Here is a 214,766-nt window from a genome sequence, read left to right as displayed (position 1 = left end):
GTTGCACAATGACCGTCTCGCAAGCAGGCAGGTCGTTCTTTTCGAAGGATGATGTCCGCTTCGATGGCTCATGGGACAGGAGTGGACATTCTCCTCGCGACCCCATGCCGGCCATCCTTCTCGTAGACAGTTGACGACGATGATTGCGGTACAGTTTTCTTCGGACTGACGGCATCGAGCGCTTGCCGAAGGAAGCGCAGTCGGGTCGTTTCCGGATAAGCGCGCCGAAACAACCGACCCAAGATGCTCTCGATCTCATCCTCATTCGAATGGCTGCACGCAATCATCTCGCCGATACCGATCAGAACAGCGCCATGCTCTGGCAATTTGCCCGAACGCACACGATACCTGACAAGGCGCGTCAGAACCGAGCCATCGCTCTTCCAGAGCCCTCCGGCTCCGCCTTTTCGCAGCAGTCCTGTAACATAAGCTCGCTGTAGATGGTTGGCGTCTCCCGTGCCTTCGCGTCCCATCAGCCAAGCGACGGCTCTGAGGACACCGGGCGCGAGCTTTGGATCGGCTCTATCGTCCGTCATGGGTTGACCCGGAAATGTCCCGCCCTTTGGTAAGTCCATCGATGTAGAGCGCTGCGTCACGCGCCGCAGCCCCCTCCAGCCTCGATATGCAGAACGGCCATTTGCCTGCCATACGGTTCAGGCTGTTGGAAAGTAGATAGACCTCACGTTCGCCCTCGTGAGGCGTAAGCAGAAGATAACGGTCATGGAATGCCTGTCGCGGTCCATCGACCAGGTTGAGGACCGTTAGGCGACGGGCGGCATTGGGAATGCCGTCGCTTCGAAGGTCTCGCAGCACCGTTTGCAGTTCATTGAGCAGGTCTGGATTTGGTTCGTTTGTTTCCGGGTCGGATGTGAGCAGACTTGTGACGACGGTCAGATCGATGTCCAGACTCTCGAGCCGTAAAATGACCCGCTTCAGCGTATCGATCCCGAAGTAAGGATCGACGATCGTGCCGGCGCTAACGCGCGCGCCATCCAGCAAACTATTGAAGTGAGCGATGACGCCGACTTCCTCTGAAATGCCTCGTTGAAACCAGCGGTCGCTGCCTGATGGGGGCACTAGCCTATGCGTAAGCGCCCGCATGGTGGTTCGGTGGATCTCGAAGGCCGTATCGTTTTCCGCGCCGATCATCGATCGGTTCGTGGATCGCGTCCGAACTTTAGATGCGCGGTCTTGCAATTCCGATCCGAGTCCCTGCGCCGAGCGAGTCAACGGGTCGTTGATAGCGAGCGTTGGTCCCATCGCAGACATGTTGAGACCGATACGGAGAAGAAGCGAATGCTCCTCGAACTGGATCAGCATGCCTGACGGATCAAAGACAGATATCTTGTAATGATCGAACGGGACCGCTGTCACTGTCTCCGACACCGCAGGCCGTAAGGCAGTCAACTTGGAGAAAACCAGCTCCGCTCCGAGTTCCAGTTCGACATGGACCGAGCAGCCCTCACGATCTGCTGTTCTGGCACATTCGGTTGAAGGCCTCCCTGCCATCATTGATACTGGCAGATGCACGTGTCAGGTTGTAAGTCGCAAGGGGCAAGCTTTTTCCAATCATTTACGAATAAAAAGGTCGTCGATGCCCAATAGGTGGAGTTGCATGGCCATAAGCGTTACTTATCTCAAGGGTTCTCTTGATGCCTGTATTCTCTCGGCGGCGTCTCCAGCAGATGCTTGATGATCTTTCGGCTTATCTCGATCAAGAAAAAGCCCGCGATCTCGTTCAGAGGCTCGAATCGAAGAAAGTCGATCAGGCGCTGCCAGGCGAAATGGAATTGGCGATATTGTGGGCGATTTCGAACACCGGCGACATCGTCATCGAGCCGGAGTGGTGGGGTGACAACCGGCGGCCGGATGCTGTCTCCGAGACCATTGTGTTGGGCACGCAGGTTGCTGTTGAAATCGCGGCGGCCACGGATAATTCGATTTCGCCAGAAGAGGCGATGGATCGCGTTGCTCTTTCCATTACTGAGTTCTGCAACCGGCTGTCGAAGGGAGCAGGTGATCACTTCTATTTTCGTTTCGGCGAGACCACAAAACGCCTCGAGGGACGAAGCTTTCGACAAGTTCTGGCTCCTTCTGATTTTCAGTTGAGTGAAGAGCTGGGGAAGAGGTTGAGGGAATGGGTACGCGAAGATCGATTTAAGTCAGAGAAAATCACTCTAAGTGAGCCAGGGCTTTTGGTGGAGGTGGAATGGAAAAGCTATCGCCAGATCCGATACCATAACATCTGGACATCCTTGCCGCCCCAGGCTTATTCGCTCGAAGAGAACCCGCTTTTCGCGCTTCTTCGCCGAAAGGCAGATCAACTCCGCGCGGCGACAACAGGAACAGTCCGCATCATCGTCGTCGCTGATGTTGGATCGACCCTTTTGAACCGCATGGGTAAGATCGGGGAAAATGATCCGGGGGGACGAAATTTTTCCGCGCGGCAGATCATTCACCGCTTTGTCCAATTACACAGCCGGAAGATTGACGGCGTCGTGGCATTGAGTCCGAGAAAGGAGCTGCGAATGGGGAGTAGCGAACGAAAATGGGTAGCTCGGGGCTTCTATACCGAGGCCGGCGAAAATGCGTGTGTGGCGTTTGCGAAAATCCTTGAGGCTTTGCCACTTCCACGCTTCGCTGGGTATCAGGCTAGGTCGTTATTCCGTCAGGGCTGTTTTTCACCGAAGGCAATGGGATGGTATCTGGGGCTAAGCATGGAGAGTAAACTTCGAGATAGGAATGATCCGAATAGCGGGCGACAGGAAAGCGTGAGAATTCCTGCACGGATGTTCTTGGATCTTATGGCGGGACGCATCACCGAGGCACAGTTTCGGTACTTCCTCGGTGAAAGAAATGGTGAAAAAAATTTCCTCGCCAATTGGCTCGACAAGGGCCTGACAATCTCAGGTGCGGAATTGGCGCCAAGGAATCTGGACGAGGAAAACGATCACATAATCCTTCATTTCAGTGATGATCCAGTTGCTCGCCCGTTAACAGTGAAAGGATAGACTTAGCAAAGGGGAAATCTCGTGCGCGGGTAAACTGGCACCAAATCGGTCAGTTCGTCACTTGAGGTGGATGTCCGAGTTGGGGCACAATGGACCAAGTGGAAATGATTTCCGCAGATGCGCTTATTAACTAGCTGAATTTGCAAGTCTCCATAGAATCAGGCCCCCGCAACCAAATATCTTCAAGACTGTCAAAGGGCTCCGAAACAACGCGGAGCCCTTTTTGCATTCGCTGTGGTTGCTCACGACATCAATCACCCTACCTACGCCACGGCCAACTCCATCTTCGGCATTGCCATGCACCACAAAACCGTGATGATGCACAATCATTCCCCTTCGGACAAAAAACGCCGTGACCGCTGATCCCTTGCATATCCTCAAGACCGTCTATGGCTACGATGCGTTTCGCGGGCGGCAGGCTGACATCATTCGGCATGTAATGGCGGGAAACAATGCCTTCGTTTTGATGCCGACGGGCGGTGGAAAGTCGCTTTGTTACCAGATCCCGGCGCTTGCTCGTAATGGCATGGGGTTGATCGTCTCGCCGCTCATCGCACTGATGGTCGATCAGGTCGCTGCTCTGCGTCAGGCCGGTGTGCGGGCCGAAGCTCTTAATTCCGATCTTTCCCCGGAAGAGCGGCGCGCGCTTTGGCGGGATATGCGGGCCGGCAAGGTCGATATTCTTTATGCCGCGCCGGAAACCCTGCTCAAGCCTGATGTCCTCGATGCGTTGCAACCCATCGACCTGTCGCTGATCGCGGTCGACGAGGCTCATTGCCTGTCCCAATGGGGGCATGATTTCCGGCCGCCCTACCGCCAGCTAGACACGCTGATCGAGCGTTTTCCCGATACGCCGCGCATGGCGCTGACGGCGACGGCTGACGAGCCCACGCGCGCCGAAATTCTCGGTCACTTGGGGATTGAAGAGCACGATGCCTTCATTGCCGGGTTCGACCGTCCTAATATCCGCTATGCGATCATGGAAAAGGATAATCCGCGCGCGCAGCTGAAGCGCTTTCTGAAGGACCGCGACGGTGAGAGCGGTATCGTCTATTGCCTTTCTAAACGCAAGGTGGACGAAACGGCGGCATGGCTGCGGGAGGAGGGTCGCGATGCGCTACCCTATCATGCTGGCATGGACAAGGCTGCCCGCGAGGAGAACCAGACGCGTTTCCAGCACGGCGAGGCGGTCATCATTGTCGCGACCGTCGCTTTCGGCATGGGCATAGACAAGCCGGATGTACGCTTCGTGGTTCATATCGACCTGCCCGGCAGCATCGAGGCCTATTATCAGGAAACGGGCCGAGCCGGTCGTGATGGTCTGCCGTCGGACGTGCTCATGCTCTACGGCTACGAAGATATTGCCCTGCGCAATCGTTTCATCGAAGAATCTGATGCCGCGGACCAACGCAAATATATGGAGCGCCAGAAGCTCGATGCGCTGCTCGGCCTCGCAGAAACGGCCGGTTGCCGCCGGCAGGTTCTGCTCTCCTATTTCGGCGATCGGTGCGAGCCCTGCGGCAATTGCGATACCTGCGCCGAGCCGCCGGACCTGTTTGATGGGGCCATCGCCGCGCAGAAACTTCTGTCCTGTATTTATCGCACGGGTGAACGTTTTGGCCAGGCCTATGTCATTCGCGTATTGCTGGGTGTCGAGGACGAGCGGATTTCCCGCTTCGGACATGATCAAATCACCACCTACGGGATAGGCAAGGAGCATGACAACCGCACATGGCGCGCCATCCTGCGTCAGCTGGTTGCGTTACGCATGATTGAAGTGGATCTGTCGGGACATGGCGGCCTGTCCATCTCCGAGGATGGACGGCGGTTCCTGCGCGAAAAACCGGCATTGATGCTGAGGATACCATCCGCTCCCCGTTCTGCAAGGCAACAGACGCCGCGCAACACGGTATCGACGGTCTTGCCGGAATCCGATCGCAGTCTTTTTGAGGCGCTGCGTGCGAAGCGCATGGAAATTGCCCGGGCACAGAACGTTCCGCCCTACGTGATTTTCCACGACAAGACCCTCATCGAACTTGCGACGATAAAACCAGCCTCGGCGAAGGAAATGGCCGAGATTCCCGGCGTCGGAGATACCAAGCTCGAGCGCTACGGACCTGCCTTTCTGGCGGCGATCATGCAGCACGCCGCTGGCGAGTGATCGGCAGATATCCAAATTAATAGCCGAATAATAAAACCGCAGAGCGTTGCGAAGGCTCAGCCGGTCGTGTCCTTGAACAGTACGTTCTGATCGATGAGATAGCGCGAAAACAGGGGCAGGCTCGCGCCGCCGATTGCCCGCGCCTGGCTACCGACCGCACCTTCGATGATGTCAGGCACTGTGACACCCTGCAGATCGTGGTGTTTAAGGGCTAGGCGGGTGGCGGCGACGATTCTGGTTCTGACCCAATCGGGAAAACCGCCATCGATGATGACGCTCGAAAAATCGATGATGGAGGCGGCGGCAATGACGGCCTGCGCCAGCGCCGCGGCGGTTTTCCTGATCCAGCTTTCCAGCGGCTCGCCGAAATCGATCCACTCGTCCGGAGAAAACCACAGGGGGCGCGGATCGATACCCTTTTCGCGCAGCATGTTTTCCAGAACGAAGATCGACGCGATTTTCAGAAGTTGGACGGTATTGCCATCCTGCCCCTGCACCGGCAGGGGGCCGATGGCGCCGGCCGTTCCCGTCTTTCCGGAAAATAGCGCCGAATTCAAAACGACGCCGCCGCCTATGAAGGAACCGATGAAGACGTAAAGAAAATCCGGATAGTGCTGGCCTGCGCCAAAAACCAGTTCGGCGCCGCAGGCGCTGGTCGCGTCGTTCTGCAGAAAAACCGGATAGCTGACGTTTTCGGCAATTTCCGACCGGATATCGACGCCCCGCCATCTCTCCATTTCAATCTGTGGAGCACCCACTTCCTGGGCCCAGTTCCACAATTCAAATGGAGCGGCGATGCCGACGCCAGCAATTTTCTCCCGCTCCGCAGGGGAAAGCTTCGATTCCAGTTCCGTTATGCCGTCGATTACGAAGGGTAGTATCCATTCCGGAAGAGGGTAGGGATAGGTTCTGCGCAGCTTGAGCCTGATCCGGCCGACAAAATCCATCAGCACGAGATCGACGCTGCGTCGGCCGATCTTCACACCGAAAGAAAAGACGGCGTCAGGATTAAGCCGCATCGGCGTCGATGGCTGGCCGACTTTGCCGCGCAGCCTTTCACCGCGAATGAGAAGCCCGTCCTTTTCAAGCGAGCGCATGATGACCGAGACGGTCTGCGCTGAAAGGCCGCAAAGTCTTGATATCTCGGCTTTTGACAGTCCGCCGTGACGGCGAACGAGAGACAGCACGAGCCGCTCATTATAAGCGCGCACTCCGATCTGGTTGGCGCCGCCGCTTATATCCATGGTGGTGGGCGGCGCCGGCGGCGCCGTCTCGACAGATTGTCTCATAGTGTCATCCTCCCGCCCGCCCTATCCGCCGCGACCGATACAGCAGGCTTTATGGCAATCTTGCTATCGCAACGTTAAACGACGTGGCGATATTCCTCCCTGCCGCATATTAGAATGCCATAGGGAATTAATAATTCAATCGGATTTATTTATTGACAGGCGTTTCCTTTGGTGGTTCCATCTGAGCCAACGGTCGTCGATCTCGGAGGAGACGGGATCGTCGGGTAACCGTCACGGTGCTCAAATATCCATTGGGAGGATCTCATGAAGACCACTGTTTCCGCTCTTCTGGGCGCGCTTGCGCTTGGCGTTTCTTTCGCTTCCGTTGCGTCTGCGGCCGATACTTCGGTTTGCCTCATCACCAAAACCGATACCAATCCCTTTTTCGTCAAGATGAAAGAAGGCGCGACCGCCAAGGCTAAAGAACTTGGCGTGACGCTGAAATCCTATGCCGGCAAGATCGACGGCGATTCCGAAAGCCAGGTCGCTGCCATCGAGACCTGCATTGCCGATGGCGCCAAAGGTATCCTGATCACCGCATCGGACACCAAGGGTATCGTTCCGGCCGTTCAGAAGGCGCGTGATGCCGGTCTTCTGGTCATTGCCCTCGATACACCGCTCGAACCCGTCGATGCCGCTGATTCCACCTTCGCCACCGACAATCTTCTGGCTGGTGAGCTGATCGGCAAATGGGCTGCCGGTAGCCTCGGCGACAAGGCCAAGGATGCGAAAATCGCCTTCCTCAACCTGACCCCCTCCCAGCCGACGGTGGATGTGCTGCGCAACCAGGGCTTCATGAAGGGCTTTGGCATCGACGTGAAGGACATCAACAAGATCGGCGATGAAAACGATCCGCGCATCGTTGGCCATGATGTTACCAATGGTAACGAAGAAGGCGGCCGCGCGGCGATGGAAAATCTGCTGCAGAAGGACCCGACCATCAACGTCGTCCACACCATCAACGAACCTGCGGCAGCCGGTGCTTATGAGGCTCTGAAGGCGGTCGGCCGTGAAAAGGATGTTCTGATCGTTTCCGTCGATGGCGGTTGCCCGGGCGTCAAGAACGTGGCGGAAGGCGTGATCGGCGCGACCTCGCAGCAATATCCGCTGCTGATGGCGGCGCTCGGCGTGGAAGCCGTCAAGAAGTTTGCCGACACCGGTGAAAAGCCGAAGCCGACCGAAGGCAAGAACTTCGTCGATACCGGCGTGACGCTGGTAACCGACAAGCCGGTCAAGGGCCTCGACTCCATCGATACGAAGGAAGGTCTCAACAAGTGCTGGGGCTGATGCCTCACCGTTGAAACCCGCGGGGGCATTCGTGCCCCCGCCCTTGGACCAGAATGAATATCGGGCACGATCCGGGGGATCGGACAAAGGAACAAAACGAGCGCGTCACGCGTCCTGCGGGGATGGCATAGGCCGCTTCACAACACTTTGAAATCTACGCATCATTCTCTTTGGAGATAGACCCCGGTTGTCAGGGCTGGTGCGATAGAGCGATCGGGAGGAAAATCCATGAGCGATCAGCCGGTGCGGGCTCAGCCGCATAATGAATTTGAAAAAGTGCTTTCGGGAAGTTCGACGCAGGTCGCCGCTTTCGATACGCACGACAAGAGCGTGCTGGAAAAACTACAGCACTTTCTCCACTCCAGCCCGGCGGCCGTTCCGCTTATCGTTCTGGTGCTGTCGCTGATTGTTTTCGGCCTGCTTCTCGGCGGCAAGTTTTTCTCGGCCTTCACGCTGACCCTTATTTTGCAGCAGGTCGCCATCGTCGGTATTGTCGGGGCGGCGCAGTCGCTGGTCATCCTGACGGCGGGCATTGATCTGTCGGTTGGCGCGATCATGGTCCTGTCCTCCGTCATCATGGGACAGTTCACCTTCCGTTACGGTCTTCCGGCGGAACTCTCCATTCTCTGCGGCCTTGCCGTCGGCGCGTTTTGCGGCTTCATCAACGGTATTCTGGTCTCGCGCATGCGCCTGCCGCCCTTCATAGTCACGCTCGGCATGTGGCAGATCGTACTGGCGACAAACTTCCTCTATTCCGCAAACGAGACGATCCGCGCCCAGGATATCGCCCAGCAGGCGCCGATCCTGCAATTCTTCGGCGCCAATATCCGAGTCGGCAGCGCGGTCTTCACCTATGGCGTCATCGCTATGGTCCTGCTCGTCGCCCTTCTCTGGTATGTGCTGAACCGCACCGCCTGGGGTCGCCACCTTTATGCTGTGGGTGACGATCCGGATGCCGCCGAACTTGCTGGTGTCAACGTCACGCGGATGCTGACCACCGTTTACACGCTGTCCGGCCTCATCTGCGCCTTCGCTGGCTGGGCCTTGATCGGCCGCATCGGCTCGGTTTCGCCGACCGCCGGTCAATTCGCCAATATCGAATCCATCACTGCGGTGGTTATCGGCGGCCTGTCGCTGTTCGGCGGGCGTGGCTCTATCATGGGCATGATCTTCGGCGCCCTGATCGTCGGTGTCTTTTCGCTTGGCCTCAGGCTTATCGGAACAGACCCGCAATGGACCTATCTGTTGATCGGCGTCCTTATCATCATGGCTGTCGCAATCGACCAGTGGATCAGAAAGGTAGCAGGCTGATGGCAAAAGAACCCATTCTCACAGCACGCAATCTCGTCAAGCGCTACGGTCGTGTGACCGCCCTCGACCATGCCGATTTCGACCTCTATCCGGGCGAAATCCTGGCGGTGATCGGTGATAACGGCGCCGGCAAATCCTCTCTCATCAAGGCGATTTCCGGTGCGGTGACACCCGATGAAGGGGAAATCCGGCTGGAAGGCCAGCCCGTCCAGTTCCGCTCGCCGATAGAGGCGCGCAAGGCCGGCATCGAGACGGTCTATCAGAACCTCGCCCTGTCACCGGCGCTTTCCATAGCCGACAATATGTTTCTCGGCCGTGAAATCCGCAAACCCGGCATTCAGGGCAGCCTGTTCCGGGCGCTGGACCGCCCGGCCATGGAAAAATTCGCCCGCGAGAAACTGTCGGAACTCGGCCTGATGACGATCCAGAACATCAACCAGGCGGTGGAAACCCTCTCCGGCGGTCAGCGTCAGGGTGTGGCTGTGGCGCGTGCAGCGGCCTTCGGCTCCAAGGTCGTCATTCTTGACGAGCCGACGGCGGCGCTTGGCGTCAAGGAAAGCCGGCGTGTTCTGGAGCTTATTCTGGATGTGCGCTCGAGAGGCCTGCCGATCGTCCTCATCTCGCACAACATGCCGCATGTCTTCGAGGTCGCGGATCGCATCCATATCCACCGGCTCGGCAAGCGCCTGTGTGTCATAAATCCGAAGGACTACTCCATGTCCGACGCCGTCGCCTTCATGACTGGCGCCAAGGAAGCGCCGAAGGAAACGCTTGCCGCATGACGCTGAAGCTTGAAACGATCGCCGAAGACGTTCTTCGGCGGGCAGAAGGTAAATTCCGTTTTATCGTCGCCATTGCCGGTCCCCCTGGGGCCGGCAAATCCACGCTGGCGGATGCCCTTTGTGATGCTTTGCTGGCACGGGGCGAAACGGCCGCCGTCCTGCCCATGGATGGCTTCCATATGGACAATGGCATCCTTGAAGAGCGGGGGCTGCTGCCGCGAAAAGGCGCGCCGGAAACATTCGACGTGCGCGGTTTCCTCGATATCGTCTGCGCCGTCCGCAAGGGCGAGCAGGAGGTGCTTGTTCCGGTTTTCGACCGCTCCCGTGAAATCGCCATAGCGTCTGCTCGTGCGGTTGCGCCGGAAACACGCTTTATCCTTGCTGAAGGCAATTATCTGCTGCTGGACGAGGCGCCGTGGACAACTCTTTCCACAAGCTTCGACCTCACCATTTTTGTAGGGCCGTCCGTCGTGGTGCTTGAGGAGAGGCTGCGGAAAAGGTGGCTGGGCTATGGTCTCGACGAGGCCCAGATCCACGCCAAACTTTTCGAAAACGATCTTCCGAACGGAAAAAGGGTGATCGAAAACGCCCGTCCCGCCGATATCCGCATCGATATCTGGGAATAGATTAACGCTTTTCTCTCTTTGGGCGGCGGCGAGCATGTGCTGTTAAGCCTTTGTTGACCATGTGTTGAATCTTTTTGATCCACAGGGCGGGGCTTTTGTGTGTCTATTCATTGACGCGAAAATTTCCTCATATACTATATGTGGTGTTCGAGGTTCTTCCGATTCGCAAGAGTCGGGAGCTAAGACGGGAATTCGGTGCGTAACGCCATCAAAGGTGAAGCAATGCCGAAACTGCCCCCGCAACTGTAAGCGGTGAGCATCGTTCCGATTTGGGTCACTGGAGCCAAAAGCTCCGGGAAGGCCGGAATAGATGTTGTGACCCGCAAGTCAGGAGACCTGCCTTGAGCGCAAACGTCCACGGGCGGGGTGTCCGGAGGAAGGTGTATGACGCAAATGATTTGCGTGCGCCCTTTTCTGCCCCCTCCAGAACAAGCTTCGGGGTGAAGTCATGCCAGTTCATTTGTTTGAGTTGCTGCGCTCGTCGGCGTAGAGAGTGATTTTACGCGGCTAAAAGCCGCGCACGCCCACCCCAATGACAGATCCATCGCCGCCCGATTGTAATTGCAATCGGCAATGTTGAGCCGTGTCCGAAACCGGCTTCGAAAGAGGAAATCATGACCGTCACCGTTTACAGCAAGCCCGCCTGCGTCCAATGCACCGCCACCTATCGCGCTCTCGACCGCATCGGCGTCCCCTATGAGATTGTCGATATTTCCGAAGATGCGGATGCGCTCGATCATGTCCGCGGTCTCGGTTACATGCAGGTTCCGGTGGTCGTTGCCGGCGAACGCCATTGGGCGGGTTTCCGGCCGGATATGATCGGCTCTATCAGCTGAGGCGGCGGGGCGATGGGCCTGATCGTCTATTATTCCAGCCGCTCTGAAAACACCCATCGTTTCCTTCTGAAACTGGGACGGCGTCTGTTTCGCCTGCCGCTCGGCGCGGAGGAAGATGTTCCCCATGTGTCTGAGCCCTATGTGCTCGTCACCCCCACCTATGGGGGCGGCGGGACGAAAGGTGCCGTGCCGAAACCGGTCATCCGGTTTTTGAACCAGCCCTCCAACCGAAATCTTATTCGCGGCGTCATCGCGGCGGGAAACACGAATTTTGGCGCAGCTTTCGCATCCGCCGGAGATATCGTCTCGCGCAAATGCGCCGTGCCGTTTCTCTATCGCTTCGAGCTTCTCGGCACGGAGGAAGATGTCGCCAACGTCAAACATGGATTGGAACGATTTTGGACACGCTGACCTCGAGCGCCATGCGCAAGGACGCCAAACAGCCGGCAGCCGCAACCCAGAAACCGCTCGATGCGGCTCTGGACTACCACGCGCTGAACGCGATGCTGAACCTTTACGACGAGAACGGAAAGATCCAGCTCGACAAGGATCGCCTGGCCGCCCGGCAATATTTCCTCCAGCACGTCAACCAGAATACCGTCTTTTTCCATAACCTCAGGGAAAAGCTCGATTATCTGGTGACTGAGGGATATTACGAACAGGAAGTGCTGGATCAGTATTCCTTCAATTTCGTCCGTGACCTCTATGACGAAGCCTATGCCCGGAAGTTCCGCTTCCCGACCTTTCTCGGCGCCTTCAAATATTACACTTCCTACACACTGAAGACCTTCGACGGAAAACGTTATCTGGAGCGTTACGAGGATCGCGTCTGCATGGTGGCGCTGGCCCTTGCGCGTGGCGATGAGCAGCTTGCCCGCAATCTGGTCGATGAAATCATTTCAGGCCGCTTCCAGCCGGCAACGCCGACCTTCCTCAACGCCGGCAAGAAGAGCCGTGGTGAGCTGGTCTCGTGTTTTCTGCTGCGTGTGGAAGACAATATGGAAAGCATTGGTCGCTCTATCAATTCGGCGCTGCAGCTTTCCAAGCGCGGTGGCGGCGTGGCGCTGTCCTTAACCAATATTCGCGAATTCGGAGCGCCGATCAAACAGATCGAAAACCAGTCTTCCGGCGTTATTCCCGTCATGAAGCTGCTGGAAGATTCTTTTTCCTATGCCAACCAGCTTGGCGCGCGCCAGGGTGCCGGCGCGGTCTATCTGCATGCCCACCACCCGGATATCATGCGCTTCCTCGATACCAAGCGCGAAAACGCCGACGAAAAAATCCGCATCAAAACCCTGTCGCTCGGCGTGGTGATCCCCGACATCACTTTCGAACTCGCCCGCAACAATGAGGATATGTATCTGTTCTCGCCCTATGACTTGGAGCGTGTCTATGGCGTGCCGTTGACCGAGATTTCGGTCAGCGAAAAATATCATGAAATGGTTGCCGACAGCCGCATCCGCAAGAAGAAGATCAAGGCGCGCGAATTCTTCCAGGTGATCGCCGAAATCCAGTTCGAGAGCGGTTACCCCTATATCATGTTCGAGGATACGGTGAACCGCGCCAATCCGGTTGCCGGCCGCATCAGCATGAGCAATCTCTGCTCGGAAATCCTGCAGGTCAGCGAAGCGAGCGAGTTCAACGCCGATCTGTCCTATAGCCATATGGGCAAGGATATTTCCTGCAATCTCGGCTCGCTCAATATTGCTTCGGCGATGGATTCCGCCGATTTCGGCAAGACGATCGAGACCTCCATCCGGGCGCTGACGGCAGTGTCGGACATGAGCCACATCTCGTCCGTTCCTTCGGTGGAAAAGGGCAATGATGCCAGCCACGCCATCGGGCTTGGCCAGATGAACCTGCACGGTTATCTGGCGCGTGAGCGCATCTTCTACGGTTCCGAAGAAGGCGTCGATTTCACCAATATCTATTTCTACACGGTGACCTATCACGCTATCCGCGCCAGCAACCGGCTGGCGGTGGAAAGGGGCCAGAGCTTCAAGGGCTTTGAGAACTCCAAATATGCCTCGGGCGACTATTTCGACAAATATACCGACCGGGAATGGTTGCCTGCGACGGAAAAGGTGAAGGCGCTGTTTGAAAAGGCCGGCATCGCCATTCCGACGCGGGAGGACTGGGCGGTATTGAAGAAGGACGTCATGGCGTCCGGTCTCTATAACCAGAACCTTCAGGCTGTGCCACCGACAGGCTCGATCTCCTATATCAACCACTCCACCTCCTCCATTCATCCGATCGTTTCGAAGATCGAAATCCGCAAAGAGGGCAAGATCGGCCGCGTTTATTACCCGGCTTCCTATCTCTCCAATGATAATCTTGAATATTATCAGGATGCCTACGAGATCGGCCCGGAAAAGATCATCGACACCTATGCGGCCGCGACCCAGCATGTCGATCAGGGCCTGTCGCTGACGCTGTTCTTCCGCGATACGGCGACGACGCGTGATATCAATCGGGCGCAGATCTATGCCTGGAAGAAGGGCATCAAGACCATCTACTACATCCGTTTGCGCCAGATGGCGCTGGAAGGCACGCAGGTTCAGGGCTGCGTTTCCTGCACGCTCTGAATTGAGGGACAAGACAATGAACATCGCCGTAAAACCCGTGTCCCGCATCCGCGCGGTCAACTGGAACCGCATCGAGGACGACAAAGACCTCGAAGTCTGGAACCGCCTGACCTCGAATTTCTGGCTGCCGGAAAAGGTGCCGCTCTCCAACGACATCCCCTCCTGGGGAACGCTGAAGCCGGAAGAACAGAAATTGACAATCCGTGTCTTCACCGGCCTGACATTGCTCGACACGATCCAGAACGGTGTCGGCGCCGTGCGCCTGATGGAGGATTCGGCAACGCCGCATGAGGAGGCGGTGCTTTCCAACATTTCCTTCATGGAGGCCGTGCACGCCCGCTCCTATTCGTCGATCTTCTCGACGCTCTGCCTCACCCCTGACGTTGACGACGCCTATCGCTGGTCTGAGGAAAACGAATTTCTGCAGCGTAAATCCGCGCTCATCATGCGGGAATATGACAGCGGCGATCCGTTGAAGAAAAAAATCGCCAGCGTGTTTCTGGAAAGTTTCCTGTTCTATTCCGGCTTCTACCTGCCAATGTTCTGGTCAAGCCGCGCCAAGCTCACCAACACGGCGGATTTGATCCGCCTCATCATCCGCGATGAGGCCGTGCATGGCTATTATATCGGCTACAAATTCCAGAGGGCGGTGGAGCGTCTCAGCGAAACGCAGAGACACGAGATAAAGGATTTCGCCTTCGATCTCCTGCTCGAACTTTACGATAACGAGGCGAAATATACCGAAGACCTGTATGACGGCGTTGGTCTGACCGAGGACGTCAAGCAGTTCCTGCATTACAATGCCAACAAGGCCCTGATGAATCTGGGTTATGAGGCTCTGTTTCCGGCCGAGGCCTGCCGGGTCAATCCGGCGATCCTCTCGGCGCTCTCGCCCAATGCCGACGAGAACCACGACTTCTTCTCGGGCTCCGGCTCTTCCTATGTCATCGGCAAGGCGGTTGCGACCGAAGACGAAGACTGGGATTTCTGAGGCCGGTTTGTCGGCAGGACCCGCAAAAGCTATTGCGGGTTCACCACCTGGCTCGCAAGGCGGAATGGGCTGGCGACAGTGGCGCCGATCGCATCGAAAACAAAGGCTCCGGCACTGTTGATATCACCCCCGCGCCTGCTTGCCTCAAGTTGCGGCACCATGGAGGCCAGCGCCGCATAGCGGTCGTGGTTGAGTGGGTCCGACGCCTTCAGATTGGAGATGTCGACGAATTGCACGCCCTCCTTGAGAGCGGCTTCCTGCACTTGGCGATCGGTGACATCCAGCGCGCCGATACGGGTAACGTCGGCACCGAGGATGGAAGAGGCTTTCAGCGCGCGGTCGTCCTTGGAAACGAGAACGGTGAGCGGCGGGCTGAGCCGGCCGACAACCTCGATCTGCTTGCGGAAGACATCGGCATCGATATCGGGCGCAGCCAGCACCACCTGCAGCTTGGCGATGACATCGTTCCTGCCCTGGAAGCGCAATTGCCGCAGCGCCTCCATGACCAGCCAGCCGCCCATGCTGTGCCCGAACACGACGACGCTTTTCTTCGGGGTCTGCCGGGTGAGATCGATCAACATTGCGGCGAGCGCATCGCGTGAAAAAGTCGCGGACTCCTTGTCGGCCACATAGCCGGCGACAGAGGCTTGCGACGGCCAGGAAAAGACCAGCGGCACGCCGTTCATATTGGCATCTGCCGCCATCTGCGCCGCGCGGAACAGAGCTTCCTGATAGCTGTAATTATAGCCGTGTACAAAAAGTGCGATCTGCTTGCCGGAGCGGGCTACGTCGCCAAGATCGGCATTAAAGCGCGTCTTCGTCAGCATATCGGCCCTGGTAACGACGAAATCCTTTTTCGGGTCGGGCTTGCCGCTGGCCCATTCGATTTTTCCGCTTTTATGAGTGGGCGGAATGGAAATATCGAAACTGGCGTAGTTCGGCTCCATCGCCCGCTCCGTGCCGAAGCCCTTTTTCGCGTCCGTGTTTTTCTCCCGCGTGCTCGCCACGAAGGCGGTCACGATTTTCGTGTCGCGGGTCTTGGTGTTGACGGCCTCCAGCACATCCGCCCCCGGTCGGCCTGCGCATGAAGAGAGAAGACCGAGAGTGAGAAACAGAGAAAAGATCAGGCGCATGAATGGGCTACCGATGATGAGGACCGGCTCATAAATAACCGGCGACTAAAAAAGTTGCTACTGAAGAATGAATTGCACTCTAGCGGCTGTCTTCGGTGCGGACGGACGTTCCCCACCTTGCTATCCGTCCATCTTCGTTTTAGGCCGTAAACATGACGAACAAGGTGTCGCTTTTACGGCTGAAACTCACGGACTTCCGCAATTATGCGGCGGCTGCGCTCACGCTCGATGAACGCCATGTGGTGCTGACGGGCGACAATGGTTCCGGCAAGACCAATCTTCTGGAGGCTGTCTCCTTTCTTTCACCCGGAAGGGGCCTGCGCCGCGCCACCCTGTCTGATGTGACGAGGGTAGGGGCTGAAGCCACCGGCTTCTCGATCTTCGCCGATGTCGAGGGCATGGATGGCGAAGTCGCCATCGGTACGGGAATCGAAGGCGATGGCGAGGTGGTGTCGCGTCGCCTGAGACTGAATGGGACTCCGGTGAAATCCGTCGATGAATTGACTGACCATCTGCGGGTATTGTGGCTGACGCCGGCCATGGATGGCCTCTTTACCGGCTCGTCCTCGGACCGCCGGCGTTTCCTCGACCGGCTGGTGCTGTCGCTCGACCCTGCCCATGGGCGGCGGGCAAGTGATTTTGAAAAGGCCATGCGCGGCCGCAACCGCCTGCTTTCGGAAGGCCGCTTCGATCCGGTCTGGCTGGACGGCATCGAAAAGCAGATGGCCGAACTCGGCATCTCAATGGCGGTCGCCCGTTACGAGATGCTCAGCCTCTTGAAGAGCCTGATAGAGGGGCGGGCGGGCAATGCCGCTTTCCCTTCCGCGGCGCTTTCTCTCTCTGGTTTCATGGACGATGGGCTCAATCGTCCCGCCGTCGATCTGGAGGATGAATACAGGCTTATGTTGCGCGATGGCCGGTATCGTGACGCCGCTGCCGGCCGCACACTGGATGGCCCGCACCGCGTCGATCTCTTCGTGCGCCATGCGGAAAAGGACATGGAGGCCGAGCGCTGCTCAACCGGGGAACAGAAGGCGCTGCTGGTGGGGCTGGTGCTTGCACATGCGCAGCTGACCGCCAATATGACGGGTCATGCGCCGGTGCTGCTGCTGGACGAGATCGCCGCCCATCTGGATGAGGGCAGGCGGGCGGCTCTGTTCGATCTCATTCATGCGCTTGGCGGCCAGAGTTTTATGACCGGAACGGATACGGCGATGTTCTCTGCCCTTGGCGACAGGGCGCAATTCTTCAATGTATCCCACGGGAGCATCACCGCATGACGGCTAAAAGATGGAGGGCGACATGGATCCGCTGAGCCCGGAAGAAATCGAGCGCTACAAGCGCCATATCCTGTTGCCGGAAATTGGCGGCGTGGGCCAGCAGCGGCTGAAGGCGGCGCGTGTGCTGGTCATCGGGGCCGGCGGCCTCGGTGCTCCTGTCCTGCATTATCTTGCCGCCGCCGGTGTCGGCACGCTCGGCATGATCGATGACGATGTGGTTTCCCTGTCCAATCTGCAGCGGCAGGTTATCCACGATACCGGTACGATTGGGGAGCTGAAGACGGAGAGCGCGCGCAAAGCCATCGCCCGGCTCAATCCGCATGTCCGCACGCTTGTTTATGAAGAGCGCTTTTCGCAGGTCTGGGCGCATGACCATCTGCGATCCTTCGATCTCCTGATCGACGGCTCGGATAATTTCGATACGCGTTATACGGCCGCCGATGCGGCGGAGGCTGCGAAAAGACCGTTGGTAACGGGGGCTGTCGGCCGTTTTGATGGTTCGGTGACGGTGCTGAAACCCTATGAGACGAATGCCGAGGGCGCTCTGCTGCCCGGCTATCGTGACCTGTTTCCGGAACCGCCGCCGCAGGGCCTCATTCCCAATTGCGCTGAAACAGGCATTGTCGGCGCGCTGACCGGGGTTATCGGCACGCTTATGGCCATGGAGGCGATCAAGGTTATCACCGGTGCCGGCGAGCCGCTGATCGGCCGCCTGCTCCTCTATGACGCCCTCTCGGCCCGTTTCGAAACCGTGCGATACAAGCGGCGGTCAGCGGGAAAAAAACCATGATGGAGATCGTCAGGATAGGGGAGGAGTTCGATCGCTGGCAGGAATTGCTGGCGCTTATCATGTCCTCCTTCGCTTATATGGATGGCGTCATCGACCCGCCATCGTCGGCCCATCGTCTGACGTTGGAAAATCTTGCCGAGAAGGCGAGGGTGGAGATCGCTTTCGTGACGCTTGATGGCGATGAGATTGTTGGCTGCCTGTTTTGCCGGCCGGAGCCGACCTGTCTTTATATAGGCAAGTTATGCGTTTCGCCGAAAGCACAGGGAAAGGGCATCGGCCGGATGCTTGTGCGGCAATCCGAAGCGCTGGCCCGCGAACTGGCGTTGCCGGCGCTGCGGCTGGAAACCCGCATCGAACTCATCGCCAATCATGCCAGATTCGCCGCCTGGGGTTTCGTCAGGACGGCTGAAAACGCCCATGCCGGCTACGATCGCACGACCTCGATCGAGATGACCAAGTTCCTCGGCTAAAATTGCCTTCAGCCGACCCGACTGTGTCCTTCGCCAATCGCAGAGCCTATTGCAAAAGGCCGGATTGCACCATCTGGGAGAGAAAAATGGAGGAGACGCGGTCAATGCCGGTCTGCGGCTGGTTTTCTGCCGACCCAACCCGCCACACAGCTTTGTCCGGTCCGCTGAAGAGCTGGATTTCCGTGCTGACCTTGTGGGTGAGAGGAGCCGCCTTCGTGGCTTCCACCATCTGCTTCATCAGTCTTGCGGACGGCATGCGCGTTCTATCGCCTGTCTCGTTCGCATTTGCGCTGGCCTTCAACCGCTGGAAGGCTGGCGCGACATCCGGCAGAGAGCAGTTCATCTTGATTCGCGCCACAACAACACCCGTGGGCGTTTGTGCACCGAGACGCGCAGGCTCCGCCTTACAACGCACCCGCTCTGTACTCGCCACCCAGAGCTTTGCGAACTGCTCCGATTGTTCGTTTGTCGTCCCCTTGGGTGAATGCATGCCCCTGTTCTTGCGCTGCCACGCGACCGGGTCCGCAACCAGTTCCATATCGGTGTAGCGCGGGCCGCCGCCCGAAGCTCCCCATTCCCTGTTCAGGTGGGACATGCTCGCGCGATCAAAATTCAGCCAGGCGCGATAATAGAGTTCCGCAGTCTCTTCAGGGGAAGGTGAAGCGGCCCAGGCCGGACCGCCGACCAGCATGAGCAGAACGGAAATCAACGCCAAGAACTTCGCCCGGATACCCATTGAATTCTCCCCCTCCATGATCGAAAGATGGCGGCCCGAACCGGCTCAGTTCCGCCCCGGCAGCACCCGGTTCGGCGGACGGTGGCCGTCGAACAGCGTGCGGATATTGATGATGACCTTGTCGCCCATTTCGATACGGCCCTCAATCGTCGCAGAGCCCATATGCGGAAGCAGCACGACCTTGCCTTCCTTGGCGAGCTTGATGAGCTTGGGATTCACCGCGGGCTCATTCTCATAGACATCGAGACCGGCGCCGGCGATCTTGCCTTCGCGCAGGCACTGGATCATGGCCGCCTCATCGATGATATCGCCGCGTGCCGTATTGACGATGTAGCTGGTCGGCTGCATCAGCGCCAGCCGCCGCGCTGAAATCAGGTGATAGGTTGCGGGCGTCGAGGGGCAATTGACGGAGACGATATCCACCCGCGCCAGCATCTGGTCGAGACTGTCCCAATAGGTCGCCTCAAGCTCCGCTTCCGTAGCCGGATTGACGCGCTTGCGGTTGTGATAATGAATGGAAAGCCCGAAGGCCTTGGCGCGTCGCGCCACCGCCGTTCCGATGCGACCCATGCCGACAATGCCGATGCGCTTGCCGGAGATGCGCCGTCCCAGCATCCAGGTCGGTGACCAGCCCAGCCATTCGTCCGCACCATTGGCGAGCACCCTTGTGCCTTCGATCATGCGGCGCGGCACGGCAAGCGCCAGCGCCATGGTAATGTCGGCGGTATCTTCGGTCAGCACGTTGGGCGTATTGGTGACGGTAATGCCCTTTCGGGCGGCTGCATCCACATCCACATGGTCGATACCGTTGGAGAAGCTCGCGATCAGCTTCAGCTGCGGTCCGGCCTGCTCGATCATCGCGGCGGTGATGCGGTCGGTGACGGTGGGTACCAGAACGTCGACCCGCTGCAAGGCGGCCACAAGCTCGTCTTCGCTTCGCTGCGTATCGTCGATATTCAGTTCGGCATCGAAGAGTTCGCGCATTCTGGTTTCGACGACGTCAGGCAATTTGCGGGTGATATAGACTGTCGGTCTCTTCTTGTGGGTCATCGTTTGCCGCTGCCTTGTTCAGAAGTCATTAACCAGAAAGAGCGATAATTTCTTTCAATCAGGGCGTTTCTACCAGACCCACCGGCGAAGACAAACAAAACTCGCTGAAGCTTGAGGCATGTGGAAGCGAGCCTCCTTAAATATCATCCGGTTTGCAGAAGGCGGGAAACGGAAATGGGCATGCGCAGTGTGGTTTCTATCGTTTGCATTGCATTGTCTTTGGGCCTCCTCGGTGCGGCAACCGACGCCATGGCGCAGGGTGCCGCCAAAGGCGCAAGCGGTCTGCCGCTGCCACGTTTTGTCAGCCTGAAATCCAAGCGCGTCAACATGCGCATCGGACCGAGCACGGATTATGCCGTGTCATGGATGTATCTGAAATCGGGAATGCCGGTGGAAATCATTCAGGAATATGAAAACTGGCGGCGCATCCGCGATGCTGACGGGACGGAAGGCTGGGTCAACCAGGCTCTGCTTTCCGGTGAGCGTACGGCCGTTGCGGCTCCGTGGATGCGTGGCAAGGGTAAGGAAGTTTACGTGAACATGCGCCGCGAGGCGCAGTCGGGCGCTTCCGTCGTGGCGCGGCTTGAGCCGGGCGTCGTCTTCCGCATCGGCGAATGCAACGGCGACTGGTGCCGCGCCGAGGCCGGCCAGGCCTCGGGCTGGGTTTCGCAGGGCGAAATCTGGGGTGCTTATCCCGGCGAAGCCTTTAAATAAGGCCGTGCTTCTCGCCAAGCGCCTTGAGCGATGACATCGGGCGCGGCCCGACCTGCTGAATGACGGCGGCAGCCGCAAGGCAACCGAGCTTGCCGCAATCTTCGAGCGACCGGTCCTGCGTATAACCGAACAGGAAGCCGGCGGCGAAAAGATCGCCGGCGCCCGTCGTATCGACCACGTCATGCACCGGATAGGCTTCGACCTTCACACGTTCCGTGCCGCGCAGGATGACGGCGCCTTCCTCGCTCATCGTCACCGCTGCGATCTTGCAGTCGGCTGCGATTTTGGTCAGCGCAAGCCCGAAATCGTCGGTTTCGTAAAGCGAAAGCGCTTCCTGCTTGTTGGCGAAAACAATGTCCACAGTACCGGAACGCATCAGGTCGAGGAATTCGTCGCGATAGCGGCCGACGCAGAAGCTGTCGGAAAGCGTCATGGAGACTTCGCGGCCGTTTTCATGGGCAATGCGGGCGCATTCTCGAATGGCGTCCTTGGCGCGCGGCGGGTCCCACAGGTAACCCTCGAAGTAGGTGACTTTCGTATCCGCCACCACGTCTTCTTCCACGTCTTCAGGACCGAGATCGACGCAGGCGCCGAGATAGGTATTCATCGAACGCTCGCCATCTTCGGTTACGAAGATCATCGAACGCGCAGTCGGCGGGAAGGTGCCTTCCGGCTTGGTTTCGAAATAGACGCCCTGCGCGCGAATATCGTGCTGGAAGATTTCGCCGAGCTGGTCTTCAGCCACCTTGCCGAAATAAGCGGCCTTGCCGCCGAAATTCGCCACGCCTGCCGCCGTGTTGCCAGCGCTGCCGCCGGAGGCTTCGAGAGCCGGTCCCATCAGCGAGTAAAGCAACTCGGCCCGTTCCGCGTCGATGAGGTTCATCGCGCCTTTGGTAATGGCATTGTCGTTGAGAAAGCGATCGTCGCAGCGGGAAATGATGTCGACGATGGCATTGCCGACAGTCAGTACGTCGAATTTCGTCATAGGCCCTATCCGTTTCGCACGAGGTGTGCGTATTTTTCGAAAGGTCTTAAACATTTCTGGCGGCAAGAAAAGCCCAAACAGAAAATATGCGGTTCTCCACGAGGAGCGAAAACGCGTCATCTGCCTGTAATGTGGTTAAGCTATTTCATTTGTCAGAGCAAAAGGTGTGTGAATGCATACCGGAATGGAAGACATGATGGTCTTCTGGCTCAACCGTTATCTCTGCCACGGATGTACTGGCGGTATATAACGGACATAAAAGGCGGGGGAGACCCCGCTTTTTCTTTTTGGGTAACGTTCGGCCTTGCGGATTTTACAGGCCAAGATGAGCTTTCTGCCCGAAGCGGCTCACTGGCCTTCTCCTTCTTGGGCACCATTTGGCGAAAACAAACAGTGGGAGCGTTTTCGCGATTCCATTCCCGTGGAAAAGGCTCTAAAGCGGAGTATCTCCCGCAAAAGCCGCGAAAGCTTTCCCTCCATGTCTGCCGTTGCCGCGAATGTCGCCCCGATTTTCATTCTCATCCTGATCGGCTGGCTCACCGTCAAGGCCGGTCTGTTCAGGGCCGATGCTGGCGATATCCTCAGCGATTTCGTGTTCAAGATCGCCGTGCCGACCTTGATCTTCCGCACACTTGCGGAAGCGAACTTTCATGGTGCTTCACCCTTCCGGCTCTGGATCACCTATTTCGCCGGCGTGGCCGTCACCTGGACGATCGGGCATATCGTCACCCGTTATGTTTTCAAGCAGGATGTCCGCATCGCCGTCATTGCCGGCATTTCCTCGGCATTTGCGAACAATATCTTCATCGGCCTGCCGCTAGTCGGGCGCTCCGTCGGGGATGAGGGGCTGGTGGCTCTCTCCATTCTGCTGGCCATCCACTTGCCGGTGATGATGATCGCCGGCACGATCCTGATGGAAAACGCCACGCACAAGGCGGTCGGCGGGGAAAAGCGAAGCATGGCGGCGGTCTTCAAGCAGGTGGGCCGCAACCTCATCACCAATCCTTTGGTGATCGGCCTGTTCATCGGGCTTTCGACCAATGTTTCCGGCGTGGCGCTGACGCCCATCCTGAAAACCGTGGTCGATCAGATCGCCTCCATGGCGGGGCCGGCGGCGCTTATTTCGCTCGGCATGGCGCTGACGAAATACACCATTCGCGGCAATCTCGGCATTGCCGTCACCATGACGGTGTTCAAGCTGCTGTTTTTCCCGGCCTGCGTCTGGGCCATGGGTCACTTTCTCGGCCTCAGCCGGGAATGGACGGCAGCACTTGTGCTCACGTCTTCCGTGCCGACGGGCGTGAATGCCTGGTTGATCGCCAACCGCTTTGGCATCGGCCACAGCGTTGCGGCCTCCACCATCAGCATTTCCACGGTGACAGGCGTTCTTTCCGTGTCGCTGTGGGCATGGCTGCTGAGCTGATTATTCTGCCGAGTTGATTATTTCTGGGCGCTCAGAATCTTGAAGCGGGCGTTACGGCACACCTCAGTGCTGGTGCGGAATTCCGCCGCGAGCACCGGCTCATAGGGCATGCCGCGATTGGCGACCATCAGCAGCTTGCCGCCGCTGCGCAGTGCGCCGGCGGCGGCCTTGATGAAGGCCTGGCCAAGGGCAGGTTCTGCTGCCTGTCCCGCCGCATGGAAAGGCGGGTTCATGATGATGAGATCGTATTTTTCCTTCGGCGGCTCGTTTGCCAGATCCTGCCAGAAGAAACGCGCCGTCAGCCGTGGATTGTTTTCGAGAAGATTGGTTTTGGCGAATTCCAGCGCATTCCAGTCCGCCTCGAACAGATCGATACGGGCCGTGCGCGGCGATTTCTCGGCCAGCATGACGGAGAGATAACCCCAGCCCGCGCCGAAATCGGCGGCATTGCCGTCAAAATCGGTCGGCAGGCGCGATGCGAGCAGTTCCGAGCCGTCATCCACGCGGTCATGGGAGAACATGCCGGGCAGGGCGGTAAAGCGGCCTTCGACCGTGACGGGCTTCTGGGCGAGCTTCGAGACGGCAGATGCAATATCGTCCGGCCGTTTGAACCAGAGAGCGACGCCGTGATACTTCGGCGTCGATTCCGCTTCGATACCGAGCTTTGCCAGCGTCTTGCGCAGCGTTACGATGCCGTCTTCCTTCGATCCGGCCGCGACGATCAGGCCACCGGCCTTCACGCGCGAAAGCGCTTCGGCGACGCGGTTTTCATTCTCGCCGCGATGTTTGCCGCAAAGCAGCAACGCCGCATCGTAATCCTCGCCCGAAATATCCGGTGTCACCTCTGCGCCCTGAGCCTGCAGAGCACGATAAAGCGGCCGTAGATGCTGAACCGCGACGATCTCCGCGTCAAAACCGTCAAGCCGGGGACCGGCTTCCGCTCCCAGAAACAGAACGCGTTCGCCCTCTTTCGGCATGGCAAGCATGTCCGAGGCAAAGGGATGGAAAAGGGTTTTCACGGCGTCACGGCTCATGGGAGCGTCCTCGAGGTAGGATGGAGTTTGTCAGGGAAAAGTGGAAACCGGTTTTCCCGAAAAGACAAACGATAACAAAACGAAAAAAAGGCGCGGGCAAAACCCGCGCCTCGATAGGGTCTGGCGGCGCGGCCTTATTCGGCAGCGGCTTCGCCGTCTTCCTTCTTCTTGTCGGCAGCGACTTCCTTGCCGGTTGCCTGGTCGACAACCTTCATGGACAGGCGAACCTTGCCACGCTCGTCGAAGCCCATCAGCTTCACCCAGACCTTGTCGCCTTCCTTGACGACGTCAGAGGTCTTGGCGACACGCTCGGAAGCGAGCTGCGAGATGTGGACGAGGCCGTCACGGGCGCCGAAGAAGTTGACGAAAGCGCCGAAGTCAGCGGTCTTCACAACCGTGCCTTCGTAGATCTGGCCGACTTCCGGTTCCGCAACGATGGAGTGGATCCACTTGCGGGCCGCTTCGATTTCCTTGCCGGAAGAAGAAGCGATCTTGACGGTGCCGTCGTCTTCGATGTTGATCTTTGCGCCGGTCTTTTCGACGATTTCGCGAATGACCTTGCCGCCCGAACCGATGACTTCACGGATCTTGTCGACCGGAATGTTCATCACTTCGATGCGCGGTGCGAATTCGCCGAGCTGGCTGCGGCTCTCGGTGATGGCATTGGCCATTTCGCCGAGGATGTGCTTGCGGCCACCCTGTGCCTGCTCCAGAGCGATCTTCATGATCTCTTCGGTGATACCGGCGATCTTGATGTCCATCTGCAGCGAGGTGATGCCGTCGGCCGTACCCGCAACCTTGAAGTCCATGTCGCCGAGGTGGTCTTCATCACCGAGAATATCGGAGAGAACCGCAAAGCGCTCGCCTTCGAGGATGAGGCCCATGGCGATACCGGCAACCGGCTTGGCCAGCGGAACGCCGGCGTCCATCAGTGCGAGCGAGGTGCCGCAAACGGTTGCCATCGACGAGGAGCCGTTGGACTCGGTGATTTCGGAAACGACGCGCAGCGTGTAGGGGAATTGTTCCGCAGTCGGCAGCATCGGGCGGATAGCGCGCCATGCGAGCTTGCCGTGACCGATTTCGCGGCGGCCCGGGGAGCCCATGCGGCCTGTTTCGCCGACCGAGTAGGGCGGGAAGTTGTAATGCAGCAGGAAGCGTTCCTTGTACATGCCGGTGAGGCTGTCGACATACTGCTCGTCTTCGCCGGTGCCGAGGGTCGCAACGACGATCGCCTGGGTTTCACCGCGGGTGAACAGTGCCGAACCGTGCGTGCGCGGCAGAAGGCCAACTTCCGAGATGATCGGACGAACGGTCGACAGGTCGCGGCCATCGATACGGCTCTTGGTGTCGAGAACGTTCCAGCGAACGATCTTCGCCTGAAGGTGCTTGAAGACAGCGCCGATTTCTTCCGGCGTGTACTTGGCTTCGCCTTCTTCCGGCAGGAAGTGGGCCTTCACCTTCGCCTTGACCGCGTCAACGGCGGCGTAGCGGGCTGCCTTTTCGGTGATCTTGTAGGCGTCGCGCAGTTCGGCTTCGGCGAGCGCCAGCATTTCGTTTTCGAGCGCGGAGAAATCTTCCGGTTCGAATTCGCGGGGTTCCTTGGCGGCAACTTCGGCGAGCTTGATGATCGCGTCGATAACCGGCTGGAAGCCCTTGTGGCCGAACATGACGGCGCCGAGCATGATGTCTTCGTTGAGTTCCTTGGCTTCGGATTCAACCATCAGAACGGCGTCGGACGTACCGGCGACAACCAGGTCGAGCGTGGATTCTTCCATCTCGTCCAGATGCGGGTTCAGAACATATTCACCGTTGATGTAGCCAACGCGTGCGCCGCCGATCGGACCCATGAACGGAATGCCGGAAAGGGTCAGCGCAGCCGAAGTGGCGACCATCGACAGAATGTCGGGGTTGTTTTCCAGATCGTGCTGGATGACGGTGACGACGACCTGCGTGTCATTCTTGTAGCCTTCCGGGAAAAGCGGGCGGATCGGACGGTCGATCAGGCGCGAAACCAGCGTTTCGTTTTCGCTCGGACGGCCTTCGCGCTTGAAGTAACCACCGGGAATCTTGCCGGCCGCGTAGGTCTTTTCCTGGTAGTTGACGGTCAGCGGGAAGAAGTCCTGGCCGGGCTTCGGAGACTTTGCGGAAACCACGGTCGCGAGAACCATCGTCTCGCCGTAGGTTGCGATGACGGCGCCGTCAGCCTGACGGGCAACCTTGCCGGTCTCGAGCTTCAGCGGGCGGCCTGCCCATTCGATTTCCACGGAGTGTTGATTGAACATATCTTGTCCTTGGTTGTGGCTGCCCGCTCCGGCGTCGTACCGGCGGAAGCAGCGCTGTGACTCAATCACGGGCAAGACAGCGGGAGGCTTCCCAAAGAAGCATCCGGCAATCCTGCCCCATGACAGGTCTGCGGTTGAAAAAGGCGGCACCGGCCCATCCGGGTCACCCTTATCGTCCGGGGCCACATTTGCGGCGAACGCCCGGAAATTTCTGTGGCCTCAAAGGCCGGATATAAAAACCGGCGGGCATCGTTGCGAAACCCGCCGGAGAAGTTATTAGCGGCGAATGCCGAGAGCACCGATCAGCTTGGTGTAACGGGCTTCGTCCTTCTTCTTCAGATAGTCGAGAAGCGAACGACGGCTCGAAACCAGCGTCAGAAGGCCACGACGGGAGTGGTTGTCCTTCTTGTGGTCCTTGAAGTGACCGGTCAGGTTGTTGATCCGCTCGGTGAGGATTGCGACCTGAACTTCCGGCGAACCGGTGTCGCCTTCCTTCGTGGCATATTCCTTGATGAGGGCGGCTTTGCGCTCTGCAGTAATCGACATCGGACGATCCTTTCTGTTTTAAGGAAAAATGGGACGCCTAAAGCCGGGATGTCGTCCAGCTCTGGCCATTCAGCAGCATAGGCAAAGCCCAAGCTGGCGCTGCCTATAAACTATTCCGGGTGCAATTGAAAGAGGCGATTGACAGCGCCTCCCTGAGCGTTTTCAGGAAAAGTGCGAAGCGGTTTTCCGTACGGAAACGCGTAAAACAAATAGATAGAGCCCGTTTCAGCCGAAAACGCGCTTCGGCCGGAATTCGCCTTCGCCGATTTCGCCGATGGCGACGAGCTTGCCATGCGCGGTGGCATAGGCTTCCGGATGATTGGCCGGTGCATCGCGCCCGCGCAGCAGGATGGGGTTGCCCATTTTAAGCCTGTGCGCCTGGTCGTCGTTGATGATGAGGCGGGGAAGGGCGGAAAGCGCCTCGGCCGTGTCGATCAGGAAGGCATCCAGCGCCTCCAGTCGCTCGTCGCGATCCTCCACGGCTTCCAGCGCCGTCAAGGTTTCGAGCGGCACCATCATGTCTTCGCCGAAGGGGGCGACCATGGTGCGGCGCAGTTCCGAAATATGGCCGAAACAGCCGAGATCGCGGCCCATGTCGCGCGCCAGCGCCCGTACATAAGTACCCTTGCCGCATTCCACTTCGAAGTGGGCGGTATCGGCGTCCGGACAGGCAAGCAGCGTCAGGCGATGGATTTCCACCTCGCGCGCGGGAATTTCCACCGTCTCGCCGTCGCGCGCCAGATCGTAGGCGCGCTCGCCGGCGATCTTGATGGCGGAAAATTGCGGCGGTGTCTGGAGGATCACGCCGGTATAATTGGGCAGGATATCGCGGATTGCCTGTTCGTCCGGGCGCAGGTCGGAGGATTCGACCACCTCGCCTTCCAGATCGTCGGTCGAGCGCTGCTCGCCCCAGGTGACGGTAAACTCGTAGATTTTCCGGCCGTCCATCACGTAGGGCACGGTCTTGGTGGCGTCGCCAAGCGCGATTGGCAGCATGCCCGAGGCCAGCGGATCGAGCGTGCCGGCATGGCCCGCCTTCTGGGCATTGAACAGCCACTTTATCTTAGAAACGGCCTCGGTGGAGCCGAAATCCAGCGGCTTGTCGAGAATGAGCCAACCGGAAATCGGACGGCCCTTGGGTTTGCGGTTCTGCTGTTTGCGTGGTTTGGACATGCTTCAGTTCTGTTCGTCGTCTTTTTCGTTTGAAGGTCCAAGATCGCGCTGCACCTCCGGTGACCGCAGGAGTGCGTCGATCTTCTGGTAATTGTCGAAACTCGTATCGTCGCGGAAACGCAGTTCCGGCATGTATTTCATCTGCCGAAGCTGGGGCCCGAGGCGGCCGCGCATGAACTTGGCGTGACGATTGAGTGCATCGATGATGCCGGTGTGATCGGCAACGCCAAGCGGCGTTACGTAGGCCGTTGCGATCTTCAAATCGGGCGACATACGCACTTCCGAGATCGAAATGACGGTCTTTTCAATAAGATCGTCGCGAACTTCGCCGCGTTGCAGGATTTGCGTCACGGCCGCGCGAACCTGTTCGCCGACGCGCAGCATACGCTGCGAAGGAGCCGATGATGTTGCTTTTGCCATTTCTTTTGCCCCTGCACATTTCCCCCCAATTTTTTCGGACGAGGAGGGTGTGTGCAAATCTAGCGCATAGGTCCGAAAATCGAAATCGATTTCCGATGCGAACGATGCGCAGTTTCAAAGTGTTAGAGCGTCCTGACTGCGTTTGAAACGACCAGCGGCGCTCTGGTGTTACGGCGACCTTTGCACGCTTCGAGTGATTGAGGGCGCTATAAAGAATCGAGCGCCGGCTTGCCGGCGCCCAATTGCGATTTTTATGTACGTTTCAACCGGACGCTTAGAGCGTTCTGGTGATGTGCTCGACGCGGAAGCACTCGATGGTGTCGCCGGCGCGGATGTCTTCGTAGTTTTCGAAGGCCATACCGCATTCCTGACCGACCGGCACTTCTGCCACTTCGTCCTTGAAGCGCTTGAGGGTCTTGAGCTTGCCTTCGTGGATAACGACGTTGTCGCGTACCAGACGCACACCCGCACCACGTTCCACCTTGCCTTCGACGACGCGGCAACCCGCGACTTTGCCGACCTTGGTGATGTTGAACACTTCGAGGATTTCCGCGTTGCCGAGGAAGGTCTCGCGACGCTCCGGCGAAAGCAGGCCCGACATCGCTGCCTTCACGTCATCCACCAGATCGTAGATGATGTTGTAGTAGCGGATCTCGATGCCGGCGCGTTCGGAAGCCGTACGTGCCTGTGCGTTGGCGCGAACGTTGAAGCCGATGATCGCGGCGTTGGATGCCTCGGCAAGCGAGATATCCGATTCCGTGATGGCACCAGCACCCGAGTGAACGATACGAGCGCGGACTTCGTCGGTGCCGAGCTTGTCGAGCGAAGCGATAATGGCCTCGACCGAACCCTGCACATCTGCCTTGATGACCAGCGGAAATTCCTTCATTCCCGAAGTCTGCAACTGGCTCATCATCTGTTCCAGCGAACCGCGCTGGCCCGTCTGACGTGCGACAGCCTTGTCGCGTGCCAGACGCTGGCGGTACTCGGAAATCTCGCGAGCACGGCTTTCGTTTTCGACAACCGCGAAACGGTCACCGGCAGATGGCGTGCCGGAAAGACCGAGAATCTCGACAGGCATGGCCGGACCGGCTTCCTTGACGTGTTCACCCTTGTCGTTGACGAGGGCGCGAACGCGGCCCCACTGGTCGCCAGCCACGATGATCTGACCAGGCTTCAGCGTACCCTTCTGCACGAGAACTGTAGCGACGGCACCACGGCCGCGGTCGAGTTCCGCTTCGATGACGGTACCTTCTGCGGTACGGTTCGGATCTGCCTTGAGGTCGAGAATTTCAGCCTGCAGCAGGATCGCTTCAAGCAGCTTGTCGAGACCAAGCTGTTTCTTGGCGGAGACTTCCACGTCAAGCACTTCACCGCCCATGGATTCCACGAAGACTTCGTGCTGCAGGAGCTGCTGGCGAACCTTTTCAGGGTTTGCCTCGTGCTTGTCGATCTTGTTGATCGCAACGACGATCGGAACACCGGCCGCCTTGGCATGGTTGATGGACTCGATCGTCTGCGGCATCACGCTGTCGTCTGCGGCGACCACCAGAACGGCAATATCCGTCGCCTGCGCACCGCGGGCACGCATGGCTGTAAAGGCGGCGTGGCCGGGGGTGTCGATGAAGGTGATCTTCTGGCCGTTCTTCTCGACCTGATACGCACCGATATGCTGGGTGATGCCACCGGCTTCGCCTGCAACCACATTCGCCTGGCGAATGGCGTCGAGCAGCGAGGTCTTGCCGTGGTCGACGTGGCCCATGATCGTGACAACCGGCGGGCGCGGCAGCATTTCGCCTTCGTCGTCTGCCTGGTTGAAGATGCCTTCTTCCACGTCGGATTCGGAAACGCGCTTGACGGTGTGGCCGAATTCGACGGCGATCAGTTCCGCCAGATCGGCATCGATCACGTCGCCCGGCTTCATCATCTGGCCTTCCTTCATCAGGAACTTGATGACGTCGACGGCGCGTTCGGACATGCGCTGCGACAGTTCCTGAATGGTGATGGTTTCCGGCAGGATCACTTCGCGCATGACCTTTTCACGGGTCTCCTGCATCTGGCTGCGGCGGAATTTTTCCTGGCGGCGGCGCATGGATGCCATGGAGCGTCCGCGTGGCGTGCCGTCTTCATCCAGGTTGGACGAGGTGACGGTCAGCTTGCCGCGACGGCGTTCTTCTTCCGTCTTCAGGCGCGCAGCCGGCTTTGCCGGTGCAGGCGCGGCGACCTTGCCACGAACCGGCAGGTTGCCGCGGCGTGCACCGCGATCATCCTCGTCGTCGCCATCGGTACGGCGTCCGCGCGGAGCGGCGGTTTCGGGAGTTGCGCGAGCAGGGGCTGCAGCGGCGGGCTGAGGACGGGCCTCGACGCGCGGCGCCGGCTGGGCGGCTGCAACCGGCTTTTCATCGACCGGTTCCGGTTTTGCTTCCACGGCGGGCTGGCTTGCTGCCACTTTGGCGGCTGCGGCCTCTTCGACGGCACGGCGTGCGGCTTCTTCCTTTTCGGCGGCGATGCGGCGCTCTTCTTCCACCTTGCGGCGCGCTTCGTCTTCGGCGCGCTGCTTGGCTTCGATGACGTCGCGGGCCTGTGCTTCCATCAGCGCGCGGCGACGGGCTTCCATCTCGCCTGCCGACAGGTCGTGCAGGACGTTGCCGCGCGGACGCTCAGGCTGGCGCTGCTGCGGTGCGGACGAGCCGGGACGCTGCTGCGGCTGGGAGGAACCCGGACGCTGCTGCTGGCCGCTGGGCTGGTGGATGCGCTGCTGCGGCGCCTGCGGACGCGGTGCTGCCGCGGGGGCAGGGGCGACCGGCTTCGGAGCGGGCGCTGCAACCGAATGAACCTGCTTCTCGTCTTCAGGACGCATGGGGCGGCGCTTGCGTGTTTCCACGACAACCGCGTTCGTGCGACCTCGACCCATATCCTGCCGCACAGTGCCCTGATTCATCCCGCCCGGCTTGAGGGTGAGAGTCTTCTTGGCAGGCGCGTTAAGTGTCTTGTCGTCGTTGTTGTCGGTCATTCCGTTCCCGTTCCTTCGGACGAGAACCGGATGACGTTCATCAGGTCTCGTCGTTCAATTGCTGCATCGGAACGCGGCGACCGTTCATGTCGGGCAACCGCGTCATTGTTCTGTCCGGGCAGCGTCGCGTTCCGCCTGAGATCGACCGCCAAGACGGTACTGCTCAAGCATCGTTGCGCGCTTCACTACACCCTCACCCGCCTGCCCTGCAAGCGCGCAGGCATGGATAAAAGCATTCTGGCCCATCAACTCGTCCATTTCGGCGCCGCTGAAGAGCCGGAAGGACGGAATTTCGTTGCCGGCATCGCTGCCGAGCGCCCAGGCCTTGCGGGCCTGGTCCAGTTTTCTCACGCCGTCTGCCGCAGCATCGGTCGCGTGGAACACGGCAATCGCATTCCCCGAACGGACGGCGGCGTCGACTTTCATCGCGCCGCTGATGAACTGGCCCGCCTTGCGCGCCATATTCATCATGCCTGCAAGCTGCTGCGCCATCAGCCGGTCGAGAAGAGCAAGAAGCTCCGGCCCGGCCTTGACGTCGCGTTTGAGAGCCCGTGCGAAGAGCTTCTTCGCGACGGCTTTCTCGATCAGGGCGCGCTCGGGTGTCACCCAGCAGCCGCGCCCCGGCAATTGGCGTTTCAGATCCGGAACGACACTGCCGTCCGGCCCTGCGACGAAGCGGATCAGCTCATCGGGCGATCCGCTTTGCCGTGTCACAATGCACATACGTCCATTGACGTCGCCCTTGAGCCGCCCGTCGTCATCCGTTTCGGGCAGCTCATCCGGCTCATGCGCCTGCGATATCATTCCTGTTCGGCGGTATCCGCCTCCTCGGCAGCCTCAGGATCGGCTTCCTCTGCGGAAGCAAGCTCCTCGGCGGTGATCCAGCCTGCCAGAAGACGGGCCTGCACCACCATGTTCTCGGCTTCGACGCGCGATACGTCGAGCTTGGAGAAGATGCCTTCGAACTTCTTGGTCTCGCCGTCCTTGCGCTCGCTCCAGCCGACCAGGTCGTCCGCCGCGCAACCGGCAAAATCCTCGATGGTCTTGATGCCGTCTTCACCCAGCGCCACCATCATCTGCGAGGTCAGGCCGTCGATCTGGCGCAGCTCGTCGGAAACGCCGAGTTCCTTGCGCTTGGCGTCCATTTCGGCTTCCAGGCGTTCCAGATATTCGCGGGCGCGGGTCTGGATTTCATCGGCGGTGTCTTCATCGAAGCCGTCGATCGAGGAAATTTCGTCGAGGTCGACATAGGCCAGTTCTTCGACCTGCGCGAAGCCTTCCGAAGCCAGAACCTGACCGACCATTTCGTCAACGTCGAGGGCTTCCATGAAGAGTGCCGTGCGCTCGTTGAATTCCTTCTGACGGCGCTCGGATTCTTCCTGCTCGGTCATGATGTCGATATCCCAGCCGGTCAGCTGCGATGCCAGACGCACGTTCTGGCCGCGGCGGCCGATGGCGAGCGACAGCTGTTCGTCCGGAACCACCACTTCGATGCGCTCGGATTCTTCATCCAGAACGACCTTGGCGACTTCCGCCGGCTGCAGGGCGTTGACGATGAAGGAAGCCGGCTCCTGGCTCCACGGAATGATGTCGATCTTTTCGCCCTGGAGTTCGCCGACGACGGCCTGCACGCGCGAACCGCGCATACCGACGCAGGCGCCAACCGGATCGATCGACGAGTCGTTGGAGATGACGGCGATCTTGGCGCGCGAACCCGGGTCACGGGCAACCGACTTGATCTGGATGATGCCGTCGTAGATTTCCGGAACTTCCATGGTGAAAAGCTTCACCATGAACTGCGGATGGGTACGCGACAGGAAAATCTGCGGGCCACGCTGTTCGCGGCGAACGTCGTAGACGTAAGCGCGCACACGGTCGCCGTAACGCATGTTTTCCCGCGGGATCATTTCGTCACGACGGATGATACCTTCGCCACGGCCGAGATCGACGATGACGTTGCCATATTCGACGCGCTTGACGGTGCCGTTGACGATTTCGCCGATGCGGTCCTTGAACTCGTCATACTGGCGGTCACGCTCGGCTTCGCGCACCTTCTGCACGATGACCTGCTTGGCGGACTGGGCGGCGATACGGCCGAAATCCATCGGCGGCAGCGGATCGGCGATGAAGTCGCCGAGCTTGGCGTCCGGGTTGCGGTCGCGGGCCAGCTCCAGCGGGATCTGGGTCGAATAATCCTCAGCGGCCTCGACAACTTCCAGAAGACGCTGCAGGCGGATTTCGCCGGTCTTGGAATTGATGTCGGCGCGGATGTTGGTTTCCGAACCATAGCGCGAGCGGGCGGCTTTCTGGATAGCGTCGGCCATTGCGGCAAGCACGATTTCGCGGTCGATGACCTTTTCGCGCGCCACAGCATCGGCGATCTGCAGAAGCTCAAGCCGGTTAGCACTCACTGCCATTTTTCTATCTCCGTAAGTCGCATGATTGCGGGGTTCGCCCTTGTTTCCGGGCTTTACGTTGGAATTAGTCTTCGTCTGCTTCGTTTTCGTCGTTCTGGTTTGCGGCGGCGGCCTTGGCCGCCTTGTCTGCCCGCAGCGCATCACGAATAAGATCGTCCGTCAGAATGAGCTTTGCATCCGAAAGCGCGCTGAACGGAATGATGACTGTCGGTTCCTCGCCATAGGCGATCTGGTCGCGTTCCAGCTTGAAGCCGTCCGCATTGACCTCGACGATCTTGCCGCGAAACCGCTTGCGGTTCTCGACCAGAATGGAGGTTTCGACCTTCACCAGATGACCCTGCCAGCGGGTGAAATCCGATTTGCGAACCATCGGCCGGTCGATGCCGGGCGAGGAAACTTCGAGATGATACGCTTTATCGACCGGATCTTCCACATCAAGAACCGGTGAAATCGCCATGGAGACGGCTTCGCAGTCCTCGACGGTCATGGTGCCGTCTTCGCGCTCGGCCATGATCTGAAGCGTCATGCCGTTCTGGTTGGAGAGCCGCACGCGCACCAGAAGATATCCCATGCCCGTCAAAACAGGCTCGATGATCTCGGCAATACGCTGGTCGATGCCCGTTTCGGTTATCAGTCGCGGTTCATGTGCGGTGTCTGCCATCTGGCCTTCCGGTCTTTGATGTTCACCGGGCCTTCTGCCCGTGGTTTCCGGTTCGCCTAACGAAAAAGAGCGGAGCCTTGCGGCCCCACTCTTCATCAAGCGATCAAGAATTTCAGGGCTCATATAGACCCATCGGGGCAGGATTGCAAGGTTTTCGCGGCCGTCTGCGTTTCAGTGACGGCTCGGCCACATTTTCACCCTTACCATGTCGGAAAGGCTGGCATGATTGCCGGCACTGTCTATAGTTGCCGTTTGACAAATCGCAGTTGCATCAAGTGGACAGAGCGTGCCTGACCGTAAATCGCCACTCGCGCCTTTAAGGCATTTGACTTACAGACGAATCTGGATCGCCAGCCTTGCCTCGAATTTCGGCGGATTGATCCAGGCGGTGGGCGCCGCATGGATGATGACGTCGCTCTCAAGTTCGGAAAACATGATCGCGCTGGTGCAGGCCTCCACCTCTTTGCCGATCATGCTGTTCTCGCTGATTTCAGGCGCGCTGGCCGATAGTTTCGACCGCCGCCGCATCATGATTTCGGCGCAGCTTTTGATGCTGACGGCCTCCGTGCTGCTGACGGTTTTTGCCTGGTCCGGCTGGCTCACGCCGTGGCTTCTGCTCTTCTTCACCTTCATGATCGGTTGCGGCACGGCGCTCAACAACCCGTCCTGGCAGGCCTCCGTCGGCGAAATGGTGCCGCGCGAGGATTTGCCCGCCGCCGTGACGCTGAACAGCGTCGGCTTCAACATCACCCGCAGCGTCGGCCCGGCCATCGGCGGCATCATCGTTGCTGCCGCCGGTGCCGCTGCCGCGTTTTTCGTGAATGCGCTGAGCTATTTCACGCTGATCTACGCCCTGTTTCGCTGGCAGCCGCCCAAATATGCCTCGACCCTGCCGCGCGAGCAGCTTCTGGCCGCCATTTCGGCCGGCATGCGTTATGTGGCAATGTCGCCCAACATCGGCAAGGTGCTGGTGCGCGGCTTCCTTTTCGGCCTTTCCGCCAGCGCCATCCTCGCTTTAATGCCCATCGTCGCCCGCGATCTGGTCGAAGGCGGCCCTCTGACCTACGGCGTCATGCTGGGTGCCTTCGGCGTCGGCGCCATTGGCGGTGCCCTGATCAGCGCCAGATTGCGCGAGGTGCTGTCCAGCGAATGGATCGTGCGCGTCGCATTTCTGGGCTTCGCCTTCAGCGCTGGCGTAACGGCGGTGAGCACGAGTGCGATCGTCACGTCGCTGGTGCTGACCGTTGCCGGCGCCTGCTGGGTTCTGGCGCTGTCGCTCTTCAACACCATCGTCCAGCTCTCCACCCCGCGCTGGGTGGTTGGCCGGGCGCTCTCGCTCTACCAGACGCTCACCTTCGGCGGCATTGCGGTCGGTAGCTGGCTGTGGGGCGAGCTGGCGGAAGATTACGGCATTTCCTATTCGCTGCTCTGTTCGTGCGCGCTGATGCTGCTTGGCGTCGTCGTCGGCCTCAAGCTCGCCATGCCAGCCTTCGCTTCGCTCAATCTCGATCCGCTCAACCGTTTCGTGGAACCGCCGCTGAGGCTGGATATCAAGCCGCGCAGCGGCCCCATCGCTATCCTCATCGACTATGAAATCCACGACGAGGATCTCGGCGAGTTCCTGCCGCTGATGGCCGAGCGCCGCCGTATCCGCATCCGGGATGGTGCCCGCAACTGGAACCTGATGCGCGATCTGGAGAACCCCGACATCTGGACCGAAAGCTACCATGTGCCGACCTGGGTGGAATATGTCCGCCATAACCACCGCCGCACCCAGGCGGATGCGGAGGCCTGGGACCGGCTGCTCGAGCTTCACCGCGGCAAGACACGGCCGCGCGTGCACCGGATGATCGAGCGGCAGACCATTCCGCCGACCGACGATATTTTTCATAAACCCCACACCGATCAGCATTGAGAGGCGATGGTTAAGTGAGTGGCGATGCCCTTCCCACACACTCCCCGTCATCCTCGGGCCTGTCCCGAGGATCCAAACACCTATCGTTAAATCAATCGGTTGCAGATGCTCGGGACAGGCCCGAGCATGACGGAGGAGAGGTTTTCACACGTTGCCAGCAACCGCTACTTCAGCTTCGTCTTCAGCGTCGCATCCGGAAAACATGTAGGCGCAAGACCGTTTTTCGCCTGCCAGTCGCCGAGTGAGCGGCGCGTCTTGAAGCCCGCCAACCCGTCCGCCTTGCCGACATCGTAACCCTTGGCCACCAGTGCCTTCTGCATGGTGAGAACATCCGAGCGCAGCATCGATCCGACATTGCCCCATTCACCCTTGAACGGGCCGGCCCCATGGGTGATGCGGTCGGCGAGATTGCCGATGAACAGCGCATAGAGATCGGAATTGTTATATTCCTTGATGACGTAGAAATTCGGCGTCACCACGAATTCCGGCCCGTGCCGTCCGGCCGGCACCAGCATCATGCCATCGGCGGATAGGTCATTGGATGGGAAGGCTTTTCCGGAAATGCGGGTGATGCCCATCTTCGCCCAGTCGGCCACCGGCCGGGCAAGGTCGGGGCCTTCCTGCGCGCAGGAAACATTGGCGGGGATCGAGACTTCGAAACCCCAGTCGCGATTGCGCTGCCAGCCGCGCTGAGAAAGATAGTTCGCTATGGATGCCAGTGCATCCGGTACGGAATTCCAGATATCGCGATGGCCGTCGCCATCGAAATCCACGGCATATTTCAAATAGCTCGACGGCATGAATTGCGGCTGGCCGAGCGCGCCGGCCCAGGAGCCCATCATGCGCGATGCAGCGATATCGCCGCTTTCGACTATCTTCAGCGCGTCGATCAGCTCGGTGCGGAACATCTCCTTGCGGGTGGACATATAGGCTTTTGTGGCCAGCACATCGACCACGGAATGCGGCAGTTTTGCCCGGCCGAAACCGGATTCGCGGCCCCATATCGCAACGACGATATCACCGGGCACACCGTATTTCGCCTCGATCCTGCGCAGCGTCGCCGCATGGGTGGCTGCAAGCGAACGACCGGTGCCGGCAAGCCCCTGCAGCCGCTTTTCGGAGAAATAGGCGCCCGGCGAGGAAAATTCCGCCTGACTCTGGCTTTGTTCCTTCGGTGGCTTCTGGCCGGGAATGACGAGATCGGGCAGGTTCCAGTTGATGGAGAGACCGCTGAGGGTGACTTCAAGCGTCTTTTGCGAAATGCCGGCCTTGCGGGCTTCCGGCCAGATTTCCTTTTTCAGCCAGGCATTAAATTCAGCGTCATATCGGGCTGCCGCTGCTCCTGTCGGTGCCGATTGCGCCAAGGCCGCCGTTGCTGAAAAAACGGAAAGAAGTGCAGCCAGTGCCTTCGGGGCAAAATGGTTTCGCATTCGGTCTCCTCTTTGAATAACGGGGAGGGAGGGTGACTTCAGATCGTCGTGCGCGCCCGAAGCGCCGCCGTTAACGTGCCTTCGTCGAGATAATCGAGCTCACCGCCCACCGGCACGCCATGCGCAAGCCGGGTGATCTTGATGTCGAGACCGGAAAGGCGGTCGGTGATGTAGTGGGCGGTTGCCTGCCCCTCCACCGTCGCATTGACGGCGATGATAAGTTCGCGAATGCCGCCGGCGCTGACACGGTCGATCAGGCCCTTGATATTCAAATCCTCCGGCCCGACGCCGTCGAGCGGCGAAAGCGTGCCGCCCAGCACGTGATAGGCGGTGTTCATCGCGCCCGTCCGTTCCAGCGCCCAGAGATCCGACACGTCCTCCACCACGATGATGACCGACTGGTCGCGCCGGTCGTCGGTGCAGACGGTGCAGGGATCGATCGTATCGACATTGCCGCAGCAGGAGCAGATCTTCACCTTGTCATAGGCCTCGCCCATCGCATGGCCCAGCGGCCCGAGAAGCTGTTCCTTCTTCTTGATGAGATGCAACGCCGCCCGCCGCGCCGAACGGGGCCCAAGCCCCGGCACTTTTGCCAGAAGCTGGATCAGTTTTTCAATTTCGGGACCGGTGACTCGTTTTGCCATGAGCGCTTTCTACTGCATAAATCGGGAAACGGGAATCATGAAGCGCAAAGGGCAGTCCATGAAAATCAGGGCGGTATGCCGGGGCGAGGCAAAAAGCCTGCCGGGAAAGACGGCGAAGACGGGAATCTTCAAACATGCCGTGCAGGGCCCGGTCATGGTGGATGCCGAAGGTATCGTCAGCGACGCTGTCTGCAATCGCAAACATCACGGCGGGCCGGATCAGGCGATTTACGTCATGGGGTCCGTCGATCTCGATTTCTGGTCGCGCTCTCTGGGCTTTGTCGTCGAAGCCGGGTTTTTCGGCGAAAACCTTGTTCTGGATGGTGTCGACAGCGCAAAACTCCATGTGGGTGACAGGTTTTCGGCCAGCGAAGTTGTGCTGGAGGTGACCGCTGCCCGCATTCCCTGCGCCACTTTGTCAGCCCGCATCGGCGATCCCGATTTCGCACCGCGCTTCCGGCAGGCGGGTCAGCCGGGTTTTTATTGCCGGGTGCTAAAAGGCGGAATGCTCGCCGCCGGGGAGGATATCGCCTTCGCACCCTATCAGGGAACGAAACTGCCGATACCGACTATTCTACAGCGCTTCCGTCCCATGCAGCTCGACATGGCTGAACGCGCGGCCTATCTCGAAACGCCGCTTGCAAGCCGGTTTCGCGCGATGCTGGAAGCCTAGACCCTTTCTAGACGCGAGGACGGCGTGCATCACGCCATCCTCTTCGGTCAGATTATATCAGAACGGGAATTTCATGCCGGGCGGCAGCGGCAGACCGGCGGTCAGGCCCGCCATCTTTTCCTGCGCCTGCGCTTCGCCCTTTTCCTTGGCGTCCTTGTGGGCCGCCACGATCAGGTCTTCGAGGATTTCCACCTCGTCTTCCTTGAACAGCGAAGGATCGATTTTCAGGCCGCGCATTTCGCCCTTGCCGTTGAGAATGACGGTCACGAGGCCGCCGCCAGCCCTGCCTTCGACTTCAAGGGCGGCGATTTCTTCCTGCACCTTCTCCATCTTGGACTGCATTTCCTTGACCTTGCCCATCATGCCCATGATGTCACGCATGTGCCAATCTCCTGTTCTTTTTGTTTAAAACTCTATGTCGTCGCCGGGAAGGATGTCGCCTTCGCTCGATTCGGCAACCGATGGCGGTGCGATTTCTTCCGCCTCATCCTGTGCGGCGGCGCGGATGCGCACGTCGGTGATTTTTGCGCCGGGAAACTGCGCCAGAATGGCGGCAACGTCAGGATCCTGACGCGCATCGACAAGACGGGCATCCCGGGCATTGCCTTCCGCTTCAACAAGGGTCGGCTCGCCCTGTTCCTTGCTGAGGCTGACGATCCAGTGGATACCGGTCCATTCCTTGAGCTTGACGCCAAGCTCGCCGGGAAGCGATCCGGGCGCGCCTTCGCCGAGGCGCATATCAAGCCGGCCGGGCTCCAGCCGCACCAGCCGCACAAAGTTGCGCACCTTCGCCCGCATGACGGGATCGCGGTTCTTCTGGCAGAGATCTGCAATATCCTGCACCGAATTAACGGGAACCTTCGGCTCCGGCCGCTCTTCGGTTTTCGGTGCCGCGACCTGCATCTCCTGCGGGCGGCTGTCCGGAACCGCGCGCAGCACGGCGGAGGTCTGCGGTGTCGTCTGGCGCTGGGCGGGAAGATCGACAGGTCTTCCCGCAGCCACGGCCTGTCCTGACGAATAGGCGCGGGCACCGCCGCCATTGCCGCCGCCCGAAGGTCCGCCATTGGCGTAACCGCCGTCACCGTTCGAAAGCTCCGCCAAGCGCCGCGCGGCATCTTCAGGTGCGGGCAGATTGGCGGCGTGCGAAAGCCGGATCAGCACCATTTCGGCCGCACCCGCCGGACGCGAGGCATTTTCCGTTTCCGGAATGCCTTTCAGCAGCATCTGCCAGATGCGCGAGAGTGCGGTTACCGCAATCGTCTCGGCAAATTCCGCGCCGCGCACGCGCTCGATCTCGGAAAGCGAGGGGTCTTCCGCCGCGTCAGGCACATATTTCATGCGGGTGACGAGATGGGTGAAATCGGCAAGGTCGTTGAGCACCACGACAGGGTTTGCACCCGCCTCATATTGCCCGTTGAATTCCGAAAGGGCGGCCGCGACATCGCCTTTGACGACATGCTGAAAGAGATCGACGATGCGTGCACGGTCGGCAAGGCCCAGCATGCCGCGCACGGCCTCGGCTTCAACGCGGCCTCCACCATGAGCAATCGCCTGATCGAGCAGGGAAAGGCCGTCACGCGCAGAACCTTCGGCTGCGCGGGCGATCATCGAAAGCGCCTGCGGATCCGCTTCGAAACCTTCCTTGCCGGCAATGGCGGTGAACAGGCCGACCAGATCGGCGGCGCTGATGCGACGCAGATCGAAGCGCTGGCAACGAGACAGAACGGTGATCGGAACCTTGCGGATTTCGGTGGTCGCGAAGATGAATTTCACATGTTCCGGCGGCTCTTCCAAGGTCTTCAAAAGACCGTTGAAAGCCTGCGTCGAGAGCATGTGCACTTCGTCGATGATATAGACCTTGTAGCGTGCCGAAACCGGGCGATAACGCACCTGTTCGATGATCTCGCGAATATCGTCGATACCGGTATGGGAGGCGGCGTCCATCTCGATCACGTCGACATGCCGGCCTTCCATGATCGCCTGGCAATGTTCGCCGGGAATGCGCAGATCGATGGTCGGCTTGTCGATGGTGTCGGTCTTGTAATTCAGCGCGCGGGCGAGAATGCGGGCTGTGGTCGTCTTTCCCACACCGCGAACGCCGGTCAGCATATAGGCCTGCGCGATACGCCCGGTCTCGAACGCGTTGGTCAGCGTACGGACCATCGGCTCCTGGCCGACCATCAGATCGGAAAAATCCTTGGGGCGATATTTGCGCGCCAGTACCCGGTAGCCGGTCCCGACCTGGGATTCGCTTGATGTGGTGGGTACGGTGTCGCTCATTGCCTCGCCAGTTTGTTTTGCCAGTTGTCTTGGGGCGCTGAACTGGCCCGGCGAAAGCTGAGCACGTCTTTTAAAAAGGTGGGAGGCTGGCACGGCGACCCGTGCCGGGCTCGTTAGGGCTGCTTCCTTCCGGACCTGACCCGGTTGGCGAGTGGCTCGTCCACCACCAACCTCCCGGGGCCACATATCGGCAATATCGAAAGCAAATGCAAGCCAAGCCTTCAAAAAACTGCTATCACAATGAAAACAAACATGGAGGACACCTTGGAGACATTCCGGCTGGACGACAGACTGGCGCGCGACAGCGTGCTTGTGACGCGTTTGGGACTATGTGAACTGCGTTTGCAAAACGACAACCGCTGGCCTTGGCTGGTGCTGGTGCCGCAGCGAGACGGCGTCAGTGAACTATTCGATCTCACCCCGCTTGATCAGGCCGTGCTGACATTCGAGACCAATCTCGTCGCGTCTGCCTTGAAAGAAATCACCGGAGCCACCAAGATCAATGTCGGTGCTTTGGGCAATATCGTCCGGCAGCTTCATGTCCATATAATCGCTCGCAATGAAGGCGACACCTGCTGGCCGGGTCCCATCTGGGGTCACGGAACGCCTGTGCCCTATGCCGCGGGCGAAAAGGAAAGTTTGATGAAAAAAATCTCCGGCGCGCTCTGATGATTTCCATGAAAATTTTTGAAACCACTGCCCCCCATCCCGAAGCAAGCCTGCTGACAGCCTTTTCCAAGAACGCCCTCGACCGTTTTGCCGAAAAACGGTCGGAAGAGTGCGTTGCCGATGCGCTGAAGATCGATGGCACCCATATTTTCGCTTTCTCGGGCAACCGGCTTGTCCTGAAGCATGACGAGCAGGTCATCGACCCCCTGTTTTCCGCCTATGAGCTGGCAGAACTGCAGCCGGATTTCGACAATGCCGTGCTGCTCGGATATCGCGAAACCGGCGAGCCGAGAATTGCGGTGCCGGTTGCCGTGGCCGAGGATCAGCTCGCGAGCCACTACAAGCTCGCCGACGCCCGTACGCTTTATCGCGACCATCTTCTCGATGAGGAATTGTTGAGCGAGGTTGCCCAGGCCGTCAGCCTCACCCACTGGAACGCCGACAATCGGTTTTGTGGAAAGTGCGGCGGCACCATGGAGCTTCGTATCGGCGGCTACAAGCGTATCTGCGCCGCCTGCAACCACACGATTTTTCCCCGCACCGATCCCGTCGTGATCATGATGACGATCGATATCGAGCGTGATCTTTGCCTGCTTGGCCGCGGTGCGCATTTTGCACCGGGCATGTATTCGTGCCTTGCCGGTTTTGTGGAGCCGGGCGAAACCATCGAGCAGGCCGTCCGCCGTGAAACGCATGAGGAATCCGGCGTCGAGATCGGCCGCGTGCGTTATCACGCGTCGCAGCCCTGGCCGATGCCGCATACGCTGATGATCGGCTGTTATGCCGAGGCACTGTCTTTCGATATTGCCCGCGATGAGATCGAACTGGAGGATTGCCGCTGGTTCACACGGGCGGAAGTCGCCAAGATGCTGGAAACGGCGACGGGTGAGGGCTTTTCCGCGCCTCCCGGTGGCGCCATCGCGCATCGGCTGATGCGCGATTGGGTGGAATGGACGAAATAATCGCGTTCGGCAGGCTCAACCCTGGTTGAGCTTGCCGCGCATCGCATGGCCCTTATAGACGCCGAGAATGCGGACTTTTTCGGAGAAGAAGCGCAACTCGTCCAGCGCATGCCGCACCGGTTCGTCATCGGGGTGGCCTTCAATATCGGCATAAAACTGCGTCGCCACGAATTTGCCGCCGAGCTGGTAGCTTTCGAGCTTCGTCATGTTGATGCCGTTCGTCGCGAAACCGCCCATGGCTTTGTAGAGCGCGGCCGGAATATTGCGGACGTTGAAGACAAAGGTGGTGACGACGATTTCGTCGCTCGACTGACGCTTGGCCCAGTTTTCATCGCGGGAAAGCACAACGAAACGCGTGACGTTGTTTTCCGAATCCTCGACGTTTTCAGCGAGAATATCGAGGCCGTAGAGATTGGCGGCAAGGCGCGGCGCGAGAGCCGCCATGCTGCGGTCGCCCTTTTCTGAAACGAGCCTTGCGGAGCCCGCCGTATCGCCGGCGATGACGGGCTTCCAGCCGTTCGAACGGATGATTTTCCGGCACTGGCCAAGCGCGTGAATGTGGCTGTGGACGGTGCGGATTTCATCCTTCTTCACGCCCGGCATCACCATCAACTGGAAGCGGATTGGCATGAAATATTCGCCGATGATGTGCAGGCGCGATTCCGGCAGCAGGTGATGAATATCCGCAACGCGGCCGGCCAGCGTGTTTTCAATCGGGATCATGCCGAGATCGGCTTCGCCATTTTCAATGGCGTTGAAGGCATCCTCGAATGTCGGGCACGGCAAAGGCTCCATATCCGGGAACATGTCGCGGCAGGCCATATCGGAATTCGCGCCGAATTCGCCCTGGAAGGCAATGCGATTTGTGCTCAAGGTCATGGGACTGTCCGTTAGAGGGTTCTGCTTGCGAGAATTTTGCGGGCTTTTTCCAGATCGTGCGGCGTGTCGACGCCGAGCGGCACGGAACTGACGATTTCGGCGTCGATGCGCATCCCCGCTTCCAGCGCGCGCAGCTGTTCCAGCCGCTCGCGTTTTTCCAGCGGCGAGGGCGGCAGGCTCACGAATGTCTCGAGTGCTGCGCGGCGATAGGTATAAAGTCCGATGTGATGATAAAGCGGGCCATCGCCATAAGGGGCGGTGGTGCGGGTAAAATAAAGCGCGCGCAATCGCGAATCGGAAAGCGGGCTGCCCACCACTTTCACCACGTTCGGATTGGTTTTTTCTTCCTCTTCGGTGATTTCGACCGTCAGTGTCGCAATATCGACGGCGGCATTTTCCAGTGGACGCAACGAAGCGCGGATCGTCTCCGCTTCGATGGTCGGAAGATCGCCCTGGACATTGATGACATATTCCGCCTTGCCATAAGGATCGGCTTTCTGCAGCGCTTCGAAAATGCGGTCCGAGCCGGATTGGTGGTCGTCGCGCGTCATCATCACGTCGAAACCGGCATTTTTGACGGCCGAAAACACCTGTTCGTCATCGACGGCCACAACGATTCGCTCCGCGCCGGCCTCGCGTGCGCGCAGCGCCACCTGCACGATCATCGGCTTGCCGCCGATGTCGGCGAGCGGCTTGCCCGGCAGGCGCGTGGATGCCATCCGCGCCGGTATGAGGACGACAGCTTTCTCGAAATCCCGATTCTTCATCCAACACCCTTCAAATCCCGCCCGAAAAGTGTCAAAACGTCACGGTGTGGGGAGCATTATTCAAGTTGCGCAGGCTGTGCAAAAGCCATAGCTTTCGAGCAATTTCAAGATGCCCGTTATATCAAGCGGATGCGAGGGAGCGCATATAGATGAATTCTTATGTAAATATGGGCGTTGGGGCGTTGCTTGGCACGGTTTTCGTCCTGATGTCGGTGTCGATTGCGTCTGAGGGCATTTTCCATGCGCCCGCGCCCGAAAAGGAAGGTTACGCCATTGCTGCGGCAGAGGGTGGCGGCGAAGCAGCCGGCGGAGAAGCCGCTGCCGCGGCGACGCCGATCGCGCAATTGCTTGCGAGCGCCGATGCCGCCAAGGGCGAGACGGTCTTCAAGAAGTGTACGAGCTGTCATACCGGAGAGAGTGGTGGTGCAAACAAGGTCGGCCCCAATCTCTTCGATATCGTCAACCGGCCGATCGCCAGCCATGAAGGTTTCAGCTACTCCGCAGGGATGAAGGATTTCTCCAAGGGCGGTTCCGTGCATTGGGATTACGATCATCTCAGCTTCTTCCTGGAAGCTCCCAAGAAACACGTTCCCGGCACGGCCATGGGCTTTGCGGGCGTGAAGAAGGAGACGGAACGCGCCGATCTCATCGCTTATCTGCGGACGCTGTCGGCAAACCCGGCACCGCTTCCGGATCCCGCTGCGGCTCCCGCGCCGACAAACTGATCGTTACGATGGTTTCATGAAAAAAGCCCGGCATCGCTGCCGGGCTTTTTATTTTTGCAGCGCCGGATTGCGGCTGCGGCAATGGCGCCTGAAAAATCAGAACCCCTTGCCGCCGCGCAATTCGGAAATCACCGTTCCGACCATGATCTTGATATCCAGCCAGAGCGAAAAATTGTCGACGTAATAAAGATCGGAGACGATTCGGGCGCGCGCCTTGTCGCTGCGATCCGTCGGGCCGCGCAACCCCCGCATCTGGGCAAGGCCGGTAATGCCCGGCCGCACCCGGTGCCGCATATGGTAGTGCGGTACCAGCTCCTCATAAAGACGGCCGGCCGCCAGCATGCCGATGGCATGGCAGCGCGGCCCGACCAGCGACATATCGCCTTTCAGCACATTCAGAAGCTGCGGCAGTTCGTCGATATTCGTGCGGCGAAGAACCGCGCCGATCCGGGTTATTCTGGGGTCGTTCTTCACCGTCTGCGCCACGCCGGTGGCGTCGCAAAGATCGGTCCTCATGGAGCGGAATTTATAGACACGGATTTTCCGCCCGTTCATGCCCCAGCGGACCTGTGAAAACAGGACCGGTCCCTTGCTGTCGAGTTTGACCATCACTGCCACGGTGAGCAGCACCGGCGCGAGTGCGACAAGGGCGATGGACGCCCCTGCGATGTCAATCGTTCTTTTGAGCGCGAACTGGCCGCGCAGGAATGCGGAGACGGTTTTTTCCGAAGAGGAAGGTTGCGTTTCCGGCGATTCGAAAGTGGTGGCTGCGGAATAGGAGGCACCGTAAAAAACGGCATGCGATGAGCCTTTAGTACCCAGCATAATATAAAGCCCTGAAAAGTTATTTTGATAGAAGAAAATTAATTTATATGAACGATTAATAATTCATTTACCGTAAAAAGTCATCCGAAATGTAACCGCCCCGGCGCAAATGGCAATCTACGGTTAATGCGACTGCACGCGGATGTTGCAGGGTCGGCGTCCTCTCCGCTCGTGGCTGCGGAGACGGCCTGTCCCATGGAACCAAAACCTGCAAAATCGGGAATTTTCGTGCAGCGCTGGCGAAATCGCCATCGGCCCTGAGACAAGCGCCTTTCGGCCACTCTAAGCCGTCAGTTTCCCATCAGAATATCGAGCAGGGTCGTCTGCTTCGGTCCGGATGGCGCCTGACCGCCGATATCGGCGGGTGGTACAGGCCCGTTGCCGGCTGAATAGCCGGGTTCGATATCGCGGGAAGGGATATTTGCCGGCGGCATCGGTGCACCGGGCTGATTCGGATTCGGCGCAACCGGGGCTTCGGGATAGGCGCGCGTATCCACCGTTCCGCCACCGAGCGCATTGGAAATGATGTCGCCGATGGAGGAGGGCGCGCTTTCCGGCGCCGGCTGCTGCATTTCCCCAAGCGGTGGCACGCCGCCTGCGCCAAGCCCGAAGAGCGGCGAGGGCGAAAGCCCCGAATGGGCGGCGGTCATGAAATCTTTCCAGGCCTTTGCGGGAAGCCCGCCACCGGTGACCTTCTTCATCGATGTGCCGTCGTCATTGCCGAACCACACGCCGGTGGTCAGGTTGCTTGTGTAGCCGACAAAAAGAGCGTCGCGGAACGATTGCGTCGTGCCGGATTTTCCTGCCGCCTGCCAGCCCTGCAGCCGTGCCGCCTTGCCGGTACCTTCGGTAATGACGCGCGACAGCATGCTGTTCATGGTCGCGGCGATCTCTTCGCTAAGGACGCGCGGCGGGTTGTCGTATTTGTTTTCGTAAAGCACCTTGCCATCCGCATCGGTGATGCGTTTGACGATATGCGGCGTCGCCTTGTAGCCGCCATTCATGAAGGGGGCGTAGGAGGCCGTCAGCTCCATCAGCGATACTTCCGAGGTGCCGAGCGCGATGGAGGCATTGTTCTGCAGTTCGGATTCGATGCCCATGCGATGCGCCACCTGGGTCACACGATCGGGACCCACTTCCATCACCAGCTGCGCGGCAATGGTGTTCAGCGAATTGGCGAGCGCGGTGGCGAGCGTCACTTCGCCTCGATATTTCTTCTCGTAATTTTCCGGGGTCCAGTTGCCGATACGAACAGGCGCGTCGTTACGAACGGTATAGGGAGTGAGCCCGGATTCGAGTGCGGCGACGTAAACGAAGGGCTTGAATGCGGAGCCGGGTTGCCGTTTTGCCTTGGCGGCGCGGTTGAACTGGCTTTCGGCATAATCCGCCCCGCCCACCACGGCCCGGATCGCGCCCGTGCCATCGATGGAAACCAGCGCCGCCTGCGAAGCGCCCTGCTTCTTGCCGTCACCCTGCAGCACGTGGGTCAGCGCCTTTTCGGCGTCGCGCTCGAGATTGGGGTCGATGGTCGTATCGACGACAATGTCCTGCTTGACCTCGCCGACGAGGTTGCGCACTTCCTCCAGCACCATATCGGCGGCATAATGCTCGGCGCCGGACCAGAAACGTTTCGCCTTGGTCGGCGGCTGCGACATGGCGGTCTTGATTTCATCGTCGGTGATGAAGCCGACATCGCGCATGGATTGCAGCACTACCTGTGCCCGTTCTTCCGCCGCCTGCGGATCGCGCGCCGGCGAAAGGCGCGAGGGCGCTTTAAGAAGCCCGGCCAGCATGGCCGCCTCGCCCAGATTGACGTCGCGCGCGGATTTGTTGAAGTAGCGCCGCGAGGCCGCCTCGACGCCATAGGCATTGGAGCCGAAATAGACGCGATTGAGATACATCGCGAGAATCTGGTCCTTGGTGAACTCATGCTCCAGCCAGAAGGACAACAGCACTTCCTGAACCTTGCGTTCCAGCGTGCGATCCGGCGAGAGGAACAGGTTTTTCGCGAGCTGCTGCGTCAGCGTCGAGCCGCCCTGCACGGTTCGTCCCGTCAGAACATTCGTGACGATGGCGCGTCCGAGACCGAGCGGATCGACCCCGAAATGCGAATAAAACCGCCGGTCCTCAATGGCCATGACGGCCTGCGGAATATAGGGCGACATATCTTCCAGCGCGAGCGCCTCGCCGCCGGTGGTGCCGCGATTGGCCAGCACGCTGCCATTCACCGAAACGATCTTCACATTCGGCGGGCGTTCGGGAATGGACCAGCTGCTGGCGCTCGGCATGCGTGCGCCGTAATAGAGAACAAGACCGGCAACACCGATGCCGCCCCAGATGCCGAGTACGATGCACCAATAGACGAGGGAGCGAATGAAGCCCGTCGCGCCGCGGCCGGAGCTGCGGGTGCGCTTTTCTTTTTTCCTGGATTTGGTGCGGCCGGATGTCGGCTTCGGTTTTCTGGCTTGCTGCTTTGTGGTTCCGCTGATGCGCTCGCTGGCGTCGAGGCGCAGGTCATCACCGGATTCATGGAAATCCCCGAAGGAGGGTTCTACCCGTTCGCGTGATTTACCCTTGCCTGCCATCCAGCCGAAGTCGCTCCTATTCGCGAAACCGCGCGCATCCCGTTTGGGTTTCAGGCTTCTATGCCTGCGCGATCCTTAATCCAGGATGAAGAGTTTAAATGCGGCAATTTAAGGCGGGGTTAAGTCCTCGCCGGATCAAATCGGCGTCATTGGCAGACGTCGACCCATTCCGCATCCGTTAGCTCGGCCATCACCTCCGGCGAAATCTTCACCGCCGCATTGGTGGCGCCGGCCGCGGGAACCACCTCATGATAGTTTTTCAGCGAGACGTCGCAAAATACCGGAAGCGGGGAGGGCAGGCCGAAAGGGCACACGCCGCCTATGGGGTGGCTGGTCACCGCAACCACCTCTTCCGGTCCGAGCATGCGCGGCTTTGCGCCGAAATGATCGCGGAATTTGCGGTTGTCGAGCCGCTTTGTGCCGGCAGCGACGACGAGAAGAATGGTTTCACCCGCCTTCAGGCAAATGGTTTTCGCAATCTGGTCGGGGTCGACACCATGCGCTTCAGCGGCCAACGCAACCGTCGCCGAACTCGTTTCCGTTTCGATCACGGCAACCTCGGGCGACTTTTCGGTGAAAAAGGCTCTGACGGATTCAATAGACATGCGTATTTATTAGGCGTTACGCGGAGAAGCTTCAAGTCACCTCGAAACAGCTATGCATTATGCGCAATGCTGCGCTGCGATGAAACGTCTGTTTTTTAAGCGGCGATCCTGTATCTTCAAATCATCGAAGCGACGCACTCCTCCTCCCAGCGTCGCCCGATTGGACTGACAATACTCCTCCTCCCAATTGTCAGTCAGTTTCAAGAACCCGGCGCACCTCCTCCCGCGCCGGGTTTTTGCTTTTTGGCGTTCCTGTTGTCTGGCTCCCTGCTGAACCCTGACCAGATGGTCGTGTTCAAAGAAACTTGACTTTCAGCCCCTTCCAACCTAGGTACTTCGCCATCGATATTTGTTTGACGACCAGAGCTTCGGCGTCTTTTTAGGCGCTCACGACGATCTTTTCCTTCAAATTCGACCCAAGTCCGCACTGCTCGCAGTGCAAATACAATTGCCAACGGAAGGAAATCGTTATGGCGACTGGTACAGTAAAGTGGTTCAACGCAACCAAGGGCTACGGCTTCATTCAGCCTGACGACGGTTCGCAGGACGTATTCGTTCACATCTCCGCTGTTGAGCGCGCTGGTCTGACCGCCCTCAACGACGGCCAGAAGCTCTCCTACGAGCTGATGCAGGATCGTCGCTCGGGCAAGATGTCCGCAGGCAACCTCGTTGCTGCCTGATAAGCGCTTTGGCCCGAAAGGGTCATTCGCATGAATGGAAAGGCCGGATTTTTCCGGCCTTTTTCTTTTGCAGGAAGGGGCTGGACCGGTTGCCCTTGAAAAAGCCAGGTCACATACCAATATAGGGTTCAACAGTGCTCCGGACCGGAACTGCCGGGAATGGCGCTTTTAAAAGTGCCGCTGCTGTTGTGTTAACCAAAGATTAACCAAAGCAGCCGATCCTGAGCCGGAAAGCAGCGTCGATATCCTTGACGCGCTCTGGAGCATCAGGCCGTTTAAACGCTTTGACCACGGATGTACTGGCATTGACGGAAAACGGATGGAAAGGTCGGGCTTGCCCGGCCTTTTTGTTTTATGTGCCGAGGAGGTGCCGAATATTCGGCGCCTCCTCCTTTTTCTGGATTATTTCGCCGCGAGCGCGTCGAGAATACGGACCCAGGAGCGAATGCCCTTGTGGAAGGACTGCAGGTCGTATTTTTCATTCGGCGAATGAATACGGTCATCGGTAAGTCCGAAGCCGACAAGCAGCGAATCCATTCCCAGCATCTTCTGGAAATCGCCGACGATCGGGATCGAGCCACCCATGCCGATGACGACGGCAGGTTTCGGCCACTCTTCCGAAAGCGCGTTTTTGGCTTTGGTGAGCACGGGCGAGTCGTAAGACAGCTGGATGGCGGGTGAACCGCCATGTTCGTAGAACTCCACGGAGCAATCGGCGGGAATCTTCGAGCGCACATAGGCCCGGAAGCTTTCACGAATAGCCGCAGGGTCCTGCTCGCCGACGAGGCGGAAGGACACCTTGGCGGAAGCCTTGGCGGCGATCACGGTCTTGAAACCATCGCCGGTATAGCCGCCGATAATACCGTTGACTTCCGCCGTCGGCCGCGCCCAGGTCTGCTCCAGCACGGAGCGACCCTTTTCACCCGAGGGAACCGAAAGGCCGACTTCGCCGAGGAAGGCTTCGGCCGTGCGGCCCAGCGTCTCCCAGGAGGCCTTGATGTTGGCTGGGGTTTCTTCCACGCCGTCATAAAAGCCTGAAAGAGTTACCCGGCCGGTCTCGTCATGCAGGCCGGCGAGAATATCGGTGAGGATGTGGATGGGGTTTGCCGCCGCCCCACCGAACAGACCGGAATGCAGATCGCGGTCGGCTGCCGTGATGACGACCTCTTCGCCGACCAGGCCGCGAAGGGCTGCGGCAATGGCGGGCGTATCCCGGTCCCACATGCCGGTATCGCAGACCAGCGCATAATCGGCCTTCAGTTCTTCCGCATTAGCTTCTAGGAAAGGCTTCAGCGACGGCGAGCCGGATTCTTCTTCGCCTTCAAAAAGAATGGTGACGCGCACCGGCAGGCCGCCATTGACAGCCTTGTACGCCCGGCAGGCCTCCACGAAGGTCATCAGCTGGCCCTTGTCGTCTGCCGTTCCGCGTCCGGTAATCACCTGTCGGCCGGCGCCGATATCCTTGACGGCGGGTTCGAACGGATCGTTTTCCCAGAGCTCGAGCGGATCGACCGGCTGGACGTCATAATGACCGTAGAAAAGCACATGCGGCGCGTCCTTGGTGGCCGCATCGTGATGCGCCACGACCATGGGGTGGCCGGCCGTATCGCGCACGGAGGCCGTAAAACCGAGCGCTGAAAGCGTTCTGACCAGCCATTCCGCCGCCTTGCGGCATTCCGCCTTGTAAGCGGGGTCCGTCGAAATCGACGGAATACGTACGAGCTCGAACAGGCGCTCGAGGCTGGAGGTGAGATTATCGTCGGCGGTGGAAAGAATGGGGGAAACGTCTGTCATCGCTGATCCTGTCATGTCTGTCGTGCCCCGGCGATAAGACGAAACATCCGGGCATCGCGCATCGCGGGAAACAAGGGGGCCGGCGCGTCGTGAATCGGCAAACGTGCGGCCGCCGGAACGATAGAGCAGTTCAGGGAAAGTGCGAAGCGGTTTCGGGCTGTAAATGCTATTTCGCTTTTTTGGCGCTTTCGATCGCCCGGCGCATATATTCCAGCAAAAGCTGTCTCTCGAAACGCCGGAAATCCTTGAGCAGCGCATCTTCGGTGGCTTCGGAGGCGGCAATGGCGTTGGCTTCCAAATCCCTGCCGCGCTGGGTCAGTTCGATGATCTGGGCGCGGCGGTCGCTTGGATGGGATTTGCGGACGATCAGCCCGTCGCGTTCCATGCGCGAGAGCGTATTGGCGAGCGTCGCCTGTTCGACATCGATTCTATCGAGCAATTGCCGCTGGGTCAGGCCGTCCTCATGCCAGAGCTCGATGAGGATGGGGAATTGCCCGGGCGAGAAACCCAGGGCGGCGGCTCTTTTCTGCAGCGCCATGGTGAATTCCCGCGCCATTTTCGAAGCGAGATAGATTGCCGATTCGTCCCGGGAAAAACCCATTTTTCCGCCCATAAAGCATCACGGCCGGCTCAGCCCGGCAATTCGATAGCGCGATATATATCGCATGATATGTTTATGCCAGTACGAAACGGCGCATAAAATAAAACCGCCATGGCCGGGAGGGGTCGGCCATGGCGGTCATATTGGAGGACAAAGGCCCGGAGAGGGGGAAAGGCCTTTGTCCGGTCTGACGCGGCGGGGGACGAGCCAGCTATCAGACTACGGCGTGATCAGGCGCCGTCCCTTATGAAATGTGTCTGCAAATGCGGCTTTTCAAGGGAAGGGCGGATTACAAATCGGTAACGTTCAGGTGAATTTTGCAGGCCTGTGCTGCCGCCTCATTCCCTGCTCTTTACGGTGCGTTGTGCGAAGTTTCGGTAGACGTCAAAACGGCCCCGCGCTATCCATGCTACCCATGAAAAAAGGCGATCATCTCTTCCTCGTTGACGGTTCCGGTTTCATTTTCCGGGCCTTCCATGCAATCCCGCCGCTGAACCGCAAGTCGGACGGGCTGCCGGTCAACGCCGTCTCCGGTTTCTGCAACATGTTGTGGAAGCTGCTGAAGGATGCGCGCAATACCGATGTCGGCGTGACGCCGACCCATTTTGCGGTAATTTTCGACTATTCCTCGAAGACTTTCCGCAACGAACTTTATGATCTCTACAAGGCCAACCGCACCGCGCCGCCGGAAGATCTGGTGCCGCAATTCGGCCTGATCCGTGAGGCGACGCGCGCCTTCAACCTTCCCTGCATCGAGACCGAAGGCTTCGAGGCGGACGATATCATCGCCACCTATGCCCGGCAGGCCGAGGCGATCGGCGCCGATGTTACGATCATCTCCTCCGACAAGGATCTGATGCAGCTCGTCACGGCCAATGTACACATGTACGACGCCATGAAGGACAAGCAGATCGGCATTCCGGACGTTGTCGAAAAGTGGGGCGTAGGCCCTGAAAAGATGATCGACCTGCAGGCGATGACCGGCGATTCTACCGATAATGTTCCGGGCATTCCGGGTATCGGGCCCAAGACGGCGGCGCAATTGCTGGAGGAATACGGCGATCTCGATACGTTGCTGGCGCGGGCGGGCGAAATCAAGCAGCAGAAGCGCCGGGAAAATATCATCGCCAATGCGGAGCTTGCCCGCCTTTCCAGGCAGCTTGTGGCACTCAGAACCGATGTGCCGCTGGATCAGTCTCTCGAAGCGCTGGTGCTCGAACCGCAAAATGGCCCGAAACTGATCGCCTTCCTGAAGGCGATGGAGTTCACGACGCTGACACGCCGGGTGGCCGAGGCGACCGAAACCGACGCTTCCGCCATCGACCCTGCCAATGTGCCGGTACAATGGGGTGCCGATGCCCATGGTCCCGATCTCGATGCGCCTGCCGCTGCCGTGAACGCTGGCGAAGTGGCCGCTGACGCCGCTGGCGCTTCGGCTTCGCCTGCCGCTCCGGCAAGGAAAGTAACGGGGGAGGGCAGCGCGCCCGCTGATCTCGCCACAGCGCGACAGGCGCTTTTTTCCGCCGCCAAGATCGATACGACCGCCTATCTGACGATCAGGGACCTTGCGGCGCTCGACCGCTGGATCGCGGCGGCCCGTGAGACAGGCGTCGTCGCCTTCGATACGGAAACGACCTCGCTCGACCCGATGCAGGCGGAACTTGTCGGTTTTTCTCTGGCCATTGCCGACAACGGCAAGGATGCCACGGGCACCGATATCCGGGCCGCTTATGTTCCTTTGACGCACAAGACCGGTTCCGGCGGCGATCTCTTCAGCGATGGCATCAAACTGGCCGAAGGGCAGGTGCCATTTGCCGAGGCACTGGAGCGTCTGAAGGACCTGCTCGAGGATGAGGCCGTTCTGAAGGTCGCGCAGAACCTGAAATATGACTATCTGCTAATGAAACGCCACGGCGTCGTCATGCAGAGCTTCGACGACACGATGCTGATTTCTTATGTCCTCGAGGCCGGCAAGGCCACGCATGGCATGGATTCCCTGTCCGAACGCTGGCTCGGCCACACGCCGATCGCCTATAAGGACGTGGCGGGATCGGGCAAGTCGAGCGTCACCTTCGATTTTGTCGATATCGACAAGGCAACCGCCTATGCTGCGGAAGATGCAGATGTCACCCTGCGGCTCTGGATGGCGCTGAAGCCGAGGCTTGTCTCGGAACGGCTGACCAAGGTTTATGAGCGGCTGGAGCGTCCCCTCGTGCCGGTTCTGGCGCATATGGAAGAGCGCGGCATCACCGTCGACCGGCAGATTCTCTCGCGTCTTTCCGGCGAACTCGCCCAGAAGGCCGCGTCCTTCGAAGAGGAAATCTACGAGCTGGCGGGCGAGCGTTTCAACATCGGCTCGCCAAAGCAGCTCGGCGATATTCTGTTTGGCAAGATGGGCCTGCCGGGCGGTTCCAAAACCAAGACCGGGCAATGGTCGACATCGGCGCAGGTTCTCGAAGATCTCGCGGCGGAAGGCGCCGAACTGCCGCGCAAGATCGTCGACTGGCGGCAGCTGACGAAGCTGAAATCGACCTATACGGATGCGCTGCCGGGATATATCCATCCCGAAACGAAACGGGTGCATACGTCCTATGCGCTCGCCTCCACCACCACGGGGCGTCTGTCCTCTTCGGAGCCGAACCTTCAGAACATTCCGGTTCGCACCGCCGAAGGCCGCAAGATCCGCACGGCTTTCATCTCCACACCCGGTCACAAGCTTCTGTCGGCCGACTACAGCCAGATCGAGCTGCGCGTGCTGGCCCATGTCGCCGATATTCCGCAGCTCCGCAACGCCTTTGAAAACGGCATCGACATTCACGCCATGACGGCATCGGAAATGTTCGGTGTGCCGGTGGAAGGCATGCCGTCGGAAGTGCGCCGCCGCGCGAAGGCCATCAACTTCGGTATCATCTACGGCATTTCCGCCTTTGGCCTCGCCAACCAGCTCGGCATCGCCCGCTCCGAAGCCGGCGACTATATCAAGAAATATTTCGAGCGTTTTCCCGGCATTCGCGACTACATGGAGGCAACCAAAGCCTTCGCCCGCGAAAACGGCTATGTCGAAACGATTTTCGGCCGCCGTGCCCATTATCCGGAAATCCGCTCTTCCAACCCTTCGGTAAAAGCCTTCAACGAACGCGCGGCCATCAACGCGCCGATCCAGGGCTCCGCCGCCGATATCATCCGCCGCGCCATGGTTCGTATCGAGCCTGCGCTGGAGGCGGAAAAGCTTTCCGCCCGCATGCTTTTGCAGGTGCACGACGAACTCATCTTCGAAGTCGAGGAAGCGGAAATCGAAAAGACCCTGCCGGTCGTCGTCTCTGTCATGGAAAATGCGGCCATGCCGGCGATTTCTATGAAGGTGCCGCTCAAGGTGGATGCACGTGCGGCCGACAATTGGGATGAGGCGCATTGACTGGAGAATCGGCTTTCTGTGGATTCCGGGACATGGACCACTTCAAGGGGCATGTCGTTTTCGATAAAACGTGAGCCGTGATTTGTGATGCCTGAGGATCGCTTGCCGCGCTGATTCCGTTGAATCGGAAAAAATGTGCGTCAGGGCTGGTCAAAGCCCGTTTGGGCATGTATAAGCGCGCCAAATTTCCGATATCGAGACATCCGACATTCGGCCTTTGGTTCTGGCCGGTTCCGTTGTTTCGCCGCTTAAGTGGAGTAACAAAAATGGCTGTACCAAAAAGAAAAACAAGCCCGTCCAAGCGCGGTATGCGCCGCTCGGCTGACGGTCTCAAGTCTGCGACCTATGTTGAAGACAAGAACTCCGGCGAACTGCGCCGTCCGCACCATATCGATCTGAAGACCGGTATGTATCGCGGCCGTCAGGTTCTGACGCCGAAGGAAAGCGCATAAGCTTTTCTGAAATCATCTTTGCAAAAACCGGTCCTTGTGGCCGGTTTTTTGTTTTCAGGACCGTCCACCTGCCTTTTCCGCTCACTTGGAAAATTCGGCCACTCCTCCTACACTCTTTCAGGGAGAGCAGGTTTTGACGCCTGCAACGGGAGGGGAGCTTCGGTGAAATATCGCTGGATTTTATTGATGCTTCTCAGCCTCGGCCTCGGTTACGGCGCCGTGACGAGAGGTGGCGGTATCATCGCGGAAAGCTATTTCGGCGAAATGTCCGAGCAGGGCCGCACGACGCTGCGGCTGGCCGTTTCTGCTCTCGGTGGGCTTTTGAACCGTTACGAGCCGCTGCCGGCCCTGATTGCCGATCACGACGATATTGAGGAACTGGTCGCACATCCCAAGGATGCCGAACTGCGCCAGCGCGCCAATATCTACCTCAAATCCATCAACACCCTGCTGGAATCCTCCGATATCTACATCATCACGCTGGACGGGGAGACCATCGCCGCCAGCAACTATGATGGTCCAACGAGTTTCGTCGGCGAGAATTTCAGCTACCGTCCCTATTTTCAGGATGCCGCCAAAGGCTTCCAGTCACGCTTCTTTGCGCTTGGCACCACGTCCCACAAGCGTGGCTATTATTTTTCAGCGCCCATTCTCTTCAACGAGGAGATCAAGGGCGTCATCGTCTTCAAGGTCGATATTGAAGGCATAGAAGCGTCATTCGGCGATGGCGAGAACCGAATTCTGGTATCGGACCCGGAAGGCATCATCTTCATGACCGGAACGCCGCAATGGCTTTATTCCGGCCTGATGCCGCTGACACCCGAAAGGCTGGCACGAACGGAGGCTTCCCGCCGTTACGCCAATGCCACCCTTAAGGAATTGCCCCTGAAAAACGGCAATTTCGGTTCGCATCAGCTGATGACGATCAGCCAGGATGACGGTGAAAGGGAATATATGGTCCTGTCGCAGCCGATGCCGGACGCGGGCTGGACAGTCAGCGTGCTGATGGACACGGGTTCGCTCCGAACGCAGGTAAAGACGGCGATGATAGCCATCATCCTCTGCCTGTGTCTTGCTGCCGCCCTCATCGCCGCCATGCTGCAAAGGCGTCGTCGTCTGCGGGAGCGCCTGACCCATCAGGCGGAGGCGCAGGCGGAGCTGGAACGCCGGGTGGAGGAGCGTACGGCCGATCTGGCGCGGGTCAATCAGGAGATCGAGTACGAAATCGCCGAACGCCGCCAGACGGAAAAACAATTGCGCAAGATGCAGAACGATCTGGTGCAGGCGGGCAAGCTCGCAGCGCTCGGGCAGATGTCGGCAGCGTTGTCGCATGAGTTCAATCAGCCGCTCGCAGCCGCCAAGAACTACGCCGAAAACGCCTCGCTTCTCGTGGAGCGGGGACGGCTGGAGGAGGTGACGGAAAACCTCAGGCGCATTTCGGGCCTTATCGATCGCATGGCCTCCATCAGCAAGCATCTCAGGAATTTCGCCCGCAAGCCCAATGAAAAAATGGCCGCGGTAAGTCTGGAAGCCGTCCTTCGCGATACGCTCGAAATCGTCGGTGCGCGCCTGAAGGCCGCCGATGCGGTGCTGGATGTGGATCTCGGCCAGGTGCCGCTTGCCGTGAAGGCCGGCCCGGTGCGGCTGCAGCAGGTGCTCGTCAACATTATCTCCAATGCTGCCGATGCGGTGGAGGGGCGCGAGGATCGCCGCATTGCGCTGCGGGCCTTGCAGCATGGCCAGTCGGTGTCGATTTTCATTCGTGATCGCGGTCCGGGCGTGCCGGCGGCAATTTCAGAACGCATTTTCGATCCCTTCTTCACCACCAAGGGCGTGGGGCGCGGCCTCGGTCTTGGCCTGTCCATCTCCTATAACATCATCAAGGATTTTGGCGGCCAGCTCCGCGTCAGAAACCATGAAGATGGCGGGGCGGAGTTCGAAATCGAATTGCCAGCCGCCGCCTGGCGCGTGGAGGCGGCTGCGGAATGACCATGTCGCGGGTTCTGTTGATCGATGATGAGGAAGAGCTGCGCTTTTCCACCGCGCAGGCGCTGGAGCTTTCCGGTTTTGCCGTCACCATGCTGGCGAGTGCAGAACATGCGCTCGAACTGATCGGTTACAGCTTCGACGGTGTCGTGGTCAGCGATATCAGGATGCCGGGTATGGATGGCATGACGCTGCTGCAGAAGGTGCGGGAGCTCGATCCTGAAATACCTGTCATCCTGATGACGGGCCATGGCGATGTGCAGCTCGCGGTCAACGCCATGCGCAATGGCGCCTATGATTTCATCGAAAAGCCGTTCACGCCGCAATATCTCGCCGGCATCATCAAAAGAGCCAATGACCGGCGTGCGCTGGTACTGGAAAATCGCCGCCTCAAGGCGGTAGCGGGCAAGCATGACGATCTCGAAACGCGTCTGCCCGGCAGAACTCAGATCATGGTCGATCTGCGGTATCGTATCCGCGCCATCGGTGCGACGGACGCCGATACGCTGATCGTCGGTGACACGGGCGCGGGCAAGGAGGTCGTGGCGCGGGCTCTGCACGATATCAGCGCCAGAGCCAACCGGCCCTTCGTGGCGATCAATTGCGCCGCCCTGCCACAAACGCTGATCGAAAGCGAGTTATTCGGCCATGAGGCGGGCGCCTTTCCGGGTGCGCTGCGTCCACGCTACGGCAAGTTCGAGCACGCCCGCGGCGGCACCATCCTGCTGGACGAGATCGGCTCCATGCCGTTTGAATTGCAGGGCCGATTCCTGCGCGTCTTGCAGGAAAGGGTGATTACCCGCCTTGGCTCCAATGAGACAGTGGAACTCGATGTCCGCTTCATCGCCACCAGCAAGGTGGATCTGGAGCAGGAGGTTGCGGCCGGCCGGTTCCGTGCCGACCTTCTCTATCGCTTGAACGTGGCGACGCTTCTTGTCCCCTCCCTGTCACAACGCAGCGCCGACATACCCTTGCTTTTCCTGCATCTGGTGCGTGAAGCCGCTGCCCGTTACGGGCGGGAAGACATGGAGGTGCCGCAAAGTCTGCTTTCGGCCGTCTCCCTGCGTGAGTGGCCAGGCAATGTGCGTGAATTGCGCAATGCCGCAGACCGCTTCGTTCTCGGTCTGGAAAGCGATGTTTCCGAAGCCTCGCTGCCGTTTCAGGATGACGGAAAAGCGGCTCTTTCCGCACGGGTCGCGGCTTATGAAAAAAGCCTGATCGCACATGCAATCGCCGTACATGGCGGAAATCTGAAATCCGTTTATGAGAATCTCGGTATTTCGCGCAAAACGCTCTACGAAAAAATGCAGAAATACGGGCTGCACCGGCACATGACCGAGGTATGATGGGTGGATTTCCACCCATGGATGAGTCCCTATGGGTAGAAATCCACCCATTGCCGTCTGAGATAGCAATAAAAGCGCACCTCACGACAAGACCGCCATTGCTGAACGGTGATCCCGGATCGCAAATATCTCACCCCGGTCGCCATGGAGGAGCATGCGCGGCTGAAGTGGCGAAACATTTTCATCCGGGAGGAATCGATGAAAATACTGAAGACAGTCACCGGCCTTGCTGCCGCCGCTGCCGTTTCCCTTTTTGCGCTGTCCGCATCCGCTCAGAATTATCCAGAGCGCAACATCACCATGGTCGTGCCCTTTGCCGCTGGCGGCCCGACGGATACGGTTGCGCGCCTTGTCGCTGAATCCATGTCGAAGGATCTCGGCCAGCAGATCATCGTCGAAAATGTCGGCGGCGCAGGCGGCACGCTGGGTGCTGGTCGTGTGGCATCGTCCGATCCGGACGGCTACACCGTTCTTCTCCACCATATCGGCATGGCAACGAGCGCCACGCTCTACCGCAAGCTTGCCTATGACACGCTGAACGCCTTCGAATATGTCGGCCTGGTCACCGAAGTGCCGATGACCATCCTGTCGCGCAAGAATCTCGAGACGACGGATCTGAAAGGTCTGATCGAATACGCCAAGGCGAACAAGGACAAGGTCACCGTCGCCAATGCCGGCATCGGCGCTGCCTCGCATCTTTGCGGCATGCTGTTCATGAGCGCCATCGAGACACCGCTTGTCACCGTCCCCTATAAGGGCACCGGTCCGGCCATGACCGATCTGCTCGGCGGCCAGGTTGACATCATGTGCGACCAGACCACCAACACCACCAAGCAGATCCAGGGCGGAACCGTGAAAGCCTATGCCGTGACCACGGCCAAGCGGCTGGACGTGCTGCCGGACGTGCCGACAGTTGTTGAAGCGGGCCTGCCGAAGCTTGAAGTGGGTATCTGGCACGGCATCTATACGCCGAAGGGCACGCCTGCGGAAATCAACGAAAAGCTCTCCAAGTCGCTGCAGGTCGCGCTGAAGGACAAGAATGTCGCGGCTCGTTTTGCCGAACTCGGCACGACGCCCTCCTCGGAAAGCGATGCGACGCCTGCGGCGCTGAAGGCCAAGCTTGAAAGCGAAATCGCGCGCTGGAAGCCGGTGATCGAAGCTGCCGGCCAATATGCCGACTGATGAACGCGGAATGACCGGCGGTGTCTCGCCGCCGGTCGACCGTGATCATTTTAACAGACGGACCGGTGTGATGCCGGCCGCGGTGGAGAGGCATCCTTCATGAAGTCGTTATTTAATGACCCTGCCGAGGCAGTCTGCGGGGCAATTTTCATGGGACTTGGCGTCTTTTTCGCCTTGCAGTCTTATGGGCTGGAGATCGGAACCGCCTTTCGCATGGGGCCGGGCTATTTCCCGCTCGTGTTGGCAATCATCCTGATCCTGCTCGGTGGCGTCATATTTCTGCGCTCAGCCCGCCCGGCCGGAGAAGGTATCGGAGCAATCGCCTGGCGGGGCATATTTTTCATCCTGCCCGCGCCAATCTTCTTCGGTTTCACTGTCCGGGGTCTCGGTTTCGTGCCGGCGCTTTTTTTCAGCGCCCTTATTGCAGCCTTCGCCTCGCACAAGATGAGCCCGCTCATGGCGGTCATTCTTTCCGCTGCCATCACGGTCTTTTCCGTCGCTGTTTTCAACTACGGTCTCGGCCTGCCGTTCCAGCGCTTCGGCCCCTGGCTTAAATTTTGAGGTGCCGTGATGGATTTGCTCGATAATCTCGCTCTCGGTTTCGTCACGGCATCTTCGCTGGCAAACCTGTTCTTCTGCCTGATCGGCGTGCTGCTCGGCACCCTGATCGGTGTGCTGCCCGGCATCGGCGCGACTGCGACCATCGCCATGCTGCTGCCGATCACCTTCCAGCTCGAGCCCGTCTCGTCGCTGATCATGCTCGCCGGCATTTATTACGGCGCGCAATATGGCGGCTCGACCACGGCCATCCTGATCAATATGCCCGGCGAATCGTCCTCTGCCGTCACCGCCATCGATGGGTATCAGATGGCGCGCAAGGGCAAGGCGGGCGCCGCACTCGCCATTGCCGCCATCGGCTCGTTCTTTGCCGGCACGGTCTCCACCTTCCTCGTGGCGATCTTCGCTCCGCCTCTGACGGCGATTGCGCTGGAATTCGGCGCGGCGGAATATTTTTCGCTGATGGTCGTCGGCCTCGTTTCATCCATTGCGCTTGCCCATGGCTCCATCGTCAAGGCGCTGGCCATGGTCGTGCTGGGCCTGCTGCTGGGTTTGGTCGGCACCGATATCTATAGCGGTACGCCGCGTTTCACCCTCGGCATCCGCGAATATGCCGACGGTCTGAACTTCGTGGCCGTGGCCGTCGGCGTCTTCGGTATCGCCGAAATCCTGCGCAATCTCGAAAATGAGCGCACCCGTTCGGTGCTGATCGCCAAGGTCAGCGGGCTGATGCCGACACGGGAGGATTTCAGGAAAATGATCGCGCCCGTGCTGCGCGGCACGGTCATTGGTTCCGCTCTCGGCATTCTTCCGGGCGGCGGCGCGATCCTTGCGGCCTTCGCTTCCTATACGGTGGAAAAACGCGTCTCCAAGAACCCGGAGGAATTCGGGCACGGCGCGGTTGCCGGTGTTGCCGGTCCGGAGTCCGCCAACAATGCCGGCGCGCAGACCTCCTTCATCCCGCTGCTCACGCTCGGCATTCCCGCCAATCCGGTGATGGCGCTGATGATCGGCGCAATGATCATTCAGGGTATCGTGCCTGGTCCGAACGTTGCGACCGAACAGCCGGCGCTGTTCTGGGGCATCATCGCCTCCATGTGGATCGGCAACCTGATGCTCGTCATCCTGAACCTGCCGCTGATCGGGCTGTGGGTGAAGCTTCTGACGGTGCCCTATTATGTGCTGTTCCCCATCATCATGGCCTTCTGCGCCATCGGGGTCTACAGCGTCAATTCCAACGTCTTCGATCTCTATGCCGTCGCCTTCTTCGGCTTTATCGGTTACGTGCTGGTGAAACTGCGCTGCGAGCCGGCGCCGCTGCTCCTGGGCTTCGTGCTTGGGCCGCTGCTGGAGGAGAACCTGCGCCGCGCCATGATCCTGTCGCGCGGCGATCCGACCACCTTCGTCACCCGGCCGATCAGCGCCACCCTGCTCTTCATTGCTCTGGCCGTGCTGATCGTCGTCTTCCTGCCCAGCGTGAAGAAGAAGCGCGAAGAGGTTTTCGTAGAAGAAGACTGAGGAATGCCAAAGACTTGGATGCCGGCGATGGAAACATCGCCGGCTTTTTTCGTTTCCGGATCGGCCATGACGAATTTGCTTCACGAGGGCGACATATGGTTGACTCGCGCGCTTTTAGGCCCAAGGAAGGGCTGGAAAGAGAGGTCGATATGACGTCGGAAACCGAAAAACGGATCATCGCGCTCGAGGAGACGGCCGCGCACCAGGCGAAGGTGATAGAGGAGCTGTCCGATCAGCTGGCGGAACAGTGGAAGGTGGTGGAGCAGACCCGCGCCAAGCTCGACCGCCTGACGGAGAGGTTCCTGAGCCTGGAGGAGCAATCGCTGGACGCGCCCGCGATTACTCGACCGCCGCATTATTGACAGGGAAGAGCCAATGAAAAACGACACCGCCGCGCTGGCCGCCGATATCGTCGATTTCTGGAAGAAGGCCGGACCGGACAAGTGGTTCGACAAGGACGCCGCCTTCGATAACCACTTTCACGATCGTTTCCGCGATGCCCATTTTGCTGCAGCCAGACGAGAGTTGGACGACTGGCTGGAGGGCGCGGAAAGCAGTCTCGCGCTGATGCTTCTGCTGGATCAGTTTCCGCGCAACTGCTTTCGCGGCACCGCTCACATGTACGCCACCGACCCGCTGGCGCGCCTCTTTGCCGATGAGGCCATCCGCCGTGGCCACGATCAGGCGATGGGCGAGGATTTGCGCGTTTTCTTCTATCTGCCCTTTTCCCATGCCGAAGATATGGCGGCCCAGCAGCGTGCCTGCGTTCTGAACCAGCCGCTTGGCGGGCTCTATCTTCACCATGCCGAAGAACATCGCGATATCATCGAGCGTTTCGGCCGCTTTCCGCATCGCAACCACATATTGCTGCGGGAAACGACGCCGGCGGAACGGCAATATCTGGATGAAGGCGGCTTTTCCGGCTGAGCCGGAAACGAAAACGCCGCCAGTCCCTAAGGGTGGCGGCGTTCTAAAGGCATGGGAGCGGCGACAATCAGCCGTCGAAGAATTCCTTCATCCGGGCGAAGAAGCCCGTTGATTCCGGATTGTTCTCCTTGGAGGAGAGCTGCTCGAACTCCTGCAACAGCTCGCGCTGACGCTTGCTGAGTTTCTGCGGCGTTTCGATCTGGATCTGGATATAGAGGTCGCCCGTCTGCGCCGAACGCAGAACCGGCATGCCCTTACCCTTCAGACGGAACTGCTTGCCCGGCTGGGTGCCTTCCGGAACCGTAACGCGCGATTTGGTGCCGTCGAGCGTCGTGACATCGAAAGTGCCGCCAAGTGCCGCCGTCGTCATGGAGATCGGCACGGTGCAATAAAGGTCGGCGCCGTCGCGCTGGAAGAATTCATGCGGACGCACGGACAGGAAGATGTAGAGATCGCCCGCCGGACCGCCACGCATGCCAGCCTCGCCTTCGCCCTGCAGGCGAATGCGGGTACCGTCCTCGATGCCCGAGGGAATGTTGACGGAAAGCGAACGCTCTTCCGTTACACGGCCCTGACCGTGGCACTTGCCGCAGGGATCGGAGATCGTCTGCCCGCGACCATGGCAGGTGGGGCAGGTGCGTTCCACCGAGAAGAAGCCCTGTGCTGCACGCACGCGGCCGGAACCCTGACAGGTGGCGCAGGTCTTCGGCTGCGTGCCGGGTTTGGCGCCCGAGCCGGAACAGACATCGCAGGTGATCGAGGTCGGAACCCTGATCTGCGCCGTCTTGCCGGTGAAGGCCTCTTCCAGCGTGATTTCCATATTGTAGCGAAGGTCGGCGCCGCGCTCGCGTCCGCCGGAAGAGCGGCGCGCACGGCCGCCGCCCATCATCTCGCCGAAGATGTCTTCGAAAATATCCGAGAAGCCGCCATTGGCGAAACCGCCGCCGCCAAAACCGCCACCGCCGCCCATGCCGCCATTTTCAAATGCGGCGTGGCCGAAACGGTCATAGGCCGCACGCTTCTGCGGGTCCTTCAGCGTTTCATAGGCTTCGTTGATTTCCTTGAATTTCCGTTCGGAATCGGCATCGTCCGGGTTTTTGTCCGGATGGTATTTCATCGCGAGTTTGCGGAAGGCGCTTTTCAGCTCTTTTTCGTCCGCGGTCTTGCTGACGCCAAGTGTTTCGTAAAAGTCTGCTTTCGCCATTAAGTTAACAAGCCCCGCAAATGGATTTCCGGCTGCACGTCGGCAGCCGGATGTCTTGCATATGTTTTCAGGAGACGGGAGGTCACGCGATTAGGCGGACTTCTTGTCGTCCTTGATTTCCTCATAGTCGGCGTCGACGACGTCGTCCTTGCCTTCTGCGGAAGCATCGCCGGCCTCGGCCTGCTGCGCTTCGTAGATGGCCTGACCGAGCTTCATGGAAACTTCCATGAGGGTCTGGGTCTTGGCCTGAATGTCGTCTGCATCCGGCTCAGCGGCTTCGACGGCGGTCTTCAGGCTGGCAATAGCGTCTTCGATAGCCTTGCGGTCGGTCTCGGAAACCTTGTCGCCATATTCCTTCACCGACTTCTCGGTGGAGTGGATGAGGCTTTCGGCCTGGTTCTTGGCTTCCACACCCGCACGACGCTTCTTGTCGGCCTCGGCATTGGCTTCAGCGTCCTTCACCATCTTCTCGATGTCGGCGTCGGAAAGACCACCGGAAGCCTGGATGCGGATCTGCTGTTCCTTGCCGGTGCCCTTGTCTTTCGCCGAAACCTGCACGATGCCGTTGGCGTCGATATCGAAGGTTACTTCGATCTGCGGAACGCCACGCGGTGCCGGCGGCAGGCCGACGAGGTCGAACTGGCCGAGCAGCTTGTTGTCCTGCGCCATTTCGCGCTCACCCTGCGAGACGCGGATGGTCACGGCCGACTGGTTGTCTTCGGCGGTCGAGAAGGTCTGGCTCTTCTTGGTCGGGATCGTCGTGTTGCGATCGATCAGACGGGTGAAGACACCACCGAGCGTTTCGATGCCGAGCGACAGCGGGGTCACGTCGAGCAGCAGAACGTCCTTGACGTCGCCCTGCAGAACGCCGGCCTGGATGGCGGCGCCCATGGCGACCACTTCATCCGGGTTCACGCCCTTGTGCGGCTCCTTGCCGAACAGCTGCTTGACGACTTCCTGCACCTTCGGCATGCGGCTCATGCCACCGACGAGAACGACTTCATCGATCTCGGAAGCGGAAACGCCGGCATCCTTGAGTGCTGCCTTGCATGGCGCGACGGTGCGCTGCACCAGATCGTCCACCAGGCTTTCGAACTTGGCGCGGGTCAGCTTCAGCGTCAGGTGCTTCGGACCGGAAGCATCGGCCGTGATGAACGGCAGGTTGATTTCGGTCTGCTGCGAGGACGAAAGTTCGATCTTCGCCTTTTCGGCAGCTTCCTTGAGGCGCTGCAGGGCGAGCTTGTCGTTCTTCAGGTCGATGCCCTGATCCTTCTTGAACTCACCGGCCAGATACTCGACCAGACGCATGTCGAAGTCTTCACCACCAAGGAAGGTATCGCCATTGGTCGACTTCACTTCGAAGACGCCGTCGCCGATTTCCAGAACGGAAATATCGAAGGTGCCGCCGCCAAGGTCGTAAACGGCGATGGTCTTGCCGTCCTTCTTGTCGAGGCCATAGGCAAGCGCTGCCGCAGTCGGCTCGTTGATGATGCGGAGCACGTCCAGACCGGCAATGCGGCCGGCATCCTTGGTTGCCTGACGCTGGGCGTCGTTGAAGTAGGCAGGAACCGTGATAACGGCCTTCTCGACCTTTTCGCCGAGATAGGATTCAGCCGTTTCCTTCATCTTCTGAAGGATCATTGCGGAAATCTGCGAAGGGGAATAGGGCTTGTCCTGCGCCTTCACCCATGCGTCGCCATTGTCACCCTTGACGATTTCAAAGGGGACCAGAGCCTTGTCCTTTTCGACGGTCGGGTCTTCATAACGGCGACCGATGAGGCGCTTGACCGCAAACAGGGTGTTGGTCGGGTTGGTGACCGCCTGGCGCTTGGCCGGCTGGCCGACAAGGCGTTCGCCATCGTCGGAAAATGCCACCATGGACGGCGTGGTGCGCGCGCCTTCCGCGTTTTCAATTACTTTCGTGTCCTTGCCGTCCATCACTGCAACGCAGGAATTGGTCGTGCCAAGGTCGATACCGATTACTTTTGCCATGCTCTTCTCTCCTTGAAGCGAGCTGTCGGAACCCCGTGAGGCATTCTTGTGGCAGCTCCTTGACTTGGATTTGCAGTATTCGCTGCAGTTCTGCGGCGTATATAAGGAGCGATTTTTCCTGCTGCAAGGCGCAAGAGAGGGGGAAGCGCAGCAAAAAAGCGCAAGAAACCCCTGTCTGTGCAGAAGCATAGCCATCACGGCTTGCGGAAGAGGGAAAACGCGACTTGTGTGCTACACGGCGCCGTCGGTCGGCATCGCGGCGTGCGAACCGGTGAGGTTTGCTTTTAACGGCATCGGGGTGGGGTGAAATGGCGGACAGGGTGGGATTCGAACCCACGGTACGCTTTCACGCACACACGCGTTCCAGGCGTGCGCCTTAAACCACTCGGCCACCTGTCCTTTTTCAAATCTGCATGTTTTGAAGAATGCAAATCACTGGAACGGCGCGATATATACCGATGAATTCGCAGGGATCAACACGAATCTGACAGTTTTTTGAAATGTCGGCAATTTCCTGTGTTCCGATGCGATTGCAAACCGGTTTTCCCGCCTTTATCGATGCATTATAGATTTCAAAATATGGCTGTCTGACCGGCAGATCGTAAGCGAGGTGTCCCTGATGAAAGCTTTTTTGCGGTTTTTGAGCTTTCTTTTCCTCGTTGCGGCGGTTTTTCTGGGTGTGCTCGATTCGATCCGCTCGGTTTCCACATCCTCGGTCAACATCACCGGCATCCTGTCCGTCTGGAACTATCTTCTTCCTGCTTCCCGTACCATGGTGGAAGCGGCCATGGCTCACTATATTCACCCTGAAGCGTGGCGCTTCGTTGAAAATGCCCTGTCGGCGGTGCCCGCATTTGCCGTTTCCCTGGCGCTTTCCCTGCTCTGCTGGATGGCGGGTTACAGGAAGCACAAGGCGATGAGGCGTTTGTCGGCCTGACCTCGTATCTGTCGAATTGGGCGCCCGCAGACGTGAACCATGAGAAGCGGCGGAACTGGCCGCATGGAGGACCGAATGTTCCTGTTCGATACGCTTTCAAAAAAAACGACGATGCCGACCGAAGAAACCGCCTTGCCCGGCCGTGAAGAGGCGCTTGCGGTGCCGGAAGCCCATTTCGTCAATGGCCGGCCCTTGAAGGGGCCTTATCCTGACGGACTTGAAACTATCTATCTCGGCATGGGCTGCTTCTGGGGCGCGGAACGGTTGTTCTGGAAAACGCCGGGCGTCTGGGTGACGGCGGTGGGTTATGCCGGCGGCTTCACCCGCAACCCCACCTATCAGGAGACGACGACGGGCCAGACGGGCCACGCCGAAGTGGTCAAGGTTGTCTACGATCCGGCGGTTATCTCGCTTTCGGGCCTGCTCAAGATATTCTTCGAGGAGCATGATCCGACACAAGGGATGCGGCAGGGCAACGATGTCGGCACGACCTACCGTTCCGCCATTTACGCGACGACGGAAGGGCAGTTGCAGCAGGCGCAGAAGGCGAGCGATGCTTTTCAACAGGCTTTGGACGAGGCCGGCCATGGCAGCGCCATCACCACCGAGATCGGGCCGCTTGAAAAGTTTTATTACGCTGAAGACTACCATCAGCAATATCTTGCCAAGAACCCGGGCGGTTACTGCGGCCTGAGGGGAACCGGCGTAAGCTGCAATATCGACTAGATTTTTTGCAGGTCGCCCCGGTGGAAAGACCAAAAAAGCGCCAGAATAAAGTTTTTCCACCGGGTCAAAAAAACCGGATGAATTTTTCATTGAGCCATGCAAGGATATGAGGCAAGCACAGCCGGGAAAACGGCTGGCGGTTCCGCAGACATTCCCGGTCAACGGGATTGCGGGAGGACCCTTAAAATATCAATTGCAACAACAGGGCTGCACAATGAAAAAATCCCTTCTGACGCTTTTTGCGCTCGCCGCAATGTCGGCTTCCGCGCTCGCCGCCGATATCAAGCCGGCGCTGGTCTATGGCACGGGCGGCAAGTTCGACAAATCGTTCAACGAAGCCGCTGCGGCCGGCGCTGAAAAGTTCAAGGCAGAAACGGGCATCGAGTTCCGCGATTTCGAACCGACCAGCGACACGCAGGGCGAACAGGCCATCCGCAACTTTGCGAGCAAGGGCTTCAACCCGGTCGTCGCCGTGTCCTTCGCCTGGACCTCGGCCATGGAAAAGGTCGCAGCCGAATTCCCCGACACCAAGTTCGTCATCGTCGATTCCGTCGTCGAACTGCCGAATGTCCGCTCCGTCGTCTACAAGGAGCACGAAGGCTCCTATCTCGTTGGTCTGCTGGCCGGCATGGCCTCCAAGACCGGCAAGGTCGGCTTCATCGGCGGCATGGATATTCCGCTGATCCGTAAGTTCGCCTGTGGTTATGCACAGGGCGCAAAGGCTGCCAACGACAAGATCGAAGTCTTCCAGAACATGACCGGCACCACGGGTGCTGCCTGGAACGATCCGGTGCGCGGCGGCGAACTCACCAAGAACCAGATCGACCAGGGTGCGGACGTGATTTACGCGGCAGCCGGTGCGACCGGTATCGGTGTGCTGCAGACTGCCGCCGACAACAAGAAGTTCTCGATCGGCGTCGATTCCAACCAGAACCACCTGCATCCGGGTTCGGTTCTGACCTCCATGGTCAAGCGCGTCGATCTGGCCGTCTACAATGCCTACAAGGATGCCAAGGACGACAAGTTCACCCCCGGCATCGTTGCGCTTGGCGTCAAGGAAGACGGTGTTGCCTACGCCCTCGACGACAACAACAAGGCCCTGATCACGCCGGAAATGACCGCCGCCGTGGACAAGGCGAAGGCCGATATCATCTCCGGCGCCGTCAAGGTTCATGACTATATGGCGGATAATTCCTGCCCGAAATGATATGATATGTAACGGGGGCGCATGATGTTTTTCATCTTGCGCCCTTTTCATATCCAGCCTTCGGAGAGGTTTCGGTTTGAGTATGGACCCTGCAATCGAACTGGTGGGCATCGACAAGAAATTCGGTGCCGTTCACGCCAACAAGAATATCAATCTGACTGTCGCCAAGGGCACGATCCACGGCATCATCGGGGAAAACGGCGCCGGTAAATCGACTCTGATGTCGATCCTCTACGGCTTTTACCAGGCGGATGCCGGTGAAATCCGGGTGAATGGCACGCCCGTCGCGATCCGTGACAGCCAGACGGCCATCAATGCCGGCATCGGCATGGTGCATCAGCACTTCATGCTGGTGGAAAATTTCACCGTGCTGGAAAACGTCATGCTCGGCGCAGAAGGCGGCGCATCGCTCGCCAAGGGCCGGGCGGCGGCCCGCAAGGAGTTGCAGCGCCTAGAGGACGATTACGGTCTGGAAGTCGATCCGGATGCGGTCATCGAAGAACTGCCGGTCGGTCTGCAGCAGCGCGTCGAAATCCTCAAAGCCATGTATCGTGGCGCCGAAATCCTGATCCTCGATGAGCCGACCGGCGTTCTGACACCGGCCGAGGCCGATCACCTTTTCAAGATCCTCGGCGTCCTGCGCGAGCAGGGCAAGACCGTCATCCTCATCACCCACAAGCTGCGCGAAATCATGGCGATCACGGATTCCGTCTCCGTCATGCGCCGCGGTGAAATGGTCGCAACCCGCAAGACCTCCGAAACCAGCGTCGAGGAACTGGCCGAACTGATGGTTGGCCGCCGCGTGCTGCTCAGGGTGGAAAAGGGCGAGACGACACCGGGCGATGTTCTGCTCTCCATCCGCAATCTGACTGTCAAGGACAGTCGCGGCGTCACCATGGTGGACGATGTCTCGCTCGACGTCCGCGCCGGTGAAATCGTCGGCATTGCCGGCGTGGCAGGCAATGGCCAGTCCGAGCTGCTCGAAGCCATCGCCGGTATCCGGAAGCCCTATTCGGGCGAGATATGGGTGGATGGCCAGAAGGTGGACCGCCCCGATCCGGCCATTCTGCGCCGGCTCGGCCTCGCGCATATCCCGGAAGACCGCCACCATATGGGGCTGGTGCTGAAATTCGAGGAATATGAAAACTCCATCCTCGGTTATCACCATGATGAGCGATACGGCAAAGGGCCTTTCCTCAACCCCGAGGCCATCCGCAGGGATGCGGTCGAAAAGATCGAGAAATACGATATCCGCCCGCCGAACCCGCAGCTGAAGACCGCCAATTTTTCCGGCGGCAATCAGCAGAAGATCGTCGTCGCCCGCGAAATTGAACGCGACCCCAAGATGTTGATCATCGGCCAGCCGACGCGCGGCGTGGATATTGGCGCCATCGAATTCATCCATCGCCGCATCATCGAAATGCGCGATGCCGGAAAGGCGATTTTGCTGGTTTCGGTCGAACTCGATGAAATCCGTTCCCTTTCGGACCGGATCATGGTCATGTTCGCCGGCCGTGTCGTTGGAGAAAAAACGGCGGAAGCCGAAGAACAGACGCTGGGCCTGATGATGGCCGGCATCGCCGCATGAGGCATGAATGAGCACCGCTTCCGTACCCTTACCAAACTGGATCAGCTACGGCCTGTTGCCGTTGCTGAACGTCGTTACCGCCTTTCTGATTTCCGGCCTCGTTGTCTGGTCGATCGGTGAAAGCCCGCTGGCGGCGCTGCGCCTGCTCATCGAAGGTGCGCTCGGCCGTGGCGACGCCATCGGCTTCACGCTGTTTTACACGACGAGTTTCATCTTCACCGGCCTTTCCGTCGCCGTGGCCTTCCATGCCGGCCTGTTCAACATCGGTTCGGAAGGTCAGGCCTATATTGGCGGCCTGGGTGCCGCGCTGGTGGCGCTGGCGCTCGACCGTTACGTGCCATGGTATGTGACGATGCCCTTCGCCGTCATCGGTGCCGCGCTTTTCGGCGCGGCCTGGGCCTTCATTCCGGCCTGGCTGCAGGCAAAACGCGGCAGCCACGTCGTCATCACCACCATCATGTTCAACTTCATCGCGGCTGCGCTGATGGTCTATCTGCTGGTGAATGTGCTGATCGTGCCGGGCAAGATGGCGCCGGAAACGCGCACCTTTCTGCCAGGTGGGCAATTGCCGAAATTGGACTGGTTGATGGCGCTGTTCGGCCTCAAGCTAGGGCCGGCGCCGTTCAACGTCTCCTTCATCATCGCGCTGGTCATGTGTTTCCTCGTCTGGGTGCTGATCTGGCGCACCAAGCTCGGTTATGAGATGCGCACGCTCGGCATCAGCCCGTCGGCCGCCATCTATGCCGGCATTCCCTATGCGCGAACGGTCATCATCGCCATGCTGATTTCCGGCGGTCTGGCGGGCATGATGGCGCTGAACCCGGTCATGGGCGCTTCCGCCCGCCTGCAGGTGGAATTCGTCGGCGGCGCTGGCTTCGTCGGCATCGCCGTGTCGCTGATGGGGCGAAGCCATCCGCTCGGCATCATCTTCGCGGCATTGCTGTTCGGCATTCTCTATCAGGGCGGTGCGGATCTTTCTTTCGAGATGCCGAACATTACCCGCGAGATGATCGTGGTCATTCAGGGTCTGGTGATCCTCTTCGCCGGCGCGCTGGAATATATGTACCGGCCGGCGGTCGTCCGCATCTACCAGCGTTTGGCAAAGGGGTGAGCTGATATGGATTTCTTCGATATGCTGGTCAGCATCCTCGGCTCGACCGTCCGTCTCACCATCCCGCTTCTCTTTACCGCGCTTGCCGGGCTCTTTTCCGAACGCGCAGGCGTGTTCGATATCGGCCTTGAAGGCAAGATGCTGGCGGCGGCCTTCGCTTCCGCCTGCGTCGCTTATCTCACAGCGGACCCATGGGCCGGTCTGCTGGCGGGCATCACCGTCTCCATCCTCTTCTCGTTGATCCATGGTTTCGCCGTCATCACCAATCGCGGCAATCAGATCGTGTCGGGCGTGGCGCTGAACTTCATCGCCGCCGGCCTGACGGTGGTTCTGGGGCAAGCCTGGTTCGGGCAGGGCGGCCGCACGCCGCAATTGCCGGCAGAGGGCCGTTTTGCGCCGACCATTCTGCCGGGTGCGGATGCGATGCGCGAGGTGCCCTTCATCGGCCCGCTTTATGCCAATGTCATTTCCGGCAACAATATCCTCACCTATCTCGCCTTTCTGGCGGTGCCGCTCTCCTGGTGGGTGCTTTACCGCACCCGTTTCGGCCTGCGTCTGCGCGCCGTCGGTGAAAATCCGGGCGCGGTGGATACGGCAGGCATTTCGGTGACATGGATGCGTTTCCGCGCCGTCATCGTCGCCGGCTTCCTCTGCGGTTTTTCGGGCGCCTATCTCGCCGTTGCGCAGTCGGCGGCCTTCATCGCCAACATGTCGGCCGGCAAGGGCTATATCGCGCTCGCGGCGCTGATCTTCGCGAAATGGAAGCCGGTGCCGGTCATGTTCGCCTGCCTGCTCTTCGGTTTTCTGGATGCCTTCGCCAACTTCATGCAGGGTAAATCCGTGCCCGGCATCGGCGAGGTGCCGGTGCAGATTTTCCAGGCCATGCCCTATATTCTGACCTGCATCCTGCTTGCCGGTTTCATCGGCGTCGCCAAGCCCCCCAAGGCCGGTGGCGTTGCCTATGCGAAGGAGCGTTAAATCCATGTCCCGAGACCCGATGTCCCATGCCCTGTTCGAGGCAGCGGTGGAGGCCATGACCTTTGCCCATGCGCCCTATTCGAAATTTCCGGTCGGTGCGGCGATCCGCGCCGAAGACGGCAAGATTTACAAGGGCGCCAATATCGAGAACCTCTCCTTCCCGCAGGGCTGGTGCGCTGAACCTTCCGCCATCAGCGCCATGATCATGGGTGGGGCGAAGAAGATCAGCGAAATCGCGGTCATCGCCGAAAAGCTTGCTCTTTGCCCACCCTGTGGCGGCTGCCGGCAGAAGATCGCCGAATTCGCCACGCCGGAGACGAAAGTCTATCTCTGCGACGAAACCGGCGTGCAGAAGGTCATGACCATGGAAGAGCTTTTGCCGTTCAGCTTCAAAACAGAGCTGCCCTGATGCCGGATATGCTGATCGATATTCTGGTGGAGCGCCTGAACGGCCTGATGCCGCGCGTCGCCATCGTCCTCGGTTCGGGCCTCGGTTCGCTGGTGGAAGACGTCAGCGACCCGATCCGGGTGCCCTATGCCGAACTTCCCGGTTTTCCCGCAAGCGGCGTTTCCGGCCATGCGGGCGAGCTGGTGGCGGGCTATCTTGATGGTGAGCCGGTCATGATGCTCTCCGGCCGGGTGCATTATTACGAAAAGGGCGATCCGTCCGCCATGCGCGCGATCATCGGGGCGCTGGCCGGTCTCGGCGTGCAGTCGCTCATCCTCACCAATTCGGCAGGTTCGGTCAGGCAGGATATGCCGCCCGGCTCGGTCATGCAGATCACCGATCACATCAACTATTCCGGCATGAACCCGCTGATCGGCGAGGAAAGCGACCGCCGCTTCGTCGGCATGACCACCGCTTACGATCCCGATCTGATGCTTGCCATGCGCAACGCCGCCATCCGCGCCACGGTGCCTTTGTTCGGCGGCGTCTATATGTGGTTTTCCGGCCCGAGCTTCGAAACGCCGGCGGAAATCCGCATGGCGCGGCTGCTGGGGGCGGATGCAGTTGGCATGTCCACCGTGCCGGAAGTCATCCTTGCGCGCTTTTTCGGGATGCGCGTTGCCGCCGCATCGGTTATTACCAATTACGGTGCCGGCATGACCGGCGCGGAACTGAGCCATGAAGAAACCAAGGATATGGCTCCCGTGGGTGGCAAGAGGCTTGCCGCCATTCTGAAGGAAATGATCGCAGGAGGAGCGTGACCATGGAACTCCAGCGTCCGCGCGAAGCGGCTGCCCTCACCCTGTCCTTGCTGGACCTGACCAATCTCAAGGAAGACTGCACGCCAGAGCAGATCGCCGCTCTGTGCCAGCGGGCGCATACGGAATATGGCAATACGGCAGCCATCTGCATCTGGCCGCGCTTCGTGGCGCAGGCCCGTGCTGCTTTCGGAAAAGACCATGCTATCCGCATCGCCACGGTCGTCAATTTTCCTTCGGGCGATCTGGACATCGCGACCGTGGTTGCCGAAACCGAGGCGGCGATCCGCGACGGCGCTGACGAAATCGATCTAGTCATTCCCTATCGCAAATTCATAGCCGGCGATGAAACGGCGGTGTCCACCATGGTGGCCGCCGTTCGCAAGGCCTGCGTTGCACCCGTGCTGCTCAAGGTCATTCTTGAAACCGGCGAGTTGAAGGACAAGGCGCTGATCCGTCGCGCATCCGAACTCGCCATTGCCGAAGGGGCCGATTTCATCAAGACCTCAACCGGCAAGGTCGCCATCAATGCCACGCTGGAAGCAGCCGACATCATGTTGCAGGCGATCCGCGACAGCCGGCAGAAAGTGGGCTTCAAGCCCGCCGGCGGCATCGGCACGGTGGAAGACGCCACGCTTTACCTCAGGCTTGCGGAAACCATCATGGCGCCCAACTGGGCCATGCCGTCCACCTTCCGTTTCGGCGCTTCGGGTGTTCTCGATGATGTGCTGAACGTGCTGGCCGGCGGTGAGCCCGCCAAGGCCGCCAGCGGGTATTGAGCTTGATCCCGCAGGAAATCATCCGCCGCAAACGCGATGGCCTGTCACTTGAGCCTCGCGAGATTGCCACTTTCATAGAGGCGCTTTCGAAAGACGGCATCTCGGAAGGCCAGGCGGCTGCCTTTGCCATGGCGGTGTTCTTTCGCGGCATGAGCCGGGATGAGATGGTGGCGCTGACGCTCGCGATGCGCGACAGCGGTGAGGTCCTGTCCTGGAGTGATCTCGGCAGGCCGGTGGCGGACAAGCACTCCACCGGCGGTGTTGGCGATAATGTCTCCCTGATGCTCGCCCCGATCGTTGCCGCCTGTGGTCTCGCCGTGCCGATGATTTCCGGCAGGGGCCTTGGCCATACCGGCGGCACGCTGGACAAGCTGGAAGCGATCCCCTGTTACAACGTCATGCCGGACGAGGCGTTGTTTCGCCGGACGGTAAAGACGGTCGGCTGCGCCATCATCGGCCAGACGGGCGATCTCGCCCCCGCTGATAAACGGCTTTATGCCATTCGCGATGTGACCGCGACGGTCGATTCCATACCGCTGATCACGGCCTCCATCCTGTCGAAAAAGCTTGCGGCCGGGCTGCAGACGCTGGTTCTGGATGTGAAGGTCGGCAACGGTGCTTTCATGCAGAGCGTCGAGGATGCCCGCAATCTGGCCCGAGCGCTGGTCGATGTGGCGAATGGTGCAGGGCTGCCGACAACGGCGCTGATAACCGATATGAACCAGCCGCTTGGCGATGCCGCTGGCAATGCGGTCGAAATCGTCAATTGTCTGGATTTTCTGGCCGGTCGCAAGGCCGGCACCCGTCTTGAAAAAGTGGTCCTGTCCTTTGCGGCGGAAATGCTGGTGCAGGCGCAAAAGGCGGCCACGCTGGAGGAAGGAGAGGCGCTGGCGTCGGCTGCGCTGTCCTCCGGCCGGGCGCTGGAAATCTTTGCACGGATGGTTTCGGCACTGGGCGGTCCATCGGATTTCGTTGAGCATCCTTCCCGTTATCTGCCGTCTGCGCCGGTCATTCTTCCGGTTCTGGCGGAGCGCAGCGGTTTGCTCGCCTCCTGCGCCACCCGCGATCTTGGCATGGTTGTCGTCGAACTCGGCGGCGGTAGAAAAAAGCCATCGGACACGATCGATCCTTCCGTAGGTATCTCGGATATTCTGCCGCTCGGTGTCAAAGTGGAAAAGGGCGCGCGGATCGCCACCGTTCATGCTGCTTCCAGGGACGAAGCGGAACGCGCCGTGAAAAGGATAGCTGGCTGCTACGGAATTGCTGACAGCGCGCCGAAGATCGATGCGCCGGTTCTTGAGCGGATCACCTGACCAGCCGCATCTCGCCGCCCGATACCTTGAAGGACGATAGTTGTTTGAGGAAGCTCATGCCGATCAGCATGTTGCCGAGCGCATTGTCTTTCAGCACCATGGCGTCGACATTCTGAACCCGGATAGCGCCGATCTCCACCCGGTCGAGTTTCACATAGGCGGCCATGGTCTGGCCATTGGCCGTTGAAATCGCATACTTAAAATCGAGGCTGTTGACGCCGTAACCGAGACGGCGCGCAATCGTCTCGTTGATGGCGACCATGGAAGCGCCGGTATCGACAAGTCCGTCGAAGGATTTGCCGTTGATGCGGAAGGTGGCGTTGAAGTGGCCGCGGGCATCCGCTTTCAGATTGACACCGCCAAGGGAGACGGACTCCGGTTTGGCTGCTTCGGGTCTGGCTTCCGCTTTCTCAATGCTTGCTTCCGGGCGCGGCTGAAATTTTTCCACCAGCGCCGGAATTTGCGTGGCACCGACCGAAAGACCAACAAGCAGGAAAATCGCACGCGCCAGCAAGTCGTTGCTCCTCAAAGGGCAGGGTTATCCTTGCCGAGAATAGACGCAAAACATGCTGAAATCTTAAAAGAAAAAGCCATTCGCCGCTTCTCGGGCGGCGAATGGCTCAAACGGTTAAGCGATGATGAACGGCGTTATTTGGTGCCGTACATGCGGTCGCCGGCATCGCCGAGACCGGGAACGATATAACCCTTCTCGTTCAGATGGCTGTCGATGGCGGCAGTGTAGATATGCACATCGGGATGCGCTTCGCGGAAATTCTTGATGCCCTCGGGCGCTGCCAGCAGACACAGGAAGCGGATGTTCTTGGCACCACGCTCCTTCAGCTTTTCCACGGCGGCGATGGAGGAATTGCCGGTTGCGAGCATCGGATCGACAACGATGATAAGGCGCGCATCGAGGCTTTCCGGGGCTTTGAAGTAATATTCGACAGCTTCCAGCGTGTCATGATCGCGATAAACGCCGATATGGGAAACACGCGCCGAAGGCACGAGCTCGAGCATGCCTTCCAGCAGGCCGTTGCCGGCGCGCAGGATGGAGGCGAAAACCAGCTTCTTGCCTTCGAGCACGGGGGCCTCGATGGTTTCGAGCGGCGTATCGATGGTTTCCATCGTCATCTCAAGGTCGCGCGTCACTTCATAGCAGAGCAGCGTCGAAATTTCCCTGAGCAGGCGGCGGAAGCCGGCCGTGGAAGTTTCCTTCTTGCGCATGATGGTGAGTTTGTGCCGCACCAGCGGATGTTCGATGACTGTGACGCCGTCCATGAAACTGGCCTTCCTTTTATCTTATGCCCTGTAATTCACCGAAAGTGCGTTTTTCGCAAGCCTTCTTCGCGGTTTTACCCCGCGAACCGCAGCGTCAGGCGCCGTCGAGTTTCGCAAGCAGTCGCGCGCGTGTTTCCTCGTCCACGAAGGCGCATTCCAGTGCGGTCCGCGTCATACGGTCGATCTCTGCATCGCTGAAGCCGAACTCGTCCGCAGCCAGCGCATATTCCCGTGCAAGCGACGTGAAGAAGAACGGCGGGTCGTCGGAACTGATGCAGACACGCACCCCGGCGTCGCTGAGAGCTTTCAGCGGGTGGCTGGCAAAATCGGGATAGACGTTGAGTGCAATATTCGAGCCGGGGCAGACTTCCAGAACCGTTCCCGCCTCGGCCAGCCGGGCGATAAGACCGGCATCTTCGATGGCCCGCACGCCATGCCCGATGCGGGACGGTTTGACGAGATCGAGCGCATCGGCAACGCTTTCCGGCCCGCAAACTTCACCGGCATGGATGGTCAGCCCGAGGCCCGCATCGCGGGCAATGTCGAAGGCGCGGGCATAGTCTGCAACCCGGCCCATGCGCTCTTCGCCGGCCATGTTGAAGCCCGTCACCAGCGGATGTTGGGCGCGTGCCGCATATTCGGCCGCGGCGATTACCCGCTCCGGGCCGAAGTGGCGCTCACCGGTGACGATGATGCGGGTTTCGATCCCCGTCTTTTCCCTTGCGATGCGGATGCCTTCGGCAATGCCGGCCAGATAGGCGTCGGCACCGAGCCCGATGCGGTCGCCGTGATCGGGCGAAATGATCAGCTCGCTATAGATGGTATTGGCTTCGGCAAGTTCGGTCAGATAGGTTTCAGTCAGGATGGCATAGTCCTCATCCGTCTTGAACACCTGCGCCACCGCATCGTAACAACGGATGAATTCGGCGAAATCCGACCAGACATATTGGCCGTCCCGCAGAAAACCGCTGGTGTCGATGCCATATTTCTCCGCCTGTTTAGCGACGAGGCCGGGCGGGGCCGCACCTTCGATGTGGCAGTGAATTTCCGCTTTCAGCAAATGCGATGTCAAATGAAGCTCCTGCCGTGAGAACCGGCCTCGATGCCAAGATGGTGGGCGATGCTTTCGCCGATATCGGCGTAGCTTGAACGGATGCCGACATCGCGCGAGCGAATGCCCGGTCCGAATGCCATGATCGGCACCCTTTCCCGTGTATGGTCCGTACCCCGCCAGGTGGGGTCGCAACCGTGATCGGCGGTCAGAAGGGCGATATCGCCCGGCGCCATCTTGCGATGGATTTCGGGGATTCGCGCATCGAAGGCCTCAAGGGCGGCGGCGTAACCGGCAACGTCGCGGCGATGGCCGTAAAGCATGTCGAAATCGACGAAATTGGTGAAGACGAGATCGCCGTTTTCAGCCTCGTCGATAGCCTGCAACGTCGCATCCATCAGGGCGCTGTTGCCATTTGCCTTGATGACGCGCGTCACACCCTGATGGGCGTAGATATCGCCGATCTTGCCGATGGCGTGCACTTTTCGGCCGGCTTCCACAAGTCTGTCGAGCAGGGTCGGTTCCGGTGGCAGAACGGAGAAATCGCGACGGTTGCCGGTGCGTTCGAAGGTCGCGACCGTCTCGCCGATGAAGGGGCGGGCGATGACACGGCCGATATTCAGCGGATCGAGCAGCTTGCGTACCGTCTCGCAGAGCGCGATGAGGCGCTCCAGACCGAAATGCGTTTCGTGCGCGGCGATCTGGAAAACGGAATCGGATGAGGTGTAGCAGATCGGCTTTCCGCTCCTGATATGCTCTTCGCCAAACTGCGCGATGATCTCGGTGCCGGAAGCATGGCAATTGCCGAGAATGCCCGGAATATCGGCTTGCCTGCAGATCGCTTCCACCAGTTCCGGCGAAAACGCATCGCCTTCCGTCGGGAAATATCCCCAGTCGAAGGTGACGGGCGTACCGGCGATCTCCCAGTGGCCGGACGGGGTATCCTTGCCTTTTGAGATTTCGCTGGCGGAACCGTGCAGGCCGAAAATGCGCTCGGGCGGTTCCATGCCGGCGGGAATGCCGCCGCTTGCCTGCCGCGCAATCTCCAGCAGGCCGAGCGAACACATGTTCGGCAATTTCAGCGGACCGGAGCGAAGCCCCGCTTTATCGGCAGCGCCCGCTGCACAGAATTCCGCGATATGGCCGAGCGTGTTTGCGCCAAGATCGCCATAACGCTCCGCGTCGGGTGCGCCGCCGACGCCAAAGGAATCCAGAACGAGAAGAAATGCTCTTGCCATAACTCACCGAAACAAAATGCGCCGACGGGCAATGTCAGGCCGAACTGTCGTTATAGATCAGCAAAACGTGAAGAAGGAAGTGCTTTTATGAACCATCCGGTAAAACCGGCTGCTTAGTCCTCGTCCCGTTTCGGTTTGGGGGCGTTGAGGTTGCGCAGGACATACCAGCCCGCAGCCACCACCATGGCCGCCAGAATATACCACGTAACGGCATAGGAGAGGTGATTGTTGGGGAAGGTGAGCATGGTCTTGCCGCCGACCGGCAGGCCGCCCGGATTGGGTGTCGCATCGGCATCGACATAAAACGGCGCGACATCGGAAAGGCCGGATGCCTGCGAGATTTGCGGGATGTTGCGGGAATACCAGCGGCCATTTGCCGGATCGTTGGTGCGCAGGAAAAGCCCGCCGGTCTCGGGCGCGCGCATCAGCCCGACGATCTCGACGTTTCCGGCCGGTTCGCCTTCCTGGCGGGAGGACGGGGCGCGCCTGTCGGACGGCACGAAGCCGCGATTGACGATGATGCTGGAGCCATCGTCGCGCTTGAGCGGCGTCATCACCCAGTAACCGGGGCCGAGGTCCGTGACCGTATAGACCTGAACCTCCCTGTCATTGAGGAAGGTGCCGGACAGTTTCACACGGCGATATTCGTATTCCGCCGGATCGCCGAGCACCGGCCATTCTTTGGCGGCAGGGGCGTCGACGGGATCGGCATGGGCGCGGGCTTCGACCCGCTCGATAAGATCGAGTTTCCAGGAAAGGCGCTTGACCTGCCATGTGCCGAGCGCGAGCAGCAGACCCGTCAGAACAACGGTCAGGAACAGGACGACGATGGCCGCAGGGCGGATGCGCCGGTTATGGGGTGTGGTTTCGCTCATGTCACGGTCCTTGCGAAGCGCGCCCGGCAGAAACCGGTCTGCTTTGGCGGGTTTCCTAGAGCATTTCCAGGAAAAGTGGAACCCGGTTTTCCGTCCGGAAATGCGCCAAAACAAAGAGTTAGAGTGTTTTCGCGATTCGAAGAAAAGCGAAAAAACTCTAGCATCCGCATGCGCTTCTTCCAGCAAATAACCCCATAAATCGCACCAGGATTCATGGGGTTATGTGTTGGCGTGAAGGCGGCCCGCCGGAAACCCGGCAGGCCGTTGATTTATGCTGCTCAGGGCAGGTTTTTCACATCCTCGATGTGCAGCGGCATCATGTTCTTGTTCATGTTGTACATGACCCAGAGCGAGCCGGAGAGCGTGATCAGGAGCACCACGACGGTGAAGATCAGCGCCATGAAGGTCCAGCCGCCTTCGGACTTGGTGTCCATGTGCAGGAAGTAGATCATGTGCACGAAGATCTGGATGACGCCGAGACCCATGATGGCGATGACCAGCAGGGTCTTGTTTTCAAGAACGTCGCCCATGACCAGCCAGAAGGGGATCGCCGTCAGGATGACCGACAGGACGAAGCCGATCATGTAGCTCTTGAACGTGCCGTGGCTCGCACCATCATGGTGATGATGGTCGTCGCCATGCGCGTCGTGATGTGCGTGTGCTTCGGAACTCATCAAAGAACTCCCATGAGGTAAACGAAGGAGAAGACGCCGATCCAGATGACGTCAAGGAAGTGCCAGAACATCGACAGGCACATCAGGCGGCGCTTGTTTGCCGCGATCAGGCCGTGCTTGGCGACCTGGAACATCAGCGTGACGAGCCAGATGATGCCGAAGGTGACGTGCAGACCGTGCGTGCCGACCAGCGCGAAGAAGGCCGACAGGAACGCCGAACGCTGCGGACCCGCGCCTTCCGCGATCAGGTGATGGAACTCGTAAAGTTCCACGGCGAGGAAGGCGAGGCCGAAAAGGCCGGTCACACCCAGCCAGACCAGCGTGGCCTTTACCTTCTGCTTTTCCATTTCCAGCATGGCGAAGCCATAGGTGATGGAGGAGAAAAGCAGGAAGCCGGTATTGATCGCCACCAGCTTCAGGTCGAACAGGTCGGCGCCGGAAGGGCCGGCCGCATAGTTGCGGCCGACAACGGCATAGGTGGCAAACAGCGTCGCGAAGATAAGGCAGTCGCTCATCAGGTAGAGCCAGAAGCCCAGCGAGGTGCCGTTCTCCGGGTGATGGTCTTCCTTCAGGTAGAAGACCGGTGGTTCAGCGCCGTCGACGCTTTGTGCAGGTGTATGAGACATGTTCCGTTACGCCTGTTCCGCGAGCAGCTTGGTACGTTCCGCTTCGACCGTGGAAACGTCGGAAGCCGGAATGTAATAATCGCGATTGTAGTTGAAGGTATGGGCGATGGAGACCGCGATGATGGCGAGCATCGACAGAGCCGCAAGCCACCAGATGTGCCACACCAGTGCGAAGCCGAGAACCACGCTGATGGCGCTGATGATCACGCCCGCGCCGGTGTTCTTCGGCATATGGATCGGGATGAAGCCTTCCTTGGGACGGTTGTAACCGCGCTTCTTCATATCCGCCCAGGCGTCGACATCGTGGATGACGGGCGTGAAGGCGAAGTTGTAGGCGGGCGGCGGCGACGATGTCGACCATTCCAGCGTACGGCCGTTATAGGGGTCGCCGGTCACGTCACGCAGCTTGTCGCGCTTCAGGAAGCTGACGATGAGCTGGATGACGAAGGAGGCGATACCGAGCGCGATCAGGAAGGCGCCGAAGGCGGCGATCACGAACCAGATCTGCAGGGAATTATCCTCGAACTGGCTGATACGGCGGGTGATGCCCATCAGGCCGAGAATGTAAAGCGGCATGAAGGCGAAATAGAAGCCGATGAACCAGAACCAGAAGGACAGCTTGCCCCAGAACGGATCGAGCCGGTATCCGAATGCCTTCGGGAACCAGTAGACGATACCCGCAAGCACACCGAACACGACGCCACCGATGATGGTGTTGTGGAAGTGGGCGATGAGGAACAGCGAGTTGTGCAGCACGAAGTCCGCCGGCGGAACGGCGAGGAGAACGCCGGTCATGCCGCCGATGACGAAGGTGATCATGAAGCCGATCGTCCAGAGCATCGGAACGTCGAACTTGATGCGGCCCTTATACATGGTGAAGAGCCAGTTGAAGATCTTCGCGCCCGTCGGGATCGAGATGATCATCGTGGTGATGCCGAAGAAGGCATTCACGCTTGCGCCGGAACCCATGGTGAAGAAGTGGTGCAGCCACACGATATAGGCGAGGATGGTGATGACGCCCGTGGCGTAGACCATCGAGGCGTAACCGAAAAGGCGCTTGTTGGAGAAGGTCGAGACGATTTCCGAGAAGACGCCGAAGGCCGGCAGCACCAGAATGTAGACTTCGGGATGGCCCCAGATCCAGATGAGGTTGACATACATCATCGGATTGCCGCCGAGATCGTTGGTGAAGAAGTTTGTGCCAACGTAACGGTCGAGGGTGAGAAGGGCGAGCGTGCCGGTCAGGATCGGGAAGGAAGCCACGATCAGGATGTTCGAACACAGCGATGTCCAGACGAAGATCGGCAGGCGCATCATGGTCATGCCAGGCGCGCGCATCTTGATGATCGTTACGATCAGGTTGATGCCTGAGAGTGTCGTTCCCACACCGGCGATCTGCAGACCCCAGATATAATAATCGACCCCGACGCCCGGGCTTCCATCGATGCCGGAGAGCGGCGGATAGGCCAGCCAGCCGGTCTGCGCATATTCACCGATGAACAGCGAGATCATGGTGATGACGGCGCCGGCCGTGGTCATCCAGAAGGAGAAGTTGTTGAGGAAGGGGAAGGAAACGTCGCGTGCGCCGATCTGCAGCGGCACGACGAAGTTCATCAGACCCGTGATCATCGGCATGGCCATGAAGAAGATCATGATGACGCCGTGGGCCGTGAAGATCTGGTCGTAATGGTGCGGTGGAAGGTAACCTTCTGATCCGCCCGATGCGATCGCCTGCTGGACGCGCATCATGATGGCGTCGGCGAAACCGCGCAAAAGCATGACCAGCGCCAGAATGATGTACATGATACCGATCTTCTTGTGATCGATGCTCGTGAACCATTCATTCCAGAGATAGCCCCAGAGGCGGAAATAGGTGAGGGCGCCGACGACGGCGATACCGCCCAGAGCCACCGCCGCGAAGGTCGCGACAAGAATGGGCTCGTGAAGCGGGATGGACTCCCATGTCAGCTTCCCGAACAGGAACGACGTTTGATCGGAATTGACGATCATTTTTAGCCTCTTGCGATTCTAAGACATAAGATCGGCGCAGCCATTGGCCGCGCCGCATAATGCCGGGACGTATCCGTCAGCCAGCGACTTGTTTCGTTTCCGGCAGCGCCGCAGGTTCGAAAGTCTGTCCTTCGAGCGCAGCCGGAGTGGATTGGGGACCGCTGGCGACGCCAAAGGGCGCAAGCGGCGTGCAGACGACGGAATTCAGCGCCTTGGCGATATCGATGCCTTCCTTGCCGCCGCCGCCATTGGCGTCGATATGCATCATGTCACGCATGCAGAGCTTGTTGGGCTCGACGCAGCGGTTGAGGATGGCGCTGTAGAGTTCGGGATCGACCGAAGCGAAATATTGTACCGGCTCGCGCTCGGAAGGCTTGGCGAATTCCAGATATTCCTGACGGCCGAAGCCCTTGCCGCCCTCTTTCGCCTTGGCAACCCACTGGTCGAAGCCCTGCTGGCTGAGGCCATGGAACTTGAAGCGCATGTGGGAGAAGCCGGGGCCGGAGAAGTTGGCCGAGAAGCCGTCATAGACGCCTTCCTTGTTGATGACGGCGTGCAGCTTGGTCTGCATGCCGCCCATGGCGTAGATCTGGCCGGCGAGCGCGGGCACGAAGAAAGAGTTCATCGCCGTCGTGCCGGTGATCTTGAAATTGATCGGAACATCGACCGGAGCGGCGAATTCATTGACGCTGCCAATGCCGAGTTCGGGATAGAAGAACAGCCACTTCCAGTCCATGGCCACCACTTCCACCGTGATCGGTTTGACATCGGCGGTCACCTGGCGGTTCTCGTCGATACGCTCCAGCGGGCGATAGGGGTCGAGACGGTGAGTGGAAATCCAGGTAACCGTGCCGAGCATGAGGATGATGGCGACCGGAGCCGACCAGATCACCATTTCAAGGCGCGTGGAGTGGTGCCACTCGGGATCGTAATCCTCGGCCTTTGCCGATTCCCGATACTTCCATGCGAAGAAAAGCGTCAGGACGATGACGGGGACGATGATCAGCAGCATCAAGACCGTGGACGTGATGATAAGATCGCGCTGCTGGATGGCGACGTCGCCCGAAGGGTTCATCACCACGAGGTTACAGCCGCTGAGCAGCAGCAGAGCCGGGATTGCCAGAAGGGCGGATAGGATTTTTTTGATCGTGCGCACGTTCTTTGAACTCGTACAGTTTGGATTATGCCGCGAATAATTGCCGAACATCATTTTTCAAATGAGGTATATTGTCGCGGTGCAGCGAAACCTTCGCGATGCACCATGTCTCGGGCAGAGCTGCGTTTAAGGACGGAGCGCGTGCATTATCGCATGGTCGGCTGACTGGGCAACCCTTTATTGCCAAACTTCAATTGACGTTACGTAGGGTGCGTGTGACAATCCGTCGCATCGTAACGCAACGGAAGAGGAGCCGGCGCGTTACAGGAAATGGTTCGTCCATGACGCAGGAGGGATATTATGAGTTATACGAATGCTGCTCCATCCTTTGGGCAAGCGCCGGAGGCGAACGGAAATGGGGCCGGTCCCGTTAAGGTCGATCCGGATCGCATCACGATTGCGGTCATTCTTGCGAGAATGACGGAATTCTTCGACTTTTTCATCTATGCCATCGCTTCCGCGCTCGTTTTCCCCCACGTCTTCTTTTCTTTCGTCGATCCACTGACGGCGACGCTTTATTCCTTCGCGGTTTTCTCATTGGCCTTTATCGCAAGGCCGATCGGCTCGCTGATCTTCCTCCAGATCGACCGCAAATTTGGGCGCGCCGTGAAGCTGATGGCTGCTCTCTTCACGCTCTGTGGTTCCACCATGGCGATCAGCTTTCTTCCGTCCTATGCGGAAGCGGGCATACTTGCCCCCTGTCTTCTGGCGGTATTCCGCATCGGCCAGGGCCTTGGGCTTGGCGGCGCATGGGACGGTCTGGTTTCGCTGCTCGCCATGAATGCACCGCAGAAACAGCGCGGCTGGTACGCCATGATGCCGCAGATCGGTGCGGCCATGGGCTTCGGTCTCGCCAGCGCCTTTTTCATCGTCTTCGTGACGCAGCTTTCCAATGCGGAATTCCTCGCCTGGGGCTGGCGTTTCCCGTTCTTTGTGGCGCTGGCGCTGAATGTTCTCGCGCTCTTCGCCCGCCTGCGCATGATCGTGACGCCGGAATTCCAGGCCATGCTGGAACAGCACGAGCTGGAACCGCGCCCCATGTTCAAGATGCTGCGCTCGCAGTTTCCGGTGGTGGTCACAGGTGCATTCGTGCCGCTGGCAAGCTTTGCGCTCTTTCATCTTGTCACGGTCTTCCCACTGAGCTGGGTTTCGCTCAACACCAGCCAGCGCGTCTCGGACTTCCTGTTCGTGCAATTCGTCAGCGCCATCATCGCCGGCGGAATGATCGTGGTCTCCGGTATTCTGGCCGACAGGATCGGCCGGCGGAAGCTTCTGGCCATCGCAGCGGTGCTGATCGGCCTTTTCAGTCTGGTTGCGCCGGTTCTTCTTGGTTCCGGCGATATTGGCCGTTATCTCTTTGTGCTGATTGGCTTTTCGCTGCTTGGCCTGTCCTTCGGCCAGGCGGGCGGCGCGCTTGCTTCCCGCTTCAGCCGTGAGTACCGCTATACCGGCGCATCGCTCACCTCGGATATTTCCTGGCTGATCGGCGCCGGTTTCGCGCCGCTCGTCGCGCTCGGATTTTCGTCCAAATTCGGCCTTTTCGCGGTTGGCATTTACCTGATGTCGGGTGCGCTCTGCACGCTGATTGCCCTCTGGTTCAGCCGCACGCTGGACATGCCTTCGGAGTGATCCGGGCAATTTAAAAATCTCTGCAGCCATCGCGCCGCGGAATCCTGTCGGATTTCGCGGCGTTTTTGTTTTTTTATTGCGCCGGGTCGATTTTAATCTTGACTCGGTCGATCATGAAATATTATGTAAGCAATACTGACGTAATTAAGTGTATCTCACCGCCGGAAAGCCGGCCATCAGGGAACGCGATGCGAACGACGACGATCATTATTTGCGAAAAAGCGGCCATTGCCGCCAAGCCGTTTGACGGCCGCAAAACGACCGTTCGCGCCATTAAACGCCGATAAACAGAAGAATGAGGAGCAGCCAGGTCGCCTGCGGCTCCGCCCGCAGAGTGCCGGCTGACGCGCCGGGTTTCGGGAAAGAGGGCGATGCCGCGCGAAATGCGCAATGAGAGGAGAGTGCCTTGAGCGTGACGGAGCAAAAATTCGGCCTTTACGATGCGGCTTTTGAAAAAAGCAGCTGTGGTGTCGGTTTCATCACCCGCAAGGACGGCGTGCAGACGCATGATGTGCTGAAGCGCGGGCACGAGGCTCTCTGTGCCGTGCCGCATCGCGGCGGCATGTCGGCGGAAGGTGTCGGCGATGGTGCCGGCGTGTCGCTGGATTTGTCGCTTTCCTTCTTTCGGGAATTGACCGGTGAGGCCGGCTTGCAGGCCGGCCGGTTCGGCGTCGGCAATTTTTTCCTGCCGCAAAATCCGGCTTTCCACGGCGAGGCTGTCGGTATCATCGCAAACGCCCTCAAAGAGCAGGGCTTTTTAATCCTGCTCGTTCGCGATGTGCCGGTGAATGACGCGGCCATCCGTCCCGCCGCCATCCCTTACCAGTTGCCGATCCGCCAATGGGTCTTTTCGGCTCCGGCCGAATGCGCAACCCTCGCCGAATTTGATTGGCGCATCCACAAGGCGCTGCTCGCCATCGAGGCGCTTGCCTATACGGTGCCGGAACTCGCCGGCTTTTATCCGCTGTCGCTCAGCGCCCGCACGCAGGTTCTGAAAGGCCGCCTCAACTCCCATGAGGTCATGCCCTATTTCTGTGACCTCACCGATCCGCGTCATGAAGTGCATACGATGTATTTCCACACGCGGTTCTCCACCAATACCGATCCGCACCCCTCCATGGCACAGCCCTTCCGCCTGATGGCGCATAATGGCGAACTCAATACCGACAAGAAGAACCGGTTGTCGGAAGCGGCCGTGGCGCTGGCGAAGAATGCCAGCATCATCCGCCCGAAGGGCCAGTCGGACAGCTGCCGTCTGGACCAGACCCTGCAGGCGCGGGTGATGGAAGACGGTCTCGACCTCGTCACCGCCGTGGTCTCGATGATGCCGCCAGCCTGGGAAAACGACGATACCCTGTCACCCGACGTCAAGGCGATGCTGGAATATTTCTCGCTCTATGAGGAGAAGAATGACGGCCCGGCCGCGCTGATCTTCGGCGACGGCACCATCATCGGTGCGCGCCTTGACCGCCTCGGCCTACGTCCGCTGCGTACCGTCGAGACGGAAGATTATCTCTGCGTCATGTCTGAGGCCGGGCAGATCGCCTTTCCGGCGGAAAGCGTCATCCGCCGCGGCCGCATCGAGGCGGGCGGCATGCTTTATTACGACCATGCAGAACGCCGCGCCTTTTCCACCGTCGAGGCGCTGGAGCTTCTCGCCTCGCGCCGCGATTATTCATCCCTGCTGCGCGAAGCCCGTGTCATGCTGGAGGATCTGCCGGAAGTGCCGGCGGAAAAGCAGGGTTCGCCGCTGCGTTACAATGGCGATCTGGAGCGGCACCAGCGTTATGTCGCCTATTCGCATAATCAGGAAAGCTTCAAATTCCTGATGGACCCGATGCTGGCCTCAGGCGCGGAAAAGATTTCGGCGATGGGTTACGGCAATGCCATCAATGCGCTTTCCGATCAGGAAGGCGGCGTCGCGAAGTATTTCTCACAGCGTTTCGCGCAGGTCACCAATCCACCGCTCGACAGTATTCGTGAGGCCGACGGCATGACGTTGCGTGTCGCCCTCGGCGCGAAGCCGAACAGCGGGGCGAAGAAGGCCCGCCAGATTGTTGTGCGTTCCCCGATCCTGACCCATCTCGATATGCTGCGCATCCGCGAGCAGTCGGAGACGCCCCTTCGCCGTTTCGAAATGCTCTATTCGCCGGTCTTCGATGTTGCGGGGGCCAATGAAGCCGCCCTGCGGCAGGCAATCGATGGCCTCTGCGATGAGGTTGTGGCTTTTGCGGCTGAGGAAGGCGGCATCGCCATCATCACCGACCGGCACGTTTCGGCAAACCGTGCGGCCTTGCCGATGATCATGGTCGTCTCCGCCATCAATCAGCGGCTGATCGAGGAAGGTCTGCGGCTGCGTGTGTCGCTGATCGTTGAAAGCGGGCAATTTTCCTCTTCGCATCACATTGCGGCGAGCCTCGGCTTCGGCGCTTCGGCCGCCTATCCGCTCGGTGTGCAGTTCCGTGCCGAGGAGAAATTCGGTGCCGATGCCGACAAGGCCTTCAAGCGTTTCGCCAAGGCGGCGGAAAAGTCGCTGATGAAGACCATGGGCAAGGTGGGCCTGTGTACGGCGGAAAGCTACATCGGCGGCGAGTTCTTCGAACCGAATTTCCTCGATACCGACGATGCGGTGCTGAAGCGCTATTTCCCCAACGTGAAGACCCCGGTTGGCGGCGTCAACTTCGCCGTCATCGCGCAGGCCGTGGCGGACTGGCACCGCAAGGCGCTGTCCGTGAAGGGCGAAAACGACATACCCCTGCTCGGTCTCTTCAAGGAGCGCGCGGAAGGTGCCGGCCATTCCTATGGCACGACGGCTGTTCGCGGTTTCGTGGATATGACCGAGGAAAAGATCGGTTTCGACAAGGGAACCGAAAACGAGGAGGCTTTGCGCCTGCTGCCGCTTAACCGGCTGGAAGATGCCTTCGGTCTCAACGATGCGGCCTATTATCACAACAGCTTTGACCGGCTGACCCCTGACGCAATCGACAGATTCGAGGTAACGCCCGGTTACCGCGCCTTCGCCCGCATGATGGCGGAAGAAAGGGCGCGCCGCCCGGCCGCCCTGCGCGATGTTCTGGAATTGCCCGCCGATGTGACCTTCGCCGGTTCCGCGGAAGAATTCCGCCGGGAAATGGGCCGTTTTTCCCGGCAGGGCAATAACAGCTTCATGGTGCGCGGATTGCGCTGCGAAGAGGCGGGAGACGGCGCTTTCCGGCTGCAATTGACCGGCCCGCACGGTCATGAGCTTGCCCGGCTTGCCGCACTCGGCCAATCGCTGCTCGACCGTTTCGGCGCGGATATTCCCGGCCACTGGCTGGAAGGCGGCGCGCTCATGGTTCAGGCGGAGGGCGAAGCCTCCGCTTATCTCTCGCTTATCCGCACCGCGCCGGAAAGCATTCCGCTCGATGCCGTTCAAAAGGCGAGCGAGATCACCAGGACCCTAGCATCGGGCGCCATGAGCCATGGTGCGCTGGTTGCTGCGGCCCATGAGGCGGTTGCCCATGGCACCAACATGGTCGGCGGCATGTCGAATTCGGGCGAGGGCGGTGAGCATATTTCCCGTTATGGCACCATCCGCGCCTCGCGCATCAAGCAGTTCGCCTCCGGCCGCTTCGGCGTCTGGGCCGGTTATCTTGCCGATCCGATGCTGGAAGAGATCGAGATCAAGATCGGTCAGGGCGCAAAGCCGGGTGAGGGCGGGCAGTTGCCGTCTCCCAAGGTGACGGTGGAAATCGCCGCCGCGCGTGGCGGCACGCCGGGTGTCGAGCTTGTCTCGCCGCCGCCGCATCACGATACCTATTCCATCGAGGATCTGGCCCAGCTCATCCATGACGCCAAGGCGGCGCGCGTGCGCGTCATCGTCAAGCTGGTCTCGTCGGAAGGCATCGGCACGATTGCGGTCGGCGTCGCCAAGGCGGGGGCGGATGTCATCAATGTCGCCGGCAATACCGGCGGCACGGGGGCAGCTGCCGTCACCAGCCTCAAATATACCGGCCGCGCGGCGGAAATCGGCATTGCCGAAGTACATCAGGCGCTCTGCGCCACCGGCCTGCGCGCCAAGGTGCTGCTGCGCTGCTCCGGCGCGCACCAGACGGCGAGCGACGTGGTGAAATCCGCACTCCTCGGCGGCGACAGCTTTGAATTCGGCACGACGGCGCTGATGATGCTGAAATGCGTCATGGCCAAGAACTGCAACATCAAGTGCCCGGCCGGTCTCACCACCAATCAGGAGGCCTTCAACGGCGATCCGCGCGCTCTGGCGCAATATCTCATGAACATCGCCCATGAAACGCGCGAGATTTTGGCCGGGCTTGGGGTTGCCTCACTGCGGGAAGCACGCGGCCGTTCCGATCTTCTTCACCTCCTCGATCATCCGGCCAGCGTCGGCCAGCTTGACCTCCGGGCAATGCTCGCCGTGGTCGAAGAGGTGAGGATCGACAGCCCGGTCTATATGGAAAAGGACTTTGCGCTTGATGATGCCTTCATCGAACTCGTGCGCTCGGCCCTGGTCGACAGCCGGCGCGAGAATATCGAGCTTGGCGGCAATCGTTTCCTCAACAATTGCAACAAGAGCGTCGGCGGTCAGCTTGCCGTCGATATCGAACGCATGCTGAACCATGAACTTTCCGACGAAGAGGCGGATGCGTTACCGGCCGTCAAGCGGGACAGCCGCGGTCGCCGGTTCCTGGAGGCGGGTTCGGTGCGCATCGATACGTCCGGTTCTGCCGGACAGTCCTTCGGTGCTTTCTGCAACGACGGCATGGTCATGGTCCATACCGGCACCTGCAATGACGGCGTCGGCAAAAGCGCCTGCGGCGGCACCATCGTCGTGCGCTCCCCCGGCGGCGGCTCGGAAGAGGCGGGCGGCAATGTGCTTGTCGGCAATTTCGCGCTGTTCGGCGCCACCGGCGGCCGCACCTTCGTGGAGGGGCAGGCGGGTGACCGTTTCGCGGTGCGTAACTCCGGCGCCACCGCCGTGGTCGAAGGCGTGGGTGATTTCGCCTGCGAATACATGACCAACGGCGCGGTGCTGAATCTCGGCAGCTTCGGCAAGGGTTTCGGCAACGGTATGAGTGGCGGTTTCGTCTACCAGTATGATCCCTATGGCGACCTGCCGAAGAAAGTCAGCCACGATTCCATCCTGCTCGGCGCGATCACCGGTGAGGATGAACAGGCTGCAATTCATAATCAGGCCATCCACCAGCTTCTGACCTGGCATGTCGCAGAGACCGGCTCGGCCAAGGCGGCATGGCTTCTGGAAAACTGGGAAAGCGAACAGCATAACTTCGTTTACGGCATGCCACGCGCCCTGCTGCTTTATCAGGACAGCGATGAGATTCTGAAGGCGAAGCCCCGCAAGGAACTGCTGGAGGAACTCGCATCCGCGCTTGCCGCTCATCAACTGCGCAAGTTCAAGCTCGCTTATCGTGACCGCAAGGCCGTCCTGAACGGAACGGTGCCGGGTTATGGCGAGACGGATACCGAGGAAATGTATGCGCTGCTCAACAATTATACCGTGTTGAGCATGGCGCAGGCCATCGCCCTGCAGCGGGTGCCGATGGCGTCAGGTCCTTCCGACCCGGCCATTGAAAAAGCCGTGCGCAATCTCATCCTCACGGAAGACTATGCGCTGATGCAGCGGCTGCTGAGATATGCCCGCGAGGCGCTTTCGGACCATAGCGATGAACAGCTTGCGGTGATGATCGCCGCCAAGCGTCTCGACGATTACAAGCAGGCGCTGGCGCGCAGAAACATCTGGTCGGTGGACAGCCCCGGCACCTATGGCTGGATCATTCAGCAGAACCGGAAAAACATCGAGAAGATCGGCCGCCTGCCGGGCTTCGAGGAGCTTTTCGCAGCCCGCGCCATCCCCGACCTCGCCACCGCATCCAGCCACAGGGCAGCATGATGAAGATACCTTATATTCCCGAAGACGCGCCCTTCAACGGTGATCAGCGCGCATGGCTTTCCGGTTTTCTGGCGGGGCTCCATTCCCGCGCCGCCATCGGCCTGGAGACATCGGTTGCCGCCGCTGCTCCCAGGGCGGCGGCCAGCGTGCTGAATATTCTCTTCGGCACCCAGACGGGTAATGCCGAGGCGCTGGCGATGGATATTGCCGCCGCCGCCCGCGCGCAGGGCATGCAGCCGGTGGTGACGGCACTCGATGATGTCTCGATGGACAGTCTCGGCGCGATGAAACGGGTCATCGTCGTCACTTCGACCTATGGCGAAGGTGAAATGCCTGACAATGCCCAGCTTTTCTGGGAAGCGCTCGCCGCGGACAGCGCGCCGCGTCTGGACGAGGTGAATTTTGCCGTCCTCGCGCTCGGCGATACCGGCTATGACGGCTTCTGCCAGGCGGGCAAGCTTATCGATACGCGGTTCGAACAACTCGGCGGCAAGCGTATGAAGACGCGTATCGACTGCGATATCGACTTTGAGGACGCTGCCGCCGCATGGATCGGTGAGACCCTGCCGCTCGCGCTTGCTGTCGATGGCGGCAGCGCGGCATCTGTCACCATGCCCGACATCGCCGAGCCGCCCGTACGGGCAAAACAGGGCTGGAGCCGAAAAAATCCCTATTCCGCTGAGGTAAGCGTCAATCGTCGTCTGTCCGGTCCCGGCTCGTCCAAGGAAATTCGCCACTACGAATTCGATCTCGGCGAAAGCGGCCTGGACTATGAGGCGGGTGACGCTCTTGGCGTCGTGCCCCTGAACGATCCGAAACTGGTCGGCGCGCTACTGGAACACTTCGGGGCGGCTGCGGACAGCCAAATCGCCGGGCTGGACCGGCCGGTCGGCGATGCGCTTCTCAACATGGTCGAGATATCGACGCCCTCGCGCGAACTCGTCGCTGAAATCGGCAAGCGGGCGGGGCATGACGAACTCAGCCACATTCTCGCAAACGGAGACAGGGAGCAACTGGCCGCCTTTCTCTGGAGCAAGGATATTCTCGACCTCATCAATCTCGGCGGAAAGCCGCTATTCGATGTTGCTGAATTCGTGACATTCCTGAAGCCGCTGCAACATCGCGCCTATTCCATTTCCTCCAGCCCTCTGGTTGCAAAAAACAGCGTGCATCTGACCATCGCCAGCGTACGTTATCGCGCCGAGGGCCGTGAGCGTGGCGGCGTGTGCTCCACCTATCTCGCCGACCGCGTGGAGGCCGGGCAGAGTGCCGGGATTTTCGTCTCGCCGAACAAGGCGTTTCGTGTGCCGCAGGACAATGATGCGCCTGTTATCATGGTGGGACCGGGCACGGGCATCGCGCCCTTCCGGGCTTTTTTGCAGGAACGGCAAGCCCGAGGCGCAAACGGTAAAAACTGGCTGTTTTTCGGCGACCAGCACCGGCAGTCGGATTTCATCTATGAAAACGAGCTTGGCGACATGAGCCGCGATGGTGTGCTCACCCGCCTCGACCTCGCTTTCTCGCGGGATCAGGTGGAGAAGATCTATGTCCAGACCCGCATGCGGCAGAACGGCAAGGCGCTCTATCAATGGCTTGAAGAGGGCGGTTACTTTTACGTCTGCGGCGACGCGACCCGCATGGCGAAGGATGTCGACGATGCCCTGCACGGCATCGTCAGCGATGAGGCCGGCATCTCCGCCGAGGCGGCAAGCGAGTATGTGAACCGGCTGAAACGCGAAAAACGTTATCTTCGCGACGTCTACTAACGATTGCCATGACGAGACCGTTCTGGCGCACCGATTGGTTCAGCAATTGGTGCAGACGGTCTCGGCGTCGCGTTGCTTGAAGAAATACTCCCGGCCGATCGTGATCGACTTCACCCCGGACGAGGCAAGATCGGGCATGAACATCAGCAATTCATGCGGGATGGAAAGTTCGACGTGGATGAGAAAGCTGTTTTCCACGAGCAGGCGCGTCGGAACGGCGACCGGTGACCCCACCGCATAGGGTCTCAGATTTTTCTCGTCCCAGGACCAGGTGATTTTCGCCTGTTTTTGCGCGTCGATCTTGATGCCGCTGATCTTCAGCTGCAGACCCTTGGTGCTGTAGGGCGCAAACACGGCGGCTGCGACGTCCTGCATGCCCGCGAGATAGGTTTTATCGACGGAACCTGTTTTCGATATCAGATCGTTGATGGAGGCTGCGGCGCTGCTTGCCCGCTTGTAGGTGTTGTATCCGATCGTCAATTCGAAAGAGGTCAGATAAAGCGCAAGCAATATCGGAAAGAGGATCGCGAACTCCACCGCGCCCACGCCACGGCGATCTTTGGCAAAGCGTGAAACGAGCGCCGTCAGGCGTCGTTTGCCGTTTGCCGCAACGGACATCAGCCCTGCCATCATGAGCCTCCGCCTGTGATGTATTTCTCGTTCATGAACGCATTTGTCGCGACGATGAGGAAATGTGAGGGCATCGATCCATCGGCCGGACGTATTTTTGTCAGGTATGGCCGGATGATATCGGCAACCACACGCCAGCGATAATAGACACGCAACATGTTGATGGTTTCCGGCCCGCCCGGCTTGAAGCCGAATTGAGTGATGTCGAGATCGTAATATTCGCCGTAGGCCTTCAGCGGTATCGTGGTCGGAATATCCTTGAAGGCGGTAAAGGAGCGAAGGTCGATATAGAGCTTCTGTTCTTTCTGGATTTCATCCGCTGAGCAGGTGATCATCACCGAAACTTCATTGCAGAAGCTCTTGCGGAAATCCTCTTTCGAAATCGAGCTGCTGATCTGGCCGGTGCGCAGACGCCGCGCCATATTCTCGGTGGCATTGGCGACGACCTGTTCCGCCATCAGGGCGATGAAGGTCTCGATGATCGCAAAGACGACGAGGAAATAGGGGATCGCGAGTATCGCGAATTCTATAGCCGCTGTCCCGTCGCGCGAGACTCCGAATTTTTCCAGCAATGGCTTCAGTCTGGCCAGTCGCATGAGGCGATATCGATCTCTAAGAATATGCGGCAAGCGCAACCGTTGAATTTGTTGCGAACCATAACCACCCGATATTTAAATTCAGTTACTCCAATAAATTATACTTTAGTGATTTCCGAAATTGATACGACCCACAATACAAAAGCCCGGCACATGGCCGGGCTTTTGTCGAAGCTGAAAACGGGGCGCTTATTCCGCATCCGCTTTGGAGAGAACCTCCAGCGTGGGTGTGGAGGTGATGTTATAACCACAGTCCACATAATGGCATTCGCCGGTTACGCCGCGCGACAGATTGGACAGCAGGTAAAGCGCCGATCCGCCGATATCGTCGATATCCGCGGTCCGCCGAAGCGGTGCGTTTTTCTGGTTCCATGCGTAGATCGCCCGCGCATCCGAGATGCCGGCACCCGCCAGCGTGCGGACCGGACCGGCCGAGATGGCGTTAACGCGAATATCGCGCGGGCCGTAGTCGGCGGCGAGATAGCGGACGGACGCTTCAAGAGCCGCCTTGGCGACGCCCATGACGTTGTAGTTCGGAATGACGCGCTGCGAACCATTATAGGTCAGCGTCAGCATGGAGCCGCCATTGGTCATCAGTTCTGCGGCGCGCTTGGCGATTTCCGTGAAGGAGAAACAGGAAATGACCATGGTGCGGCTGAAATTCTCGCGCGTCGTATCCGCGTAGAGACCCTTCAGCTCGTTCTTGTCGGAAAAGCCGATGGCGTGGACAATGAAATCCAGCGAGCCCCATTTTTCGCGGATCGTCGCAAACAGCGCGTCGACCGACGCGATATCCTCGACATCGCATGGTACGATGAAATCGGATCCGAGTTCGGCGGCGAGCGGTTTCACACGCTTGCCGAGCGCTTCACCCTGATAGGTGAAGGCCAGTTCCGCGCCCTGTGCCGCAAGCGCCTTGGAGATACCCCAGGCGATGGAATGATTGTTTGCGACGCCCATGATGAGGCCGCGTTTACCCTGCATGATGCCGTTCATGGGCAATTATCCGTTATGACGCTGGAAGACGAGCGTGGCGTTGGTGCCGCCGAAGCCGAAGGAATTGGAAAGGATGGTGTCGATCTTGGCGTTGTCGATGCGGCTGCGAACGATCGGAACGCCCGCAAATTCGGGATCGAGCTCGGAAATATGCGCGCTTTCGCCGATGAAGCGTTCCTGCATCATCAGCAGGCCGTAGATCGATTCCTGCACGCCGGCCGCACCCAGCGAATGGCCGGTGAGCGACTTGGTCGACTGGATATGCGGGATCTTGTCGCCGAAGACTTCCCGGATCGCGCCGATTTCCTTGCTGTCGCCAACCGGCGTCGAGGTGCCGTGGGTATTGATGTAGTCGATATCGCCCTTCACGGTGGAAAGCGCCTGCCGCATGCAGCGGATCGCGCCTTCGCCTGAAGGAGCCACCATGTCGTAACCGTCGGAGGTCGCGCCGTAGCCGACGATCTCGGCGTAAATCTTGGCGCCGCGCGCCTTTGCATGTTCCAGCTCTTCGAGAACCAGCACGCCCGCACCGCCGGCAATCACGAAACCGTCGCGGTTGACGTCATAGGCGCGCGAGGCGACGCTCGGCGTCTCGTTATACTTGGACGACATGGCGCCCATGGCGTCGAAGAGGTTGGACATGGACCAGTCGAGATCCTCATGGCCGCCCGCAAACATCACGTCCTGCTTGCCCCACTGGATCATTTCGGCGGCGTTGCCGATGCAGTGCGCCGAGGTGGAGCAGGCCGACGAGATGGAATAGTTGACGCCATGGATCTTGAACCAGGTGGCAAGCGTCGCGGAGGCGGTGGAAGACATGGCCTTCGGCACGGCGAAGGGGCCGATGCGCTTCGGGCTGTTGTTCTTCAGCGTGATATCGGCTGCCTCGACGATGGTGCGGGTGGAAGGACCGCCCGAACCCATGATGATGCCGGTGCGCTCATTGCCGCTGATGTCGCTCTCTTCGAGACCGGAATCGGCGATCGCCTGCTTCATGGCGACGTGGTTCCACGCGCCGCCCTGCGACAGGAAGCGCATGGCGCGGCGGTCGACCAGATCGGTCGGGTCGAGAGACGGTTTACCCCAGACCTGGCATTTGAAACCGTGTTCGGCAAAATCCGGCGAAAATGAAATGCCGGATTTGGCATTGCGCAGCGATGCGGTGACTTCAGCGGCATCACCGCCGATGGAAGAAACAATACCGAGGCCGGTGACAACAACTCGTCTCATGAAAGGGACCTTTTCTTAAGATTTCGGCTGGACGACCGAAGCCGCCCGGCGTTTGTCAGGACTATTCCGTCTGCCTCAGGCAGCCTTTTCCTTCGACAGGCCTACGCGCAGGTCCGTCGCCTGATAAATGGTTTCGCCATCCGCCTTGAGCCAGCCGTCGGCGGTTCCGAGCACCAGACGGCCACGCATCACGCGCTTGAAATCAATACCATATTGAAGGAGCTTGGTGTGAGGGCGAACCATGCCCTTGAACTTCACTTCGCCGGTTGAAAGCGCCATGCCGCGGCCTTCTTCGCCCAGCCAGCCGAGGAAGAAGCCGGTCAGCTGCCACATGCCGTCAAGGCCGAGGCACCCCGGCATGATCGGGTTGCCCTGGAAGTGGCAGGGGAAATACCAGTCGTCGGGGCTGACATCGTATTCGGCGCGGATGAAACCCTTGTCGAAGGCGCCGCCGGTTTCGGAAATTTCGGTAATGCGATGGACCATGAGCATGGGGGGCAATGGGAGCTGTGCATTTCCCGGGCCGAACAATTCGCCGCGACCGCAGGACAGGATCTCCTCGTAATTGTAACTTGATTGCCTCGTTGCCATACCGCTTTCACTTCCCCAGTTACTGGTGTTGATCGACTTCACTAGAGCAAGTTAGGTTCAAAATGAAGCGCTGCAAGGGCAGAGGCCGCTCTGCCCACATTCTTTGTCTTCGAACCTTCTTCGCAGAAGTCATTACCTCAATATGCCGTCCGCATACAGGAACCGTACGGCTGGAACCAGAGGAAATTTGCAGGAATGGCCGGTTTGCCGCCATTTGCCGCGCCTAAGCCACGCCGAAACTATTGAAAGCACTCGCCGCAAAAGATATATGCTAATGCAATTGGTAAGTTTCATACCTCTGTTTGGAATGGGATTGCATGGCATTTGACGCCACATTGGATATCGGAACGAGGTTGCGGCGCTCGGGGCTGCGCCCCACGCGACAGCGTGTGGCTTTGGGCGATCTGCTTTTCGCAAAGGGCGATCGCCATCTGACGGTCGAGGAACTGCACGATGAGGCGGTTACCGCCGGCGTGCCCGTTTCTCTCGCCACGGTCTACAATACACTGCACCAGTTCACCGAAGCCGGCCTCATCCGTGTTCTCGCCGTGGAAGGCGCCCGCACCTATTTCGACACCAACGTCTCGGATCACCACCACTTCTTCGTGGAGGGCGAGAACGAGGTTCTCGATATTCCCGTCAATAACCTCCAGATCGACAATTTGCCGGAAGCGCCCGAGGGCATGGAAATCGCCCATGTGGACGTGGTCATCCGCCTTCGTCGCAAGCGCGGATGAGGCTTCAGTCCGACAGCAGACATGAAAATGGCGCCCGCGGGCGCCATTTCTGTTTTCGGCGGCCATTTCTATATGTCACTTCATGACATCTTCCGGCCGTCTGCCGGGCTTTGCCTTATAGGGCGGAAAAGTCCAGCCGAAGACCAGAGCACCGGACCGGACGGCGAAGGCCGTCAGGACGCCTGCGGCTGATGCGGCATAAAGCGGTGCGCCGAGGAAATAGACGACAATGAAGGTGGAGGAACCCAAAAGCGCGCAGGTGATGTAGATCTCCGGCCGCAGCAACACGGACGGTTCGCCGGCGAGAATATCGCGCAGCACACCACCGAACGTCGCCGTCAGAACGCCGGTGACGATGGCGACGGTTGCGGAGCCGCTGGCGGCAAGCCCCTTGGCTGCTCCCATGACGCAATAAGCGGAAAGGCCCAGCGCATCGAGCCAGATCAGTACGCGGTAACGGGATTCGAACAGATGCGCGGTGAAAAACAGCAGCACCGCGACCGAGACGCAGACGAGGATATAGGTCGGGTTCACCACCCAGAATACCGGCGTCCTGCCAAGCACCAGATCGCGCACCGTGCCGCCGCCGATGCCGGTTGCGGCGGCGAAAAACAGGAAGCCGATCAGGTCGAGTTGCTTGCGCGAGGCGGCGAGCGCGCCGGTTGCGGCAAAGATGGCGACGCCGGCATAGTCGAGAAAACCCAGAAGCGTCATGAAAAGGTTCCCCCCGGAAACAATGGCTGCGAACACGTCAGTGTCGCGCAAGCACTAAACTCTAGGCTGGCCGCCCGGATGATCGCAACATCCATAACCGAAACGGATGCAAAGGAAAATGCCGTGCGAATCGCTCTCGTTGCCGCTCTTCAGGCGCTGGTTCTCTTGATGTTTCCGGTGGCGCTCTCGGCGCAGCAGCAACTGGTGAACGACCCCGAGATCTACGAGAAGGACCATTTCCGCAACGAGTGCAAGGTGGCGGCCTTCGGCGACGATTTCGTCACGCGGCTGGATATCAACAATGACGGGCTGATGGACGCCGTCGTCAATCACGGCGTTCTGGATTGCGACGGCGAAAAGGGCCGCAGCTGCGACGACGAGGGATGCCCCTATAATTTCTATGTCCAGGTGAAAGAGGGCGGTTATCTGATGATCGCGACGGCCCGGATTTACGACTATGATTTCATCAAGCGCTTCGGCAACATGGTTTTCGTGCTGAAGATGCATCCGCGTTATTGCGAGCGTACCGACAAGGAACCCTGCCTGATGACGGTGCGGGTGCGCGGCACGAAATTCGTCACCATCTCGCGAAAGTGACAGCGACGATTTTCAGGGTGTAATCCGCCGGATTTTGACCCTTTGATTATAGCGCTGGCGAAGCGAGCGCGGGATGATGAAGGTGGCGATGGCGACGGCGAAAACCGTGGCCGCAACCACCCAAAGGGCATTCGATTGCAGGGTGGCGGCGAGAATGGCGCCGCAGATCGCGCCGCAGATCATGCCAAGCCAGGGCACGATCTGAATGCCCCAGTCGAGGCTCCGTTCACCGAGAAGAAAACGGCCGATGCCGCGGCCGAAGCGGGAAAGCGCGCCGGTCACATAGGTAAGCCCGATTGGCAGTCCCTCAATGTGCTCAACGGCGGCGTTGACCATGCCCATGGCGAAAACGACGAGATAAAATTGCGCAAGAGCGGAAGTCTCGCCGCCGAGCAGCGCGGCAATTGTTATCAGCAATCCCACCGCCATCAGAACGGCGAAGATGCGCCGGTCGAACTTATGCGCCACCACGATGCCGCCTGCATTGCCCGCCACGAAGGCAACGATTGCGAAAAGCAGTTTCGCGGCGTGGGAATAGAGGCTAGCCTCCATCGAGACTGCGGCGCGCGTGGTGTTGCCGGTCATGAAGGATACGAAGTCGCCTGAAATATGCAGGCCCACCGCATCCGTCATGCCCGCGATGAAGGAAATGGCGGCAACCAGCGCAATTCCAGTTCCGGTTCGCCTTGCCCTGATGATACTGCGACGTCTTTGTCTGGTCATGGAAAAGCTCGATATGGAAAAACGGCGGGCCTGTGCGCGGGGCCGTGTTATCCTATGTCTAGAATGCCGGATGGTGTATTTGCAATCTTTCTGGAGGCCTTCGGAAGCTTCTATTTTGTCTAGACAAATATAAATTCCCTGCCTACCATGCCTCAAATAAAGCGATAAACAACATCGCACAAAAATAAATCAAAAGGGGTTCAGATCATGAAGAAAACATGGGTTCTCGCCACAGTCGCCGCGCTGTTGTCATCCGCTTCCGCCTATGCCGAGACGTCGGTGACGATTGGCATGTCCGGCTGGACCGGTTTTGCGCCGCTGACGCTCGCCAAACAGGCCGGCATTTTCGAAAAGAACGGTCTGAAAGTCGATATCAAGAAAATACCGCAGGCGAGCCGCCATCTGGCCCTTGCTTCCGGTGACATACAGTGCGCCGCCACCACGGTGGAAACATGGATCGCGTGGAATGCCAATGGCGTGAAATCCACCCAGATTTTCCAGATGGACAAGTCGCATGGCGCGGATGGCATTGCGGTGCGCAGTGATGTTGCCAAGGTCGCGGACCTGAAAGGCAAGACGGTTGCCGCCTCCGCGCCGGGCACCTCCCCTTATTTCTTCCTTGCCTGGATCCTCAAGGAAAACGGCCTCACCCTGAAGGACGTCAAGGTCGTCAACCTCGAGCCGGGACCGGCCGCGCAGGCATTCGTTGCCGGTCAAAATGATGCGGCCATGACCTATGAGCCCTATCTGTCCACTGTCCGCGCCGCCCCCGACAAGGGCAAAATCCTCGCCACGACGCTGGATTATCCCGCCGTCATGGATACATTCGGTTGCACCCCGGATTTCCTGAAGGCCAATCCGCAGGCGGCGAAAGCCCTGGCGGATAGCTATTTTCAGGCCCTCGAGCTCATCAAGGCCGATCCCGAAAAGTCCTATGCGACGATGGGGGCGGATGTGAAGCAGACCGGCGAGGCCTTTGCCGCTTCGGCAAAGTTCCTCGAATGGCAGGACAAGGCCGCCAACCAGAAGTTTTTCGAGGGTGAATTCAAGACATTCTCGGAAAAATCGGCGGACCTGCTGCTGGAAATCGGTGTGATAAAGTCGAAACCCGATCTTTCGACCCTCGCGGATACGTCCTTCATCAAGTAACAGAAAAGGCGGCCGCGTTCCCTGCAGGGAATATTGCAGCCAAAGACAGGTGAGTGCGTCGATTGTGCGTCACGAAACGCGCACGGCGTTCTGATGGCGCGGCGAAGGTGCCGCGCCGGTTTTCCGGACAGGCGACAGATGCAACCTCTTCAACCCATAAGGAACAGCACGAGAATTGCTCTCGGCATCCTGTTCTTCGTGCTGTTTTTCTCCGCCTGGGGCTTTGCCACGCTGGGCGGTTTCGTGTCGCCAACCTTTCTGGCCGACCCCATCACCATGCTGAAGGACGGCATCTATCTGCTGACCGATCAGGGTTTTGCCAGCGATATCGGCATGACGATCTGGCGCGTGGTGGGCGGTTTCGTGTTGGCATCGCTCGTTGCCGTGCCGGTCGGCATCGCCATGGGGGCCTATAAGCCCATCGAGGCGCTGCTGGAGCCCTTCGTCTCCTTCGCGCGCTATCTGCCGGCTTCCGCCTTCGTGCCGCTCCTCATTCTCTGGGCCGGCATCGGCGAGATGCAGAAGCTGCTGGTGATCTTCATCGGCGCGGTGTTCCAGATCATCCTGATGGTGGCCGTGGCTGTCGCCGGCACGCGGCGTGATCTGGTGGAGGCCGCCTATACGCTTGGTGCGAAGGACCGGGGCGTTGTGCGGCGTGTTCTCATTCCCGCCAATGCGCCCGATATTGCGGAAATCCTCCGTCTCGTTCTCGGCTGGGCCTGGACCTACGTTATCGTTGCGGAATTGATCGGCGCCTCCTCAGGCATAGGTTATATGATCATCAACAGCCAGGCGCTGATGGCGACCGGGCAGATCATCTTCGGCATCATCGTCATCGGCATTATCGGTCTTATTTCGGACTTCGCGTTCAAATCGCTGAACCGGAAGCTTTTTGCCTGGAGGCTTGCCTGATGAGCGAACTTGTTATCAAGGGCGTCAGCCGCACTTTTCCGGGTGTGCAGGGCGGGCAGCCGACGCTGGCCCTCCAGCCCACCGATCTGGAAATTCCCCGCAATGATTTCGTCACCATCCTCGGCCCGTCGGGATGCGGAAAATCGACCTTGCTGCGCATCATCGCCGGTCTCGACCGCCCAACGACGGGCGAAGTGCTGCTGTCCGGCAAAGCGGTGACGGGCCCGGGGGCGGATCGCGGCATGGTGTTCCAGTCCTATACCCTGTTTCCCTGGCTGACGATCCGCGAAAACGTCGCCTTCGGCCTGCGCGAACGCGGCGTTGCCGAGAAGGAAAAATGGGAGATCGTCGACAGTTATATCGACAAGGTCGGCCTGCGCGGTTTCGAGAACCATTGGCCGAAACAGCTCTCCGGCGGCATGCAGCAGAGAACGGCCATTGCCCGCGCCCTGGCGAACGGCCCGAAAATCCTGCTGCTCGACGAGCCTTTCGGCGCTCTCGACAACCAGACGCGCGGGCTGATGCAGGAATTGCTGCTCGGTATATGGGAGCGGGAGCAGAAGACGGTCATTTTCGTCACACACGATATCGAGGAGGCGGTCTTCATGGCGTCGCGTGTGGTGACCATGTCCGCAAGGCCGGGTCGCATCAAGTCGATCACGCCGGTCGACCTGCCGCATCCGCGTCACTACACCGTCAAGGCCAGCCCGGAATTTTCTGAGCTGCGCGCCAAGCTTACGGAGGAAATCCGCAGCGAGGCGATTGCCGCCGCTGCCCATGGATAGTTGATCCGGCAAAGGGGAGGATAAAAGCATCGGGATGAGGAGCACAGGCGCCGATCTTCAGGAAAAATCGCTGCACGAGCGCATTCGCAATGATGTCGAGCGCCACATCATGTCGGGCGAATGGCCGCCGGGTTATCGTATTCCCTTCGAACACGAGATGACCCGGCAATATGCCTGTTCGCGCATGACGGTGAACAAGGCTCTCGGCGAGCTGGTGCAGCGCGGACTCATCGAAAGACGCCGCCGTCTCGGCACCTTCGTTCGCCAGCCCCATGCGCAATCCGCCGTTCTGGAAATCCACGATATCGAGCGGGAGGTGCAGGCGCTGGGTCTGGTCTACGGTTACCGTCTCGACAAGCGACGGCTGCGCCCTGCGGGGGAAGAAGACGGCGCGGCCATGACGCTTGCCGCCGAGGCCCCGGTCCTGGAACTCACCTGCACGCACTTCGCCGGCGGCGTTCCCTTTTGCCTTGAGGAGCGCATCGTCAATGTCACCGCCGTTCCGGAGGCGGAAGCCGCGGATTTTTCACAGATCGGGCCGGGGACATGGCTGCTGAAAATGGTTCCATGGAGTGCGGCCGAACATCGTATCAGCGCCGTTTCCGCCGACCGTAAAAATGCGGCGGCGCTCGGCATTGCTTCCGGTGCTGCCTGTCTGGTGATCGATCGCCGGACCTGGCATGGGGCGGATTATATCACCCGCGTCCGTGTCACCTATCCCGGTGACCGGCACGCCCTCGTTGCGCAGTTTTCGCCCTCGCAGAACAGCTGAAGGCCGTCGATCGGTCAATTTTTTGTAAAGAAGAGTTTACGGGTGGTCTTTTGACAATATAATAGTTGTCAAAAGAACTCAGGTTTATTATCGGAACGTCAAGCTTTCACGACGGTATCCGTTCATGACCCCGGTTTTCAGGAACCGGTCAATCTGCGGATGAGTTCATCGACGGAAATCCGGGATAAAAATTATGTCAGCTGAGACCTCAACTTCTTCCGCATCCTTCAACAAGGCAAACACGACAAGGCATTTCTCCCTTGCCATGACTGTCACCTTGCTGGCCGGCTTGAGTGCCGGCGCGGTTTTCGCTCAGACGGCATCGGAAACCCAGATACAGCCCGCACCGCAAACGGAAGCGGTTCAGCCAGCACAGCCGGCGGCTCCTGCAACGCCGAGCGCTCCGGCCGCCGCGCCCGCCCAGCCTTCCGCGACTGCACCGGAACAGCCGGCCGCCGCCGCACCCTCGCAGCCTCAGTCAACTCAGCCCGCACCGGCCCAGCCTGCGCCGGCTCAGCCCGCGACGAATACCGCACCGGGCGCCGAAGGCCTGGCGCCGCACCCGACGCAGACCGAGCAACCCGCACAGACGGGCCAGACGACCGCGCCGAATGAAGCCGCGACCCCGATAGAGCCTGTCAGCACCGAGCCCGCGAGCGCTGAACATCGTGCGGATATCCCGCACAACCTTTCTCCCTGGGGCATGTTCATGGCGGCCGACTGGGTCGTGAAGGGTGTCATGATCGGCCTTGCTTTCGCATCTCTGGTCACGTGGACGGTCTGGGTCGCGAAGTCTATCGAGCTTGCAGGTGCGCGGGTGCGCGCCGGCTCGACGCTCAAGGTCATTCGCAGGGCAAAAACCCTGACGGAGGCCACCGAGGCCGTCGAAAAGAAGGGCGGACCGGCAGCACTGATGCTGCGCATGGCGACCCACGAAATGCAGCTTTCCGATGCGGTGGTCGAACACACGGATGGCGGCGGTATCAAGGAGCGTGTCTCGTCGGCGCTGTCGCGTATCGAAACCCATGCGGGTCGCCGCATGTCGCGCGGAACGGGTGTTCTTGCGACCATCGGTTCCACCGCTCCCTTCGTCGGTCTGTTCGGCACCGTCTGGGGCATCATGAACTCCTTCATCAGCATTTCGGAATCGCAGACGACCAATCTTGCCGTCGTCGCGCCGGGCATTGCCGAAGCGCTGCTCGCCACCGCCATCGGTCTCGTCGCCGCTATTCCGGCCGTGGTGATCTACAACGTCTTCGCCCGCTCCATCACCGGTTACCGCCATCTGCTGGCGGATGCCGCAGCCGGTGTGGAACGCCTCGTCAGCCGCGATCTCGATTTCCGCCGTATTCCGCCGGGCAGCACCAGCAAGCCCGCAGTATCGCTGGTTGGACGGTGATCGGCCATGGCTGGCGGTATTCGCGAAAATAGCGGAGACGATCTCTCCGAAAACCACGAAATCAATGTCACGCCCTTCATCGACGTGATGCTGGTTCTGCTCATCATCTTCATGGTGGCGGCACCGCTCGCCACCGTCGATGTGAATGTTGATCTGCCCGCATCCACCGCAAAGCCGGCGGAACGCCCGGAGGAGCCGCTTTATCTGACGGTCAAGGACGATCTCTCGCTCAATCTCGGTAATGATGCGGTTGCCCGCGAAGCACTGGCGGCCGCCATCGACCGGCAGACGGGTGGCAAGAAGGATACGCGCATCTTCCTGCGGGCCGACAAGGCGGTCGACTACGGCCACTTCATGGAAATCATGAACCTGCTGAGAGATGCCGGTTATCTGAAGATCGCCCTCGTAGGGCTGGAAAACGCGGCTGCCGTAGCGCAGCCCGCTGCCGCTGGCCAACCCGCAGCGCCGGGAACCGCGCCATGACTGAAAACGGCTACCCGCAGGCCCGGCATTCCCGTATCGGGGAAGTGACGCTGTGGTCCGCCGCGGCGCTGCTCATGCTGGGCGTTCACGCCGGTTTTGCCTATTATCTGATGCAGGAGCCCGAGGAGCTGGATGCCGGCGGGCCGCCGCCTGCTGCGATCATGATCGAAATGGCGGCGATACCGGAGGCCGTCAAGACCGAAGAAACGACGCAGGCGCAGGATGTCGAGGACGCCGAAGAGGTGAAGAGCGACAGCAGCGAACCGGTGGAGGAAGCTGCCCCGGAAGAGCCGCCGCCACCGGAGCCGGTTGCGGAAACGCCGCCGCCAGAGCCGGTGCAGCCGCCTGAACCGCCGGTTGAGGAGATCGTCGAACCGCAGGAAATTCCCGAACCCGTGGAGCCGGTCGATCCCGTTCAGGAGCAGATGATGGCGGAACTCGAAAATGTCGAGGTTCCTCTGCCCGTCATGCGTCCTCCGCCGCCACCCGTCGAAAAGAAGGTGGAAAAGAAAGAGCCGGAAGAGAAAAAGAAGGTCGAGCGCCAGCGTCCTAAACCGCAGCAGGCATCGGAACTGCGCGAAACGGCGAAGGCTGAAGCCCAGCAGTCCGACCGGACGGCGGCATCGCGCAGCAATGCCGGCTCCTTCTCGTCCTCGTCCATGTCAAATGCCGATTGGGGTGCGAAAGTGCGCTCGGCGATGCAGCGGCGACTGGTGCGTTCGGCTGGAAAATCGGGGATGACCATTACGGTTTCATTCAAGATAGACAGCGGTGGTTCCGTAGGCGGTGCGAGGATTATTTCATCCACCGGTGACTCGGCGATGGATCAGAAGCTTCTGGCCGTCATACAAAGAGCGTCCGTCTCGCCGCCGCCGCCAGGCGCAAATACGAGTTTTACCCTGCCGATTCTTTTCAAGTAGGCTGAAACAGCCAGACCGCATAAGGGCATCCCGACTCTGGAGAGGATGGGATGCCCGATTTATTTTCCGTGTTGATTTGCAGCGACCGTATACCGCAAAGTAGGACCAGTCCGTCCCATCGCATGCAAGCCAACAGGAATCACGAAAATCATGAAATTCTCAATCGCAGAGGCGGAGGATCTCGTATCCTCTATCTTTGAGCGCAACGGCGTTCTGCCGCAAAACGCCCGTTCGGTGGCAAAGGCGCTCGTCGCCTCCGAGGCGGCCGGCCAAGGCGGTCACGGTTTTCGCCGTATCCCCGTTTATGTCCGGCAGGCGCGTGTTGGTAAAGTCGATGGCAAGGCGCGTCCGGTGGCGACCCGCGTGAAGCCGGGTGTGCTCTCGGTCGACGCCAATCACGGCTATGCCTATCCGGCGATCGATTGCGCCCTTGAGGAATTGCCGGACATGGTCCGGCAGCAGGGCATTGCGCTTGCCGCGATCCACCGCTCTCATCATGCGGGTGTCATGGCGCTGACCGTCGAACGCCTCGCCGAAATGGGTTTTGTCGCGCTCATGTTCGCCAACGCCCCGGCATCCATGGCGCCCTGGGGCGGCAGCAAACCGCTTTATGGAACCAATCCGATCGCCTTTGCCACCCCCGTCAGCGGCGCCGATCCGCTGGTCATCGATCTCGCGCTCTCCAAGGTCGCGCGCGGAAAGATCATGGCGGCCCGCCAGAAGGGTGAAACCATCCCCGGCGATTGGGCGCTCGACCGAAACGGCCGACCGACGACCGATCCCGAAGAGGCCATAGAGGGAACCATGGTGCCCGCAGGCGAGGCCAAGGGCGCTGCGCTGGCATTGATGGTGGAGATCATGGCCGCTGCGGTGACAGGCGGAAACTTCGCATTCGAGGCTTCTTCCCTTCTCGACGATAAGGGAGCGCCGCCATCTCTCGGCCACACGATCATCGCCATAGACCCCGTATCGTCAGGCGGTACGGCCTTTACCGAGCGGCTGGGGCTCATCGCCGGCGAGATAGAAAAGCAGGAAAATGTGCGTCTGCCCGGCCGCCGCAGCCAGGGGATTCGCAAACAGGCGCTGGAAAGCGGCATCGTGATCGAAAGCGATATTCTGGCCGAAATTCAGTCGCTTTGATGCGACAATAAAACCCGGCGGGTCGAATATGACCCGCCGGGCAAACCGTAAATGGCTGCTTTGCGTCTATAGGGCCGGACATCATGTCCAGCCCGCTTTGGTCCGCCATCCCGCCATTGATATGGAAGGATTTTGACGCAGAAAGCCGCTCATTCGGTTTTCAGCTTACGGGAGGGGACGTTTCGCGTAAGCTTGGATGATCAGGTGGCGATTATGCGTCCTGCTCGATCAGGCCGCGCAGCAGGGCGATGCTGACGGCATTCAGCAGATTGGTGGCGCCCAGCCTGTGGCGCACCCTTTCAAGAGTGTCCTTCACGTCCGCTTCGTCCGCGCCGGTTATCAAGGCGATGTGGGACGGATGCTTGCCCCGCGCGACCAGCCCCAGATAATGCCGCTCACGCTCCGAAAGGATGATTTCACGCGTCTGGCGATGTTCATGCGGCGTATTTGAAGACATTTTCTTTCAGCCTTAAAAGAGATTGGCCTTCCCGGGGCACGATCAGTCAATGATTCATTCCCCGAAACCAGCTCGTCTACCGCTCTGTCTATACGCGAACAGAAACGCTAATTTCGCCAATAGGTTTCATCGGGCATCGGTAATTATGCAATAAAGGGCCGCTTTCGCAGCCAGCCGATCCCGGCGCGGACGCTCTATTCTGTGCATTGAAAGGAACTGCAACATCGATATCGCCAGAGACCACAATCGGCCTAGCGTGAAATGCAGCTTCAAAGCTCTGGAATGTTTTCGTCACACCCGAAGGATATGCGGCGCTCTAATAGGCGATGTGCCGCACCGATAGAATAACATCGCGCGCCAAGTTTTTCGTTTTATTGTTATGTTTCGGCACACAACGCGATGAGTGCTGACATATTTCTCAAATTTAATGCGTCATTCCGAAATATTGATGCCGTCAACATGTATCATCCGGCGGAATGATGCGCGTGTTTCTTGCGAATGTCGGTCGGTGTTGCCCCGAACCAGCGGGAGACGGAACGCGAAAACGCACCGGGTGTCGAATAGCCAAGCCTGTAACTGATGTCGGATACCGGAAGATCGCTTTCCACGAGGAGTTTGAAACCGGCATTTTTGCGAATGGCGTCCTTTATCTCGTTGAGATTGGTGCCGAGCTCTGCGAGCCGCCGTTGAAAACTCCGCTCCGACAGGTTGAAATAGGGAGCGATCTCGCCGAGCGAAAGCTCGGCATCCGAGAGCCGCATCTGCATGTACCGCTTCACCTGGTCAATGAAATGGGTCGCGTCCGCCGATGTTTCCGGTCGCAACATGCGGCATTGCAGGTTCATCAGCTCGAACAGCCGTTCATCCGCATTCGGATTGACCACATCGAGAAGCGATACCGGAAGACGCATGGTGTGGATGGGCTGAGAAAAGCTGACGCGCCTGGTCATTCTTTCCTTAAATAGCTGAATATTATTCGGTTTCGGCCGCTCCAGACCGATCTCGATCTGGTTGATACGATCTCCGAGAATATCGCGGAGACGTTGTACCAGGACGGCGAGCGACAAATCCACATACTGATCGCGTTTGGCGATAACCGGCGCGAAGGACCATGACAGGGTTACCTGCGTGGCATCCGTTACCATGGTGAAATTGCTGTTGTTGGTCGCGTAATAGACATGGTCCTGAAGAAAACGCAGGAACGCCCTTACCGTCGGTGCGCTGATCAGCCCATATCCGAACGCGCCGGATGCACCCGCTGGAAAGGTGGAGGCGCATTGCAAACCGAAGGCGTCGTCGCCGGAAATCAGTGCGCAGGTTTCGAGCAGGCGGGAAAATCTATCGAGGCTGATACGTTCCGTCAGGCTGCTGAATATGGCTGGATCAATGTCCAGAGCCTTGCAGATCGGCGCGATATCGATGCCCCGTGACCGGGCATAATTGCTGACGCCGGCAGCCAGACCGGCCACCACACTTATCTCGTCACTGACCCTCTTCTCGGGCATCCCTCGCCTTGGCGTACCATGTTTGGAAATTGTCGCCTGATGGTAAGCCTTGAGAGGGCGTTTGTCGAGCAGCCCGGCTCCGGGATTTTAAGTGCGGTCGGTGTCTGCGCTTTGCTCCAGCACCTGCATGATGGCTTGGCCGGCATCTTCGATAGCGCCGCTATTATCGACGGTCGTCACGTCGAAATCTCCAGCGACCGTCAACGAGCTGCGTTCCAGCCGCCGGAGAATATCGTCCCGGCTTTCCCGCCCGCGCTGCTCCAGCCGCCTTGCCAGCACATCCGGTCGCGCAACGATGTTCACGACCTTAAGACGGGAAAAGGCGGTGCTGAAATGCGGCAGGGCGGAACGCGAACCGTTGGCGATGACCACATCTCCCGCATTGAGGTGACGATAGACAGCGGCCGGGATGCCATATTTCAGCCCATGCGCCTGCCAGGACACCGCGAAGGCGCCCTCATCTTCCAGCCGGTTGAACTCGTGCATCGAAACGGCATCGTGGTTTTCACCCCCCGCATCGCCGCTGCGGGTGATGACGCGACGGGTGAAGTGAAAGCCCGGCCGTCCGCACAATCGCGCTGCGGCATAGTCCATCAGCGTGTCCTTGCCGGCCCCGCTCGGGCCGACAATCACGATCATCGTGCCGGGCGATGCCGCGCGCCGGCTATCCTGCCCATCGTCGGTCATGCCACGCGCTTGCCCTGACGCCAGACGGAACGGGCGACCGGCACACCATCCTCGCGGTGAACCCGGACCAGATCGGCCCGCAATCCCGTCGCGATACGACCGCGATCGAGAAGGCCGACGGTGCGAGCCGGTGTGGCGGTGACCATGCGCAGTGCTTCCGGCAGGCTGATGGCTTCTACCTGATCGGCGAGCAGGAATGGCGCGAAGAGCAGGCTGAAGGGCACATAGTCGGAAGAAAGAACATCCAGCACGCCGATCTCGGCGAGGTCGCGGGCGGCGATGTTGCCGGAGTGGGACTTGCCGCGAACGATGTTCGGCGCACCCATCAGCACGCTCATGCCGGCGCTGTGCGAGGCTTTTGCGGCTTCGACGCTGGTGGGGAATTCCGCCAGTTTCACGCCGTGGCCGATAGCCTCGCCGACATGCGCTTCGGTGGCGTCGTCATGGCTTGCGACCGTAATGCCGCGCTCGGCGCAGCGGGCGGCCAGATAATCGCGGTGCTTGGCGGAATATTCCGCCGACGCCGCCTGCCGACGCCGCACGAACTCGGCGAAAGCCTCGTCGCTCAGCCCACGCTTCTTCTGGTAGTAGAAGATATATTGATCCATCGACTGGAACTGGCGCTGCCCCGGGGAGTGGTCCATCAGTGAAATCAGCCGCACGCGCGGATCGGTTTCGAAGTCTCCGAAATGTTCCAGCACATCCGAGGAGGCGACTTCACAGCGCAGATGCAGCAGGTGATCCGAACGAAGGCGGTTCTGATCCGCCGCGGCCTCGATGGCGTCAGCCATTTCGCGCATTTCACCCTTCTTGAAGCCGCCGTCCTCATCCGAGCCGAGCCGGAGGCAGTCGAATACGGTGGTGATGCCGGAGGCGGCCACCTGGGCGTCATGGGCCTGAATGGCGGCGATCTTGTCCCAGATCACGCCGGGGCGCGGCGAATAATGCTGCTCAAGATGGTCGGTATGCAGTTCCACCAGACCCGGGATCAAATAATCACCTTCGAGGTCTTCGCCGGTTTTGGAAGCACCTTCGCTGATATCGGCGATCTTGCCGTCACGGATCAGGACGGAGCCCAGAATAATATCGTCTTCCAGAACGATACGGGCATTGGAAAGGGCGTGCTCGGTCATGGGTTCGCATCTTTCTTTGGTGGCTGGCCAAGGGGGTGCCAGCTATGAACGGTAAAGGGCGCGCCGCGCGTTTCTTCAATGAACAAGGCGAGGCCGGAAATGCTGAGGGGTCGATCGGTGAATTCGGAAAACCGCGCCGAAAGCACCTTGTGCATGGCGGGCTGCTCGCTCTCGTCGATGCGGCCGGTCAGCGTCATATGAAAACGGAAATCATCCATGACATGCGGATAACCCCAGAGAGACAGATTCTGCCGCTGGCTCTCCGTCAGCATCTGTGGCCGCCGACGGGCAATATCGGTCTCGGACAGCGGCGCGCGAAACCGGTCGAAATGATCGACGATCTCGGCGGCAAAATCCTGCAGCGGCTGATAGGTGCGGTCCGGGACCAGTGCGAAAAAAGGCCCGAGCGCACTGACGACGACACGCGGAATTTCGAAGGTGGACTGGCTGGCCGCGAAATCTTCGAAAGCCGCGAGCAGCTCCGCCTCGCTATATTTTTCGGCAAGTTCGAAAGGAGCCTTCAGGGTCGCGTGGAAACCGTAACGGCGGGGCTCCTCCGTCATGTCGGCATAGTCGTCGTGGTCGTCATGCAGCGTGCCGGAAAATGCGTCGCGGCCCAGCCAGCGTGACGCCGCCTCAGTCAACGGGTGATCTTTAGCCGGAGAAAAATAGATGGCATAGCGCACGGCAAGCACTCTTCAGTGTCATGGGAGACCAGGGATGAGAAGCTATTTGGCGTGACTCGCCGGCTTCCCGCAAGGTCAGGAGTGCGAGGTAATTGGTTTCCGTGACAGAATGATGATGCCGAGGGAAAAAAGCGCATTGGAAATGCGGTAACCCTTCCGAATGTGCTGAAGACACAGTCGGACATGATGACGGGATACGGCCGGCATAAATCGGGACTGCGCGGGTGCCTGGCGGAGATGACGAACATCGTTACGAGGTTAGTCATTCCATCCCTTCAGACCTAGTGTTGTGTTTTGCCGATCAGGCGTGAACGCAGCGAATTGGAGATGTGGTCGAATAGGAAAACGACGAAGAGAATAAGCAGGACCATATAGGCGACCTTGTCCCAGTCGGCATTGGTGCCCATCGCTTCCAGCAGTTTCAGGCCGATGCCGCCAGCGCCCACCGCGCCGATGATGGTGGCGGAGCGGGTGTTGCTTTCCCAGAAATAGAGTGACTGCGAAATGAAGACCGGCAGGACCTGCGGCAGCACACCGAAGCGGTTGACCGCAATCGGGGAAGCGCCGACCGATTTGACACCCTCGCGCTGCTTGTCGTCGACATTTTCCAGAGCCTCGGCATAGACCTTGCCGAGCGCTCCGGTATCGGTGAAGAAGATCGCGGCAATGCCGGGGATCGGTCCGGGCCCGAAGCTGCGGGTGAAGAACAGCGCCCAGATCAGCATGTCGATGGAACGCAGGAAGTCGAATAGCCGCTTCATGCCCCAGTTTGCGGCCCTGTTGGCGGTGATGTTGCGCGCGGCGATGAAGGCGAGCGGCAGGGCGACGAGCGTGCCGAACAGCGTGCCCACAAAGGCCATGACCAGCGTCTGCATCAGCTTGGAAAGAATATCGGCATGTTGCCAGACGCTGTTGTCGAGGAAATCATCCACCATGTGGCCGATATTGGAGCGCTCGGGATCGAGCCTTTCTCCCCACAGCGCGAGAGCGGCGAGTTCATCGTAGCCCTTGCCCCAGAATTCCGATTTGGTGTCGAACAGGAAATTCGCCCATCCGAGGAACCGACGCTGGACATAGACCTGACTGGTGCGGATTTCTGCCTGACCGGCAAAACCAAAATGCACGAGAACCTTGTTGCCGTCCTGCTGGATTTCCTGCGGCACATCCTCGGATGCCCGGGCCTGTTCTCCATTGATGATGACGGGATAATTCTTGCCGTCGACATAGACATCCACCCGGGTCGGGGTCACGTCGAGGCGGTTTTCCAGGCCCGCATAAACGACGCTGTAGCCACCGCCCGGCAGGGGCTGCAGCCAGTCGATCTTTGTATCAACCGGATATTGCCCGCGGCTGGACCATTGCGGCTCCACCTTGCCGTCTTCGAAACGCAGGCGCGGCTGGGCGCGCCAGGAATACCAGTCCTGAATATAGCTCGAGGCACGATCCCATCGGCCCTGCATGAAGGCCGGACCGACATTGAAGAAGAAAAAGCAGCCGATGAGATAAACGGTGACAGTGAGAAGGCCGACGAGCAGACCATATCGCTGCATGAAACTGCGGTTGAACACTTGCGGATGCGCGGCCGTCAATCTCTCGCGGTCGGCGGTGTTGAGAATGAAGCTGGTCGACATCAGGCCGCTCCCCGTCCGAATTCGAAGGATTGATGGCCGATCAGCCTGCGACGCAGCCAGCTGGAAAACTGGTCGACGGCGATGATGGTGATCAGCAGAAGGATGATGATGGCATAGGTCTTCGACGCATGATCGTTACCGATCGAAAGCCGGAAGACCTCGCCGATGCCGCCGCCGCCCACAGCACCGATGATGGTGGAGGCGCGCACGTTGATTTCGGCGCGCAGCAGCGCATAGGACACGAAATTGGGCAGAACCTGCGGCACGATGGCGAATCGCACCCGCTCCAGCCAGTTGGCGCCCGCGGCGCGCAGGCCTTCATCGGGCTTCATGTCGGCATTTTCCACCACTTCGAAGAACAGCTTGCCCAGAGCGCCGATCGTGTGGACCGAAATCGCGATGATCGCCGCTATCGGACCGATCGACAGGATGGCGGTGAGTAGCCCGGCGACGACGATTTCCGGAAAAGCGCGCAGCACTTCCATCACCCGGCGCACCACCCAGCGCACGAGGCCGGCGCCGACAAGGTTGGTAGAGGCGAAGAAGCAGAGCACGAAGGCAAAGCTTGTGCCGATGATCGTCGAGACCAATGCGATGTTAAGGGTGATGATCAGCTGGTAAATGAAATGCGGGATGTAAAAGCTGTCGGTGACATAGACGCGATCCGCGACGTAATTGTACTTCATCGAGCCATTGTCATAGGGCGACGGCAGATCGAACATCGCACGGAAGATTTCAAGCGGGCTATCCGGCACAAACGTTTTCAGAAAATCGAAGAAATATGGCAGGCGCTCGAAGAACTTGCCTGAATTTGCTTCGTTGGCAAAATTCAGCGATGCCGCGAGAATGACTAGAAAGACCACGAGCGAAATGACGGTATAGATCCGCCGCGTCGCAAGCTGCTGTTGATAATGACGCATGACCGTTCGGGACGATGCGCTCAATCCCTCGGGCGTGAGGGTACCCTGTTGCAGTGTGGTCGCCATGCCGCTTTTCCTTTATTGGCAAAAAGCGGCGATGCCATAGGGCACCGCCGCTTTCAGAACATTCAGTCAGGATCAGCCGCCGATAACGGACTTACGGGCGTCGATGATCGTCTGGTAGAAGGACGGATCGACCTTGATGTAGGCGGTGTTCTTGCCCTGCGTGTAGGCCTGGAAGCAGGCGAGGTCCTTCTTGGGCAGTTCCATGAAGTAGTCTTCAACCTTCTGCTTCATGCTGTCGCCGAGCTTGTTGGTGACCATCAGCGGGCCGTTCGGGATCAGCGGCGACTTCCAGACTTCGACGATATCGTCCATGTCGAGGTTGCCCTTCTTGACCATCTGGTGAAGGTTGCCGCCCGAGTAGCCTTCTTCCCACTTGCCGACGCCCGAACCGAAGGTGGTGCCAACGTCGAACTTCTTGTCGAGAACGGCGAGAACGAGGTTCTCATGGCCGCCGCCGAAGCCGGTTTCAGAGAAATATTCCTTGATCGGCGTGCCGGTTTCCTTCGGGATCGCCACGTTCGGAACGAGGAAGCCGGAGGTGGAATCCGGGTCGGCGAAGCCGATCTTCTTGCCCTTGGCGTCGGCCAGCTTCTTGATGCCGCTGTCCTTGCGGGCAACCATGATGGTGTAATAACCGCTGGAACCGTCAGAACCCGTATAGGTCAGGATCGGGTCGACAGCCTTGGGGTCGGCCAGAGCGATCTTGGCGTAGGAGGACGCGCCCATGGAAGCGATGTCGATGGTGCCGCCGAGAAGACCCTGGATGACGCCGTTATAGTCCGGCGACGGGAAAACCTGAACTTCGGCAACGCCGGTCGCGGCCTTCAGGCCATCGGCAACGCACTTGGTGTTGCGGATCTGGTCGGCTTCGTTTTCAGAGCCGTCGAGACCGATGCGCAGAACCTTGACGTCCTGAGCCATGGCGGAACCGGCCAGAACGCCAAGCGCGACTGCCGAAAGAAGGACTTTCTTCAACATGGACTTTCTCCTGTTTCCCGGCGAGCCGGAGTTTGTTGTGAAGTATCGGCCCTTGACGCGGGCGCAAACGATGCTGAGCGGTTCCTCAGAGCCCGGCGAGAGCGAGCGGTTCGGGGCCGGCAGATTGGTGCACCGGACGCGCAGGAAGCTGCGCGCCGGGAATATTGATGCTGGTCGAGGTCATGGTCTCGTCGATGCCGGACCCTTGAGAATCGGTTCCGTAGATCTCCGTGACGGCCGCAGCCGTCAGCTCAGTAGGGGTTCCGTCGAAGACGACGCGGCCCTGAGACATGCCGATGATGCGTTCGCAATAATTGCGTGCCGTATCCAGCGTATGCAGGTTGGTAATAACCGTAATGCCTTCGCGTTCGTTGATGTCGCGCAGCGCGTCCATCACGATCTTGGCGTTCAGCGGGTCGAGGGAAGCGATCGGCTCATCGGCCAGAACCATCTTCGGAGACTGCATCAGGGCGCGGGCGATGGCGACACGCTGCTGCTGACCGCCGGAAAGCGTGCCGGCAGCCTGCATGGCCACATGTTCGATGCCAAGCCTTTCCAGGGCGGCGATGGCCATCAGGCGCTCGTCATTGGTGAAGATGTTGAACAGGCTGAGCGCCGTCGAGCGGTGATTGAGGCGACCGAGCATGACATTGGTGAGCACATCGAGGCGCGGCACCAGATTGAACTGCTGGAAGATCATGGCGCAGTCGCGCTGCCAGCTGCGAAGCGCCGCGCCCTTCAGCACCGAAACTTCCGTGTCATTGAAATGGATGGAACCCGAGGACGGATCGACGAGGCGGTTGATCATGCGCAGCAGCGTCGATTTTCCAGCACCCGAGCGTCCGATAACGCCAACCATCTGGCCCTGCGGAATTTCGACATTCACGGAATCGACCGCGGTGTGGTTGCCAAAGCGGCGCGTGACTTGCTTCAGGTGAAAGCTCATTTCCCCGTCCAATCTTCTTTTTGACGGGGTTCGGCGTAACAGCGGTGCGTGAAGTGTGGATGTCAGTTTGATGAATAAAATATTACAGATTTCACGGATCTCGCATCCGCCTGTTCGCCGACAAAGCTTTCGGGAGGAATCTTGGATCGTTCAAGTCCGCGTATCTTTTTTGGTCGCATAAACAAAAATCCCGGGGGTGCCCCGGGATTTGCAGGTGTTCGGCAGAGGGAGATTTCATCCGCCATATTTCGCGACGAAGTCCTCGGCGTCCAGACTACGGAAATCGTCGAGAGCGACGCGCAATGCCGCGTGGTCCCAGTCCCACCATTTCAGATTATCCATTTGCCGGCCCAGTTCCGCCGGGAAGCGCTCCCGGATCAGCCGGGCGGGCACGCCGCCAACGATGGTATAGGGCGCGACGTCTTTTGAGACGACTGCGCCCGCCCCGATCACCGCGCCGTTTCCGACCGTGACACCGGGCAGGATCGTCGCACCATGGCCGATCCACACATCGTGGCCGATGACCACGCGCTTGGCGCGGCGGGCGGCAAAGAAGTTCGTCTCATCCTCCGCATCGTCCCAATAGTTGTGGGCACGATAGGTGAAGTGATGCAGCGTCGCTCGCTGCATCGGGTGATTGGTGGCGTTGATGCGGACGGAGGCGGCGATGTTGACGAATTTGCCGATGGTGGCGCACCAGATTGCACCATCCTGCATGACATAGGAGTAGTCGCCCATCTCGACTTCCTCTATGCGGCAGCGTTCCGAAATTTCGGTATAACGGCCGATCGAGGAGTTGCTGACGCGGGCGGTCTCATGGATGGCGGGCTCCAGACCGACCTTGACGCTCATGCCGCTGCCTTTCTGGGGGAAAACTGTGAGACGTCCAGAATGCGGTCGGCCACGGCTTCCCGCACCTCCTCGTCGTGGAAAATGCCGAGCAGTGCCGTGCCCTTCTGTTTTTTCTCGACGATCATATCGACGACGACACGCCGGTTGAGGGCGTCCAGCGAGGCCGTCGGCTCGTCCAGAAGCAGGATCGCATGGTCGGTGATGAAGCCGCGGGCGATATTCACGCGCTGCTGCTCGCCGCCCGAAAATGTCGCCGGAGGGAGTGACCATAGTTCCCGTGGCAGGTTGAGCTTCGAAAGCAGCATGGCTGCGTGTTCGCGGGCTTCATCGGCGGCAACCTTGCGCGCCAGAAGCGGTTCGGCAACGACATCTATGGCAGCGACGCGCGGCACGGTGCGCAGGAACTGGCTGACATAACCGATGGTGCGGTGACGGATATCGAGGATCGTGCGCGGCGAGGCATTGCCGATATCGACGACCTGGCCCTCATGACGAACGAGAATCTGCCCGCTGTCGATGGCGTAGTTGCCATAGAGCATTTTCAGGATCGAGCTTTTGCCGATGCCGGACGGGCCGCCGAGCACGACACATTCGCCGCCGCAAACGGAGAAATTGACATCGCGCACAACAGGCAATTCGATACCGTCGCGAAGATGCATGGTGAAGCTTTTGAAGACTTCCGAAACGATAAGAGGCGTCGGCATGGCGTCAAACCTGCAGAATAGAGGAAACAAGCAATTGCGTATAGGGCTCGCGCGGGTCGTCCAGCACCCGGTCGGTCAGGCCGTGCTCGATGACGTCGCCGCCCTTCATCACCATCATACGGTGGGAAAGCAGCCGTGCGACGGCCAGATCATGAGTGACGACGACGACAGCAAGACCGAGATCGTTGACGAGACCGCGGACCAGATCGAGCAGGCGCGCCTGCACGGAAACATCGAGCCCGCCGGTCGGTTCGTCCATGAAGACGAGGCGCGGCGAGGTGACGAGGTTTCGGGCGATCTGCAGGCGCTGGCGCATGCCGCCGGAAAAGGCGCGCGGCTGGTCGTCGATGCGGTCGGTGCCGATTTCCACCCGCTCCAACCATTCGCTGGCCGATTGCCTGATATTGCCGTAATGCCGATTGCCGACGGCCATCAGCCGCTCGCCGACATTGGCGCCGGCCGAAACCGCCATGCGCAGCCCGTCCGCTGGGTTCTGGTGCACGAAACCCCAGTCGGTGCGCATCAGGAAACGCCGTTCGGCCTCGCCCATATGATAGAGGTCACGCATCGAACCGTCGCGCATGCGATATTCCACGCTGCCCGCCGTCGGCATCAGCCGGGTGGAAATGCAGTTGAGAAGCGTGGTCTTGCCGGAACCGGATTCGCCGACGATGGCAAGCACCTCGCCGGGATAAAGCTCGAAAGAGACATTGCGGCAGCCGGCGCGGTCGCCATAATATTTGGAAACGTCCCTGACTTTCAGAAGCGGTGCATCGCTCATTCTGCGGCCTCCTTCACATCCGCCAGCAGGTGGCCCTTGTGGCCATGGGCGCGGCGGTCCTCGCAATGGTCGGTATCGGAGCAGACGAACATCCGCCCGCCCTTATCATCAAGCACCACCTCATCCAGATAGACATTCTCCGCACCGCACAGCGCGCAGGGCTTGTCGAAGCGCTGGATTTCGAAGGGATGGTCCTCGAAATCGAGGCTGACGACGTCGGTATAGGGCGGCACGGCATAGATGCGCTTTTCGCGTCCTGCACCGAAGAGCTGCAGGGCGTCCGAGAGATGCATTTTCGGATTGTCGAATTTCGGGGTAGGCGACGGATCCATCACATAACGCCCGGCCACCTTCACCGGATAGGCATAGGTGGTGGAGATGCGTCCGTTGCGGGCGATATCCTCGTAAAGCTTGACGTGCATCAGGCCGTATTCCTCCAGCGCGTGCATGACACGCGTTTCGGTCTCGCGCGGCTCGAGGAAGCGCAGAGGCTCGGGAATGGGAACCTGATAGACGAGGACCTGACCCGAATGCAGTTCCTCTTCGGGAATGCGATGCCGCGTCTGGATGATGGTCGCATCCTTCGTGCGGGTGGTGACGGCAACATTCGCGACCTTCTGGAAAAAGGCACGGATGGAAACCGCATTGGTCGTGTCGTCCGCGCCCTGGTCGATAACCTTCAGCACATCGTCTGGGCCGAGAATGGAGGCGGTTACCTGCACGCCGCCGGTGCCCCAGCCATAGGGCATGGGCATTTCGCGGGAAGCGAAGGGAACCTGATAACCGGGAATGGCGATGGCTTTCAGGATCGCCCGGCGGATCATTCGCTTGGTCTGTTCGTCCAGATAGGCGAAGTTGTAGGCAGCCAGCCCGTCGTCAAATGAAACTTCTTCAAGCATTGCGCGTTAGCCTTGTGAAAAAAGGAGTACAAGCTCATGGAGATTGGAATTCTTGCAGCCGTGTTCTTTGCTGTGTTTGCAGCATCGACCGTCTTTTGCGCTTACTGGTTTGGCGAGCAGCACAGCCGCTGAGCTATTCGGCCGCATCGCCCATCCACTCCGCGCCATCGGCGTTGATCGCCTCGAAATCGGTGCGCATTTTCCTGACCAGACCGAGCTCGGCCTGAAAATCCACGTAGTGCGGCAGTTTCAGATGCTCGACGAAACCCGTCGCCTGAACGTTGTCGGCGTGTGAAATGACGAATTCCTCGTCCTGCGCGGGGGCCACGACGTCCTCGCCGAATTCGCCTGCCCGCAGCGCCCGGTCGACCAGCGACATGGCCATGGCCTTGCGCTCGCTCTGGCCGAACACCAGACCGTAGCCACGGGTGAATTGCGGCGGCGCTTTTGCCGAACCCTTGAACTGGTTGACCATCTGGCATTCAGTGACCTGTATGTCGCCAAGCGAGACGGCAAAGCCAAGTTCCGGTACGTCCAGTTCAATCTCCACTTCACCGATGCGTATTTCACCGACAAAGGGGTGCGTGCGGCCATAACCGCGCTGCGTTGAATAAGCGAGTGCCAGAAGGAAGCCCTCATCACCCCGCGCCAGCGATTGCAGGCGCAGGTCACGCGGCATTGGAAACTCCATCGGCTCCCGTGTCAGATCGCCGGCAATATGATCATCAGGCATATCGCCGTCGGTCTCGATCAGTCCTTCTTGCGCCAGAATGTCGGAGACGCGCATGACATATTCCGGCTCGCCTTCACGCCGGGCAGCGGTTTCGACGGTCTCGTCCTCGAGAAGAGAGGGGTCAAGCAGGCGGTGGGTGTAATCGAAGGTCGGCCCCAGCAATTGCCCGCCCGGCAAATCCTTGTAGGTCGCGGAAACGCGCCTGTGCACCGTCATCTCAGCGGTATCGACCGGAACCGAATAACCGAAACGCGGCAGCGTCGTGCGGTAGGCGCGCAGCAGAAAGATGGCCTCGATCATGTCGCCGCGGGCCTGCTTGACCGCAAGGGCTGCAAGCGATTGATCGTAAAGAGACGCTTCCGCCATAACCCGGTCGACGGCGAGCGAAAGCTGCGAAACGATCTGCGACACTGTCATCGCGGGCAGGTCACGGTCTCCGCGCCGCTTGTCGGCAAGAAGCCGGTGGGCGTTGGCAATGGCGGTTTCCCCGCCTTTGACAGCAACATACATCTTATGCCTCCACGGGTTGGATGCGCGTCGTGCGCGGCAGGCAGACAAATCGGTCGGCGGATGTCAGGATGACGTCGACGCCGCGCGGGAAAATGGCATTGTTCTCCGCCCACAGCCGCGGGAATATGTCCGGCAGGCCTGTCGGGCTGATGATGTTGACGTGGCGGATACCGGGGCCGGAGAGCAGCAATTCCCGCCCGCCATCCAGATCAGGCAACTCGATGATGAGCGTGGTGGAGCGGTCCGGATATTCCTGACTTCCCTGGGCGAAGAGACCGAAGGAAGCTATGGCGCTGCCCGCTTCGATGACGGCGAAATGCGCCGCATTTTTTTCATCCGTCGCGACCGCACCGGTATGAAATGCGACCCAACCGGGGACGGTGGTTTTTCGCAGCGCGCCGCTCAGCCAGACCGGCGTATCGTGATCGCAGAGCGCCAGCAGGACCGCGCCGGTAGCGGGGGCGAGAGGCAATGGCGGGGCGACTGCGGTTTCGATTGTCTGCGGCGTGCCCGGCCGGGCCATGCCATCCATGAGTTTCTTGAAAATCCGTTGGGAATCGAAGACGGCATCGGAAAAACCGCCCGTCAATGCTTCGGCCTTGACGCTCATCAATCTTCTCCTCGAACCATGGTGAAGAAATCGACCCGTGTTGCGGCGGTCTCTTTTGTTTTCCTGTCCTTCTCCTCGGTCAGTCGTTTCTCGACCGGCGAAAGAAGCTCGGTCTCGATGAAGCCGCGGGTCGGGCTTTCCTGCCAGAGCGCATCGAAAACGGCGGCGTACCAGGCCTTCTTGCGGCCGGTGCCGAGAACATGTGCGTGACCCACGGTGCCCGAGGCAAGCTTGACGGTTGCCCGGGTAACGGTCGTCTCACCCAGATTGAAGGGCGCGCCGCCGCCGCCGATACGGCCTTTGACCATGACAAGGCCGGTTTCCGGCCCACGCACATTTTCCGTCCGGGGGCTTTCATCCTGCCGGTTCCAGACGGTTTCGAGTTCCTGGACCGTGGCGCGGGCAAGAAGCGCCGCCACCCGCTTTCTGTCTGCATGCAAGTCTGCAGTTTCGTGAATCATCGCTTGACCTCTAATGTCTATTGATATAGACAACTATACAATATAAGGTACATTTAACGTTAGTGAATGACAAGCGTGTGACATGAGCCCTTCGGCAGCGATGAAAAGAAAGAACGGCGTGGCGCTCTGGCGGCAGATCGCCGACAGGATCAGAGGCGAGATCGCGGCGGGTGATCACGATGAAACCGGCATGTTACCGCCGGAAATGACGCTGGCCGAAAAATTCGGCGTCAACCGCCATACCGTCCGAAGCGCCATTGCCGCACTCGCCAGCGAAGGCATCCTCGAGCCGGTGCAGGGGCGCGGCACGATGATCGCCCGCAAGGAGCGCCTGAGTTTTCCGATCTCACGGCGCACGCGATTTACGGCGGGGATCGCCGATCAGGTCAAGGAAATGGAAGCGCTGCTTCTGTCCCATACGACCGAACCGGCCAATGCCGATCTGGCCACACGGCTGCAACTACCGGCCGGTGCGCCGCTCATACGTCTCGAAACGCTGCGCAAGGCCGATAACCGCCCGGTGTCCCGCTCGACCACATGGTTTCCGGCGGATCGTTTCGCCGGAATAGGCGAGGCCTATCAGAAAAGCGGCTCGATAACCGCTGCCTTCAATATGCTGGGCGTGGCGGATTACGTGCGTATTTCAACCGTCATCTCCGCCAGCCATGCGGATACGCAGGATCTGGCCGATCTCGAATTGTCGCCGGGCGCGATCCTGCTTGTTACTCAAGCATTGAACGCCGATATGAATGGCGTACCAGTGCAATATGCCATCAGCCGCTTTTCGGCCGATACGGTCGAATTCACGGTGGAGAATTAAGCCGAAAGCTTACTCTGCCTGCGAAAGCCCCAGCACATCCAGCATCGAATAGAAGCCCGGCTTCTTGTCGAAGGCCCAGACGGCTGCAGCAATCGCGCCGCGTGCGAAAATGGAGCGGTCGCCGGCATAATGCGAAAGCTCCACGCGCTCGCCCTCTCCGGCGAAGATCACCGAATGTTCGCCGATCACCGAGCCGCCACGCAGCGTGGCAAAACCGATGGTCCCCGTTTCACGCGCACCCGTATGCCCGTCGCGCACGCGAACGGACGATGTGGTGAGATCGACCTTGCGGCCCGCCGCCGCCGCCTCGCCGAGCAGAAGGGCGGTGCCTGAGGGCGCATCCACCTTGTGCTTGTGGTGCATTTCAAGGATTTCGATATCCCAGTTCTGCGCATCCAGCGCCTGTGCTGCCTGCTGTGTGAGAACACTGAGCAGGTTGACGCCGAGGCTCATATTGCCCGACTTGACGATGCGGGCATGGCGCGACGCCGCCTTGAATTTTTCCTCGTCTTCCGCCGAGCAGCCCGTGGTGCCGATGATATGCACGATGCGGGCCTGTGCGGCGAGGCCGGCAAAGGTGACGCTGGTTGCCGGCGAAGTGAAATCGATCACCCCTTCCGCATGGAGAAATGCCTGCAACGGATCGCTGGTGATTTCGACGTCGATCGGGCCGAGACCGGCGATTTCGCCCGCATCGCGACCGACAAAGGCCGAGCCTTCGCGCGCCACGGCGGCATGCAGTTGGACGCCGGGCGTCTGGTGAATGAGGCGGATCAGCGCCTGTCCCATGCGGCCCGCCGCGCCGACCACCACCAGTTTCATGCCGCTGCTGCCCATGCTGTCACTCACTTTTCATCTCGGGCGGATCGAGATCCGCCGGTATCGGTCGATTGATGTTTTCAGCAGCGACGTTAAAGACCGCCCGCCTGCTTCGCAAGCATCACATAAGAACAGGCCGGGCGATCAACCCCTCCAGCGTCGCCCATCCAGCGACAGGCCGAAATCGGACGGCGTTCTCGAATAGGTGGCAAGCCCGGAAAGCGCCGCCTGCGGATGGGTGACGACGAAGGTGGGAATGGTCCGCATCAGCGCGCTGTGCGGCGCCTTGTCTTCGAAGGCGGCCCGGAATTCCGGGCTCTTCAGCGCCGGAATGATCTTCTGCGAAATGCCGCCGGCCAGATAGACACCGCCCTTGGCCATGAAGATCAGCGCGAGGTCACCGGCCACGCGGCCGAGATAGGTGCTGAAAAGGGACAGGGTCTCTTTCGCCTGCGGGTTCTCGCTCGAAAGCCCTTGAGAAGTAATGTCGGCCGGATCGGAAAAGACAGGCTCGATGCCATCGGCGGTGCAGACGGCCCGGTAAAGATTGACCAGCCCGCGCCCGCACAGGATCTGCTCCCCGGCGACACGGCCTTCAATGGTTTCGATATGCGGGAAAACCGCATAGTCACGCGCGCTTCTCGGGCCGATATCGATATGGCCGCCTTCGCCGGGCACCGGGAACCACATATGGCGGGCGTAAACCAGCCCGGCGACACCAAGTCCCGTACCCGGTCCAAGAACGACGCGCGATGCCAGCACATCCTTGCGGCCGGAGCCGATGGATTCGCGGTTGTCGTCGTCAAGCGCTGCAATCGCCAGAGCCTGCGCCTCGAAGTCGTTGATGACGATGACATCCTTCAGGCCGAGATTGGCCAGCATGCCCTTCGGCCTGACGACCCAATGGCAGTTGGTGAGCGGAATCTCGTCACCTTCGATGGGGCCGGCAATCGCCAGAATGGTCGAGACCGGCTGAAGCGAGGTTTTGTCCAGAACCGCCTGCTGGATGGCGTCGTCGATGGTCGGATATTCCGCCGTCTTCACGGTGGTAAGGTGCACCGGTTCGGCAAAGGAATCGATCAGGATGGAAAAGCGGGCATTGGTGCCGCCGATGTCGCCAAGAAGGATCGGAAAGGACAGATATTCGGTATCGGACGTCTTCGGCATTGCCTGTTCCATGTTGGGAGGTTCAGTTGGCGACGTGGAAGTCGATGAGATTTTCTGCGGTGGCGCGGTTGAGCGCCATGGGAATATCGTAAACCGTAGCAAGCCGGGTCAGCGCCTTCACATCCACATCATGCGGCATCGCCGTCAGCGGGTCGGTGAAGAAGATCAGCATGTCCACCTCGCCGGTGGCGATCATCGCGCCGATCTGCTGGTCTCCGCCGAGAGGCCCGCTTTTGAGGCGAATGACTTCAAGACCCGGACAGGCTTCCTGTACCCGCCCGCCGGTCGTGCCGGTGGCGACGATCCTGAAACCGGCAAGCGCTTTCTGGTGATGACGGGCGAAATCCGCCATATCGTCCTTTTTCTCGTCGTGAGCGATGAGCGCGATACAGCGTTGTCCTTCCATGGTCCCAGCCCGTTCCATCAAGAATTAAATCGATTTGAAGCCTTCTATAACAGCTTGCCGCCATTTGAAAAGGGAAGCTGTTGAATGCCCCATTTCTGTTTCAGTTCAATGTCGGGCGCTGGGTGGGAAGCGGAATAACCGAAGGCGGCTGCAGGGCAGGGGCTGCCTGAATGACCTGTTCCACGCTTTGCTGGCGCGTTGCCGGAGCAGGGGAGTAGGCTTGGGCCGCAAGTCCCTCGGGGTTAGTGGAAGGGGCGGCAGCCACGGCGGCGCAGGCCGAGGGCAGATCGGAAACCATGACCGGGCGCGGTTTCACCGGCTTGGCATTGGGATCCTTTTTCGGCGGCGCCCATGGTTCCTTGCTGAACCACCAGGCCAGCGACTTGTCGCAGCCGTCGCCTTTGCCCACGGCCGCCTGCGGTTTGCAATTGGGCGCGCCGGGCGGGCATTCGAGACGGATGTGGAAATGCTCGTCATGGCCGTAGATCGGCCTGATCTTGCCCATGAAGGTGCGGTCGCCGGTCCATGTCTGGCAGAGTTTCTGCTTGATGGCCGGGTTGACGAAGACACGCTCCACCTGCGGGTAGCTTGCCGCCATCATCACCAGCCGGGCATTGAGCGGTGACCACTTGCGGTCATCGACCGTCAGGAACTTGCTCTTGTCCAGCATCGAGATGAAAGGCACGGTTTCGCGCTGCTCCACGCTCAGCCGTGGGCTCGGCATCGGTCGCCACCATATGTCGACATCAAGGCCGATCTGGTGCGACGCATGGCCGGTCAGCATCGGCCCGCCGCGCGGCTGGGAAATATCGCCCAGCAGCAATCCCGGCCAGCCGATCTTCTGGGCATCCTGCGAAAATTGCTCGAGGAAGGAAATCATCTGCGGCTGGCCCCAGCGCCGGTTGCGGGAAAGGCGCATGGCCTGCCAGCCGGGACCGTCCGTCGGCATGGCGATGGCGCCGGACTGGCAGCCCTTGGCATAGGAGCCGATCGGCTGCGAGCCCGTGGCGGAAGGCAGCGCCATATGGCCGAACACTTCTTTCGCGGGCCTGTCCTCGGCCGATGCGGTTTCCATCTGCAACTGCAGCGCGGAGACGACCGAAATCGCCAGCATGGCCGCCTTGAAAACTTTCGATGATCCCGCCGTCATATAGTCGTGCCCGTCCGATCAGATGATTCTCTTCCCCTTAAGATAAACTGGAACGGGATTTTGTTGAAACCATGTTTCGCCCCGCCTGTTGCAAAGCGGGAAGATAAAGACGCCGATAAAGAGCTTGTGAGGCGGTGCATCTGTTTTTTGCCAATCTTTGTTTTATGCTCTCTCCAACAAACACGAAAACAGGGACATTCCCCCAATGATATTGGCACCACTGAAATCCCGTCTCCTCATTGCTCTTGCGGCATCCGCCCTGCTGATACCGGCGGCGGCCTTCGCACAATCGGCCGATGTGTGGCGAAAGGGGATTTCGACAGTCGGGGAACTGAAACATCCCGATGGCTTCGATCATTTCGACTATGTGAATACCAAGGCGCCGAAGGGCGGCACCCTTCGCCTGTCGACAGCGGGCACCTTCGATACCCTCAATCCGCTGCTCGCCAAAGGTGAGGCGGCGACCGGCCTTTCGCTCGTTTTCGATACATTGATGAAATCGACGGAAGAGGAGCTGTCGGCCTCCTACGGTCTTCTGGCCGAGGGTGTGAGCTATCCGGACGATATTTCGAAAGCCACCTTCCGGCTGCGCGCCGAAGCGAAATGGGCCGATGGCAAGCCGGTGACGCCGGAGGATGTCGTCTTCAGCTTCGAAAAAGCGAAGGATCTGAGCCCGCAGCTAGCGACCTATTACACCCACGTCACCAAGGCGGAGGTGAGCGGCGAAAGGGACATCACCTTCACATTCGATGAAAAGAACAATCGTGAATTGCCGCAGATTGTCGGGCAATTGCTGATCGTTCCCAAGCACTGGTGGGAAGCCGCCGGCCCGGATGGCAAGCCGCGTGACATATCGCGTGGCACGCTGGAGCCGGTGATGGGTTCCGGCGCCTACAAGATTGCCTCAGTCTCTCCCGGCTCGACAATCGCTTATGAACGCCGCGACGACTACTGGGGCAAGGACGTCAACGTGAATGTGGGGATGAACAATTTCAAAACCATCGCCTACACCTTCTTTGCCGATCAGGATGTCGAATTCCAGGCGTTCAAGTCCGGCACCGTCGATTTCCGCCAGGAAGCCTCCTCCAGCCGCTGGGTCACGGGTTATGATTTTCCGGCAGTCAAGGAAGGCCGCGTCAAGAAGGAAGAACTGCCGAATATCTATCGCTCCGTCGGCATCATGCAGGCCTTCGTGCCGAACATGCGCCGCGAAAAATTCCAGAACCCGAACCTGCGCAAGGCGCTCAACTACGCTTTCGATTTCGAGGAGCTGAACCGAACGCTGGCTTACGGCCAGTTCCAGCGCATCAACAGCTTCTTCATGGGCAGTGAGCTGGCCTCTTCCGGCCTGCCCACCGGTCGAGAGCTGGAAATTCTTCAGGAACTGAAGGATCAGGTTCCGCCGGAGGTTTTCACCACCGAATATCGCAACCCGGTCGCGGGTGATCCGGCCAAGCAGCGTGACAATCTGCGCGAGGCGGTCAAGCTGATGAAAGAGGCCGGTTACGAGCTGCGCGGCAACCGCATGGTCAATGCGAAAACCGGACAGCCGCTCGATATGGAGTTTCTGATCGATTCCGCCGGCATGGAAAGAACCATCCTTCCCTATGTCCAGAATCTGAAGAAGATCGGCATCAACGCGACGATCCGGACCGTCGACGCCTCGCAATATACCAACCGCACCCGCAGCTTCGATTATGACGTGATCGTCAAGCTCTGGGCGACTTCCGCGAACCCCGGAAACGAACAGGCGGATTTCTGGGGCTCGGCCGCCGCCGACAGGCAGGGTTCCAACAATATTGCCGGCATCAAGAACCCTGCCGTCGATGCGTTGGTCAGGAAGGTCATATTTGCGCCCAACCGGGATGAACAGGTGGCCGCCGCACGCGCTCTCGACCGCGTGCTTTTGGCAAACAGCTATGTCATCCCGCAATTCTATCGCGGTGAGATGTTCATCGCCTACTGGAACACGCTTATCCGTCCGGAAAACCTGCCCCAATATGGTGTCGGTTTTCCGGAAGCATGGTGGTCCAGTCAGGCCGCGAATTGACGCCGGCCTTGCTTTCGTGGCGAAGGCTTGATTCACATAGGGCGAGACGAATCGCTCAAAGCGCAGGCAGCGCTTTCAGGAAAGGACCGGGTTTGACAGAAACGAAAACCGCTGACGTATCGGCCGGGAGCAGAGGCTGATGGGCGCCTATATCCTCAGACGTCTGGCGCTGATGATCCCGACCATCGTCGGCATTATGGGCATTTCGTTTCTCGTCATCCAGTTCGCGCCGGGCGGGCCGGTGGAACAGGTCGTCGCGCAATTGACGGGGCAGGGCGACAATGCCTCCGACCGGCTATCGGGTGGCGGCGATCTCATGGGCCAATCCGGCGGTTTCGATGATAGCGGTTCGAAATATCGCGGCGCGCAGGGTCTCGATCCGGAACTTATCGCCAAGCTCGAAAAGCAGTTCGGCTTCGACAAGCCGCCGCTCACCCGTTTTCTCGAAATGATGTGGAATTATATCCGCTTCGATTTCGGCGACAGCTTCTTCCGCAATTCCTCTGTTATCGATCTCATCATCGACAAGCTGCCGGTGTCCGCGTCGCTCGGTTTCTGGATTCTGATCATTTCCTACATCATCTCCATTCCGCTCGGCATCAAGAAGGCCGTGTCCGACGGCTCGACCTTCGACGTCTGGACCTCCGGCATCATCATCATCGGTTATGCCGTTCCGAGCTTCCTGTTCGGCATTCTGCTCATCGTCCTCTTCGCCGGTGGATCCTTCTTCGACTGGTTCCCGCTGCGCGGCCTTGTGTCGGATAATTTCGCGCAACTGAACTGGTGGCAGAAGATCATCGACTATTTCTGGCATCTGACCCTGCCGCTTATCGCACTGTCGCTTTCGGCCTTCGCGACGACGACGCTTCTGACCAAGAATTCCTTCATCGACGAGATCAAGAAGCAATATGTCATCACCGCCCGCGCCAAGGGGCTCACGGAGCGCAAGGTTCTTTATGGTCATGTCTTTCGCAACGCGATGCTGATCGTGATCGCCGGTTTTCCGGGCGCCTTCATCTCGGCCTTCTTCACCGGATCGCTGCTGATCGAGAATATCTTCTCGCTCGATGGCCTCGGCCGCCTCGGTTATCTCTCGGTCGTCAATCGCGATTACCCGATCGTCTTCGGCACGCTCTTCATCTTCTCGCTGATGGGCCTCGTGGTCGGCCTCATTTCCGACCTTATCTATACATGGATCGATCCGCGTATCGATTTCGAGCGGAGGGACGTGTGATGACGCTTGCCCATACCGCCGCAACCGAAACGATGGCAAAGCCGAAGCGCCCGTGGTTTTCGCCGACCACCAAGCGCCGCTGGCAGAATTTCAAGGCAAACCGGCGCGGTTACTGGTCCTTCTGGCTGTTCCTGCTCCTGTTTTTCCTGAGCCTGATCGCGGAATTCATCGCCAATGACAAACCCGTCCTTGCCTCCTACAAGGGTGAGCTGCTGGTGCCCGTCATGGTGGATTATCCGGAGGAAAAATTCGGCGGCTTCCTGGCCCAGACCGATTACAAATCCTCCTTCATTCAGGACGAGATCAACGCCAATGGCTGGATGATCTGGCCGCCGATCCGTTATTCCTATCAGACGGTCAACTCCAATATTCCGCATTCGGCACCCACCGCGCCCTTCTGGCTGATGGATAAAAAGGATCGCTGCTCGGCTTACCCGCAGGGCGATGCCGATCCCGGCTGCACCCTCGGCAATCTCAACTGGCTCGGAACCGACAATCAGGCGCGCGACGTCACGGCGCGGATGATCTACGGTTTCCGTATTTCCGTGCTTTTCGGCCTGACGCTGACCATTGCGTCGGCCCTTGTCGGCGTCACCGCCGGCGCGATCCAGGGTTATTTCGGCGGTTGGACTGACCTGCTGTTGCAGCGTTTCATCGAAATCTGGTCTTCCATGCCGGTGCTTTACATCCTGCTCATCATCGCGGCCATCCTGCCGCCGGGCTTCTTCGTGCTGCTCGGCATCATGCTGCTCTTCTCATGGGTCGGCTTCGTCGGCATCGTGCGCGCCGAATTCCTGCGCGCCAGAAACTTCGAATATGTCCGCGCCGCCCGCGCCCTTGGCGTCGGCAACTGGACAATCATGTTCCGGCATCTTCTGCCAAACGCCATGGTGGCGACACTGACCTTCCTGCCTTTCATCCTCTCCGGATCGATCACGACGCTCACCTCGCTCGATTTCCTCGGCTTCGGCATGCCGCCGGGATCGCCGTCGCTGGGCGAGATGATCGCGCAGGGCAAGAACAACCTTCAGGCCCCCTGGCTTGGCCTCACTGCGTTTTTCACCATGTCCATCATGCTCTCACTGTTGATTTTCGTCGGTGAAGCGGTGCGCGACGCCTTCGACCCACGCAAGACGTTCCGGTGATCGCCATGACGGAAACAAATATTCAGCCGCTTCTCTCCGTCCGTGATCTCTCCGTCGCCTTCCATCAGGGCGGCGCGACCAGCATCGCTGTCGACCACGTCTCCTTCGATCTGATGCCGGGCGAGGTCGTCGCCCTCGTCGGCGAGTCCGGTTCCGGCAAATCGGTCACGGCGAATTCCATTCTCAAATTGCTGCCCTATCCGGCGGCGAGCCATCCTTCGGGAAAAATCCTGTTCGACGGCAAGGATATGCTGACTTTGCCGGAACGCTCCCTGCGCGCGGTCCGCGGTAACGACGTCACGATGATTTTCCAGGAGCCGATGACCTCGCTCAATCCGCTCCACACCATCGAGCGGCAGATCGGCGAGATTCTGGAACTGCATCAGGCAATCACCGGAGCGCAGGCACGGGCGCGCACGCTGGAACTGCTGCTGCAGGTGGGTATCCGTGAACCGGAAAAGCGCCTGAAGGCCTATCCGCATGAATTGTCCGGTGGCCAGCGGCAGCGCGTGATGATTGCCATGGCGCTTGCCAACCGGCCGAAACTGCTGATCGCCGACGAACCGACGACGGCGCTCGACGTGACGGTGCAGGCGCAGATCCTCGAGCTTCTGAGTGATCTGAAGACGAAGCACGGCATGTCCATGCTGTTCATCACCCACGATCTCGGCATTGTCCGCAAATTTGCCGACCGCGTCTGCGTCATGACCAAGGGCAAGATCGTCGAGACCGGCACGGTGGAGCAGGTGTTTACCGATCCGCAGCACGCCTATACGCGCCATCTTCTGGCGGCAGAGCCGAAGGGCGAGCCGCCGCATTCCGACGCGACCAAACCGGTGGTCATGCAGGGTGACGATATCAAGGTCTGGTTCCCCATCAAAGCGGGGCTGATGCGCCGGGTGGTCGACCATGTGAAGGCGGTGGACGGCATCGATATCACCCTTCGCGCCGGCCAGACTGTGGGCGTGGTGGGCGAATCCGGCTCCGGCAAGACGACGCTCGGTCTGGCCCTCTCGCGGTTGATTGCGTCTGAAGGGCGTATCAGCTTCATCGGCCAGTCGATCGACCACTATTCCTATGAAATGATGAAGCCGCTCAGAAACCGGCTGCAGGTGGTGTTTCAGGATCCTTATGGGTCGCTCAGCCCGCGCATGTCGGTCGGCGAGATCGTCGCCGAAGGCCTGAAGGTGCATGAGCGGTCACTTTCCGCCGATGAGCGCGATACGCGTGTCGCTACCGCGCTGGAAGAGGTCGGTCTGGACCCCGCGACGCGCTGGCGGTATCCGCACGAATTTTCCGGCGGCCAGCGCCAGCGCATCGCCATTGCCCGCGCCATGGTGCTTAAACCCCGTTTTGTCATGCTGGATGAGCCGACCTCCGCGCTCGACATGAGCGTGCAGGCGCAGGTGGTCGATCTGCTGCGCGATCTTCAGGCCAAGCACGAACTCGCTTACCTCTTCATCAGCCACGATCTGAAGGTGGTGAAGGCGCTCGCTAACGACCTGATCGTCATGCGCCATGGCAAGGTGGTGGAGAGCGGCCCGGCGGCGGAAATCTTCGCTGACCCGCAGCAGGACTATACCAAGGCGTTGCTGGCGGCTGCCTTCAACATCGAGGCGATGAAAACGAAGGCGATAAGCCAGTAGGCCGCATTGCTGTTTCTGTTAAGGTGATGATTTTTCTGTTGCTTCGCGGAAAATGCCGACCCATGTTGAGGGGCATGTGATGCGGAAACGGATTGATTGCCATGGCAGCGGATGTGATCGTTTTGGGTGCGGGGATCATCGGGGTCTCCATCGCCCTGCAGCTGGCCCGCAGGGGCAAGTCGGTGGTGCTGGTCGACCGGCGCGGGCCGGGTGAGGAGACCTCCTTCGGCAATGCCGGGCTGATCCAGAGAGAAGGCGTCGTGCCTTATGCCTTCCCGCAGGATCTCGCCCTGTTGCTGCGCTATTCCCTGAACAACAGCATCGATGCCCGCTATCACCTCTTTGCCCTGCCGAAGATCGCGCCTTTTCTCGGCCGTTACTGGTACAATTCCGCAGCCACGCGCCACGCGGCAATTGCCCGCGCCTATGCGCCGCTGATCGAGCATTCGGTCTCCGAACACAGCATTTTGATTGACGAGGCGAAGGCCGGCGATCTGATCGTCAAGAACGGCTGGATGGAGGCCTACAGAACCGCCGCAAGGCGGGATGCCGATTTTGCTTTCGCCGAGCGTCTGGCGCGCGACCACGGCATTTCCCATACGAAACTCGACGCCGAGGAGCTTGCCGCAGCCGAACCGCATCTGAGCCATGATTTCGTCGGTGGCCTGAAATGGAACGATCCCTGGTCGGTGCGCGATCCGCATGCGCTGACGCTCGCTTATGTCCGGCTGTTCGAGAGCCTCGGCGGAAGCTTCGTCAGGGGTGATGCTTCCACCCTCAGCCAGACGGTGAGCGGGTGGACGGTGCGCACCGAAACCGGCGCGGTAGAGGCCGAACATGCCGTCGTGGCGCTTGGCCCCTGGGCGGATACCGTTACGGAACGGCTGGGTTACCGCTTTCCGCTTGGTGTGAAGCGCGGTTACCACATGCATTATGCGCCGCAGGAAGGCACGAAGCTCAATAACTGGCTGATCGACGCCGAGCGCGGTTATTTCCTCGCGCCGATGCGAAAGGGCATCCGCCTGACGACGGGCGCGGAATTTGCCGAACGCGATGCACCGAAATCTCCCGTGCAGATAGAGCGGGCGGAGCGGGTGGCGCGCACCGTCTTTCCTCTCGGCGGCCGGCTGGATGCGGAACCGTGGATGGGTGCGCGGCCCTGCACGCCGGATATGATGCCGATCATCGGTAAAGCGCCGCGCCATAAAACATTGTGGTTTGCTTTCGGCCACGCCCACCATGGCCTCACACTTGGGCCGATCACCGGCCGTGTATTGGCGGAAACCATGCTGGGCGAAACGCCGGTTATCGCCATCGACGCCTATCGCCCGGAAAGGTTCAATCCCTGATAGCTAAATCCGCTGGCCTTCCGGGGACAGGCCACGTAACATGGTTGCATGCAAAGGGAAAAGGGGCGAAACGTCATCATGGTGGCGAGGTTTCTCATCTATCAGCAGCAGGACGACTTTCGTTAGCGCAACTCGCTGCGCATGAAACGAGATGGAAACGGCTTGCTGGTGCATGATGGATGATATTGAAAACGCAAAGAAATTTTTCGCAGATAACCCCGATATCGAAATTCTCGAAGCTTTTGTCATAGATGCGAACGGCGTGCCGCGTGGCAAGTGGATTCCGCGCGAACGGGCAATCGACGTTCTTGAAAAGGGAATGGCCATTCCCCGGTCGGTCTATGCGCTGGATATCTGGGGCCGGGATGTGCATGCCGCAGGTCTTGCGGAAGGCACGGGCGATCCGGACGGGTTTTGTTTCCCCGTTCCAGGCACGCTGTCGCGGGTTACATGGCTTGGCCGCCCGACGGCACAGGTTCTGCTGGCAATGAAAAATCCGGATGGAACCGGCTTTTATGGCGATCCGCGCCATGTTCTGGCGCAGGTTCTGGGCGCCTATAAAAAGGCCGGCCTCACGCCGGTCGTGGCGACCGAACTCGAGTTTTACCTGATCGATCCCGTCCGCTCCGCGCTCGATCCCGTTCGTCCGCCGCACAGCCGCGAGGGTCGGTGGCATACGGGCCAAACACAGGTTTTGTCGATTTCCGAACTGCAGGATTTCGAGGACGTCTTCCATGATATTGCCACGGCCTGCCGCGCACAGGGCGTGCTTGCCGATACGACGCTGCGGGAGAATGGTCCCGGCCAATATGAGATCAATCTTAACCATGTGCCGGATGCATTGCAGGCGGCCGATTTCGCGGTCTTCCTGAAACGCATCGTCAAGGGCGTGGCGCGGCGGCATGACCTCGACGCCACCTTCATGGCCAAGCCTTACGGGTTGCAGGCCGGCAACGGCATGCATGTGCATTTTTCCGTTCTCGACAGGGACGGCAGGAACATCTACGCCGGGGAGGACGGCCCATCGGATGCCTTGATGCATTCGGTCGGCGGCCTCTTGGAAAACATGGGTGAAAGCATGGCGATCTTCGCCCCCCATGCCAATTCCTATCGTCGCCTGACACCCAGCGAACACGCACCGACCTACGCCTCCTGGGGCATCGACAACCGCTCGGCGGCGGTTCGCGTCATCGTTGCCAGCAAGGCGGCGACCCGTATCGAACATCGGGTCGCGGGCGCCGATACCAATCCCTATCTCGTTGTCGCGATGATCCTGAGCGCCGCATTGGCCGGCATGAAGGAGAAGCGCCAACCGGGCGGCGCGATTGCCGGCGACAGCCATGCGATCAATCACGAGCCGCTGCCCACCAACTGGGACTATGCGTTGCAGCGCTTCACGCGGTCGAGCTTTGCCTATGCGACGCTCGGCCAGAAGTACCGCACGTTGTTTTCCGCCTGCAAACAGCAGGAGCTTTCCGAATTTTCCCTGCGTGTAACCGACGTCGAATATGACGCCTATATCAGGACGGTGTGAAATGGCTGAGGTAACGAACATCCCTAATCCCGGCCACACATCGTCATGGTATGCGGCCTCCGCCAATGTCAAAACCGTGCGGCCGACACTCGAAGGCGCGCTGGACGCCGATGTCTGCATCATCGGCGGTGGCTTCACCGGCATTTCCGCCGCGCTGGAACTCAGTGAGCGCGGCTATTCCGTCATCGTTCTGGAAGGTGTCCGCGTCGGCTTCGGCGCTTCGGGTCGCAATGGCGGCCAGATCGTCAACGGCTATAGCCGCGATCTCGAAACCATCGCTGGCCGCTATGGGCATGACAAGGCGGTGAAACTCGGCGAAATGTCGCTTGAAGGCGGCGCGATCATCCGCAACCGCATCGCCAAATACGCCATCGATTGCGATCTCGTCGATGGCGGTTTCTTTGCCGCCTTTACCCCGAAACAGATCCGCGAGATGGAGGCCCATAAGGCCCATTGGGAAAAACACGGCCATGGCGGTCTCGAAATGGTCTCGAAGGCGGATGTCGGCCGGTATGTGAAGACCGATCGTTATGCCGGCGGCATGATCGACCGCTTCGGCGGGCATATCCACCCGCTCAATCTGGTGCAGGGCGAAGCGGCGGCGGCCGAAAGCCTCGGTGCGCGCATATTCGAAAATTCGCGGGTCATTGCGGTGGAGCAGGGCGCAAACCCCGTGGTGCGCACGGCGACAGGCAGCGTCAAGACGAAATATGTCCTCGTCTGCGGCAACGCCTATCTCGGCAAACTCTTGCCGGAAATCGGCGACCGGATGATGCCGGTCTCAAGCCAGGTCATGGCGACGGAACCGCTCGATGCCGATCTGATCGAGGCTCTTCTGCCTGCCGATTATTGCGTTGAAGATGCCAACTACATTCTCGACTATTATCGCCGGACCTCGGACAATCGCCTGCTCTATGGGGGCGGCATCGGTTATGGCGGCAGCGATCCGGCCGATCTGACGGGTGTGATCCGTCCGAACATGCTCAAAACCTTCCCGCAACTGGAAAAAACGAAAATCGACTTTGCCTGGAGTGGAAATTTCGCGCTGACCCTGACGCGCATTCCGCATATGGGCAGGCTGTCGGACAATATCTATTTCTCGCATGGCGACAGTGGCCATGGTGTTACGACAACCCATCTGCTCGGCAAGATACTGGGCGAGGCCGTTGCCGGCCATGCCGAACGTTTCGATATCTGGAGTTCGCTGCCGAACTATCCGTTCCCCGGCGGCAAGACCTTCCGGGTGCCGCTGACCGTGCTTGGCGCATGGTGGTACGGCCTGCGCGACAGGCTCGGATTTTAGAACGTCACTGTCTTCAAACCGGAAAGTGCGTTCTTCGCAATATCCTCCGGTGTGGCATCGATGCTGACGGTCACGACGCCGGATTCGCCGGTCGGCACTTCCAGCGTGGCAAGCTGGGTCTGCAGCAGCGAAAGCGGCATGAAATGGCCCTTGCGTTCGCCCATGCGCCGGCTGAGAAGCTCCAGGCTGCCATCCAGATAGACGAAAGCCAGCGGGCCGCCGGTGGCCTTGCGAAGCCGGTCGCGATAGATTTTCTTGAGGGCCGAGCAGGAAACGACGACACCATTGCTTTCGCTGCCCTTGCGCAGTTCCGCGCCGATCAGATCGAGCCAGGGCCAACGGTCTTCGTCCGTCAGCGGAATACCTTCGGACATTTTATCGACGTTGGATTTCGGGTGAAGCTTGTCGCCTTCTATGAAGGCAACGCCCAGTTTTTCCGCTACTGCTTCCGCGACCGTGGACTTGCCGGAGCCGCTCACTCCCATCACGACAATTGCCTGTGTCACCCGAACCTCGAATGTTTCTGTTTCGACGGTCAGCCCCTACCATGTGCGGCAGGTATCGGGAATATAAAAATGCGGGGCTTGCCTGTGTCAGTGCCCGGTTTTGCGCGCCGCACTCTTTTCCAGGGCGGAAAAGGCAGCGTGAATCAGGATCGCCAGCGCCGCAACGATCAGCCCGCCCTGAAGAATGAAGGCGAGATTGTTGGATTGCAGGCCGGCAATGATCACTTCGCCGAGGGTACGCGCCGCGACGGTCGAGCCGATGGTCGCGGTCGAAAGGCTGATGACCGCCGAAAGCCGGATGCCGGCGAGAATGGCTGGAAGGGCAAGCGGCAACTCCACTTTGACAAGGCGTTGCCAGCCGGTCATGCCGCTGCCTCTCGCGGCATCCATCATCGTGGCGGGCAGGGTCGTAAGACCCGTCAGCGTATTTTCGAATACCGGCAAAAGTGCATAGAGAAACAGCGCAATAAGCGTGGGTTTCTCGCCAAAACCGATCATCGGCACGGCCAGCGCCAGCACCGCGACGGGCGGGAAGGTCTGGCCGATATTGACGATGCTGCGCGACAGCGGCAGGAAATCCGCCCCGAATGGCCGGGTGACGAGAACTGCAAGCGCTCCCGCCGTGAGCGTGGCGAGCCCCGTGGCAATCGCCACGATGGTTAGATGCGACAGCGTGAGGGAAAACAGATTGGCCTGCGTGTAGATTGCCGGCGCATTGGCCTGCACGAGAGGGCGAAACACCGGTGCGAAGACCTGCGGCACGGCAAGGAAGATGGCCAGCGCCAGCGTCAGGAAACCGAGGGCAAAGAAGGATAAGGCGTTTTTCATGGGGCTCCGGCGGCACGCTGGAGGAGAACGTCACGCCGCACCCGGCCGGCGGGTTGCCCATTGTCCTTGACGACCGGCAAGGCATCGCAGCCCGCCCATAACATTGCCGACAGGGCGTCGCGCTGGCTCGTATGTTCGGTGAGCGGTTCGCCCTCTGCGTTTCCCGGTTCCACGACATCGGCGACGGAGAGAACGGACAGCAGTTTCAGCGCCCGTTCGTTTTCGCCGATCATGGTGCGCACGAAATCCGTCGCCGGTTTCAGCACCAGTTCGGCCGGCGGGCAGTCCTGCACAATGCGGCCCTTGTCCATCACGGCGATACGATCCGCCAGATGAAAGGCCTCGTCCATATCGTGTGTGACGAGAACGATGGTCACGCCGAGCTTTTTCTGGATATCGAGAAGATCGTTCTGGGCCTTGGCGCGGATCACCGGGTCCAGCGCGCCGAAGGGTTCGTCCATCAGAAGAATGTTCGGCTCGGCGGCGAGCGCACGCGCCACGCCGACACGCTGCTGCTGACCGCCTGAGAGTTCATGCGGGAAACGGTCGGCATAAAGCGCAGGATCGAGCTGGAAGAGATGCATCAGCGCGTCGATCTTCGCCTCGATCCGCTTGCGATCCCAGCCGATCAGCTGCGGAACGGTCGCGATATTTTCGGCCACCGTCCGGTGCGGAAACAGGCCATGGCCCTGAATGGCGTAGCCGATCTGGCGGCGCAGCTTGAAGCCGGGTATGGCGCTGACATCCTCACCGTCGATACGGATCGTGCCGGAGGTCGGCTCCACCAGCCGGTTTATCATGCGCAGCAGGGTGGTTTTTCCCGAGCCGGAGGTGCCGACGATGACGGTGACGGTGCGCGGCGGGACGGTTAGCGATACCTGATCCACCACGGCTGCACCGCCATATCGTTTCGTAATGGTGTCGATTTCGATCATGCCTTTTGCCTTCCGCCTGCGCTGAAGAGATTGCTGTCGATGAGGGCGTCGAGTGTTATCGCAGCGGCAAAGCCGAGAAGAACCGTCGGCACGGTGCCGAGCAGCACGAGGTCCATCGCTGTCTGCCCGATGCCCTGAAATACGAAAACGCCAAAGCCGCCGCCGCCGATCAGGGCGGCGATCGTCGCCAGGCCGATATTCTGCACCAGCACGATGCGGATGCCGGTGAGGATGACCGGCATGGCCAGCGGAAATTCTACCCGCAGCAGCCGTTGCACCGGCGTCATACCAAGCCCGCGCGCCGCTTCCCGAACCGCTTGCGAAACGCCGGAAAGACCGACCACCGTGTTCGAAACCACCGGCAGCAGCGAATAGAGAAACAGCGCCACGAAAGCGGGCACCATGCCGATGCCGGCGATGCCGATTTTCGCGGCACCCGGCACAGTGGCCGCGATCCACCCGAGCGGGGCGATCAAGAGGCCGAAAAGGGCGATGGAGGGGATGGTCTGAACGATGTTGAGGCTGTTCAGTACGCCTGCGCGCAACCGCTCGACCTTGTAACAGAGTATCCCCAGGGGAATGCCCACTACGGTCGCCGCGATCAGCGAGCCGATGGCAAGTTCCACATGCCGCAAAGCCTCGCTCCAGAATATATCGGCCCGGCCGGTATATTCCTTGATGATGGAGAGGTCGTTCCAGAGGCCGCTTGTCAGCACGGCCGCGAGCGCGACAATGGCCACCAGCAGCAGCAAAATCCGGGCAGCGGGCTTCGGCTCAAGACGCGCAATGCAATCCGTGGCGAGCAGAGCCAGACCGGCAAATATCAGCCAGAAGCCGCTGGCAGGTGAAACGCGGGCAAAACCGTTACCCTCCGGCGTGAGGAAAGAAGCCGCCTTCCCGACGAAAACCGCCAGTGCCGCAAGACCGACCAGCGCGAATGCGAGCTTCAATCGCGTAGGAAAGCGGAAAAAGGCGATGAAGGCCGAAAGAAGAACGATGGTGGCGAGAACAGTTGCAGCCGAACCCGGAAGAGCTTCGAAGATCGTCCGTGTCTCGCCCTGAACGATCCGGTTGGCACGGAATGTCATGAAAGGCGAGGCGAAAAGCGCATAAAGAAGCAGGCATGAAATCACCACGCCCACTTTGTCAGGCCATTTCGTCAAATCCTGCTCCCCTGTCTTCTGGCCCGTGTACTCTGAATTGGGACGGGATCATGGGAACGCACCGGTTCCCGCAACCCGCTCCGGAGCCGCGAGCGGTTACTTGACGAAGCCGTTCTTTGTCAGAAAGTCGAGCGCCACGGTCTTGGCCTGTTCGCCCCCGACCTGTACGCGGGCGTTCAAATCCTGCAGCGTTGCCAGATCGAGTTTTTCGAACACGGGTTTCAGCAGCTCTTCGATATTCGGGTGCTTTTTCAGAACCTCTTCGCGAATGATCGGCGCTGGCTGATAGACCGGCTGCACATGTTTGTCGTCCTCCAGCACCACGAGACCTGAAGGCGCGATGCCGCCATCCGTGCCATAGACCATGGCGGCATTGGCGTTGTTGGTCTGGTTGGCGGCGGCGGCGATGGTGGCCGCGGTGTCGCCGCCGGAAAGCGTGATCAGCTGGTCAGGCTTCATGGTGAAGCCATAGGTGGTCTGAAATGCAGGGAGCGCGGCGGCGGAGTTGACGAATTCGGAAGAAGCGGCAAGGACGACTTCGCCGCCATCGGCAACATATTTGCCGAAATCGGAAAGCGTCTTCAGATTGTTCTTGTCGGCGACATCCTTGCGCAGCGCAATGGCCCAGGTGTTGTTGGCCGGCGATGGCGTCAGCCAGACGATCTTGTTGGCGTCGAAGTCGAGTGTTTTCGCCTCTTCATAGCCCTTGGCTGCATCTTTCCAGAGCGGATCGTCCGCCTTGGAGAAAAAGAATGCGGCGTTGCCGGTATATTCTGGATAGATGTCGATCTCACCGGCCGTTATCGCTTTTCGCACAACCGGCGTGGCGCCAAGCTGGATGCGATCCGTCGTTTCGATCTTGTTCTGGTTAAGGACGGCAAGGATGATGTTGCCGAGAACACCGCCTTCCGTGTCGATCTTCGACGACACGACCACCTGCGCCTGAGCGATGGAAACAGAAAGGGCAAGCGCAAGTCCGGCGCCCGTCAACGTCATCAAGCGGTTCATGAATGTTCCTCCGGTGGGTCAGCCTGCCGAACAGGCGAAAGATCGCCGCCGCAATTGCGGCGGAATATAAACGGCCGGGAGGAAAAATGGTTGCATGCCATCTGCGTTTTCGCGTCGATGGCTCCGGCTACACGCCGATGGTCAGGTTTCGCCGTCGCGCTTGCGTGCGTCCTTGCCCATGACGAGCGGCATGAGAACGGAAAGAAACAGGAGTCTGATGACGTGGTGGGAGCCGACATAGGCGGTGTCGGCATGCATCATCACCGCCATCGCCGCCATGGTCTCCAGGCCGCCCGGCGAATAGGCGATCATGACGGCATTTAGCGGAACGCCGGTCAAGCTGGAAATCATCCAGGCAATGCTGCCGGCAATCAGCATCACGGCGATGGTGACGACGAAGCCCGCCAGAAAGCCTTTCCGCACGTCCATCAGTGAGACATTCGAAAAGCGCGTCCCGATGAGGCAGCCGATCAGCACATAGACGGGCAGGCTGAGCCAGGTGGGAACGCCGCCTTCGGTAAGGCCGGTAATGTGGGTGCCGATGGAAATGGCGACGCCGCCAAGCAGCAGCGCGGCCGGAAACTTCCAGCGCAGGAAAAGCCAGCCGGTCAGAAGCGATGCGCCGATGGTCAGCGCCAGCGTGAAAAGGCCCATCGGCGGGTTGGCCACAAGCGGTTCCGTGCTGACGAGATCGAAATATTCGACGATCAGCGGCACGGAAAGCGTCAGCGCCAGCACCCGCACGCTTTGCACGATGCTGACGGTCGCCAGGTCGCTTTTCGTCTCTGCGCCGAGGCTGATGATATAGCTGAGATGACCGGGAGAGGCGCCCAGCATCGCCGTTGTCCGGTCGTAACCGAAGCCGTAATGCAGGATCCAGTAGGCGACATAGAGCATGATAACGACAGCGACGAGCACAACGACGAAGCTCACGGGCCAGGTCTTTGCCGCGTCGATCACGGAGGGCGTCACGCTCGTTCCCATGGAAATGCCGACGACGACGAAACAGGCATTGCGGATGAAGGCGGGAACGCCAAGCCTTATGCCGGCCAGCCCCGTGATCGTTACGGCAAGCGCCGGGCCGGAAAGAAAAGGCGCCGGAATATCGATGAGGCTGGCGAGTAGCGCCCCTATGCTGCCGACGAGCGCTGTGAGCGCAAATGTATGGAATTCAGGCTTGATGATCATTGCGACGCTGATTGGTTGCTTGAAAAAGCTCGCGACCAAATGCGCCGCTTCCATCCGCGACGTCAACACGCAGGATCAAAAATATTACATTTCATGCGTATTCTATAAAAGAAAAGCCCGTGGCCTCAAGGACACGGGCTATGGCAATGGCCGATGCGGCAATGGGACGGTCAGGCAGCCGGAAGGGCGGCGATCTTCGGCATTTCCGTATCGAGGCCCAGCAGGAAGTTGATCTGGGGCCGCGCCTTGACGAGATCGTCGATCGAATATTCCGCCAGAACGTCGAAAAAGGCATTGAGCGCCTTGCGAAGCGCCGAGTTGAGGCCGCAGCTATCCACAAGCGGACATTCCACAGCACCGTCCTCGAAGCATTCCGCCATGGCGAAGCTGTCTTCCGTCACTTTCACCACGTCGAACAGGCTGATCTTTTCGGCGGGTTTGCCAAGGCGCACGCCGCCGTTGCGACCGCGCACGGTTTCCACCAGGCCGGCCTTGTTGAGCGGCTGCAGGATTTTGAACAGGAACAGCTCCGAAACGCCATAGGCCTTGGCGATCTCGGGAATGCGGCTCAGATGGCCTTCATTGGCGGCGCAATACATCAACATGCGAACGGCATAGTTGGTCTGTTTGGTCAAGCGCATGCTGGTCTCCTAACTCTCAATGTGGAGTTATATAGTCTCTTTTTCAGTTTAGAACAATTCCAGAAACTGAAAAAACTGGCACCCGTCCGATATTTCTCGAACAGCCTTGTTGACCGTCCGGATGATTCATGAACAAACAAGTCAAGAATCGGAATGTAATGGAGGCATTCATAATGGCAAGCTTGAAATCATACTTTTCCGCTGCCGTTTTTTCAGGGCTGACGATCCTTGTCGCCGCGCCCGTCGCTTTGGCAGAGGGGGAGGTTAACGTCTATTCCTATCGCCAGCCTGAATTGATCCAGCCGCTGCTCGATGCCTTCACGAAAGAAACCGGGATAGAGGCGAATGTGCTTTTTCTCGATAAGGGGCTGGTGGAACGCATTCAGGCCGAGGGCGTCAATTCGCCCGCGGATGTGCTGCTGACGGTTGATATCGCCCGTCTCGTCGAGGCGAAGGAGGGCAAGGTTACCCAGCCGGTCCTCAACGATCCCGTCATCGAAAAGGATATCCCCGCCAATCTGCGCGATCCCGAGGGCGAATGGTTTGGTCTCACCACGCGCGGCCGGGTGGTCTATGCGTCGAAGGAGCGGGTGACCCAGAAGGATATTACCTATGAGGAGCTTGCCGATCCGAAATGGAAGGGCAAGATCTGCATTCGCGACGGCCAGCATTCCTATAATATCGCGCTGATCGCCTCGATGATCGCCCATCACGGCGTCGATTATACCCGCACATGGCTGACCGGCCTGAAGAACAATCTCGCTCGCAAGCCTGACGGAACCGACCGCAGCCAGGCGAAATCGATCTTTTCCGGTGAATGCGATATCGCGCTCGGTAACACCTATTATGTCGGCCTGATGCTGACCAATGATCGCGAGCCGGAAGAAAAGGAATGGGCCGGATCGGTGCGGGTGATCTTTCCCAATGCGGGCGATCGCGGCACACATGTAAATATCTCCGGCATGGCGCTGACGAAATATGCCCCCAACAAAGACAATGCGCTGAAGCTGATGGAATTCCTGGCCTCACGCGAGGCGCAGGAAATCTACGCCAAGCAGGTCTTCGAATATCCGGTGCTGCCCGGCGCGGAGCCATCCGATGTCGTGAAGGGCTTCGGCCCCATCAATCCGGACAAGTTGCCGCTGACGGACATAGCCGCCCATCGCAAGCAGGCGTCCGAACTGGTGGATGAAGTGGGTTTCAACGACGGTCCGACCAACTGAGTTTGCTCTTGATCGAACTCTGAGAGTCGCGATACCGGCGGGTCAGTTACCCGCCGGTTTGTTGTCCAGGGAAGCGTTGTAATCGAGAATGGCCTTGCGCCTTTCCGGTGTTCCGGGATGGGTGGACACGATGCTGGTGCCGTCCCTGTCGCCCAGCTTTTCCTCCAGCAGCGCAAAGAACCGTTCGATGGCGGTTGGGTCGAGCCCGGCCTTGCGCATCAGTTCGACGGAGCGCTGGTCCGCCTGCCGCTCGGCATCGCGCGAATGCGATAGCGCCAGAAGACCACCACCCTGGGTGAGAATATCTTCCATGGCCGAACCGACATCGCCGGCAATCAGCATGACGAGACCCGCAACCCCGGCGGCGCGGTAAAGCTGCCGCAGGCTGTGTTCATATTCCACATGGCCGATTTCATGGGCGAGAACCCCGGTGATCATCTGCCTGTCGTCGCCTGCGAGTTCCACCAGCTCGTCCGTCAATACCAACGTACCATCGGGAAGCGCAAAGGCATTGGGGCCGATATAACCGCCCTTGCGGAAATTCAGCTTGTAGTCCTCGGGCGAACCTTCCGCATGGGCGACGATCCGGGCAAATTCCGCACGGATGGCTTCCTGCTCTTCCTGCGGAAGTTCGCTTGGAGAAAACACAGCCTGGTCGAAGGCCTGCATGGTGCTGGCCGACATGACCTGCGGAACGATGGGCGGCGTTACGGCGACCGCCAGTTCCACCAGCGCCGGAAGCGCCAGCTTGTAGGTGCCGTAAGCCAGAAGAACGGCTGCGGCGGTGATGCCGATCAGTCGTGGGCGGAATTGTTCCAGCCAGTGCACGAAACCGGAACGCTTGGTAATGTGTTGGCCAAGCAGCCGGTCCACGCCGTCATTGTCACGGGTTTCGAACAGCGACCCGTCGGGAAAATGCAACTCCCGGGGAATGGTGCCGACCCGGTGGCTGATCTCGACCGTTTTTATCTCGGCCTGGGTTCTGACGTGGTTGTCCTTCGCGTCGAGCACGAGAAGGACCGTGCCGCCAAGCTTCAACCTGGCGGCGTTGGAAAGGTTGGAGCGAGCGGCATGCCACTCGCCCGCAACGGTTTCTCCGGTATCAGAAACCAAATTCGAAACCTTCCATATCCATATATTCGGCGCTGACGGCGGCGCCTGTCGCCTCCATCGAGGAGAGAACCTCACCGACATCGCCATTGAAACGGATTGCCGTGCGTTCAACGGTATAACGCGCCTCGCGCACCGCCGCCCATGGCCGCATCAGGCCAAGCGTGAAGACGGTGACGATGAGGTTGGAGATGACGATCCACAGGTAGCGGCCGCGATGAAGATCGCTGTGCAGGTCGTGCTTTCCGTCCAGCAGCATGGAGGAGATGACGACATTGCGAACGCCGGTGCGATAGACGACACCCGCAAGACCATAGACCAGAAACGCGCCGAAAATTCCGACATAAAGGGAAGCCAGCGCCGTGGCCATGGCTGCCGTCTCGTCTTCGAGCATAGCGCTATTGGCCGCAAAGGCGGCAATGCCGAAAAAGCCGACCACGATGCCGCCGATCACCACCATGATCGCGGGAATGATCCAGACCCGGTAGAGCTTGCCGATTCTGGGATCGGCGCTGAAAGGCCGGTCGCCGTAACGCAGATTGCTGAAAATATAGCGGTTCGCCCAGCGGCTGGACAGCGGCGCCAGAATGCCGAAGGAGAAGAACGCAACGAGGCTGCCAAGCAGGATGGAGACAAAAGCGCCCCATGCCGTTCCGACAAAATCAAAACGCACATTGCGATAGCTCGTCACTCGCGCATTGAACCGAATGCTGCGCGTGATCAGCCATGGAAAGAAGATCATCAGCAGGATTGCCGGCACGAAAACCAGGAAGGGATGGATGAGGCCGACGAGCTGCGAGACGACGATGAAGGCAAAGGCGATCAGCCGGCCCTTGAAGATTTGCCCGCCGGTGGCGTGATAACCGAAGGCACGACCGGCCAGCACGGTATTGCCATTGAAATAACGCTTGCGGCGCACCTTTGCCCAGGCGGAATAGATGCCGATGGTGATGATCGTCAGCAGAATATTGACGATCCAGATTCCGAAATATTCCTTGGCATTTCCGCTGAACGAGCCGCGTTCAAGCGCGCGCTGATCCGCACTCACTGAGATATCACTCATAATAGTCCCTCATGACATGCCCCTCTCCGGGCAGATTGAGTTTGCAGGCTTCCCCGTTATCGTCGGTTTGGCAGCGTCCCCACGCCGCACGGTTCTCTTACGCCATAACAGCTTTAAGTGGAAATATTTTGAAGGAAAAAACTTGATTTTTTAAGTTATCTTTTAATCGAAAAAGCCCCGCCGTGAAAACAGCGAGGCTCTTTGTAATGTAGAGGGCTCTGCCCGCTTACTTCATTGTCGGCATCACGAATTCAGCGCCCGACTTGATACCTGACGGCCAGCGCGAGGTGATCGTCTTGGTCTTCGTCCAGAACTTGATCGAATCCGTCCCGTGCTGGTTGAGGTCGCCGAAGCTCGAAGCTTTCCAGCCGCCGAAGGAGTGATAGGCAAGCGGAACCGGGATCGGAACGTTGACGCCGATCATGCCGATATTGACGCGGCTTGCGAAGTCGCGGGCGGCGTCGCCGTCGCGGGTATAGATCGCGACGCCGTTGCCATATTCATGCTTCATCGGCAGTTCCAGCGCGTCTTCGTAATTCTTGGCGCGAACGACGGAGAGAACGGGTCCGAAGATTTCCGTCTTGTAGATGTCCATGTCAGGGGTCACGTGGTCGAACAGGCAGCCGCCGACGAAATAGCCGTCTTCATAGCCCTGCAGCTTGAAGTCGCGGCCATCGACCAGAAGCTTCGCACCCTGTGCGACGCCGCTGTCGATCAGGCCCTTGACGCGCGTCTGCGCTTCCTTGGTGACGAGCGGGCCCATATCGGCCTTGTCGTCGGTATAGGGTCCGATTCTCAGGCTTTCGATCTGCGGAATGAGCTTTTCGACGAGACGGTTTGCCGTCTCCTCACCAACCGGAACCGCAACGGAAACAGCCATGCAGCGCTCGCCTGCCGAACCGTAACCTGCGCCCATCAACGCGTTTACCGCCTGGTCGAGATCGGCATCCGGCATGATGATCATGTGGTTCTTCGCACCGCCGAAGCACTGCGCGCGCTTGCCGTTCATGGCGGCCGTGCCATAGACGTAACGGGCGATCGGCGTTGAGCCGACGAAGGAGACCGCGCCGATATCGGGATCGGTCAGGATGGCGTCGACGGCGCCCTTGTCACCGTTGACGACGTTCAGGATGCCGGCCGGAAGACCGGCTTCGATCATCAGTTCGGCAAGACGGATCGGCAGCGACGGGTCGCGCTCGGAAGGCTTGAGGATGAAGGCGTTGCCGCAGGCGATTGCCGGGGCGAACATCCACATCGGGATCATGCCGGGGAAGTTGAACGGGGTGATACCCGCGCCGATGCCAACCGGCTGGCGGATCGAGTACATGTCGATGGCTGGGCCTGCACCCTCGGTGAATTCGCCCTTCTGCAGATGCGGAATGCCGCAGACGAATTCGCAGACTTCAAGGCCGCGCACGATATCGCCCTTGGAATCTTCAACGGTCTTGCCATGCTCGCTGGAGAGCAGCACCGCCAGCTCGTTCATGTCGCGGTTCAGAAGTTCGACAAACTTGAAGAAAACGCGGGCGCGACGCTGCGGGTTGGTAGCGGCCCATTTCGGCTGCGCAGCCTTGGCGCTCTCCACGGCGGCGCGCAGTTCGGCGTCGCTTGCAAGCGCGACAGTTGCCTGAACTTCGCCGGTGGCCGGGTTGTAGACATTCGATGTGCGGCCGCTGGTGCCCGGCACATGCTTGCCGTTAATGAAATGACCGATTTCCTTCATGGGTTTTCCTCCAGAATGTGATGGCGCAGCATTACCTTTCGATTTGCACAAATCAATCGCCTGAAATAAGCATCCATTGTGCAAAAATAGACATAAGGAGGGTGCCATGAACTGGGATGATGTGCGTTTGTTTCTAAGCGTGGCGCGAAGCGGCCAGTTTCTTTCGGCGGCCAGAAAGCTTGGCGTCAACCATGCCACCCTCAGCCGGCGCATTTCCGCACTGGAAGCGGCCATCGGCACGCAGCTCTTCCTGCGGAGCACCAATGGCTGCGAGCTGACCGAAGAGGGGCAGCGCCTTCTTGCCGGGGCCGAGCGCATGGAAACCGAAATGCTGAATGCCCAGGCAAATCTCGGCCGCGTCGATACGGCGGTGGCGGGAACGGTGCGCATCGGCGCGCCGGATGGTCTCGGCGTTTCCTTCCTCGCGCCGCGGCTCGGCCGGTTGACGGCGCGTTATCCCGATCTGAAAATCCAGCTCGTGCCGGTGCCGCGCTCTTTCTCCCTGTCGCAGCGTGAGGCCGATATAGCCATCACCATCGAAAGGCCGGAGCAGGGCAGGCTGATGTTTTCGAAGCTCACCGATTATTCGCTGGGCCTCTATGCCTCGGCGGATTATCTGGCCGATTATGGAACGCCTGATGATGTCGAGGCGCTGAAGCGCCACCGGCGGATCGGCTACGTAGAGGACCTGATCTTTTCGCCTTCACTGAACTTTACCGGTGAGATCATGCGCGACTGGGACGCCGCCTTCGAAATCTCCAGCGCCACCGGGCAGACCGAGGCGGTGCGTTCCGGTGCGGGTATCGGCATCCTGCATAATTACATCGCCGGGCAATATCCCGAACTGCTGCGTATCATGCCGCAACTCACCATCAGCCGGTCCTACTGGACGGCCTATCACGAATCCGCCCGTCAACTGGTCCGCGTCCGCACGGTGGTCGATTTTCTTCAGGAACTCGTAGCCGAAGAACGGCGAATCTTCACCTGACATCCCACATGTCGATATTATTAGTACTATTAATTGTTCGGGCCCGGCCGTTCGGGGCTTGACAAAGGATGGCTGGCTGGACGACCAATGCAGCCATTGGGAGAGATCGGAACTGACATGTCTATGATACGTAAGCTTTCGCCGACTGGCCTCGGCGTGGCCGTCATGCTGCTTGGAATGCTGCTTTTCGCACTGAACGACGCCATGGGGAAATGGCTCGTAGCCACCTATAGCCAGGGTCAGGTGATCCTCATTCGCAGCGCGGCGGCGCTTATTATCCTCGTTCCGATCGTCTGGCGTGCCGGCCTCTCTGGCCTTGTCAGAATTGAGCGTCCCGGCCTTCAGTTTGCGCGCGTCTTCTTCTCCACCGCAGAGCTTTTCTGTTTCTATTTCGCGGTCGCGGCCCTGCCGCTCGCCGATGTCATGACCTATTGGCTGGCCGCCCCAATCTATGTGGCGGCGCTCTCGCCGTTTCTGCTCGGAGAAAAAGTGGGCTGGCGTCGCTGGACGGCCATCGCCATCGGTTTTGTCGGCGTTCTCATTGCGCTCAAGCCCAGTTCGGCAAGCCTCACCTCCGCCGCACTCTTTTCCATCCTCGGCAGTGCCGCTTTCGCTTTCATGATGTTATCCGGCCGCCAGCTGCGCAATACGCCGGATACGGTGCTTGCCTTCTGGCAGATCATCGGTGCAGCGCTTGCGGGCATTGTCGCGGTATTCCTCACGCCATCGGGATGGCTGCCGGTTCAGTCCAGTTTCGATCTGGCATTCCTCGGCCTGCTCGGCGTCGTCGCCATGACGGCGCATGTGCTGGTCAACCGCGCGCTTAAACTCGCCGATGCCGCAACCGTCGCGCCGCTGCAATATACGCTGCTGCTCTGGGCGGTGATTTTCGGCTGGCTGTTCTTCGGCGATGTGCCGCAGACGAGTATCGTCGTCGGCGCGGGCCTGATCGTTCTTTCCGGCCTTTATATCTTCTTCCGCGAAAATACTCTCAAACGCCGCCGCGAAACCGCTGAAGGACTGGCTGTGGAGCAGGTTTGATCTTTCTCAGGGCCTTGATCACGATCACGGGACTTGACGAAGGCGTGATCTTCGGGGAGTAAGAAAGAGCCCTGCGATGATTTGTCTCGCAACGGCAGAGGAAACAAAGGTGCCGGGCCCCTCTGGCGAGAGTTTTACGGCGCTCTCGCGATGTCGGTACCGCCTGCAAAAATTGGCCGGCGGATTAAAAACTATGAAAAACCTGAATGTGCTTCGCGCGCGTGCTTTCTGCGTGCGGCCTGACGCCCTGCGTCGGTCCGTGAACGCCCTCGTTATGGGAGGCGACCGGACATGAGCGCTGCCCAGAAAAACACGCTTACCTACTTCAAGTGGGCTTTTATCGTCACCGTGGTCGGTTTGATCCTCGGCGGTTATCTCGGTTGGGAAATGACCGGAACGGTGGGCGGCACGGCGACGATCTTCTTTATCTGCGTCGTGCTGGCGGTGCTGGAAATCTCACTTTCCTTCGACAACGCCATCGTCAACGCCAACAAGCTGAAGGATATGACACCGGTCTGGCAGCACCGCTTCCTGACCTGGGGTATCCTGATTGCTGTTTTCGGCATGCGTATCGTCTTCCCGCTGCTCATCGTGGTCGTCGCGGCCAATGTCGGCCCGTGGACGGCGATTGTCATGGCGGCCACGCAGCCGGAACGTTATGCGGAAATCATGCGTGACGCCCATCTGCCGATTGCGGCTTTCGGCGGCACCTTCCTGATGATGGTCGGTCTCAACTTCTTCTTCGACCATGAAAAAGACGTGCACTGGGTGCGCTGGATCGAGGAAAAGGCTGCAACCTATTCCTCCGTCAAGGGCATCGAGATTGCCTTCGTGCTGGTCGTCATGCTGATCTTTTCCCGCATTATCGGTGCTAGCGACAATCCGGAACTTGGCCCGGTCGCGGCCAACACCTTCTTCCATTCGGCGATCTGGGGTCTTTTGACCTTCCTGCTGGTGGAAGTCGTCGGTGGTATTCTCGACCGCAGCCAGGAAATGCTGGAAGGCGCGGCGAAAGGCGGCTTCGGTGCGTTTCTTTATCTCGAAGTGCTGGATGCCAGCTTCTCCTTCGACGGTGTTATCGGCGCTTTCGCGCTGACGCAGAACCTCTTCATCATCGCCATCGGTCTTGGCATCGGCGCCATGTATGTGCGTTCGATGACCATCATGCTGGTCGAGAAGGGAACCCTGGCCGAATATCGCTATCTGGAGCACGGCGCCTTTTATGCAATCCTCATCCTGTCCGTCATCATGTACGTGCAGACCATGGTGCATATTCCGGAGGTCATCACGGGCCTTGGCGGCGCGGGCCTGATCGGCATCTCGCTCTGGTCGTCGATCCGCTATAACCGGCGACAGAATGCCGATGCGGTCGATGCCGCGCGCGGCGCAGAGATCTGATCCGCAATTACTCATGCCTTCCGCTGTCGCGGCGGAAGGCAGTTTTTAAGCATTGAATTATTTTTTGCCTGTTTTTGTTGCTGTTTATCCTTTGCGAAAAATTTCGCCACAAGGCGGAATTTTTGCCTTAAGTTGCTGTTTTTACGCGTATTTGTGCGCTGCATCAAAACTGGCACGCTTCCTGCATCTCATTCTGCAAGTCCAGAGGGGACACTATGGCTCGAAAACGGGTCAACAAATACCGCCGCGCCGCGCGATCTTTCTGATCTGCGCCGTGCGGCGGTTCTGTTTGTGCGGGATGGTTCTTGAGTTTTCCGTTCGGTTGAATGAAAACGATAAGACAACGACTGGAAGGGTCACGGTTTGCCTGCACAATTGTCGCCCACGGAGGCCCTGGGTCTCTGGCATCGTGTATCCACGGCGCAGGTCATTGACGATCAGCCGGATTTGACCTTGCGTCAAACCGCCATCCTGCTGCAGATTTATCTCGTGCCGCCGCCGCACACCGTGCGGGGTCTCGCCGCTATGCTGGGTGTGACCAAACCGGTTATTACCCGCGCCCTCGACAGTCTGGGTGCTCTTGGATTGGTCGATCGGGTTCGGGATGAGCGGGACAAGCGCAATGTCGTGATAAAACGCACCGTGGCCGGTGCGCTTTATCTGGAAAAATTCGGCGATCTGATTATTGATCAGGCGCGCAAGATCTAACCTCTGGATGTGAAACCCATGATGCTCGACCGCCGCCTGAATGTCTTCCGCTCCGATCTCGCCGATGAAAAGCTGCAGGGCGTGGTGCAGGCCGAACGTTTTGTCAGCGGCTCGCCTGCGCAGATCGCGGTGCCGGTTGTTGGCCTGCGGCCGACGCCGGACCTTGCCGCCGGCATCGATACCGAGCTGCTGTCTGGCGAAACCATCCGTGTTTTCGACAGGGCGAACGGCTGGGCATGGGTGCAGGCGGATGCGGATGGTTATGCCGGCTATGTGCCGGAAACGGCGATTGGCGATGTCGTTGTCGCCACCCATCGGGTGATTGCACCGCGCACTTTTCTCTATCCAGCCGCTGAATTGCGCAAACCGCCGGTCGCAGCGCTGTCCATGGGCAGTCTCATTCGCATCGTCGGTGAGGCGGAGACACGCGGCACCCGTTACCTGCTGACCGAAAAGGGCGAAGGCATCATCGCCGCCCATTGCCGCGCCGTCGATGCGGCGCTTGAGGAAGATTATGTCGCGGTGGCGCTGCGCTTTATCGAGACCCCCTATCTCTGGGGCGGCCGCTCCGGCTTCGGCATCGATTGTTCCGGCCTCGTGCAGCTTTCCATGGCCATGACGGGTCGGCGGGTTCTGCGCGATACCGACATGCAGGTGAAGTCGCTCGGCGTGGAAATAGAGCGGGATGAATTGCGCCGCGGCGATCTCGTCTTCTGGAAGGGCCATGTCGGCCTCATGGAAAACGAGGAAACACTGCTGCATGCCAATGGCCATACGATGAATGTCGCACGCGAAAATCTCGATGCGGCCATCGAGCGCATCGGCTGGCTTTACGAAAAGCCGACGGCTTTCCGCCGCCTGGAAGACTGAAAAGGCGGCTTTCACGAAATTGTGCCTGTGCGGCCCTTTGTGCGAGAGCCGCCGACAGCCTACATCGGTTGGATAATGGTACGGAACCGGCATCGATGAAGACAAGAACGGCGACACGATTGGCAGCGATCTTTGCGGCGGTTTTGCTGAGCGCGTCGGCGCAGGCGCAGACTGTTTTCCAGAATGGTTTTGTCCCCGCGCCGGATGCCTATGCAAACCTGCCCGGCGTCAAGGATCCACGCACGCTGCAACCAAAGGTCCGTTACAACTGCCACAGCGCACTTGGCTCGACCGGATATTCGCGCGGCTCCTACCGGAATGTTTTCGGCAGCCGTGGACTTCCCGTTCAGGGTTACCGTTGCACCGATGAAAACGGAATTTCCAGCTTCGGCGGCAGAAATCCAGTTTCCAAGGACTGGTATCCCGGCATAAACCCCGTAGACCCGACCTTCTGAGGCGGCATCGCTCCAGCAGCGGACCGAAAACCCCATTGCGCTCTTCGGAAAATCGATGCGTGAGCGGTGGCGGCGGGCATTTGCCTGGCCGGTGCTCTGGACTTGTTGTCGCTTTTTCAGATAAATCTTCCGCATGACAGGTTGATACCTGCCGGGGTGCGGAGTGACATCGGCTATTCTGACCTTTGGCCGATATTGGGGAATGCGAGTATGACGAAGACCGATATAGCCACGCGTGTCCATAATCATACCTGGAAACTCGACCCTATCGTCCGCAGCCTGATCGATACGGATTTCTACAAGCTGTTGATGTTGCAGATGATCTGGAAGCTCTATCCGGAAGTCGATGCGACGTTTTCGCTGATCAATCGTACGAAGACGGTGCGGCTGGCGGAAGAAATCGACGAGATGGAGCTGCGCGAACAGCTCGATCATGCACGCACCCTGCGTCTTTCCAAGAAGGAAAACATCTGGCTTGCGGGTAACACGTTTTACGGCCGCTCGCAGATTTTCGAGCCGGAATTCCTCTCCTGGCTGTCGAGCTATCAATTGCCGGAATATGAGCTTTTCAAGCGCGACGGGCAATATGAGCTGAATTTTCATGGCCGCTGGATGGATACGACGCTCTGGGAAATCCCGGCGCTCGCCATCATCAACGAGTTGCGCTCGCGCAGCGCCATGCGCTCGCTCGGTTATTTCACGCTCGATGTGCTCTATGCCAGGGCAAAGGCCAAGATGTGGGAGAAGGTCGAGCGGCTGCGGGAACTGCCGGGCCTGCGCATTTCCGATTTCGGCACCCGCCGCCGCCACAGCTTCCTTTGGCAACGCTGGTGCGTCGAAGCGCTGAAGGAAGGCATCGGGCCTGCCTTTACCGGTACGAGTAACGTTCTGCTCGCCATGGATTCCGATCTCGAAGCCGTTGGCACGAACGCGCATGAACTGCCGATGGTGGTCGCGGCGCTGGCGCAGACGGATGAGGAGCTGGCTGCAGCACCCTATCAGGTTCTGAAGGACTGGAACCGGCTTTATGGCGGCAACCTGCTGATCGTGCTGCCGGACGCCTTCGGCACGGCGGCTTTCCTGCGCAATGCGCCGGAATGGGTGGCAGACTGGACGGGTTTCCGTCCCGACAGTGCGCCGCCGATCGAAGGTGGCGAAAAGATCATCGAGTGGTGGCAGAAGATGGGCCGCGATCCGCGCAAGAAGATGTTGATCTTCTCCGACGGTCTCGATGTCGACGCCATCATCGACACCTACAGGCACTTCGAAGGCCGGGTTCGTATGAGCTTCGGCTGGGGCACCAACCTCACCAATGATTTTGCCGGTTGCGCGCCAAAAACCATCGCCAGCCTCAAGCCGATTTCCATTGTCTGCAAGGTGAGCGACGCCAATGGCCGGCCGGCCGTGAAGCTCTCGGACAATCCGCAAAAGGCCACCGGCGACCCGGCCGAAGTGGAGCGTTACCTGAAGTTCTTCGGCGAAGAGGACCACAAGGAGCAGAAAGTTCTGGTTTAAAGCTTTTCCAGGAAAAGTGGAGCCCCGTTTTCCGCCCGGAAATGCTCTAAATTGAGAACGGGCGCTCCGGTTGAGGAAGCGCCCGTGGAAGCCTGCACCGATTCAGCAGATTACTTCGCGAACTGGTGTGCGATGTAATGGAAGAGTGCGCGGATACCCTGCGCTTCCCCGCCGATCGATGAGTGATGCCTCTCGCTCAGAGACCAGCCGTAAATATCGAAATGCGCCCAGCGCCTGGTATTGGTGACGAAACGCTTCAGGAACAGGGCGGCGGTGATCGATCCGCCCATGCCGCCCGAAGGCGCGTTGGTGATATCGGCTGCGCGTGAGCGGATATCCTTGTCGTAGCCCATATAGAGCGGCATGCGCCACAGCGGATCGTCCGTATCGATGCTGGCTTCCGCGATATCATGCGCCAGATCCTCGTCATCGGTGTAGAATGGCGGCAGATCCGGGCCGAGCGCGACGCGTGCGGCACCCGTCAGCGTCGCCATGTCGATCATCAGGTCCGGCGCATCTTCGTCCGCATAGGCCAGCGCATCCGCCAGAACAAGACGGCCTTCGGCGTCGGTATTGTCGATCTGCACCGTCAGCCCCTTGCGGCTGCGGTAGATATCGCCAGGGCGGAAGGCATTGGAGGAGATGGAGTTTTCGACCGCGGGCACGAGAACGCGAAGATCGACCGGCAGCTTCGCATCCATGATCATCAGCGCAAGGCCGAGCACATTGGCCGCACCTCCCATATCCTTCTTCATCAGCGCCATGGAAGCGGCGGGTTTGATATCGAGGCCGCCTGTATCGAAGCAGACACCCTTGCCGACGAGGGTGAGGCGCGGATTGCCCTTCTTGCCCCAGTTCATCTCCAGAAGCCGCGGCGCGCTTTCGCTGGCCCGGCCGACAGCATGGATCAGGGGTAAGTTTTCCTTGAGCAGATCGTCACCGGTGGTGACCTTCACCTTCGCCTTGTAATGGGCGGCAAGCGCGCGGAAGGCAATCTCAAGCTCATCCGGTCCCATATCATTGGCCGGAACATTGATGAGGTCGCGCGCAAGGAAAACGCCGGCCAGAACGCGCTTGATCTCGCCGTCTTCCGCGTCCTGCGGAATAAGGAGCTTTGCCCCGTTCGTCTTGGTGGTCTTGTATTTGTCGAAGCGGTAGCTGCCGAGACCGAAACCGAGAGCGAGGCGATTGGCCGTCAGTGGTGCGGTCTCGATGTGCCACTCGCCTTCCGGCAGCTCACGGGCGAGTTTCCCGGTGATGAAGGGGATTTCCGAGGGATTGCCGCCGAGGCCGAGAAGCACGCCGCCCAGCGAACCATCGGCGGAAGGAACGAGGAGGATGGCGCCTGCCTCCGCCTTGAACCCCGCCTTCTTCGCCCAGTCCAGAGCGACAGGATCGATGGCGCCCTGTTCGATATGGGCCGGCGTGACGGCGAAAACCGGCAATGTGCTGCCGGCCTTGGAGCTGAAAGGGGTTGGGCGTTCGATGAACTGATAGGGCGCCATTGTATGCTTCCGTAAATGTCGAGAATCGGTGTGATTAACGCTCTGTTAGGGTTAACAGATTATTGCTTAAGCGAAAGTTGCGTCATGTGAGTCTGTCGTGTGTCGGGCGCAAGATTGATCATTCTTGGGCGGGGGCGCTGCCATGACTGCATTTTCTTTGGGCGAGACAGGCCGGACAGGGTTGCTGCGCGGAGCATGTCTTGCCGCATTGGTTCTTGCGGTTTCAGGATGCGCGGGCACCAACAAGCCCGATCGCATGTCCACCGGCTCCATTCCCGCCGCCACACGCTCCTATGATCACATGAACATGGAGCAGCTTCGGCAGGCGGAGGAGAGCGCCGGCAAAGCCTATGAACGCAGTCCCAAGGATAAATCGATCGGCATGAATTATGCCAGCGTGCTGATGATGACCGGCAAGAACACACAGGCTCTCGCCGTCATGCAGCAGATCGCCATCGCCAATCCAGCCGACCGCGATGTCCTTGCCGCCTATGGCAAATCGCAGGCCGCCGCCGGTCAGCTGGAGCAGGCGCTTTCGACCATCCAGCGGGCGCAGACGCCGGACCGGCCCGACTGGCGGCTTTATTCCGCCGAGGGCGCCGTGCTCGATCAGCTTGGACGCTCGAACGAGGCGCGTTCCCGCTACAGGCAGGCGCTTGACCTGAAGCCGAACGATCCGAGCGTATTGTCCAACCTCGGCATGTCCTATGTCCTGTCGAGCGATCCGCGCACTGCCGAAACATATCTGCAATCCGCCATCGCCCAGCCGGGCGCCGATAGCCGCGTTCGCCAGAACCTCGCGCTCGTGGTCGGTCTACAGGGCCGCTTTGCCGAAGCCGAGCGCATCGCGGTTCAGGAACTCTCGCCACAGCAGGCGCAGGCAAACCTCACCTATCTGCGTGCCATGCTTTCGCAGCAGAACTCCTGGCAGCAACTGGCGAAAAAGGACGGCAAGCCGGCCGGCTGATACGCTTTTGCAGGCATAGAAGGGTTGCGCCCTCATCGAACGATTTCTTGTTCCGCTTCTGCGCGTTTCCGTCGTTAGAACGTGTCGGCGACACGAATGCCGGCAGGCCCGAGAATAACGGCGATGAGAACCGGCAGGAAGAACACTATCATCGGTACAGTCAGTTTGGGCGGCAGCGCTGCGGCCTTTTTCTCAGCTTCATTCATTCGCTCGTCTCGACCTTCCTGCGCGAGAACGCGCAGAGCCTGTGCGAGCGGCGTGCCATATCGTTCCGCCTGGATGAGGGCCTGCACCACGCTTTTGACACCGTCCAGTTGGGTGCGCATACCAAAATTCTCAAGCGCGACACGCCTGTCCTGAAGGAAGGACAATTCCGCTGTCGTCAGGATCATTTCTTCCGCGAGTTCAGGCGACTGTTCGCCCATCTCTTCCGCCACGCGGCGCATAGCCGCTTCCATCGACACACCGGATTCGATGCAGATCAGCATCAGATCAAGTGCATCTGGCCAAGCCCGCTTGATCGAGGCCTGTCGCTTGGTCATGCGGTTAGAAACATAGATATTGGGAGCATAAAAGCCGATATAGCCGAAAAGAAGAACGGCCATCAGTCGAATGAAGAAGGCTTTATCCGCAAGGTTTCCAAGAACGAAAATCCAAGTGAATGCTACGGCCAGAAAAATGAACGGCAATATGAATCGGGCAGCAAGAAATGTATTAAGCGCATTTTGCGAACGAAAACCGGCTGCACGCAGCTTGTTCATTGTGTTCTTGTCGGCGAGCGCTTCCTGGAGATTGAATTTTTCGACGATTCGCCGTGCGGACTTGTTGTTGTTGCCACGCAGGGAGGCCTTGCCGTCTCTGGTTGCAGTTGCCAGACGCTCGCGCTCGCGGCTGCGAATAAGTTCCCGCTCCGACGATACGGCTTTCATGCGCTTGGCAAAGTCTTTTCGTTCGAAGAAAGGCGTAATGAGCGTATAAAGGGTGGCGAAAACTGCCACTGTTACGAGAATCGCAATGATAGTTTGCGGATTCGTCAGGTCTGAAAGGAGATTTCCCGTCATCGGTGACCTCAAATATCGAAATTGATCATTTGGCGCATGATGAAAATTCCGATGAGCATCCATAGTCCGGATGCACCCAGAATGATGTGCCCGCGCATATCCGTGAAGAGGACTGCAAGATAGTCGGGCGATGTGAAGTGCACCAGCAGCATCACAATGAAAGGCAATGCGCCGATAATGACGGCCGACGCTTTTGCCTCCATCGACAGAGCGTTCACTTTGGCGCGCATTTTCTTTCGGTCACGCAATACCTTCGAAAGGTTGGATAAAGCCTCCGAAAGATTGCCGCCTGCCTGTGCCTGGATATTGATGACGGTGCTGAAGAAGCTGACTTCGAAAAGCGGCATGGTCAGCATCATGCGTTCTATCCCTTGGGGAATCCCGATACCAACCTGCTGCGCGTCTACGACCCGTTGAAACTCTGTTTTCACCGGCTCCTGACCATCCGACGCGATCAGTCGCACGGCGTCATTCAGCGGCAATCCGGATTTGATCGAGCGGCACATGACATCCAGCGCATTGGGAAACTCCTCAAGGAATTTTTTCTGCCGGCGCTTGAGGATAAACGCCAATACCCAACGGGGCAGCCCTAAAGCTACCACTGCGCCTATGAGCAGGGCGGTTATTAATGATAGATCATATAGAAGTGCGATGAGAGTGGCGAAAGCCGAAGCACCTGCGCTCAGGAGATGAAACTGCCGAACGGAGATTGTCAGCCCAGCCTGCACCAGTTTATCGCGCAGGCTGACATTCTTCGCTTTTTTCGCCTTTTCATTTTGTTTCTTTTCCATATCCCGCAGGCTGTCCTGCATGGATTTGCGACGCTTGCTGAGTTCCTGGACGCGATCGCGTGCGGCTTTGATATTTACGTGATCCGTCTCTGCGGCCTGCACCCGCTTGAAACGGCTCGTGGTCTTTTTCTCGACCTCTATCTGCTGGAAAAGAAAGACGTAGGCGAGTGCTCCTGCCGAGATGGCGACAAGTACGGCCAGTAACACTATTGTCGGGTCCATGGCAGTCGCTTTCCCTTAGGATGTCTTTTCCATCTCATCGAGCGCGGCCGCCAGGCGTTTCTCTTCACCATAATAGCGTGCACGATCCCAGAAATTGGGCTTGCTGATGCCGGTCGATATGTGTCTGCCGATCAGCTTGCCGTTCGCATCTTCGCCTTCGATTTCGTATCGCATCAGATCCTGGGTGACGATGACATCGCCTTCCATGCCGATCACTTCCGTAATCTGCGTTATCCGGCGCGAGCCGTCACGCAGACGCGCCGCCTGAATGACGACATCGATCGATCCCGAAATGATTTCACGCACGGTCTTGGCCGGCAGGGTGAAGCCGCCCATGGCGATCATCGATTCGATACGGCTGAGGCATTCGCGTGGCGTATTGGCGTGAAGTGTTCCCATCGAACCGTCGTGACCGGTGTTCATGGCCTGGAGAAGGTCGAAAACTTCCGGTCCGCGCACTTCGCCGACGATGATGCGTTCGGGCCGCATGCGAAGGCAGTTCTTGACCAGATCCCGCATGGTGATCTCGCCTTCCCCTTCGATATTGGGCGGACGCGTTTCGAGCCTCACCACATGCGGTTGCTGCAGCTGCAGTTCGGCGGTGTCTTCGCAGGTGATGACACGTTCATCCCTGTCGATGAAACTTGTCAGGCAGTTGAGAAGCGTCGTCTTACCCGAGCCGGTGCCGCCCGAAATGACGACATTGCAGCGGACGCGACCGATAATCTTGAGCAATGTCGCGCCTTCGGGCGTAATCGCTCCGAAACGTACGAGCTGGTCGAGTGTCAGCTTGTCCTTCTTGAATTTTCGGATCGTCAGCGCCGGACCGTCGATGGCAAGCGGCGGAGCGATGACGTTGACGCGCGATCCATCCGGCAGGCGTGCGTCGCATATCGGGCTCGACTCATCCACGCGTCGGCCGACCTGGCTGACGATGCGCTGGCAGATGGAAAGCAACTGCGCATTGTCACGAAAGCGGATATCGGATTCGATGGTCTTGCCGCCGACTTCGATGAAGGTCTGGCCGGAACCGTTGACCATGATATCGGCAATGTCGTCGCGTGCGAGAAGCGGCTCCAGTGGCCCGTAACCAAGAACGTCGTTGCAGATATCTTCGAGCAGCTCTTCCTGCTCGGCGATCGACATGGCGAAATTCTTGATCGTGATAATGTCGTTGACGATATCGCGAATTTCCTCGCGCGCACTTTCCGCGTCGAGCTTGGCGAGCTGCGATAGGTCGATCGTATCGATAAGTGCGGAAAATACCTGGCTCTTGGTGTTGTAGTAATCTTCCGTGCGGGCACGTTTTCTCTGCGCGGGCGGGGTGTTTGCAGTTGCCTGACGCATTGCCGGTGATTGGCCGGGTTCAAGAGTGTCAATTGCAGCAGAACGAGGTTCAGGCGCCGCCGTCACCTGCATGGGCGCAGGTGCAGCAAGATCCGGCTTCGTGCTTCTGGCTGGGCCTTCAGGCCCGCGTTTTCCGAACATCGGCGTTTCCGTCTAAGGACGCAGGCAGAAGGCCTACTTGCGCTTGAGAATATTCTTCAGTTTTTCCAGACCGCCGCGCCTGCTTTTGCGCAGCACGGTACGGCCTGTGATGGTATGGGCGATTTGCGAAAAGGTTTCCGCCGTCTGGGATTTTTCATCCATCTCGCTGATCATGCGTCCGCTATTGGCGGCATTTCCGAACAACTGTGCGTCGAATGGGATGATCGCGATCGGCTCGATTTCCAGCGGCTCAAGGAAATCCACCGGCGCGATTTCCGGGCGCTTGGGCATGCCGACCTGATTGAGAACGAGATGCGGCAATTTATCGTTGGGTCTCAGCTTGATCAGTGCGTCGAAGAGGTTCTTCGTATTGCGCAGATTTGCCAGATCGGGAACCGCCGTTATGACCACCTCATCGGCTTCCGCAAGGACTGCCCGCGTCCAGTCGCACCACTGGTGTGGAAGATCGAGAACCGCAACCGGGGCACTACGCTGCAAAACCTCGAGGATCGGTAGAAAGGCCTGACGATCGAGATCATAGGTTCTGTCGAGAAGAGACGGCGCTGCCAAAAGCGACAGATGATCGGAACATTTTGTCAAGAGACGGTCGAGAAATACCTCGTCCAGTCGCTCCGGCGAAAAGACCGCTTCAGCCATGCCCTGGGCAGGGTCCTGATCGAAATCGATATTCGCCGTTCCATAGGCAAGGTCCATATCCGCCAGAATGGTTTCCGTGGAGAAAAGACTCGAAATGCCGAAGGCGCAATTATGCGCGATGGTGGACGAGCCTACGCCGCCCTTGGCGCCAATGAAGGCGATGTTGCGGCCCAGCGGCTCCGCTTCCGGATCGACGAAGATCGCGGCGATCGAAGCCAGGAGGTCGGCCATATTGACCGGGGCGACGAGATATTCGGAAATGCCATTGCGGATGAGATCGCGATAGAGCGTTATATCGTTGTGTCGGCCGACGATGATGACACGCGTGGAGGGATCGCAAACCTCCGCCAAAGGCGCGAGATCGTCCAGCAGCGAGGCGGGTGAGCTTGCCGTTTCGAGAATGATGAGATTGGGCGTGGGCGACGTCGAAAACATCGTGGCTGCCGCATTGATATCGCCCTTGGTCACCCGCAAGGTGACCTTGCTCATGCGCCGGTCGCTGGACAATGCGTCCATGACGCCTTGCATATTGTCGCTGACGCAGAAAGCGTGAACGGAAATGCGGGGCAGGGGCCGCAGGTGGTCCATATCCGAAGCGCGCACGGGCGGCTCGGCTTCTGTGCCGCCGCTTGGCTTGATATCATATTCTACAGCGCTCATCGTCGTTCCTGCCGTGACAAATGTTGGGTCTGCATCAATCTGTTGTTGCGGTCGAAGTCTTGCCGCGATAGGTGTCGATGACGACCGCACGGCGCTCGGCATCGATCGGGCTCATGCCGCGCGGGCCGACCAGATCCATGGGATTGGCAATCTGCGCCGCGAGATTGCTTTGGGAAGCGCACCCGAAATTGTACCAGTTCTTGTTGGCGAAGGTATTATCCGAAAGATCCTCGGGCCATTGGCCGCACTGGCCAGTCATGGCGGTAACGGCGACATAGCTCAGGCGGATGGGGGAGGCGTCGCCATTCTGGGAAGCGGCATAACGCGTCTCCATGATCTTGCCCGGCGCCACACCCGCGCCGGAAAGCGTCGAGCGAATCTGTTTCGCCATTCGCGATGCGGCCGCCGAATTGGCCGATCCCGACGGGGTCTGAATATTGATGATCCCGGTCGACATAGACGCATAATTCTGGGCAAAACCGCGAACATTATCCGCCATCGCTGTGGTCAGCCGGCTGTCGCTGGCCGAGACCGGAATATCCAGCGAATGCTCCGCTTCCGATAGGGTAATCGGGTGGCGTGTGCGATAATCGTCAGGAATGGCGTTGGTGGTCATCGGATCGCGTGCGCAGCCCTGCAAAAGGCCGGCGGCAAGCGCGGCAACGACGACGAGGCCGGTCCGTCTTCCGGAAAGGTAGGGGGAAAAGGAGGAATAGGGTTCCTTCATGACGCTTCCTGCCCTGACCGGGCTTGCTTTGAAGAGGGGATTTTGTGTGCATGTCGTCATTTGTAGATGAATCCCACTGATCCCTGATAGGGCGCCGCCTGAACCTGATCCTTGCGGCCATAGACCTTGTTGACGCGGTTCATGAAATACATGGCGGCATCGTTTTCCGGATTGAAGTTATCGTCTGGCCGGGCGATCTGATTGCGGGCAACGGGCCGCACCAGATAGGGCGTTGCGATAATGACCAGTTCGGTTTCGTTGCGGAGGAAGTCCTTGCTGCGGAAAAGCGTGCCGAAAATCGGAATCTTCGACATGCCCGGAAGCCCGGACATGGCCTGACGGACATTGTCCTGAACGAGACCTGCGATCACGATCGATCCCCCCGAGGGAAGCTCGACCGTTGTGGAGGTTTCGCGCTTTCTGACCGACATGTAGGTCGAACCTGGGACCGTGCGGCCCGAATTACCGGTTACAACATTGCCTTCGTAGGTGGGCTCGGAAACATTGGTTTCAATTTTGAGACTTATTCGGCCTGGCGAAAGCACCACGGGCTTGAAGTTTAACGTGATGCCATAATCGACAGTATTGGTCGTGCGCGTAATAGTGGGCCGCCCGGTGTCTTCGTCGATGTCGACTTCCTGTTCTCCGGCAATCCTGAAATCGCCTCCGACGTAGAACTTTGCCTGCTCTCCGGAAATAGCCGTTAGGCTTGGTTCCGCCAATGTACGCATGACGCCCGCCTGCTCCATTGCAGTGAGATAAGAAGCGAATCTGAGAGACCCCGAGCCTATCGCACCACTGGCAATTCTTGACGCGCCATCGATCACATTGCCAAGATTAGACGGATTCGCAAATTCGAAACCATTACCGCTTGTTGAACTGCTGATGGAGCCGTTGAAGCCGAGTTGCTTCAGAACCTGTCTGCTCACTTCGGCGACGGTAACCTTCAGTGTTACCTGATCTTCACCCTCAATCGTCAGCATGTTGACAATTTGCGATACCTGCCGGCGCTCCGCAAAAATCGCTGCATCGCCGCCATTGTCACCGCCTGTCAGAGATATATTACGGGTGGTGGCCTCACCGCCTTTTAGAAAGGCGTCGGCAAGTTGAACGGCGCGTGCGGAGTCCTGCGGTGTCCGCACCGATCCTGTAAGAACGATGTTGTCCGAAACGATTTCTACCTTGATATCAGACTCGGGAATGAACCGGCGAATATTCGCCTCGAGTCCGGCGATGTCCCGCTCTACTTCCAGATCGAGACTGACGATTTCCCGGCCGCCCTCACCAAAAATGAAAATGTTGGTCTGTCCTACCGTTTTACCGAAAAGATAAATACGTCTGGATGTGCGGGTGACGGCATCGGCAAGGCTCGGATCGGCAACGAGAATGTCGTGTGCATCTTCGGGCAGGTCGATGACCAGCGCCTTGTTTAAACCCAGCTTTAAGCGCTTGCGAATGCCTGTGCCGCTTTCGGTAATCCGCACGATGCTTGCGCTTTGCGCCTCCGCTTCGCTGACGCGCAGAAACTTGGGAGAATGCTGGCCGGGAACGCCTGAAAAGGCCAGGCAGAATGCGAGCCCACCCGCCATCGATGAACGCAGGCGTTGGTTGAGACGATTTGTCATGAGCCTCCCGGTCATTGTGATGCTCCCTGACCGCTCTTCACGATCGAGCCGGATTTGATCACCTGAATTTCCGGCTGTCCGGAACCGCCGCTGAGAAGATGGCCAGCCGAAAGCGTATCGTTTTCCTGCGCATCGGCGACGGAGCGCAAAGCAAGCGTGAGACGGTCCGCCATTTGCTGCGCCACCGTTATGATCTTCGCCTGTTCCGGGGTCAGTTCGAGTGTAGCGGTTGCGCCGACCACGGCCGACGTTCCGTCCTCGCCTTCCTTGATCTGCTGATCGATTGCCAGGACACGAACATTGTTCAAAACATTTTCGGTCAGAAAGTTGTTGTTGTCGCCCTTGCGGACCATGATCACATCGACCCGGTCATTCGGCAGAACGAAACCGCCTGCGCCTGTCGAGACGGAAATCTCGGTGGCGACAGCGCGTTTCCCAGCCGGCAAAAGGGAGGACATGATGCGCGTGCTGGAATCGACCACTTTTTCGGGCCGGATCGGCTCGCCTTCGAACAAAGGCAACCGCACGACAGCGCCCGCGAGTTCGGTGATGGCGTCGGGTCTCTTCGCCTCCGTGATGAAACTATCGACCACATTGCCCTGTGGCCACGGTGTCCAGCGCACGGAACTGTCGTTCAGGCGGCTACCGACGGGCAGATTGACCGAAGAGACGAGAACGTTGACCGTCGGTTCTTTCTGGATGATCGTTTCTGCTTTTTCGATGACCTGCTTCGCGCCGGAAATCTGCATGGCGACAAGGCCGGCAAGACCGGCGGCCACCAGAGCAACGGAAAGAATAAAGATACGCGACGGTTTCATGCTCGATCCTTGAGGGAATCAGATTCTTCTTCCCCGAGGATGGCGTGCGATTGGTATAATTATGGTTAATAGTGTGCTTGGATTTGTAGTTAACAATTCTATAAACGATTGGGATCGAAATCCTGATCTAGTATAGGCTTGTGATCGCCGCTTTTACGAGGGGGCAATTCCCATAGGTCAGGAGCCCCGCTGCAGCGATACCGATACCGTATGGAATCTTCTTTGCAACCATAAGGGAATCAGGGATCGGTATGCCGATGGCTATGATTTCCTGGGACCGTGACCTCAGCAGTAGTATGCCAACTGTCAATGCGCCGCCGATCAGCGTCACCGCAAGTAAAAATTCTATGAGAGAAATGTTGAAGCCGTACCAGACTGCCGCTCCAGTCAACAGTTTTGCGTCCCCTCCACCCATGACATTGGCAGCGAAGAGCACAAAACAGCAGAGAAAAACGGCGAGGCCGCCTGCGAGACTTAAGATAAAAGTCTGCAAATCCATTCCCGACAGGGGCGCAACGAAAGCGAAAGACAGCAAGAGCACGACGGTTATCGAGTTGGGGATCGTCATGCTGAAAAGATCGTTCAAGGCCGCGAAACTGAGGCAGAGCGGGACAATAAGAAAAATCGCTGCGACGATCATGATTACCCTGCCTTAATCTATCCAATTCAGCTGGAAGAATAGCAAATGCAGGTGATTTCCCAATTCTGGGTAAATCACCTGCATTATACTTTTTATCAATCAAACGCCGCCGGTGGAGGCTTTCGAGTTCGTGAACGAGGTGCTGATGAAAGTGAAAGTGTCTTTCAGCTTACCGCCGACTGCCGTTGTACCACCGATAATGCCAACGGAAATAAGTGCAGCAATCAAACCATACTCGATTGCAGTGGCACCGGATTCGTCTTTCAGGAAACGAGCGAAAATCTTGGTCATAGGGTCTCTCCTAACTTGTGTTGGTTCAGCACGCCGACAACTGTTCTCCGTTGTTCGGTTGGGTTCAAACTACAGCCGAGCGATTTCCAAGCGCTTAAAAAAAACGATTAACTCAAAGTAAACGGCAGGATGAGTTTCTCTTGGTAAATAAAAGCAAAAAGTATTGTCTGCATTTTTATATTTGCTGATAAAAAAATATATTCAGGCGCTGACCATTTCTCTCTTTCGGCAAAGTTTCCTTTGAAAGAGGCGCAGCTGTTCAGTTTTGACGCGGGGCGGAGAGACGTGAAAATATCAATACATTACGAATGGTTACCATCCGCGTTGCTGATTTCCGCCATTTAACGCTTCATTCACTAAAACCGCGCATTCTGTGGAACAATAAAGTGCGGATAGTGAGCAAGGGCCAAACGCGTGTCATCCGGAAAACTGGCGAAAATTGTGGTCGGCTTGTCCGTCTTTATATCGGGTTCGCTGCAGCCCGCTTTTGCTGAAGATGACATATTGCGCGTTTCGATGAATCACGCCCGTGTCCTTCGTCTCGACCGCGCCGTCAGCAAGGTTATCGTCGGCAACTCCAAAGTCGCCGATGCCACGGTTGCCGATGCCACCACAATTGTTCTGACAGGTCGCAGTTTCGGCACGACCAATCTCGTGCTTCTGGATGCCGATGGCAATCCAATCGTGGATGAACGCATTCTCGTCTCCATCGACGAGGGCAATACGGTGCGTGTTTTCCGGCAGACGGAGCGGACCGTTCTGTCCTGTACGCCGAATTGCGAACAGCATTCGCAAAATAGTGGCGACAAAGACGCTCAGCCATAACAGACAAGGTCGATCATATTTCAGACAGGACAACAGGCCTTCCGACAAAAAACGGAAGCGGCCTGTTCGTAGCTTTTCTGTAAGTGGAAAAGACGAAAAAGCAACACGCTTCCCGGCGTTTACCGGTCGGCTATATGTTGCTGTTTTTTCGGCTAAGTTTTTGATCTGGCTAAGATCAAAAATGGAATGGTGCCCAGAAGAGGACTCGAACCTCCACACCCTTGCGAGTACCAGCACCTGAAGCTGGCGCGTCTACCAATTCCGCCATCTGGGCGACGGAGAGCGATGTACGAGGGCAGCCGCCCGGTGTCAACAGGCTTTTTGAACTTTTATGACGATCATTGATTTTAAAGGGAAAAAACTTGGTTGGGGCTGTTGAAACATGTCGCCGGGTCAGGTGTCGAGCCCTTCATGCTTCGTTCTGTCCACATGACCGAGGTCGCGCTCCGGGTCGATGATGTCACGGATTCTCTGTTTGAGTTCTTTGGGGCCGGGAAAACCGCCATCGCGTTTGCGTTCCCATATGGTCGTGCCGTCCACGGTGATCTCGAACAGACCGCCGGTTGCGGGAACGAGGCTGACTTCGCCGACATCGGAAGCGAAGGTCTGCAGGATTTCCTGCGCCATCCAGCCTGCCCGAAGCAGCCAGTTGCATTGCGTGCAATAGCGGATGGTTATGCGGGGTTTGGTCTCGGTCATCCTCACGTCTCCTTCACCGCCCAGCGGCAATAATGTTCACGATAATGTCAACTATAACACTCATGTTTTTACCGGGCGTACGCTTGTTCATATCATGCGGCTTTGCGAACAAAGAAGCTGTCGAAGGTTGAAATGTGGAGATCCTATGGCCCAGTTCGAGAATAATCGTCAGCGTCTTTTCGTTCCGGCGGTCGCACCGCTTTATAATGCGACACACGATCTGGTGGAGACGATCCTGCGCGTCACGGCCGGGCTTCTTCTCGTCACCCATGGTTTCGGCAAGATCGTCAATCCTTTCGGCGCAGTCGGCATGGTGGAGAGCCTCGGTTTTTATCCCGGCGTCTTCTGGTCGCCGCTGCTTGCCGCCACGGAATTTTTCGGCGGAATTCTGGTCGCCATCGGGCTGTTCACACGTCCGGCATCCTTCGCGGCCATGATCGTTCTTTTGGTAACGGTTTATTTTCACGGCATCGTAAAGGCGGAAGGTCTGGGTGGCGCGGAAAAATCGATTCTGTGGGCCGCGATTTTCCTGTTCTTCGCCGTTCGCGGCGGCAACCGGCATTCGGCTGACGCCAAGCTGGCGCGTGAATTCTAAGGCGCACCAGGTCAGGTCATCCGCTTGTCGTCGCACTGCCGATGTCGCGGCTCTTGAAAATCGATTTTTCTCGTGGTGAAGCTGGATTCGATCGGCACTCTTGGCCGGTTGAATCCATTGTCGTCTCCACGAGGTCTTATGCGCGTCGCAATCATAGAAAACATGGCGGGTACGCCGCACGGGCAGCTCGGCGTAGCGCTGGAAGAAGCGGCGGCGGAAATCCATGTCATCCGCGCCTATGCGGATGAGCCTCTCCCAAGGGATGCTGCCGACCATGATGCGCTTGTCGTTCTGGGCGGCGAACAGAACGCGCTTGACGATGCGCTTTATCCCTATTTTGCCGATCTCGCCCTTCTCATGAAAGCCTTTGGCGATGCTGGTAAAGCGGTCATGGGTGTGTGCCTCGGCAGCCAGTTGCTGGCGCGTGCCTATGGGGGAGAGAATATTCTCTCGGGGCCGCCGGAATTCGGCTGGCAGGATATATCCCTGACGGAAGAGGGCGTGTCCGATCCGCTATTGGCCGGGCTGGAAAAGACATTCCCAATTTTTCAGTGGCATTGCGATACATTTACGCTTCCGCCGGACGCCACGCGCCTTGCGACCAATGGCGCGACACGAAATCAGGCCTTTCGCATCGGCCGGGCAGTCTATGGCACGCAATTCCATTTCGAGGCCTCCACCGCCGTGGTTGACGGCTGGTGTCAGGCGTTTCCTGCTTCCGTCGAAAGAATGTCGCCGGGCTGGCTGGAGAATTATCGTGACCACCGTGGCTTGCGCGCAGAAATGGCGGATGCAGCCGGGCTGGAAATTGCTCGAGCCTGGGTGCGGCTCATTGAGATAGGCGATTTTCCGTTGCGAAAGTGATCGAGGCCGAACAGAGTTGCGGCTGATGGACTACCGCGCGAAAGGAGGCGCAAAGATTATGTACAAATTCGAAATCTATCAGGACAAGGCCGGCGAATATCGTTTCCGCTTCAAGGCATCCAACGGGGAAACAATGTTCTCGTCGGAAGGATACAAGGCGAAGGCGTCGGCCATCCATGCGATCGAATCGATCAAGAGAAATTCCCCCGGTGCCGACACTGTCGATCTGACCGCCATGACGGCCTGAGCCGCGCCGCCGCGCGAGAACTCGAACCGTTTCGCCTGCCAGAAATGACGGGCGCATCGGCGGGTGCCGACGTAAAGATAAGATTCAGTCTTTTTTGATAATCTTCCGTTAGCATTTATATTTCGAGGTCTCCGGGCGGCATCAGAGTGCCCCCGATTTGTTTTGCGTACGGGTTCTCATGCGTTCATCGGCTGTGCCAGCACTTTTCTTCGGTTGCTTCCTGCTTGGAGGCTGCACGTCCAGTTCCGGGCCGGAAAGCCTGATGGCCGGCTTGCCCTCGAAGGAAACGACGAGTTCGGTCACGCCATCCGCACCGGTGCCGCAGGCAGGCGTCGGTACCCAGGCCATCGCCGCTCAGCCACGGCAGGAAGTTCTGGCATGGGGCGGGCCGGTGCCTGACGAACCCAAGGCCTTTTCCGCTGTTACCCCCAGGGCGTCGTTAACGCAGAATGCACCTGAAATCCGTTTGCCGGTTCCGTCACAGGCGGCGGGAATGGTGCGGCCGGCGGAGCGCCCCACGATCAACCAGATGGAGCGTCCGGTACAGTTGGCTATGGCTGCGGCCCCGGCGGCGAGCGCCGGTGCGCAGATCCGCTCGCGCATTTTCCGCTCCAGCTTCAGCGATGCCAAGCCGATCAATTTCGGCAGGGTCCAGCCGCGTCACTTTCAGGTCCACGGGGTGGATGTATCCCGTTGGCAGGCCAATATAAACTGGCCGCAGCTGCGCACGCGCGGCGCCAATTTCGCCTTCATCAAGGCGACGGATGGTGGCGACCATCTCGATCCGATGTTCCGCACCAACTGGCAGCGCGCGAAGGAAGCGGGCATTCGCCGCGGCGCTTACCACTTCTTCTATTGGTGCCGCAACGCCAGCGAACAGGCGGACTGGTTCATTCGTAATGTACCGCGCGACCCGGACGCCCTGCCGCCGGTTATCGACGTGGAATATAACGGCGAATCGAGCTGCAAGATGCGCCATTCCCGCGAACGCGTTCTGGAAAAGATGCGCGTCTTCATGGACAAGCTCGAGCGCCATTACGGCCAGCGGCCGATCATTTATACGGCGCCCGATTTTTACAAGGACAACCTCCAGGGCGAGTTCCAGGATTATCCCTTCTGGCTGCGCGCCGTCGCCCAGCATCCGTCGGTGGTTTATCCCGGCCGCAAGTGGTTGTTCTGGCAATATTCCGGTTCCGGCCTGTCGCATGGCGTCGATGGCCGCATCGATCTCAATGTCTTCAACGGCAGTGAGGATGCATGGCATCGCTGGGTGGACCGCCGTTCGAGCTGACGATGGCGGCCGTCAGCGCGCGAATTTTCGCGCGCCTGCAACACAGAGCACCACCACAAGCGTAACGGCGATCATGGCCGGGCTCACCTCCTCATGCAGCAGGGTCGCGGCAAGTGCCAGCCCGAAGAAGGGCTGAAGCAATTGCAGCTGGCCCACGGCTGCGATGCCGCCAAGCGCCAGTCCGCGATACCAGAAGATGAAGCCGATCAGCATGCTGAACAGGGAAACATAGGCAAGGCCGGCCCAGGCCTGCGGGTCGATGCCAGCAAGCGTTTCCGGCCCGGTGAAGAAAGCAAGCGGCGCCATTACCGGCAGGGAAAGAACCAACGCCCAGGAAATGACCTGCCAGCCGCCCAGCTTGCGGGAAAGGGCAGCACCCTCCGCATAGCCGAGCCCGCAGACGATGATTGCGCCGAGCATCAGAAGATCGCCAGCCAGTGAGGCCTCGATCCCGGCGGCAAACGAATTCGACAGCGAAAACCCCGCAACAAGCGCGCTTCCAAGACAGGAAAAGAGCCAGAACACCGGGCGTGGGCGTTCTCCGCCGCGCAGCACGGCGAAGATTGCTGTTGCGAGCGGTAAGAGCCCCACGAAAACGATGGAATGCGCCGAGGTGACATGCCGCAGGGCGAGCGCGGTCAATAGCGGGAAGCCCACCACGACACCGAGCGAGACGATGAAAAGCGATGTCAGGTCATCGCGCGCCGGGCGCCTTTGCCTGAACAGAAACAGCAGCGCCAGCGCCAGCAGGCCGGCAATGCTGGCGCGGGCGACGGTCAGGAACACCGGATCGAAACCCGTTACCGCAATGCGTGTCGCGGGCAGCGACCCGCTGAATATCACCACGCCTGTCAGGCCGCTCAGCCAGCCGCTCGTCGTCTTGTCCATCGTCAACTCCTGCGTTTTGCCTTTCTTGATCCGGAATGGCTGGCAGGAACAGCGACAATCATATACAATTTCAACAAACTGTTATGGTATCGCAAGCGATACAGTTGGAGGAAAGTGTGGACGGACAAGTCGCTGCGGGCACGCGCATAGAAAAGGTGATGGCAAGTGTGCGGCAACGCATCGCATCGCGCAGCCTCGTGCCGGGCGCGCGCCTGCCGTCGGTCAGGGCGCTGGCGAAGACCATGCAGGTTTCCACCTCCACCGTTGTCGAGGCCTATGACCGGCTCGTGGCGGATGGTACGATAAGCTCGCGCCCCGGCTCCGGTTTTTTTGTTTCGGGCCCGCTTGCGCCCCTGTCGCTCGCCGATATCGAGCCGCAGCTCGATAGGGCGGTGGATCCTTTATGGGTCTCGCGGCAGGCGCTGGATGAAGGTTCCGTTCTCGCCAAACCCGGCTGCGGCTGGCTTCCCGCATCGTGGATGCCGCAGGAGGCGTTGAGGCGGGCGATGCGCGGCCTTGTCCGCGCCGACGCCGCCCTGCTGACGGATTATGGCAACCCGATGGGGCTGCTGCCGCTGCGCCAGCTTCTGGCACGCCGGCTGGCCGAACACGGGGTGCAGGCGGGCGCCAGCCAGATCATGCTTACCGATTCCGGCACGCAGGCGATCGATCTTCTGTGCCGTTTCCTGCTGCAGCCGGGGGATACGGTTGTTGTCGATGACCCCTGTTATTTCAATTTCCACGCCCTCTTGCGGGCGCATCGGGTGAAGATCGTCGGTGTTCCCTATACGCCGACCGGACCGGATCTGGTGCTTTTCGAGCAGGCGCTGAAAGACCATCAGCCCCGGCTTTATATCACCAATTCCGCAATCCATAATCCGACAGGTGCAAGGCTTTCCGCCGTTTCCGCCCATCGCCTGCTGATGCTCGCCGAACAGGTGGGGCTGACCATCATCGAGGATGATATTTTTGCCGATTTCGAAACCCAGGCTGCGCCCAGGCTGGCGGCCTTCGATGGTCTGAACCGCGTCGTCCAGATAGGCAGCTTTTCAAAAACACTGTCGGCCTCCGTGCGGTGCGGTTTCATTGCGGCACCCATGGCTTGGGTGGAAGCCCTGACCGATCTCAAGATCGCCACCACTTTTGGCGGAACGCATTTTTCGGCGGCGCTGATCCTGTCGCTTTTGACCGATGGCAGTTACCGCAAGCATGTCGAGGCGCTGAGGCAACGTCTTGCGGCAACGATGCCGGAGGTCGCGGCGCGTCTGAGGTCGGTCGGATGTGTGCCGTGGATCGAACCGCAGGCGGGCATGTTTTTATGGTGCCGCCTGCCAGACGGGGTTGATGCCGCCGATGTGGCGCGCCGGGCGCTTTCGCGTCAGGTGGTGCTGGCCCCCGGCAATGTGTTCAGTTCCTCGCAGAACGCCTCCGGTTTCATGCGTTTCAATGTCTCGCAAATGGCAGGTCCGCAGGTCATGACGGTGCTGGCGGAGGCGCTTCAGAAAACGCCCGAACCTCGTCGGTTGTAAGCGTTCTGGAAGGAATCGGAACAAAATCCCGTGAACGTCGTTTTCTCCGCAGAATGAAGAGGAGGAAACACCATGACATTCGATCCCAACAACCCGCGTCCGGACCGCGATCTTCGTCCGGAAGTGAATATCAGCAATGAACCGCGTGCCCGCACGTCGTCGTCCTGGGTGCCGTGGTTGGCGATCATCGTCGTCGTATTGGTGGGCGTTTTCGCCTGGTCGCAGATGAGCGGCCCGACCACCGATCCGGCCACGACATCCTCCACCACGCCGCCTGCGGCAACGGATCAGGCACCGGCGCCCATGGCTCCGACCGCTCCGGCAACACCGCCTGCGAACAACACCGCACCGGCAAGCCCGAATACGGGCGGCACGCAGACCCAGCCGTAACGGGCCTACTGATATGATAAAACCGCCTGCCTCCGGGCAGGCGGTTTTTCTTTGCGGCCCTTATTCGCGCCCTAAAGCTGCTCCATCGCGGAAGGGTGATTGGAAACCCTGGACCAGCGGCTGATGGACTCCTGTGCCAGTTGCGAAAGGGCAATGCTTCCGAAACGGGACAGCAGAATGTTTTCCGCCTCTTTCATGGCCTCGAAAAGTGCTGCATTGACGGCCTGTTCGATGACGCAGTTCGGGTTGTCGCCCGCCAGCCCGATTGAGAACAGTTCCGGTGCGCCAAGCGCCCGGTAAATATCGAGCAGCGTGATTTCGCTGAGCGGCCGCGCCAGCACCCACCCGCCGCCATGGCCTTTTTCCGACGAGACATAACCATGCTCGCGCAAGCCGGCCATCGTCCTGCGCACCACCACCGGATTGGTCTGAAGCATCGCCGCGATGCTCTCGGATGTCGCCGCACCCTTATGATTTTCCATATGGATCAGAATATGCAGCACCCGTGAAAGCCGCGTGTCGTGTCTCATTGTCCAAACCCGTCTGTTTACACCAACGCTATCACTTTCGATATGACGTAACAATATAAGTTGCGTGACTATTGACTCCGAAAATCACGTAACAATATAAGTATCGTGAAATGAACGGGCACGTCCGCCTCTTTCCTGAAACGATGGGTGCATCATGAAATTCGACGTCATCATTATCGGCGGCAGCTATGCCGGCCTCTCGGCCGCCCTGCAGCTTGGACGCGCCAGAAAAAACATTCTGGTGGTGGACGCTGGGGAACGGAGAAACCGTTTCGCCAGCCATTCCCACGGTTTTCTCGGCCAGGATGGAAAGACGCCGGGTGAAATTATCGCCGAGGCACGCCGCCAGATCGAACGTTACCCGACAATAGATTGGGCTGAGGGCAGGGTGACCGATGCCGAAGGCTCCTTCGGCGATTTTGTAGTCGAGATCGACGGCAAACGCCGTGAGACAGCGGACCGGCTGATCCTCGCCATGGGCGTCACCGATGAATTGCCTGTTATTGCCGGGCTGAAAGAGCGTTGGGGCTCTTCGGTCTTCCATTGCCCCTATTGCCATGGTTACGAGCTCAATCAGGAAAAGATCGGCGTCATCGCCGCTTCACCTTTGGCCATTCACCACGCATTGATGCTGCCCGACTGGGGCGAGACGACCTTTTTCACCAATGGCGTATTCGAGCCGGATGGGGATCGGCAGGCATTGTTGTCGGACCGGGGCGTGCGGGTGGAAACAACCCGCATCCGGGAAATTACGGGGCATGCGGATGTCGTTCTGGCGGATGGACGCAGCATCGCATTGGCTGGCCTTTTCACCCAGCCGAAATTGCGTATCTCCTCGAACTGGCTGGAAAAACTTGGCTGCGCCGTGGAGGAGGGGCCGATGGGATCGACCATCGTGACGGATCCCATGAAACAGACCACCGCCCGCGGCATCTTCGCCTGCGGTGATGTGGCAAGGCCTGCCGGCTCGGTCGCCCTTTCGGTGGGAGACGGCGCCATGGCGGGTGCTGCGGCTCACCGGTCGATCCTGTTTCCGGAGTGATCAATGCGAAACAAGGTTGAGCCAGCGTCCAGGCGGCATGCCGAAGGCATTTTTGAAATGCCGGGTAAAATGCGCCTGATCCGCAAAACCACAGGCAAATGCCGTTTCCGCAAGGCCCGCACCCGCACGCATCATGTCCTTGCATTTTTGCAGTCGGCGCATGATGAGATAACGGTGCGGGCTGGTGCCGAACAGGAAACGAAAGTGCCGAAAGAGCGTGAAGCGGTCGAGCCCGCTTATCCGTTCCAGCTCTTCAGAGCCGACGGTGTCGGCGCTATTCTCCAGCAGATAGTCCCGGCATCGTAAAACGGCGATCCGGTCGATCCGTTTGATGGTTCTGGCGCTTCCGTTTGAATGTTTCCAGAGCAAATCCGCCAGTCTCGATTGCCAGTCGGTGAGAAGCAGATTGTCCGGCTCGCCTTCCAGATTGCCAAGCGCCTCGATGAGGCATTGCCGGAATTCCTCATCCTCGATGACGGGATTTTGGGCGAAGGGCAGCGCATTATATCCCGCCTCAGTCGCTTTTTCGGGCGGAAGATAAAGCATACGATAGCGCAGGCCTTCATCGGTGCCTGCGCCGCCATCGTGAACTTCGTCCGGATGCAGCACGATTACCTTTCCGGGCGTGCTGAAATGCGATTTCCCCCGATAGGAAAATGTCTGGACGCCGGAAAGCGTGACACCCAGCGCATAGGTATCATGACGGTGCGGCGCATAGGCGTTGCCATGAAAGCGCGCTTCGATGCGTTCTATGCCTTCGCTGGAGGGCGCCTGCACGATCCCTTCGAATCTGCACGAACGTTCAAGATCGCCGACGCCCCGAGGCGTTAGGATCGCTTCTCTTTCGTAACCACAGCCAGATTGAGTTCGCATGTTTGATACCAAGATCGCCGTCATCCTTCGCGATGACCTTGCCGTGTGGCAAAAACTGAACGTTACCGCATTTCTCATGTCCGGGATCGTCGCCCAGACCAGGGAGATCATTGGAGAACCATACCGCGACGGGGCGGGCAACGTCTATAATCCCCTGTCCATCCAGCCGATTGTCGTCATGGCCACGGATCAGGAGGCGCTGCGCAAAATCCACCAGCGATCCCTCGAGCGCGACGTCACGACATCGCTTTATATCGAGGAAATGTTCGCCACCGGGCACGATGTCGCCAATCGCCAGGTATTTTCGGAGTTTTCTCCTGACAACGCCAAGGTGGTCGGCATGGCGCTGAGGGCCGACAGGAAGATCGTCGACAAGATCACCAAGGGCGCAAAGCTGCACGCGTGATAGAAGCCAAAACGCAAAAGGGAGGCGATGGGCCTCCCTTCCATAGCGATGGCAATATGATTTTGCCGCTTATTCGTCGTTCATCTTCAGGGCGGCGATGAAGGCTTCCTGCGGAATTTCCACCTTGCCGAACTGGCGCATGCGCTTTTTGCCTTCCTTCTGCTTGTCCAGAAGCTTGCGCTTACGCGTCGCGTCGCCGCCATAGCACTTCGCCGTCACGTCCTTGCGCAGCGCGCGCACGGTTTCGCGGGCGATGACCTTGCCGCCGATGGCCGCCTGGATCGGAATCTGGAACATGTGCGGCGGAATGAGTTCCTTCAGCTTTTCGCACATGCCGCGTCCGCGCCGGTCAGCCGCCGAGCGGTGCACCAGCATGGAGAGCGCATCCACCGGATCGCCGTTGACGAGGATCGACATCTTGACGAGATCGCCTTCGCGATAGTCGATGATGTTGTAGTCGAAGGAGGCGTAACCCTTGGAGATGGATTTCAGCCGGTCGTAGAAATCGAACACCACTTCGTTGAGCGGTAGCTCATAGGTGATCATCGCACGGTTGCCGACATAGGTCAGCTCCGTCTGCAGGCCGCGCCGGTCCTGACAGAGTTTCAGGATGCCGCCGAGATATTCGTCCGGCGTCATGATCGTCGCCTTGATCCAGGGCTCGCGGATTTCCTTGATCTTCACAACGTCGGGCATGTCGGCCGGGTTGTGAAGTTCCTTCTCCGTGCCATCCGTCAGCGTCATTTCATAGACAACGGAAGGCGCTGTCGCGACGAGATCGAGATTGAACTCGCGCTCGAGGCGTTCCTGAATGATTTCGAGATGCAGCAGGCCGAGGAAACCGCAGCGGAAACCGAAACCGAGGGCGGCGGACGATTCCATTTCGAAGGAGAAGGAGGCGTCGTTGAGACGAAGCTTGCCCACCGCCGCGCGCAAATCTTCGAAGTCGGCCGCATCGACCGGGAAGAGGCCGCAGAACACCACGGGCTGCGCAGGCTTGAAGCCGGGCAGGGCCTGCGCCGTCGGGCGCTTGTCGTCGGTGATGGTATCGCCAACACGGGTATCGGCGACTTCCTTGATCGAGGCGGTGATGAAGCCGATCTCGCCGGGGCCGAGGCTGTCGACATTGACCATCTTCGGGGTCAGCACGCCGACGCGCTCGATGCTGTATTTCGCGCCCGAGCCCATCATGCGGATCTGCTGGCCCTTGCTCAGCACGCCATCGATGACGCGCACCAGAACCATAACGCCGAGATAGGTGTCGTACCAGCTATCGACCAGCAGCGCCTTCAGCGGTCCGTTTTCGCCGACTTCGCTCTTCGGCGGCGGCAGACGATGGACGATGGCTTCCAGAACATCGGGGATACCAAGACCGGTCTTGGCGGAAATCATCACGGCGTCGGAGGCGTCGATGCCGATCACCTCTTCGATCTGCTCCTTGATACGGTCGGGTTCGGCCGCCGGCAGGTCGATCTTGTTGAGCACCGTCACCAGCTCGTGGTTGTTGTCGATGGCCTGATAGACGTTGGCGAGCGTCTGGGCTTCCACGCCCTGCGATGCGTCGACCACCAGCAGCGAACCTTCGCAGGCCGAAAGCGAGCGGGACACTTCGTAGGCGAAGTCGACGTGGCCGGGCGTGTCGATGAGGTTCAGCACATAGGTCTCGCCGTTATTCGCCTTGTAGTGCAGGCGTACGGTCTGGGCCTTGATGGTGATGCCGCGCTCGCGCTCGATATCCATCGAATCGAGAACCTGTTCCGACATGTCGCGTTCGGCAAGGCCGCCCGTCGACTGGATCAACCGGTCGGCCAGCGTCGATTTGCCATGATCGATGTGGGCAACGATCGAGAAGTTGCGGATATGGTCCAGGGGCGTGCGGGTCGAATTTGTGCTCATGTCCCGCGCTATAGCAGGGGCTTGTCACACCGCAAAGCGGGAATTTGGTTAAAAGCCCTTTAAAATGGGCTTTTCAGATCGCAAATTGCTCCGGCCAGTCGCGCCGGGTGGCCACCTGTCCTTCGGTGCGGAGCCTTGCGACGGCGGCAAGATCAATATCGGCAATCAAAAGCGTGCTCTGTGTCACCGCATCGCTTTCGCTTTCCGCCACGATACCGGATGCAGGCATGCCGTAGTCGGACGGCACGTAAAGGGCGGCGCGGCCGCGATTCTCATCAACGGCGGGAGACCATGGGGCCTCGCCCGCGGTGGGGGAGGAGAGGATGGCATATTGGTTTTCCAATGCCCTGGCCTGCGCGCCGATGCGTACCCGGTAAGCACCCGCCAGCGTATCGGTGCAACTCGGCGCGAGCACGAGTTCGACGCCCAGCTCCGCCAGCCTGCGGCCGAGCATCGGGAACTCGTTGTCGTAACAGATGAGGATGCCGAGCCTGCCTATCGGCGTCTCGAAGGCTTTCAGGCCCTCGACGCCGGCATGAATGTTCCATTGCTCCCGCTCGAAGCGGGTCATGATCTGCTTGTCCTGATAACCGATCAGCCCATCCGGGCCGAACAGCCATGCGCGGTTGCGAAACTTGCCGTCCGAATCCTTCACCGGCGCGCTGCCCGGCTGGAAGAGGATTTGATGTTGCCGCGCCAGCTCCTCGCAAAGCTCCACCCAGGAAGGGATCAACGGCTGTATCTCTTCGATGGAACGGTGCAGATCGGAGCGCGCGGCGGGCGGCAATTGCCCGGTTAGCGCCATGGCCGAATATTCAGGAAGCAGCAGCAACTCCGCGCCTTTTTCCTTCGCCTCGCGAACGACGGCGGAGAGATGCGCGGCATAAGCCTCCCATGTCTCGATCAGCTCGATGGCATATTGGCTGGCGGCGAGGCGTGTCATTTGTCTCCGTCTCCGGCAAGAATGGTCTTCATCCAGAAGGACAGCGGTTTCGGGCTTTCAACGCTTTCGTCGAGGTCCTGCCATGTGAAACTGGTGCGCAGTTCCGGGTGATGGCTATAACCGCGCTTTTCCCAGAAGGCGTCCAGCGGAACGTAGTCCGCCGGCCGTCGTGGATGGTCTGCGGGTCGCTCCACAGCACAGAAAGTGCACCTGTCGAAACCGAGCCGCTTTGCATGCGCCTCCCGCTCCTCGAAGAAGCGCACTCCGATTCCGTGGCCGCGATAGCCGGGCAGCAGCACGCTTTCACCGAAGTAGAATATCCGGTCCGGATCGTAACCCGCTTTGACGAAGGGCGTCTTTACCTCTTCGGTCTCTGCCGCCATCGGCATGCCGGTCGACATGCCGACCACTTTGCCGTGATCGAGCGCCAGCACGAAAACCGCGCCGTCCGTATCGGCATAGGTCGCGAGATAGTTGCGCTCATAGTCCAGCGAGCCGTCATAGAGATAGGGAAAGGCGCGAAATATTTCGATCCGCAGGCGCGCGAGGTCATCGAAATAGGGCGCGGCGTCGATGCCGGAAAGAGACTTGATTTCGACGGTCATGGGCATTTTCACTTTCGGTTGCACTGGTTATACCGTCATGGAAAACCCGCGCAAGCATTGAACGGAGAAGACGATGACCGCCACAGAGACCATCCGCGCTTACTACGATGCCTTCAACCGTCAGGACATGGATGCCTTTCTGGCGCTTCTTCACGATGAGGTCGTGCACGACATCAATCAGGGCGAGCGCCAGACCGGCAAGGCCGCCTTCGCCTCCTTCATGGACCATATGAACCGCTGCTATAAGGAAAACCTCACCGATATGGTGATCATGGCGAGCGAAGATGGTAAGCGTGCTTCCGCGGAATTCATCGTCAATGGCGAATATCTCAAGACCGACGAGGGATTGCCCGAGGCGAATGGCCAGAAATACGTACTGCCGGCCAGTGCCTTTTTCGACCTGAAGGACGGTAAAGTTAGCCGAGTAACGAACTACTATAATCTGAACGACTGGATCGCCCAGGTCGGCGCCTGAGACGCCCTTTTGCCGCAAAGCGACCAGCGGCAAAGAAGATGATAGTTTCCATTATCGTGGATATTGACTCCATCATATGAGAGTGCAATTCTCATATGATGGAAAACGAAGATCATATTCTTGAACGCTCTATCGGCGCGCGGATCAAAACATTGCGGGCCGAAAACGGTTTGACGCTGGACCGTCTCGCGTCCGAATCCGGCGTCAGCCGCGCCATGATTTCCCGTATCGAGCGAGGCGAGGCGAGCCCTACGGCCTCCCTGCTGGCCCGTATCTGCGCAGCCCTTGGTCTGTCGCTTTCCGGTTTCTTCGCCGAAAACGAAGAGGCTGTTTCCCCGCTTATGAAAAAGCGCGATCAGCAGCTCTGGAAAGATCCGGAGACCGGTTATGTGCGCCGCGCCATCTCCCCGCCGCGTGTGGGATCCGATGTCGACATCGTCGAAGTCGAATTTCCGCCCGGCGCGCGCGTGGGTTTCCCACCGCATGCGGCGAGCCGGGGGATGACGCAATATGTCTGGCTTTTCGAAGGTGTGCTGGAAATGACGAGCGGTGGAGACGTTCACCGGCTGGAGCCCGGCGATTGCCTTTTCATGCCGGTCGGCGAGGGACATGTTTTCCACAACCCCTCCGGAAAACCCGCCCGTTATGCCGTCGTGCTGGACCAAAGACAGCGCTGATTTCCCCGACAGGAGTTAATATGACCACCATCCGTGTATTGAACGGACAAGAGACCATCGATGTCTTGCCCGAACTCTGTGAGGTTCTGGCTGCCTGCGTGAACGGCGGTGCCTCCGTCGGTTTCATGTTGCCCTTTTCCCCACAGGATGCGCAGCCTTTCTGGCAGGCCGTTGCAGAAGCGGCAGGCGAGGGCAGCACCATTCACGTGGTGGCGGAGGTTGATGGCAGGGTGGTGGGTACCGTTCAGGTCGGCCTTGCCTCCAAAGCCAACCAGCCGCATCGCGGCGATCTGATGAAGCTCCTCGTGCACCCGTCCGCGCGAGGCCTCGGGCTTGCCCGCAAACTCATGCAAAAGGTGGAAGAGGAGGCGGCGAAACGTGGTCGTACCCTTTTGGTGCTGGATACGGCCACGGGCAGCGATGCCGAGGCGATTTATCCTCGCCTCGGCTGGGAGCGGGTCGGCGTCATCCCCGATTACGCCCTGTTTCCGGATGGACGCTTTTGCGGCACGACCCTGTTTTACAAGCGGATCGGCTAGGCCTTTCAGACTGCCGTCTTATTGACCCGGCTTCAGTGTACGGTTGAAGGCGGCAGCGATCATCGTCTCCAATTGTGCGTGAATATCCGCACGGTCCCGTGGTCCGGCCGGTTCGCAGATCGGATCGCGCTCGCCGTTGGATTTGAGGAACGCATCTGCATCCGGTTTGCACAGCGGCAGGAAGCTGAAATGATTGGCCTCATCCACTTGCTGATAGGTCGCGCCGGGCACTTCGTCCGCGAGTTTATCCGCAAGCACGGCCGGCGGAATTTTGCCCTTGCTGCCGAGATTGATGAAGGTCAGCGGAATATCGATCTCTTTCAGGCTCTCCGGTTTGAAGGCCAGCGCCAGACCGGGATCGATCAGCACGGCGGACCGAATACGGGGATCGCGGTTCTGCTGCTCGAATTGAGCCTTGTCGATGGTTCTGAGATCGAACTTCGGCACGCTGACCGGCTCGCCATTAAGGTAACCCCGGCCACCGGCGAACCATTGGCAATCCATCATCGTGGAATAGTCTTTGCAATAGCGCGCATAGGCGTCAAGATCGGCGCGCGCGCCCGAAATCTCCATCGCCGCGCTGCCGCCGAGCGAAAAGCCGAGCACGCCGATCCTTTGCGTGTCGATCGCACTCGACCATTTGCCCTTCGCCGTTAGAACAGTGACAATCGTGGAGAGATCGTCCGTTCGCTCCCAGATTTTCGGCGTGTCGGCGGGTGTGGAATCGCCGCTGGTCGTACCGGGGTGGTTGGCTCCCGCCACAATGAAACCGTCGCTCGCAAGTTTCGCGGCGATCCATGCCATACCGGACACTCGTGAACCCGAGCCGTGAGACAGAAGCACAAGCGGCAGCCGACCCGGTTTCACGGCGCCATCTTTGACCATTGGCGTGCCCTGAAAAATCCGGTCATCGCCGGAAAGCGTCTGCGTGCCCTTTCCGTCGGAGGGATACCAGACGGTGACGGCAAGGTCCTTGCCGCGTGCTGGCGAATGGATGGTGGTTTCGCTGACGCCGACAGCCTCGCCTGCAAAAACCGGCTGGGTGACGAGAGCGGAAAACAGGATGGTCGTGATGGTGGTGACAGGGCGCATGAAAACCTCGTGCGGTTGGAAAGAACGGGGTTCAATCTGCGCCGCTACATGTTTTTTGCGTCCTTGATCGTGTTAAAGGTCGTCCCGAAACGCGATCTGGTCCATGAATTGGCGATATAAGCCGTTGTTCTGGGGATATTCATTCGTGCTGTTCATTCCGCTGCCTTTCGTTGTGGCGCTTCTGCTGGTTGTCATGTTCATCGTTTTCGTTCGAGGCGGAGACGATGTGCGAACCAATCGGGCCTTTCTGACGCTGATCGCGCTTTGTGCCCTGCAATCCGTCCTTGTCGGACTGCGCTGGGGGTATGGCGTCAGCGAAGCGCGTTATGTTTTGCCGGTCCTCGCTGCCTGCCTGCCGCCGCTCGTCTACATTGCTTTTCGCGGGCTGATGAGAGTGGCGGCCGAGAGCAGGATAGCGATGCTTGCCAACCTCGTCCTCTCACCTTTGCTCGTCGTCATCATGGAATTCACCTGGCCGATGGCGATTGATCTTGCGCTGATCGTCATCTTCGTCGGCCACGCCATTGCCCTGCTTCTTCTCGGCAGAAAGGGGCCGGATGGGCTGGACGAGGCGCAATTTGCCAGCGTCGCGTCGGCGCACCGGGCGCTTATTATCGCTGCCATCGCTCTTTGTGTTTCTGCCCTGTTCGATCTTCTGGTGTTTTTCGATTTCGAATGGGCGCATGGGCAGAATGTTGCAGCGCTGGTCAGCAATGCCAATCTTTTCGGCCTGCTGTTGATTGGCCTCATGGCCGCGCTGGCCGGCAAGAGCAAGGCGCCGCAAACAGCCGTAGAACCTGTCGCGGAATTGTCAGCGTCGGCGGAGCCATCGGAACAGGACCGGGATATCATTGCAAGGGTTGATCGGCTGATGGAGACGCAGGCGCTTTACCGTGATGAGAACCTCAACCTGTCGCGGCTTGCAAGACGCCTCGGCCTGCCGAGCCGGCAGATATCCGGCGCGATCAACCGCTCGCTCGGCGTCAATGTCTCGCAATATGTCAACCAGTTGCGCATCCGCGAAGCCTGCCGGCTGCTGGAAGAGACGGAGCAATCGGTGACGACGATCATGCTGTCCTCCGGCTTCCAGACCAAGTCCAACTTCAACCGCGAATTTCGTCGCGTCACCGGCATGAGCCCGGTCGACTGGCGGGAGCGTGAAGTGTGGAATCTGGTCTCGCCAAACAAAACGGCCACCCGGCAGATGCCGGATGACCGTTTGAAGATCGTCGGGAAATGATGGGGATCAAAGCGTGCCGTTGCGCTGCTGGATCATCATGTAGGTGTCATAGGTATATTCGGCGATCTGCGCCCAGAGATAGGCGTCCTTCTTGAAGGCCTGCTGGCTCTCGTAGATTTTCTTGAAGTTCTCGTTCTTGGCCGAAATCTCCGCATAGGTGTCCTGCGCCGCCTTGTGGCAGACATCAAGGATTTCCTGGCTGAAGGGGCGCAGGATGGCGCCCTGCGCCACGAGTTCCTTCAGCGCCTTCGGATTGCGGGCGTCGTAACGTTCCAGCATGCTGGCGCTGCCGGCGGCGCAGGCGTCCTTCAGGATACGCTTGTAGTTCTCCGGCAGCTCATTGAACTTCTGCAGGTTCACGAAGGCATGCACGGCCGGGCCGCCTTCCCACCACGCCGGATAGTAATAATATTTCGCGACCTTGTAGAAGCCGAGCTTCTGGTCGTCATAGGGGCCGACAAATTCGGTGGCGTCGATCGTGCCCTTTTCCAGCGCCGCATAGACATCGCCGCCGGCGATCTGCTGCGGCGTGACACCGACCTTCTGCATCACCTGGCCGGTCAGGCCGGCAATGCGCATCTTGAGGCCCTTCAGGTCATCGATGGTGTTGATTTCCTTGCGGAACCAGCCGCCCATCTGGGCGCCGGTATTGCCGAGCAGGATCGAGTAGATATTGTGCTGGGCAAGGAATTCATTGAGCAGCTCATTGCCGCCGGCCTGATTGAACCAGGCATTCGTCTGCCGTGCATTGAGGCCGAAAGGAACCGAGGTTCCGAGCGCGAAGGTCGGGTCCTTGCCGACGTAATAATAGGAGCAGGTATGCGCCATTTCGACGGTCCCGGCCGTCACCGCATCCGCCGCCTGCAGCGCCGGCACGATTTCGCCGCCGGCAAAGTGCTGAATGACGAAGTTGCCGCCGGAGGCTTCCTTGACATGGTCGGCGACGATCTGGCCCGCGCCGAAAAGAATGTCGAGGCCCTTGGTGAAGGACGATGTCATGCGCCAGGTGATCTTGGGGTTTTCCTGCGCAATAGCCGGAGCGGCAAGCGCCGTTGCGGTAACACCGGCGCCGAGCGCGCCTGCCTTGCGGATAAATGATCTGCGATCCATGTCGATAAGCCCTGCTATGTCTGCATATTACAGGCGAACCGCACGGTACGCCTCCCGCCGGCTACTAAACATTTATCCCTGTGGCCATCAAGAGGGAATGTTTGAAACTTGCGTGATCTTACGTACGGCTTGGTAATTGTTGCTTGTACGGCCTTTCGCTGTTCGGCGCGGCTGCGGTTAAGGCATGCTGCGCTTTAAGGCCGGGTCATCCATTGCAGGATTGTAAAACAGCGAAAGCGTCAGGCTTCTGGCGATGCGTTGCGCCGTTTCTATGAACCAGTCATGTGCCTCTTTGCTCGGCGCAATATCATCAAGCGTGGCGGAAAACAGCGTGAGCCACTGCGGAAAAAGCTCCGCCGACATGCCTTTTACCCCGAGATGGGCCTGCACGGGCTTGCCGCCATAACCGCCATTTTTGAAGGCGACGGCCGTCCAGAACTGTTTCATCCTGGCCATATGTTCCGGCCAGCGCCCGGCAAGCCGCGCATCAAAAACCGGGCCGAGCGTGGGATGTTCAAGAACGCGGCCATAAAATGTTTCCACCAGCAAATCGATGAAACCGGCATCGACGCCGATCTCCGCCATGGCTTTTTCCGCCCTGTCCTGAATTTCCGCGCTGTGGGCGGCTCTGGCCGTAACGTCGTTCTGCATGGTGTTTCCTTTTTTGCGAATTTACCCCGCTGCGATGTGGCCTGCAATGCGACCCTTTGCCTTATTAGAATTATTCTAAGAAGGCTTGATCCCAGTGCGATGCGGATGTATTTAGAATTATTCTAAAAAGGTTTCAGCCATGTTTCGCAGTCTTTTTTCCCTGTCCAAACGTCCCTTTTCCTCCCTCGGCGAACAGGAAATCCTCGCGCTCGCCATTTCATCCGAAGAAGACGATTCCCGTATCTATCGCTCCTATGCCGATCATCTGCGTGCGCAATATCCGCAATCGGCGAAAGTCTTCGATGATATGGCGGAAGTCGAGCAGCAGCATCGAAATATCCTGATCGACATGCATCGCCGTCGTTTCGGAGAAACCATCCCGCTGATACGCCGTGAACATGTGCGTGGTTTTTACGAGCGTACCCCGGACTGGCTGGTGAAGAACCTGTCGCTCGAAAAAATCCGCGCCCAGGCCGAATTGATGGAAGCCCAGGCGATCCGCTTCTATGATGAGGCCCTCAAGCGCACCAGCGATGCCTCGACGCGCAAGCTCCTCGGCGATCTGGCCGAGGCGGAGCGGGGTCACGAAGACATCGCGCAGATGCTGGAAGAAAAACACCTGGATGAAAACGGCAAGACCGAAGAGGCGGAAACCGCAAAACGGCAATTTCTTCTGACCTATATTCAGCCGGGTCTTGCGGGGCTTATGGATGGCTCCGTCTCGACGCTTGCGCCTATTTTCGCGGCCGCCTTTGCCACGCAGGATACCTGGCAGACCTTCCTTATCGGTCTCTCGGCCTCTGTCGGTGCGGGCATCTCCATGGGCTTTACCGAGGCCGCCCACGATGACGGCAAGCTTTCTGGCCGCGGTTCTCCGGTAAAGCGGGGCCTGGCCTCGGGCATCATGACGGCCATCGGTGGTCTCGGCCACGCATTGCCCTATCTCATTCCGCATTTCTGGACGGCAACGGCGATTGCCGCCGTCGTCGTTTTCGTCGAACTCTGGGCCATCGCCTTCATTCAGAACCGCTTCATGGAAACGCCGTTCCTGCGGGCAGTGTTTCAGGTGGTCCTCGGCGGCTCGCTGGTACTCGCGGCCGGTATCATCATCGGCAATGGCTGAAAAAAGAAAGAGCCCGCAATAGCGGGCTCTCAATCCATCAAACGTGGAACCAGGCGTTAGCGCAATGCGCCGACCAGCACGTCGCGGCCGTCCTCAATGGAAACCCAACGGCCCGTATTGAAGGACGCCTGCCGCTTCAGATAGGTGTAGTTGGTGTCGGTCCACAGCTTCACGTCGTCGGTGAGATTATCGAGAATATAATCGCCGTCGGTGGTGCGAAGGGTCAGCACGGCATGGCCCTCACCATCCGGCTTACGCACGACGGTGATCAGAAGATCAGCCACGGAAAAACCGCGCTCGACCAGCTTCTTGCGCTTCAGCAGCACGAAATCTTCGCAGTCGCCGGCGGTCGTCGGATATTCCCAGACTTCGTCCTTGCCGTAGATTTCCTGATCGGTCATCGCCACGATGGTGGTGTTGACGGACGTATTGACCTCGCGAATGACATCCCAGCCATAATCCGTGACGCGCGGCGGCGGCGTCGCCTTGCTGCGAATATTGCACTCGTCGGCATATTTCTGACAGAACTCATAATGGCCGATCGGCTGGGATGTAATCCCCCCCGTCACCATGGAAGGGCTTCCCTTGGTTTCCGCCGTGGCGGAGGCAGCAGTCATTAGCCCGGCGGCAACTGCAAACAGCAGCGCACGCGCCAGCGGTGCGTTCATCATGAAACCCGTCCCTTAATTCTTAACGAAAAGTTAAGAGGGATAGGGGTCTTGAGTCAATCGCTAGCAATCGGCGGCGCGCAAGACTCGTCGAATATGGTTAAGAGCGTTGCGCAAATGCCTATATTGCAAGGGCTTTGACCGCGGCGAGCATCCGCTCGATATCCTGCGGCCGGGAAAGCCGATGGTCGCCGTCGCGGATCAGCGTCAGCACGACGTCGTCGGACGGAAGATGTTCGAGAAGCTTCAGCGCATGCTGATAGGGAACATCGGGGTCGCGCATGCCCTGCAGGATGTGAACGGGGCAACCGGTGGTGATGATACCCTGCAGCACGCGGTTCTGCTTCCCGTCTTCCATCAGCGCGCGGGTGAAGATGTTGGGCTCGGGGCTATATTCCGAATGTTCCTCAAAATAACCCTTTTCCGTCAGAGAGGCTTTCTCCGCCTCCGAAAGGCTGGGCTCTATCAGCTCCTGCGTGAAATCCGGCGCTGGCGCAATGAGGACGAGACCGGCGACGGATGGCGCGCTACCCGCCTTGCGCAGCTCCTCGACCATGCGTAGCGCAATCCATCCGCCCATGGAGGAGCCGATGAGAACGACGCGCGACGGCGCCTTTGCGCGCACCACGGCAAGCGCCTCTTCCAGCCAGCAGGAAATCGTGCCCTTCCTGAAGTCGCCGCCGGAGGCGCCATGGCCGGAATAGTCGAGCCGCAGGCAGGCAAGGCCGTTTTCAGCGGCGAAGCGATCGAGTTCAACCGCCTTGGTTCCGGTCATGTCGGAACGATAGCCGCCGAGCCACACCAGCATTGGCGTATTCTCGCCCGAAGCCGCCGGGCGATGAAGGAAAGCAATGTCGCGAGTGTCGTTGTCGGGGCCTACACGCAGGAATTCAGCGGCTTGTTCGGTCATGTATATGCAATTCTCCTGATTTTGGTGCAACAACGGCGGCGTATTTGCAAAAACCGTGACAACAGGTGATCTTTTCGGGCAGATATGCTATTGACTTCGCCACGGCAATAACGACATTTCCGCCGCTTGTACCAAACAAGCTGTTTTTTGCTGACGTGATCCAGAAACAGATCAGGAGAATACGACCATTCGCAGACCTTTCAAAGCCGATGCCCCCGTCAAGGAGGGGCCGCGCTCCAACCGGGAAATTCGGGTTCCCAGAGTTCAGCTTATTGATGAAGAGGGCCAGAACCTCGGTAGCATGCCGACGGATCAGGCTTTGAAACTGGCGGAGGAGGCCGGTCTCGATCTCGTTGAGATTTCGCCGAACGCGGAACCGCCGGTATGCAAGATCCTCGATCTCGGTAAGCTGAAGTACTCGACCCAGAAAAAGGCCGCTGAAGCGCGCAAGAAACAGAAGATCGTCGAAGTTAAAGAAATCAAGATGCGCCCCAACATCGACACGCATGACTATGACGTGAAGATGAAGGCGATGGGCCGTTTCTTTGACGATGGCGACAAGGTGAAGGTAACGCTGAAGTTCCGCGGCCGCGAAATGGCCCACCAGGAACTCGGCATGAAGCTTCTCCTCCAGGTGAAGGAAGACACCCAGGCGATTGCCAAGGTGGAAGCCGAGCCGAAGCTGGAAGGCCGTCAGATGATGATGGTTCTCGCCCCGAAATAATCTTTTTACGCGTTCACATCACCGGCGCGTATCCCACCGCAAGGGGAAATTCTCATTCCCCGTTGCGCTTTTAGCCGACTGCGGTTATAAGCGCGCGTCCGAACGGTCCGGCAGGGCATGCCGAGGCCGTTCCTGAATAGCTTGAAATAGGCCTCGTCTGCCTGTTTCGATACAAAAACGGAGTAGCAAAATGCCCAAGATGAAGACGAAGTCCGCTGCAAAGAAGCGGTTCAAGATCACCGCAACCGGCAAGGTTGTTGCAGCCGCCGCCGGCAAGCGCCACGGCATGATCAAGCGTACCAACAAGTTCATTCGCGACGCGCGCGGAACCATGGTTCTCGCCGACGCTGACGGCAAGAAGGTCGTCAAGAACTACCTGCCGAACGGTCTCTGAGACTTTTCCGCACATTTGGACACTTTAAGGAGATCATGACATGGCACGCGTAAAACGTGGCGTAACTTCCCGCGCCAAGCACACCAAGACACTCAAGGCAGCCAAGGGCTTCTACGGCCGCCGCAAGAACACCATCCGCGCAGCAAAGGCTGCCGTGGATCGTTCCAAGCAGTACGCTTACCGCGACCGCAAGGTCAACAAGCGCAACTTCCGCGCTCTGTGGATCCAGCGTATCAACGCTGCTGTTCGCGAATTCGGCCTGACCTACGGCCGCTTCATCGACGGCCTGAACAAGGCTGGCATCGAAGTCGACCGCAAGGTTCTGTCCGACATGGCTATCCATGAGCCGGCAGCATTCGGCGCGCTCGTCGAAGCAGCGAAGAAGGCGCTTGAGTACCTCAAGGATGCTGGTACGGCCAACGAGTTTGAAACCGCTGTAAAGTAATTACGGCGCGGACAATCTGTTGTTCATTTGAAACCCGCGCCGGTTCTCCGGCGCGGGTTTTCATTTTTGGAATTCACGGTAGTTTCGGCAAAGGCGTGGAACGCTTTTGCGCCGAGGTTGCCAAAAGGGTGGGGCATCCGGCTTTCGGTCGGCGGGCTCCATTGGGGGCGGAAAATGCTGGTTGCCGCAAGCGAGGCGGAAAAGGCGAAGGGTTTCCACGTCCATCTCGAAGATGGCGATATCGCAGCCTTGATGCGGGCTTTGCTTAAAAGCGAGCGCCGCGTGCAGAAACTCGAGCTTTCCACAACAACCGTCTGGGTCAAGCGCCAGGGCACGGAAACGCCGTCCTGGTGGATAAAGCTGCAGACCTTTCTCGCAAAGCTGCTTCCCTACACTTTCATGCGCCCATCGCCGCCGCTCGATGGCGCAGGCCTGATGCGCCGTGAACTCGAAACATTGCAGGTCTTCAAGGCCCGCGGTTTTCCCGTTCCGCCCATCATCTATTCTTCGTTGACGGCCGTTGTCCTCGGTGATGTCGGCCCCACCATCATGGAGCATATGGACGCGATAAAAACCGCAAGACCAGCGGAACATGATGCCCTGCTGGTCAAATCTGCCGAGGCACTCGGCGAATTGCATGCGGCAGGCCTTTGCCATGGGCGACCGCATGTGCGCGACTTTTTTCTCGAACATGGCCGCGTCGGTTTCATGGATTTCGAGGAGCGCCCGCAGGAAGTCATGCCGCTCGAGACGGCGCAGGCCCGCGATATCTGGCTGCTGTTTCTGCAGGTCGCGACACGCGCCTGCGATGCGCGGAAAACCTGCGATGCCGCCTTCGCCCGCTGGCGCGAAAACGCCCCGCCCCGGGCGCTGGAAGAATTGTGCCGTCTGACCGGCATTCTGGGGCGTTTTTTACCGGTTGCCCGGTTGATCGGGCGCGTGCGGATGGGTAGTGATCTGCGACGCTTTATCATGGCGACCGACTATCTGATGAATGCTGTGAACCCCGAAGCCGCTGTTAAAAAGACCGGCAAGGCAGGAAAAGATGACTGAACTTGATACCTTGAAATCGCAATTGATGTCGGAGATCGCCACGGCTGGCGATGAGCCGGCCATCGAAGCCGTGCGTGTTTCCGCGCTTGGCAAGAAGGGCTCGGTTTCGGAGCTTCTGAAGACGCTTGGCAGCATGACGCCGGAAGAGCGCCAGACCCGCGGCGCTGCCATCAACCAGCTCAAGACCGAAATCACCGACCTCATCGGCGAGCGCAAGAATGCGCTGAAGGACGCCGCCATTACTGCGCGCCTGAAGGCCGAAACGGTGGATGTCAGCCTGCCAGTCCGCCAGTCTCCGGCCGAGCGCGGCCGCATTCATCCGATCAGCCAGATCGTCGATGAAATCACCGCGATCTTCGCGGATATGGGTTTCTCGATCGCCGAAGGTCCGGATATCGAAACCGACTATTACAACTTCACGGCGCTGAATTTCCCCGAAGGCCATCCGGCCCGCGAAATGCACGATACCTTCTTCTTCCAGCCGGATGAAAACGGCGAGCGCAAGGTGCTGCGCACCCACACCTCGCCGGTGCAGATCCGCACCATGGAAAGCCAGAAGCCGCCGATCCGCATCGTCATTCCCGGCAAGACCTACCGCCAGGATTCCGACGCCACCCATTCGCCGATGTTCCATCAGGTCGAAGGCCTTGTCATCGACAAGAAGGCGCATGTCGGCAATCTGCGCTGGATTCTGGAGGAATTCTGCAAGACCTTCTTCGAGGTCGACAGCGTCGTCATGCGCTTCCGCCCCTCCTTCTTCCCCTTCACGGAGCCGAGCTTCGAGGTGGACATCCAGTGCGACCGTTCCGGCCCCATCGTCAAGTTCGGCGAAGGCAAGGACTGGATGGAAATCCTCGGCTGCGGCATGGTGCACCCGAACGTGTTGCGCGCCGGCGGTCTGGATCCGGATGAATATCAGGGCTTTGCCTGGGGCATGGGCCTCGACCGCATCGCCATGCTGAAATACGGCATGCCGGACCTGCGCGATTTCTTCAACGCCGATGTCCGCTGGATGAACCACTACGGCTTCCGCCCGCTCGACATGCCGACGCTGTTCGGCGGTTTGAGCGTTTAATCCGGTTAGCCAAGGAGCAAAGACATGAAATTCACTCTTTCCTGGCTGAAAGAGCATCTCGATACCGATGCGACGCTGGACGAGATTTGCGAGCGGCTGACGGCGATTGGCCTCGAAGTCGAGGACGTTGACGACAAGGCGGCCTACAAGCCTTTCGTCATCGCCAAGGTGCTCTCCGCCGAGAAGCACCCGGAAGCTGACCGCCTGAAGGTTCTCTCCGTCGATGCCGGCGACGGCAAGCCGGTCCAGATCGTCTGCGGCGCGCCGAATGCACGCGCCGGCCTCGTTGGCGCGCTCGCGCGTCCGGGCATGTATGTTCCGGGTATCGATGTCACGCTGGCCATCGGCAAGATACGCGGTGTCGAAAGCCATGGCATGATGTGCTCCGAAAAGGAGCTCAACATTTCCGACGATCACGACGGCATCATCGACCTGCCGGAAGATGCGCCGGTCGGCACCTCTTTCGCCACCTATGCCGGGCTCGACGATCCGGTCATCGAAATCAACCTGACCCCGAACCGGCCGGATTGCACCTCGATCTACGGTATTGCCCGCGATCTCGCCGCTTCCGGTCTCGGCAGGCTGAAGACGAGGCCTGCGCCGTCGTTCAAGGTGGAAGGCGCAACGCCCGTCGACGTGAAGCTTGAGCTGGACGATGCGGCGCTCTGCCCCGGCTTTTCGCTGCGCGTCGTGCGCGGCGTGAAGAATGGCCCCAGCCCGAAGTGGATGCAGCAGCGCCTGCTGGCAATCGGCCTGCGCCCCATCAATGCGCTTGTCGACATCACCAACTATATGACCTTCGATCAGGGCCGGCCGATGCACGTCTTCGACGCCGCCAAGGTCAAGGGCGATCTGACGGTTCGCCGCGCAAAAGAGGGTGAGACCATCCTCGCGCTCGATCAGCGTGAATACAAGCTCGGCCCGAACAATGTCGTCATCGCCGACGAGAAGGGCCTCGAATCCATCGGCGGCGTCATGGGCGGCGAACATTCCGGCTGCGATGACAACACCGTCGACGTGCTGATCGAGTCCGCACTCTGGGATCCGATCAACATCGCCAAGACCGGCCGTTCTCTCGGCATCATCACCGATGCGCGTTATCGTTTCGAACGTGGCGTCGATCCTGAATATATGGTCCCGGGTCTGGAGCGCACCACCGAACTGGTCCTCGAACTGTGCGGCGGCGTCGCCGGCGAAGCCCGGGTCGTCGGTTACAAGGGCCATCAGCCCAAGGTCGTGGATTTCCCGCTGGCGGAAGTGAAGCGCCTGACAGGTCTGGAAGTCTCGGCGGAAGAGAGCCTCGCCATTCTCAAGGGTCTCGGCTTCGGCGTAGAGGGAACGGGCGAGCGCGTCTCCGTCACCGTCCCGTCCTGGCGTCCTGATGTCGATGGCAAGGCCGATCTGGTGGAAGAGGTCATGCGCATCCATGGCGTCGACAATATCAAGCCGGAGCCGCTGGAAAGTTTTGGGGCCGTCAACGGCCGTATCCTGACCACACTGCAGATCCGCACCCGCACCGCGCGCCGTGCGCTGGCAAGCCGCGGCATGCTGGAGGCTGTCACATGGTCCTTCATCCCGGAAGCGCAGGCAAAGCTGTTCGGCGGTGGTTCACCCGCGCTAAAACTCGCCAACCCCATCGCAGCCGATATGTCGGACATGCGGCCTTCGCTGTTGCCCGGTCTCCTGACCGCCGCGCAGCGCAATGCTGACAAGGGCTATGGCGATGTCGCGATCTTCGAGGTCTCCGGCACCTATGAGGGCGATACGCCTGAGAAGCAGCGCCGCGTTGCCGGCGGTGTTCGCCGTGGCACGGCCTCGCTCGCAGGCAGCGGCCGCATGTGGTCCAATGCTTTGAAGGGTGGCGGCAAGCCCGTGGATGTCTATGACGCCAAGGCCGATGCGCTCTCGGTGCTGGAAGCCTGCGGCCTGCCCATGGCCAATGTGCAGATCGAAGCCGGCGGCCCCGGCTGGTATCACCCCGGCCGCTCCGGCACCATCAAGATGGGGCCGAAGGTCGTGCTCGGTTATTTCGGCGAGTTCCATCCAAAGACGCTGTCCGAACTGGATGTCTCCGGCGCCTATTGCGGTTTCGAGATTTATCTCGACGCCATGCAGGAGCCGAAGAAGAAGGCGACCCGCACCAAGCCTGCGCTCGAGCTTTCGCCCTTCCAGGCGGTGAAGCGCGACTTCGCCTTCGTGGTCGACAAGTCGGTAGAGGCGGGCGCCATCATCAAGGCTGCAACGAGCGCCGACCGCAAGCTGATCACCGGCGTCAATGTCTTCGATATTTTCGAGGGCGCATCGCTCGGTGAAAACCGCAAGTCGGTCGCCATCGAAGTGCAGATCCAGCCGGTCGACAAGACGCTGACGGACGAGGATTTCGAGGCCCTGACCGCCAAGATCGTCGGCAATGTCGCGAAATCCACGGGCGGCGTCCTGCGCGCCTGAGCCTGAAGGCATCTGTCGGAATGAAAAAAGCCGCGGCAGCTGCCGCGGCTTTTTGCTGTTATCGGTTGGCCATCCGTGACATCTGTTCTGGGTAACGCGCGCCGGCGACTTTTGCGGGCGAAAGCAGCGCGCCGAGGCTGGCGGCTTCTTCTGCCGTCAGCGACACCTCCGCCGCGGCAACGTTCTTCTCCAGATTGGCGATTTTTGTCGTGCCGGGAATAGGAACGATGAAGTCGCCCTGGGCCAGAACCCAGGCCAGCGCCAATTGTCCGGCGGTCACGCCCTTCTCAGTCGCCATGTCTTCCAGAAGCTTGATGAGCGCCAGATTGGCGTCGAAGTTTTCGCTCTGGAAGCGCGGCAGCCCACGGCGGAAATCGTCGGATGCAAGTCCGTCTAGCGTCTTCAATGCGCCAGTCAAGGCACCGCGCCCGAGCGGGCTGAAGGGTACGAAACCGATACCGAGTTCACGGCATGTTTCCAACACGCCGTTTTCCTCCACGTCGCGGGTCCACAGCGAATATTCGCTCTGAATTGCCGCAATGGGATGAACGGCGTGCGCTTTGCGAAGCGTTTCGGCGCTCGCTTCCGAAAGGCCGAGATGTTTCACCTTGCCCTGCCGGACCAGCTCGGCCATGGCGCCTACCGTGTCTTCGATCGGAACATTCGGATCGACGCGATGCTGGTAGAACAGGTCGATCTCATCGACGCCGAGGCGTTTGAGAGAGGCTTCGGCGACGGCGCGCACATTGTCCGGACGGCTGTCGGTGCCCACCATCATCTGGCCAGCGGGTTTGCTGGTGTCGATTTTGAAGCCGAACTTGGTGGCGATGACCACCTTGTCGCGATAGGGCTTCAAACCCTTGCCGACAAGAATCTCGTTATTGTAAGGCCCGTAAACCTCCGCCGTATCGAAAAAGGTGACGCCGAGTTCGACGGCGCGGTGCAGCGTTGCAATTGCGCTGCTCTCATCGCCGGTCGGGCTATAGGCATGTGTCATGCCCATGCAGCCGAGGCCAAGCGCCGAAACGGAAAGGTTGTTTCCAAGGGTTCTTTTTTTCATCTGTACGTCCTTCCATAAGGAACCGCCCATCGCTAAGGGCGTGATGAGAAAATAGCGTCTCATGGCGGTAAAAATAATCGCTGCAAATCCGCTTGGGTTGTTCTATCATTTAGAACAATGAACCGTGTGCAACTCTCCCAGCTGGCTGTTCTCGCCGCCGTTGCCGAAGGCCGCAGCTTTCGCAAGGCCGCCGCCGAACTTGCCATTGCCCCTTCCGCCGTCAGCCATGCGGTGTCGTCGCTGGAGGTAAGCCTTGGGCTGCGCCTGCTTCATCGTACCACCCGCAGCGTTTCTCCGACAGAGGAGGGCAAGCGGCTTCTCGAGACGCTTGGCCCGGCGCTTGCCGATATCGATGCGGTCATCGAGACGCTTGCCGAGCAGGGCGGAAGACCCGCTGGCCCCCTGCGCATCACCCTGCCGCGACTTGCCGCGGAGGACCTCATCGTCCCCCGGCTGGGCGAGTTCCTGCGGCTCTATCCCGATATTTCACTCGAAATTTCAACGGATGATCGTTTCGAGGATATTGTCGCGAAAGGTTTCGATGCCGGTCTGCGGCTCGGGGAGCATCTCGATGCGGATATGATTGCGGTGAAAGCGAGCGGCGCATGGCGCGGCGCGATTGTTGGCGCCCCCGCCTATTTCGTAGAAAACTCACCACCGCAGGATCCAAGGGATCTTATTCGGCATCGCTGCATCCGCCGGCGTTTCGCCAGCGGCCTTATCTATCGCTGGGAACTGGAGAAGAATGGCAAGCCATTGGTGGTCGATGTGCAGGGGCCGCTGATCCTGTCGGACCAGAGCCTTATTCGAAGGGCGGCGATTGATGGCGCAGGTCTCGCCTTCGTTTTCGAGCAGCGTGTTGAAGACGATATCAGGGAGGGAAGGCTGATCCGCGTGCTGGAGGACTGGTGCGCGCCCTTCGATGGTTTCTATATCTATTATCCCTCGCGCCGGCAGATGCGGCCGGCGCTGAGGGCTTTCGTGGATTTCTTCCGCTTCAGGAGTTGATCAGAACTTGATGCGATAGCGGATATGGCCGTCGCTTTTCACGTAGCTGTCATAAAGCTTCTGGGCGCGGTGGTTGTCGTCGCCGGTATGCCAGTACAGCCGTGACCAGCCCTTGTCCTTGCAGATGGCGACAAGATCGTCCATCAGCGCTCGGCCCGTTCCCTTGCCGCGGATTTCGCCATCGACGAACAGGTCTTCCAGATAGCAGTCGGGCGTCTTCACCCAGGTGGAATCATGGAAGTGGTGAATGGCGAAACCGGCCATGCGGTCGTCGAGCATGGCCACGCGCATGGAGACGCGGGATGCGGGATCGAGAATGCGCGCCCATGTATGGTCGGTTACGTCATCGGCAAGATCGACATCATAAAAGGCAAGATAGTCGTTCCACAGGCGCAGCCATTCCGTCCGGTCAGCCGGCTGCGCATCGCGAATTCTGAGTTCCATGTTACGCGCCCGCCTTGTCGAGCAGCGTCATCATCTCATCCGTCAGCTTTAACTCGACGGCGCGTTTGAAGCTTTCGAGCTGGGACAGGCTGGTGGCGCTGGCGATCGGCGCGGTTATCGCCTTCTTTCGCAACAGCCAGGCTAGCGCAATATCTGCGAGCTTCGCGCCGGTTTCCACTGCCACCGCATCCATGGCGCCTAAGACGGCAAGACCGCGCGTATTGACATATTCGCCCACGCGATAGCTGCGGGCGACGCCTTCCGTATCGGCCTTGGCGCGATATTTCCCGGTGAGGAAACCGGCGGCGAGGCTGTAATAATTGATGACGCCGATCTCTTCCTTCTGGCAAAGTTCGGCAAGCGGGCCTTCGAAATCCGCGCGGTTATAGAGATTATACTCCGGCTGCAGCACGTCATAACGGGGAAGATTGTTCTTCGCAGCCGTATCCAGCGCGTCCTGAAGCTGGCTTGCGGAATAATTGGAGCAGCCGATGGCGCGGATTTTTCCCTGTTCCTTCAGTTTGCCGAAAGCGGTGAGCGTCTCCTCCAGCGGCACCTCCGCATCCGGCTTGTGGGCGAGGTAAAGGTCGATATAGTCGGTTTGCAGCCGCTTCAGCGAGGCATCGACAGCTTCTGCGATCCATTTGGCGCTGAGGCCGGTCTTCTGGCCGCGATTGTCAAAACCGACCTTGGTGACGATTACCGCATCTTCACGCTTCACGCTCGACTGCTTCAGCCATTTGCCGATGATGGTTTCGGACTCGCCGCCCTCATGCCCATCCACCCAGGCGGAATAGACATCCGCCGTGTCGATGGCGTTGAACCCGGCGTCGAAAAAGGCGTCGAGCAGGGCAAAGGAAGTTTTCTCATCCGCTGTCCAGCCGAACACGTTGCCGCCGAAGACGATCGGGGCGATGGAGAGGCCGGTGCGGCCGAGGCTTCGTTTTTCCACGGGGAATGCTCCTGTTGCTGTCTTGGTGGCAAGGTTAGCAACTGCTCATCCGCATAACCATTCAATTCCTTTGATGGCATTCATCAGGAAGCAGCGGGGTCTGAGATTATCAGGCCTGAAAACCGCGATAATGGCTGGGAGGGTAACGATTATGCTGCTGCCAGACGCGCCGCAGGTGCCGGGCGGAGGCAAAGCCCGCCCGTTCGGCAATGGCTTCCATATCCAGGCGGCTGTTGGCAAGAATGTCGCGGGCGAGATTGACCCGCATCAGGTTGACATAGTCGATGACGCTGATGCCGGTATGCTCGCGAAACAGGCGCGACAGGTGCCTTTCGCTGAGCGCCGCAATATCGGCCAGCCGCTCCAGCGACCAGTCCTGCGCCGGCTCGGCCATCACACGGTCCTGAACCCGGTGAATGGCGGGGTGGATGTGGTTGCGGCCGGTCATCCAGGGGGAGATTTGCGGGTCGCTGCCGCTGCGCCTGAGATAAACCACCATTGTTTTGGCAATACGCGCCGCGACCGCCGGGGATGTCAGCCGGGAAACCACATGCAGCATCAGGTCGATGCCGGTGGAAATACCGGCGCTTGAGAAGCGGTTGCCATCCTCGACGAAAAGGCGGTTTTCGGCGACCTGGGACAGCGGCGCGATGCGGCGCAGCCCTTCAACGCAGTCGGCATGAGTCGTGCAAGTGCGTCTGTCAAAAAGCCCGGCTTCGCCCGCCAGCAGCGCGCCGGAACAGATGGAAATGACTGTCGTATCGGGGCGCACCGCGCGGCGCAGCCATGCCGCCAGCGCCTGCCGCTCTCGCCGTGTCTCCGGATCGTTGTCGAAGCGTGATGTGCTGCCCGAGATCAGCAGGAAAGCATTTTCCGGCAGGGTCGCAGGCAAGTTCTCCAGCCCTGAAAGCGCAAGGCCGATGGAAGATTGTTGTTTGTCAGTCGCAGCAATGTAGCGGCAGTCGAAATGGATGTCCCGCTGTTCCCCATTGGCATAACGGATCACTTCGAGCGGACCGGCAATATCGAGCAACAGCGCATGTGGCGGCACAAGCGTATAAAAGGGAATGGTGCGCGTGCCGCCTTTATCCATCAGGCGGCCTCTTTCACGGTGGCAAGTGCATCATCGACGGTCACGATGCGCGCGAAGCGGCCGGCCAGCACCAGCTCGGTCCGCTTGCGGATATCGTCCGGGCTGAAGACGGTGCCGGAAGCATGTATCATCGGGAAAGTCAGCGTCGCTTCGGTGACGTAATCGACGCTGTAACCGAGATCGGAAGCGTGCCGGGTGGTGGTTTCGCAGCATTGTTCGGTACGGATGCCGGAGACGATCAACCGATTGATGCCCTTCTGCGTCAGCCAGATTTCGAGGCCGGTGCCGGCAAAAGCCGAATGGCGGTTCTTGTGAAAGGTGACATCAGGGGTAATCCGCACACCCTCCAGCGCCCGGATATAGCCGCTGTCTTTTGAAAAGGCTCTGTCGCCATCGACATGGAAGATTTGTACGACGGGAATGCCCGCAGCCCTTGCACCGTCGATCAGTGCCTGCTGCTTCTCCAGATAGGCGGTAAGCTCGCTTTCTTCGAAGTAAGGGGCGTGCCGAAAGGATTCCTGAACGTCGATGACAAGCAGCGCTGTATGAGAAGAGGACATTTCATGTTTCTCCATTGGGTTCATGCATAGCATAATCCCTCTTATCGAGCTCGGAGAAAAGCAGGCATTCCGACAAAGACAGGACAAATTCAGCCATACCATGTTCTGTCATGCATCTGCGGCTTGCCAGACCGTGTGACGATGGTAAGTTTCCGACGGATGGCAGAGCGGGAGAATGGAATGCTGCGTTTTGGAATAATCTCAACGGCGAAAATCGCACAGGATCACGTCATTCCGGCGATACAGGATGCGCAGAATTGCGTGGTCAGCGCCATCGCCAGCCGTGACCATGCCAAGGCGCGCGCGGTGGCGGATCGTTTTTCCGTGCCACACGCCTTCGGCTCTTATGAGGAGATGCTGGCCTCGGATGTGATCGACGCCGTCTATATTCCGCTTCCGACCTCGCAGCACGTGGAATGGACCATCAAGGCCGCCGATGCCGGCAAGCATGTTCTGTGCGAAAAGCCGATTGCATTGAAGGCAGAGGAGATCGACGCCCTCATCGCCGCGCGTGACCGCAACCGTGTTATCGTCTCGGAAGCTTTCATGGTCACCTACGCGCCCGTCTGGGCGAAGGTGAAGGAATTGCTGGCATCCGGCGCGATAGGCACACTGAAGCATGTTCAGGGCGCTTTCAGCTATTTCAACCGCGATCCAGGCAATATGCGCAATATTCCCGAACTGGGTGGGGGCGCCTTGCCGGATATCGGCGTTTACCCGACCATCGTTACCCGCTTCGCTACCGGCGCGGAGCCCCGGCGCGTACAGGCCACCGTCGAGCGCGATAAGGAATTCGGCACGGATATCTATTCCAGTGTCAGGGCCGATTTCGGCGATTTCGAACTGAGTTTTTATCTGGCCACACAGCTTGCCGCCCGTCAGCTCATGGTTTTTCATGGCACTGAGGGGTACATTGAGGTCAAGTCTCCCTTCAACGCCAATCGCTGGGGTGCGGAAGAGATCGAACTGACCAATCAAGCCCATAACCAGTCGCAAATCTTCCGGTTTCAGGATAGCCGCCAATATAAGCTGGAGGCGGAGGCCTTTGCCCGTGCGACGAAGGGTGAGGGCGACGTCGTGACGCTGGAAAGCTCGAGAAAGAACCAGCTTTTCATCGACGCTATTTACCGGGCAGCGGAAAAGGATGGCTGGGAGACGGTTTAGTCCTGATCTTGCCGTTGCTTTTGAAGCCGCCAATAACCGTAGAGCGCCAGCGCCAGTGCTGCGATTATTGAAAAGACAAGCGGGACGAGCGGCTGCACGAGCGGATTGCGCCATTGCAGCAGGGCAAACAGGCCGACACTGACGATACGTGAGGTGAGTGTGACGGCATTCATCAGAAAGCTGTTCAGCCTGGCTGACGCCTCACCATTTGCACGGTTCAGCCGCCAGCTTGTTGCAAGCCCCGTTGCTGCGCCCGGCAAACGGGCGGCCAGCGGATCGACACCGAGATAGAAGACAAGCAGACAGGTAACGGCAAGGTCGACGGCCAGTCCGCAAATCTCGGTCAGCGCAAAGCGGGGAAGCCTCAAGGCCTTGGGCTTTTAGAGGGTTGGCTGGGTGGAACGCGGGCGCTGCAGCACCAGAAGGCCGAGGACGACACCCACGACACCGAAATTGTAACCGGCGAGTGCCAGAAGCAGCGACATCAAGGGCACGGCCGTGGAAGAAAGTGCAATCGCCACGCCATAGGCACCGATAATCATCATGCAGATGAAAACGATGCTGAAAACCGAACGAAGCGCAACTGCGGTTACGCCGAGCGCTGTGGCGGTAAGAAAAATCATGATGCCGCCTCCTCTTTGGTTGTCGGGCCTGAGGCAAGACGTAACGCCGTTTTCCCTAACGAACCCTTGTTTCCTCCTCCAATCCCCATTTTCCTAACTCGTTAGTTGAGGATATGGTTTCATCGCCGTTAAAATGAGGCAGGCCGGCGCCGGCATTTCCGAATCGACGGGTTTTGGTTACAAACGGGCATGAGCGATATCTTCTCCCACGCAGCATTGAGCAATCTTGCCGAGTTCTCGGTCTCCGAACTGTCGGGTTCCATCAAGCGCACGGTGGAGACGGCTTTCGAGCAGGTGCGGGTGCGCGGCGAGATTTCCGGCTATCGTGGGCCGCATTCTTCCGGACACGCCTATTTCTCGCTGAAGGACGACCGCGCCCGTATCGATGCGGTGATCTGGAAAGGCACCTTCTCGCGGCTGAAGTTCCGCCCGGAAGAGGGCATGGAAGTCATCGCCACCGGCAAGGTCACAACTTTTCCCGGCTCGTCGAAATACCAGATCGTCATAGAAAGCCTCGAGCCTGCCGGCGCTGGCGCGCTGATGGCGCTTCTCGAAGATCGCCGCCGGCGTCTGGCGGCGGAAGGGCTGTTCGATGCGACCCGCAAGCGCCGGCTGCCCTTCATGCCGCATGTCATCGGCGTCGTCACCTCGCCAACGGGCGCGGTTATTCGCGATATTCTTCACCGCATTTCGGATCGCTTTCCCGTCCATGTCGTCGTCTGGCCGGTCAAGGTGCAGGGCGAAGGTTCGGGCGAGGAGGTGGCGAACGCCATTCGCGGTTTCAACGCGCTTCAGCCCGGTGGGGAAATTGCGCGGCCCGACGTGCTGATCGTCGCGCGTGGCGGCGGCAGTCTTGAGGACCTGTGGAGCTTCAACGACGAAATCGTCGTGCGCGCCGCTGCCGAAAGCGAAATCCCGCTGATTTCCGCCGTCGGACACGAGACTGATACGACCTTGATCGACTACGCCGCCGATGTGCGTGCACCGACACCGACGGGAGCCGCCGAAATGGCCGTGCCGGTGCGTGCGGAACTGGAAGCGCAGCTCTCCGGCCTTGCCGCGCGTCTTTCAGGCTCGGTATCGCGGCAGATGGACAATCGCCGTCAGGGTGTGCGGGCGCTGGTGCGCGCGTTGCCGTCGCTCGATCAGCTTCTGGCCCTGCCGCGCCGCCGTTTCGACGAGGCCGCGAGCGGTCTCGGGCGTGGACTGGAATTGACCACGCTGAACAAGCGCCGCGCCTTTGAGCGATCCGCCTCGGGTCTCAGGCCGGAAACCTTGCTGAATGGTCTCAAACAGCACAGGCAACGGATTACCGAGCGCATGCATCGGGCCGAGACCCTGGTGGAGCGCCGTCTGCTGCAGGGAAAAGGCCGCGTCGATGCCTTCGATTCCGCGCTGCGTTCGCTTCCCGCCCGGCTGCTCGGCCAGTTAGAGCGGCAGAAGGAGCGGGTCGTCACCGGCGCGCGCCGGGCCGATACAGCCGTATTGCACCGCATGGCGCAGAGCCGCGCAGGCCTTGCCGCCCATGACCGCATCCTGCAATCGCTGTCTTATAAAAACGTGCTGAAACGCGGTTATGCCGTGATCCGCGATGAAGAAAACCGGCCGCTGACCCGCGCTGCCGCTGTCGCTTCAGGTGCTGTGGTGTCGATGGAATTTGCCGATGGCCGCGTCTCGGCCATCACGACGGGGGAGGGGACGCCATCCCCTGATAACCCTGTAGTGCCAAAAAAGAAGCCGGCGAAACCGGCTTCTTCCGATCCGGGCAATCAGGGTAGCCTGTTTTGATCAGATCGACGCCGCATCCGAAAAACGCCGGCTGACGGTGAAGGTCTTTTCGATATCGGGATGCAGTTCCATGCCAAGGCCGGCGCCCGGAGGCACGGTTATCATGCCGTTCTTCACCTCAGGCAATGCCGTGACGAGATCGCGATACCAGGTCTTGTAGAAGGCGCGCACGCTTTCCTGCACCAGCGCGTTCGGCGCGTTGAGCGACAGATGGGTGGAGGCGCAGAGCACCACCGGCCCGGTGCAATCATGCGGGGCGACCGGCAGATGCCAGGCTTCCGCCATCGAAGCGATCTTGCGCGCCTCGGAAAGCCCGCCGCACCAGCTGATGTCCAGCATCACCACACCGGCAGCACCTGTCTCGAGCAGATCGCGGAAGGCCCAGCGTGAACCGAGCGTTTCCGAGGCGGAAATCGGCGCAGGCGAAACGGCGGCATAACGCGCCAGGCTGGAAAGACTGTCCATCTTGATCGGGTCTTCATGCCAGAAGGTCTGGTAGGGAGTGAGCGCCTTGGCGATCTGCATGGCGGGCAGAAGCTGCCACATGGAGTGAAACTCCACCATGATATCCATCCTGTCGCCCACCGCCTTGCGAATTTTCTCGAAAGGCTCGAGCGCGCTTTTCAGGTCCGGCATCGAGATATATTGCCCGCGCGTCTTTTCCGCCGCCGCATCGAACGGCCAGATCTTCATGGCCGTGATGCCCTCTTCCAGCAGCGAATGGGCAAGCTCGTCAGCGCGGTGCAGGAAGCCGTTGAGGTCGTCGTAATCCCTGCCGCTGGAGAGGCCATAATTGGCCGTCTGCTGCCCGGTGGCCTTCTTGATATATTCGGTGCCCGCGCAGGTATTGTAGGTGCGGATTTCCTTGCGGCTGAAACCGCCGAGCAGCTGGGCGATGGGCTGATTTGTGGCCTTGCCGAAAATATCCCACAGGGCGATATCGAAGGCGGAGTTGCCGCGCACTTCTGCGCCCGATGAACGGAAGCCGAGATAACCGACGAGGTCTTGCGCCAGAAGGTCGATCTGCAGCGGATCGCGACCGATCACGCGGGGTGCGATATATTCATGCACATAGGTCTCCACCGTCTCCGCTCCGAAGAAGGTTTCGCCGAGCCCGGTAATGCCCTCATCCGTATGGACCAGAACCCAGAGCAAGTTTGTCCGTTCCGCCACGCGGACGGTCTCGAGTTTTGTGATTTTCATGAAGTGTCTCCTCCTCCAGAGGCAGGTCGTGTTCCGTCTGGAACGGTGTTTGAAAAATCAGGCGATGCCGGCTGCCAGAAGCGCGTGCACGCTTTCATCGAAATGCCGCGCCATCAGTGTTGAAGCCGTTTGCGGATCGCCGGCGGCAATGGCCTGTCCGATGGCGATGTGAAGCTCGCTTGCGGCATGGCGCTGCGCATCGGATGTGCGGCTTTTCCAGCCGATCGGCCATGTCTGGCGCGTCACGTTCTGGAAAGCGCCGAGAATGAGTTCGAAAACCGGGTTCTTGGAGGCTCTGGCAACGGCGATGTGAAAAGCAAGGTCGTGTTCCATGACCTTGTCGTTGTCGCCGAAATCCCGCTCCATATTGTTGGCATGGTCGAGAATGGTGAGCGCTTCCGCATCCGTTCGCCTCAGTGCCGCGAGCGTCACGGTTCTGACTTCGATCGTGCGGCGCACATCGTAGATCTGCTGGATGTTGATCTGTTCGGTGTGAATGCCATGTTCGAACATCAATGACATTGCACCGTGATCCAGCGTCGCCACAGTGGCGCGCTTGCCGGCGCTTACGTCGATCAGCCGCATGGCCGACAGAGAACGGAAAGCCTCGCGAACGACGGTGCGGGAAACGCCGAGCTGCTGCGAGAGCGAAAGCTCGCTGGGGAGCTTCGCTCCCGGTGCAAGTTCGTTTTCGCGGATATGGCGGGTGATAGCGCCGATCGTGCTGCTGACGAGACCGGATTCATGCGAAATGGCAGTTAACATTTTTCCTCCAACCTGTAGTACAGGTTTATGGAAAATTGCTTACAGGATTTTTGGGAGCGAAACAAGCGCCATCACGGAGCCATTGTGTGTTTGTCGGACCGAAAAGCCTATTCTTCGAAATCCCGCAAAAACCGTTTCAGCAGCCGGTTCAGCGTCACGCGCTCTTCTTCGCTGAGACCGGCGACCAGGCGATGCTGGTTTTCGACGTGAGCGCCTGCCGCTTCCTCGACAATGGCATATCCCCGTTCCGTCAACGATATCAGGACGCTGCGCCGGTCGTTCGGGTTATGGATACGTTCCACCAACCCGGCTTTTTCGAGCTGGTCGATCCGGTTGGTCATGGTGCCGGAACTCACCATCGTCATGGCCAAAAGATCGCCGGGGGAAAGTCGGTAAGGTGAGCCGGAGCGCCGCAATGTCGCCAGCACATCGAAAGCGGAGGAGGAAAGCCCGTGCTTCAGCAGCACCGCCTCCACCTCCCGGCCGAGATGGGTGGTAAGACGGTTCAGGCGCCCGAGCAGCCCCATGGGGCCGACATCGAGATCGGGCCGCTCCCTGCGCCATTGCGCCAGAATGTGATCGACGTGGTCCAACGGTTCTTTGTTCATCACCAAGGCATAACAATTGATGTCTTGACGTCAAGATAAAATCGGCTAGATTGCATTTATCTTGATATAGAGATTCTTGAAATGAAGAAAAATACGACCTATGCCGTCGATGTGCTGGTGACCGCCCTTGCCCCCGCCGTCTGGGGAACCACCTATTTCGTGACGACCGAATTTTTGCCGCACGGTTATCCCTTTCATGTCGCGATGCTGCGCGCATTGCCGGCCGGCGTGCTTTTGCTGCTTTTCGTAAGAAAGCTCCCGCACGGTATCTGGTGGCCGCGCAGCTTCATTCTCGGCGCGCTGAATTTCTCGTTCTTCTGGGCGATGCTTTTTGTGTCGGCCTATCGGCTGCCGGGCGGCGTGGCGGCAACCGTGGGTGCAGTCCAGCCCCTGATCGTGATTGGCCTTTCCCGGCTGTTTCTCGCGGCACCCGTCCGGCCGCTGGCCATCGCGGCCGGTTTTCTGGGCATTGTCGGCGTCGCGCTTCTGGTTCTGGCGCCGGGCGCTGCGCTGGATGGTATCGGTGTGGCGGCAGGCCTTGCCGGTGCCGTCTCCATGGCTTTCGGAACGGTGCTGACCCGCAAATGGCGGCCGCCGGTGTCGAACCTCACGTTTACCGCCTGGCAATTGACGGCGGGCGGCCTTCTGTTGCTGCCGGTCGCCTGTTTCCTGGAACCGGCCCTGCCGACGCCGACAGCGGCCAATATTCTCGGCATGGCCTATCTGGGACTTATCGGTGCTGCGCTGACCTATTTTCTATGGTTTCGCGGGCTTGCCCGCATCGAACCTTCCGCGGCTGCATCGCTCGGTTTTCTAAGCCCGGTCGTTGCAACCCTGCTCGGCTGGCTGGCGCTCGGCCAAAGCCTTACGCCAGCGCAGATCGCCGGTTTCGTTGCGGTGCTTTTCAGCATCTGGCTCAGTCAGCGCAGCCAGTTGCCGAGATAGGTGTCGTCAGGCCCATTCGCCCTTGCGCATCACCGGAACCGTGGATCCGTCCGGCTTCACACCGTCAATATCCGCCTTGTCGGAACCGATCATCCAGTCGATATGGATCAGGCTTGAGTTGCCGCCCTGCGCCTTGATCTCATCCTGCGACAGCGAAGCGCCGTCGAGGAAGCATTTCGAATAGCATTGGCCAAGCGCGATGTGGCAGGAGGCGTTTTCATCGAAAAGCGTATTGTAGAACAGGATGCCGCTTGCCGAAATCGGCGAGGAATGCGGCACCAGCGCCACTTCACCCAGACGCCGCGCGCCCTCGTCGGTGTCGAGCACCTTGTTCAGCACCGCTTCGCCCTTCGAAGCCTTGGCTTCGACGATACGGCCGGCTTCGAACTTCACCTGGATGTCGTCGATCAGCGTTCCCTGATGCGACAGCGGCTTGGTGCTGGAGACGTAACCGTCGACACGCAGCGCATGCGGGGTGGTGAAGACTTCTTCCGTCGGGATATTCGGGTTGCAGGTCACGCCATTCTTGGCGGTGGAGGCGCCGCCATGCCATTCATGGCCGTCCGCCAGGCCGATCTTCACATCCGTGCCGGGGCCGGTGAAATGCAGCGCAGAGAAGCGCTCGCCGTTCAGCCATGCCGAACGTTTGGCGAGATTGGCATTGTGCTCGGCCCAGGCCGCGACCGGGTCGGCCAGATCCACCCGCGATGCGGCGAAGATGGCATCGGCAAGCTTGCGGACCGCTTCGTCTTCCGCGAGGCCGGGGAAGACCTGCTTTGCCCAGGAGGGGTTCGGATAGGAGATGATGTTCCAGTTGATGTCGAAATTGGAAATCTTCTCCAGCGCCGGCTTGTAGGCCGTGGAGTTGGCCTTGTTGGCGCGCGCAACCTTGGCCGGGTCCTGTTCGGCCAGCAGCATGGGATTATCGCCGGCAATCGCCAGCCGCGCCGCGCCATTGGCATAGGCCTTCGCCATGCCTTCATAGAGCCAGCCGGAAGCCCGGTCGAAATTGGCGTCGCTGGCGTGGCGATAGCGGGCAAGCGTCGTTTCTTCGTCGGAATAGAAAGTGGTGACCAGCCCGCCACCCGCCATATAGGCGTGTTTGGTCAAAAATCGCACCAGCGGCAGGGCCGCCAGCGGTGCGGTAATCACCAGATCCTGATCCTTCTGCAATTGCAGGCCGACCTTGACGGCGACTTCGGCCAGTTTTTCGAGTTTGACGGGATCGATGGGGGAAACGGTCATGATCTGCCTTCGTCTATTTCAATAGGAGGCGCCGACCATAGCCCATTCCTTCCGAAAGCCAAATGCTTTCAGGCGCGCCTCCTGGGCTTCAATCGGCGACCAGCGGCGCGGCAATCGCCTTCAGCGCGCTTTGGGCATCGCGGGGCGAAAGCCTCACCTGCAGGCCGCGTTGCCCGCCATTCATGTAGACATAATCATGCGCCATGGCACCGGCCTCGATGGCCGTCGGGACCTGTTTCTTCTGCCCGAAAGGGCTGATGCCGCCGACATGATAACCGGTGGCGCGCTCCGCATCGGCAGGCCTCATCATGCTGGCGGATTTGCCCCCGAAGGCGGCCGCCAGCTTCTTCATGCTAACCTCGCGATCCGAAGGGACGACGACGCAGACCGGTTTGCCATCGAGTTCCGCCATCAGCGTTTTCAGCACCAGATGCGGTGGTTCACCGATCGCCTCGGCCGCCTGCAGGCCGATGCGGTCGGCATTCGGGTCGTAATCATAGGTGACGGTGGTGAAGGCAACGCCGGCCTTGGTCAGCATTTGGGTGGCACGGGTTGTTTTGGACATGGCGGGCTGCGTTCACGCAAAAAGGGTCTGGTAGGTTTCAGGCTTGAAACCGACGGTTATCCTGCCCTTCGCTTCCAGCACGGGACGCTTGATCATGGAGGGCTGTTCCAGCATCAGCCCGATGGCCTTCTCATGGGTGAGATCGACCTTCTGGCCGTCATCGAGTTTCTTGAAGGTGGTGCCGGCGCGGTTGAGAACCGTTTCCCAGCCCGCGGCATCGCACCATGTTTCCAGATGAGCACGGTCGATGCCGGCCGCCTTATAGTCATGGAAAGAATAGTCGACACCGTTGGCTTCCAGCCAGCTTCTGGCCTTCTTCATCGTGTCGCAGTTCTTGATGCCGTAAATCGTGACCGTCATGCCATCTGCCTCTTCGTCTCTAAAAGCACTTCCGGCATAACAAAATATCCGTCTTATTCAACCCGCCTGCTGAAGTGCCCTGCGCATATACCCGGTCCTGATGCTTAAGCCATGCAAAATCGCAATGGCTGATATCCAAACGAGCGCGAGCAAAGCTGCATGGCTTCCCTGCTGCATCATGAGTTGTAGAACGGGTCGGAAATGCCCATTATCTAGGCATCAAAGATGGAGAGAAAAATGCGTCAGGTTGCAAAGACATCGCGTAACTTCTTCGGTGAAACTTTCGCCGTTCTCGGTGCAGCGCTCTCGGTTTCGGCCGCTGTTCGCGCACATCGCAAGCCCGCCCGCGCCGATCTCGAAGCCCTCGGCATCGACGGCAAGGCTTTCGACAAGGTACAGCTCTAAGCTGGTCATTATCCGTTGCGAGGCGATATCGCCTCGCTTGCGCTCAGGATTGATAACCGGATCGGTTTTCGGCTGGCGCGGCGGATGTGCGGCTGGCGCGAAAAGCGTCGGATTAGAGCAACAAGGTTCCGCATAGTTCTCGATGGAGAATGCGGAAAAATTGTCGGTATCAGAGCGCTATGCCGCTTCAGGTGCATGTTATCGCACCGATGCCCTTTGTGTCGGCCGTTTCGAAGGTTCGATCACTTTTTCCGGCAAATGTAGCTGGCTTTCAGGCCGTTCATAACGCTCCGCTTTCGGCGAGAGTGCGAAGCGCCCGAGCAATTCATGCCGTGTTTCGCCATTGTGGCTGAAAACGAGTTCGAAGCTCCCCGCAAGCCAGCTATAGGGTCTGTCAGCCGGCATCAGCTCAATTTTCCCGCAGCCGTAGATCACGGTGAGATGTGGCGTAAACGACGATGCGGCGACATAGGGCAGGTTTGCCCGCCGCAGGGCGCGCTGCACCATTTTCGCCAGAGCCTTAAGTTCCTGTATCTCGCGGCTGCTGCGTAGCGCCAGACTGTTGCGATTGCCGAAAAGCGATGTTCCATCGAATGTGATCGGAACGGGCCGCGCCTTGATCTCCCCCAGCGCTGCCTTCAGCCTTTCTACCAGCCCGTGAGGCACGGTCTCGAAACTTCCGATGCAGAGCAGGGTTATATGCAGAAGCTCCGGCGGATAGGCCTCACGCTTCGTCCGCCCTGCGGCATGGCGCGACGCATCGGCAAAAATTCGTTCCGCCAGGGCTGCCGGCGGTTTCACCGTGATCAAGAGCTTGCTGCTAAATCGCGGATTGAAACGCCGTATTTTCTCCGGCTCCCATCCTTCGAAGAAAAGCTGCCTTAAACCTCCTTCATCTGCCAACCCGAAACCCATAGCGATGCTCCACGGCCTTTGCCCGGGCCGGGATATTATCACCAACGGCAATAATTAAAAGAACAAAAAGAGAACGAAAGCATTAGGCGCTTACCAGATGCCGGGAAATAGCCGATAGCGCCTTTCACGGGCATAATCAGCATAACCGAGCAATTCTGCCTGGAGCAGACGATCTTCCCAGCCGGTGCGCAGGATCAGCAGGGCGATGGCCAAGGCGGCGGGGAGCAGAGCCACCCAGGAACCCAAAACGAGCGGTATGCCAGTGAACATGGCGATTGCGGCCGTGTAGCCGGGGTGGCGCACGATACCGTATGGGCCCGACGTGATCACCCGCTGTCCGCGCTCGCTTTGGATGCGGACACCCGGCTCGAAGAACGGATTGACGGCCTGGGCCCATGCCGTAGCCGCAATGCCGCCGACAAGCAGGATATATCCGAGCAGAATGGCCCAAAGTGGCACGACGGACCATCCCATCCGGCCGGCGTCGAGTGCCGCAACCGGAATTTCAGCGGCAAAAGCGAGAAGGATACCGGTGACGAGAAACAGGTCCCATGTCTTGGTCCCCGGCTGGAACCGGCTGCGCGCGCGGAAAATGACCGGGTTCACACGCGCCAATACCAGTGCGGAAAGGCCAAAGGCGACGACGACGACCGCGACGAAAACCCAGCCCGGACACCAGCCGATCCGGCCCGCAGGCAGAAAGATCAGGGCCATCAGGCTGAGCGGTGAAATAATGGCGTAGAGGATCGCGGCGGCGCGTGACATTGGCTTCGGATCGACATTGTGTGTCATCGATGGGCTCCCCCCATTGTCCTTTGCAGGCGAACGTAGCCTGCCCTAACGGACTGCATGATACCGGCCCAAAGCCGTGCCGGACCGACGGTGCTCTGCGAAGGACAGTCGAAATACTGGCTAAAAAGGGCGCAAAGTCAAACGTGCAAGCGGCGTCGTGGCTCGTCAACCGCATGACACGAGCTTCTGGACACGGACGATGCGGCCTCGGTTCGGGGCGTGGATCAGCTGCTATCGGCCTTGGAATAGGCCCGCCATATCCGTCACGCGCACTCGGTTTCCGGCACACTCTTGTCAGCGGTCATAGGCTAAAATCGCCTGGCGTTGACATTCTACCTACTAGTTGGTAGGTAACTCTCATGAAAAATCCACAGACCAAAGCCGATGAAATCCTTCGTTGCGCACGCTCCCTGATCATAAAGGGCGGCTACAACAGTTTCAGCTATGCCGACATTTCCGCTGTGGTCGGCATTCGCAATGCGAGCATTCACCATCACTTTCCCGGCAAGTCCGATCTGGTCCAAAAACTGGTTGCGCAATACAGGCAGGAGGCCGAAGCCGGTATCGCCGAACTGGAACGAAACATTTCCGACCCGCTCGAACAGCTCCGCGCCTATATCGGCTATTGGGAGGGCTGTATCGCCGAGGCCACTCATCCCTTCTGCGTTTGCGCTCTGCTCGCCAGTGAAATTCCGGTTTTACCTGAAACGGTCGCTCTTGAAGTGCGCGCGCATTTTCGAAATCTCTCCGACTGGCTTACCGCCGTTCTGGAACGCGGCGTTGCGCAAGGGCGCCTCGTGCTGAGCGGGACCGCCAGAGCGAATGCTGAAATCTTCATGGCCACCGTGCACGGCGCGATGCTTTCCGCCCGTGCCCATGGTGATGCGACGACTTTTGGCGCAATAACCCGCCCCATGCTGGAGCGCATGACCGCTTAAATTCGGAGTTTCGCGAGGGAGCTCGATGCATGACCTGAG

At 59.3% G+C, this 214,766-nt stretch carries 207 protein-coding genes, 2 tRNA genes, 1 other RNA gene and 1 riboswitch; of the genes, 96 read left to right on the top strand and 114 right to left on the bottom strand.

Features of this window, described 5'->3' with window-relative positions:
- Nucleotides 1–522: 522 nt before the first annotated feature.
- Nucleotides 523–1,509 carry a VPA1262 family N-terminal domain-containing protein gene (locus ACQZ5N_RS13865; RefSeq protein WP_448733193.1) on the bottom strand — a complete coding sequence of 329 codons (987 nt, stop codon included), beginning with the start codon at nucleotides 1,507–1,509 and terminating at the stop codon, nucleotides 523–525.
- A gap of 176 nt (nucleotides 1,510–1,685) precedes the next feature.
- Between ACQZ5N_RS13865 and ACQZ5N_RS13860 the strand changes: the two genes are divergently transcribed.
- Both ACQZ5N_RS13860 and recQ read left to right on the top strand, forming a co-directional pair.
- On the top strand, nucleotides 1,686–3,011 hold the full coding sequence (locus ACQZ5N_RS13860) for a hypothetical protein (protein ID WP_448733192.1): 1,326 nt from the start codon (nucleotides 1,686–1,688) through the stop codon (nucleotides 3,009–3,011).
- A 352-nt stretch (nucleotides 3,012–3,363) separates the two neighbouring features.
- Nucleotides 3,364–5,172: a DNA helicase RecQ gene (gene recQ, locus ACQZ5N_RS13855; protein ID WP_448733191.1), complete on the top strand. Its 1,809-nt coding sequence runs from the start codon at nucleotides 3,364–3,366 to the stop codon at nucleotides 5,170–5,172.
- 56 nt (nucleotides 5,173–5,228) lie between these two features.
- On the opposite strand, the gene ACQZ5N_RS13850 is transcribed toward recQ, so the two are convergent.
- Nucleotides 5,229–6,461, bottom strand: a complete 1,233-nt coding sequence (locus ACQZ5N_RS13850; RefSeq protein ID WP_020812694.1) for an ROK family transcriptional regulator — start codon at nucleotides 6,459–6,461, stop codon at nucleotides 5,229–5,231.
- A 264-nt stretch (nucleotides 6,462–6,725) separates the two neighbouring features.
- Between ACQZ5N_RS13850 and ACQZ5N_RS13845 the strand changes: the two genes are divergently transcribed.
- From ACQZ5N_RS13845 to nrdF, 8 genes are all read left to right on the top strand, one after another.
- Nucleotides 6,726–7,748, top strand: coding sequence for a sugar ABC transporter substrate-binding protein (locus ACQZ5N_RS13845; RefSeq protein WP_003524279.1), 1,023 nt, complete (start codon nucleotides 6,726–6,728; stop codon nucleotides 7,746–7,748).
- A gap of 228 nt (nucleotides 7,749–7,976) precedes the next feature.
- The gene (locus ACQZ5N_RS13840; protein ID WP_448733190.1) at nucleotides 7,977–9,059 is read left to right on the top strand and encodes an ABC transporter permease; all 1,083 of its coding nucleotides are present in this window, start codon (nucleotides 7,977–7,979) and stop codon (nucleotides 9,057–9,059) included.
- A complete protein-coding gene (locus ACQZ5N_RS13835; protein ID WP_003524281.1) occupies nucleotides 9,059–9,841 on the top strand; it encodes an ATP-binding cassette domain-containing protein in 783 nt (260 codons plus the stop codon). The genes ACQZ5N_RS13840 and ACQZ5N_RS13835 overlap by 1 nt, the downstream gene beginning before the upstream one ends.
- The gene (locus ACQZ5N_RS13830; protein WP_448733189.1) at nucleotides 9,838–10,467 is read left to right on the top strand and encodes a nucleoside triphosphate hydrolase; all 630 of its coding nucleotides are present in this window, start codon (nucleotides 9,838–9,840) and stop codon (nucleotides 10,465–10,467) included. The genes ACQZ5N_RS13835 and ACQZ5N_RS13830 overlap by 4 nt, the downstream gene beginning before the upstream one ends.
- Nucleotides 10,468–10,600: 133 nt before the next feature.
- A riboswitch (cobalamin riboswitch) is annotated at nucleotides 10,601–10,825 on the top strand.
- Nucleotides 10,826–11,081: 256 nt separating this feature from the next.
- Nucleotides 11,082–11,303, top strand: a complete 222-nt coding sequence (nrdH, locus tag ACQZ5N_RS13825; RefSeq protein WP_003524283.1) for a glutaredoxin-like protein NrdH — start codon at nucleotides 11,082–11,084, stop codon at nucleotides 11,301–11,303.
- 12 nt (nucleotides 11,304–11,315) lie between these two features.
- Nucleotides 11,316–11,714 (top strand): class Ib ribonucleoside-diphosphate reductase assembly flavoprotein NrdI, encoded by a 399-nt coding sequence (nrdI, locus tag ACQZ5N_RS13820; RefSeq protein WP_448733188.1) that lies wholly within the window; start codon nucleotides 11,316–11,318, stop codon nucleotides 11,712–11,714.
- A gap of 11 nt (nucleotides 11,715–11,725) precedes the next feature.
- Nucleotides 11,726–13,888, top strand: a complete 2,163-nt coding sequence (nrdE, locus tag ACQZ5N_RS13815) for a class 1b ribonucleoside-diphosphate reductase subunit alpha (protein ID WP_448733199.1) — start codon at nucleotides 11,726–11,728, stop codon at nucleotides 13,886–13,888.
- Nucleotides 13,889–13,904: 16 nt separating this feature from the next.
- Nucleotides 13,905–14,879 carry a class 1b ribonucleoside-diphosphate reductase subunit beta gene (nrdF, locus tag ACQZ5N_RS13810; RefSeq protein WP_448733187.1) on the top strand — a complete coding sequence of 325 codons (975 nt, stop codon included), beginning with the start codon at nucleotides 13,905–13,907 and terminating at the stop codon, nucleotides 14,877–14,879.
- A gap of 29 nt (nucleotides 14,880–14,908) precedes the next feature.
- On the opposite strand, the gene ACQZ5N_RS13805 is transcribed toward nrdF, so the two are convergent.
- Nucleotides 14,909–16,012: an alpha/beta hydrolase gene (locus ACQZ5N_RS13805; RefSeq protein ID WP_448733186.1), complete on the bottom strand. Its 1,104-nt coding sequence runs from the start codon at nucleotides 16,010–16,012 to the stop codon at nucleotides 14,909–14,911.
- Nucleotides 16,013–16,164: 152 nt separating this feature from the next.
- Here ACQZ5N_RS13805 and recF point away from each other — a divergent pair, with 152 nt between their 5' ends.
- The 3 genes from recF to ACQZ5N_RS13790 are packed head-to-tail and all read left to right on the top strand — an operon-like array spanning nucleotide 16,165 to nucleotide 18,552.
- Nucleotides 16,165–17,292, top strand: a complete 1,128-nt coding sequence (gene recF / locus ACQZ5N_RS13800) for a DNA replication/repair protein RecF (protein WP_448733185.1) — start codon at nucleotides 16,165–16,167, stop codon at nucleotides 17,290–17,292.
- Between the two features lie 22 nt (nucleotides 17,293–17,314).
- The gene (locus ACQZ5N_RS13795; protein WP_448733184.1) at nucleotides 17,315–18,082 is read left to right on the top strand and encodes a molybdopterin-synthase adenylyltransferase MoeB; all 768 of its coding nucleotides are present in this window, start codon (nucleotides 17,315–17,317) and stop codon (nucleotides 18,080–18,082) included.
- Nucleotides 18,079–18,552: a GNAT family N-acetyltransferase gene (locus ACQZ5N_RS13790; RefSeq protein ID WP_448733183.1), complete on the top strand. Its 474-nt coding sequence runs from the start codon at nucleotides 18,079–18,081 to the stop codon at nucleotides 18,550–18,552. The genes ACQZ5N_RS13795 and ACQZ5N_RS13790 overlap by 4 nt, the downstream gene beginning before the upstream one ends.
- Before the next feature lie 46 nt (nucleotides 18,553–18,598).
- Here ACQZ5N_RS13790 and ACQZ5N_RS13785 read toward each other — a convergent pair whose 3' ends face one another.
- A complete protein-coding gene (locus tag ACQZ5N_RS13785; protein WP_448733182.1) occupies nucleotides 18,599–19,288 on the bottom strand; it encodes a hypothetical protein in 690 nt (229 codons plus the stop codon).
- A gap of 45 nt (nucleotides 19,289–19,333) precedes the next feature.
- Nucleotides 19,334–20,338 carry a 2-hydroxyacid dehydrogenase gene (locus ACQZ5N_RS13780; RefSeq protein ID WP_174055809.1) on the bottom strand — a complete coding sequence of 335 codons (1,005 nt, stop codon included), beginning with the start codon at nucleotides 20,336–20,338 and terminating at the stop codon, nucleotides 19,334–19,336.
- Between the two features lie 180 nt (nucleotides 20,339–20,518).
- On the opposite strand from ACQZ5N_RS13780, the gene ACQZ5N_RS13775 reads away from it, so the two are divergent.
- Nucleotides 20,519–21,052, top strand: coding sequence for an SH3 domain-containing protein (locus ACQZ5N_RS13775; RefSeq protein WP_026363850.1), 534 nt, complete (start codon nucleotides 20,519–20,521; stop codon nucleotides 21,050–21,052).
- Here the strand turns inward: ACQZ5N_RS13775 and ACQZ5N_RS13770 are convergent.
- Nucleotides 21,045–22,037: an adenosine kinase gene (locus ACQZ5N_RS13770; protein WP_448733181.1), complete on the bottom strand. Its 993-nt coding sequence runs from the start codon at nucleotides 22,035–22,037 to the stop codon at nucleotides 21,045–21,047. The two genes, ACQZ5N_RS13775 and ACQZ5N_RS13770, sit on opposite strands and share 8 nt — an antisense overlap.
- 478 nt (nucleotides 22,038–22,515) lie before the next feature.
- Here ACQZ5N_RS13770 and ACQZ5N_RS13765 point away from each other — a divergent pair, with 478 nt between their 5' ends.
- Nucleotides 22,516–23,460, top strand: coding sequence for an AEC family transporter (locus ACQZ5N_RS13765; RefSeq protein ID WP_448733180.1), 945 nt, complete (start codon nucleotides 22,516–22,518; stop codon nucleotides 23,458–23,460).
- Between the two features lie 17 nt (nucleotides 23,461–23,477).
- On the opposite strand, the gene ACQZ5N_RS13760 is transcribed toward ACQZ5N_RS13765, so the two are convergent.
- The 9 genes from ACQZ5N_RS13760 to rimP all read right to left on the bottom strand — a co-directional run bounded on the left by ACQZ5N_RS13760 (nucleotide 23,478) and on the right by rimP (nucleotide 35,006).
- Nucleotides 23,478–24,494, bottom strand: a complete 1,017-nt coding sequence (locus tag ACQZ5N_RS13760; protein WP_448733179.1) for a class I SAM-dependent methyltransferase — start codon at nucleotides 24,492–24,494, stop codon at nucleotides 23,478–23,480.
- A gap of 134 nt (nucleotides 24,495–24,628) precedes the next feature.
- Nucleotides 24,629–26,776 carry a polyribonucleotide nucleotidyltransferase gene (pnp, locus tag ACQZ5N_RS13755; protein ID WP_448733178.1) on the bottom strand — a complete coding sequence of 716 codons (2,148 nt, stop codon included), beginning with the start codon at nucleotides 26,774–26,776 and terminating at the stop codon, nucleotides 24,629–24,631.
- Nucleotides 26,777–27,052: 276 nt separating this feature from the next.
- Entirely contained in the window at nucleotides 27,053–27,322 is a 270-nt protein-coding gene (rpsO, locus tag ACQZ5N_RS13750; protein ID WP_004439050.1) for a 30S ribosomal protein S15, read from the bottom strand.
- A 225-nt stretch (nucleotides 27,323–27,547) separates the two neighbouring features.
- Nucleotides 27,548–28,495, bottom strand: a complete 948-nt coding sequence (gene truB / locus ACQZ5N_RS13745) for a tRNA pseudouridine(55) synthase TruB (protein WP_448733177.1) — start codon at nucleotides 28,493–28,495, stop codon at nucleotides 27,548–27,550.
- Between the two features lie 3 nt (nucleotides 28,496–28,498).
- Complete coding sequence (gene rbfA, locus ACQZ5N_RS13740) at nucleotides 28,499–28,915, bottom strand: 30S ribosome-binding factor RbfA (RefSeq protein WP_035219713.1); 417 nt, start codon at nucleotides 28,913–28,915, stop codon at nucleotides 28,499–28,501.
- A gap of 274 nt (nucleotides 28,916–29,189) precedes the next feature.
- The gene (infB, locus tag ACQZ5N_RS13735; protein WP_448733176.1) at nucleotides 29,190–31,928 is read right to left on the bottom strand and encodes a translation initiation factor IF-2; all 2,739 of its coding nucleotides are present in this window, start codon (nucleotides 31,926–31,928) and stop codon (nucleotides 29,190–29,192) included.
- A gap of 102 nt (nucleotides 31,929–32,030) precedes the next feature.
- Nucleotides 32,031–32,732 carry an RNA-binding protein gene (locus ACQZ5N_RS13730; protein WP_448733175.1) on the bottom strand — a complete coding sequence of 234 codons (702 nt, stop codon included), beginning with the start codon at nucleotides 32,730–32,732 and terminating at the stop codon, nucleotides 32,031–32,033.
- Complete coding sequence (gene nusA, locus ACQZ5N_RS13725) at nucleotides 32,729–34,345, bottom strand: transcription termination factor NusA (RefSeq protein WP_059758923.1); 1,617 nt, start codon at nucleotides 34,343–34,345, stop codon at nucleotides 32,729–32,731. The genes ACQZ5N_RS13730 and nusA overlap by 4 nt, the downstream gene beginning before the upstream one ends.
- A 64-nt stretch (nucleotides 34,346–34,409) precedes the next feature.
- Nucleotides 34,410–35,006 carry a ribosome maturation factor RimP gene (rimP, locus tag ACQZ5N_RS13720; RefSeq protein ID WP_059758925.1) on the bottom strand — a complete coding sequence of 199 codons (597 nt, stop codon included), beginning with the start codon at nucleotides 35,004–35,006 and terminating at the stop codon, nucleotides 34,410–34,412.
- A 286-nt stretch (nucleotides 35,007–35,292) separates the two neighbouring features.
- On the opposite strand from rimP, the gene ACQZ5N_RS13715 reads away from it, so the two are divergent.
- A complete protein-coding gene (locus ACQZ5N_RS13715) occupies nucleotides 35,293–36,921 on the top strand; it encodes an MFS transporter (RefSeq protein WP_003524308.1) in 1,629 nt (542 codons plus the stop codon).
- Nucleotides 36,922–37,085: 164 nt separating this feature from the next.
- Here ACQZ5N_RS13715 and ACQZ5N_RS13710 read toward each other — a convergent pair whose 3' ends face one another.
- Nucleotides 37,086–38,351 (bottom strand): lytic murein transglycosylase, encoded by a 1,266-nt coding sequence (locus tag ACQZ5N_RS13710; protein WP_448733174.1) that lies wholly within the window; start codon nucleotides 38,349–38,351, stop codon nucleotides 37,086–37,088.
- 38 nt (nucleotides 38,352–38,389) lie between these two features.
- A complete protein-coding gene (recR, locus tag ACQZ5N_RS13705) occupies nucleotides 38,390–38,995 on the bottom strand; it encodes a recombination mediator RecR (protein WP_003524309.1) in 606 nt (201 codons plus the stop codon).
- A gap of 37 nt (nucleotides 38,996–39,032) precedes the next feature.
- Between recR and ACQZ5N_RS13700 the strand changes: the two genes are divergently transcribed.
- Nucleotides 39,033–39,668: an MOSC domain-containing protein gene (locus ACQZ5N_RS13700; protein WP_448733173.1), complete on the top strand. Its 636-nt coding sequence runs from the start codon at nucleotides 39,033–39,035 to the stop codon at nucleotides 39,666–39,668.
- Nucleotides 39,669–39,725: 57 nt separating this feature from the next.
- Here ACQZ5N_RS13700 and ACQZ5N_RS13695 read toward each other — a convergent pair whose 3' ends face one another.
- The 3 genes from ACQZ5N_RS13695 to ffs all read right to left on the bottom strand — a co-directional run bounded on the left by ACQZ5N_RS13695 (nucleotide 39,726) and on the right by ffs (nucleotide 42,123).
- Nucleotides 39,726–40,049, bottom strand: coding sequence for a YbaB/EbfC family nucleoid-associated protein (locus tag ACQZ5N_RS13695; RefSeq protein WP_003507179.1), 324 nt, complete (start codon nucleotides 40,047–40,049; stop codon nucleotides 39,726–39,728).
- Nucleotides 40,050–40,073: 24 nt separating this feature from the next.
- The gene (locus tag ACQZ5N_RS13690; RefSeq protein ID WP_448733172.1) at nucleotides 40,074–41,948 is read right to left on the bottom strand and encodes a DNA polymerase III subunit gamma/tau; all 1,875 of its coding nucleotides are present in this window, start codon (nucleotides 41,946–41,948) and stop codon (nucleotides 40,074–40,076) included.
- 78 nt (nucleotides 41,949–42,026) lie between these two features.
- Nucleotides 42,027–42,123, bottom strand: an RNA gene (gene ffs, locus ACQZ5N_RS13685) — signal recognition particle sRNA small type.
- Between the two features lie 65 nt (nucleotides 42,124–42,188).
- Between ffs and ACQZ5N_RS13680 the strand changes: the two genes are divergently transcribed.
- Nucleotides 42,189–42,617, top strand: coding sequence for an HIT domain-containing protein (locus tag ACQZ5N_RS13680; RefSeq protein ID WP_065654787.1), 429 nt, complete (start codon nucleotides 42,189–42,191; stop codon nucleotides 42,615–42,617).
- Nucleotides 42,617–43,579: an NAD(+) diphosphatase gene (gene nudC / locus ACQZ5N_RS13675; protein ID WP_080852882.1), complete on the top strand. Its 963-nt coding sequence runs from the start codon at nucleotides 42,617–42,619 to the stop codon at nucleotides 43,577–43,579. Before ACQZ5N_RS13680 ends, nudC begins: the two co-directional genes overlap by 1 nt.
- Before the next feature lie 15 nt (nucleotides 43,580–43,594).
- On the opposite strand, the gene ACQZ5N_RS13670 is transcribed toward nudC, so the two are convergent.
- On the bottom strand, nucleotides 43,595–44,458 hold the full coding sequence (locus ACQZ5N_RS13670) for a prephenate dehydratase (RefSeq protein WP_003524315.1): 864 nt from the start codon (nucleotides 44,456–44,458) through the stop codon (nucleotides 43,595–43,597).
- Between the two features lie 11 nt (nucleotides 44,459–44,469).
- Nucleotides 44,470–45,225, bottom strand: coding sequence for a 3-deoxy-manno-octulosonate cytidylyltransferase (locus ACQZ5N_RS13665; protein ID WP_448733171.1), 756 nt, complete (start codon nucleotides 45,223–45,225; stop codon nucleotides 44,470–44,472).
- A gap of 149 nt (nucleotides 45,226–45,374) precedes the next feature.
- Between ACQZ5N_RS13665 and ACQZ5N_RS13660 the strand changes: the two genes are divergently transcribed.
- Complete coding sequence (locus tag ACQZ5N_RS13660; protein ID WP_059758943.1) at nucleotides 45,375–45,950, top strand: c-type cytochrome; 576 nt, start codon at nucleotides 45,375–45,377, stop codon at nucleotides 45,948–45,950.
- 96 nt (nucleotides 45,951–46,046) lie between these two features.
- On the opposite strand, the gene ACQZ5N_RS13655 is transcribed toward ACQZ5N_RS13660, so the two are convergent.
- The 3 genes from ACQZ5N_RS13655 to ACQZ5N_RS13645 all read right to left on the bottom strand — a co-directional run bounded on the left by ACQZ5N_RS13655 (nucleotide 46,047) and on the right by ACQZ5N_RS13645 (nucleotide 49,965).
- Nucleotides 46,047–46,775: a sugar transferase gene (locus ACQZ5N_RS13655; protein ID WP_003524319.1), complete on the bottom strand. Its 729-nt coding sequence runs from the start codon at nucleotides 46,773–46,775 to the stop codon at nucleotides 46,047–46,049.
- Nucleotides 46,776–47,065: 290 nt separating this feature from the next.
- Nucleotides 47,066–49,360: a transglycosylase domain-containing protein gene (locus tag ACQZ5N_RS13650; RefSeq protein WP_448733170.1), complete on the bottom strand. Its 2,295-nt coding sequence runs from the start codon at nucleotides 49,358–49,360 to the stop codon at nucleotides 47,066–47,068.
- Between the two features lie 146 nt (nucleotides 49,361–49,506).
- On the bottom strand, nucleotides 49,507–49,965 hold the full coding sequence (locus ACQZ5N_RS13645) for a YbaK/EbsC family protein (RefSeq protein ID WP_003524322.1): 459 nt from the start codon (nucleotides 49,963–49,965) through the stop codon (nucleotides 49,507–49,509).
- Nucleotides 49,966–50,435: 470 nt separating this feature from the next.
- Between ACQZ5N_RS13645 and ACQZ5N_RS13640 the strand changes: the two genes are divergently transcribed.
- Complete coding sequence (locus tag ACQZ5N_RS13640; RefSeq protein ID WP_003492998.1) at nucleotides 50,436–50,645, top strand: cold-shock protein; 210 nt, start codon at nucleotides 50,436–50,438, stop codon at nucleotides 50,643–50,645.
- Nucleotides 50,646–51,047: 402 nt separating this feature from the next.
- Here ACQZ5N_RS13640 and ACQZ5N_RS13635 read toward each other — a convergent pair whose 3' ends face one another.
- Together ACQZ5N_RS13635 and ACQZ5N_RS13630 are read right to left on the bottom strand one after the other, a co-directional pair.
- Nucleotides 51,048–52,439, bottom strand: coding sequence for a dipeptidase (locus ACQZ5N_RS13635; RefSeq protein ID WP_448733169.1), 1,392 nt, complete (start codon nucleotides 52,437–52,439; stop codon nucleotides 51,048–51,050).
- Nucleotides 52,440–52,605: 166 nt separating this feature from the next.
- Nucleotides 52,606–53,040: a MarR family winged helix-turn-helix transcriptional regulator gene (locus ACQZ5N_RS13630; RefSeq protein WP_035259662.1), complete on the bottom strand. Its 435-nt coding sequence runs from the start codon at nucleotides 53,038–53,040 to the stop codon at nucleotides 52,606–52,608.
- Nucleotides 53,041–53,455: 415 nt separating this feature from the next.
- Here ACQZ5N_RS13630 and polA point away from each other — a divergent pair, with 415 nt between their 5' ends.
- The 9 genes from polA to ACQZ5N_RS13585 all read left to right on the top strand — a co-directional run bounded on the left by polA (nucleotide 53,456) and on the right by ACQZ5N_RS13585 (nucleotide 64,424).
- Nucleotides 53,456–56,455, top strand: a complete 3,000-nt coding sequence (gene polA, locus ACQZ5N_RS13625) for a DNA polymerase I (RefSeq protein ID WP_448733168.1) — start codon at nucleotides 53,456–53,458, stop codon at nucleotides 56,453–56,455.
- 266 nt (nucleotides 56,456–56,721) lie between these two features.
- Nucleotides 56,722–56,907, top strand: coding sequence for a 50S ribosomal protein L32 (gene rpmF, locus ACQZ5N_RS13620; RefSeq protein WP_003507205.1), 186 nt, complete (start codon nucleotides 56,722–56,724; stop codon nucleotides 56,905–56,907).
- Between the two features lie 186 nt (nucleotides 56,908–57,093).
- Entirely contained in the window at nucleotides 57,094–58,896 is a 1,803-nt protein-coding gene (locus ACQZ5N_RS13615) for a sensor histidine kinase (protein ID WP_448733167.1), read from the top strand.
- Nucleotides 58,893–60,239 (top strand): sigma-54-dependent transcriptional regulator, encoded by a 1,347-nt coding sequence (locus ACQZ5N_RS13610; RefSeq protein ID WP_448733166.1) that lies wholly within the window; start codon nucleotides 58,893–58,895, stop codon nucleotides 60,237–60,239. The genes ACQZ5N_RS13615 and ACQZ5N_RS13610 overlap by 4 nt, the downstream gene beginning before the upstream one ends.
- Nucleotides 60,240–60,437: 198 nt before the next feature.
- On the top strand, nucleotides 60,438–61,421 hold the full coding sequence (locus tag ACQZ5N_RS13605) for a tripartite tricarboxylate transporter substrate-binding protein (RefSeq protein WP_003524332.1): 984 nt from the start codon (nucleotides 60,438–60,440) through the stop codon (nucleotides 61,419–61,421).
- A 99-nt stretch (nucleotides 61,422–61,520) separates the two neighbouring features.
- Complete coding sequence (locus tag ACQZ5N_RS13600) at nucleotides 61,521–61,982, top strand: tripartite tricarboxylate transporter TctB family protein (protein WP_035240376.1); 462 nt, start codon at nucleotides 61,521–61,523, stop codon at nucleotides 61,980–61,982.
- A 9-nt stretch (nucleotides 61,983–61,991) separates the two neighbouring features.
- Complete coding sequence (locus ACQZ5N_RS13595; RefSeq protein WP_059758961.1) at nucleotides 61,992–63,497, top strand: tripartite tricarboxylate transporter permease; 1,506 nt, start codon at nucleotides 61,992–61,994, stop codon at nucleotides 63,495–63,497.
- A 149-nt stretch (nucleotides 63,498–63,646) separates the two neighbouring features.
- Complete coding sequence (locus tag ACQZ5N_RS13590) at nucleotides 63,647–63,859, top strand: SlyX family protein (protein ID WP_059759493.1); 213 nt, start codon at nucleotides 63,647–63,649, stop codon at nucleotides 63,857–63,859.
- A gap of 13 nt (nucleotides 63,860–63,872) precedes the next feature.
- On the top strand, nucleotides 63,873–64,424 hold the full coding sequence (locus ACQZ5N_RS13585) for a DUF924 family protein (protein ID WP_448733165.1): 552 nt from the start codon (nucleotides 63,873–63,875) through the stop codon (nucleotides 64,422–64,424).
- 67 nt (nucleotides 64,425–64,491) lie between these two features.
- Here ACQZ5N_RS13585 and dnaJ read toward each other — a convergent pair whose 3' ends face one another.
- The 3 genes from dnaJ to ACQZ5N_RS13570 form a co-directional block, all read right to left on the bottom strand.
- On the bottom strand, nucleotides 64,492–65,628 hold the full coding sequence (gene dnaJ / locus ACQZ5N_RS13580) for a molecular chaperone DnaJ (RefSeq protein WP_004439156.1): 1,137 nt from the start codon (nucleotides 65,626–65,628) through the stop codon (nucleotides 64,492–64,494).
- Nucleotides 65,629–65,718: 90 nt separating this feature from the next.
- Nucleotides 65,719–67,620, bottom strand: a complete 1,902-nt coding sequence (dnaK, locus tag ACQZ5N_RS13575) for a molecular chaperone DnaK (protein WP_003524342.1) — start codon at nucleotides 67,618–67,620, stop codon at nucleotides 65,719–65,721.
- Nucleotides 67,621–67,929: 309 nt separating this feature from the next.
- A tRNA-Ser gene (locus ACQZ5N_RS13570) sits at nucleotides 67,930–68,019 on the bottom strand.
- A gap of 220 nt (nucleotides 68,020–68,239) precedes the next feature.
- Between ACQZ5N_RS13570 and ACQZ5N_RS13565 the strand changes: the two genes are divergently transcribed.
- From ACQZ5N_RS13565 to deoA, 10 genes are all read left to right on the top strand, one after another.
- Nucleotides 68,240–68,557 (top strand): hypothetical protein, encoded by a 318-nt coding sequence (locus ACQZ5N_RS13565; RefSeq protein WP_269828400.1) that lies wholly within the window; start codon nucleotides 68,240–68,242, stop codon nucleotides 68,555–68,557.
- Nucleotides 68,558–68,632: 75 nt separating this feature from the next.
- Nucleotides 68,633–69,283: a peptide-methionine (S)-S-oxide reductase MsrA gene (gene msrA, locus ACQZ5N_RS13560; RefSeq protein WP_020812546.1), complete on the top strand. Its 651-nt coding sequence runs from the start codon at nucleotides 68,633–68,635 to the stop codon at nucleotides 69,281–69,283.
- Nucleotides 69,284–69,497: 214 nt separating this feature from the next.
- Entirely contained in the window at nucleotides 69,498–70,490 is a 993-nt protein-coding gene (locus tag ACQZ5N_RS13555) for a BMP family lipoprotein (protein WP_004439166.1), read from the top strand.
- Between the two features lie 82 nt (nucleotides 70,491–70,572).
- The gene (locus ACQZ5N_RS13550) at nucleotides 70,573–72,078 is read left to right on the top strand and encodes an ABC transporter ATP-binding protein (protein ID WP_137004407.1); all 1,506 of its coding nucleotides are present in this window, start codon (nucleotides 70,573–70,575) and stop codon (nucleotides 72,076–72,078) included.
- Nucleotides 72,079–72,085: 7 nt separating this feature from the next.
- Entirely contained in the window at nucleotides 72,086–73,189 is a 1,104-nt protein-coding gene (locus ACQZ5N_RS13545) for an ABC transporter permease (RefSeq protein ID WP_003524352.1), read from the top strand.
- A 6-nt stretch (nucleotides 73,190–73,195) separates the two neighbouring features.
- Nucleotides 73,196–74,167: an ABC transporter permease gene (locus ACQZ5N_RS13540; RefSeq protein WP_448733164.1), complete on the top strand. Its 972-nt coding sequence runs from the start codon at nucleotides 73,196–73,198 to the stop codon at nucleotides 74,165–74,167.
- 19 nt (nucleotides 74,168–74,186) lie between these two features.
- Nucleotides 74,187–74,576: a cytidine deaminase gene (locus ACQZ5N_RS13535; RefSeq protein WP_448733198.1), complete on the top strand. Its 390-nt coding sequence runs from the start codon at nucleotides 74,187–74,189 to the stop codon at nucleotides 74,574–74,576.
- Nucleotides 74,576–75,376 (top strand): purine-nucleoside phosphorylase, encoded by an 801-nt coding sequence (locus ACQZ5N_RS13530; RefSeq protein ID WP_448733163.1) that lies wholly within the window; start codon nucleotides 74,576–74,578, stop codon nucleotides 75,374–75,376. The genes ACQZ5N_RS13535 and ACQZ5N_RS13530 overlap by 1 nt, the downstream gene beginning before the upstream one ends.
- Before the next feature lie 2 nt (nucleotides 75,377–75,378).
- A complete protein-coding gene (deoC, locus tag ACQZ5N_RS13525) occupies nucleotides 75,379–76,152 on the top strand; it encodes a deoxyribose-phosphate aldolase (RefSeq protein WP_003524355.1) in 774 nt (257 codons plus the stop codon).
- Nucleotides 76,149–77,465 (top strand): thymidine phosphorylase, encoded by a 1,317-nt coding sequence (gene deoA / locus ACQZ5N_RS13520; protein ID WP_448733162.1) that lies wholly within the window; start codon nucleotides 76,149–76,151, stop codon nucleotides 77,463–77,465. Before deoC ends, deoA begins: the two co-directional genes overlap by 4 nt.
- Here deoA and ACQZ5N_RS13515 read toward each other — a convergent pair.
- The 9 genes from ACQZ5N_RS13515 to cyoA all read right to left on the bottom strand — a co-directional run bounded on the left by ACQZ5N_RS13515 (nucleotide 77,458) and on the right by cyoA (nucleotide 86,424).
- Nucleotides 77,458–77,979, bottom strand: a complete 522-nt coding sequence (locus ACQZ5N_RS13515; protein WP_448733161.1) for a TIGR02281 family clan AA aspartic protease — start codon at nucleotides 77,977–77,979, stop codon at nucleotides 77,458–77,460. The genes deoA and ACQZ5N_RS13515 overlap by 8 nt on opposite strands.
- A gap of 134 nt (nucleotides 77,980–78,113) precedes the next feature.
- On the bottom strand, nucleotides 78,114–78,743 hold the full coding sequence (upp, locus tag ACQZ5N_RS13510) for a uracil phosphoribosyltransferase (RefSeq protein WP_003524359.1): 630 nt from the start codon (nucleotides 78,741–78,743) through the stop codon (nucleotides 78,114–78,116).
- Between the two features lie 94 nt (nucleotides 78,744–78,837).
- Nucleotides 78,838–79,815 (bottom strand): adenosine deaminase, encoded by a 978-nt coding sequence (locus ACQZ5N_RS13505; RefSeq protein ID WP_448733160.1) that lies wholly within the window; start codon nucleotides 79,813–79,815, stop codon nucleotides 78,838–78,840.
- Nucleotides 79,812–81,032 carry a phosphopentomutase gene (locus tag ACQZ5N_RS13500; protein ID WP_448733159.1) on the bottom strand — a complete coding sequence of 407 codons (1,221 nt, stop codon included), beginning with the start codon at nucleotides 81,030–81,032 and terminating at the stop codon, nucleotides 79,812–79,814. The genes ACQZ5N_RS13505 and ACQZ5N_RS13500 overlap by 4 nt, the downstream gene beginning before the upstream one ends.
- A 113-nt stretch (nucleotides 81,033–81,145) precedes the next feature.
- On the bottom strand, nucleotides 81,146–81,907 hold the full coding sequence (locus tag ACQZ5N_RS13495) for an SURF1 family protein (protein WP_448733158.1): 762 nt from the start codon (nucleotides 81,905–81,907) through the stop codon (nucleotides 81,146–81,148).
- A 278-nt stretch (nucleotides 81,908–82,185) separates the two neighbouring features.
- Entirely contained in the window at nucleotides 82,186–82,581 is a 396-nt protein-coding gene (cyoD, locus tag ACQZ5N_RS13490) for a cytochrome o ubiquinol oxidase subunit IV (RefSeq protein WP_003514416.1), read from the bottom strand.
- A complete protein-coding gene (cyoC, locus tag ACQZ5N_RS13485; protein ID WP_003524364.1) occupies nucleotides 82,581–83,207 on the bottom strand; it encodes a cytochrome o ubiquinol oxidase subunit III in 627 nt (208 codons plus the stop codon). The genes cyoD and cyoC overlap by 1 nt, the downstream gene beginning before the upstream one ends.
- Nucleotides 83,208–83,213: 6 nt before the next feature.
- Nucleotides 83,214–85,217 (bottom strand): cytochrome o ubiquinol oxidase subunit I, encoded by a 2,004-nt coding sequence (gene cyoB, locus ACQZ5N_RS13480; protein WP_003524365.1) that lies wholly within the window; start codon nucleotides 85,215–85,217, stop codon nucleotides 83,214–83,216.
- Between the two features lie 76 nt (nucleotides 85,218–85,293).
- Nucleotides 85,294–86,424, bottom strand: a complete 1,131-nt coding sequence (gene cyoA / locus ACQZ5N_RS13475) for a ubiquinol oxidase subunit II (protein ID WP_080852864.1) — start codon at nucleotides 86,422–86,424, stop codon at nucleotides 85,294–85,296.
- Nucleotides 86,425–86,673: 249 nt separating this feature from the next.
- Between cyoA and ACQZ5N_RS13470 the strand changes: the two genes are divergently transcribed.
- From ACQZ5N_RS13470 to ACQZ5N_RS13460, 3 genes are all read left to right on the top strand, one after another.
- The gene (locus ACQZ5N_RS13470; protein ID WP_196378199.1) at nucleotides 86,674–88,002 is read left to right on the top strand and encodes an MFS transporter; all 1,329 of its coding nucleotides are present in this window, start codon (nucleotides 86,674–86,676) and stop codon (nucleotides 88,000–88,002) included.
- Between the two features lie 406 nt (nucleotides 88,003–88,408).
- Entirely contained in the window at nucleotides 88,409–93,910 is a 5,502-nt protein-coding gene (locus tag ACQZ5N_RS13465) for a glutamate synthase-related protein (protein ID WP_448733157.1), read from the top strand.
- Nucleotides 93,907–95,676 (top strand): sulfite reductase subunit alpha, encoded by a 1,770-nt coding sequence (locus ACQZ5N_RS13460; protein WP_448733156.1) that lies wholly within the window; start codon nucleotides 93,907–93,909, stop codon nucleotides 95,674–95,676. Before ACQZ5N_RS13465 ends, ACQZ5N_RS13460 begins: the two co-directional genes overlap by 4 nt.
- A 39-nt stretch (nucleotides 95,677–95,715) precedes the next feature.
- Here the strand turns inward: ACQZ5N_RS13460 and ACQZ5N_RS13455 are convergent, their stop codons facing one another.
- The 5 genes from ACQZ5N_RS13455 to fabA form a co-directional block, all read right to left on the bottom strand.
- Nucleotides 95,716–96,309, bottom strand: a complete 594-nt coding sequence (locus ACQZ5N_RS13455) for a TadE/TadG family type IV pilus assembly protein (protein ID WP_448733155.1) — start codon at nucleotides 96,307–96,309, stop codon at nucleotides 95,716–95,718.
- On the bottom strand, nucleotides 96,306–96,902 hold the full coding sequence (locus ACQZ5N_RS13450; RefSeq protein WP_448733154.1) for a TadE/TadG family type IV pilus assembly protein: 597 nt from the start codon (nucleotides 96,900–96,902) through the stop codon (nucleotides 96,306–96,308). The genes ACQZ5N_RS13455 and ACQZ5N_RS13450 overlap by 4 nt, the downstream gene beginning before the upstream one ends.
- 189 nt (nucleotides 96,903–97,091) lie before the next feature.
- Nucleotides 97,092–97,898, bottom strand: coding sequence for an enoyl-ACP reductase FabI (gene fabI, locus ACQZ5N_RS13445; protein ID WP_020812529.1), 807 nt, complete (start codon nucleotides 97,896–97,898; stop codon nucleotides 97,092–97,094).
- A gap of 6 nt (nucleotides 97,899–97,904) precedes the next feature.
- A complete protein-coding gene (fabB, locus tag ACQZ5N_RS13440) occupies nucleotides 97,905–99,128 on the bottom strand; it encodes a beta-ketoacyl-ACP synthase I (RefSeq protein WP_003524377.1) in 1,224 nt (407 codons plus the stop codon).
- 75 nt (nucleotides 99,129–99,203) lie between these two features.
- The gene (gene fabA, locus ACQZ5N_RS13435; RefSeq protein WP_003507274.1) at nucleotides 99,204–99,719 is read right to left on the bottom strand and encodes a 3-hydroxyacyl-[acyl-carrier-protein] dehydratase FabA; all 516 of its coding nucleotides are present in this window, start codon (nucleotides 99,717–99,719) and stop codon (nucleotides 99,204–99,206) included.
- A gap of 317 nt (nucleotides 99,720–100,036) precedes the next feature.
- Here fabA and irrA point away from each other — a divergent pair, with 317 nt between their 5' ends.
- The gene (irrA, locus tag ACQZ5N_RS13430) at nucleotides 100,037–100,456 is read left to right on the top strand and encodes an iron response transcriptional regulator IrrA (RefSeq protein ID WP_003507276.1); all 420 of its coding nucleotides are present in this window, start codon (nucleotides 100,037–100,039) and stop codon (nucleotides 100,454–100,456) included.
- Between the two features lie 75 nt (nucleotides 100,457–100,531).
- On the opposite strand, the gene ACQZ5N_RS13425 is transcribed toward irrA, so the two are convergent.
- The gene (locus ACQZ5N_RS13425) at nucleotides 100,532–101,170 is read right to left on the bottom strand and encodes a trimeric intracellular cation channel family protein (RefSeq protein ID WP_080818366.1); all 639 of its coding nucleotides are present in this window, start codon (nucleotides 101,168–101,170) and stop codon (nucleotides 100,532–100,534) included.
- 78 nt (nucleotides 101,171–101,248) lie between these two features.
- Between ACQZ5N_RS13425 and ACQZ5N_RS13420 the strand changes: the two genes are divergently transcribed.
- Nucleotides 101,249–101,767 carry a hypothetical protein gene (locus ACQZ5N_RS13420; protein ID WP_003524381.1) on the top strand — a complete coding sequence of 173 codons (519 nt, stop codon included), beginning with the start codon at nucleotides 101,249–101,251 and terminating at the stop codon, nucleotides 101,765–101,767.
- A gap of 12 nt (nucleotides 101,768–101,779) precedes the next feature.
- Here ACQZ5N_RS13420 and ACQZ5N_RS13415 read toward each other — a convergent pair whose 3' ends face one another.
- The gene (locus ACQZ5N_RS13415; RefSeq protein WP_448733153.1) at nucleotides 101,780–102,490 is read right to left on the bottom strand and encodes a YoaK family protein; all 711 of its coding nucleotides are present in this window, start codon (nucleotides 102,488–102,490) and stop codon (nucleotides 101,780–101,782) included.
- 207 nt (nucleotides 102,491–102,697) lie between these two features.
- Between ACQZ5N_RS13415 and ACQZ5N_RS13410 the strand changes: the two genes are divergently transcribed.
- The 8 genes from ACQZ5N_RS13410 (at nucleotide 102,698) to ACQZ5N_RS13375 (ending at nucleotide 110,050) form a co-directional block, all read left to right on the top strand.
- A complete protein-coding gene (locus ACQZ5N_RS13410; protein WP_137004195.1) occupies nucleotides 102,698–103,639 on the top strand; it encodes an ABC transporter substrate-binding protein in 942 nt (313 codons plus the stop codon).
- Nucleotides 103,640–103,777: 138 nt separating this feature from the next.
- Nucleotides 103,778–104,551 (top strand): ABC transporter permease, encoded by a 774-nt coding sequence (locus tag ACQZ5N_RS13405; RefSeq protein WP_020809179.1) that lies wholly within the window; start codon nucleotides 103,778–103,780, stop codon nucleotides 104,549–104,551.
- On the top strand, nucleotides 104,551–105,336 hold the full coding sequence (locus ACQZ5N_RS13400; protein WP_003524386.1) for an ABC transporter ATP-binding protein: 786 nt from the start codon (nucleotides 104,551–104,553) through the stop codon (nucleotides 105,334–105,336). The genes ACQZ5N_RS13405 and ACQZ5N_RS13400 overlap by 1 nt, the downstream gene beginning before the upstream one ends.
- A gap of 34 nt (nucleotides 105,337–105,370) precedes the next feature.
- Nucleotides 105,371–106,108: a histidine utilization repressor gene (hutC, locus tag ACQZ5N_RS13395; protein ID WP_448733152.1), complete on the top strand. Its 738-nt coding sequence runs from the start codon at nucleotides 105,371–105,373 to the stop codon at nucleotides 106,106–106,108.
- A gap of 193 nt (nucleotides 106,109–106,301) precedes the next feature.
- A complete protein-coding gene (gene exbB, locus ACQZ5N_RS13390) occupies nucleotides 106,302–107,507 on the top strand; it encodes a tonB-system energizer ExbB (RefSeq protein ID WP_448733151.1) in 1,206 nt (401 codons plus the stop codon).
- Nucleotides 107,508–107,513: 6 nt separating this feature from the next.
- Nucleotides 107,514–107,990 (top strand): TonB system transport protein ExbD, encoded by a 477-nt coding sequence (gene exbD, locus ACQZ5N_RS13385; RefSeq protein WP_059759025.1) that lies wholly within the window; start codon nucleotides 107,514–107,516, stop codon nucleotides 107,988–107,990.
- Nucleotides 107,987–108,910 (top strand): energy transducer TonB family protein, encoded by a 924-nt coding sequence (locus ACQZ5N_RS13380; RefSeq protein WP_448733150.1) that lies wholly within the window; start codon nucleotides 107,987–107,989, stop codon nucleotides 108,908–108,910. Before exbD ends, ACQZ5N_RS13380 begins: the two co-directional genes overlap by 4 nt.
- A 150-nt stretch (nucleotides 108,911–109,060) precedes the next feature.
- Nucleotides 109,061–110,050, top strand: a complete 990-nt coding sequence (locus ACQZ5N_RS13375) for an Ldh family oxidoreductase (RefSeq protein WP_448733149.1) — start codon at nucleotides 109,061–109,063, stop codon at nucleotides 110,048–110,050.
- 211 nt (nucleotides 110,051–110,261) lie between these two features.
- On the opposite strand, the gene ACQZ5N_RS13370 is transcribed toward ACQZ5N_RS13375, so the two are convergent.
- The 16 genes from ACQZ5N_RS13370 to phnG form a co-directional block, all read right to left on the bottom strand.
- Nucleotides 110,262–110,507 (bottom strand): helix-turn-helix domain-containing protein, encoded by a 246-nt coding sequence (locus tag ACQZ5N_RS13370; protein WP_020809172.1) that lies wholly within the window; start codon nucleotides 110,505–110,507, stop codon nucleotides 110,262–110,264.
- Nucleotides 110,508–110,971: 464 nt separating this feature from the next.
- Complete coding sequence (locus ACQZ5N_RS13365) at nucleotides 110,972–112,012, bottom strand: AraC family transcriptional regulator (protein ID WP_080852850.1); 1,041 nt, start codon at nucleotides 112,010–112,012, stop codon at nucleotides 110,972–110,974.
- Between the two features lie 87 nt (nucleotides 112,013–112,099).
- Nucleotides 112,100–112,699: a phosphonate metabolism protein/1,5-bisphosphokinase (PRPP-forming) PhnN gene (gene phnN / locus ACQZ5N_RS13360; RefSeq protein WP_448733148.1), complete on the bottom strand. Its 600-nt coding sequence runs from the start codon at nucleotides 112,697–112,699 to the stop codon at nucleotides 112,100–112,102.
- Nucleotides 112,696–113,832 (bottom strand): alpha-D-ribose 1-methylphosphonate 5-triphosphate diphosphatase, encoded by a 1,137-nt coding sequence (locus tag ACQZ5N_RS13355; protein WP_448733147.1) that lies wholly within the window; start codon nucleotides 113,830–113,832, stop codon nucleotides 112,696–112,698. The genes phnN and ACQZ5N_RS13355 overlap by 4 nt, the downstream gene beginning before the upstream one ends.
- On the bottom strand, nucleotides 113,829–114,527 hold the full coding sequence (locus ACQZ5N_RS13350; protein ID WP_448733146.1) for a DUF1045 domain-containing protein: 699 nt from the start codon (nucleotides 114,525–114,527) through the stop codon (nucleotides 113,829–113,831). The genes ACQZ5N_RS13355 and ACQZ5N_RS13350 overlap by 4 nt, the downstream gene beginning before the upstream one ends.
- A gap of 272 nt (nucleotides 114,528–114,799) precedes the next feature.
- Nucleotides 114,800–116,149 (bottom strand): phosphonate ABC transporter, permease protein PhnE, encoded by a 1,350-nt coding sequence (gene phnE, locus ACQZ5N_RS13345; RefSeq protein WP_448733145.1) that lies wholly within the window; start codon nucleotides 116,147–116,149, stop codon nucleotides 114,800–114,802.
- Nucleotides 116,149–117,135, bottom strand: coding sequence for a phosphonate ABC transporter, permease protein PhnE (gene phnE, locus ACQZ5N_RS13340; protein ID WP_448733144.1), 987 nt, complete (start codon nucleotides 117,133–117,135; stop codon nucleotides 116,149–116,151). The genes phnE (ACQZ5N_RS13345) and phnE (ACQZ5N_RS13340) overlap by 1 nt, the downstream gene beginning before the upstream one ends.
- A gap of 72 nt (nucleotides 117,136–117,207) precedes the next feature.
- Nucleotides 117,208–118,113, bottom strand: coding sequence for a phosphonate ABC transporter substrate-binding protein (gene phnD / locus ACQZ5N_RS13335; RefSeq protein WP_035264407.1), 906 nt, complete (start codon nucleotides 118,111–118,113; stop codon nucleotides 117,208–117,210).
- Between the two features lie 85 nt (nucleotides 118,114–118,198).
- Nucleotides 118,199–119,059, bottom strand: a complete 861-nt coding sequence (phnC, locus tag ACQZ5N_RS13330; protein WP_448733143.1) for a phosphonate ABC transporter ATP-binding protein — start codon at nucleotides 119,057–119,059, stop codon at nucleotides 118,199–118,201.
- A 234-nt stretch (nucleotides 119,060–119,293) separates the two neighbouring features.
- Entirely contained in the window at nucleotides 119,294–119,911 is a 618-nt protein-coding gene (locus ACQZ5N_RS13325) for a transferase hexapeptide repeat family protein (protein WP_448733142.1), read from the bottom strand.
- Nucleotides 119,908–120,615: a phosphonate C-P lyase system protein PhnL gene (gene phnL / locus ACQZ5N_RS13320; RefSeq protein WP_003524417.1), complete on the bottom strand. Its 708-nt coding sequence runs from the start codon at nucleotides 120,613–120,615 to the stop codon at nucleotides 119,908–119,910. The genes ACQZ5N_RS13325 and phnL overlap by 4 nt, the downstream gene beginning before the upstream one ends.
- Before the next feature lie 4 nt (nucleotides 120,616–120,619).
- Complete coding sequence (gene phnK, locus ACQZ5N_RS13315; protein WP_004439249.1) at nucleotides 120,620–121,396, bottom strand: phosphonate C-P lyase system protein PhnK; 777 nt, start codon at nucleotides 121,394–121,396, stop codon at nucleotides 120,620–120,622.
- Nucleotides 121,393–122,295 (bottom strand): alpha-D-ribose 1-methylphosphonate 5-phosphate C-P-lyase PhnJ, encoded by a 903-nt coding sequence (locus ACQZ5N_RS13310; protein WP_065654731.1) that lies wholly within the window; start codon nucleotides 122,293–122,295, stop codon nucleotides 121,393–121,395. The genes phnK and ACQZ5N_RS13310 overlap by 4 nt, the downstream gene beginning before the upstream one ends.
- A 133-nt stretch (nucleotides 122,296–122,428) precedes the next feature.
- Nucleotides 122,429–123,538 carry a carbon-phosphorus lyase complex subunit PhnI gene (locus ACQZ5N_RS13305; protein ID WP_448733141.1) on the bottom strand — a complete coding sequence of 370 codons (1,110 nt, stop codon included), beginning with the start codon at nucleotides 123,536–123,538 and terminating at the stop codon, nucleotides 122,429–122,431.
- Between the two features lies 1 nt (nucleotide 123,539).
- Nucleotides 123,540–124,148 (bottom strand): phosphonate C-P lyase system protein PhnH, encoded by a 609-nt coding sequence (phnH, locus tag ACQZ5N_RS13300; RefSeq protein ID WP_304982007.1) that lies wholly within the window; start codon nucleotides 124,146–124,148, stop codon nucleotides 123,540–123,542.
- On the bottom strand, nucleotides 124,148–124,609 hold the full coding sequence (phnG, locus tag ACQZ5N_RS13295; protein WP_174055852.1) for a phosphonate C-P lyase system protein PhnG: 462 nt from the start codon (nucleotides 124,607–124,609) through the stop codon (nucleotides 124,148–124,150). Before phnG ends, phnH begins: the two co-directional genes overlap by 1 nt.
- A gap of 82 nt (nucleotides 124,610–124,691) precedes the next feature.
- Between phnG and phnF the strand changes: the two genes are divergently transcribed.
- Nucleotides 124,692–125,429, top strand: a complete 738-nt coding sequence (phnF, locus tag ACQZ5N_RS13290; protein WP_448733140.1) for a phosphonate metabolism transcriptional regulator PhnF — start codon at nucleotides 124,692–124,694, stop codon at nucleotides 125,427–125,429.
- Nucleotides 125,430–125,438: 9 nt separating this feature from the next.
- Here phnF and dapB read toward each other — a convergent pair whose 3' ends face one another.
- The 4 genes from dapB to mepA form a co-directional block, all read right to left on the bottom strand.
- The gene (gene dapB, locus ACQZ5N_RS13285) at nucleotides 125,439–126,266 is read right to left on the bottom strand and encodes a 4-hydroxy-tetrahydrodipicolinate reductase (protein ID WP_448733197.1); all 828 of its coding nucleotides are present in this window, start codon (nucleotides 126,264–126,266) and stop codon (nucleotides 125,439–125,441) included.
- Between the two features lie 126 nt (nucleotides 126,267–126,392).
- The gene (locus ACQZ5N_RS13280; protein WP_448733139.1) at nucleotides 126,393–127,415 is read right to left on the bottom strand and encodes a glucokinase; all 1,023 of its coding nucleotides are present in this window, start codon (nucleotides 127,413–127,415) and stop codon (nucleotides 126,393–126,395) included.
- A 22-nt stretch (nucleotides 127,416–127,437) separates the two neighbouring features.
- The gene (locus tag ACQZ5N_RS13275; protein WP_003524431.1) at nucleotides 127,438–127,821 is read right to left on the bottom strand and encodes a methylglyoxal synthase; all 384 of its coding nucleotides are present in this window, start codon (nucleotides 127,819–127,821) and stop codon (nucleotides 127,438–127,440) included.
- Nucleotides 127,822–127,921: 100 nt separating this feature from the next.
- A complete protein-coding gene (gene mepA, locus ACQZ5N_RS13270) occupies nucleotides 127,922–128,971 on the bottom strand; it encodes a penicillin-insensitive murein endopeptidase (protein WP_448733138.1) in 1,050 nt (349 codons plus the stop codon).
- Between the two features lie 205 nt (nucleotides 128,972–129,176).
- Between mepA and ACQZ5N_RS13265 the strand changes: the two genes are divergently transcribed.
- The 7 genes from ACQZ5N_RS13265 (at nucleotide 129,177) to ACQZ5N_RS13235 (ending at nucleotide 139,232) form a co-directional block, all read left to right on the top strand.
- Entirely contained in the window at nucleotides 129,177–131,021 is a 1,845-nt protein-coding gene (locus ACQZ5N_RS13265) for an extracellular solute-binding protein (protein WP_448733137.1), read from the top strand.
- 139 nt (nucleotides 131,022–131,160) lie between these two features.
- Complete coding sequence (locus tag ACQZ5N_RS13260) at nucleotides 131,161–132,255, top strand: microcin C ABC transporter permease YejB (protein WP_448733136.1); 1,095 nt, start codon at nucleotides 131,161–131,163, stop codon at nucleotides 132,253–132,255.
- Nucleotides 132,255–133,400 carry an ABC transporter permease gene (locus ACQZ5N_RS13255; protein ID WP_448733135.1) on the top strand — a complete coding sequence of 382 codons (1,146 nt, stop codon included), beginning with the start codon at nucleotides 132,255–132,257 and terminating at the stop codon, nucleotides 133,398–133,400. Before ACQZ5N_RS13260 ends, ACQZ5N_RS13255 begins: the two co-directional genes overlap by 1 nt.
- A 5-nt stretch (nucleotides 133,401–133,405) precedes the next feature.
- Nucleotides 133,406–135,046, top strand: coding sequence for an ABC transporter ATP-binding protein (locus ACQZ5N_RS13250; RefSeq protein WP_448733134.1), 1,641 nt, complete (start codon nucleotides 133,406–133,408; stop codon nucleotides 135,044–135,046).
- Between the two features lie 101 nt (nucleotides 135,047–135,147).
- Nucleotides 135,148–136,395 (top strand): NAD(P)/FAD-dependent oxidoreductase, encoded by a 1,248-nt coding sequence (locus ACQZ5N_RS13245; protein ID WP_196378173.1) that lies wholly within the window; start codon nucleotides 135,148–135,150, stop codon nucleotides 136,393–136,395.
- A 172-nt stretch (nucleotides 136,396–136,567) separates the two neighbouring features.
- Nucleotides 136,568–137,929 carry a glutamine synthetase family protein gene (locus ACQZ5N_RS13240; RefSeq protein ID WP_003524441.1) on the top strand — a complete coding sequence of 454 codons (1,362 nt, stop codon included), beginning with the start codon at nucleotides 136,568–136,570 and terminating at the stop codon, nucleotides 137,927–137,929.
- Between the two features lies 1 nt (nucleotide 137,930).
- Nucleotides 137,931–139,232 carry an NAD(P)/FAD-dependent oxidoreductase gene (locus ACQZ5N_RS13235; RefSeq protein ID WP_448733133.1) on the top strand — a complete coding sequence of 434 codons (1,302 nt, stop codon included), beginning with the start codon at nucleotides 137,931–137,933 and terminating at the stop codon, nucleotides 139,230–139,232.
- Here ACQZ5N_RS13235 and ACQZ5N_RS13230 read toward each other — a convergent pair.
- The 7 genes from ACQZ5N_RS13230 to rirA form a co-directional block, all read right to left on the bottom strand.
- Nucleotides 139,229–139,717: a gluconokinase gene (locus ACQZ5N_RS13230; RefSeq protein ID WP_304982804.1), complete on the bottom strand. Its 489-nt coding sequence runs from the start codon at nucleotides 139,715–139,717 to the stop codon at nucleotides 139,229–139,231. The two genes, ACQZ5N_RS13235 and ACQZ5N_RS13230, sit on opposite strands and share 4 nt — an antisense overlap.
- Before the next feature lie 108 nt (nucleotides 139,718–139,825).
- Complete coding sequence (locus ACQZ5N_RS13225) at nucleotides 139,826–140,566, bottom strand: ABC transporter permease (protein ID WP_448733132.1); 741 nt, start codon at nucleotides 140,564–140,566, stop codon at nucleotides 139,826–139,828.
- Entirely contained in the window at nucleotides 140,563–141,501 is a 939-nt protein-coding gene (locus ACQZ5N_RS13220; RefSeq protein ID WP_448733131.1) for an ABC transporter ATP-binding protein, read from the bottom strand. The genes ACQZ5N_RS13225 and ACQZ5N_RS13220 overlap by 4 nt, the downstream gene beginning before the upstream one ends.
- Complete coding sequence (locus ACQZ5N_RS13215) at nucleotides 141,498–142,664, bottom strand: ABC transporter permease (RefSeq protein ID WP_448733130.1); 1,167 nt, start codon at nucleotides 142,662–142,664, stop codon at nucleotides 141,498–141,500. The genes ACQZ5N_RS13220 and ACQZ5N_RS13215 overlap by 4 nt, the downstream gene beginning before the upstream one ends.
- Nucleotides 142,665–142,760: 96 nt before the next feature.
- On the bottom strand, nucleotides 142,761–143,672 hold the full coding sequence (osmF, locus tag ACQZ5N_RS13210; protein WP_003524447.1) for a glycine betaine ABC transporter substrate-binding protein OsmF: 912 nt from the start codon (nucleotides 143,670–143,672) through the stop codon (nucleotides 142,761–142,763).
- A gap of 141 nt (nucleotides 143,673–143,813) precedes the next feature.
- Nucleotides 143,814–144,860 (bottom strand): AbrB family transcriptional regulator, encoded by a 1,047-nt coding sequence (locus tag ACQZ5N_RS13205; protein ID WP_448733129.1) that lies wholly within the window; start codon nucleotides 144,858–144,860, stop codon nucleotides 143,814–143,816.
- A gap of 170 nt (nucleotides 144,861–145,030) precedes the next feature.
- Nucleotides 145,031–145,501 carry an iron-responsive transcriptional regulator RirA gene (rirA, locus tag ACQZ5N_RS13200; protein WP_059759126.1) on the bottom strand — a complete coding sequence of 157 codons (471 nt, stop codon included), beginning with the start codon at nucleotides 145,499–145,501 and terminating at the stop codon, nucleotides 145,031–145,033.
- A 173-nt stretch (nucleotides 145,502–145,674) separates the two neighbouring features.
- Here rirA and ACQZ5N_RS13195 point away from each other — a divergent pair, with 173 nt between their 5' ends.
- Nucleotides 145,675–146,724 (top strand): Fe(3+) ABC transporter substrate-binding protein, encoded by a 1,050-nt coding sequence (locus ACQZ5N_RS13195; protein WP_035264601.1) that lies wholly within the window; start codon nucleotides 145,675–145,677, stop codon nucleotides 146,722–146,724.
- A 42-nt stretch (nucleotides 146,725–146,766) separates the two neighbouring features.
- Here ACQZ5N_RS13195 and ACQZ5N_RS13190 read toward each other — a convergent pair whose 3' ends face one another.
- The 3 genes from ACQZ5N_RS13190 to ACQZ5N_RS13180 form a co-directional block, all read right to left on the bottom strand.
- A complete protein-coding gene (locus ACQZ5N_RS13190; RefSeq protein WP_448733128.1) occupies nucleotides 146,767–147,837 on the bottom strand; it encodes a M48 family metallopeptidase in 1,071 nt (356 codons plus the stop codon).
- Nucleotides 147,827–148,897 carry a YjgN family protein gene (locus ACQZ5N_RS13185; RefSeq protein WP_020809666.1) on the bottom strand — a complete coding sequence of 357 codons (1,071 nt, stop codon included), beginning with the start codon at nucleotides 148,895–148,897 and terminating at the stop codon, nucleotides 147,827–147,829. The genes ACQZ5N_RS13190 and ACQZ5N_RS13185 overlap by 11 nt, the downstream gene beginning before the upstream one ends.
- Nucleotides 148,898–149,123: 226 nt before the next feature.
- Nucleotides 149,124–150,620, bottom strand: a complete 1,497-nt coding sequence (locus tag ACQZ5N_RS13180; protein ID WP_003524451.1) for a CoA-acylating methylmalonate-semialdehyde dehydrogenase — start codon at nucleotides 150,618–150,620, stop codon at nucleotides 149,124–149,126.
- Between the two features lie 106 nt (nucleotides 150,621–150,726).
- Here ACQZ5N_RS13180 and ACQZ5N_RS13175 point away from each other — a divergent pair, with 106 nt between their 5' ends.
- The 7 genes from ACQZ5N_RS13175 to pncB all read left to right on the top strand — a co-directional run bounded on the left by ACQZ5N_RS13175 (nucleotide 150,727) and on the right by pncB (nucleotide 157,595).
- The gene (locus ACQZ5N_RS13175) at nucleotides 150,727–151,608 is read left to right on the top strand and encodes a LysR family transcriptional regulator (RefSeq protein WP_077984612.1); all 882 of its coding nucleotides are present in this window, start codon (nucleotides 150,727–150,729) and stop codon (nucleotides 151,606–151,608) included.
- A gap of 123 nt (nucleotides 151,609–151,731) precedes the next feature.
- The gene (locus ACQZ5N_RS13170) at nucleotides 151,732–152,649 is read left to right on the top strand and encodes a DMT family transporter (protein ID WP_031233695.1); all 918 of its coding nucleotides are present in this window, start codon (nucleotides 151,732–151,734) and stop codon (nucleotides 152,647–152,649) included.
- A 291-nt stretch (nucleotides 152,650–152,940) separates the two neighbouring features.
- Entirely contained in the window at nucleotides 152,941–154,047 is a 1,107-nt protein-coding gene (locus tag ACQZ5N_RS13165; RefSeq protein WP_080818286.1) for a DUF475 domain-containing protein, read from the top strand.
- A gap of 363 nt (nucleotides 154,048–154,410) precedes the next feature.
- A complete protein-coding gene (locus ACQZ5N_RS13160; RefSeq protein WP_003524457.1) occupies nucleotides 154,411–154,755 on the top strand; it encodes a MarR family winged helix-turn-helix transcriptional regulator in 345 nt (114 codons plus the stop codon).
- A gap of 18 nt (nucleotides 154,756–154,773) precedes the next feature.
- The gene (locus tag ACQZ5N_RS13155; protein WP_142780019.1) at nucleotides 154,774–155,625 is read left to right on the top strand and encodes a C40 family peptidase; all 852 of its coding nucleotides are present in this window, start codon (nucleotides 154,774–154,776) and stop codon (nucleotides 155,623–155,625) included.
- 95 nt (nucleotides 155,626–155,720) lie between these two features.
- Entirely contained in the window at nucleotides 155,721–156,080 is a 360-nt protein-coding gene (locus ACQZ5N_RS13150) for a hypothetical protein (protein ID WP_448733127.1), read from the top strand.
- Nucleotides 156,081–156,290: 210 nt separating this feature from the next.
- A complete protein-coding gene (gene pncB / locus ACQZ5N_RS13145; RefSeq protein WP_065654709.1) occupies nucleotides 156,291–157,595 on the top strand; it encodes a nicotinate phosphoribosyltransferase in 1,305 nt (434 codons plus the stop codon).
- Between the two features lie 110 nt (nucleotides 157,596–157,705).
- On the opposite strand, the gene ACQZ5N_RS13140 is transcribed toward pncB, so the two are convergent.
- Nucleotides 157,706–159,100 (bottom strand): leucyl aminopeptidase family protein, encoded by a 1,395-nt coding sequence (locus ACQZ5N_RS13140; RefSeq protein ID WP_035264577.1) that lies wholly within the window; start codon nucleotides 159,098–159,100, stop codon nucleotides 157,706–157,708.
- A gap of 256 nt (nucleotides 159,101–159,356) precedes the next feature.
- Between ACQZ5N_RS13140 and ACQZ5N_RS13135 the strand changes: the two genes are divergently transcribed.
- Nucleotides 159,357–160,067: a tetratricopeptide repeat protein gene (locus ACQZ5N_RS13135; protein ID WP_196378238.1), complete on the top strand. Its 711-nt coding sequence runs from the start codon at nucleotides 159,357–159,359 to the stop codon at nucleotides 160,065–160,067.
- A 74-nt stretch (nucleotides 160,068–160,141) separates the two neighbouring features.
- Here ACQZ5N_RS13135 and ACQZ5N_RS13130 read toward each other — a convergent pair whose 3' ends face one another.
- From ACQZ5N_RS13130 to ACQZ5N_RS13090, 9 genes are all read right to left on the bottom strand, one after another.
- Nucleotides 160,142–161,128 carry a type II secretion system F family protein gene (locus ACQZ5N_RS13130; RefSeq protein ID WP_020810200.1) on the bottom strand — a complete coding sequence of 329 codons (987 nt, stop codon included), beginning with the start codon at nucleotides 161,126–161,128 and terminating at the stop codon, nucleotides 160,142–160,144.
- A gap of 8 nt (nucleotides 161,129–161,136) precedes the next feature.
- Nucleotides 161,137–162,141, bottom strand: a complete 1,005-nt coding sequence (locus tag ACQZ5N_RS13125; protein WP_448733126.1) for a type II secretion system F family protein — start codon at nucleotides 162,139–162,141, stop codon at nucleotides 161,137–161,139.
- 15 nt (nucleotides 162,142–162,156) lie between these two features.
- Nucleotides 162,157–163,629, bottom strand: coding sequence for a CpaF family protein (locus ACQZ5N_RS13120; protein ID WP_448733125.1), 1,473 nt, complete (start codon nucleotides 163,627–163,629; stop codon nucleotides 162,157–162,159).
- A 33-nt stretch (nucleotides 163,630–163,662) separates the two neighbouring features.
- A complete protein-coding gene (locus ACQZ5N_RS13115) occupies nucleotides 163,663–164,946 on the bottom strand; it encodes a CtpF protein (RefSeq protein ID WP_448733124.1) in 1,284 nt (427 codons plus the stop codon).
- Between the two features lie 34 nt (nucleotides 164,947–164,980).
- Nucleotides 164,981–165,673, bottom strand: coding sequence for a CpaD family pilus assembly protein (locus tag ACQZ5N_RS13110; protein ID WP_448733123.1), 693 nt, complete (start codon nucleotides 165,671–165,673; stop codon nucleotides 164,981–164,983).
- A 56-nt stretch (nucleotides 165,674–165,729) separates the two neighbouring features.
- Complete coding sequence (locus ACQZ5N_RS13105) at nucleotides 165,730–167,313, bottom strand: type II and III secretion system protein family protein (protein ID WP_448733122.1); 1,584 nt, start codon at nucleotides 167,311–167,313, stop codon at nucleotides 165,730–165,732.
- A complete protein-coding gene (cpaB, locus tag ACQZ5N_RS13100) occupies nucleotides 167,310–168,116 on the bottom strand; it encodes a Flp pilus assembly protein CpaB (RefSeq protein ID WP_448733121.1) in 807 nt (268 codons plus the stop codon). Before cpaB ends, ACQZ5N_RS13105 begins: the two co-directional genes overlap by 4 nt.
- 127 nt (nucleotides 168,117–168,243) lie before the next feature.
- Nucleotides 168,244–168,756, bottom strand: coding sequence for an A24 family peptidase (locus ACQZ5N_RS13095; protein WP_020810207.1), 513 nt, complete (start codon nucleotides 168,754–168,756; stop codon nucleotides 168,244–168,246).
- Nucleotides 168,757–168,855: 99 nt separating this feature from the next.
- The gene (locus ACQZ5N_RS13090; RefSeq protein ID WP_003524475.1) at nucleotides 168,856–169,047 is read right to left on the bottom strand and encodes a Flp family type IVb pilin; all 192 of its coding nucleotides are present in this window, start codon (nucleotides 169,045–169,047) and stop codon (nucleotides 168,856–168,858) included.
- A 414-nt stretch (nucleotides 169,048–169,461) separates the two neighbouring features.
- On the opposite strand from ACQZ5N_RS13090, the gene ACQZ5N_RS13085 reads away from it, so the two are divergent.
- Nucleotides 169,462–169,872: a pilus assembly protein N-terminal domain-containing protein gene (locus ACQZ5N_RS13085; protein ID WP_003524476.1), complete on the top strand. Its 411-nt coding sequence runs from the start codon at nucleotides 169,462–169,464 to the stop codon at nucleotides 169,870–169,872.
- Between the two features lie 187 nt (nucleotides 169,873–170,059).
- Here the strand turns inward: ACQZ5N_RS13085 and ACQZ5N_RS13080 are convergent.
- Together ACQZ5N_RS13080 and ACQZ5N_RS13075 are read right to left on the bottom strand one after the other, a co-directional pair.
- Nucleotides 170,060–170,146: transfer RNA gene (locus ACQZ5N_RS13080), tRNA-Leu, on the bottom strand.
- 119 nt (nucleotides 170,147–170,265) lie between these two features.
- Nucleotides 170,266–170,571 (bottom strand): SelT/SelW/SelH family protein, encoded by a 306-nt coding sequence (locus tag ACQZ5N_RS13075; protein WP_448733120.1) that lies wholly within the window; start codon nucleotides 170,569–170,571, stop codon nucleotides 170,266–170,268.
- A 145-nt stretch (nucleotides 170,572–170,716) separates the two neighbouring features.
- Between ACQZ5N_RS13075 and ACQZ5N_RS13070 the strand changes: the two genes are divergently transcribed.
- The 4 genes from ACQZ5N_RS13070 to ACQZ5N_RS13055 all read left to right on the top strand — a co-directional run bounded on the left by ACQZ5N_RS13070 (nucleotide 170,717) and on the right by ACQZ5N_RS13055 (nucleotide 173,568).
- Complete coding sequence (locus ACQZ5N_RS13070; protein ID WP_003524478.1) at nucleotides 170,717–171,166, top strand: DoxX family protein; 450 nt, start codon at nucleotides 170,717–170,719, stop codon at nucleotides 171,164–171,166.
- A gap of 138 nt (nucleotides 171,167–171,304) precedes the next feature.
- Complete coding sequence (locus tag ACQZ5N_RS13065; RefSeq protein ID WP_448733119.1) at nucleotides 171,305–172,030, top strand: type 1 glutamine amidotransferase; 726 nt, start codon at nucleotides 171,305–171,307, stop codon at nucleotides 172,028–172,030.
- A 58-nt stretch (nucleotides 172,031–172,088) separates the two neighbouring features.
- Nucleotides 172,089–172,277, top strand: a complete 189-nt coding sequence (locus tag ACQZ5N_RS13060; protein ID WP_059759498.1) for a YegP family protein — start codon at nucleotides 172,089–172,091, stop codon at nucleotides 172,275–172,277.
- Nucleotides 172,278–172,455: 178 nt separating this feature from the next.
- Nucleotides 172,456–173,568 (top strand): glycoside hydrolase family 25 protein, encoded by a 1,113-nt coding sequence (locus tag ACQZ5N_RS13055; RefSeq protein WP_035240397.1) that lies wholly within the window; start codon nucleotides 172,456–172,458, stop codon nucleotides 173,566–173,568.
- 12 nt (nucleotides 173,569–173,580) lie between these two features.
- On the opposite strand, the gene ACQZ5N_RS13050 is transcribed toward ACQZ5N_RS13055, so the two are convergent.
- Complete coding sequence (locus ACQZ5N_RS13050; protein WP_448733118.1) at nucleotides 173,581–174,456, bottom strand: DMT family transporter; 876 nt, start codon at nucleotides 174,454–174,456, stop codon at nucleotides 173,581–173,583.
- 116 nt (nucleotides 174,457–174,572) lie between these two features.
- Here ACQZ5N_RS13050 and ACQZ5N_RS13045 point away from each other — a divergent pair, with 116 nt between their 5' ends.
- Together ACQZ5N_RS13045 and ACQZ5N_RS13040 are read left to right on the top strand one after the other, a co-directional pair.
- The gene (locus tag ACQZ5N_RS13045; protein ID WP_448733117.1) at nucleotides 174,573–175,985 is read left to right on the top strand and encodes an aminotransferase-like domain-containing protein; all 1,413 of its coding nucleotides are present in this window, start codon (nucleotides 174,573–174,575) and stop codon (nucleotides 175,983–175,985) included.
- A gap of 72 nt (nucleotides 175,986–176,057) precedes the next feature.
- Complete coding sequence (locus tag ACQZ5N_RS13040; RefSeq protein ID WP_003524488.1) at nucleotides 176,058–176,375, top strand: hypothetical protein; 318 nt, start codon at nucleotides 176,058–176,060, stop codon at nucleotides 176,373–176,375.
- 71 nt (nucleotides 176,376–176,446) lie between these two features.
- On the opposite strand, the gene ACQZ5N_RS13035 is transcribed toward ACQZ5N_RS13040, so the two are convergent.
- Nucleotides 176,447–176,905: an Rrf2 family transcriptional regulator gene (locus ACQZ5N_RS13035; protein ID WP_059759145.1), complete on the bottom strand. Its 459-nt coding sequence runs from the start codon at nucleotides 176,903–176,905 to the stop codon at nucleotides 176,447–176,449.
- Nucleotides 176,906–177,059: 154 nt separating this feature from the next.
- On the opposite strand from ACQZ5N_RS13035, the gene ACQZ5N_RS13030 reads away from it, so the two are divergent.
- Nucleotides 177,060–177,947, top strand: coding sequence for an NAD(P)/FAD-dependent oxidoreductase (locus ACQZ5N_RS13030; RefSeq protein WP_448733116.1), 888 nt, complete (start codon nucleotides 177,060–177,062; stop codon nucleotides 177,945–177,947).
- Here the strand turns inward: ACQZ5N_RS13030 and ACQZ5N_RS13025 are convergent, their stop codons facing one another.
- A complete protein-coding gene (locus ACQZ5N_RS13025) occupies nucleotides 177,948–178,724 on the bottom strand; it encodes an AraC family transcriptional regulator (protein ID WP_448733115.1) in 777 nt (258 codons plus the stop codon).
- A 94-nt stretch (nucleotides 178,725–178,818) separates the two neighbouring features.
- Between ACQZ5N_RS13025 and ACQZ5N_RS13020 the strand changes: the two genes are divergently transcribed.
- A complete protein-coding gene (locus tag ACQZ5N_RS13020) occupies nucleotides 178,819–179,226 on the top strand; it encodes a DUF2000 family protein (protein ID WP_142780032.1) in 408 nt (135 codons plus the stop codon).
- A gap of 69 nt (nucleotides 179,227–179,295) precedes the next feature.
- On the opposite strand, the gene lepA is transcribed toward ACQZ5N_RS13020, so the two are convergent.
- The 3 genes from lepA to ACQZ5N_RS13005 all read right to left on the bottom strand — a co-directional run bounded on the left by lepA (nucleotide 179,296) and on the right by ACQZ5N_RS13005 (nucleotide 182,670).
- Nucleotides 179,296–181,134 carry a translation elongation factor 4 gene (gene lepA / locus ACQZ5N_RS13015; protein WP_448733196.1) on the bottom strand — a complete coding sequence of 613 codons (1,839 nt, stop codon included), beginning with the start codon at nucleotides 181,132–181,134 and terminating at the stop codon, nucleotides 179,296–179,298.
- A 61-nt stretch (nucleotides 181,135–181,195) separates the two neighbouring features.
- On the bottom strand, nucleotides 181,196–182,065 hold the full coding sequence (locus ACQZ5N_RS13010) for a carbon-nitrogen hydrolase family protein (RefSeq protein ID WP_448733114.1): 870 nt from the start codon (nucleotides 182,063–182,065) through the stop codon (nucleotides 181,196–181,198).
- Nucleotides 182,062–182,670 carry a GNAT family N-acetyltransferase gene (locus tag ACQZ5N_RS13005; RefSeq protein ID WP_448733113.1) on the bottom strand — a complete coding sequence of 203 codons (609 nt, stop codon included), beginning with the start codon at nucleotides 182,668–182,670 and terminating at the stop codon, nucleotides 182,062–182,064. The genes ACQZ5N_RS13010 and ACQZ5N_RS13005 overlap by 4 nt, the downstream gene beginning before the upstream one ends.
- A 73-nt stretch (nucleotides 182,671–182,743) precedes the next feature.
- On the opposite strand from ACQZ5N_RS13005, the gene ACQZ5N_RS13000 reads away from it, so the two are divergent.
- The 3 genes from ACQZ5N_RS13000 (at nucleotide 182,744) to ACQZ5N_RS12990 (ending at nucleotide 184,361) form a co-directional block, all read left to right on the top strand.
- Entirely contained in the window at nucleotides 182,744–183,145 is a 402-nt protein-coding gene (locus ACQZ5N_RS13000) for a ketosteroid isomerase-related protein (RefSeq protein WP_448733112.1), read from the top strand.
- 95 nt (nucleotides 183,146–183,240) lie between these two features.
- Nucleotides 183,241–183,822, top strand: coding sequence for a helix-turn-helix domain-containing protein (locus ACQZ5N_RS12995; RefSeq protein WP_448733111.1), 582 nt, complete (start codon nucleotides 183,241–183,243; stop codon nucleotides 183,820–183,822).
- A gap of 20 nt (nucleotides 183,823–183,842) precedes the next feature.
- Nucleotides 183,843–184,361, top strand: a complete 519-nt coding sequence (locus ACQZ5N_RS12990) for an N-acetyltransferase family protein (protein ID WP_448733110.1) — start codon at nucleotides 183,843–183,845, stop codon at nucleotides 184,359–184,361.
- A gap of 18 nt (nucleotides 184,362–184,379) precedes the next feature.
- On the opposite strand, the gene ACQZ5N_RS12985 is transcribed toward ACQZ5N_RS12990, so the two are convergent.
- Nucleotides 184,380–185,453 carry an alpha/beta hydrolase family protein gene (locus tag ACQZ5N_RS12985; protein WP_448733109.1) on the bottom strand — a complete coding sequence of 358 codons (1,074 nt, stop codon included), beginning with the start codon at nucleotides 185,451–185,453 and terminating at the stop codon, nucleotides 184,380–184,382.
- A 145-nt stretch (nucleotides 185,454–185,598) separates the two neighbouring features.
- On the opposite strand from ACQZ5N_RS12985, the gene ACQZ5N_RS12980 reads away from it, so the two are divergent.
- A complete protein-coding gene (locus tag ACQZ5N_RS12980) occupies nucleotides 185,599–186,693 on the top strand; it encodes a helix-turn-helix domain-containing protein (RefSeq protein WP_448733108.1) in 1,095 nt (364 codons plus the stop codon).
- Nucleotides 186,694–186,699: 6 nt separating this feature from the next.
- On the opposite strand, the gene ACQZ5N_RS12975 is transcribed toward ACQZ5N_RS12980, so the two are convergent.
- Both ACQZ5N_RS12975 and ACQZ5N_RS12970 read right to left on the bottom strand, forming a co-directional pair.
- Entirely contained in the window at nucleotides 186,700–187,803 is a 1,104-nt protein-coding gene (locus ACQZ5N_RS12975) for a TRAP transporter substrate-binding protein (protein WP_059759163.1), read from the bottom strand.
- A gap of 177 nt (nucleotides 187,804–187,980) precedes the next feature.
- On the bottom strand, nucleotides 187,981–188,454 hold the full coding sequence (locus ACQZ5N_RS12970) for a group III truncated hemoglobin (RefSeq protein WP_448733107.1): 474 nt from the start codon (nucleotides 188,452–188,454) through the stop codon (nucleotides 187,981–187,983).
- A 139-nt stretch (nucleotides 188,455–188,593) separates the two neighbouring features.
- Here ACQZ5N_RS12970 and mbfA point away from each other — a divergent pair, with 139 nt between their 5' ends.
- The gene (gene mbfA / locus ACQZ5N_RS12965; RefSeq protein WP_059759168.1) at nucleotides 188,594–189,577 is read left to right on the top strand and encodes an iron exporter MbfA; all 984 of its coding nucleotides are present in this window, start codon (nucleotides 188,594–188,596) and stop codon (nucleotides 189,575–189,577) included.
- A gap of 56 nt (nucleotides 189,578–189,633) precedes the next feature.
- Here mbfA and ACQZ5N_RS12960 read toward each other — a convergent pair whose 3' ends face one another.
- Together ACQZ5N_RS12960 and ACQZ5N_RS12955 are read right to left on the bottom strand one after the other, a co-directional pair.
- Nucleotides 189,634–190,248, bottom strand: a complete 615-nt coding sequence (locus ACQZ5N_RS12960) for a transglutaminase-like cysteine peptidase (RefSeq protein WP_003524508.1) — start codon at nucleotides 190,246–190,248, stop codon at nucleotides 189,634–189,636.
- A gap of 118 nt (nucleotides 190,249–190,366) precedes the next feature.
- Entirely contained in the window at nucleotides 190,367–191,155 is a 789-nt protein-coding gene (locus tag ACQZ5N_RS12955) for an alpha/beta hydrolase (RefSeq protein WP_448733106.1), read from the bottom strand.
- Nucleotides 191,156–191,342: 187 nt separating this feature from the next.
- Here ACQZ5N_RS12955 and infC point away from each other — a divergent pair, with 187 nt between their 5' ends.
- From infC to pheT, 6 genes are all read left to right on the top strand, one after another.
- A complete protein-coding gene (gene infC / locus ACQZ5N_RS12950) occupies nucleotides 191,343–191,879 on the top strand; it encodes a translation initiation factor IF-3 (protein WP_078051391.1) in 537 nt (178 codons plus the stop codon).
- Nucleotides 191,880–192,069: 190 nt separating this feature from the next.
- Nucleotides 192,070–192,273 (top strand): 50S ribosomal protein L35, encoded by a 204-nt coding sequence (gene rpmI, locus ACQZ5N_RS12945; protein ID WP_035264590.1) that lies wholly within the window; start codon nucleotides 192,070–192,072, stop codon nucleotides 192,271–192,273.
- A gap of 40 nt (nucleotides 192,274–192,313) precedes the next feature.
- Nucleotides 192,314–192,718, top strand: coding sequence for a 50S ribosomal protein L20 (gene rplT / locus ACQZ5N_RS12940; RefSeq protein WP_003493358.1), 405 nt, complete (start codon nucleotides 192,314–192,316; stop codon nucleotides 192,716–192,718).
- Nucleotides 192,719–192,892: 174 nt separating this feature from the next.
- Nucleotides 192,893–193,771 (top strand): phosphotransferase, encoded by an 879-nt coding sequence (locus ACQZ5N_RS12935; RefSeq protein WP_448733105.1) that lies wholly within the window; start codon nucleotides 192,893–192,895, stop codon nucleotides 193,769–193,771.
- Nucleotides 193,764–194,846 carry a phenylalanine--tRNA ligase subunit alpha gene (gene pheS, locus ACQZ5N_RS12930; protein ID WP_035264594.1) on the top strand — a complete coding sequence of 361 codons (1,083 nt, stop codon included), beginning with the start codon at nucleotides 193,764–193,766 and terminating at the stop codon, nucleotides 194,844–194,846. The genes ACQZ5N_RS12935 and pheS overlap by 8 nt, the downstream gene beginning before the upstream one ends.
- A 24-nt stretch (nucleotides 194,847–194,870) precedes the next feature.
- Complete coding sequence (pheT, locus tag ACQZ5N_RS12925) at nucleotides 194,871–197,294, top strand: phenylalanine--tRNA ligase subunit beta (RefSeq protein WP_448733104.1); 2,424 nt, start codon at nucleotides 194,871–194,873, stop codon at nucleotides 197,292–197,294.
- Between the two features lie 58 nt (nucleotides 197,295–197,352).
- Here pheT and ACQZ5N_RS12920 read toward each other — a convergent pair whose 3' ends face one another.
- Entirely contained in the window at nucleotides 197,353–198,354 is a 1,002-nt protein-coding gene (locus ACQZ5N_RS12920) for an aldo/keto reductase (RefSeq protein ID WP_448733103.1), read from the bottom strand.
- 117 nt (nucleotides 198,355–198,471) lie between these two features.
- Here ACQZ5N_RS12920 and ACQZ5N_RS12915 point away from each other — a divergent pair, with 117 nt between their 5' ends.
- On the top strand, nucleotides 198,472–199,362 hold the full coding sequence (locus tag ACQZ5N_RS12915; RefSeq protein ID WP_448733102.1) for a LysR family transcriptional regulator: 891 nt from the start codon (nucleotides 198,472–198,474) through the stop codon (nucleotides 199,360–199,362).
- Here ACQZ5N_RS12915 and ACQZ5N_RS12910 read toward each other — a convergent pair whose 3' ends face one another.
- The 4 genes from ACQZ5N_RS12910 to ACQZ5N_RS12895 form a co-directional block, all read right to left on the bottom strand.
- Nucleotides 199,363–199,806 (bottom strand): N-acetyltransferase family protein, encoded by a 444-nt coding sequence (locus ACQZ5N_RS12910; protein ID WP_448733101.1) that lies wholly within the window; start codon nucleotides 199,804–199,806, stop codon nucleotides 199,363–199,365.
- 1 nt (nucleotide 199,807) lies between these two features.
- A complete protein-coding gene (locus ACQZ5N_RS12905; RefSeq protein ID WP_448733100.1) occupies nucleotides 199,808–200,758 on the bottom strand; it encodes an aldo/keto reductase in 951 nt (316 codons plus the stop codon).
- 109 nt (nucleotides 200,759–200,867) lie between these two features.
- Nucleotides 200,868–201,851, bottom strand: coding sequence for a GlxA family transcriptional regulator (locus ACQZ5N_RS12900; protein WP_448733099.1), 984 nt, complete (start codon nucleotides 201,849–201,851; stop codon nucleotides 200,868–200,870).
- Complete coding sequence (locus ACQZ5N_RS12895) at nucleotides 201,851–202,411, bottom strand: cysteine hydrolase family protein (RefSeq protein ID WP_448733098.1); 561 nt, start codon at nucleotides 202,409–202,411, stop codon at nucleotides 201,851–201,853. The genes ACQZ5N_RS12900 and ACQZ5N_RS12895 overlap by 1 nt, the downstream gene beginning before the upstream one ends.
- 180 nt (nucleotides 202,412–202,591) lie before the next feature.
- On the opposite strand from ACQZ5N_RS12895, the gene ACQZ5N_RS12890 reads away from it, so the two are divergent.
- Complete coding sequence (locus tag ACQZ5N_RS12890) at nucleotides 202,592–203,575, top strand: Gfo/Idh/MocA family protein (RefSeq protein WP_448733097.1); 984 nt, start codon at nucleotides 202,592–202,594, stop codon at nucleotides 203,573–203,575.
- Here the strand turns inward: ACQZ5N_RS12890 and ACQZ5N_RS12885 are convergent.
- Together ACQZ5N_RS12885 and ACQZ5N_RS12880 are read right to left on the bottom strand one after the other, a co-directional pair.
- A complete protein-coding gene (locus ACQZ5N_RS12885) occupies nucleotides 203,572–203,943 on the bottom strand; it encodes a hypothetical protein (protein WP_448733096.1) in 372 nt (123 codons plus the stop codon). The genes ACQZ5N_RS12890 and ACQZ5N_RS12885 overlap by 4 nt on opposite strands.
- A gap of 12 nt (nucleotides 203,944–203,955) precedes the next feature.
- Nucleotides 203,956–204,198, bottom strand: coding sequence for a hypothetical protein (locus ACQZ5N_RS12880; RefSeq protein ID WP_020812414.1), 243 nt, complete (start codon nucleotides 204,196–204,198; stop codon nucleotides 203,956–203,958).
- Nucleotides 204,199–204,387: 189 nt separating this feature from the next.
- Between ACQZ5N_RS12880 and xseA the strand changes: the two genes are divergently transcribed.
- Nucleotides 204,388–205,986: an exodeoxyribonuclease VII large subunit gene (gene xseA, locus ACQZ5N_RS12875; RefSeq protein ID WP_448733095.1), complete on the top strand. Its 1,599-nt coding sequence runs from the start codon at nucleotides 204,388–204,390 to the stop codon at nucleotides 205,984–205,986.
- Here xseA and ACQZ5N_RS12870 read toward each other — a convergent pair whose 3' ends face one another.
- The 3 genes from ACQZ5N_RS12870 to ACQZ5N_RS12860 all read right to left on the bottom strand — a co-directional run bounded on the left by ACQZ5N_RS12870 (nucleotide 205,987) and on the right by ACQZ5N_RS12860 (nucleotide 208,562).
- Nucleotides 205,987–207,189 (bottom strand): mandelate racemase/muconate lactonizing enzyme family protein, encoded by a 1,203-nt coding sequence (locus ACQZ5N_RS12870; protein ID WP_448733094.1) that lies wholly within the window; start codon nucleotides 207,187–207,189, stop codon nucleotides 205,987–205,989.
- Between the two features lie 57 nt (nucleotides 207,190–207,246).
- Nucleotides 207,247–207,954 carry a FadR/GntR family transcriptional regulator gene (locus ACQZ5N_RS12865; protein WP_003520144.1) on the bottom strand — a complete coding sequence of 236 codons (708 nt, stop codon included), beginning with the start codon at nucleotides 207,952–207,954 and terminating at the stop codon, nucleotides 207,247–207,249.
- 107 nt (nucleotides 207,955–208,061) lie between these two features.
- Nucleotides 208,062–208,562, bottom strand: coding sequence for a MarR family winged helix-turn-helix transcriptional regulator (locus ACQZ5N_RS12860; protein ID WP_448733093.1), 501 nt, complete (start codon nucleotides 208,560–208,562; stop codon nucleotides 208,062–208,064).
- A gap of 81 nt (nucleotides 208,563–208,643) precedes the next feature.
- Here ACQZ5N_RS12860 and pecM point away from each other — a divergent pair, with 81 nt between their 5' ends.
- Entirely contained in the window at nucleotides 208,644–209,507 is an 864-nt protein-coding gene (gene pecM / locus ACQZ5N_RS12855) for a 4-hydroxybenzaldehyde efflux transporter PecM (RefSeq protein WP_448733092.1), read from the top strand.
- Nucleotides 209,508–209,513: 6 nt separating this feature from the next.
- Here the strand turns inward: pecM and ACQZ5N_RS12850 are convergent, their stop codons facing one another.
- The 3 genes from ACQZ5N_RS12850 to ACQZ5N_RS12840 form a co-directional block, all read right to left on the bottom strand.
- Nucleotides 209,514–210,752 (bottom strand): aminopeptidase, encoded by a 1,239-nt coding sequence (locus ACQZ5N_RS12850; RefSeq protein ID WP_448733091.1) that lies wholly within the window; start codon nucleotides 210,750–210,752, stop codon nucleotides 209,514–209,516.
- A gap of 88 nt (nucleotides 210,753–210,840) precedes the next feature.
- Nucleotides 210,841–211,317, bottom strand: coding sequence for a Cys-tRNA(Pro) deacylase (gene ybaK / locus ACQZ5N_RS12845; protein WP_125145165.1), 477 nt, complete (start codon nucleotides 211,315–211,317; stop codon nucleotides 210,841–210,843).
- A gap of 12 nt (nucleotides 211,318–211,329) precedes the next feature.
- Complete coding sequence (locus tag ACQZ5N_RS12840) at nucleotides 211,330–211,677, bottom strand: ArsC family reductase (RefSeq protein ID WP_448733090.1); 348 nt, start codon at nucleotides 211,675–211,677, stop codon at nucleotides 211,330–211,332.
- A gap of 237 nt (nucleotides 211,678–211,914) precedes the next feature.
- Here ACQZ5N_RS12840 and ACQZ5N_RS12835 point away from each other — a divergent pair, with 237 nt between their 5' ends.
- Nucleotides 211,915–212,082, top strand: a complete 168-nt coding sequence (locus ACQZ5N_RS12835) for a hypothetical protein (RefSeq protein WP_003503889.1) — start codon at nucleotides 211,915–211,917, stop codon at nucleotides 212,080–212,082.
- Nucleotides 212,083–212,280: 198 nt separating this feature from the next.
- On the opposite strand, the gene ACQZ5N_RS12830 is transcribed toward ACQZ5N_RS12835, so the two are convergent.
- Together ACQZ5N_RS12830 and ACQZ5N_RS12825 are read right to left on the bottom strand one after the other, a co-directional pair.
- Nucleotides 212,281–212,997 carry a 2'-5' RNA ligase family protein gene (locus ACQZ5N_RS12830; protein WP_448733089.1) on the bottom strand — a complete coding sequence of 239 codons (717 nt, stop codon included), beginning with the start codon at nucleotides 212,995–212,997 and terminating at the stop codon, nucleotides 212,281–212,283.
- Between the two features lie 90 nt (nucleotides 212,998–213,087).
- Nucleotides 213,088–213,789, bottom strand: a complete 702-nt coding sequence (locus ACQZ5N_RS12825) for a methyltransferase family protein (RefSeq protein ID WP_448733088.1) — start codon at nucleotides 213,787–213,789, stop codon at nucleotides 213,088–213,090.
- A gap of 359 nt (nucleotides 213,790–214,148) precedes the next feature.
- Here ACQZ5N_RS12825 and ACQZ5N_RS12820 point away from each other — a divergent pair, with 359 nt between their 5' ends.
- The gene (locus ACQZ5N_RS12820; RefSeq protein ID WP_269828323.1) at nucleotides 214,149–214,727 is read left to right on the top strand and encodes a TetR/AcrR family transcriptional regulator; all 579 of its coding nucleotides are present in this window, start codon (nucleotides 214,149–214,151) and stop codon (nucleotides 214,725–214,727) included.
- Nucleotides 214,728–214,766 lie beyond the last annotated feature (39 nt).

It is taken from the genome of Agrobacterium sp. 22-221-1 (assembly GCF_053522445.1).
The sequence above is the reverse complement of the archived record's forward strand: the minus strand, read 5'-3'. Positions and strand labels throughout refer to the sequence as shown.

What these genes read in the sequence shown, in the direction of transcription:
- ACQZ5N_RS13865 (WP_448733193.1), bottom strand. Translation starts at nt 1,509, where the DNA reads ATGGCAGGGAGGCCTTCAACCGAATGTGCCAGAACAGCAGATCGTGAG.
- ACQZ5N_RS13860 (WP_448733192.1), top strand. Translation starts at nt 1,686, where the DNA reads ATGCTTGATGATCTTTCGGCTTATCTCGATCAAGAAAAAGCCCGCGAT.
- ACQZ5N_RS13850 (WP_020812694.1), bottom strand. Translation starts at nt 6,461, where the DNA reads ATGAGACAATCTGTCGAGACGGCGCCGCCGGCGCCGCCCACCACCATG.
- ACQZ5N_RS13845 (WP_003524279.1), top strand. Translation starts at nt 6,726, where the DNA reads ATGAAGACCACTGTTTCCGCTCTTCTGGGCGCGCTTGCGCTTGGCGTT.
- ACQZ5N_RS13840 (WP_448733190.1), top strand. Translation starts at nt 7,977, where the DNA reads ATGAGCGATCAGCCGGTGCGGGCTCAGCCGCATAATGAATTTGAAAAA.
- ACQZ5N_RS13835 (WP_003524281.1), top strand. Translation starts at nt 9,059, where the DNA reads ATGGCAAAAGAACCCATTCTCACAGCACGCAATCTCGTCAAGCGCTAC.
- ACQZ5N_RS13830 (WP_448733189.1), top strand. Translation starts at nt 9,838, where the DNA reads ATGACGCTGAAGCTTGAAACGATCGCCGAAGACGTTCTTCGGCGGGCA.
- nrdH (WP_003524283.1), top strand. Translation starts at nt 11,082, where the DNA reads ATGACCGTCACCGTTTACAGCAAGCCCGCCTGCGTCCAATGCACCGCC.
- nrdI (WP_448733188.1), top strand. Translation starts at nt 11,316, where the DNA reads ATGGGCCTGATCGTCTATTATTCCAGCCGCTCTGAAAACACCCATCGT.
- nrdE (WP_448733199.1), top strand. Translation starts at nt 11,726, where the DNA reads ATGCGCAAGGACGCCAAACAGCCGGCAGCCGCAACCCAGAAACCGCTC.
- nrdF (WP_448733187.1), top strand. Translation starts at nt 13,905, where the DNA reads ATGAACATCGCCGTAAAACCCGTGTCCCGCATCCGCGCGGTCAACTGG.
- ACQZ5N_RS13805 (WP_448733186.1), bottom strand. Translation starts at nt 16,012, where the DNA reads ATGCGCCTGATCTTTTCTCTGTTTCTCACTCTCGGTCTTCTCTCTTCA.
- recF (WP_448733185.1), top strand. Translation starts at nt 16,165, where the DNA reads ATGACGAACAAGGTGTCGCTTTTACGGCTGAAACTCACGGACTTCCGC.
- ACQZ5N_RS13795 (WP_448733184.1), top strand. Translation starts at nt 17,315, where the DNA reads ATGGATCCGCTGAGCCCGGAAGAAATCGAGCGCTACAAGCGCCATATC.
- ACQZ5N_RS13790 (WP_448733183.1), top strand. Translation starts at nt 18,079, where the DNA reads ATGATGGAGATCGTCAGGATAGGGGAGGAGTTCGATCGCTGGCAGGAA.
- ACQZ5N_RS13785 (WP_448733182.1), bottom strand. Translation starts at nt 19,288, where the DNA reads ATGGGTATCCGGGCGAAGTTCTTGGCGTTGATTTCCGTTCTGCTCATG.
- ACQZ5N_RS13780 (WP_174055809.1), bottom strand. Translation starts at nt 20,338, where the DNA reads ATGACCCACAAGAAGAGACCGACAGTCTATATCACCCGCAAATTGCCT.
- ACQZ5N_RS13775 (WP_026363850.1), top strand. Translation starts at nt 20,519, where the DNA reads ATGCGCAGTGTGGTTTCTATCGTTTGCATTGCATTGTCTTTGGGCCTC.
- ACQZ5N_RS13770 (WP_448733181.1), bottom strand. Translation starts at nt 22,037, where the DNA reads ATGACGAAATTCGACGTACTGACTGTCGGCAATGCCATCGTCGACATC.
- ACQZ5N_RS13765 (WP_448733180.1), top strand. Translation starts at nt 22,516, where the DNA reads ATGTCTGCCGTTGCCGCGAATGTCGCCCCGATTTTCATTCTCATCCTG.
- ACQZ5N_RS13760 (WP_448733179.1), bottom strand. Translation starts at nt 24,494, where the DNA reads ATGAGCCGTGACGCCGTGAAAACCCTTTTCCATCCCTTTGCCTCGGAC.
- pnp (WP_448733178.1), bottom strand. Translation starts at nt 26,776, where the DNA reads ATGTTCAATCAACACTCCGTGGAAATCGAATGGGCAGGCCGCCCGCTG.
- rpsO (WP_004439050.1), bottom strand. Translation starts at nt 27,322, where the DNA reads ATGTCGATTACTGCAGAGCGCAAAGCCGCCCTCATCAAGGAATATGCC.
- truB (WP_448733177.1), bottom strand. Translation starts at nt 28,495, where the DNA reads ATGTCCAAACCACGCAAACAGCAGAACCGCAAACCCAAGGGCCGTCCG.
- rbfA (WP_035219713.1), bottom strand. Translation starts at nt 28,915, where the DNA reads ATGGCAAAAGCAACATCATCGGCTCCTTCGCAGCGTATGCTGCGCGTC.
- infB (WP_448733176.1), bottom strand. Translation starts at nt 31,928, where the DNA reads ATGACCGACAACAACGACGACAAGACACTTAACGCGCCTGCCAAGAAG.
- ACQZ5N_RS13730 (WP_448733175.1), bottom strand. Translation starts at nt 32,732, where the DNA reads ATGATATCGCAGGCGCATGAGCCGGATGAGCTGCCCGAAACGGATGAC.
- nusA (WP_059758923.1), bottom strand. Translation starts at nt 34,345, where the DNA reads ATGGCAGTGAGTGCTAACCGGCTTGAGCTTCTGCAGATCGCCGATGCT.
- rimP (WP_059758925.1), bottom strand. Translation starts at nt 35,006, where the DNA reads ATGGCAGACACCGCACATGAACCGCGACTGATAACCGAAACGGGCATC.
- ACQZ5N_RS13710 (WP_448733174.1), bottom strand. Translation starts at nt 38,351, where the DNA reads ATGCGAAACCATTTTGCCCCGAAGGCACTGGCTGCACTTCTTTCCGTT.
- recR (WP_003524309.1), bottom strand. Translation starts at nt 38,995, where the DNA reads ATGGCAAAACGAGTCACCGGTCCCGAAATTGAAAAACTGATCCAGCTT.
- ACQZ5N_RS13700 (WP_448733173.1), top strand. Translation starts at nt 39,033, where the DNA reads ATGAAGCGCAAAGGGCAGTCCATGAAAATCAGGGCGGTATGCCGGGGC.
- ACQZ5N_RS13695 (WP_003507179.1), bottom strand. Translation starts at nt 40,049, where the DNA reads ATGCGTGACATCATGGGCATGATGGGCAAGGTCAAGGAAATGCAGTCC.
- ACQZ5N_RS13690 (WP_448733172.1), bottom strand. Translation starts at nt 41,948, where the DNA reads ATGAGCGACACCGTACCCACCACATCAAGCGAATCCCAGGTCGGGACC.
- ACQZ5N_RS13680 (WP_065654787.1), top strand. Translation starts at nt 42,189, where the DNA reads ATGAAAACAAACATGGAGGACACCTTGGAGACATTCCGGCTGGACGAC.
- nudC (WP_080852882.1), top strand. Translation starts at nt 42,617, where the DNA reads ATGATTTCCATGAAAATTTTTGAAACCACTGCCCCCCATCCCGAAGCA.
- ACQZ5N_RS13670 (WP_003524315.1), bottom strand. Translation starts at nt 44,458, where the DNA reads ATGACCTTGAGCACAAATCGCATTGCCTTCCAGGGCGAATTCGGCGCG.
- ACQZ5N_RS13665 (WP_448733171.1), bottom strand. Translation starts at nt 45,225, where the DNA reads ATGAAGAATCGGGATTTCGAGAAAGCTGTCGTCCTCATACCGGCGCGG.
- ACQZ5N_RS13660 (WP_059758943.1), top strand. Translation starts at nt 45,375, where the DNA reads ATGAATTCTTATGTAAATATGGGCGTTGGGGCGTTGCTTGGCACGGTT.
- ACQZ5N_RS13655 (WP_003524319.1), bottom strand. Translation starts at nt 46,775, where the DNA reads ATGCTGGGTACTAAAGGCTCATCGCATGCCGTTTTTTACGGTGCCTCC.
- ACQZ5N_RS13650 (WP_448733170.1), bottom strand. Translation starts at nt 49,360, where the DNA reads ATGGCAGGCAAGGGTAAATCACGCGAACGGGTAGAACCCTCCTTCGGG.
- ACQZ5N_RS13645 (WP_003524322.1), bottom strand. Translation starts at nt 49,965, where the DNA reads ATGTCTATTGAATCCGTCAGAGCCTTTTTCACCGAAAAGTCGCCCGAG.
- ACQZ5N_RS13640 (WP_003492998.1), top strand. Translation starts at nt 50,436, where the DNA reads ATGGCGACTGGTACAGTAAAGTGGTTCAACGCAACCAAGGGCTACGGC.
- ACQZ5N_RS13635 (WP_448733169.1), bottom strand. Translation starts at nt 52,439, where the DNA reads ATGACAGACGTTTCCCCCATTCTTTCCACCGCCGACGATAATCTCACC.
- ACQZ5N_RS13630 (WP_035259662.1), bottom strand. Translation starts at nt 53,040, where the DNA reads ATGGGTTTTTCCCGGGACGAATCGGCAATCTATCTCGCTTCGAAAATG.
- polA (WP_448733168.1), top strand. Translation starts at nt 53,456, where the DNA reads ATGAAAAAAGGCGATCATCTCTTCCTCGTTGACGGTTCCGGTTTCATT.
- rpmF (WP_003507205.1), top strand. Translation starts at nt 56,722, where the DNA reads ATGGCTGTACCAAAAAGAAAAACAAGCCCGTCCAAGCGCGGTATGCGC.
- ACQZ5N_RS13615 (WP_448733167.1), top strand. Translation starts at nt 57,094, where the DNA reads ATGCTTCTCAGCCTCGGCCTCGGTTACGGCGCCGTGACGAGAGGTGGC.
- ACQZ5N_RS13610 (WP_448733166.1), top strand. Translation starts at nt 58,893, where the DNA reads ATGACCATGTCGCGGGTTCTGTTGATCGATGATGAGGAAGAGCTGCGC.
- ACQZ5N_RS13605 (WP_003524332.1), top strand. Translation starts at nt 60,438, where the DNA reads ATGAAAATACTGAAGACAGTCACCGGCCTTGCTGCCGCCGCTGCCGTT.
- ACQZ5N_RS13600 (WP_035240376.1), top strand. Translation starts at nt 61,521, where the DNA reads ATGAAGTCGTTATTTAATGACCCTGCCGAGGCAGTCTGCGGGGCAATT.
- ACQZ5N_RS13595 (WP_059758961.1), top strand. Translation starts at nt 61,992, where the DNA reads ATGGATTTGCTCGATAATCTCGCTCTCGGTTTCGTCACGGCATCTTCG.
- ACQZ5N_RS13590 (WP_059759493.1), top strand. Translation starts at nt 63,647, where the DNA reads ATGACGTCGGAAACCGAAAAACGGATCATCGCGCTCGAGGAGACGGCC.
- ACQZ5N_RS13585 (WP_448733165.1), top strand. Translation starts at nt 63,873, where the DNA reads ATGAAAAACGACACCGCCGCGCTGGCCGCCGATATCGTCGATTTCTGG.
- dnaJ (WP_004439156.1), bottom strand. Translation starts at nt 65,628, where the DNA reads ATGGCGAAAGCAGACTTTTACGAAACACTTGGCGTCAGCAAGACCGCG.
- dnaK (WP_003524342.1), bottom strand. Translation starts at nt 67,620, where the DNA reads ATGGCAAAAGTAATCGGTATCGACCTTGGCACGACCAATTCCTGCGTT.
- ACQZ5N_RS13565 (WP_269828400.1), top strand. Translation starts at nt 68,240, where the DNA reads ATGAAAGCTTTTTTGCGGTTTTTGAGCTTTCTTTTCCTCGTTGCGGCG.
- msrA (WP_020812546.1), top strand. Translation starts at nt 68,633, where the DNA reads ATGTTCCTGTTCGATACGCTTTCAAAAAAAACGACGATGCCGACCGAA.
- ACQZ5N_RS13555 (WP_004439166.1), top strand. Translation starts at nt 69,498, where the DNA reads ATGAAAAAATCCCTTCTGACGCTTTTTGCGCTCGCCGCAATGTCGGCT.
- ACQZ5N_RS13550 (WP_137004407.1), top strand. Translation starts at nt 70,573, where the DNA reads ATGGACCCTGCAATCGAACTGGTGGGCATCGACAAGAAATTCGGTGCC.
- ACQZ5N_RS13545 (WP_003524352.1), top strand. Translation starts at nt 72,086, where the DNA reads ATGAGCACCGCTTCCGTACCCTTACCAAACTGGATCAGCTACGGCCTG.
- ACQZ5N_RS13540 (WP_448733164.1), top strand. Translation starts at nt 73,196, where the DNA reads ATGGATTTCTTCGATATGCTGGTCAGCATCCTCGGCTCGACCGTCCGT.
- ACQZ5N_RS13535 (WP_448733198.1), top strand. Translation starts at nt 74,187, where the DNA reads ATGTCCCATGCCCTGTTCGAGGCAGCGGTGGAGGCCATGACCTTTGCC.
- ACQZ5N_RS13530 (WP_448733163.1), top strand. Translation starts at nt 74,576, where the DNA reads ATGCCGGATATGCTGATCGATATTCTGGTGGAGCGCCTGAACGGCCTG.
- deoC (WP_003524355.1), top strand. Translation starts at nt 75,379, where the DNA reads ATGGAACTCCAGCGTCCGCGCGAAGCGGCTGCCCTCACCCTGTCCTTG.
- upp (WP_003524359.1), bottom strand. Translation starts at nt 78,743, where the DNA reads ATGGACGGCGTCACAGTCATCGAACATCCGCTGGTGCGGCACAAACTC.
- ACQZ5N_RS13500 (WP_448733159.1), bottom strand. Translation starts at nt 81,032, where the DNA reads ATGGCAAGAGCATTTCTTCTCGTTCTGGATTCCTTTGGCGTCGGCGGC.
- ACQZ5N_RS13495 (WP_448733158.1), bottom strand. Translation starts at nt 81,907, where the DNA reads ATGAGCGAAACCACACCCCATAACCGGCGCATCCGCCCTGCGGCCATC.
- cyoD (WP_003514416.1), bottom strand. Translation starts at nt 82,581, where the DNA reads ATGAGTTCCGAAGCACACGCACATCACGACGCGCATGGCGACGACCAT.
- cyoC (WP_003524364.1), bottom strand. Translation starts at nt 83,207, where the DNA reads ATGTCTCATACACCTGCACAAAGCGTCGACGGCGCTGAACCACCGGTC.
- cyoB (WP_003524365.1), bottom strand. Translation starts at nt 85,217, where the DNA reads ATGATCGTCAATTCCGATCAAACGTCGTTCCTGTTCGGGAAGCTGACA.
- cyoA (WP_080852864.1), bottom strand. Translation starts at nt 86,424, where the DNA reads ATGTTCGGCAATTATTCGCGGCATAATCCAAACTGTACGAGTTCAAAG.
- ACQZ5N_RS13470 (WP_196378199.1), top strand. Translation starts at nt 86,674, where the DNA reads ATGAGTTATACGAATGCTGCTCCATCCTTTGGGCAAGCGCCGGAGGCG.
- ACQZ5N_RS13460 (WP_448733156.1), top strand. Translation starts at nt 93,907, where the DNA reads ATGATGAAGATACCTTATATTCCCGAAGACGCGCCCTTCAACGGTGAT.
- ACQZ5N_RS13455 (WP_448733155.1), bottom strand. Translation starts at nt 96,309, where the DNA reads ATGATGGCAGGGCTGATGTCCGTTGCGGCAAACGGCAAACGACGCCTG.
- ACQZ5N_RS13450 (WP_448733154.1), bottom strand. Translation starts at nt 96,902, where the DNA reads ATGCGACTGGCCAGACTGAAGCCATTGCTGGAAAAATTCGGAGTCTCG.
- fabI (WP_020812529.1), bottom strand. Translation starts at nt 97,898, where the DNA reads ATGAACGGCATCATGCAGGGTAAACGCGGCCTCATCATGGGCGTCGCA.
- fabB (WP_003524377.1), bottom strand. Translation starts at nt 99,128, where the DNA reads ATGAGACGAGTTGTTGTCACCGGCCTCGGTATTGTTTCTTCCATCGGC.
- fabA (WP_003507274.1), bottom strand. Translation starts at nt 99,719, where the DNA reads ATGGCAACGAGGCAATCAAGTTACAATTACGAGGAGATCCTGTCCTGC.
- irrA (WP_003507276.1), top strand. Translation starts at nt 100,037, where the DNA reads ATGGCATTTGACGCCACATTGGATATCGGAACGAGGTTGCGGCGCTCG.
- ACQZ5N_RS13425 (WP_080818366.1), bottom strand. Translation starts at nt 101,170, where the DNA reads ATGACGCTTCTGGGTTTTCTCGACTATGCCGGCGTCGCCATCTTTGCC.
- ACQZ5N_RS13420 (WP_003524381.1), top strand. Translation starts at nt 101,249, where the DNA reads ATGATCGCAACATCCATAACCGAAACGGATGCAAAGGAAAATGCCGTG.
- ACQZ5N_RS13415 (WP_448733153.1), bottom strand. Translation starts at nt 102,490, where the DNA reads ATGACCAGACAAAGACGTCGCAGTATCATCAGGGCAAGGCGAACCGGA.
- ACQZ5N_RS13410 (WP_137004195.1), top strand. Translation starts at nt 102,698, where the DNA reads ATGAAGAAAACATGGGTTCTCGCCACAGTCGCCGCGCTGTTGTCATCC.
- ACQZ5N_RS13405 (WP_020809179.1), top strand. Translation starts at nt 103,778, where the DNA reads ATGCAACCTCTTCAACCCATAAGGAACAGCACGAGAATTGCTCTCGGC.
- ACQZ5N_RS13400 (WP_003524386.1), top strand. Translation starts at nt 104,551, where the DNA reads ATGAGCGAACTTGTTATCAAGGGCGTCAGCCGCACTTTTCCGGGTGTG.
- hutC (WP_448733152.1), top strand. Translation starts at nt 105,371, where the DNA reads ATGAGGAGCACAGGCGCCGATCTTCAGGAAAAATCGCTGCACGAGCGC.
- exbB (WP_448733151.1), top strand. Translation starts at nt 106,302, where the DNA reads ATGTCAGCTGAGACCTCAACTTCTTCCGCATCCTTCAACAAGGCAAAC.
- exbD (WP_059759025.1), top strand. Translation starts at nt 107,514, where the DNA reads ATGGCTGGCGGTATTCGCGAAAATAGCGGAGACGATCTCTCCGAAAAC.
- ACQZ5N_RS13380 (WP_448733150.1), top strand. Translation starts at nt 107,987, where the DNA reads ATGACTGAAAACGGCTACCCGCAGGCCCGGCATTCCCGTATCGGGGAA.
- ACQZ5N_RS13375 (WP_448733149.1), top strand. Translation starts at nt 109,061, where the DNA reads ATGAAATTCTCAATCGCAGAGGCGGAGGATCTCGTATCCTCTATCTTT.
- ACQZ5N_RS13370 (WP_020809172.1), bottom strand. Translation starts at nt 110,507, where the DNA reads ATGTCTTCAAATACGCCGCATGAACATCGCCAGACGCGTGAAATCATC.
- ACQZ5N_RS13365 (WP_080852850.1), bottom strand. Translation starts at nt 112,012, where the DNA reads ATGCCCGAGAAGAGGGTCAGTGACGAGATAAGTGTGGTGGCCGGTCTG.
- phnN (WP_448733148.1), bottom strand. Translation starts at nt 112,699, where the DNA reads ATGACCGACGATGGGCAGGATAGCCGGCGCGCGGCATCGCCCGGCACG.
- ACQZ5N_RS13355 (WP_448733147.1), bottom strand. Translation starts at nt 113,832, where the DNA reads ATGACCGAGCACGCCCTTTCCAATGCCCGTATCGTTCTGGAAGACGAT.
- phnE (WP_448733145.1), bottom strand. Translation starts at nt 116,149, where the DNA reads ATGTCGACCAGCTTCATTCTCAACACCGCCGACCGCGAGAGATTGACG.
- phnE (WP_448733144.1), bottom strand. Translation starts at nt 117,135, where the DNA reads ATGGCGACCACACTGCAACAGGGTACCCTCACGCCCGAGGGATTGAGC.
- phnD (WP_035264407.1), bottom strand. Translation starts at nt 118,113, where the DNA reads ATGTTGAAGAAAGTCCTTCTTTCGGCAGTCGCGCTTGGCGTTCTGGCC.
- phnC (WP_448733143.1), bottom strand. Translation starts at nt 119,059, where the DNA reads ATGAGCTTTCACCTGAAGCAAGTCACGCGCCGCTTTGGCAACCACACC.
- ACQZ5N_RS13325 (WP_448733142.1), bottom strand. Translation starts at nt 119,911, where the DNA reads ATGAGCGTCAAGGTCGGTCTGGAGCCCGCCATCCATGAGACCGCCCGC.
- phnL (WP_003524417.1), bottom strand. Translation starts at nt 120,615, where the DNA reads ATGCCGACGCCTCTTATCGTTTCGGAAGTCTTCAAAAGCTTCACCATG.
- phnK (WP_004439249.1), bottom strand. Translation starts at nt 121,396, where the DNA reads ATGAGCGATGCACCGCTTCTGAAAGTCAGGGACGTTTCCAAATATTAT.
- ACQZ5N_RS13310 (WP_065654731.1), bottom strand. Translation starts at nt 122,295, where the DNA reads ATGCTTGAAGAAGTTTCATTTGACGACGGGCTGGCTGCCTACAACTTC.
- ACQZ5N_RS13305 (WP_448733141.1), bottom strand. Translation starts at nt 123,538, where the DNA reads ATGTATGTTGCTGTCAAAGGCGGGGAAACCGCCATTGCCAACGCCCAC.
- phnH (WP_304982007.1), bottom strand. Translation starts at nt 124,148, where the DNA reads ATGAGCGTCAAGGCCGAAGCATTGACGGGCGGTTTTTCCGATGCCGTC.
- phnG (WP_174055852.1), bottom strand. Translation starts at nt 124,609, where the DNA reads ATGATTCACGAAACTGCAGACTTGCATGCAGACAGAAAGCGGGTGGCG.
- phnF (WP_448733140.1), top strand. Translation starts at nt 124,692, where the DNA reads ATGAGCCCTTCGGCAGCGATGAAAAGAAAGAACGGCGTGGCGCTCTGG.
- dapB (WP_448733197.1), bottom strand. Translation starts at nt 126,266, where the DNA reads ATGGGCAGCAGCGGCATGAAACTGGTGGTGGTCGGCGCGGCGGGCCGC.
- ACQZ5N_RS13280 (WP_448733139.1), bottom strand. Translation starts at nt 127,415, where the DNA reads ATGCCGAAGACGTCCGATACCGAATATCTGTCCTTTCCGATCCTTCTT.
- ACQZ5N_RS13275 (WP_003524431.1), bottom strand. Translation starts at nt 127,821, where the DNA reads ATGGAAGGACAACGCTGTATCGCGCTCATCGCTCACGACGAGAAAAAG.
- mepA (WP_448733138.1), bottom strand. Translation starts at nt 128,971, where the DNA reads ATGACGGCGGGATCATCGAAAGTTTTCAAGGCGGCCATGCTGGCGATT.
- ACQZ5N_RS13265 (WP_448733137.1), top strand. Translation starts at nt 129,177, where the DNA reads ATGATATTGGCACCACTGAAATCCCGTCTCCTCATTGCTCTTGCGGCA.
- ACQZ5N_RS13260 (WP_448733136.1), top strand. Translation starts at nt 131,161, where the DNA reads ATGGGCGCCTATATCCTCAGACGTCTGGCGCTGATGATCCCGACCATC.
- ACQZ5N_RS13255 (WP_448733135.1), top strand. Translation starts at nt 132,255, where the DNA reads ATGACGCTTGCCCATACCGCCGCAACCGAAACGATGGCAAAGCCGAAG.
- ACQZ5N_RS13250 (WP_448733134.1), top strand. Translation starts at nt 133,406, where the DNA reads ATGACGGAAACAAATATTCAGCCGCTTCTCTCCGTCCGTGATCTCTCC.
- ACQZ5N_RS13245 (WP_196378173.1), top strand. Translation starts at nt 135,148, where the DNA reads ATGGCAGCGGATGTGATCGTTTTGGGTGCGGGGATCATCGGGGTCTCC.
- ACQZ5N_RS13240 (WP_003524441.1), top strand. Translation starts at nt 136,568, where the DNA reads ATGATGGATGATATTGAAAACGCAAAGAAATTTTTCGCAGATAACCCC.
- ACQZ5N_RS13235 (WP_448733133.1), top strand. Translation starts at nt 137,931, where the DNA reads ATGGCTGAGGTAACGAACATCCCTAATCCCGGCCACACATCGTCATGG.
- ACQZ5N_RS13230 (WP_304982804.1), bottom strand. Translation starts at nt 139,717, where the DNA reads ATGGGAGTGAGCGGCTCCGGCAAGTCCACGGTCGCGGAAGCAGTAGCG.
- ACQZ5N_RS13225 (WP_448733132.1), bottom strand. Translation starts at nt 140,566, where the DNA reads ATGAAAAACGCCTTATCCTTCTTTGCCCTCGGTTTCCTGACGCTGGCG.
- ACQZ5N_RS13220 (WP_448733131.1), bottom strand. Translation starts at nt 141,501, where the DNA reads ATGATCGAAATCGACACCATTACGAAACGATATGGCGGTGCAGCCGTG.
- osmF (WP_003524447.1), bottom strand. Translation starts at nt 143,672, where the DNA reads ATGAACCGCTTGATGACGTTGACGGGCGCCGGACTTGCGCTTGCCCTT.
- ACQZ5N_RS13205 (WP_448733129.1), bottom strand. Translation starts at nt 144,860, where the DNA reads ATGATCATCAAGCCTGAATTCCATACATTTGCGCTCACAGCGCTCGTC.
- rirA (WP_059759126.1), bottom strand. Translation starts at nt 145,501, where the DNA reads ATGCGCTTGACCAAACAGACCAACTATGCCGTTCGCATGTTGATGTAT.
- ACQZ5N_RS13195 (WP_035264601.1), top strand. Translation starts at nt 145,675, where the DNA reads ATGGCAAGCTTGAAATCATACTTTTCCGCTGCCGTTTTTTCAGGGCTG.
- ACQZ5N_RS13185 (WP_020809666.1), bottom strand. Translation starts at nt 148,897, where the DNA reads ATGAGTGATATCTCAGTGAGTGCGGATCAGCGCGCGCTTGAACGCGGC.
- ACQZ5N_RS13180 (WP_003524451.1), bottom strand. Translation starts at nt 150,620, where the DNA reads ATGAAGGAAATCGGTCATTTCATTAACGGCAAGCATGTGCCGGGCACC.
- ACQZ5N_RS13175 (WP_077984612.1), top strand. Translation starts at nt 150,727, where the DNA reads ATGAACTGGGATGATGTGCGTTTGTTTCTAAGCGTGGCGCGAAGCGGC.
- ACQZ5N_RS13170 (WP_031233695.1), top strand. Translation starts at nt 151,732, where the DNA reads ATGATACGTAAGCTTTCGCCGACTGGCCTCGGCGTGGCCGTCATGCTG.
- ACQZ5N_RS13165 (WP_080818286.1), top strand. Translation starts at nt 152,941, where the DNA reads ATGAGCGCTGCCCAGAAAAACACGCTTACCTACTTCAAGTGGGCTTTT.
- ACQZ5N_RS13155 (WP_142780019.1), top strand. Translation starts at nt 154,774, where the DNA reads ATGATGCTCGACCGCCGCCTGAATGTCTTCCGCTCCGATCTCGCCGAT.
- ACQZ5N_RS13150 (WP_448733127.1), top strand. Translation starts at nt 155,721, where the DNA reads ATGAAGACAAGAACGGCGACACGATTGGCAGCGATCTTTGCGGCGGTT.
- pncB (WP_065654709.1), top strand. Translation starts at nt 156,291, where the DNA reads ATGACGAAGACCGATATAGCCACGCGTGTCCATAATCATACCTGGAAA.
- ACQZ5N_RS13140 (WP_035264577.1), bottom strand. Translation starts at nt 159,100, where the DNA reads ATGGCGCCCTATCAGTTCATCGAACGCCCAACCCCTTTCAGCTCCAAG.
- ACQZ5N_RS13135 (WP_196378238.1), top strand. Translation starts at nt 159,357, where the DNA reads ATGTCCACCGGCTCCATTCCCGCCGCCACACGCTCCTATGATCACATG.
- ACQZ5N_RS13130 (WP_020810200.1), bottom strand. Translation starts at nt 161,128, where the DNA reads ATGACGGGAAATCTCCTTTCAGACCTGACGAATCCGCAAACTATCATT.
- ACQZ5N_RS13125 (WP_448733126.1), bottom strand. Translation starts at nt 162,141, where the DNA reads ATGGACCCGACAATAGTGTTACTGGCCGTACTTGTCGCCATCTCGGCA.
- ACQZ5N_RS13120 (WP_448733125.1), bottom strand. Translation starts at nt 163,629, where the DNA reads ATGTTCGGAAAACGCGGGCCTGAAGGCCCAGCCAGAAGCACGAAGCCG.
- ACQZ5N_RS13115 (WP_448733124.1), bottom strand. Translation starts at nt 164,946, where the DNA reads ATGAGCGCTGTAGAATATGATATCAAGCCAAGCGGCGGCACAGAAGCC.
- ACQZ5N_RS13110 (WP_448733123.1), bottom strand. Translation starts at nt 165,673, where the DNA reads ATGAAGGAACCCTATTCCTCCTTTTCCCCCTACCTTTCCGGAAGACGG.
- ACQZ5N_RS13105 (WP_448733122.1), bottom strand. Translation starts at nt 167,313, where the DNA reads ATGACCGGGAGGCTCATGACAAATCGTCTCAACCAACGCCTGCGTTCA.
- cpaB (WP_448733121.1), bottom strand. Translation starts at nt 168,116, where the DNA reads ATGAAACCGTCGCGTATCTTTATTCTTTCCGTTGCTCTGGTGGCCGCC.
- ACQZ5N_RS13095 (WP_020810207.1), bottom strand. Translation starts at nt 168,756, where the DNA reads ATGATCGTCGCAGCGATTTTTCTTATTGTCCCGCTCTGCCTCAGTTTC.
- ACQZ5N_RS13090 (WP_003524475.1), bottom strand. Translation starts at nt 169,047, where the DNA reads ATGACCAAGATTTTCGCTCGTTTCCTGAAAGACGAATCCGGTGCCACT.
- ACQZ5N_RS13075 (WP_448733120.1), bottom strand. Translation starts at nt 170,571, where the DNA reads ATGACCGAGACCAAACCCCGCATAACCATCCGCTATTGCACGCAATGC.
- ACQZ5N_RS13070 (WP_003524478.1), top strand. Translation starts at nt 170,717, where the DNA reads ATGGCCCAGTTCGAGAATAATCGTCAGCGTCTTTTCGTTCCGGCGGTC.
- ACQZ5N_RS13065 (WP_448733119.1), top strand. Translation starts at nt 171,305, where the DNA reads ATGCGCGTCGCAATCATAGAAAACATGGCGGGTACGCCGCACGGGCAG.
- ACQZ5N_RS13060 (WP_059759498.1), top strand. Translation starts at nt 172,089, where the DNA reads ATGTACAAATTCGAAATCTATCAGGACAAGGCCGGCGAATATCGTTTC.
- ACQZ5N_RS13055 (WP_035240397.1), top strand. Translation starts at nt 172,456, where the DNA reads ATGCGTTCATCGGCTGTGCCAGCACTTTTCTTCGGTTGCTTCCTGCTT.
- ACQZ5N_RS13050 (WP_448733118.1), bottom strand. Translation starts at nt 174,456, where the DNA reads ATGGACAAGACGACGAGCGGCTGGCTGAGCGGCCTGACAGGCGTGGTG.
- ACQZ5N_RS13040 (WP_003524488.1), top strand. Translation starts at nt 176,058, where the DNA reads ATGACATTCGATCCCAACAACCCGCGTCCGGACCGCGATCTTCGTCCG.
- ACQZ5N_RS13035 (WP_059759145.1), bottom strand. Translation starts at nt 176,905, where the DNA reads ATGAGACACGACACGCGGCTTTCACGGGTGCTGCATATTCTGATCCAT.
- ACQZ5N_RS13030 (WP_448733116.1), top strand. Translation starts at nt 177,060, where the DNA reads ATGAAATTCGACGTCATCATTATCGGCGGCAGCTATGCCGGCCTCTCG.
- ACQZ5N_RS13020 (WP_142780032.1), top strand. Translation starts at nt 178,819, where the DNA reads ATGTTTGATACCAAGATCGCCGTCATCCTTCGCGATGACCTTGCCGTG.
- ACQZ5N_RS13010 (WP_448733114.1), bottom strand. Translation starts at nt 182,065, where the DNA reads ATGACACGCCTCGCCGCCAGCCAATATGCCATCGAGCTGATCGAGACA.
- ACQZ5N_RS13005 (WP_448733113.1), bottom strand. Translation starts at nt 182,670, where the DNA reads ATGACCGTCGAAATCAAGTCTCTTTCCGGCATCGACGCCGCGCCCTAT.
- ACQZ5N_RS13000 (WP_448733112.1), top strand. Translation starts at nt 182,744, where the DNA reads ATGACCGCCACAGAGACCATCCGCGCTTACTACGATGCCTTCAACCGT.
- ACQZ5N_RS12995 (WP_448733111.1), top strand. Translation starts at nt 183,241, where the DNA reads ATGATGGAAAACGAAGATCATATTCTTGAACGCTCTATCGGCGCGCGG.
- ACQZ5N_RS12990 (WP_448733110.1), top strand. Translation starts at nt 183,843, where the DNA reads ATGACCACCATCCGTGTATTGAACGGACAAGAGACCATCGATGTCTTG.
- ACQZ5N_RS12985 (WP_448733109.1), bottom strand. Translation starts at nt 185,453, where the DNA reads ATGCGCCCTGTCACCACCATCACGACCATCCTGTTTTCCGCTCTCGTC.
- ACQZ5N_RS12975 (WP_059759163.1), bottom strand. Translation starts at nt 187,803, where the DNA reads ATGGATCGCAGATCATTTATCCGCAAGGCAGGCGCGCTCGGCGCCGGT.
- ACQZ5N_RS12970 (WP_448733107.1), bottom strand. Translation starts at nt 188,454, where the DNA reads ATGCAGAACGACGTTACGGCCAGAGCCGCCCACAGCGCGGAAATTCAG.
- mbfA (WP_059759168.1), top strand. Translation starts at nt 188,594, where the DNA reads ATGTTTCGCAGTCTTTTTTCCCTGTCCAAACGTCCCTTTTCCTCCCTC.
- ACQZ5N_RS12960 (WP_003524508.1), bottom strand. Translation starts at nt 190,248, where the DNA reads ATGATGAACGCACCGCTGGCGCGTGCGCTGCTGTTTGCAGTTGCCGCC.
- ACQZ5N_RS12955 (WP_448733106.1), bottom strand. Translation starts at nt 191,155, where the DNA reads ATGACCGAACAAGCCGCTGAATTCCTGCGTGTAGGCCCCGACAACGAC.
- rpmI (WP_035264590.1), top strand. Translation starts at nt 192,070, where the DNA reads ATGCCCAAGATGAAGACGAAGTCCGCTGCAAAGAAGCGGTTCAAGATC.
- rplT (WP_003493358.1), top strand. Translation starts at nt 192,314, where the DNA reads ATGGCACGCGTAAAACGTGGCGTAACTTCCCGCGCCAAGCACACCAAG.
- ACQZ5N_RS12935 (WP_448733105.1), top strand. Translation starts at nt 192,893, where the DNA reads ATGCTGGTTGCCGCAAGCGAGGCGGAAAAGGCGAAGGGTTTCCACGTC.
- pheS (WP_035264594.1), top strand. Translation starts at nt 193,764, where the DNA reads ATGACTGAACTTGATACCTTGAAATCGCAATTGATGTCGGAGATCGCC.
- pheT (WP_448733104.1), top strand. Translation starts at nt 194,871, where the DNA reads ATGAAATTCACTCTTTCCTGGCTGAAAGAGCATCTCGATACCGATGCG.
- ACQZ5N_RS12920 (WP_448733103.1), bottom strand. Translation starts at nt 198,354, where the DNA reads ATGAAAAAAAGAACCCTTGGAAACAACCTTTCCGTTTCGGCGCTTGGC.
- ACQZ5N_RS12915 (WP_448733102.1), top strand. Translation starts at nt 198,472, where the DNA reads ATGAACCGTGTGCAACTCTCCCAGCTGGCTGTTCTCGCCGCCGTTGCC.
- ACQZ5N_RS12910 (WP_448733101.1), bottom strand. Translation starts at nt 199,806, where the DNA reads ATGGAACTCAGAATTCGCGATGCGCAGCCGGCTGACCGGACGGAATGG.
- ACQZ5N_RS12900 (WP_448733099.1), bottom strand. Translation starts at nt 201,851, where the DNA reads ATGGATAAAGGCGGCACGCGCACCATTCCCTTTTATACGCTTGTGCCG.
- ACQZ5N_RS12895 (WP_448733098.1), bottom strand. Translation starts at nt 202,411, where the DNA reads ATGTCCTCTTCTCATACAGCGCTGCTTGTCATCGACGTTCAGGAATCC.
- ACQZ5N_RS12890 (WP_448733097.1), top strand. Translation starts at nt 202,592, where the DNA reads ATGCTGCGTTTTGGAATAATCTCAACGGCGAAAATCGCACAGGATCAC.
- ACQZ5N_RS12880 (WP_020812414.1), bottom strand. Translation starts at nt 204,198, where the DNA reads ATGATTTTTCTTACCGCCACAGCGCTCGGCGTAACCGCAGTTGCGCTT.
- xseA (WP_448733095.1), top strand. Translation starts at nt 204,388, where the DNA reads ATGAGCGATATCTTCTCCCACGCAGCATTGAGCAATCTTGCCGAGTTC.
- ACQZ5N_RS12870 (WP_448733094.1), bottom strand. Translation starts at nt 207,189, where the DNA reads ATGAAAATCACAAAACTCGAGACCGTCCGCGTGGCGGAACGGACAAAC.
- ACQZ5N_RS12865 (WP_003520144.1), bottom strand. Translation starts at nt 207,954, where the DNA reads ATGTTAACTGCCATTTCGCATGAATCCGGTCTCGTCAGCAGCACGATC.
- ACQZ5N_RS12860 (WP_448733093.1), bottom strand. Translation starts at nt 208,562, where the DNA reads ATGAACAAAGAACCGTTGGACCACGTCGATCACATTCTGGCGCAATGG.
- pecM (WP_448733092.1), top strand. Translation starts at nt 208,644, where the DNA reads ATGAAGAAAAATACGACCTATGCCGTCGATGTGCTGGTGACCGCCCTT.
- ACQZ5N_RS12850 (WP_448733091.1), bottom strand. Translation starts at nt 210,752, where the DNA reads ATGACCGTTTCCCCCATCGATCCCGTCAAACTCGAAAAACTGGCCGAA.
- ybaK (WP_125145165.1), bottom strand. Translation starts at nt 211,317, where the DNA reads ATGTCCAAAACAACCCGTGCCACCCAAATGCTGACCAAGGCCGGCGTT.
- ACQZ5N_RS12840 (WP_448733090.1), bottom strand. Translation starts at nt 211,677, where the DNA reads ATGACGGTCACGATTTACGGCATCAAGAACTGCGACACGATGAAGAAG.
- ACQZ5N_RS12835 (WP_003503889.1), top strand. Translation starts at nt 211,915, where the DNA reads ATGCGTCAGGTTGCAAAGACATCGCGTAACTTCTTCGGTGAAACTTTC.
- ACQZ5N_RS12830 (WP_448733089.1), bottom strand. Translation starts at nt 212,997, where the DNA reads ATGGGTTTCGGGTTGGCAGATGAAGGAGGTTTAAGGCAGCTTTTCTTC.
- ACQZ5N_RS12825 (WP_448733088.1), bottom strand. Translation starts at nt 213,789, where the DNA reads ATGACACACAATGTCGATCCGAAGCCAATGTCACGCGCCGCCGCGATC.
- ACQZ5N_RS12820 (WP_269828323.1), top strand. Translation starts at nt 214,149, where the DNA reads ATGAAAAATCCACAGACCAAAGCCGATGAAATCCTTCGTTGCGCACGC.